The sequence below is a fragment of the Alphaproteobacteria bacterium genome (genome assembly GCA_016124955.1).
In the GTDB taxonomy this organism is placed as follows: Bacteria; Pseudomonadota; Alphaproteobacteria; order UBA9219; family RFNS01; genus RI-461.
The window spans coordinates 56,528-287,213 of sequence record WGMR01000003.1 but is presented as its reverse complement, the minus strand read 5'-3'; the positions used below and the strand labels follow the sequence as shown (position 1 = coordinate 287,213).

The 230,686-nt window shown below is 56.9% G+C and carries 210 protein-coding genes and 8 tRNA genes (2 of these 218 cut by a window edge); 136 read left to right on the top strand and 82 right to left on the bottom strand.

Going from position 1 to position 230,686, the window contains the following annotated elements:
• A protein-coding gene (locus GC131_02270; protein ID MBI1272895.1) for an acetoacetate--CoA ligase crosses the window boundary here: on the top strand, positions 1-1,093 show its 3' portion. Its footprint begins 884 nt before the window's first position; the window shows 1,093 of its 1,977 coding nt (coding positions 885-1,977); its start codon lies beyond the left edge, outside the window; its stop codon occupies positions 1,091-1,093.
• 66 nt (positions 1,094-1,159) lie between these two features.
• On the opposite strand, the gene GC131_02265 is transcribed toward GC131_02270, so the two are convergent.
• The gene (locus tag GC131_02265) at positions 1,160-1,363 is read right to left on the bottom strand and encodes a DUF465 domain-containing protein (GenBank protein ID MBI1272894.1); all 204 of its coding nucleotides are present in this window, start codon (positions 1,361-1,363) and stop codon (positions 1,160-1,162) included.
• A 224-nt stretch (positions 1,364-1,587) separates the two neighbouring features.
• Positions 1,588-2,661 carry an ATP-dependent 6-phosphofructokinase gene (locus GC131_02260; protein MBI1272893.1) on the bottom strand — a complete coding sequence of 358 codons (1,074 nt, stop codon included), beginning with the start codon at positions 2,659-2,661 and terminating at the stop codon, positions 1,588-1,590.
• Positions 2,662-2,814: 153 nt separating this feature from the next.
• On the opposite strand from GC131_02260, the gene GC131_02255 reads away from it, so the two are divergent.
• The 3 genes from GC131_02255 to GC131_02245 are packed head-to-tail and all read left to right on the top strand — an operon-like array spanning position 2,815 to position 5,580.
• Positions 2,815-3,018, top strand: coding sequence for a DUF465 domain-containing protein (locus GC131_02255; GenBank protein ID MBI1272892.1), 204 nt, complete (start codon positions 2,815-2,817; stop codon positions 3,016-3,018).
• 20 nt (positions 3,019-3,038) lie between these two features.
• The gene (locus GC131_02250) at positions 3,039-4,316 is read left to right on the top strand and encodes an MFS transporter (protein ID MBI1272891.1); all 1,278 of its coding nucleotides are present in this window, start codon (positions 3,039-3,041) and stop codon (positions 4,314-4,316) included.
• 1 nt (position 4,317) lies between these two features.
• The gene (locus GC131_02245) at positions 4,318-5,580 is read left to right on the top strand and encodes an MFS transporter (protein ID MBI1272890.1); all 1,263 of its coding nucleotides are present in this window, start codon (positions 4,318-4,320) and stop codon (positions 5,578-5,580) included.
• Here GC131_02245 and GC131_02240 read toward each other — a convergent pair whose 3' ends face one another.
• Positions 5,581-6,219 (bottom strand): diguanylate cyclase, encoded by a 639-nt coding sequence (locus GC131_02240; GenBank protein MBI1272889.1) that lies wholly within the window; start codon positions 6,217-6,219, stop codon positions 5,581-5,583.
• Between the two features lie 107 nt (positions 6,220-6,326).
• Here GC131_02240 and purE point away from each other — a divergent pair, with 107 nt between their 5' ends.
• Genes purE through GC131_02225 form a run of 3 tightly spaced genes read left to right on the top strand, consistent with a single transcriptional unit; the run spans position 6,327 to position 8,739 of the window.
• Positions 6,327-6,857: a 5-(carboxyamino)imidazole ribonucleotide mutase gene (gene purE / locus GC131_02235; protein MBI1272888.1), complete on the top strand. Its 531-nt coding sequence runs from the start codon at positions 6,327-6,329 to the stop codon at positions 6,855-6,857.
• Positions 6,858-6,862: 5 nt separating this feature from the next.
• On the top strand, positions 6,863-7,948 hold the full coding sequence (locus tag GC131_02230; GenBank protein ID MBI1272887.1) for a 5-(carboxyamino)imidazole ribonucleotide synthase: 1,086 nt from the start codon (positions 6,863-6,865) through the stop codon (positions 7,946-7,948).
• A gap of 11 nt (positions 7,949-7,959) precedes the next feature.
• Positions 7,960-8,739, top strand: coding sequence for a 3-hydroxybutyrate dehydrogenase (locus GC131_02225; GenBank protein MBI1272886.1), 780 nt, complete (start codon positions 7,960-7,962; stop codon positions 8,737-8,739).
• Between the two features lie 3 nt (positions 8,740-8,742).
• Here GC131_02225 and GC131_02220 read toward each other — a convergent pair whose 3' ends face one another.
• The 3 genes from GC131_02220 to GC131_02210 form a co-directional block, all read right to left on the bottom strand.
• Entirely contained in the window at positions 8,743-10,605 is a 1,863-nt protein-coding gene (locus tag GC131_02220; GenBank protein MBI1272885.1) for a hypothetical protein, read from the bottom strand.
• A gap of 116 nt (positions 10,606-10,721) precedes the next feature.
• Complete coding sequence (locus tag GC131_02215) at positions 10,722-13,331, bottom strand: response regulator (protein ID MBI1272884.1); 2,610 nt, start codon at positions 13,329-13,331, stop codon at positions 10,722-10,724.
• A gap of 79 nt (positions 13,332-13,410) precedes the next feature.
• Complete coding sequence (locus tag GC131_02210) at positions 13,411-15,603, bottom strand: primosomal protein N' (protein ID MBI1272883.1); 2,193 nt, start codon at positions 15,601-15,603, stop codon at positions 13,411-13,413.
• A 50-nt stretch (positions 15,604-15,653) separates the two neighbouring features.
• On the opposite strand from GC131_02210, the gene fsa reads away from it, so the two are divergent.
• Together fsa and GC131_02200 are read left to right on the top strand one after the other, a co-directional pair.
• Positions 15,654-16,346 carry a fructose-6-phosphate aldolase gene (gene fsa / locus GC131_02205; protein MBI1272882.1) on the top strand — a complete coding sequence of 231 codons (693 nt, stop codon included), beginning with the start codon at positions 15,654-15,656 and terminating at the stop codon, positions 16,344-16,346.
• Positions 16,339-17,301 carry a tyrosine-type recombinase/integrase gene (locus tag GC131_02200; GenBank protein MBI1272881.1) on the top strand — a complete coding sequence of 321 codons (963 nt, stop codon included), beginning with the start codon at positions 16,339-16,341 and terminating at the stop codon, positions 17,299-17,301. The genes fsa and GC131_02200 overlap by 8 nt, the downstream gene beginning before the upstream one ends.
• On the opposite strand, the gene GC131_02195 is transcribed toward GC131_02200, so the two are convergent.
• Both GC131_02195 and GC131_02190 read right to left on the bottom strand, forming a co-directional pair.
• Entirely contained in the window at positions 17,298-18,704 is a 1,407-nt protein-coding gene (locus GC131_02195) for a dihydrolipoyl dehydrogenase (GenBank protein MBI1272880.1), read from the bottom strand. The genes GC131_02200 and GC131_02195 overlap by 4 nt on opposite strands.
• 9 nt (positions 18,705-18,713) lie before the next feature.
• Positions 18,714-19,196, bottom strand: coding sequence for a xanthine phosphoribosyltransferase (locus GC131_02190; protein ID MBI1272879.1), 483 nt, complete (start codon positions 19,194-19,196; stop codon positions 18,714-18,716).
• Between the two features lie 80 nt (positions 19,197-19,276).
• On the opposite strand from GC131_02190, the gene GC131_02185 reads away from it, so the two are divergent.
• Positions 19,277-19,813: a hypothetical protein gene (locus GC131_02185; GenBank protein MBI1272878.1), complete on the top strand. Its 537-nt coding sequence runs from the start codon at positions 19,277-19,279 to the stop codon at positions 19,811-19,813.
• Here the strand turns inward: GC131_02185 and GC131_02180 are convergent.
• Positions 19,810-20,514: a TIGR00730 family Rossman fold protein gene (locus GC131_02180; protein ID MBI1272877.1), complete on the bottom strand. Its 705-nt coding sequence runs from the start codon at positions 20,512-20,514 to the stop codon at positions 19,810-19,812. The genes GC131_02185 and GC131_02180 overlap by 4 nt on opposite strands.
• A 61-nt stretch (positions 20,515-20,575) precedes the next feature.
• Positions 20,576-21,406, bottom strand: coding sequence for a hypothetical protein (locus tag GC131_02175; GenBank protein ID MBI1272876.1), 831 nt, complete (start codon positions 21,404-21,406; stop codon positions 20,576-20,578).
• A gap of 391 nt (positions 21,407-21,797) precedes the next feature.
• Here GC131_02175 and GC131_02170 point away from each other — a divergent pair, with 391 nt between their 5' ends.
• From GC131_02170 to GC131_02160, 3 genes are all read left to right on the top strand, one after another.
• A complete protein-coding gene (locus GC131_02170; protein MBI1272875.1) occupies positions 21,798-22,052 on the top strand; it encodes a hypothetical protein in 255 nt (84 codons plus the stop codon).
• 78 nt (positions 22,053-22,130) lie between these two features.
• Positions 22,131-22,799: a hypothetical protein gene (locus GC131_02165; GenBank protein ID MBI1272874.1), complete on the top strand. Its 669-nt coding sequence runs from the start codon at positions 22,131-22,133 to the stop codon at positions 22,797-22,799.
• Between the two features lie 10 nt (positions 22,800-22,809).
• Positions 22,810-23,580: a hypothetical protein gene (locus GC131_02160; GenBank protein MBI1272873.1), complete on the top strand. Its 771-nt coding sequence runs from the start codon at positions 22,810-22,812 to the stop codon at positions 23,578-23,580.
• 16 nt (positions 23,581-23,596) lie between these two features.
• Here the strand turns inward: GC131_02160 and odhB are convergent, their stop codons facing one another.
• Together odhB and GC131_02150 are read right to left on the bottom strand one after the other, a co-directional pair.
• Positions 23,597-24,832 carry a 2-oxoglutarate dehydrogenase complex dihydrolipoyllysine-residue succinyltransferase gene (gene odhB / locus GC131_02155; protein ID MBI1272872.1) on the bottom strand — a complete coding sequence of 412 codons (1,236 nt, stop codon included), beginning with the start codon at positions 24,830-24,832 and terminating at the stop codon, positions 23,597-23,599.
• Positions 24,833-24,902: 70 nt separating this feature from the next.
• Complete coding sequence (locus GC131_02150) at positions 24,903-27,812, bottom strand: 2-oxoglutarate dehydrogenase E1 component (GenBank protein MBI1272871.1); 2,910 nt, start codon at positions 27,810-27,812, stop codon at positions 24,903-24,905.
• Positions 27,813-28,059: 247 nt separating this feature from the next.
• On the opposite strand from GC131_02150, the gene GC131_02145 reads away from it, so the two are divergent.
• Complete coding sequence (locus tag GC131_02145; GenBank protein ID MBI1272870.1) at positions 28,060-28,710, top strand: hypothetical protein; 651 nt, start codon at positions 28,060-28,062, stop codon at positions 28,708-28,710.
• A gap of 9 nt (positions 28,711-28,719) precedes the next feature.
• Here GC131_02145 and sucD read toward each other — a convergent pair whose 3' ends face one another.
• The 4 genes from sucD to GC131_02125 all read right to left on the bottom strand — a co-directional run bounded on the left by sucD (position 28,720) and on the right by GC131_02125 (position 33,236).
• On the bottom strand, positions 28,720-29,595 hold the full coding sequence (gene sucD, locus GC131_02140; GenBank protein ID MBI1272869.1) for a succinate--CoA ligase subunit alpha: 876 nt from the start codon (positions 29,593-29,595) through the stop codon (positions 28,720-28,722).
• The gene (gene sucC, locus GC131_02135; protein ID MBI1272868.1) at positions 29,595-30,779 is read right to left on the bottom strand and encodes an ADP-forming succinate--CoA ligase subunit beta; all 1,185 of its coding nucleotides are present in this window, start codon (positions 30,777-30,779) and stop codon (positions 29,595-29,597) included. The genes sucD and sucC overlap by 1 nt, the downstream gene beginning before the upstream one ends.
• A gap of 171 nt (positions 30,780-30,950) precedes the next feature.
• On the bottom strand, positions 30,951-31,913 hold the full coding sequence (gene mdh, locus GC131_02130) for a malate dehydrogenase (GenBank protein MBI1272867.1): 963 nt from the start codon (positions 31,911-31,913) through the stop codon (positions 30,951-30,953).
• Positions 31,914-31,994: 81 nt separating this feature from the next.
• Positions 31,995-33,236 carry a DUF2336 domain-containing protein gene (locus tag GC131_02125; protein ID MBI1272866.1) on the bottom strand — a complete coding sequence of 414 codons (1,242 nt, stop codon included), beginning with the start codon at positions 33,234-33,236 and terminating at the stop codon, positions 31,995-31,997.
• A 56-nt stretch (positions 33,237-33,292) separates the two neighbouring features.
• Here GC131_02125 and GC131_02120 point away from each other — a divergent pair, with 56 nt between their 5' ends.
• Together GC131_02120 and GC131_02115 are read left to right on the top strand one after the other, a co-directional pair.
• Positions 33,293-33,649, top strand: a complete 357-nt coding sequence (locus GC131_02120) for a hypothetical protein (protein ID MBI1272865.1) — start codon at positions 33,293-33,295, stop codon at positions 33,647-33,649.
• 141 nt (positions 33,650-33,790) lie between these two features.
• The gene (locus GC131_02115) at positions 33,791-33,970 is read left to right on the top strand and encodes a hypothetical protein (GenBank protein ID MBI1272864.1); all 180 of its coding nucleotides are present in this window, start codon (positions 33,791-33,793) and stop codon (positions 33,968-33,970) included.
• Here the strand turns inward: GC131_02115 and GC131_02110 are convergent, their stop codons facing one another.
• The 3 genes from GC131_02110 to GC131_02100 form a co-directional block, all read right to left on the bottom strand.
• Positions 33,971-34,633: a cyclic nucleotide-binding domain-containing protein gene (locus tag GC131_02110; GenBank protein ID MBI1272863.1), complete on the bottom strand. Its 663-nt coding sequence runs from the start codon at positions 34,631-34,633 to the stop codon at positions 33,971-33,973.
• 22 nt (positions 34,634-34,655) lie between these two features.
• Positions 34,656-35,501 (bottom strand): hypothetical protein, encoded by an 846-nt coding sequence (locus GC131_02105; GenBank protein MBI1272862.1) that lies wholly within the window; start codon positions 35,499-35,501, stop codon positions 34,656-34,658.
• A gap of 146 nt (positions 35,502-35,647) precedes the next feature.
• Positions 35,648-35,839, bottom strand: a complete 192-nt coding sequence (locus GC131_02100; protein MBI1272861.1) for a hypothetical protein — start codon at positions 35,837-35,839, stop codon at positions 35,648-35,650.
• 223 nt (positions 35,840-36,062) lie between these two features.
• Here GC131_02100 and GC131_02095 point away from each other — a divergent pair, with 223 nt between their 5' ends.
• Complete coding sequence (locus GC131_02095) at positions 36,063-37,112, top strand: NAD(P)-binding protein (GenBank protein ID MBI1272860.1); 1,050 nt, start codon at positions 36,063-36,065, stop codon at positions 37,110-37,112.
• A gap of 39 nt (positions 37,113-37,151) precedes the next feature.
• Complete coding sequence (locus tag GC131_02090) at positions 37,152-37,466, top strand: 2Fe-2S iron-sulfur cluster binding domain-containing protein (protein MBI1272859.1); 315 nt, start codon at positions 37,152-37,154, stop codon at positions 37,464-37,466.
• Here the strand turns inward: GC131_02090 and recG are convergent, their stop codons facing one another.
• Both recG and GC131_02080 read right to left on the bottom strand, forming a co-directional pair.
• Positions 37,467-39,548 (bottom strand): ATP-dependent DNA helicase RecG, encoded by a 2,082-nt coding sequence (gene recG / locus GC131_02085; GenBank protein MBI1272858.1) that lies wholly within the window; start codon positions 39,546-39,548, stop codon positions 37,467-37,469.
• A 40-nt stretch (positions 39,549-39,588) separates the two neighbouring features.
• The gene (locus GC131_02080; protein MBI1272857.1) at positions 39,589-39,795 is read right to left on the bottom strand and encodes a hypothetical protein; all 207 of its coding nucleotides are present in this window, start codon (positions 39,793-39,795) and stop codon (positions 39,589-39,591) included.
• Between the two features lie 65 nt (positions 39,796-39,860).
• Between GC131_02080 and GC131_02075 the strand changes: the two genes are divergently transcribed.
• From GC131_02075 to GC131_02065, 3 genes are all read left to right on the top strand, one after another.
• Positions 39,861-40,124: a succinate dehydrogenase assembly factor 2 gene (locus GC131_02075; protein ID MBI1272856.1), complete on the top strand. Its 264-nt coding sequence runs from the start codon at positions 39,861-39,863 to the stop codon at positions 40,122-40,124.
• Entirely contained in the window at positions 40,124-43,612 is a 3,489-nt protein-coding gene (gene mfd / locus GC131_02070; GenBank protein MBI1272855.1) for a transcription-repair coupling factor, read from the top strand. Before GC131_02075 ends, mfd begins: the two co-directional genes overlap by 1 nt.
• 86 nt (positions 43,613-43,698) lie before the next feature.
• Complete coding sequence (locus GC131_02065) at positions 43,699-44,082, top strand: hypothetical protein (protein MBI1272854.1); 384 nt, start codon at positions 43,699-43,701, stop codon at positions 44,080-44,082.
• Here GC131_02065 and GC131_02060 read toward each other — a convergent pair.
• Positions 44,079-44,384 (bottom strand): hypothetical protein, encoded by a 306-nt coding sequence (locus GC131_02060; GenBank protein MBI1272853.1) that lies wholly within the window; start codon positions 44,382-44,384, stop codon positions 44,079-44,081. The genes GC131_02065 and GC131_02060 overlap by 4 nt on opposite strands.
• 58 nt (positions 44,385-44,442) lie before the next feature.
• A complete protein-coding gene (gene glnA, locus GC131_02055; GenBank protein MBI1272852.1) occupies positions 44,443-45,855 on the bottom strand; it encodes a type I glutamate--ammonia ligase in 1,413 nt (470 codons plus the stop codon).
• Between the two features lie 226 nt (positions 45,856-46,081).
• On the opposite strand from glnA, the gene GC131_02050 reads away from it, so the two are divergent.
• From GC131_02050 to clpP, 6 genes are all read left to right on the top strand, one after another.
• Positions 46,082-46,157: transfer RNA gene (locus GC131_02050), tRNA-His, on the top strand.
• A gap of 135 nt (positions 46,158-46,292) precedes the next feature.
• Entirely contained in the window at positions 46,293-47,750 is a 1,458-nt protein-coding gene (locus GC131_02045) for an NAD(P)H-hydrate dehydratase (protein MBI1272851.1), read from the top strand.
• A 147-nt stretch (positions 47,751-47,897) separates the two neighbouring features.
• Positions 47,898-48,140: a hypothetical protein gene (locus GC131_02040; protein ID MBI1272850.1), complete on the top strand. Its 243-nt coding sequence runs from the start codon at positions 47,898-47,900 to the stop codon at positions 48,138-48,140.
• A gap of 98 nt (positions 48,141-48,238) precedes the next feature.
• A tRNA-Leu gene (locus tag GC131_02035) sits at positions 48,239-48,324 on the top strand.
• Between the two features lie 73 nt (positions 48,325-48,397).
• On the top strand, positions 48,398-49,783 hold the full coding sequence (locus GC131_02030; GenBank protein MBI1272849.1) for a trigger factor: 1,386 nt from the start codon (positions 48,398-48,400) through the stop codon (positions 49,781-49,783).
• A gap of 47 nt (positions 49,784-49,830) precedes the next feature.
• Complete coding sequence (clpP, locus tag GC131_02025) at positions 49,831-50,478, top strand: ATP-dependent Clp endopeptidase proteolytic subunit ClpP (protein ID MBI1272848.1); 648 nt, start codon at positions 49,831-49,833, stop codon at positions 50,476-50,478.
• Between the two features lie 4 nt (positions 50,479-50,482).
• Here clpP and GC131_02020 read toward each other — a convergent pair whose 3' ends face one another.
• On the bottom strand, positions 50,483-51,334 hold the full coding sequence (locus GC131_02020; protein ID MBI1272847.1) for a PIG-L family deacetylase: 852 nt from the start codon (positions 51,332-51,334) through the stop codon (positions 50,483-50,485).
• Positions 51,335-51,605: 271 nt separating this feature from the next.
• Between GC131_02020 and clpX the strand changes: the two genes are divergently transcribed.
• From clpX to GC131_02005, 3 genes are all read left to right on the top strand, one after another.
• Positions 51,606-52,883, top strand: coding sequence for an ATP-dependent Clp protease ATP-binding subunit ClpX (gene clpX / locus GC131_02015; protein MBI1272846.1), 1,278 nt, complete (start codon positions 51,606-51,608; stop codon positions 52,881-52,883).
• A 196-nt stretch (positions 52,884-53,079) separates the two neighbouring features.
• On the top strand, positions 53,080-55,512 hold the full coding sequence (locus GC131_02010) for an endopeptidase La (GenBank protein ID MBI1272845.1): 2,433 nt from the start codon (positions 53,080-53,082) through the stop codon (positions 55,510-55,512).
• A 202-nt stretch (positions 55,513-55,714) separates the two neighbouring features.
• Entirely contained in the window at positions 55,715-56,023 is a 309-nt protein-coding gene (locus tag GC131_02005) for a DNA-binding protein HU (GenBank protein MBI1272844.1), read from the top strand.
• 79 nt (positions 56,024-56,102) lie between these two features.
• On the opposite strand, the gene GC131_02000 is transcribed toward GC131_02005, so the two are convergent.
• Positions 56,103-56,177 (bottom strand) — tRNA-Val (locus GC131_02000).
• Positions 56,157-57,752, bottom strand: a complete 1,596-nt coding sequence (locus GC131_01995; protein MBI1272843.1) for a hypothetical protein — start codon at positions 57,750-57,752, stop codon at positions 56,157-56,159. Before GC131_01995 ends, GC131_02000 begins: the two co-directional genes overlap by 21 nt.
• Positions 57,753-57,901: 149 nt before the next feature.
• Here GC131_01995 and GC131_01990 point away from each other — a divergent pair.
• The 23 genes from GC131_01990 to alaS all read left to right on the top strand — a co-directional run bounded on the left by GC131_01990 (position 57,902) and on the right by alaS (position 80,774).
• A tRNA-Asp gene (locus GC131_01990) sits at positions 57,902-57,978 on the top strand.
• A 142-nt stretch (positions 57,979-58,120) separates the two neighbouring features.
• On the top strand, positions 58,121-58,489 hold the full coding sequence (locus tag GC131_01985) for an NADH-quinone oxidoreductase subunit A (GenBank protein MBI1272842.1): 369 nt from the start codon (positions 58,121-58,123) through the stop codon (positions 58,487-58,489).
• A 44-nt stretch (positions 58,490-58,533) separates the two neighbouring features.
• Positions 58,534-59,019: an NADH-quinone oxidoreductase subunit B gene (locus tag GC131_01980; GenBank protein ID MBI1272841.1), complete on the top strand. Its 486-nt coding sequence runs from the start codon at positions 58,534-58,536 to the stop codon at positions 59,017-59,019.
• Positions 59,020-59,026: 7 nt separating this feature from the next.
• Positions 59,027-59,680 carry an NADH-quinone oxidoreductase subunit C gene (locus GC131_01975; protein MBI1272840.1) on the top strand — a complete coding sequence of 218 codons (654 nt, stop codon included), beginning with the start codon at positions 59,027-59,029 and terminating at the stop codon, positions 59,678-59,680.
• The gene (locus GC131_01970; protein MBI1272839.1) at positions 59,677-60,900 is read left to right on the top strand and encodes an NADH-quinone oxidoreductase subunit D; all 1,224 of its coding nucleotides are present in this window, start codon (positions 59,677-59,679) and stop codon (positions 60,898-60,900) included. The genes GC131_01975 and GC131_01970 overlap by 4 nt, the downstream gene beginning before the upstream one ends.
• Positions 60,897-61,490, top strand: coding sequence for an NADH-quinone oxidoreductase subunit NuoE (nuoE, locus tag GC131_01965; GenBank protein ID MBI1272838.1), 594 nt, complete (start codon positions 60,897-60,899; stop codon positions 61,488-61,490). Before GC131_01970 ends, nuoE begins: the two co-directional genes overlap by 4 nt.
• Positions 61,490-62,776 (top strand): NADH-quinone oxidoreductase subunit NuoF, encoded by a 1,287-nt coding sequence (gene nuoF / locus GC131_01960; GenBank protein MBI1272837.1) that lies wholly within the window; start codon positions 61,490-61,492, stop codon positions 62,774-62,776. Before nuoE ends, nuoF begins: the two co-directional genes overlap by 1 nt.
• A gap of 5 nt (positions 62,777-62,781) precedes the next feature.
• A complete protein-coding gene (locus GC131_01955; protein ID MBI1272836.1) occupies positions 62,782-63,669 on the top strand; it encodes a class I SAM-dependent rRNA methyltransferase in 888 nt (295 codons plus the stop codon).
• Entirely contained in the window at positions 63,666-64,463 is a 798-nt protein-coding gene (locus GC131_01950) for an RNA methyltransferase (GenBank protein MBI1272835.1), read from the top strand. Before GC131_01955 ends, GC131_01950 begins: the two co-directional genes overlap by 4 nt.
• Before the next feature lie 105 nt (positions 64,464-64,568).
• Positions 64,569-66,632 carry an NADH-quinone oxidoreductase subunit G gene (locus GC131_01945; GenBank protein MBI1272834.1) on the top strand — a complete coding sequence of 688 codons (2,064 nt, stop codon included), beginning with the start codon at positions 64,569-64,571 and terminating at the stop codon, positions 66,630-66,632.
• The gene (gene nuoH, locus GC131_01940; protein ID MBI1272833.1) at positions 66,629-67,666 is read left to right on the top strand and encodes an NADH-quinone oxidoreductase subunit NuoH; all 1,038 of its coding nucleotides are present in this window, start codon (positions 66,629-66,631) and stop codon (positions 67,664-67,666) included. Before GC131_01945 ends, nuoH begins: the two co-directional genes overlap by 4 nt.
• A 7-nt stretch (positions 67,667-67,673) precedes the next feature.
• Positions 67,674-68,159 (top strand): NADH-quinone oxidoreductase subunit NuoI, encoded by a 486-nt coding sequence (gene nuoI / locus GC131_01935; GenBank protein ID MBI1272832.1) that lies wholly within the window; start codon positions 67,674-67,676, stop codon positions 68,157-68,159.
• 17 nt (positions 68,160-68,176) lie between these two features.
• Entirely contained in the window at positions 68,177-68,797 is a 621-nt protein-coding gene (locus tag GC131_01930) for an NADH-quinone oxidoreductase subunit J (protein MBI1272831.1), read from the top strand.
• Between the two features lie 14 nt (positions 68,798-68,811).
• Positions 68,812-69,120: an NADH-quinone oxidoreductase subunit NuoK gene (nuoK, locus tag GC131_01925; GenBank protein MBI1272830.1), complete on the top strand. Its 309-nt coding sequence runs from the start codon at positions 68,812-68,814 to the stop codon at positions 69,118-69,120.
• A gap of 16 nt (positions 69,121-69,136) precedes the next feature.
• Positions 69,137-71,077 (top strand): NADH-quinone oxidoreductase subunit L, encoded by a 1,941-nt coding sequence (gene nuoL, locus GC131_01920; protein MBI1272829.1) that lies wholly within the window; start codon positions 69,137-69,139, stop codon positions 71,075-71,077.
• 1 nt (position 71,078) lies between these two features.
• Positions 71,079-72,584, top strand: coding sequence for an NADH-quinone oxidoreductase subunit M (locus GC131_01915; GenBank protein MBI1272828.1), 1,506 nt, complete (start codon positions 71,079-71,081; stop codon positions 72,582-72,584).
• On the top strand, positions 72,581-74,029 hold the full coding sequence (gene nuoN, locus GC131_01910) for an NADH-quinone oxidoreductase subunit NuoN (GenBank protein ID MBI1272827.1): 1,449 nt from the start codon (positions 72,581-72,583) through the stop codon (positions 74,027-74,029). The genes GC131_01915 and nuoN overlap by 4 nt, the downstream gene beginning before the upstream one ends.
• Before the next feature lie 3 nt (positions 74,030-74,032).
• Positions 74,033-74,761, top strand: a complete 729-nt coding sequence (locus tag GC131_01905) for a biotin--[acetyl-CoA-carboxylase] ligase (protein ID MBI1272826.1) — start codon at positions 74,033-74,035, stop codon at positions 74,759-74,761.
• A complete protein-coding gene (locus GC131_01900) occupies positions 74,761-75,543 on the top strand; it encodes a type III pantothenate kinase (protein MBI1272825.1) in 783 nt (260 codons plus the stop codon). The genes GC131_01905 and GC131_01900 overlap by 1 nt, the downstream gene beginning before the upstream one ends.
• On the top strand, positions 75,540-77,219 hold the full coding sequence (locus GC131_01895; GenBank protein ID MBI1272824.1) for an RNase J family beta-CASP ribonuclease: 1,680 nt from the start codon (positions 75,540-75,542) through the stop codon (positions 77,217-77,219). Before GC131_01900 ends, GC131_01895 begins: the two co-directional genes overlap by 4 nt.
• Positions 77,219-77,473, top strand: a complete 255-nt coding sequence (locus tag GC131_01890; protein MBI1272823.1) for a DUF1467 family protein — start codon at positions 77,219-77,221, stop codon at positions 77,471-77,473. The genes GC131_01895 and GC131_01890 overlap by 1 nt, the downstream gene beginning before the upstream one ends.
• Positions 77,474-77,478: 5 nt before the next feature.
• A complete protein-coding gene (locus GC131_01885; protein ID MBI1272822.1) occupies positions 77,479-78,039 on the top strand; it encodes a DNA-3-methyladenine glycosylase I in 561 nt (186 codons plus the stop codon).
• Between the two features lie 59 nt (positions 78,040-78,098).
• The gene (gene alaS / locus GC131_01880; protein ID MBI1272821.1) at positions 78,099-80,774 is read left to right on the top strand and encodes an alanine--tRNA ligase; all 2,676 of its coding nucleotides are present in this window, start codon (positions 78,099-78,101) and stop codon (positions 80,772-80,774) included.
• Positions 80,775-81,176: 402 nt separating this feature from the next.
• Here alaS and GC131_01875 read toward each other — a convergent pair whose 3' ends face one another.
• The 4 genes from GC131_01875 to rfaD are packed head-to-tail and all read right to left on the bottom strand — an operon-like array spanning position 81,177 to position 86,050.
• Positions 81,177-81,908 carry a hypothetical protein gene (locus GC131_01875; protein MBI1272820.1) on the bottom strand — a complete coding sequence of 244 codons (732 nt, stop codon included), beginning with the start codon at positions 81,906-81,908 and terminating at the stop codon, positions 81,177-81,179.
• On the bottom strand, positions 81,908-83,572 hold the full coding sequence (locus GC131_01870; protein MBI1272819.1) for a glycosyltransferase: 1,665 nt from the start codon (positions 83,570-83,572) through the stop codon (positions 81,908-81,910). Before GC131_01870 ends, GC131_01875 begins: the two co-directional genes overlap by 1 nt.
• A gap of 7 nt (positions 83,573-83,579) precedes the next feature.
• Entirely contained in the window at positions 83,580-85,052 is a 1,473-nt protein-coding gene (gene rfaE1, locus GC131_01865; GenBank protein ID MBI1272818.1) for a D-glycero-beta-D-manno-heptose-7-phosphate kinase, read from the bottom strand.
• A 14-nt stretch (positions 85,053-85,066) separates the two neighbouring features.
• Positions 85,067-86,050: an ADP-glyceromanno-heptose 6-epimerase gene (rfaD, locus tag GC131_01860; protein ID MBI1272817.1), complete on the bottom strand. Its 984-nt coding sequence runs from the start codon at positions 86,048-86,050 to the stop codon at positions 85,067-85,069.
• A 115-nt stretch (positions 86,051-86,165) separates the two neighbouring features.
• On the opposite strand from rfaD, the gene fabD reads away from it, so the two are divergent.
• The 7 genes from fabD to GC131_01825 all read left to right on the top strand — a co-directional run bounded on the left by fabD (position 86,166) and on the right by GC131_01825 (position 92,728).
• Positions 86,166-87,107, top strand: coding sequence for an ACP S-malonyltransferase (fabD, locus tag GC131_01855; protein ID MBI1272816.1), 942 nt, complete (start codon positions 86,166-86,168; stop codon positions 87,105-87,107).
• 9 nt (positions 87,108-87,116) lie between these two features.
• The gene (gene fabG, locus GC131_01850) at positions 87,117-87,857 is read left to right on the top strand and encodes a 3-oxoacyl-[acyl-carrier-protein] reductase (protein ID MBI1272815.1); all 741 of its coding nucleotides are present in this window, start codon (positions 87,117-87,119) and stop codon (positions 87,855-87,857) included.
• Positions 87,858-87,874: 17 nt separating this feature from the next.
• Complete coding sequence (locus GC131_01845) at positions 87,875-89,224, top strand: AarF/ABC1/UbiB kinase family protein (protein ID MBI1272814.1); 1,350 nt, start codon at positions 87,875-87,877, stop codon at positions 89,222-89,224.
• A gap of 97 nt (positions 89,225-89,321) precedes the next feature.
• Positions 89,322-90,464, top strand: coding sequence for a Re/Si-specific NAD(P)(+) transhydrogenase subunit alpha (locus GC131_01840; GenBank protein ID MBI1272813.1), 1,143 nt, complete (start codon positions 89,322-89,324; stop codon positions 90,462-90,464).
• A gap of 15 nt (positions 90,465-90,479) precedes the next feature.
• Complete coding sequence (locus GC131_01835; GenBank protein ID MBI1272812.1) at positions 90,480-90,890, top strand: hypothetical protein; 411 nt, start codon at positions 90,480-90,482, stop codon at positions 90,888-90,890.
• A 15-nt stretch (positions 90,891-90,905) separates the two neighbouring features.
• Entirely contained in the window at positions 90,906-91,331 is a 426-nt protein-coding gene (locus GC131_01830) for an NAD(P) transhydrogenase subunit alpha part 2 (protein MBI1272811.1), read from the top strand.
• Positions 91,328-92,728: an NAD synthetase gene (locus GC131_01825; GenBank protein ID MBI1272810.1), complete on the top strand. Its 1,401-nt coding sequence runs from the start codon at positions 91,328-91,330 to the stop codon at positions 92,726-92,728. Before GC131_01830 ends, GC131_01825 begins: the two co-directional genes overlap by 4 nt.
• On the opposite strand, the gene trpC is transcribed toward GC131_01825, so the two are convergent.
• The 3 genes from trpC to GC131_01810 are packed head-to-tail and all read right to left on the bottom strand — an operon-like array spanning position 92,725 to position 95,145.
• Positions 92,725-93,513 carry an indole-3-glycerol phosphate synthase TrpC gene (gene trpC / locus GC131_01820; GenBank protein ID MBI1272809.1) on the bottom strand — a complete coding sequence of 263 codons (789 nt, stop codon included), beginning with the start codon at positions 93,511-93,513 and terminating at the stop codon, positions 92,725-92,727. The two genes, GC131_01825 and trpC, sit on opposite strands and share 4 nt — an antisense overlap.
• A complete protein-coding gene (gene trpD / locus GC131_01815) occupies positions 93,510-94,529 on the bottom strand; it encodes an anthranilate phosphoribosyltransferase (protein ID MBI1272808.1) in 1,020 nt (339 codons plus the stop codon). The genes trpC and trpD overlap by 4 nt, the downstream gene beginning before the upstream one ends.
• The gene (locus GC131_01810; GenBank protein ID MBI1272807.1) at positions 94,486-95,145 is read right to left on the bottom strand and encodes an aminodeoxychorismate/anthranilate synthase component II; all 660 of its coding nucleotides are present in this window, start codon (positions 95,143-95,145) and stop codon (positions 94,486-94,488) included. The genes trpD and GC131_01810 overlap by 44 nt, the downstream gene beginning before the upstream one ends.
• 58 nt (positions 95,146-95,203) lie before the next feature.
• Here GC131_01810 and GC131_01805 point away from each other — a divergent pair, with 58 nt between their 5' ends.
• Positions 95,204-96,199 carry a divergent polysaccharide deacetylase family protein gene (locus GC131_01805; GenBank protein ID MBI1272806.1) on the top strand — a complete coding sequence of 332 codons (996 nt, stop codon included), beginning with the start codon at positions 95,204-95,206 and terminating at the stop codon, positions 96,197-96,199.
• Here GC131_01805 and trpE read toward each other — a convergent pair whose 3' ends face one another.
• Both trpE and GC131_01795 read right to left on the bottom strand, forming a co-directional pair.
• A complete protein-coding gene (trpE, locus tag GC131_01800) occupies positions 96,200-97,699 on the bottom strand; it encodes an anthranilate synthase component I (GenBank protein MBI1272805.1) in 1,500 nt (499 codons plus the stop codon).
• A gap of 9 nt (positions 97,700-97,708) precedes the next feature.
• Positions 97,709-99,583, bottom strand: a complete 1,875-nt coding sequence (locus tag GC131_01795) for a hypothetical protein (GenBank protein MBI1272804.1) — start codon at positions 99,581-99,583, stop codon at positions 97,709-97,711.
• Positions 99,584-99,673: 90 nt separating this feature from the next.
• Between GC131_01795 and GC131_01790 the strand changes: the two genes are divergently transcribed.
• From GC131_01790 to GC131_01780, 3 genes are all read left to right on the top strand, one after another.
• On the top strand, positions 99,674-100,420 hold the full coding sequence (locus GC131_01790) for a triose-phosphate isomerase (protein ID MBI1272803.1): 747 nt from the start codon (positions 99,674-99,676) through the stop codon (positions 100,418-100,420).
• A gap of 165 nt (positions 100,421-100,585) precedes the next feature.
• Positions 100,586-100,933 carry a preprotein translocase subunit SecG gene (secG, locus tag GC131_01785; protein ID MBI1272802.1) on the top strand — a complete coding sequence of 116 codons (348 nt, stop codon included), beginning with the start codon at positions 100,586-100,588 and terminating at the stop codon, positions 100,931-100,933.
• A 61-nt stretch (positions 100,934-100,994) separates the two neighbouring features.
• Positions 100,995-102,626, top strand: a complete 1,632-nt coding sequence (locus GC131_01780; GenBank protein MBI1272801.1) for a CTP synthase — start codon at positions 100,995-100,997, stop codon at positions 102,624-102,626.
• A gap of 2 nt (positions 102,627-102,628) precedes the next feature.
• On the opposite strand, the gene ribA is transcribed toward GC131_01780, so the two are convergent.
• Together ribA and ribD are read right to left on the bottom strand one after the other, a co-directional pair.
• Positions 102,629-103,201, bottom strand: coding sequence for a GTP cyclohydrolase II (ribA, locus tag GC131_01775; protein ID MBI1272800.1), 573 nt, complete (start codon positions 103,199-103,201; stop codon positions 102,629-102,631).
• Positions 103,201-104,190 carry a bifunctional diaminohydroxyphosphoribosylaminopyrimidine deaminase/5-amino-6-(5-phosphoribosylamino)uracil reductase RibD gene (gene ribD / locus GC131_01770; GenBank protein ID MBI1272799.1) on the bottom strand — a complete coding sequence of 330 codons (990 nt, stop codon included), beginning with the start codon at positions 104,188-104,190 and terminating at the stop codon, positions 103,201-103,203. The genes ribA and ribD overlap by 1 nt, the downstream gene beginning before the upstream one ends.
• Positions 104,191-104,268: 78 nt before the next feature.
• On the opposite strand from ribD, the gene GC131_01765 reads away from it, so the two are divergent.
• From GC131_01765 to GC131_01725, 9 genes are all read left to right on the top strand, one after another.
• Positions 104,269-105,546, top strand: coding sequence for a phosphopyruvate hydratase (locus GC131_01765; protein ID MBI1272798.1), 1,278 nt, complete (start codon positions 104,269-104,271; stop codon positions 105,544-105,546).
• A gap of 68 nt (positions 105,547-105,614) precedes the next feature.
• Positions 105,615-105,938: a septum formation initiator family protein gene (locus GC131_01760; protein ID MBI1272797.1), complete on the top strand. Its 324-nt coding sequence runs from the start codon at positions 105,615-105,617 to the stop codon at positions 105,936-105,938.
• Positions 105,939-106,138: 200 nt separating this feature from the next.
• A complete protein-coding gene (pdhA, locus tag GC131_01755) occupies positions 106,139-107,149 on the top strand; it encodes a pyruvate dehydrogenase (acetyl-transferring) E1 component subunit alpha (protein MBI1272796.1) in 1,011 nt (336 codons plus the stop codon).
• A gap of 11 nt (positions 107,150-107,160) precedes the next feature.
• Positions 107,161-108,561 (top strand): pyruvate dehydrogenase complex E1 component subunit beta, encoded by a 1,401-nt coding sequence (locus GC131_01750; protein MBI1272795.1) that lies wholly within the window; start codon positions 107,161-107,163, stop codon positions 108,559-108,561.
• 26 nt (positions 108,562-108,587) lie between these two features.
• Positions 108,588-109,871 carry a pyruvate dehydrogenase complex dihydrolipoamide acetyltransferase gene (locus tag GC131_01745; GenBank protein ID MBI1272794.1) on the top strand — a complete coding sequence of 428 codons (1,284 nt, stop codon included), beginning with the start codon at positions 108,588-108,590 and terminating at the stop codon, positions 109,869-109,871.
• Complete coding sequence (locus GC131_01740) at positions 109,871-110,140, top strand: hypothetical protein (GenBank protein ID MBI1272793.1); 270 nt, start codon at positions 109,871-109,873, stop codon at positions 110,138-110,140. The genes GC131_01745 and GC131_01740 overlap by 1 nt, the downstream gene beginning before the upstream one ends.
• Positions 110,141-111,538: a dihydrolipoyl dehydrogenase gene (gene lpdA / locus GC131_01735; protein MBI1272792.1), complete on the top strand. Its 1,398-nt coding sequence runs from the start codon at positions 110,141-110,143 to the stop codon at positions 111,536-111,538. It abuts the gene before it with no gap.
• Positions 111,539-111,550: 12 nt separating this feature from the next.
• Positions 111,551-112,501, top strand: a complete 951-nt coding sequence (gene lipA / locus GC131_01730; protein MBI1272791.1) for a lipoyl synthase — start codon at positions 111,551-111,553, stop codon at positions 112,499-112,501.
• A gap of 3 nt (positions 112,502-112,504) precedes the next feature.
• Positions 112,505-112,936 (top strand): type II toxin-antitoxin system RatA family toxin, encoded by a 432-nt coding sequence (locus GC131_01725; protein ID MBI1272790.1) that lies wholly within the window; start codon positions 112,505-112,507, stop codon positions 112,934-112,936.
• Between the two features lie 4 nt (positions 112,937-112,940).
• On the opposite strand, the gene GC131_01720 is transcribed toward GC131_01725, so the two are convergent.
• Positions 112,941-113,014 (bottom strand) — tRNA-Cys (locus tag GC131_01720).
• A 174-nt stretch (positions 113,015-113,188) separates the two neighbouring features.
• On the opposite strand from GC131_01720, the gene GC131_01715 reads away from it, so the two are divergent.
• The 13 genes from GC131_01715 (at position 113,189) to GC131_01655 (ending at position 127,651) form a co-directional block, all read left to right on the top strand.
• Positions 113,189-113,872 (top strand): methyltransferase domain-containing protein, encoded by a 684-nt coding sequence (locus tag GC131_01715; protein MBI1272789.1) that lies wholly within the window; start codon positions 113,189-113,191, stop codon positions 113,870-113,872.
• 10 nt (positions 113,873-113,882) lie between these two features.
• Positions 113,883-114,212 (top strand): sulfurtransferase, encoded by a 330-nt coding sequence (locus GC131_01710; protein ID MBI1272788.1) that lies wholly within the window; start codon positions 113,883-113,885, stop codon positions 114,210-114,212.
• On the top strand, positions 114,212-115,558 hold the full coding sequence (locus GC131_01705; GenBank protein MBI1272787.1) for a TolC family outer membrane protein: 1,347 nt from the start codon (positions 114,212-114,214) through the stop codon (positions 115,556-115,558). The genes GC131_01710 and GC131_01705 overlap by 1 nt, the downstream gene beginning before the upstream one ends.
• A gap of 76 nt (positions 115,559-115,634) precedes the next feature.
• A complete protein-coding gene (locus tag GC131_01700) occupies positions 115,635-116,288 on the top strand; it encodes a DUF2497 domain-containing protein (GenBank protein MBI1272786.1) in 654 nt (217 codons plus the stop codon).
• Between the two features lie 51 nt (positions 116,289-116,339).
• Entirely contained in the window at positions 116,340-119,018 is a 2,679-nt protein-coding gene (locus GC131_01695; GenBank protein ID MBI1272785.1) for a valine--tRNA ligase, read from the top strand.
• Positions 119,015-119,446: a hypothetical protein gene (locus GC131_01690; GenBank protein MBI1272784.1), complete on the top strand. Its 432-nt coding sequence runs from the start codon at positions 119,015-119,017 to the stop codon at positions 119,444-119,446. The genes GC131_01695 and GC131_01690 overlap by 4 nt, the downstream gene beginning before the upstream one ends.
• 66 nt (positions 119,447-119,512) lie before the next feature.
• A complete protein-coding gene (locus tag GC131_01685) occupies positions 119,513-121,051 on the top strand; it encodes a proline--tRNA ligase (protein MBI1272783.1) in 1,539 nt (512 codons plus the stop codon).
• Entirely contained in the window at positions 121,051-122,295 is a 1,245-nt protein-coding gene (locus GC131_01680; GenBank protein MBI1272782.1) for a lipoprotein-releasing ABC transporter permease subunit, read from the top strand. Before GC131_01685 ends, GC131_01680 begins: the two co-directional genes overlap by 1 nt.
• Positions 122,288-122,965: an ATP-binding cassette domain-containing protein gene (locus GC131_01675; protein MBI1272781.1), complete on the top strand. Its 678-nt coding sequence runs from the start codon at positions 122,288-122,290 to the stop codon at positions 122,963-122,965. Before GC131_01680 ends, GC131_01675 begins: the two co-directional genes overlap by 8 nt.
• 176 nt (positions 122,966-123,141) lie before the next feature.
• A complete protein-coding gene (gene gyrA, locus GC131_01670) occupies positions 123,142-125,787 on the top strand; it encodes a DNA gyrase subunit A (protein ID MBI1272780.1) in 2,646 nt (881 codons plus the stop codon).
• The gene (gene coaD, locus GC131_01665) at positions 125,762-126,325 is read left to right on the top strand and encodes a pantetheine-phosphate adenylyltransferase (protein MBI1272779.1); all 564 of its coding nucleotides are present in this window, start codon (positions 125,762-125,764) and stop codon (positions 126,323-126,325) included. Before gyrA ends, coaD begins: the two co-directional genes overlap by 26 nt.
• A 92-nt stretch (positions 126,326-126,417) precedes the next feature.
• Positions 126,418-126,493 (top strand) — tRNA-Lys (locus GC131_01660).
• 66 nt (positions 126,494-126,559) lie between these two features.
• Entirely contained in the window at positions 126,560-127,651 is a 1,092-nt protein-coding gene (locus GC131_01655; GenBank protein MBI1272778.1) for an NAD-dependent epimerase/dehydratase family protein, read from the top strand.
• Between the two features lie 5 nt (positions 127,652-127,656).
• On the opposite strand, the gene GC131_01650 is transcribed toward GC131_01655, so the two are convergent.
• Positions 127,657-128,991, bottom strand: a complete 1,335-nt coding sequence (locus GC131_01650) for a twitch domain-containing radical SAM protein (protein MBI1272777.1) — start codon at positions 128,989-128,991, stop codon at positions 127,657-127,659.
• Positions 128,992-129,052: 61 nt separating this feature from the next.
• Complete coding sequence (locus GC131_01645) at positions 129,053-129,883, bottom strand: methyltransferase domain-containing protein (protein MBI1272776.1); 831 nt, start codon at positions 129,881-129,883, stop codon at positions 129,053-129,055.
• 85 nt (positions 129,884-129,968) lie between these two features.
• On the opposite strand from GC131_01645, the gene GC131_01640 reads away from it, so the two are divergent.
• Positions 129,969-131,924 carry a hypothetical protein gene (locus GC131_01640; GenBank protein ID MBI1272775.1) on the top strand — a complete coding sequence of 652 codons (1,956 nt, stop codon included), beginning with the start codon at positions 129,969-129,971 and terminating at the stop codon, positions 131,922-131,924.
• A 2-nt stretch (positions 131,925-131,926) separates the two neighbouring features.
• Here the strand turns inward: GC131_01640 and GC131_01635 are convergent, their stop codons facing one another.
• The gene (locus GC131_01635; GenBank protein ID MBI1272774.1) at positions 131,927-132,781 is read right to left on the bottom strand and encodes a glycosyltransferase; all 855 of its coding nucleotides are present in this window, start codon (positions 132,779-132,781) and stop codon (positions 131,927-131,929) included.
• 131 nt (positions 132,782-132,912) lie between these two features.
• Between GC131_01635 and GC131_01630 the strand changes: the two genes are divergently transcribed.
• The 14 genes from GC131_01630 (at position 132,913) to GC131_01565 (ending at position 150,935) form a co-directional block, all read left to right on the top strand.
• The gene (locus GC131_01630) at positions 132,913-134,259 is read left to right on the top strand and encodes a radical SAM protein (protein MBI1272773.1); all 1,347 of its coding nucleotides are present in this window, start codon (positions 132,913-132,915) and stop codon (positions 134,257-134,259) included.
• A gap of 15 nt (positions 134,260-134,274) precedes the next feature.
• Positions 134,275-134,991, top strand: coding sequence for a hypothetical protein (locus GC131_01625; GenBank protein MBI1272772.1), 717 nt, complete (start codon positions 134,275-134,277; stop codon positions 134,989-134,991).
• A 64-nt stretch (positions 134,992-135,055) separates the two neighbouring features.
• Positions 135,056-137,329 carry a hypothetical protein gene (locus GC131_01620; protein ID MBI1272771.1) on the top strand — a complete coding sequence of 758 codons (2,274 nt, stop codon included), beginning with the start codon at positions 135,056-135,058 and terminating at the stop codon, positions 137,327-137,329.
• 262 nt (positions 137,330-137,591) lie between these two features.
• Positions 137,592-138,530: a methylenetetrahydrofolate reductase [NAD(P)H] gene (locus tag GC131_01615; GenBank protein MBI1272770.1), complete on the top strand. Its 939-nt coding sequence runs from the start codon at positions 137,592-137,594 to the stop codon at positions 138,528-138,530.
• A gap of 18 nt (positions 138,531-138,548) precedes the next feature.
• Positions 138,549-140,900: a 5-methyltetrahydropteroyltriglutamate--homocysteine S-methyltransferase gene (gene metE / locus GC131_01610; GenBank protein ID MBI1272769.1), complete on the top strand. Its 2,352-nt coding sequence runs from the start codon at positions 138,549-138,551 to the stop codon at positions 140,898-140,900.
• Positions 140,901-140,975: 75 nt separating this feature from the next.
• On the top strand, positions 140,976-142,124 hold the full coding sequence (locus GC131_01605) for a cystathionine gamma-synthase (GenBank protein MBI1272768.1): 1,149 nt from the start codon (positions 140,976-140,978) through the stop codon (positions 142,122-142,124).
• Positions 142,125-142,134: 10 nt separating this feature from the next.
• Complete coding sequence (locus tag GC131_01600; protein ID MBI1272767.1) at positions 142,135-143,442, top strand: aminotransferase class I/II-fold pyridoxal phosphate-dependent enzyme; 1,308 nt, start codon at positions 142,135-142,137, stop codon at positions 143,440-143,442.
• A 194-nt stretch (positions 143,443-143,636) separates the two neighbouring features.
• Positions 143,637-144,719 (top strand): OmpA family protein, encoded by a 1,083-nt coding sequence (locus GC131_01595; GenBank protein ID MBI1272766.1) that lies wholly within the window; start codon positions 143,637-143,639, stop codon positions 144,717-144,719.
• 78 nt (positions 144,720-144,797) lie between these two features.
• Positions 144,798-145,751: an NAD-dependent epimerase/dehydratase family protein gene (locus tag GC131_01590; GenBank protein MBI1272765.1), complete on the top strand. Its 954-nt coding sequence runs from the start codon at positions 144,798-144,800 to the stop codon at positions 145,749-145,751.
• Positions 145,752-146,828 carry an NAD-dependent epimerase/dehydratase family protein gene (locus GC131_01585; protein MBI1272764.1) on the top strand — a complete coding sequence of 359 codons (1,077 nt, stop codon included), beginning with the start codon at positions 145,752-145,754 and terminating at the stop codon, positions 146,826-146,828.
• 19 nt (positions 146,829-146,847) lie between these two features.
• A complete protein-coding gene (locus GC131_01580) occupies positions 146,848-147,558 on the top strand; it encodes a hypothetical protein (GenBank protein MBI1272763.1) in 711 nt (236 codons plus the stop codon).
• 5 nt (positions 147,559-147,563) lie between these two features.
• Positions 147,564-148,973: a glycosyltransferase gene (locus tag GC131_01575; GenBank protein ID MBI1272762.1), complete on the top strand. Its 1,410-nt coding sequence runs from the start codon at positions 147,564-147,566 to the stop codon at positions 148,971-148,973.
• A complete protein-coding gene (locus tag GC131_01570) occupies positions 148,973-150,193 on the top strand; it encodes a hypothetical protein (protein ID MBI1272761.1) in 1,221 nt (406 codons plus the stop codon). The genes GC131_01575 and GC131_01570 overlap by 1 nt, the downstream gene beginning before the upstream one ends.
• 43 nt (positions 150,194-150,236) lie before the next feature.
• Complete coding sequence (locus GC131_01565; GenBank protein ID MBI1272760.1) at positions 150,237-150,935, top strand: hypothetical protein; 699 nt, start codon at positions 150,237-150,239, stop codon at positions 150,933-150,935.
• Here GC131_01565 and GC131_01560 read toward each other — a convergent pair.
• Both GC131_01560 and rssA read right to left on the bottom strand, forming a co-directional pair.
• Entirely contained in the window at positions 150,932-152,764 is a 1,833-nt protein-coding gene (locus GC131_01560; protein MBI1272759.1) for a potassium/proton antiporter, read from the bottom strand. The two genes, GC131_01565 and GC131_01560, sit on opposite strands and share 4 nt — an antisense overlap.
• Before the next feature lie 12 nt (positions 152,765-152,776).
• A complete protein-coding gene (rssA, locus tag GC131_01555) occupies positions 152,777-153,760 on the bottom strand; it encodes a patatin-like phospholipase RssA (protein MBI1272758.1) in 984 nt (327 codons plus the stop codon).
• A gap of 105 nt (positions 153,761-153,865) precedes the next feature.
• On the opposite strand from rssA, the gene GC131_01550 reads away from it, so the two are divergent.
• Both GC131_01550 and GC131_01545 read left to right on the top strand, forming a co-directional pair.
• Positions 153,866-155,635, top strand: a complete 1,770-nt coding sequence (locus tag GC131_01550) for an ATP-binding cassette domain-containing protein (GenBank protein MBI1272757.1) — start codon at positions 153,866-153,868, stop codon at positions 155,633-155,635.
• Between the two features lie 10 nt (positions 155,636-155,645).
• On the top strand, positions 155,646-156,530 hold the full coding sequence (locus GC131_01545; GenBank protein ID MBI1272756.1) for an alpha/beta hydrolase: 885 nt from the start codon (positions 155,646-155,648) through the stop codon (positions 156,528-156,530).
• Here GC131_01545 and GC131_01540 read toward each other — a convergent pair whose 3' ends face one another.
• A complete protein-coding gene (locus GC131_01540) occupies positions 156,531-157,367 on the bottom strand; it encodes a hypothetical protein (protein ID MBI1272755.1) in 837 nt (278 codons plus the stop codon).
• A 65-nt stretch (positions 157,368-157,432) separates the two neighbouring features.
• On the opposite strand from GC131_01540, the gene GC131_01535 reads away from it, so the two are divergent.
• The 4 genes from GC131_01535 (at position 157,433) to GC131_01520 (ending at position 158,624) form a co-directional block, all read left to right on the top strand.
• Positions 157,433-157,954 (top strand): DUF192 domain-containing protein, encoded by a 522-nt coding sequence (locus GC131_01535; protein ID MBI1272754.1) that lies wholly within the window; start codon positions 157,433-157,435, stop codon positions 157,952-157,954.
• A gap of 112 nt (positions 157,955-158,066) precedes the next feature.
• A tRNA-Pro gene (locus tag GC131_01530) sits at positions 158,067-158,143 on the top strand.
• A 23-nt stretch (positions 158,144-158,166) separates the two neighbouring features.
• On the top strand, positions 158,167-158,484 hold the full coding sequence (locus tag GC131_01525) for an oxidoreductase (protein ID MBI1272753.1): 318 nt from the start codon (positions 158,167-158,169) through the stop codon (positions 158,482-158,484).
• A 63-nt stretch (positions 158,485-158,547) separates the two neighbouring features.
• Positions 158,548-158,624, top strand: a tRNA-Arg gene (locus GC131_01520).
• 9 nt (positions 158,625-158,633) lie between these two features.
• Here GC131_01520 and GC131_01515 read toward each other — a convergent pair.
• The 11 genes from GC131_01515 to GC131_01465 all read right to left on the bottom strand — a co-directional run bounded on the left by GC131_01515 (position 158,634) and on the right by GC131_01465 (position 172,303).
• A complete protein-coding gene (locus GC131_01515) occupies positions 158,634-159,398 on the bottom strand; it encodes a TSUP family transporter (protein MBI1272752.1) in 765 nt (254 codons plus the stop codon).
• A gap of 1 nt (position 159,399) precedes the next feature.
• Complete coding sequence (locus tag GC131_01510) at positions 159,400-160,686, bottom strand: amidohydrolase family protein (GenBank protein ID MBI1272751.1); 1,287 nt, start codon at positions 160,684-160,686, stop codon at positions 159,400-159,402.
• Positions 160,683-161,708, bottom strand: a complete 1,026-nt coding sequence (locus tag GC131_01505) for an aspartate carbamoyltransferase catalytic subunit (GenBank protein ID MBI1272750.1) — start codon at positions 161,706-161,708, stop codon at positions 160,683-160,685. The genes GC131_01510 and GC131_01505 overlap by 4 nt, the downstream gene beginning before the upstream one ends.
• Positions 161,709-161,717: 9 nt before the next feature.
• Positions 161,718-164,762 carry an L-glutamate gamma-semialdehyde dehydrogenase gene (locus tag GC131_01500; protein ID MBI1272749.1) on the bottom strand — a complete coding sequence of 1,015 codons (3,045 nt, stop codon included), beginning with the start codon at positions 164,760-164,762 and terminating at the stop codon, positions 161,718-161,720.
• Positions 164,763-164,825: 63 nt separating this feature from the next.
• Complete coding sequence (locus GC131_01495; protein ID MBI1272748.1) at positions 164,826-165,017, bottom strand: hypothetical protein; 192 nt, start codon at positions 165,015-165,017, stop codon at positions 164,826-164,828.
• A 140-nt stretch (positions 165,018-165,157) separates the two neighbouring features.
• Positions 165,158-166,183 (bottom strand): hypothetical protein, encoded by a 1,026-nt coding sequence (locus GC131_01490; GenBank protein MBI1272747.1) that lies wholly within the window; start codon positions 166,181-166,183, stop codon positions 165,158-165,160.
• A gap of 231 nt (positions 166,184-166,414) precedes the next feature.
• A complete protein-coding gene (locus tag GC131_01485) occupies positions 166,415-167,056 on the bottom strand; it encodes a 50S ribosomal protein L9 (GenBank protein MBI1272746.1) in 642 nt (213 codons plus the stop codon).
• A gap of 21 nt (positions 167,057-167,077) precedes the next feature.
• Positions 167,078-168,115 (bottom strand): DUF2232 domain-containing protein, encoded by a 1,038-nt coding sequence (locus tag GC131_01480; protein MBI1272745.1) that lies wholly within the window; start codon positions 168,113-168,115, stop codon positions 167,078-167,080.
• Between the two features lie 22 nt (positions 168,116-168,137).
• Entirely contained in the window at positions 168,138-168,404 is a 267-nt protein-coding gene (rpsR, locus tag GC131_01475) for a 30S ribosomal protein S18 (protein ID MBI1272744.1), read from the bottom strand.
• Positions 168,404-168,847 (bottom strand): 30S ribosomal protein S6, encoded by a 444-nt coding sequence (locus tag GC131_01470; protein ID MBI1272743.1) that lies wholly within the window; start codon positions 168,845-168,847, stop codon positions 168,404-168,406. The genes rpsR and GC131_01470 overlap by 1 nt, the downstream gene beginning before the upstream one ends.
• Positions 168,848-169,045: 198 nt before the next feature.
• Positions 169,046-172,303, bottom strand: a complete 3,258-nt coding sequence (locus GC131_01465) for a vitamin B12-dependent ribonucleotide reductase (protein MBI1272742.1) — start codon at positions 172,301-172,303, stop codon at positions 169,046-169,048.
• Between the two features lie 207 nt (positions 172,304-172,510).
• Here GC131_01465 and GC131_01460 point away from each other — a divergent pair, with 207 nt between their 5' ends.
• The 3 genes from GC131_01460 (at position 172,511) to GC131_01450 (ending at position 173,869) form a co-directional block, all read left to right on the top strand.
• Positions 172,511-172,900 (top strand): NADH:ubiquinone oxidoreductase subunit NDUFA12, encoded by a 390-nt coding sequence (locus GC131_01460; protein ID MBI1272741.1) that lies wholly within the window; start codon positions 172,511-172,513, stop codon positions 172,898-172,900.
• A 12-nt stretch (positions 172,901-172,912) separates the two neighbouring features.
• Positions 172,913-173,446, top strand: a complete 534-nt coding sequence (locus GC131_01455; GenBank protein ID MBI1272740.1) for an MCE family protein — start codon at positions 172,913-172,915, stop codon at positions 173,444-173,446.
• 72 nt (positions 173,447-173,518) lie between these two features.
• Complete coding sequence (locus GC131_01450) at positions 173,519-173,869, top strand: DUF2155 domain-containing protein (GenBank protein ID MBI1272739.1); 351 nt, start codon at positions 173,519-173,521, stop codon at positions 173,867-173,869.
• On the opposite strand, the gene GC131_01445 is transcribed toward GC131_01450, so the two are convergent.
• The 7 genes from GC131_01445 to GC131_01415 form a co-directional block, all read right to left on the bottom strand.
• Positions 173,788-174,450 carry a leucyl/phenylalanyl-tRNA--protein transferase gene (locus GC131_01445; GenBank protein ID MBI1272738.1) on the bottom strand — a complete coding sequence of 221 codons (663 nt, stop codon included), beginning with the start codon at positions 174,448-174,450 and terminating at the stop codon, positions 173,788-173,790. The genes GC131_01450 and GC131_01445 overlap by 82 nt on opposite strands.
• Positions 174,451-174,482: 32 nt before the next feature.
• Positions 174,483-175,823: an acetyl-CoA carboxylase biotin carboxylase subunit gene (accC, locus tag GC131_01440; protein MBI1272737.1), complete on the bottom strand. Its 1,341-nt coding sequence runs from the start codon at positions 175,821-175,823 to the stop codon at positions 174,483-174,485.
• An 8-nt stretch (positions 175,824-175,831) separates the two neighbouring features.
• Entirely contained in the window at positions 175,832-176,275 is a 444-nt protein-coding gene (accB, locus tag GC131_01435; GenBank protein MBI1272736.1) for an acetyl-CoA carboxylase biotin carboxyl carrier protein, read from the bottom strand.
• A gap of 9 nt (positions 176,276-176,284) precedes the next feature.
• Entirely contained in the window at positions 176,285-176,758 is a 474-nt protein-coding gene (aroQ, locus tag GC131_01430; protein ID MBI1272735.1) for a type II 3-dehydroquinate dehydratase, read from the bottom strand.
• A 12-nt stretch (positions 176,759-176,770) separates the two neighbouring features.
• On the bottom strand, positions 176,771-177,526 hold the full coding sequence (locus GC131_01425) for a thioredoxin domain-containing protein (GenBank protein MBI1272734.1): 756 nt from the start codon (positions 177,524-177,526) through the stop codon (positions 176,771-176,773).
• A 72-nt stretch (positions 177,527-177,598) separates the two neighbouring features.
• On the bottom strand, positions 177,599-178,996 hold the full coding sequence (locus tag GC131_01420; GenBank protein ID MBI1272733.1) for a M48 family metalloprotease: 1,398 nt from the start codon (positions 178,994-178,996) through the stop codon (positions 177,599-177,601).
• 75 nt (positions 178,997-179,071) lie between these two features.
• Positions 179,072-181,615, bottom strand: a complete 2,544-nt coding sequence (locus tag GC131_01415) for an Rne/Rng family ribonuclease (protein MBI1272732.1) — start codon at positions 181,613-181,615, stop codon at positions 179,072-179,074.
• A gap of 505 nt (positions 181,616-182,120) precedes the next feature.
• Between GC131_01415 and GC131_01410 the strand changes: the two genes are divergently transcribed.
• Both GC131_01410 and GC131_01405 read left to right on the top strand, forming a co-directional pair.
• Positions 182,121-184,565, top strand: coding sequence for a PBP1A family penicillin-binding protein (locus GC131_01410; GenBank protein ID MBI1272731.1), 2,445 nt, complete (start codon positions 182,121-182,123; stop codon positions 184,563-184,565).
• A gap of 61 nt (positions 184,566-184,626) precedes the next feature.
• Positions 184,627-185,740, top strand: a protein-coding gene (locus GC131_01405) for a peptide chain release factor 2 (protein ID MBI1272730.1) whose coding sequence is annotated in 2 segments (ribosomal slippage) — positions 184,627-184,695 and positions 184,697-185,740 — 1,113 coding nt in all. Because the reading frame shifts where the segments join, the coding sequence is not laid out codon by codon here.
• Between the two features lie 5 nt (positions 185,741-185,745).
• On the opposite strand, the gene miaA is transcribed toward GC131_01405, so the two are convergent.
• Positions 185,746-186,705 carry a tRNA (adenosine(37)-N6)-dimethylallyltransferase MiaA gene (gene miaA, locus GC131_01400; protein ID MBI1272729.1) on the bottom strand — a complete coding sequence of 320 codons (960 nt, stop codon included), beginning with the start codon at positions 186,703-186,705 and terminating at the stop codon, positions 185,746-185,748.
• A gap of 161 nt (positions 186,706-186,866) precedes the next feature.
• On the opposite strand from miaA, the gene GC131_01395 reads away from it, so the two are divergent.
• The 7 genes from GC131_01395 to GC131_01365 all read left to right on the top strand — a co-directional run bounded on the left by GC131_01395 (position 186,867) and on the right by GC131_01365 (position 191,009).
• Positions 186,867-187,079 carry a hypothetical protein gene (locus GC131_01395; GenBank protein MBI1272728.1) on the top strand — a complete coding sequence of 71 codons (213 nt, stop codon included), beginning with the start codon at positions 186,867-186,869 and terminating at the stop codon, positions 187,077-187,079.
• A gap of 25 nt (positions 187,080-187,104) precedes the next feature.
• Positions 187,105-187,341, top strand: coding sequence for a hypothetical protein (locus GC131_01390; protein MBI1272727.1), 237 nt, complete (start codon positions 187,105-187,107; stop codon positions 187,339-187,341).
• A gap of 69 nt (positions 187,342-187,410) precedes the next feature.
• Positions 187,411-187,593, top strand: a complete 183-nt coding sequence (gene tatA, locus GC131_01385; protein MBI1272726.1) for a twin-arginine translocase TatA/TatE family subunit — start codon at positions 187,411-187,413, stop codon at positions 187,591-187,593.
• A gap of 15 nt (positions 187,594-187,608) precedes the next feature.
• Positions 187,609-187,860 carry a hypothetical protein gene (locus GC131_01380; GenBank protein ID MBI1272725.1) on the top strand — a complete coding sequence of 84 codons (252 nt, stop codon included), beginning with the start codon at positions 187,609-187,611 and terminating at the stop codon, positions 187,858-187,860.
• Positions 187,860-188,639, top strand: coding sequence for a twin-arginine translocase subunit TatC (gene tatC, locus GC131_01375; protein ID MBI1272724.1), 780 nt, complete (start codon positions 187,860-187,862; stop codon positions 188,637-188,639). Before GC131_01380 ends, tatC begins: the two co-directional genes overlap by 1 nt.
• Before the next feature lie 52 nt (positions 188,640-188,691).
• The gene (gene serS / locus GC131_01370; protein MBI1272723.1) at positions 188,692-189,960 is read left to right on the top strand and encodes a serine--tRNA ligase; all 1,269 of its coding nucleotides are present in this window, start codon (positions 188,692-188,694) and stop codon (positions 189,958-189,960) included.
• A 2-nt stretch (positions 189,961-189,962) separates the two neighbouring features.
• Positions 189,963-191,009: a peptidoglycan DD-metalloendopeptidase family protein gene (locus GC131_01365; protein MBI1272722.1), complete on the top strand. Its 1,047-nt coding sequence runs from the start codon at positions 189,963-189,965 to the stop codon at positions 191,007-191,009.
• A gap of 285 nt (positions 191,010-191,294) precedes the next feature.
• Here the strand turns inward: GC131_01365 and GC131_01360 are convergent, their stop codons facing one another.
• Genes GC131_01360 through rfbC form a run of 6 tightly spaced genes read right to left on the bottom strand, consistent with a single transcriptional unit; the run spans position 191,295 to position 197,709 of the window.
• Entirely contained in the window at positions 191,295-193,202 is a 1,908-nt protein-coding gene (locus GC131_01360) for an SDR family NAD(P)-dependent oxidoreductase (GenBank protein ID MBI1272721.1), read from the bottom strand.
• A 9-nt stretch (positions 193,203-193,211) separates the two neighbouring features.
• Positions 193,212-194,252 (bottom strand): glycosyl transferase, encoded by a 1,041-nt coding sequence (locus GC131_01355; GenBank protein MBI1272720.1) that lies wholly within the window; start codon positions 194,250-194,252, stop codon positions 193,212-193,214.
• A gap of 5 nt (positions 194,253-194,257) precedes the next feature.
• Positions 194,258-195,130, bottom strand: a complete 873-nt coding sequence (rfbA, locus tag GC131_01350) for a glucose-1-phosphate thymidylyltransferase RfbA (protein ID MBI1272719.1) — start codon at positions 195,128-195,130, stop codon at positions 194,258-194,260.
• A gap of 1 nt (position 195,131) precedes the next feature.
• Complete coding sequence (gene rfbD / locus GC131_01345) at positions 195,132-196,124, bottom strand: dTDP-4-dehydrorhamnose reductase (GenBank protein MBI1272718.1); 993 nt, start codon at positions 196,122-196,124, stop codon at positions 195,132-195,134.
• Positions 196,046-197,119: a dTDP-glucose 4,6-dehydratase gene (gene rfbB, locus GC131_01340; GenBank protein ID MBI1272717.1), complete on the bottom strand. Its 1,074-nt coding sequence runs from the start codon at positions 197,117-197,119 to the stop codon at positions 196,046-196,048. Before rfbB ends, rfbD begins: the two co-directional genes overlap by 79 nt.
• An 11-nt stretch (positions 197,120-197,130) precedes the next feature.
• Entirely contained in the window at positions 197,131-197,709 is a 579-nt protein-coding gene (rfbC, locus tag GC131_01335; protein ID MBI1272716.1) for a dTDP-4-dehydrorhamnose 3,5-epimerase, read from the bottom strand.
• Between the two features lie 211 nt (positions 197,710-197,920).
• Here rfbC and GC131_01330 point away from each other — a divergent pair, with 211 nt between their 5' ends.
• The 4 genes from GC131_01330 (at position 197,921) to GC131_01315 (ending at position 204,069) form a co-directional block, all read left to right on the top strand.
• Positions 197,921-198,802, top strand: a complete 882-nt coding sequence (locus GC131_01330) for a glycosyltransferase (GenBank protein MBI1272715.1) — start codon at positions 197,921-197,923, stop codon at positions 198,800-198,802.
• Between the two features lie 98 nt (positions 198,803-198,900).
• Positions 198,901-199,740, top strand: coding sequence for a ferritin-like domain-containing protein (locus tag GC131_01325; protein MBI1272714.1), 840 nt, complete (start codon positions 198,901-198,903; stop codon positions 199,738-199,740).
• A 76-nt stretch (positions 199,741-199,816) separates the two neighbouring features.
• The gene (locus GC131_01320; GenBank protein MBI1272713.1) at positions 199,817-201,364 is read left to right on the top strand and encodes a glycine--tRNA ligase; all 1,548 of its coding nucleotides are present in this window, start codon (positions 199,817-199,819) and stop codon (positions 201,362-201,364) included.
• 8 nt (positions 201,365-201,372) lie between these two features.
• Positions 201,373-204,069, top strand: coding sequence for a pyruvate, phosphate dikinase (locus tag GC131_01315; protein MBI1272712.1), 2,697 nt, complete (start codon positions 201,373-201,375; stop codon positions 204,067-204,069).
• On the opposite strand, the gene GC131_01310 is transcribed toward GC131_01315, so the two are convergent.
• Positions 204,066-204,962, bottom strand: a complete 897-nt coding sequence (locus tag GC131_01310) for a folate-binding protein (protein MBI1272711.1) — start codon at positions 204,960-204,962, stop codon at positions 204,066-204,068. The genes GC131_01315 and GC131_01310 overlap by 4 nt on opposite strands.
• A gap of 12 nt (positions 204,963-204,974) precedes the next feature.
• Here GC131_01310 and GC131_01305 point away from each other — a divergent pair, with 12 nt between their 5' ends.
• The 3 genes from GC131_01305 to secD all read left to right on the top strand — a co-directional run bounded on the left by GC131_01305 (position 204,975) and on the right by secD (position 207,357).
• On the top strand, positions 204,975-205,307 hold the full coding sequence (locus GC131_01305) for a hypothetical protein (GenBank protein ID MBI1272710.1): 333 nt from the start codon (positions 204,975-204,977) through the stop codon (positions 205,305-205,307).
• A gap of 65 nt (positions 205,308-205,372) precedes the next feature.
• Complete coding sequence (yajC, locus tag GC131_01300) at positions 205,373-205,774, top strand: preprotein translocase subunit YajC (protein ID MBI1272709.1); 402 nt, start codon at positions 205,373-205,375, stop codon at positions 205,772-205,774.
• A 5-nt stretch (positions 205,775-205,779) separates the two neighbouring features.
• A complete protein-coding gene (secD, locus tag GC131_01295) occupies positions 205,780-207,357 on the top strand; it encodes a protein translocase subunit SecD (protein ID MBI1272708.1) in 1,578 nt (525 codons plus the stop codon).
• Positions 207,358-207,363: 6 nt separating this feature from the next.
• Here secD and GC131_01290 read toward each other — a convergent pair whose 3' ends face one another.
• Together GC131_01290 and GC131_01285 are read right to left on the bottom strand one after the other, a co-directional pair.
• On the bottom strand, positions 207,364-207,849 hold the full coding sequence (locus GC131_01290; GenBank protein ID MBI1272707.1) for a nicotinamide-nucleotide amidohydrolase family protein: 486 nt from the start codon (positions 207,847-207,849) through the stop codon (positions 207,364-207,366).
• A 3-nt stretch (positions 207,850-207,852) separates the two neighbouring features.
• A complete protein-coding gene (locus GC131_01285; GenBank protein ID MBI1272706.1) occupies positions 207,853-209,010 on the bottom strand; it encodes a bifunctional 2-C-methyl-D-erythritol 4-phosphate cytidylyltransferase/2-C-methyl-D-erythritol 2,4-cyclodiphosphate synthase in 1,158 nt (385 codons plus the stop codon).
• A gap of 131 nt (positions 209,011-209,141) precedes the next feature.
• On the opposite strand from GC131_01285, the gene dusB reads away from it, so the two are divergent.
• The 8 genes from dusB (at position 209,142) to GC131_01245 (ending at position 217,409) form a co-directional block, all read left to right on the top strand.
• Positions 209,142-210,170, top strand: a complete 1,029-nt coding sequence (gene dusB / locus GC131_01280) for a tRNA dihydrouridine synthase DusB (GenBank protein ID MBI1272705.1) — start codon at positions 209,142-209,144, stop codon at positions 210,168-210,170.
• Entirely contained in the window at positions 210,167-210,433 is a 267-nt protein-coding gene (locus tag GC131_01275; GenBank protein MBI1272704.1) for a hypothetical protein, read from the top strand. The genes dusB and GC131_01275 overlap by 4 nt, the downstream gene beginning before the upstream one ends.
• A 68-nt stretch (positions 210,434-210,501) precedes the next feature.
• The gene (locus tag GC131_01270; GenBank protein ID MBI1272703.1) at positions 210,502-212,748 is read left to right on the top strand and encodes a HAMP domain-containing protein; all 2,247 of its coding nucleotides are present in this window, start codon (positions 210,502-210,504) and stop codon (positions 212,746-212,748) included.
• A gap of 5 nt (positions 212,749-212,753) precedes the next feature.
• A complete protein-coding gene (locus GC131_01265; protein MBI1272702.1) occupies positions 212,754-214,190 on the top strand; it encodes a response regulator in 1,437 nt (478 codons plus the stop codon).
• Positions 214,165-214,833, top strand: a complete 669-nt coding sequence (locus GC131_01260; GenBank protein MBI1272701.1) for an HAD hydrolase-like protein — start codon at positions 214,165-214,167, stop codon at positions 214,831-214,833. The genes GC131_01265 and GC131_01260 overlap by 26 nt, the downstream gene beginning before the upstream one ends.
• A gap of 81 nt (positions 214,834-214,914) precedes the next feature.
• Positions 214,915-215,169, top strand: a complete 255-nt coding sequence (hfq, locus tag GC131_01255; protein ID MBI1272700.1) for an RNA chaperone Hfq — start codon at positions 214,915-214,917, stop codon at positions 215,167-215,169.
• Positions 215,170-215,200: 31 nt separating this feature from the next.
• Positions 215,201-216,592: a GTPase HflX gene (gene hflX, locus GC131_01250; GenBank protein ID MBI1272699.1), complete on the top strand. Its 1,392-nt coding sequence runs from the start codon at positions 215,201-215,203 to the stop codon at positions 216,590-216,592.
• Positions 216,567-217,409, top strand: a complete 843-nt coding sequence (locus GC131_01245; GenBank protein ID MBI1272698.1) for an inositol monophosphatase — start codon at positions 216,567-216,569, stop codon at positions 217,407-217,409. The genes hflX and GC131_01245 overlap by 26 nt, the downstream gene beginning before the upstream one ends.
• A 34-nt stretch (positions 217,410-217,443) precedes the next feature.
• On the opposite strand, the gene mazG is transcribed toward GC131_01245, so the two are convergent.
• Genes mazG through GC131_01220 form a run of 5 tightly spaced genes read right to left on the bottom strand, consistent with a single transcriptional unit; the run spans position 217,444 to position 223,351 of the window.
• On the bottom strand, positions 217,444-218,325 hold the full coding sequence (mazG, locus tag GC131_01240) for a nucleoside triphosphate pyrophosphohydrolase (protein MBI1272697.1): 882 nt from the start codon (positions 218,323-218,325) through the stop codon (positions 217,444-217,446).
• Positions 218,312-220,036, bottom strand: a complete 1,725-nt coding sequence (gene ilvD, locus GC131_01235) for a dihydroxy-acid dehydratase (GenBank protein ID MBI1272696.1) — start codon at positions 220,034-220,036, stop codon at positions 218,312-218,314. Before ilvD ends, mazG begins: the two co-directional genes overlap by 14 nt.
• Entirely contained in the window at positions 220,036-221,058 is a 1,023-nt protein-coding gene (gene ilvC / locus GC131_01230) for a ketol-acid reductoisomerase (GenBank protein ID MBI1272695.1), read from the bottom strand. Before ilvC ends, ilvD begins: the two co-directional genes overlap by 1 nt.
• 12 nt (positions 221,059-221,070) lie before the next feature.
• Positions 221,071-221,586 (bottom strand): acetolactate synthase small subunit, encoded by a 516-nt coding sequence (ilvN, locus tag GC131_01225; GenBank protein MBI1272694.1) that lies wholly within the window; start codon positions 221,584-221,586, stop codon positions 221,071-221,073.
• Between the two features lie 13 nt (positions 221,587-221,599).
• Positions 221,600-223,351 carry an acetolactate synthase 3 large subunit gene (locus tag GC131_01220; protein MBI1272693.1) on the bottom strand — a complete coding sequence of 584 codons (1,752 nt, stop codon included), beginning with the start codon at positions 223,349-223,351 and terminating at the stop codon, positions 221,600-221,602.
• 274 nt (positions 223,352-223,625) lie between these two features.
• Between GC131_01220 and GC131_01215 the strand changes: the two genes are divergently transcribed.
• Together GC131_01215 and GC131_01210 are read left to right on the top strand one after the other, a co-directional pair.
• Positions 223,626-224,741, top strand: coding sequence for an ABC transporter substrate-binding protein (locus tag GC131_01215; GenBank protein ID MBI1272692.1), 1,116 nt, complete (start codon positions 223,626-223,628; stop codon positions 224,739-224,741).
• Positions 224,738-226,495 carry a hypothetical protein gene (locus tag GC131_01210; GenBank protein MBI1272691.1) on the top strand — a complete coding sequence of 586 codons (1,758 nt, stop codon included), beginning with the start codon at positions 224,738-224,740 and terminating at the stop codon, positions 226,493-226,495. Before GC131_01215 ends, GC131_01210 begins: the two co-directional genes overlap by 4 nt.
• Here the strand turns inward: GC131_01210 and GC131_01205 are convergent, their stop codons facing one another.
• The 5 genes in view from GC131_01205 to GC131_01185 are tightly spaced (at most 23 nt apart) and all read right to left on the bottom strand, a layout consistent with a single transcriptional unit that may run on beyond the window.
• Positions 226,496-227,278 (bottom strand): YchF/TatD family DNA exonuclease, encoded by a 783-nt coding sequence (locus GC131_01205; protein MBI1272690.1) that lies wholly within the window; start codon positions 227,276-227,278, stop codon positions 226,496-226,498.
• Positions 227,278-228,828: a methionine--tRNA ligase gene (locus GC131_01200; GenBank protein MBI1272689.1), complete on the bottom strand. Its 1,551-nt coding sequence runs from the start codon at positions 228,826-228,828 to the stop codon at positions 227,278-227,280. The genes GC131_01205 and GC131_01200 overlap by 1 nt, the downstream gene beginning before the upstream one ends.
• A gap of 23 nt (positions 228,829-228,851) precedes the next feature.
• Entirely contained in the window at positions 228,852-229,892 is a 1,041-nt protein-coding gene (locus tag GC131_01195) for a DNA polymerase III subunit delta' (GenBank protein ID MBI1272688.1), read from the bottom strand.
• Positions 229,889-230,512, bottom strand: coding sequence for a dTMP kinase (locus GC131_01190; GenBank protein MBI1272687.1), 624 nt, complete (start codon positions 230,510-230,512; stop codon positions 229,889-229,891). The genes GC131_01195 and GC131_01190 overlap by 4 nt, the downstream gene beginning before the upstream one ends.
• Positions 230,509-230,686 carry the 3' portion of a D-alanyl-D-alanine carboxypeptidase gene (locus tag GC131_01185; protein MBI1272686.1) on the bottom strand. It continues 962 nt past the right edge of the window, so only the last 178 of its 1,140 coding nucleotides appear in the window; the start codon falls outside the window, past its right edge; it ends in the stop codon at positions 230,509-230,511. The genes GC131_01190 and GC131_01185 overlap by 4 nt, the downstream gene beginning before the upstream one ends.

Here is a 230,686-nt window from a genome sequence, read left to right as displayed (position 1 = left end):
GCTACAGCATCTGAAGGAACTGCATCTGCAATCGGACGTGAAGCAGGGCGATGTTGTGTTCTATCACAGCACCTGCGGCTGGATGATGTGGAACTGGCTGGTTTCATCGCTCGCGTTCGGTGCGGCGCTTGCGCTCTATGACGGCATGCCTGCGGTGCGGGACGGCAACATTCTGTTCGATTTCTGCGACGAGGCCGGCTTTACGCTGTTCGGCACCTCGGCCCCCTTCGTGCAGGCAATCAAGAATATGGGGCTGAAGCCGAAAAAGACGCACAGCATGAAAACCGTGCGCCTGCTGACATCGACCGGCGCGCCGCTTCTGCCGGAACATTTCGATTACCTGTACGCCGATGTGCTGCGCGATGTGCCTGTGGCTTCGATTTCCGGCGGTAGCGATATCGTAAGCTGCTTCGTTCTCGGCAACCCGCTTTCGCCCGTTTGGCGCGGGGAAATACAGGGGCCCGGGCTCGGGCTCGATATGGCCGTGTACGACGAAAGCGGCAAGGCTTCGACCACCGGGGCGGGCGAGCTTGTTTGCCGCCGTTCATTCCCCTGCATGCCGGTTGCGTTCTGGAACGATCCGGATGGCGCAAAGTACCGCGCCGCCTATTTTGAACGTTTCCCCGGCGTTTGGTGCCATGGCGACTGGACCGAAATGACCAGGCATGGCGGTTTGATCATCTATGGCCGATCGGATGCCACCACCAACCGGCAGGGCGTGCGTATCGGCACCGGCGAGTTTTACAATCTGGTTGAGCAGTTGCCGGAAGTTGAAAACAGCCTTGTTGCCAGCATGCGCGTACCGGGCGACGAGCGCATTTATATGTTCGTGAAGCTGCGCGCCGGGGTTGCTCTGGATGATGCGCTGAAGGGCAAGATCGCGAAGCATATGCGCGACAAGGGATCGCCCCGGCATGTGCCGGATGAAATCCATGAAGCGCCGGATATTCCCGTGACCCGCAATGCCAAGAAGGCAGAGATGGCGGTGATCAATATGTTTCAGGGCAGGCCGGTCACGAACCAGACGGCACTGGCCAACCCCGAAAGCCTCGGGTTCTTCGCGGATTTCATCAAACGCGTGGCGCAGACATAAAAACCCCCGGCCCTGACAGGTTTCCCAGCGGGACCGGGGGTAATTTCAGGGGGGGATGTGCCTTTTCTACGCGCTCCGGCGCTGGGCTTCTTGGTTATAGGGGACGAAGGACGATAATCGCGTGATCTCGTCCTTGATTTTCAGCTTTTCGCGCTTGAAGCGGTGAACACGGCTGATGTCCGGTAGCGGCCTGTGTTCTTCATCATGGAGGATTGCATCAAGCTCGGAATGGCGGTTACGCAATGTTTCTATTCTCTTGACCAGAGACATCGGCTTCTCCTTGTTTCGGGCGAGCAACAAAACTATACACCCGAATCCGTGACCGATTTTTGCAAAGAGTCCTTGACAGCTAGATTCGCAATAAGATTTCGCTTCCGGAAGAATTATTCAGGGATTCCAAAAAGCTGTAACTGAATCTTTACCTTAACGAGGAATTAAAACGGCTAACTATCGCATGCAGGCGCTAAGCTTTTCTATATAGAGAGAAAAGCGAATCAATCACCGAAGCAGATATCAAGTCCGCGTGCTGTGCGCATTAACGTTCCGTGCTTTTCCACAACCTGATAGTGCTTAATGGCTTCCGCGATGGGGACATCAACCACTTCGCGGTTCGACCACGCAACCATACGATAAGATTTGCCTTCCCTGATCAGATCGACCGCACGCACCCCGAAGGCGGAAGCGAGCAACCTGTCTTGCGCGCTCGGTTGCCCCCCGCGCTGCACATGCCCGAGCACGGTGACGCGGGTTTCCGCCTTGCAAAGCTCGGTGATCTGCTCGGCGATATAGGCGCCGATGCCGCCGAGGCGCTTTTGCCCGCCGCTGAATTCCTTGGTTATGGCGCTGCCGGATACCGTTTTGACCGCTTCGGACACCACGACGAGCGCGAAGCTGCGGCCGCGTTCGTGGATCTTGCGGATATGCGCGGCGACCTTGTTGATGTCGTATGGAATTTCGGGGATCAGGATCACATCCGCGCCGCCGGCAATGCCGGCAGCCAGCGCGATATGCCCGGCATCGCGCCCCATCACTTCAAGCACCATGATCCGGTCGTGGCTGGCTGCGGTCGGCTGCAGGCGATCAAGCGCTTCGGTCGCCACCGCGACCGCGGTATCGAACCCGACGGAAGTTTCTGTCATGCCGAGATCGTTATCGATGGTTTTGGGAACGCCGATCAGGTTAAACCCGCCTTTTTGTGCAAGCTTGAGCAGGATGGCCTGGCTGCCGTCGCCGCCGATACCGATCAGCGCGTCGCAGCCCAGCTTGTTCCATTGCACAAGGAGTTCATCCGAGCGGTCCTTTACCGTGCCATCGGGCATGGGGTAGGCGAAGGGATCCCCCTTGTTGGTGGTGCCGAGGATGGTTCCGCCGCGCCGCAACATGAGCGTATCGACATCCTGGACCGTCAACGGCTGTACCTGCGGCGGATCAAAAAACAGGCCGTGCGCACCATCAAGGATACCGAGCATTTCCCAGCCATAGCTGGCGGCGCGCAGCACGGCGGATCGGATAATGGCGTTAAGGCCGGCGCAATCGCCGCCACTGGTCAGGATGGCTATGCGCTTGATTGGCTTCTGGGTCACGGGCTGGCTTCCTGACTGCGAGAATCGGCTATCCCTGAAATTAGCAAGAAAAATAGCATTTTGACGAATTTTCTGATATAGGGAGCCACCCCGCCAAAGGCGCGGGAGCCCCTATTTTGCTACGGTTGCGCCCCATAAATGATTGTTGATCAGGAACAATTGGTAGAAAAGCTGGCCACGTTAAAGGCGGAGCACCGCGACCTTGACGATGCGATCACGGCCCTGAGCCAGCGCACCGTACCTGATCTGATACAGGTCCAGCGCCTCAAGAAAAGAAAATTGCAAGTTAAGGACCAAATTGCCAAACTTGAAAACATGCTGATGCCCGACATCATCGCCTGACCCTTCTGAAAGGCTTTCGCATGGCGTTCAATTGGTCCCGCGATATTGGCGATCGTAGTACGACCTATGCGATTTTGGTTTGTTCGCTGGGCTGGTTCGTCGATATCTTCGATCTGATCCTGTTTTCCGCTATCCGCGTTGACAGCTTGCGCAGCCTTGGGCTCGAAGGCGACGCCATCGTGACCAAGGGCGCGCTTCTGCTCAACATGCAGTTCATCGGCATGCTGATCGGCGGGCTGGTTTGGGGCATATGGGGCGACAAGCGCGGGCGCATCGAAATCCTGTTCGGGTCCATCTTGCTTTATTCGATTGCGACCATCGCCAACGCTTATGTCGATACCGTTGCGCAATATGCGCTATGCCGGTTTCTTGCCGGGCTCGGGCTTGCCGGGGAAATCGGTGCGAGTATTACGCTGATCGCCGAGCTTATGCCGAAACATACGCGCGGGCTTGGCACCGGCTTTGCCGGTGCGATCGGCGCGATCGGCGGGGTGGTGGCCGGTTATGTCGGCACCAACATAGATTGGCAGAGCGCCTATATTATCGGCGGCGCACTCGGGCTCATTTTGCTGTTCACGCGCGCCAAGATGGCGGAATCGGACGTCTTCAAGCGCATCGAGATCAAGGATAGCGTTTCGCGCGGCGATCTGCGCCTTTTGGTCATGAACGGCCATAATCTGATGCGCTATATTTCCTCCATTCTCGTTGGGTTCCCGATATTTTTCCTTGTGGCGATCCTGATGGCTTTTTCGCCCGAAATCGCCGATGCGCTTAATATACCGGGCGTGCTGGCATCCCGCTCCATCACCTATGGCTATAGCGGGCTTGTGCTCGGTGAAATAGCCGCCGCACTCATTAGCCAATTTTTGCAAAGCCGCAAGAAGGTCATTTTTATGTGGATGGGTGCTTCCGTTCTGCTGTGCATCGCCATGTTCGTTATGGCGGGGATGGAAGTCGATATGTTCTACTTCATCATGTTCCTGATGGGCATTTCCAGCGGCTATTGGGTTATCTTCAACACCGCTGCGGCGGAACAGTTCGGCACCAACTTGCGCGCTACGGTGGCGACGACGGTGCCAAACCTTGTGCGCGGCTCGACCGTTATTTCCACCACGCTGTTTGTGCTTTTGCACGAACAATTCGGGATTTTGATCGCGACGGCGCTGGTAGGGTTCATTACCTTCGTGGCGGCCTTTGCCGGGTTGCTGGCGATCAAGGAAAGCTTCGGCATTGATCTGAACTTCTATGAATCCGCCACCGGCAAGAAAATAGCCCGGGCGGTTGATAAGGAGGAATAAGATGCTTGCGGGATTTCGTGCGGCGTTTTCGGACCGCAAGGTAACCTATGCGGTTATTGTTGCCGCCCTCGGGTATTTCGTTGATGTCTATGATCTTCTGATGTTCAGCATTTTGCGGGTGCAGAGCCTCAAGGATTTAGGCCTTGAAGGCGAGGAGTTGTTGAGTTCCGGCGTGCTTTTGCTGAATGCGCAGATGGTCGGCATGCTGATCGGCGGTGTTTTTTGGGGCATGTGGGGCGACAAGCGCGGACGGATCGAGGTGCTGTTCGGCACCATTATCATGTATTCGCTTGCCAATATCGTGAACGGCTTCGTGACCGACGTGAACCAGTATGTAGCTTGCCGCTTTATTTCCGGGATCGGGCTGGCGGGTGAAATCGGGGCCGGGATCACACTTGTCAGCGAATTGATGAAGAAGGAATATCGCGGCTACGGTACCACGCTGGTGGCGGCGGTTGGCGTGGTCGCCCCCGCGTTTGCGGTTCTTTCCGCAGAATTTCTTGAATGGCGCGCGGCCTATATTTTCGGCGGCGTGATGGGGCTTATGCTGCTTGTCTTGCGCTTTCGCGTGGTCGAATCCGGTTTGTTCCGCAAGATGCTGGAAAAGGGTCACAATTCGATGGCCGATGTGCGGCTGCTTTTATTGCCCCGGTGTTTTACCCGTTATATCGCTTGCATCCTGATGGGCGTGCCGATCTGGGCTGCCGTTGGCCTGCTTGTGACCTTTACGCCGGAGATTGCCGAAGCGTTGGGTTTGGGTAGTGACGTGAAGGCTTCGTGGCCCGTTGTGCTGTATTCGATCGGTATCGGCGTTGGCGGCATGGCCAGCGGATTGCTGAGCCAGCATTGGCGCAGCCGCAAGCTTCCTATCGTGATCTTCCTGCTTGGTCTTTTCGCGGCTTCCATCCTGTTGCTTGGCGGAATATTGCCGACGGTTTCGGCTTATTATGCGATGTTCCTGCCCATCGGCTTCTTTATGGGCTACTGGGTTGTGTTTCTTGTCGCATCCGCCGAGCAATTCGGCACCAATATCCGCGCCACGGTGACGACATCGGTGCCTAACTTCGTGCGCGGGGCCACCGTGCCGATGACGCTGGCCATGACGGCGCTAAAGGAGCATTTCAGCATGGTCGCGAGCGTGCAAATCGTTGTCAGCGTTGTGTGTCTGCTTGGCCTTATAGGGGTCATGTCGCTGCGCGACACGTTTGACGTCGATCTCGATTACATGGAAGAGCGGCAAACGAAGAAGAAAAAGAAGGCCTGATCAGGCTCTGTCCTTCTTGGTCGTCATCGCGCCCGCTGCGGCGTGCAGGCCCTTGGTGACGTCGTCTTCGTTCTGGAAGGTATAGGCGCCGAAGCTGACTTCAAGCTCGAACGGGTTGCCATGTACCTCGGCCATCTTTTCCTGCAGGATCACGGCAAGACTTTCGCCCTTGCGCCAGGCGTTATCGTTATCGCAGCGGATCAGCAGGACGCCGAATTCGGTCGCATCAAGCCGGGCGACGATGTCACAGCTGCGGACATGGCGGACCATGATTTCGCCGACCTGACGAACGGCGGCGTTCATGATCGCGCGATCATACTTTTCGGCAAGCGAAGGCAAGTTGTCGAAATCGAAATACAGCACGCTCGAGATCCCGCCATAGCGTTCATCGAGCGCGAGCATGCGCGCAACCTCGCGGTTAAACTCGGGCCGCGTCAGGATCATGCTCGCGGCTGTAGCCTCGTCAAGCTCTTCGCGCATGTGGTGCTTGATGCGCTTTTCCAAATCGGCGATTTTTTTGTTGGCCGCGGCGGCTTCGTCGCGGAAGCTGTTCCATGCCTTGCGCTGTTCAGGCGTCAGGGCTGCATCGGCGAGGATGTCAGTGGCTTCGATGGCTGGTTTGGGCTTGATGACGGACATGCGCTTTTCCCGCGATTCCCCAAGATTATGGCATAGCCCCCTAAATACTTCATCTTTTACTAATTTTACGCTAATTTCCGGGGTGCACACCGTTCCGGGGAGAAGATATGGCGGTCAGAAAGCGCAAAGCAGCTAAAAAAAGCGGCAAAAAACCGCAAAAGGTATCGGTGGGGATCGTTATGGGCAGCCAGTCCGACTGGGCCACCATGCATCACGCCGCTAAAATTTTAAGCGATTTTGACGTCAGGCACGAGGTGCGGATCGTGTCCGCGCATCGCACCCCCAAACGCCTCTACGAATACGGCGCGGGGGCCGCCGATCGCGGGCTTAAGGTTATCATCGCGGGCGCGGGCGGCGCGGCGCATCTGCCGGGCATGATGGCGGCCATTACCCGTTTGCCGGTGCTTGGCGTGCCGGTGGAAAGCCGCTCGCTCGCCGGTCTCGATAGCCTGCTTTCGATCGTACAGATGCCGGGCGGCATTCCGGTGGGCACGCTGGCGATCGGTAAGGCCGGCGCGATCAACGCCGGGTTGCTGGCGGTTTCGATGCTGGCAGCGCATGATGAAAAACTGGCCGCGAAGCTGGACAAATGGCGCAGCCGCCAGACCGCGACCATCGCCATGAAGCCGGCCGATTGATGCCGATGAAAACCATTCCACCGGGCGGCATTATCGGCATGCTTGGCGGCGGGCAGCTTGGCCGCATGACGGCAATGGCCGCCGCGCGGCTTGGTTACCGCGTGCATGTATTTTGCCCCGAGGATGACGCGCCTGCGCTGCAGGTTTGCGATATGCACGTGCGCGGGGATTTTCTTGATGAAAAGGCGCTAACGGGTTTCGCCCGCAATGTCGATGTGATTACGCTGGAATGGGAAAACATTCCTATCAAGACGCTTGAGGTTCTGTCCTATGCCCGCCCCGTCCATCCGGGCGCGGCGGTTTTGCGCGTGGCGCAAGACCGTGTGCTTGAAAAGACGTTCGCGCGCGACCACGGGCTTGGCACCGCCGCCTTCAGGCCTGTCCATTCGGCAACCGAACTTGCGGCGGCGGCAAAAGATATAGGCTTGCCCGCGCTGCTGAAATCCACGCGCATGGGCTATGATGGCAAGGGGCAGGTATTGATCGCGCCCGGGGCGGACATGCAAAAGGCCTGGAGCGATATGGGCGCGCCGGCCGGAATTCTTGAAGCGCTGGTGGATTTTGAATGCGAGGTTTCCGTGATCGTTGCGCGCCGGGCGGACGGAGCGGTGGCCGCGTACCCGCCGGTGCGCAACATCCACCGCAACCAGATATTGGCGGAAACCCGGGTGCCTGCCGGCATAGCGCCCGCCGTGGCCGAGGAAGCCCTGAAAGCAGCCACAGGGATGGCGGCCGCGCTTGATGTGGTGGGGCTGCTGGCGGTCGAGATGTTTGTTTTGAAGCAGGCCGACAAAGACGGGCACCGCGTGCTCGTCAATGAAATTGCACCGCGCCCGCATAATTCGGGCCACTGGACCATCGATGCTTGCGGCTGTAGCCAGTTCGAACAGCTCGTGCGCGCCGTTTGCGGCTTGCCGCTGGGCACGACGGAGCCGCACAGCAGGGCGGTTATGCACAATTTGCTCGGTAGCGACGTGGATCAGTGGCAGGATTGGCTGAAGCAGCCCAATGCCCGGCTGCATCTGTATGGCAAGGCCGAAGCGCGGCCGGGGCGCAAGATGGGGCATGTAACGGTGGTGGATAAGCTGTGACGGAGGGCACGATGAAGGGCAAAGCGGCTGTTGTAACGGGTTCGACCAGCGGGATAGGCCACGGCATCGCTGCGGTGCTGGCGCAGGCGGGCGCAAACGTGATGCTGAACGGCTTCGGCGACACCAAGGAAATAGAAGCCACGCGCGCCGGGCTTGCCAAGGCGACCGGCGCGAAAATCGAATACAACGCGGCGGACGTGACCAAGCCGGATCAGGTTTCCGCGATGATCGAAGCGGCGCACAAAGCCTTTGGTTCGGTCGATGTGCTTGTGAACAATGCGGGGATACAGGCGGTTTACCCGGTCGAGGAATTTCCGCTTGAAAAATGGGACGCCGTGATCGCCACCAACCTTTCTGCCGCTTTTTACGGCATACGCGCCGCGCTGCCGTTGATGCGGAAAAAGGGCTGGGGCCGGATCATCAACATCGCTTCGGTGCACGGGCTGGTCGCCAGCGTGAACAAGGTTGGCTATATTTCTGCCAAGCATGGCATCGTCGGTATGAGCAAGGTTGTGGCCTTGGAAACGGCCGGCAGCGGCATTACCTGTAACGCTATTTGCCCGGGTTGGGTGCTGACGCCGTTGGTGCAAAAGCAGGTCGATGCCATTGCGGAGCGCAAGAAAACAAGCAACGAAGAAGCAACGATGGAGCTGCTTGGGGAAAAGCAGCCGTCGAAGCAATTCGTGACACCTGAGGATATTGGCCAGCTGGCACTGTTCCTGTGCTCCCCCGCAGCCAACCAGGTAACCGGGGCGGCATGGAACATCGATGGCGGCTGGGCCGCGGTTTAAGACCTAGCCCGCGCGGCTGCCGGTATTGCCTGTGCCGTCGTTCAGCGATTCCGCGACCTGATTGAGCCGGTTGATCACATCGTCCCCGCGGTCACGCAGGCTGGCGAAGATATCGTTCATTGCGTTCAGCGTGCTTTCAAGCTGTTCTTGCGGTTGGCCCGGCAGTTCTGGCGCAAGCGATGCCCCTGTAGCAGCGGTCGCGAGCGAACGGGTTTCACCAAGGCGCTTCATCTGCACCGCGATATCCATCAGTACCGCAAGGATTTCCGAAAGGCTCGCTTTCAGCGCGCCCGGGTTGTTGTCTTGTAGCGCCGCAACCTGTTCGCTCAGCAATTCACTGCTGACAAAGACGTTTTGCATCGTGTTGTCGAACAGCGATGCATTGGCGTTCAGCCCCTTAGCGGTGCCTGCAAAGGCTTCGACCGCCGTGACGGCCTTATCAAGCCGGGTCGTGGATTGTTCAAGGAATTCGAACAGGGTCGCTTCCGCATCCTTCAGCGTATCGACGGTATCTTTCATGTTCGAGCGCGTGAGATCGGTGGTTTCCGCCAGCACTTCGCCGCTGTTGCGCAGCAGGCTTGCGGCGGCGAACAGCCGTTCCGTCAGTTCGCCCGCTTCCTTGCCGAAGCTTTCCGATGTCTGGTGCGCCTGTGATGCCGTGACGTGCAGCATGCGTTCGGTCGCAAGCAGGGATTGCACGAGTTCGCGCAACTGTTTGCCGACATCGCTGACCACGCTGCCCATACTTTCCGAGCGTTGCTCAAGCCGGGGCAAGACCTTTTCGATCCGGCCGATCACGGCTTGCTGATTTTCACGGGCGAGGGTGGTGGCGAGGCTCAGGGCGTTATTCAGCTTGGCGATCTTTTCGCCATGCTCGGCGCTCAGCGCCGTCAGCTTCCGGATCATGGCCTGAACATCCAGCATGAAACGTTCCAAGCCTTCACGATTCATATGAAGAACACCGGCCAGCTTATTGGCATCGTTGACCATATTTCGGCTGCTATCCATCATGAGCTGGGTCATGGCTTCGAACAGGGAGGAAGCCTCCCCCTCGAACTTCAGGCGCACGGGGCCCTGATCGCTGATCAGCGAGATATCCGGCACCTGCGTGAACTGGTAGCGGGCGATATCCACGGCGCGTGCGACATCGCCGATGGCATCCTGCCGCTCAACGCCCCAGATCGCGGCTTCGCTATCGTGCGAAAGCAGTGCGATGCTGCGGCGCAGGTTTTGCATCGGGGTCATCATGTTGTCGGTCAATAGCCGGTAGAGCAGGGCGGCCAGAACCACGCCGAGCGAGGCACCGGCCAAGGCCAGCCAGAAAAGCGCCCGCGACCAGGTAGCGGATTCGCCCGCCGCCTGCGCGGCCGCAAGCTTGTCGAGCCGGTTATCGACCAGAGGTTGCATAGCGGCCAGCGTTTGCGCCGTTGTAACCAGATCGGCCCTGCTGGCCGGGGCGGTCGTGGCATTTTCGGCCTGCTTTATGGCCTTGTCATAGGCGTTGAAGATGCCGCGCAGCTGGATGATTTGGGCGGCGGCGACACCGTTATCGCGCAGGGCCGCGAGCGCGCGGTAAAGTTCGGCATGCGCGGCGCGCATTTCGGCCAGCGGCCGATCATCTTCGTTGGCGGCAAAGCGCACCATAGCGCCGGCAAAGCCGTTATAGCCTGCGGCGTTGCGCAGATCTTCGATTGCAGCGGCAGTGCCCTGTTCGCGCGCGAGCTGAATACCATCCTGCGGGTGCGTGATGCGGTAGCTGGCATAGATCGTGCCGCCAAGGAGCGAAAGCGAAAGCGCGGCGGCGGCAACAAGCAGCCATGCCACCGGGCGTTGCAGGAGGGTCGGGTTTTCGAGTTGCTGGGTCATATGGCGTGCCTATATACGGGCGATTGGGCGAATCAAAACATATAACCGACAGTTTCGACCAAATATGCCTCGAAGGCAACGCAACATATGCGACCAGAACTATGGTTAACGCCTGTCTAGACGGGCTTTTCTTCGCTGCGGAGCTGGTCACGCAAGTCTGCGAGGGCGCTGAAAGATTGCCCGATAACACCTTCTGCCTGCGTCAGATTATGCTTCGCCTGATTGGTGTTGCGGGCGCGCAGCGAATCTTCGATTTCCTGCATGCTGCAGGAAAGAGCCATAAGGCCACAATTGGCGCTGCTGCTTTTCATGGAATGGGCTTCGCGCTGTACGGCATCCCAATCGTTCGCCGCGACGGCGGCATGAACCCTGGCGACATGGGTTTCAAGATCACGCAAAAAAACATCGATCAGGCCGAGTACGATGGTCTTATCAAGGTCCGCGATCATTTGCTTGACTGTCGCGCGGTCCAGAACAGGCGAGGCGAATGCAATATCGCCGCTACAGGCTGATTCGCGCGCGCGCGTTTCTCCGCAACCGTTTTTCCGCAGCCAGCGTTGTACGGTTTGTTCGAGCGCGCGACGTTCGATGGGTTTACGGATATAGTCGTTCATACCGGCTGCGATGCAGCGCTCCCTATCGCCCGCCATCGCGAGCGCGGTCATGGCAATGATGGGAAGGTCCGATGCGACCATGCCGAGCGCGCGTATTTCGCGCGTCGCTGTCATGCCATCCATTTCCGGCATGGATATGTCCATCAAAACAAGATCGTATGGCGTGGTTTGCGCCTTTTCGATTGCCATGAGACCGTTGCCGGCAATATCGACCCTATGCCCTGCCTTGCGCAGAAAGCCTGCGATCACAATCTGGTTCGGTTCGTTATCCTCAACCAGCAATATGCGGCCTTTGATCGTCGGGGTTTGTGCATCCGGCTGCTGTGTCTTTGCGCCGGTTGTTTCTTTTTCCGTCACTTCGAAGGGTATGACGAACCAGAATTTGCTGCCTTCGCCCGGGCGGCTTTCGACGCCGATTTCACCATTCATAAGCTTGACCAGCCTGCGGCAAATCGCGAGCCCGAGCCCCGTTCCGCCATGTTTGCGCGAGGTTGAAGGATCAAGCTGATTGAATTCGGTGAACAGCCTGCTTTGGCCTTCGTGGTTGATGCCGATGCCGGTATCGACGACCTCGAACCTGATCAGGCTGTGCGTGCCTCCGGCTTCGTCATAGCTGATCAGGTTGCTGACATTGATCATGATGCCGCCGGTTTCAGTGAATTTCACGGCGTTGCTGACCAGGTTTAGCAATATCTGCCGCACCCGCCCGGGGTCGCCCATGACATTGGTCGGCACATCGGGTTCGCGTTTATGATTGCAATACAGGCCTTTGGCCTTGGCCTGGTTTTGCAGCATGTCCACGATGCCGGAAAGAAGCGCGGGAAGATTGAAAGCTTCGGTTTCGATTTCAAGCTTGCCCGCTTCGATTTTAGAGTAATCGAGCAGATCGTTGATGATCTCAAGCAGCGCCGCGCCCGATGTCGATGCGGTTGCGACATAGCGTTTTTGTTCCTCGTTCATCGCGGTATCGTGCATAAGGGATAGCGCGCCAAGAATGCTGTTGATGGGGGTGCGGATTTCGTGGCTCATCATGGCGAGGAAGTTGGATTTCATGTTGGCGCCGCGCTCGGCCTCGCTTTTCGCCAGCCGCAAGGCTTCCTGCGTATTTTTGATATCGGTGATATCGGTTTGCATGCCGATGAAATTGACCAGCCCGCCATATTCGTTGAAAACCGGGCTGATGCTAAGCGCGTTCCAGAACGGCGTGCCGTCCTTGCGGTAATTCAAGATCTCTGTCGAAACCGGCTTCCGATGCTTGACCGCATGGCTGATTGTGCGTGCGGATAGGCTATCCGTATGGCTGCCTTGCAGCATTCTGCAGTTTTTTCCGACGACTTCATCGGACGTATAGCCTGCAATTTGCGTGAAGCCCTGATTAACAAAAATAATGGGGTTATCAGGCTGGTTCGGGTCAGTGATGATGACGCCCCCGGCGGTGGCGTCAATCGCGGCGGCAAACAGGGCATTGCGCCGCTGGGCTTCTTGCGCCGCCGCTGCGGCGCGGCGGGCGCGGTCGTTCTCCTTATAGGCAAAAATGATCGTTGCCGCACCGATGAACATGATGCCCATGAACAGTATGATGTTGAATATATCGTTACTGCTGATCTGGCTGATGGTAAGGGCTATATGGCTGCTTAAGGTTTCCTGGGTTTTGATGTGCAGTTCAAGCAAGGTGCGAGCCGCGAGCTCGATATCGTCCTCTATGTCGGTCCGGTTGATGGCCTGCCCGTCTGTAAGCGCCGCGATGCGCGGCTCCATTCTGTCCAGTGCGCCGACCAGGGCGGCCAGTGCGGCGGGGCCGTTTTTCACCTGCCCGAATTCATTCGCGAGATCGCCCGTGGTCAAATAGCCAAGGTTTTCCTTGAACGTCAGATAGGTTTTCCGAACCGCTTCAGCTTGATCCGTGCCCCTGTGCTGGCCGGATACCGCGTGCCGGAAATTCCAAAGCGCGCCTTGCGCATGCACGAGCAACAGGGGGAGCTGTTCGTGATATATTTCGCGCATCCTGTTGTGCTGGCCCATGATCGAGAGGTGCGACCCCGCAAGCATGGCCAGCAGGGTGGCGACACTGCCCAGTACGAGGGCGGCAGGCAGTCGTTTTTGTTTATCCATGGAGCCGCGTGCGAATATGAAAACCGGTACGGGTGTGTGCCGATTGTCGCCGCTGAGTGCTTAACTATTCTTTTGCGGGCTACATAAAGCTGTATGGATCGATATCGACTTGTAGCTTGATATTGGCTGGTATTTTCAGATTGCCAAGCCAATCCCGGATAAGACCCTGTATGTTTGTGCCTTGCGCGCAGCGCAGCAGCAGCCGGCGGCGGTGTTTGCCGCGCAAAAGGGAAATGGGTGCAGGCGCCGGACCGAGAACCGAAAGGCCGGGCAATTGGGGCGCCGTGCGTGCAAGCATGGAGGCGAAGCTGTCGGCGCCGCGCGCATCGGGGCAGGATATGATAAAGGCCGCGAGCCGGGTAAAGGGCGGCAGGCGGTAGGCTTCACGCTCCGTTTGTTCGGCAAGCAGGAATTTATCGCGGTCGTTTTCCTTGAGCGCTTGCATCACCGGATGTTCGGGCTGCGCGGTCTGCACAAGTGCGATGCCCGGTGTTTCCGCCCGCCCGCTGCGCCCCGCGACCTGCTGCAGAAGCTGGAAGGTGCGTTCCGCCGCGCGCGGATCGCCGCCCGCAAGACCGAGATCGGCATCAATAACGCCAACGACCGCGAGGCCGGGGAAGTGGTAGCCCTTGGCCATAATTTGCGTGCCGATCAGCAAATCAAGTTCGCCTTTTTCCATGCGGGCAATAACCGCGCGGATATCCTTCGGGCTGTTTATCACATCGCTTGCCATCACGGCGAAACGTGCTTCGGGCAGCAGGTTCGCGACTTCTTCGGCCACGCGCTCAACCCCGGGGCCGCAGGCGGCGAACCGCCCTTCGGCTTCGCAGGACGGGCAATGTTTCGGCAATACGGCGTGGTGGCCGCAATGGTGGCATTGCAGCCGGTCGGAATGGCGATGCTGTACGAGCCATGCCGAACAGTTGGGGCATTGCAGCCGGTACCCGCAGGCGCGGCACAGTGTAAGCGGCGCGTAACCGCGGCGGTTGAGGAACAGCATCGCTTGTTTGCCCGCGGCTATGGTTTGCCGCAACCGGTCCACCAGCGGCGGGCTGAGCCAGCTTTGCGAGGGCAGTTTGTGTTTGCGTATGTCGATCAGCTCGATCGCGGGCATGGCAGCGCCGCCGTATCGATCGGGCAGCCGTTGATGCGCGTACTTGCCTGCGCGCGCATTGAGCCAGGTTTCGAGCGACGGCGTGGCGGATGACAGAACGACGGGAAAATTTTCCTGCTTGCCGCGTACCACGGCCATATCGCGCGCGTTATAGATAACGCCTTCTTCCTGCTTGTATGATTGGTCGTGTTCTTCATCCACAACGATCAGGCCAAGATCGCGGTAGGGCAGGAACAGGGCCGAGCGCGCGCCTACAACCAGCGGCGCCTTGCCGTTGAAAATGGCCCACCAGTTATCGCGCCGCTGTTTTTCGGTTAGCGCGGAATGCCATTCCACCGGCGGCGCGCCGAAGCGGTCCGTGAAACGGCCGAGCATCGCGGTCGTGAGCGCGATTTCCGGCATCAGCACAAGCGCCTGCCGCCCGGCACGCAGACAGGCGGCGATGGCTTCGCAATAAACCTCGGTTTTACCCGCGCCCGTCACGCCATCAAGCAGCGTAATGGTGTGCCGTTTTTCGCGCACATCGGCGGCCAGCGCATCGGCCGCGATTTGTTGTTGTGCGGTCAGTTGCGGCGCGTCGTGATCTGCATCCGGCTGCGCCGGGGCGGCATCAACCGCTTGCTGTATGGTTTTCAACAGGCCAGTTTTTGCCATACCCGCAATCACGCTTTGTGCCGCGCCGCTGGCTTCGCGCAGGGCCGGGGCCGTTAGCTTGCGTTCGCCTGCCAGCGAATCCCACACCTTTTGCCGCGCCGCCGTCATGCGCGCCGCCGGCACGGCACCCGCGCGGGCATAAAGCGTGACGGGTGCGGGCGAAGCGGGTAACGCCGCGCCCGCGAACAGCATGCGCAGGATCGCGCCCGGCGAAGAGAGGGTGTATTTGGCGACCCAATCAATGAATTTGAGCTGTCCCGGCGGCAACGGCGGTAGTGGCAAAACCGCCTCGATACGTCTTAGCTTCGCCGGGAGCACATCCCCCGTGCCTTCGCCCAGAACCACACCCTGCATCAGTTTTTTGCCGAACGGGACCTCAACCAGCGCACCCGCGGAGGGCTGCTGGACAGGGCCGGCGGGGGGCAGGTAATCAAAGGCTTGCCGCCGCATGTCTTTTGGGGAAAGCGGCAACAATACACTAAGGGTGGCAGGGAGAGGCAGCATGGGCTAGACTATGAGCATATTCGAGCCCCGGCAGCAAAAGGAGAATCAACGTGAAGTTCTTTGTCGATACCGCTGATATCAATGAGATTAAGGATCTCGCTGCCACGGGGTTGCTGGATGGCGTAACGACCAACCCTTCGCTTGTCGCAAAAAGCGGCGCGAAGGATTTTGTGACCCTGATCAAGGATATCTGCGCCGCCGTGCCCGGCCCCGTGAGCGCCGAGGTTGGGGCTACCGAATATGAACCCATGCTGGCCGAAGGGCTTTATCTGGCCAAGCTGGCAAAGAATGTTGCGGTCAAGGTGCCGCTGACGCCTGCGGGACTGAAGGTGTGCAAGGTTTTGAGCGAGCAAGGCACGATGGTGAATGTTACGCTTTGTTTTTCGGCGGCACAGGCGCTGCTGGCGGCCAAGGCGGGCGCGAGCTTCGTTTCGCCCTTCGTCGGGCGGCTTGACGATATCGGGCAGGACGGCATGAAGCTGATCGAGGATATCTGTATGATCTACCGCGCTTATCCGGCATTCAAAACCGAGGTTCTGGTCGCGTCCGTGCGGCACCCGGTGCATGTGGTGGCAGCGGCCAAGCTTGGCGCGCATGTCGCCACCTGTCCCCCGAACGTGATCCGCCAGCTTTTCGCCCACCCGCTGACCGATAAGGGGTTGGCGCAGTTCGTGGCCGATTGGCAGAAGTGCGGCCAGAAGATTTTGCCCGAAAACGTGAAACAACTGAAGGCCAGTGGCTAGGACCAAAGCGGCAAAGCAGGCGCAGAACGCCGCCGCGCCCGATCTTGAGGCGGCGCTGGCCGGCTGGCAAAAATGGTTGCGGCAGGAACGCCGCGCTTCCGCGCATACATCCGAATCCTACCTGTTCGACGTGCAAGGCCTGATCGGCTTTGCCGCTGCGCACCATGGCGGGCGCGTCAGCTTGCGCACGCTCGGCGATATGAAGCTGGGCGATTTCCGCGCGTGGCTGGCGCAGCTTGCGGGGCGGGGGCTTTCGGCATCGTCGCGCGCCCGTGCGGTTGGCGGCGTGCGCAGCCTTTTGCGCTATCTCGATAGCCGGGGCGTTTTGCATAACCAGGCGATCGAGCTTTTGCGGCTGCCGAAAACCGGCCAATCCGTGCCGAGGCCGGTAAGCGAAAAGGAAGCCAGCGATATCACGGCGGTTGCCGAAGCGCTGCCGCACGAACGCTGGATCGGCGCGCGCGACCATGCGCTTTTTATCCTGCTTTACGGCGCGGGGCTGCGCATCAGCGAAGCCCTGCAGCTCAATTGCCGGGATATGAAGCAGGGGGAGCGGCTGACGGTGACGGGCAAGGGCAACAAGCAGCGCGTCGTGCCGCTTTTGCCCGTTGTGCGCGCGGCGATCGAAGCCTACCGGGATGCCGCGCCGTTTGCGGGCAAGGATGCCGACCCGCTGTTCATCGGCGCACGGGGCGAACGTTTGCACGCCGGGGTGGCGCAGCGCGCGCTGCGCCACGTGCGCGAAATGCACGGGCTGCCGGAAAACGTGACGCCGCACGCGCTGCGCCACAGCTTCGCGACGCATTTGCTGCAGGGCGGGGCGGATTTGCGCACGCTGCAGGAATTGCTCGGCCACGCTTCGCTTTCAACGACGCAGATGTACACGAAGGTGGATGCCGCGCGGCTCGGTAGCGTTTACGAAAACGCGCATCCAAGAGCGAAACAGAAACGCTAAATATGTATAGGCCTGCCGTCCACGGCGAGCGCGGCTTCTTTCACGGCTTCATTGAGCGTGGGGTGGGCGTGGCAGGTGCGGGCGACATCTTCGGCGCTGGCGCCGAATTCGATAGCCATCGCCAGTTCAGCGATCATGGTGCCCGCATCGGGCCCGACGATATGTGCGCCCAATAACTTATCGGTGCGCGCATCCGCGAGGATTTTGACGAAACCTTCGGTATCCGCCATCGCGCGCGCGCGGCCGTTGGCGGTGAAGGGGAATTTGCCCGCCTTGTATTGCACGCCTTCCTTCTTCAATTCCTCTTCGGTTTTGCCGACCGAGGCGACCTCGGGCCACGTGTAAACAACACCGGGAATAGCATCGTAGTTGATGTGAGGATGCTGGCCCGCCAGCATTTCGGCGCACACGACGCCCTCATCTTCCGCCTTATGTGCCAGCATCGGCCCGGCGATGGCATCGCCGATCGCATAGATGCCGGGCACGCTGGTCTGGAATTTCTTGCCGGTTTTGATGCGGCCGCGCTCATCAAGCTCAACGCCAACGGCATCGAGCCCAAGTCCATCTGTGTAGGGGCGGCGGCCGATGCACAGGAGCACGATTTCAGCTTGCATGCTTTCGCTTGCGCCGCCCGCTGCGGGTTCGAGCGTGAGGTCAACGCCCTTGTCATTCGCTTTCGCCGCAGTGACCTTGGTGCCGAGCTTGAATTTCATGCCTTGCTTGCCGAGGATGCGCTGCATGTTTTTGGAAACCTCGCCGTCATTCGTGGGCAGGATACGGTCAAGGAATTCAATCACGGTGACTTCCGCCCCCAAACGTTGCCAGACCGAGCCAAGCTCAAGCCCGATCACACCGCCGCCGATCACGACCATGCTTTTTGGCACGCTTTCAAGCTCCAGCGCGCCGGTGGAGGTGACGATACGCTTTTCATCGACCGTGATGCCCTTTAATGGCGTGCTTTCGGAGCCGCTGGCTATAAGTATGTTCTTCGTGGTCAGCGTTTCCTTGCCGGCTTCGCCTTCGACCATTACGGTATTGGCGGACAGAATGCGGCCCTTGCCGGTAAAGCGCGCGACCTTGTTTTTCTTAAACAGGAAATCGATGCCTTGCGTGTTGTCTTTCACGACCTTGTTCTTGTGCGCCATCATGGCCGTGAGATCGAGCGAGACATCGCCCACCTTCACGCCGTGCACGGCAAGGTGGCTTTTGGTTTCCACATATTTTTCCGAACTGGTAAGCAGCGCCTTGGACGGGATACACCCAACATTCAGGCAGGTGCCGCCCAGAGCCTTGCGCGCTTCGACGCAAGCGACCTTCATGCCCAGCTGGGCCGCGCGAATGGCAGCGACATAGCCGCCGGGGCCGGCGCCGATAACAACCAGATCGAAATTGGAAACAGTCATGCGGTTACCCTATTCGTTTGACTTGTATTGCTGTTCAACTTCCCATGGAAAATAGATCCAGGTATCCTGGCTGAATTCCATGAGATAACTATCGACATATGGCAAGCCTTTGGGCTTGGCATACAGCGTGGCGAAATGCGCCTTCGGCAGCATCTTGCGCACGATCTTGGCAGTGTGGCCGGTATCGACCAGATCGTCGATGATCAGCCAATCCTTGCCGCCGTTCGTTGCCAGCGTCGCATCCTTGATGATGGACGTCTTGCCCAGCTTCTTGCCCGTATAACTTTGCAGGCAGATGGTGTCGATCAGGCGGATGTGCAGTTCCCGCGCCACGGCAGCCGCCGGCACCAGCCCGCCGCGCGCCACCGCGATGATGCCGCGCCACGGGTTGCCCGAAGGCGCTTTGGGCCCCACGCGCCACGCAAGCGCCATGCTGTAGCGCTGGATTTCTTCCCAGGTGGTGACGAATTTCTTGTGATAGGCGGCGGACATGATTGCTTTCCTGGCGTTCGTAACGGCATAATAAGCAGCAAGTCGGGCTGAATGGCAAACGGATATTACAAGAGGTTTTCATGGCAATCAAACCGGTTGCGGTTGCGGGGTATTTGTACAATACCGGCAATGTGCTGATGTTCTTCTCGCCCCTGATCCTTTCGCAGGGCGATGTGATCGGCAAGTTCGTGCAGGAACCCATCCCCGCCGTAGCGGCCATCGTTTTTTTTCTTTCGGGCCTTGCCTATGGGGTCAACAGGTTCCGGCTCGGCAGCGGGTTCGTGTGTATTGCGGCGTTGATACTTGCCTCGTTTCTTTTCACGCAAGGTAATTTCGTTGCCGCCTTTTTCACAACTTTTTTCCATGCGGTCGGCGGATTCATCGGCGCGTTCGCCGAATCTATCAGCCGCAAGCTCGGCGGCGCAGGCACCGGGTGGCTGGGCAAGCTTTTGGGTAACCCGCCGGCCTCTGTTGGTTATGGCGGCATGATAAGCCGCTTGCCGCTCGCGGTGGATGTTATGCGGACAGGCAACTGGCTGCTTGGGTGCACGGGGCTTATCTGGCTGCTGGCCGACTATATACTCAGTCGCGCGCGGCCCGGAGCAGGGAAGGGCTAGGCCTTGTTGAGACCGAGATCCCGGCTGACGGCCTTGATGAATTCTTCGGGCGTTCCGACAAGCTTGGCGTATTTAAGGTGGCGATCGGAAATGAAGCCGGTTTTGTTGCGCAGCGCCAGATCCTTCATGCGGTAATCATAGAACCCGATCTGTTTGCCGTCTTCCATGCAAGGAATATTCATCAGGTAGGTCGGTTTTTCGTGGATGCCGGTCTGGCGCAGCGTCACGGCTTCGTTGGTTTCATCATCCGTGCCGTAGCCGCCGGGCAGCGCAAGGAACGCATCGCCCAGAATGTCCATCACGATTTTGCGTTCGGAAAAATATTTAACGGTAATGGAGGCGGTCGCGCGCGGATGCAGCCCTTCGTTCGGGTTCTTGCTGGCGGTATTCAGGAAGTATTCCGGCGTGACGCCGATAACTTCGCCGCCGGCGTCGGCTGCGCCATCTGCAACTGCGCCCATTGTGCCGCCGGGCCCGCCGCCATAAACCACGCGCCATTTCTGCTCGGCGATAAGCTTGCCGACCTTATAGGCGGTTGCCTTAAAAACCGGTTCATTGCCTTCGCGCGAGCCGGAAAAGACGGTGATGGTCGGGCGGTTATCAAGATGCATGAGCCCGGCCGCATCCATGATCCAGACTTTCTGGATTTTTTCGCGCGGAATGATGCGAAGCTGAACGACATGCTGCTTGTTTTTGGCCATAACCTTATTAGGCCGTAAAAAAGCTTAATAATCCGTAAGCGCCGAAAGCGCCAGTAATTGCCTATCCGAATACGGGCAGGCCGAGTGACCACCTCATTGTCCTTTTTTCGGGCCCAAAGTTCCCGACCGTGACGCCGTGTTCTTCAAGCATGCGTGCGCCTTCTGATAGCGATTCTTGCCGTGAAATGTGGCCGGTATCCACATCCTTGGCGATAACGCCGCGCGCACCAGAGGCAATAGCGGTTTCGGCGCACAAGTGACATGAGTGAGCCGTTGTAATCATGACCGTATCTTTAAAGACAGTGCTTTCTTTTGCTTCACGCAATATATCTTGATGCATTTGCTGCACCTGTTTCCTGTTTCCTTCAATCGTATTATCCTCTTCGGAAGGTGGTGTGAAGGCTATGCCAAGCTTTCTTGCGATCGCGTCGCGTTCCGCGCATATCAGAAAATCACGTCGTTTGCCTTGGGTGGCCATATCTTCGGCCAAGTCGATATTTTCCGGGAAGTCGTTGACGCCGTAGCTCACAAGTTCGTTCTTGGCATTCACGAAAAGCGCGCCAATTCCGGTTCTTGGATGGCCGCCAAAATGCGCCCATGTATCAGCAAGCCGTATCCACAGATATATTATGTTGTTGTCTTGAACCCAACCGCGCGCGGCAAGTGCGGTTATACGGCGGCCAATTGTGTAGAGCGTATTTTCAAATACTTTTCTTTGTGTCCGCGCATGCCTTCGCCATTCCTGTAGCCGCCTAAAATATTCTGGCCCTTCGTGGACTTCGGGTATGCGCGCGCGCATTTCCCATAGCCGGCTTGTAATTTCACTTTCGGTTGCATTGATGTGCGCAAGGACTTTATCAAATCCGGGGTTATCGATTTGCGTACCGTTCATGGGGGGATAAATAGCGGAAATAAAGAAAACGTCCAGAAATTTTTAACTAAGGAGCTTGGAAAGATCGTGCAGTTGTCTTGATTTTATGTCTTGGCGGTACCACCGCAAACCTTCTGTCTATAGACAAACAGGGTGCTGCACAAGATGGCTTGTTGTTCAGAGCTTGTGTGCGAAAAAATTAACCAAGTATTTATGCAACAAGCGCGCAGGAAAATAATTTCCCGCATTCTATAAGGTTTTTTTCTTTCTTCAATGCCAATGCGGGCTTCCTCGTGCTTTCCGCATGTGTTTCCGGCAAGGAGGCCGTGACGCATATCGGCTTTTTGTGTTGCCGGAATCGGCGGGCGCGGATACACACATCGTGTTAATACAATAAATTTTAGAGTATGGAATGGCTAACGGCGTTTTATCGCAGGATTATGGTCAGGAAATAGAAGCGAAATATTTGACGGATTCGCCCGCCGGGCTGGAATGCATCACGAACGGCATTCAGCACGTTTCGCCAGCAATAGACGGCATAGAATTCCTGCCATATAACGCGCATAAGGCGGTCAAATGCTATCGTGTCGTGACGTTTTATTTCGATACGCCGGAGCGCGACCTGTTTAATGCAGGCCTGGTGCTGCGCTTCAGGACTAAGAATTAGAAAAACGGGTTTAACTGCATGCTTTCGGTTAAATCGGTTGCAGGCGAACTGGGCGAAATTGACGCGCTCAGTAGCAGGATGGAACTCGATATCGGTCTTGACGGCATAGAGCCCAATCTGGATTTGGTCGATTTTTCCCAGATCACGGTTCCCGAGGTTCGCGAAAAACTTAAAGCTATCGTTGGTGATAAAAAGCTGGGGCTGACGGCGGCAACCGATGTCGCGCGCACGAAGGCGGATCTAAAAGTTAAAGTGAAGCACAAGGGGCGGGAATACACCGTTGGCATAGAATATGCGGCGGATGAATGTTGGTACTATGGGTTAAGGCACGATCAACAGCTGTTTCCACTGTATCCGCCGGAATCATTCGAGAGCCCGGAAACCTACCCCTATGCCTTCACGGGCAATACCAAGTTTGGAAAGGTGAACGGTACGCGGCTGCATTACGAACCGCAGTTCGAGCTCGAATTAAAGGATATAGAGTGCAACGGCAGGGTTATGAAGAAGCCCGATGAAGGGTTGCGGCAGGAGCTGGCGAGGCTTGCAACGCAGAAAGTCATCGATTATTGCATCAGCTCCTGCCCGGATACGGCGATATTTGCCAGCGGCATCAGCAAAGGCACCACAGCCTATATGTGCTTGGACGGCAGGCGCGATCAGGTGCGCCAATACCACAAGCATATTGCCGGCCCATGCCGTCCCGGCGTGAATGGGTGTTCCGGCGCACCATTATGGGACCCGAAGTAGTGGTGACGGCATGAGCAGACCGGGCCTTATTGCGTGGTATTTGGCGAAGGAAGAAGCGGCAAAATCGCTCGTGGCGCGTAAGCTGCCGTTTGTGAAAGAACAGCCGATTTCGACCGCGGCCGTGATGAATATCCTTGGCGACCTTTGCTATCTTTTGAACGGGCTTGTTTTTGGCAGCCATATTCTTATCGGGGGCGCGCTGATCGCCTTTGCGGCACACATCATCATGCTCGCAAATCCCGCCAAGGAAGAAGAAAGGGCTGAGGAAAAGGGTTTCGTCAGTAGCGTGCTCAAAGTGTTTCGGCGCGGGGCGCGCGCTTTAACGCTTGGGGTCAAGGTGCCCAATGCGCCGAAGATCGCGTACTATGCCCTTGCATTCAATGGCGCCGCCTTGGCGGTCAATGCCGCACTGGCGGTTCTTGGTGGCGCACCGGCCCTGCTTTTGCCCGGCCTTATGGCGCAGTTCATGCTCGGAAGTGTTATTGCGGGGGGATGCTTTAGTGCAGCGCGATCTTTCCACCATGCTGCACAGGCAGAAGGGCCGGCAGGCGAGCAAAGGGACAGGCATGAACAGAAGGCGGGGCAGCTTTCGACCAGAGCGGCCAGAATTTTGCTGGGTGCGACGGCGGCCAATCTGGTTAGCGGCGTACTTGCGTTAAATCCCTTCTTTGTGGCTGCCGCCTGTCTGTTCTTTGTTTCTGGGGCGGCTGTGTATTACATGAACGCAAATCCGCAGGCCGTCCTGCCTGCGCACAAGCCGGCGGAAGCCGCGCCTAAATAAGCGAAAGGGCTGGCCCCTATACGTCCAGCAGGATGCGTTCAGGGTTTTCGATGCATTCCTTGACGCGCACGAGGAACGTCACGGCTTCGCGGCCATCGATGATGCGATGATCGTAGGAAAGCGCCACATACATCATGGGGCGGATCTCGATCTTGCCGTCAACTTCGACCGGGCGCTTCTTGATGGAGTGCATGCCGAGAATGCCGGATTGTGGCGGGTTTAAAATCGGCGTGCTCATCAGCGAACCATAGATGCCGCCGTTGGTGATGGTGAAGGTGCCGCCGGTCAGCTCGTCCATGCTTAGCTTGCCGTCCTTGGCCTTTTTACCAAGCGTGCCGATGGTCTTTTCCACATCGGCGAAGCTCATGGCATCCGCATCGCGGATCACGGGCACGACAAGGCCTTGTGGGGTACCGACGGCAACGCCGATATCGTAATAGTTCTTATAGACAAGGTCTTCGCCCTCAATTTCCGCATTCACGGCCGGCAGTTCCTTCAGGGCGACGATACAGGCCTTGATGAAGAAGCTCATGAAGCCGAGCTTGACGCCATGCTTCTTTTCGAACGCATCCTTGTGCAGCCCGCGCAGGGCCATCACGTTGGCCATGTCGATTTCGTTGAAGGTCGTCAGCATCGCCGCCGTGTTCTGGGCTTCCTTCAGGCGCTGGGCGATACGCTGGCGCAGGCGGGTCATGCGGACGCGTTCTTCCCGCTCGGCGCGCGTGCGAGCGCCCGGAGCCTTCGGCGCCGCCGGGGCGGGTGCAGGGCTTAATGCGGGGGCGGCAGCTTGCGGCTGCGCCTGCTGGTTGATGACATCTTCCTTCGTCACGCGACCGCCAAGGCCGGTGCCGGGGATGTTGTAGGGGTTGAGTCCGCGTTCTTCCGCCATCTTGCGCGCGGCAGGCATAACCGCCGGGCGTTCTTCGGCCTTGGGCGCGGCGGCGGGTGCCTGCTGTTTCGCGGGTTCGGGCTGGGCGGCGGGTTTCGGTGCCGCGGGGGCAGCAGCAGCCGCGCCACCTTCGCCGATGGTGCCGAGCACGGAGCCAACGGCCACGTTGCCGCCTTGTGGTACCTTGATTTCGCTGATGACGCCCGCGGCGGTCGCGTTGACTTCAAGCGTGACCTTGTCGGTTTCAAGCTCAACCAGCGGTTCATCAATCTTGACGGCATCGCCGACGTTCTTCAACCATTTGGCGACGGTGGCCTCGGTAACGGATTCGCCCATTGTGGGGACAATGATTTCGGTCGGCATTACGTGCTTGGCTCCCTGATTTGCATAATCTTTTACGTCTATTACGGCATTTTGTAAACGGCACAGCGGTTTAGCCGTTCAGCGCATCCTCGATCAGTTTTGCCTGTTCCAGCGTATGGCGCTTTAGCGCCCCCGTGGCAGGCGCGGCCGATGCCGGACGACCGGCATAAAGCGGGCGGCGGGTGTTATGGTTGATGCCGCTGAGCGTATCTTCGATCAGGCGGTCAGCGAAGGTCCAGCCGCCCTGATTGCGCGGTTCTTCCTGGCACCAGACGACATCCGCCTTGGCGTAGCGGGCCAGTTCCTTGCCCAGAATATCGGTGGGGAAGGGGTAGAGCTGCTCGAGCCGCAGGATGGCAACATCCTTGATCTGTTTTTCCTCGCGTGCCTGCAGCAAATCGTAATAGACCTTGCCTGAACACAGAACGACGCGGCGCACCTTGGCATCGGGCGCCATGTCGGTCGCGGTTTCCGGGATCGCGCGCTGGAAGCTGGTGCCCGGCCCGAAGTCTTCGAGCTTCGATACGCACATTTTATGGCGCAGCAGCGATTTCGGCGTCATCAAAATCAGCGGCTTGCGGAAGTTACGGCGGATCTGCCGGCGTAGCGCGTGGAAATAATTTGCGGGCGTGCTGCAGTTCGCGACCTGCCAGTTATCCTCGGCGCTCATCTGCAGGAATCGTTCGGGCCGGGCCGAGCTGTGTTCCGGCCCCTGGCCCTCATAGCCGTGCGGCAACAAAAGCACGATGCCCGACATGCGTAGCCACTTGGCTTCGGACGAACAGATGAATTGATCGATGATGACCTGTGCGCCGTTCACGAAATCGCCGAACTGGCCTTCCCAGCAAACGAGCGCGTTCGGTTCGGCCAGAGAAAAACCGTAATCGAAACCGAGCACGGCGCATTCCGACAGCGGACTATCGTGTACTTCATAGATCGCCTGCTTGCCGGGCCGGATATTGTTCAGCGGCTGGAAGCGCGCTTCGTTATTCTGGTCGTAAAGCACGGAATGGCGCTGCGAGAAGGTGCCGCGGCCGCAATCCTGCCCCGAAAGCCGCACAGGCGTGTTTTCAAGCAGCAGTGTGCCGAAGGCAAGCGCTTCGGCGGTCGCCCAATCGATTCCTTCGCCGTTTTCGATCATTTGCCGCTTGGCTTCGAGCTGCCTGACGATTTTGGGGTTTGCGGCGAAATCCTTTTCCCGCGGCGTGGCGATGGCGAACCCGGTTTCGCGCAACGTTTCCAAATCAACCGCCGTGGTGCCTTCGCGGTCTTGCCCCGAAGCCTGTTGCAGGCCGGACCATTGGCCTTCAAGCCAATCGGCCTTCTTGAACTCAACGGCTTTCGATTTTTCGTAAGCATCCTCCATTCTTTTATTGAAGGCGCCGGTAACTTCGTCAATTTCTGCCTGCGTAAAGCTGCCTTCATCGAGCAGTTGCTTGATGTAGATTTCCAGCGTTGTCGGGTGCCGGCGGATCGCGCTGTACATGATCGGCTGCGTGAATGCCGGTTCGTCGCTTTCGTTATGGCCATGGCGGCGGTAGCAAACCATATCGACCACCACGTCGTGATGGAATTTCTGGCGGTATTCGATCGCGAGGCGCGACACATGCGCCACGGCTTCGACATCGTCGCCGTTCACGTGGAAAATCGGCGCTTGCACCATTTTCGCGACGTCGGTGCAATAAACGCCCGAGCGGGAATATTGCGGCGTGGTGGTAAAGCCGATCTGGTTGTTGATCACGAAATGGATCGTGCCGCCGGTGCGGTAGCCCTTTAGCTCCGAAAGCATCAGCGTTTCCGGAACAACGCCTTGCCCGGCGAAAGCCGCATCGCCATGGATCAGGATGCCGCAAACCTGGTTGCGCGCTTCGGGCAGCACATCAACCTGCCCGGAATATTGCTGTTGCTTGGCACGCACGCGGCCAACCACCACGGGGTTCACGAATTCAAGGTGGGATGGGTTGGCGTTCAGCGTCAGATGGACTCTGCGGCCATCAAATTCGCGGTCGGTCGAGGTGCCGAGATGGTATTTGACGTCGCCCGAGCCCATCACGCTATCCGGATAGGCGGCCATGCCCTGGAATTCGGCGAACATGGTTGTAAAGGGCTTGCCGAGAATGTTGGTAAGCACATTGAGGCGGCCGCGATGCGCCATGCCGAACACGGCTTCCTTCAGCCCTTCGCGCGCGCCGCGGCGTAAAATAATTTCGAGCGCGGCGATCATGGCTTCGCCGCCCTCGACGCCGAAGCGCTTGGTGCCGACGAATTTTGTCTGGCAGAATCTTTCGAACCCTTCGGCAGCGACAAGACGCTGGAGCAAGAACAGCTTGTCGTCCTTGTTGTAGCGGGTCTTATAATTGACGTTTTCGGTGCGTTCCTGGATCCAGTATTTTTCTTCCTGGCTCTGGATGTGCATGAATTCAACGCCGATATTGCCTGAATATGTGCGCTGCACGATATCCAGGATTTGCCGTAGCGTGGCGTGTTGCAGGCCAAGAACGCCATCGATAAAGATGCGGCGGTCCATATCGGCATCGCCGAAGCCGTAATGCGCGGGATCAAGATCGGCGACGTAGGGTTTCGGGATGATGCCGAGCGGATCGAGGTTCGCCTGCAGATGGCCGATGATGCGATAGGCGCGCACCATCATCAAGGCGCGAACACTGTCGCGCGTGGCGGTCAGCACTTCTTCGGGTGCGCCTGTGCCTTGTTGCGGCACTGGTACTGTCGTGGGCATGGCAACGATTTGCCCGTTGCCGGCCGCCTGACCGTTGGCGGCGGTTTTTTCAACCGGCGCTGCCGGGGTCCATGATGCGCCGCGGCGTTCGCTGTTCAGGGAGGCCGGGTCGTCTTTCAGATCGGCAAAGAATGCGGCCCAGCTTGCATCGACGCTGCCGGGGTTTTGCAAATATCGGACATAGAGATCGGCGATAAAATCGGCATTGGCGCCGGTGAGGAAAGATGATTCGTAGAGAGACATGGATGCCTTCTGCACGCTTCGAGCGGCCTACGGGAGATGGGGTAAGAGTTGATAAACAATACATACTGCAATTATGGGTCAATGGTTAGCAAAAAATATTAATAAGCTATACTCAATTGTCACCCTATCTATTTGATTTAATTGGTTAACCAAGCCCGCCCTTTAGCTGATTATAGCTTTAAAACACATATCATCTCATGTACGGTTGCGCCGCAGCAATTCACACCAAGCCAAAAAGCGAATTTGCATGCCTTATTTGATGGATACGCCGCGAGCCTCTGCGGGGCATAAGGATATTCTGGATGGCGGTTCGGTGCGGAGCGTTCCCGCGGCTGGCCTTTCTGGCAATAAGGTCAGGGCAGGCGATGTTGTTCAGGGCGTGACCATTGCCGCCAAGAAACTGGCGCCCACCGCGCATTTCTCACAAACATCGGGCCAGTTGAGGCCGCTAGAATTCGGGCATGTTGGGCCACGGAGCACGCCGGTCGGGGATTTTGCCGTGCTTGATCTATCGACATTACGTGCCGGGGAAGAAAACGTTCTCGCGCATTTCATCGACGGAATGCGCGCATACTGCAAAAGAACGGGCGCGATCGCGCTACCCAGGGAAACAACCGCTGCAACCAGATTTGGCTTGTCAAACACAACCTTTAGAATATTGAACGGTCTCGGGGTGTTGGGGAATACCGAATACAAGAGGCGCTTCAGCGAGGGCTTTGTTGATCGCTTCGACAGCGGCGAACTTTCACAATGGAGCAGCCAGTATTTCGCCGCCCGGCAAGCCATGATGGGCAGGGAATACCATGTGGACACGCCGCCCGCGCCGGGCGAACGGCTGTGGAAAGGTACATCGCTTGTGCGCCGCAAGACGGCACCTGCGAACGGGTTTGGCGAATAAGGCGGTATTTTAGGCCGCGAATGCCTTTTGCATGGTCGTGCCCAGCGCTGCGGGGCTATCGGCAACCTTGAAGCCGGCGGAACGCATGGCGTCCATCTTATCGCCTGCCGTGCCCTTGCCGCCTGAAATAATCGCGCCCGCATGGCCCATGCGGCGGCCCGGAGGCGCCGTGACGCCGGCGATAAAGCCGACGATGGGTTTCTTCTTCTTGCTGAGCTTGAAGAATTCAGCCGCTTCTTCTTCGGCGCTACCGCCGATTTCACCGATCATGATGATGCCCTGCGTTTCATCGTCCGCCAGGAACAGTTCCAGCGCGTCGATGAAGTTGGTGCCGTTGACGGGATCGCCGCCGATACCGATGCAGGTCGATTGACCAAGGCCCGCCGCCGTGGTTTGCGCCACCGCTTCGTAGGTGAGTGTACCGGAGCGGGAAACGATACCGATCTTGCCGCGCTTGTGGATGTGGCCGGGCATGATGCCGATCTTGCATTCGCCGGGGGTGATGACGCCGGGGCAGTTCGGGCCGATCAGGCGGCTTTTGGATGCCGTCAGTGCGCGCTTGACCGTCACCATATCGATTACCGGGATGCCTTCCGTGATGCAAACGATCAGCGGGATTTCGGCATCCACCGCTTCAAGAATTGCGTCGGCCGCGAAGGGCGGCGGAACGTAGATTACGCTCGCGTTGGCGCCCGTAACATGTACGGCTTCCGCCACGGTATCGAACACGGGCAGATCGAGATGCTTGGTGCCGCCCTTGGAAGGGGTGACGCCGCCGACCATGCCGGTGCCGTAGGCGATCGCCTGTTCGGAATGGAAAGTGCCCTGCGAGCCTGTGAAGCCCTGACAGATGACTTTGGTGCTTTTGTTGACGAGGACGGCCATTATGCAGCCTCCTTCTTGATGGCTTTCACGGCTTTTTCAGCCGCATCGGCGAGGTTGTCGGCGGAAACAATGGGAAGGCCGGATTCGGCGAGGATTTTTTTGCCGAGATCGACGTTGGTGCCTTCAAGCCGCACGACCAGCGGCACATGCAGGCTGACTTCCTTCGCGGCGGCAACGATGCCTTCCGCGATCACGTCGCAGCGCATGATGCCACCGAAGATGTTCACGAGGATGCCTTCAACGTTTTTATCGGACAAAATGATCTTGAAGGCCGCGGTGACGCGTTCCTTGGTTGCACCGCCCCCGACATCGAGGAAGTTGGCGGGTTCGCCGCCATACAGCTTGATGATGTCCATCGTGGCCATCGCGAGGCCTGCGCCGTTGACCATGCAGCCGATGCTGCCATCGAGCTTGACGTAATTAAGCGCGTGGCGGCTGGCTTCGACCTCAGCCGGATCTTCTTCCGACTCGTCGCGCATTTCTTCCACATTTTTGTGACGGAAGAGAGCGTTGTCATCGAACACCATCTTGGCATCCAGCGCGATGACATCGTCATCGGCGCTGATAACCAGCGGGTTGATTTCGACGATCGAGCAATCGAGGCTGGTGAAGGCCTTGTACATCGCTTGCATAAAGGTAACGGCCTTGTTGAGCTGCTTGCCCTGCAAACCGAGACCGAATGCGACCTTGCGTGCATGGAATGGCTGAAGGCCGGAAACGGGATCTATGGCGATCTTCAGGATTTTTTCAGGGTGGGTTTTCGCAACCTCCTCGATCTCCATACCGCCCTCGGTTGAGGCCATGACGGTGATGCGGCTCGTGGCGCGGTCCACCAGCATGCCGAGGTAAAGTTCGCGGGCGATCGCGCAACCCTGTTCAATATAGACGCGCTTGACCTCCTGCCCTTCGGGGCCGGTCTGGTGCGTGATCAGTTTCATGCCGATCATGCGCTTGGCTTCCGTCTGCACTTCATCCAGCGTCTTGACGACTTTGACGCCGCCGCCCTTGCCGCGGCCGCCTGCGTGAATCTGGGATTTTACCACCCACACCTTGGTGCCGGTTTCGGACGCCAGTTTCTTGGCGGCATCGACGGCTTCGGCGGCGGTATAGGCGACGATGCCTTCAGGCACCGTGACGCCAAATTTCTTCATAAGGCTTTTGGCCTGATATTCATGAATATTCATGTTTTACCTTGGTTATTGAGCAGCGAATCCCGGCTTTGTGCACCGCCGAAAAACCGGACTTTGGTAGCCCCTTTTGGCAAGGAGGGCAAGGGGAGGGGTTTTATACCCGGCCTAAAACCATTGGGCTTGCCATCTGCCTTTGGTGCGATCAGCAGCACTCCGGAAGAACGGCTAGGCCGCCTTGGCGAGAATGGGTTTCGCGGCATCCATCAATTCGGTCACGGCCTTGACCGATTTATCGAACATCGCCTTTTCGTCGGCGTTCAATTGCATTTCGACAATCTTCTCAACGCCGCCTGCGCCCAGTACCACGGGCACGCCGACATAAAGATCCTTCACGCCATACTGGCCGCTGAGAAACGCGGCGCAAGGCAGGATGCGTTTCTGGTCTTTCAGGTAGCTTTCCGCCATGGCGATAGCCGACGCCGCGGGGGCATAGAAGGCCGAGCCGGTCTTGAGCAGCTTCACGATTTCGGCGCCGCCGTCGCGCGTGCGCTGCACGATGCTGTCGATGCGTTCTTGCGTCGTCCAGCCCATTTTCACGAGATCGGGAAGCGGAATGCCGCCGACTGTGGAATAACGCACCATCGGCACCATCGTATCGCCGTGGCCACCAAGCACGCAGGCATACACATCTTCGACCGACACGTTGAATTCCATCGCAAGGAAGGTGCGGAAGCGCGAACCATCAAGCACGCCCGCCATACCCACAACTTTTTTGGGATTAAAGCCGGTCACTTGCTGCATCACCCACACCATGACATCGAGCGGGTTGGTGACGACGATCACGAATGCGTTCGGCGCGTGCTTTTTGATATTCTCGCCGACCGATTTAATGATGCCGGTGTTGATGCCGATCAAATCGTCGCGGCTCATGCCCGGTTTGCGCGGCACGCCCGCGGTCACGATCACGACATCCGCGCCCTTGAGCTGGCTGTAATCGGTGCCGCCGGTTATCGTAGCGTTATAGGTTTCCGCCGGGCCCGCCTGCGCGAGATCAAGCGCCTTGCCGTCGGGGATACCTTCGGCGACATCAACGAGCGCGACATCACCAAGTTCCTTTTGCGCGGCAAGCAGGGCGAGCGTGCCGCCGATCTGGCCGGCACCGACGAGGGCAATTTTACGACGCGACATGGCAGACTCCGTTGTGAAAAACAGATGCCAGTTGATTATCCCGAATACGGCATAAAGGCAAGTTTGGCGGGAAAGCGGGCCTTAAGCCTTGGCGCCGAAAAATTCGAGCTGCCAGATCATTTCAACCTCGGTCAGCGGGTATTGCGTGCCGCCGCGCGCGTTCAGCAGCTTGTTGGCGGGCACGTTGCCCATGCGCGATTGCAGTTGAATGGCGCAACGCATGGAGAGCCCGGCGCGCCACGCCAGCGCCGTGATGCCGCGCGGGCTTTGGGATTTGAAAATGTCGCGGATGATTTCCGGCTTTACGGCAGAAAGGCATGCAAGGCCGGCGACCACGAATTCCTCTTCGTTCCATGACATGCCGTCGCTGATTTGCGTTTCATCGAGCGCGCCTGCAAGAAACATGCGCCGCGCACGCGTGTTGCCGCTTTCGCCTTCCTTCGCCATTTCGACCCAGCCAATGCGCCTGCGCACGACCTCGATGATATCCTGCGCCGTGCCGGCATCGTAATCGCGCCGCTGGCGGAGCGCGAGCAGTACGTTTTCCTCGACAAATTCCACCATGCGCATCGCAAGCCTTGGCGGCAGTTTCGGGCGCCGCGCCAATGGTTCCTGCAACGTTTTGCTGCCGGCCGATTGTTCGACCAAGCGGGACAGGGATGGTTCGGAGATCACGGCGCCGCTGTTATCGAGCAGCGTGACGATGGCTTTTTCGTTGCCGTTGGTGATGATCGCGTCGCTGACCTTTTCAGAAAGCTTGGGGCGCTGTGCGATTTCTTCCTGCTGCCAGCCATCGGGCCGCCCGGCAATGATGGCAACGAGATCGTCATCCGATAGCGCAAGGCAATAACGTAAAATAGGCTGTGCAACTTCGCGCACGATATCCTCCGCCAGTTTGCGCGCAACATGTGCCGGGGTCATCGCCACATCCTTCAGGCTGCTCGCCAGCGCCTGGCGGACGTTGGATGCCTTATCGATTGCCAGCAGTTCGAGCACATGCGTTGCCAGCGCTTCGGCATGTGTAATGCCGGCCTGCGCCAGTTTGGGCACGAGGCTTGCGGCGCGGGCCGCGAGCGCGGTGCGCACATTTTCTTCCTTGTCGAGCGCGAGCAGAACCTGCGCCTTGACCGGCGCTGCCGGGTTTTCCGCCACATGCTTGCGTACCGACGCATCGGCATCGTCGGCGAGGACAAGAAGCATATCCGGCTGTGTGGCGGTATCGCACGCGAGCTTTTGCCGCGTTGCAACATCGTCAGGCTTGTTCACGGGTTTTGGCATAACCAACAAAGTTCCGTTATTAATACTTCCTGCATTGCTGATCATATCATCAATTGCTAAAATATCGTTTCTGCTCTTTTTCCCCACATCAGGAGTATTCCATGACCAGACTAGCAATGTTCGCCGTCGCGCTTTCACTGATTGCAGCTCCGGCCTTTGCCGCCGCGACCGGCCAGCAAGCAACGCCGTTTAAACCGAGTGCGCAAAATTCAGCCGCTGCAGCGGCGATCGCAACGCCGCAGCTCGCCCGCGAAGAAGCCGCGCCGCAAACGGAAGAAGCCACCGAGCAGGCTGCGGAAGCGGCCGAACAAGGCGGGCAAGCAGCCGGACAGGCGCAGCAGCAAGCGCAGGAAGGGGCCGTGACGATCACCGACAAGGCTCAGGAAGCCGTGGCGACAGCGCAGCAGAAAGCCCGCGCGGCCAAGCCAACGGCACCTGCAACCCAGCCGCAAGAATAAGCGCAAAACATAACGCGATTAAACCCGGCGGCGTACCCGCCGGGTTTTTTCTTGCGTGAATTTCATGCGTCTGTGTGCGCAATATTCAGGCATTGTTGACCGCCGGAGGCGAGTATTGGCGGCGGACAACAAGGAAACGCCATGCGCCAGGAATCAATCGAAAACTATAAATACGAAAAGCCGGGGGAGGATGAAATCCTTCTTCGTATGGCGGAGCGGATAACGCGCCTCGCGCTCGCGATCGACGATGCAGCGGTCAGGATACGCGCGATGCTTGATGAAGCGCATATGGCAAAAAGACAGAGACGGAAAAAAGAATAATCAGTCTTCTTCGTTCAGCGTCGTTTGCAGACCGGCGGTATTCAGTATAGCAACCTTGTTTCCGTCAATCTTTACGAACCCCTGTTTAACGAAGCCGTTGAGGATGCGCGCAAGCGTCTCACGGGTTACGCCGAGATGACCGGCCCATTCCACGCGGCTGGGCAGATTTATGGTTTGGCTTTTCTGGTTTGCGGACAGGGTAAGAAGTTCGGCGGCAATCCGCTGGCGGGCCGGCAATGTTGTGAGATTCGTAAGGCGCCTGGTTTCCGTGCGCAGTAAACCCACTACCAGCTTCATAAAAATCCGGCCGATCGGCGGGTTTTCCAACACAAGGTTGAAGAAATCCGGCCCGGATATTTTCGCTAGCTCCGTATCGCCTACGGCCAGCATGGTGGCCGTGCGGGACTCACCGCTTATGGCGGAATAGTAGCCGAAGCAATCCCCCACGTGGCGTATGCGAAAATAGGTCATGCTGCCGTCCGGGCCGTAATTCACGGATTTTGTTGCCCCGCGCAGGATAAAATAAACATCCGTGGTCTTGTCGCCATTTTCAAAGATGCTTTGGCCGTCGGTCAGAACGATCGATTGCAGTTTGCCGATAAACTGCCCCTGCTTTTCGGCAGGCCAGGAGGCGAGAAGGGATATCTGGGGATACGCAGCCATGACGTCGTGTGATTTAGGAAAACTATAATTTGTTTTTCGGCGCTTCCCCCTTTTGTGTCAACGGCGGCCGTTTTGGCACGAGAATATTTTTGGCAATGATGCTGTTGCCCCAGAAGGCCCCGAAATGCTGAATAACGCCGGGGATGTTGAAGCGCAGCAGGTTATCGGCCGCAAGCAGCAATGACCCGGCGGCGGAACCCACCCGGCCGTAACCGATGCTTTTCGTCGAATCCCTGCTGAACACGCTGTTGAATCCTTGCAGCAGAATTGAGGTTGCAAGAATTGTGATGCCGGCCAGCGCGGCGGGGCTTGTCATGGCCATAATAATGTTGCCGGTTGAAAAGAGTGCGGTGCCAAGCAAGCCGATGGCTGACCAAAGTGGCGGGAAGCTAAGCAGACGCATAGGGAAATCGATGGCTACCCGGCGCACGCCGCCGGTTTCTTGTGCGGCGCCCTTGAAAACCGCGGTGTAGGGGTTTGCAAAAAATGGTTTGCACTTTTCGCTAGCCGACAGACCCTGCAAAATATTGCCGCCGCCGAACCACGCAGCCGCCCATGTCGCGCATTTCAGTTTAAACATGATGGCGGCGGGCAAAAGCGGATTGCCCAATATGGCCATAGCGAAAAGGCCTGCGGTAGCAAGCATCAGCGCGCCCGTGATCATGAGCGCATAGTGATTTTTGCCCGGCGCACGTTCCTTGATCGCAATGCCGGCAAGCAGCGTTGCCACAGCGAGGGCGGGAATGGCGATGCTAAGTGTGCCAAGGCCCCAGAATGCGGCGTGTCCGAAGGTTGCTATGTTGGCGGCGGCAAATACGATGCCGGGGTCGGTGACATATGATCTGGCCCTGCGCCATAAACTTTGCATGAATATATTGCCCATATAAATTTTGGCTGAGCGTGTTCAGCCGGAAATGCGGGCAAATTAAGCGAGGCGTTTGGAAAATTCTGTGATGAATGTCACAAGGGGAAGGGAACGCGGCGGGAAGGGAACGCGGCGGGAAGGGAACGCGGCTACTTTTTTCGTTCCTTGTTCATCACATATATAAGCTTTTTGATGGCGGTTTCCTGCAGAAGCTTTTTGCTGGCACTGGCCGGGCCCTGGATGCAAACCTCGGTGCCTGTGGCCGGATCAATGGCCGACACTTTCATGATCCTGCCGACTTTCTTGAACTCGATCAGGATTTCGAATGATTTCTGGTTCATGTATCCACACCCTTGCGGCCATGAATATAGCAAAGCATGCTGGCTGGCCTAGCGGGATTTCTATCAACTGTGTAATAAGAGAAGGCTTGTATCTGTATGGAATAGTTGGCAATTAGGCCAATTGAAGCGATGCGGGCGGTTTGCCGTACCTCCGGGCCGCAGGCTTGAAGTATGGCCGTAAACCGGCTAATACCTGCGGTCTTTAGCAGCAAAAGTTAACGGAATGACTGAAACAAACACACCGCTTACCACTGACGTCATCATCATCGGCGCAGGCCCCGTCGGCCTTTTTGCCGTGTTCGAGCTTGGCCTCAATGATATGAAGTGCCATCTGGTCGATATCCTTGACCGCCCCGGCGGCCAGTGCGCCGAGCTGTACCCGGAAAAGCCGATTTACGACATTCCCGCGATCCCGGTTTGCACGGGGCAGGAGCTGACAGACAGGCTGATGGAACAGATCAAGCCCTTCGGCCCCACTTTCCATTTCGGCCAGATGGCCGAGAGCCTGGGCAAGACGCCGGAAGGCAAATGGCGCCTGACGACGGATGCCGGCACCGTGCTGGAAGCGCCCATCGTTGTGGTTGCGGCCGGGGGCGGCAGTTTTGTTCCCAAGAAGCCGCCGATCAAGGGTATCGAGGCTTACGAGGGTCAATCGGTTTTCTATTCGGTCCGCAAGATGGATCAGTTCCGCGGCAAGGATTTGCTGATCGCGGGCGGCGGCGATTCCGCGCTCGATTGGGTTTTGAACCTGCAGCCGCTGGCGAAAAGCATTACGCTTGTCCATCGCCGCGACGATTTCCGCGCCGCTCCGGATTCGGTTTCCAAGATGCGTGCGCTTGTGGCCGAAGGCAAAATGCAGCTCAAGATCGCACAAATCCTCGGGCTCGAAGGCGAAGGCGGGCAGCTTAGCGGGGTGACGCTGAAGAACGACGCGGGCGAAACCAGCGTTTACCCGTGCGAAAACATGCTGGCTTTCTATGGCCTGACCATGAAGCTCGGCCCGGTTGCCAACTTCGGCCTCAATCTGCATGAAAACCTGATTCCCGTGGATACGGCGGCATTCGAAAGTTCAACCCCGACGATCTTTGCCATCGGCGATATCAACGGCTATCCGGGCAAGATGAAGCTTATTCTTTCCGGTTTCCATGAAGCGGCGCTGATGGCGAAGAAGGCGTTCGCCTACGTCCATCCGGACCGCAAATACCGTTTCCAGTACACGACATCTTCCAGCGATCTGCAGAACAAGCTGGGCGTGGCGGACGCTGCGGAATAACATCAACAACAAGAAAGAACGGCAACCCAGGTGATCGACATGCGTATTTTTGTGACCGATATGGAAGGCAAGGAACACGAGATGCCCGCCACAGGCGACTGGACGGTGATGGAGATCATCCGCGAAGGCGGCATCCCCATTCTTGCGCAGTGCGGCGGTTCGTGCGCGTGCGCGACTTGCCACGTCTATGTCGATCAGGAATGGAAAGACAAGATTCCCGAGCGCACCGAGGAAGAGGTGGGCATGCTTGACGGCGCATTCGAAGTGACCGAGGATTCGCGCCTTGCCTGCCAGATCGTTTTTAACGACAAGCTGGATGGCCTTAAGGTCAAGCTCGCGCCCGGTTCGCTCTGATCAGCTGCGGAACAGCCGCACTGCCGTATCCTTGTTAAACAGGTAAAGCAGCGTACGCAGCGCCTGCCCGCGCTTCGACATCAAATTCGGGTCTTTCGATAAAATCAGCTTGGCGTCATCGCGGGCGGTGAGCAGCAAATCACCGTGCACGCCGAGGTCCGCGAGCCGGAAATCCGGTGTTCCGCTCTGGCGTGTACCAAGCAGCTCGCCTGCGCCGCGCAAACGTAAATCCTCCTCGGCGATCCGGAAGCCATCTTCGGTTTCGCGCAAAAGCTTGAGCCGTTGCCGCGACATTCCGCCCAAAGGGCCCTGATATAAAAGCAGGCAGGTGGATTGCCCGGCGCCGCGCCCGACGCGCCCGCGTAGCTGGTGCATCTGCGCAAGGCCGAAGCGTTCAGCATGTTCTACCACCATCAGCGTGGCGTTCGGCACATCGACGCCGACCTCGATCACCGTGGTGGCGGCGAGCACGGCGATCTCGCCGCGCGCGAATTTTTCCATTACCGTATCTTTTTGCGCCGTTGGCATCTGGCCGTGCACGAGCCCGACCTTGGTTGCCCCCAGTTTTTCCTTAAGCAATTCGGCGCGCTCGGTTGCGGCGGCAAGGTCGCTGCTTTCGCTGCCCGTGACCAGCGGGCAAACCCAATAAGCCTGCGCGCCCGCATTCATCTGTCGCTTGAGACCGTCTATGACTTCTTCCAGTCGTTGAATATCGATCGTGCGCGTATCGATAGGGTGACGGCCGGGCGGTTTTTCATCGAGCCGGGAAACATCCATGTCGCCATAAGCGGTCAGCGCCAGCGTGCGCGGGATCGGCGTCGCGGTCATCGCCAGGATATCAACGCCCTTGCCCTTGTCTGCGAGTTGGAGCCGTTGCTGCACCCCGAAGCGGTGCTGTTCGTCGATTACAGCGAGGCCGAGGTCTTTGAACGCGACATCTTGCTGAATGAGCGCGTGCGTGCCCACCACAAGCGGGAGTGTGCCGTTTGCAAGCCCGGCCAGAACCGGCGCACGATCCTTGCCGCGCCCCTTGCCGACAAGCAGGCCTATTTCAAGCCCGACCGGTGTGAGCAGTTTGCGAAGATTGTCATGATGTTGCTTGGCCAGAATTTCGGTGGGCGCGAGCAGGGCGGCTTGTGTGCCAGCCTCAACCGCCTGCAGCATGGCCATAAGTGCAACCACGGTTTTGCCGCTGCCCACATCGCCCTGCAGCAAGCGCAGCATGCGTCCCTTGGCGGCCATATCGCTCGATATTTCCTTGCAGGTGCGTTTTTGCGCGCCCGTAAGCTTGTAGGGCAGGCTTTCGGCCAGCTTCACAACCAGCGCACCGTTGCCCTGCAATGCCCGCCCGTTGATGGCGCGGTGATGATCGCGGATCACCGCAAGCGCGAGCTGATCTGCCAGCAATTCGTCGTACGCCAACCGCATGCGCCAAGGCTGTGTGAGCGCGAGATCATCCGGGTGCTGTGGCCGGTGCAGCCGGGTGACGGCGCTTTTCCAGTCCGGCCATTTTTCACGCTTCAGGTGATTTTCATCGAGCCATTCGGGCAGCGCCGGAAGTTTCACGAGCGCGCCTTCGGCCAGCTTGCGCATCAGCTTTAGCGAAAGCCCTTCGCTCAGCGGGTAAACGGGTTCGAGCAGCGGGATTTTATCGATCTGCGCGGCGGGGACGGCGTAATCCGGGTGGCTGATTTGCAGCTCATTACGGAACCGTTCAAGCCGCCCGCTGACGGCCATTTTTTTGCCAACCGGGTAGTTGCGCTCAAGCCAATCGCCCTTCGCGTGGAAAAAGGTGAGCGCGACTTCGCCGGTATCGTCGGCGCAAATAACGCGGGCCGGCGTGCGCGGTTGCGGCGGCTTGCGATGGCTTTTGACCGTAACGACAAGCGTGGCGACCCTGCCGGCTTCCGCCGCCGCGATCGTGGGGCGGTAGGTGCGGTCGATCAGACCCGCGGGCGCGTGCCACAACAGATCGGCCACATGCGGACCGCACAGTTTTTCGACCAGCGGCGCGAGCCGCAGGCCAATGCCGGGCAGCGTTTTAATGGCGGCGAAAAGCGGGTATAAAATCTGTGGGCGCACGGTCTGCCTTGATGCAGGTAAGACGCATGCAGTATAAGCGCTATGCCGTTTTGGTGGCCAGTTTCTTTGCCAATCTTTTGGCGCTCATAAAGTACAAGCCCGTGACGATAAGGAGCGGAAAGCTGATATACTGAAGTACGGCCAACCCGTATGACCAAGCGTGGATGGGCGTGTAGATGTAGGCGACGTTGTATAAGGCTGCGGCGATATGAATGTTGCGTGCGATGCGGCGTGTTAGATAATGCATAGGGGCATCCGTTTGGTCTGGGTCTTAATCTCAAGATGATAATAATTATCACTATTAGGTAGGCTATGGCAAGTGATCTGAAAGAACGCCGTGAACGCTTGCGTTTCCGCAGCTGGCACCGGGGCACAAAGGAAATGGACCTGATTCTCGGCACCTTCGCCGATTTGCATATTCATACGCTGTCGGAACGGCAGCTCGATGAATATGAAGAACTTTTACTGGAAAGCGACCCGGATCTTTACAACTGGTATGCCGGGCGCGAAAGCGCGCCGCCTGAAAAGAACGGCACGGTGATGAAGCTATTGCTCGGCCACAAGGTGGCGGCCTGATGTTCGCGTACGGCTTCGATATCGCCGCGTCAGGGCGGACGCTGCTGGCCGGCTGCCCTGCTGGTCACGATGCGCGCGTGCTGGCCGAGCTGGCACAGAAGGCGCGCGGACGCGGGCTTTTGCATATCGCGATCGATGACATACGCGCGGCCGCGCTCGCGGATCTTGTCGGTTTCTTCGCGCCCGATCTTGCGGTGCTGCCGTTCCCGGCCTGGGATTGCCTGCCTTATGACAGAATATCCCCGAACGCTTCCATCGTTGCGCAGCGCATAGCCACGCTTGGCGCGCTTGCGGGCGGCATTGATAAGCCGCACATTATTCTCACCACCGTCAATGCGGTGATGCAGAAAATACCCGGCCCGGAATTTGCCCGCGAAGCGCGGCTTGATATCCATACCGGCGGGCGGCTTGAGCAGGCCGGTCTTTTGGCCTATCTGGCAGCCAACGGCTACAACCGCAGCGATACGGTGCGCGAGCCGGGTGAATTCGCGGTGCGCGGCGATATCATTGATTTATTTCCGCCGGGCACGGAACAGGCGATGCGCATTGATCTGTTCGGCGACGAGATCGAGGCGATCCGCACTTTCGACCCCATGACGCAAATTACGGAAGCGAAGATTGATGGGTTTGCGCTCCAGCCCATGGCGGAAGTGCAGCTAAACGACCAGTCCGTGCATCGCTTCCGCAGCGGCTACCGTGCGCTGTTCGGCGCCATCAATGACGATGACCCGCTGTACGAAGCGGTGACGGAGCGCCGCAAATTTCCAGGCATGGAGCATTGGCTTCCGCTTTTCTATCCTTCGCTTTCCAGCCTGTTCGATTACGCACCGGAAGCGCCCGTGATGCTGGATTGGCAGGCTGACCAGGCGCTGGCAGCCCGCATGGCGCAGGCGGAAGATTTTTACCAGGCGCGTACGAGCCTTTTGCAGGCTGCGCGCAAGGGCAAGCGCGGGCAGGGCGGCGTCTATAAACCGGTTCCGCCTGCTTCGATGTATCTTTCGCTGGCGCAGATCGATGAAGCAGTGGCGCCGCGTGCGGCGGGCCAGCTTTCGCCCTTTGCGGCGACCGAGGAAAAAACCGGTGTGATCGATGTGCAAGGGCATCGCGGGCGGGATTTTGCCGATATCAGGGCGCAGAAGAATGCCGACCTTACAGCCGCGTTGATGACGCATTGCGCCGAACACCATAATGCCGGCCGCCGCACCGCGCTTGCCTGCTACAGCAAAGGCGCGCGGGAACGGCTCATACTTATGGCAAAAGAAAGAGGCGTACAAAGCATCGCGGTGGCCGAAAGCTATGACGCGTTGCGCCGGCTTGGCGCGGGCGTAACGGGCGCGATCATTCTGGGACTTGAGCACGGTTTCGTGGCACCCGACCTTGCGGTAATCAGCGAGCAGGATCTGCTTGGTGACCGCATGGTGCGTGCGGTGCGCAAGAAAAAACTTTCGGATCAGTTCCGGATCGAACTTGGCGCGCTTAACCCGGGCGATTTCGTTGTTCATGCCGAACACGGCATTGGCCGCTATGAAGGGCTTGAAGCCATAAGCGTGGCCGGTGCCGCGCATGATTGCCTCAAACTGATTTACGACGGTGGCGACAAGCTGTTCGTGCCGGTCGAGAATATAGACATTCTTTCCCGCTATGGTTCGGAAGAAGCCGGGGCAAACCTCGACCGGCTCGGGGGCGTCGGCTGGCAGCAGCGCAAGGCGCGGGTCAAGAAGCGGCTTAAGGATATGGCGGACGCATTGATCAAGATCGCCGCCGAGCGGGCGCTGAAGACCGCCGAAAAAATCGATATCACCGGCGGTATCTATCATGAATTCGCGGCCCGTTTCCCTTATGCGGAAACCGAAGATCAAGCGCGCGCGATCGAAGATGTCGCGCAGGACCTGGCGGCTGGCAAGGCGATGGACAGGCTGGTGTGCGGTGATGTCGGTTTCGGCAAGACCGAAGTAGCTCTGCGTGCCGCCTTTATCGCCGCGCAGGCCGGGTTGCAGGTGGCGGTGGTGGTGCCGACCACGTTGCTGGCACGCCAGCATTTCCAGAATTTTACGCAGCGCTTTGCCGGTTTCCCGATCAGGATCGAACAGCTTTCGCGCTTCGTTAGCGCCAAGGATGCCGACCGCACAAGGCAGGAACTGAAGGACGGCAAGGTCGATATCGTCATCGGCACGCACGCGCTTCTGGGCAAGGAAGTGGGTTTTCGACGGCTTGGGTTGCTTATCATCGACGAAGAACAACACTTTGGTGTGAAGCAGAAGGAGCGGTTGAAGGAAATTCGCGCTGACGTGCATGTGCTGACGCTCACGGCGACGCCCATCCCGCGCACGCTGCAACTGGCGCTGGCGGGCGTACGGGAGCTAAGCCTGATTACCACGCCGCCGGTTGACAGGCTGGCGGTGCGGACCTTTGTGCTGCCCTTCGACCCGATGGTGATACGCGAAGCGATCATGCGTGAACATTTCCGCGGCGGGCAAAGTTTTTATGTGTGCCCGCGCATACAAGACCTTGCGGATGTGCAAAAGCAGCTTGGGGAACTGGTGCCGGAGGCGCGCATGTGCGTGGCGCACGGCCGGATGCCGGCTCAGCAGCTTGAGGATATTATGGAAGCCTTCGATGTGGGCAAGTTCGATATTCTGCTTTCGACCAACATTATCGAATCCGGGCTGGATATACCGAACGCGAACACGCTGATCATCCACCGGGCCGATATGTTCGGCCTGTCGCAGCTTTACCAGCTGCGCGGGCGCGTTGGCCGCGCCAAGCAGCGCGCTTACGCCTATTTCACCTATGCGCCCGACGCGATACTCACGCAAACGGCGCAGCAGCGGCTTGAGGTTATCCAGACGCTCGATCAACTTGGCGCGGGCTTCCAGCTCGCGAGCCACGATATGGATATTCGCGGAGCAGGCAATTTGCTGGGCGAGGAACAATCCGGGCATATCCGCGAGGTTGGCGTGGAGCTTTATCAGCAAATGCTGGAAGAGGCGGTGGCCGCTGCGCGCGAAGGCGGCGTGGACGCGCCGGAGGCTGACACGGGCTGGACGCCACAGATTAACCTCGGGATTCCCGTGCTGATCCCTGAAACCTATGTGACGGATCTTAACGTCCGGCTTGGGCTCTATCGCCGCCTAGCCGGATTGATCGAGGAACAGGAGATCGATGCCTTCGCGGCCGAGCTGGTGGACCGTTTCGGCAAGTTGCCGGATGAGGTTGAGAACTTGTTGCAAGTTATTAAAGTCAAACATGTTTGCAAGCAGGCCGGGATCGATAAAATCGATGTGGGCCCCAAAGGCGCGGTCATTTCCTTCCACAACAATGTGTTCGGGAAACCCGAAAGGCTGGTCGATTGGCTGCAACGGCAAAGCGGCGCGGCAAAGCTGCGGCCTGATCAGAAACTTGTGCTGATCCGCGCCTGGCACGATGCCGAAGAGCGGCTGAACGGGATCAAGAAATCGCTGTCGCAATTGGCCGAACTTGCCGCCTGAACAAGAAAATCCGCGATATTAATGAATTTTGGCAATTTACCGATTACCGTATAAGCTGTTTTAGGCCGCGCAACAGGGAGTCGCCTATGAGCGAGGAATATGTCGTCGAAAAGATCAAGGCCGCGCTGGAAACCGCGGAAGGCAACCGCATTGAGGCGCAGCGCCTTCTGATCGCGCAGGCCGTGCGGGACCATGCCCTTCTGTTGGGCCTTGCCAAGCCGCATTTGAAAGCGATTGCGACCCATGCCGTCGAGTTCGTTGCCCGCACGGGCGGCGAGATGCCGACGGCCGAGGAAAAGCCACATGAAAGCAGCGGCTCGCTCAACAAAATTCTTAGCCAGGTGGGGCTGCGCGTAAAGGCGGGCGAGGGCAAGGAAGGCCCGCAGGTCCAGCTTTCGGAACATAACCCCGAGCGGCAGGCTTCCACGTGGGATACCATTGCCGGGGCGTTCCGGCGCAAGAAGCATTAATTCTTGCCTTCGCTCACTTCCGGTTTCACGAAAGCACAAAGATCGTAGCGGCAGCGGATGTGGATCGCGCTTGCGGTTTTGCTGGTTTCGTCGCGCGCCTTGGGCAAATTGCATTCAACCCGGTACGTAACCTCGGCATTGTCACCGACCTTCTGGTTGAATACCTCGATCTTTTTTGGCGTGCAGTTATTCTCGATCGCGACATAGCGCACATCGGCCGTGCTTGCGGCGTGCGCTTCGGTCAGCGCGCCAGCGGCAAGCAGCAGCGAGAGCATGAAAAAAATGGCAGCTATGCGAACCATAGCTGCCATTCTATTCAAGGGGTGGTTAAGAAGGCGTTACCCTTCTAACCCGCCGGAATTACGACGAATAGTACATATCATATTCAACCGGGTGCGGGGTCATGCGGAAGCGATCCCATTCTTCCTTCTTGAGAAGGAGGTAGGATTCGATCATGTCCTCGCTGAAGACCTTGCCTGCCGTCAGGAAGTCGTGGTCGTTTTCGAGCGCATCAATGGCTTCCTTGAGCGAACCGGCAACCGTCGGAACCTTCGCCAGCTTGTCCGGCGGCAGTTCATATAGGTTTTCGTCGATCGGCTTGCCAGGGTGGATCTTCTTTTTGATCCCGTCGATACCCGCCATCAGCATGGCCGCGTAGGCCAGATAGGGGTTGGCGAGCGGATCGGGGAAGCGGGCTTCCATGCGCTTGCCGTTCGGGCTGCTCACATGCGGGATGCGGCAGCTGGCCGAGCGGTTGCGCGACGAATAGGCCAGAAGCACGGGCGCTTCATAGCCGGGGACCAGGCGCTTGTAGCTGTTGGTCGTCGGGTTGGTGATCGCGTTGATCGCCTTGGCGTGCTTGATGATGCCGCCGATGTAGTACAGGGCGGTATCGGACAGGCCGGCATAGCCCGAACCTGCGAAGGCGGGCTTGCCCTTCTTCCAGATCGATTGATGTACGTGCATGCCCGAGCCGTTATCGCCAAACACCGGCTTCGGCATGAAGGTCGCGGTTTTGCCGAAAGCGGCGGCAACCTGCTGGATGCAGTACTTGTAGATCTGCATGTTGTCGCCGCACTTGGTGACGGTGCTGAACTTGATGCCCAGCTCGTGCTGCGAAGCGGCCACTTCATGGTGGTGCTTTTCGATCTCGACGCCCATTGCCTTGATGGCTTCGAGCATCTCTGTGCGCATATCCTGTGCGCTATCGACCGGGGGAACCGGGAAATAGCCGCCCTTCACGCGCGGACGGTGGGCGAGGTTGCCTTCCGGATATTCCTTGCCGCTGGTGTAGGGGCCTTCGTTGGAATCCAGCTTGTAGAAGGTGTGGTTCGGCGTCACGGCGAAGCGCACATCGTCGAACACGAAGAATTCCGCTTCGGGGCCGAAATAGGCGGTGTCGCCGATGCCCGAAGATTTCAGATAGGCTTCCGCCTTCTTGGCGATCGAGCGCGGGCAGCGCACATAGGGCTTACCGGTTGCAGGTTCAAGCACGTCGCAGAAAATAGCGACAGTCGGCTGGGCGAAGAACGGGTCAACCACCGCACTTTCCAGATCGGGCATCAAGGTCATATCGGATTCATTGATGGCCTTCCAGCCGGCGATCGAGGAGCCGTCAAACATGACGCCGTCTTCAAAATCACCTTTGCTCTTGAGCATGCAAACATTCATGGTCAGATGCTGCATCTTGCCGCGCGGATCGGTGAAGCGCAGGTCTATGTACTGGGCGTCATTGGCCTTGATAAGTTCTGCTACCTTTTTGTAGTCGGACATAGGGGGGGCCTCTGTTGGCGTTGGTTAACGGAAATAGGGTATTACCAGAGCAACGGGTTCGTTGCGAGGGGGATTAATTCCACTTATTGGAGGCCTTGACAAGTTTGCCGTGTGAAATAATATCAAGGATTAGTCATTCGTGTCTGTATTGCATGACAGACTTGACCAGATCAAGGCCCGGCGGCATAAACCCCGGGCTTTTTTGTTTTTGCCACCCTGGATTATGGCGGCCGTAGCTCAGTTGGTAGAGCCCTCGGTTGTGATCCGAGTTGTCGCGGGTTCAAGTCCCGTCGGTCGCCCCATTCAGGTTTTATCTTGCCCCGCGCCCTGCGGGTCCGTAATCGGAATTGCTTTAACTGTTTTTTCTGATAACTAACGGACCTTCGCTTGAGATGATTCACGCCGAACCACTGAACGCCGGGACCTGGGCAAAATACATGCTGATGACATGCGCTGAAACTGCACGCGCCGATGACGCCACCATACAATCCGGAACTGCGGGCATCGTTTTGATGCAACGGGCCGGCACGGCCGTCGCCGACGTGATCCGGGAGCGGTATTCGCCGCGCGCCACGGTTGTGCTGTGTGGTCCCGGGCATAATGGCGGCGATGGTTTTATTGTGGCCGAAGAATTGCGGGAATCCGGCTGGCCTGTTTGCGTGGCCTGCTTCGACAGCAGCTACAAGATTACCGGCGATGCCGGAATCGCTTTTACCCGTTGGCATGGCCGGACGATTGCACCCGAAGACATCGATTGGACAGGCACGCAGCTTTTCATAGACGGGCTTTTCGGCACCGGGCTGAACAGGCCGGTTGGCGCGCCATACCGCGAGCTGATTATGGCGCTGAACCAGAATAAAAAGGCCGTGGTCGCGATCGATATCCCGAGCGGTGTGCAGGGCGATACCGGCAAGGCCATGGGCATGGCCGTGCGTGCGGGGCTTACCGTTACCTTTACCAGCAAGAAGCCGGGGCATTTGCTTTTGCCCGGCAGGGACCTGTGCGGCGAGGTGCTGGTCAGCGATATCGGTGTTGACGAAAACTGTATCGAGGAAATTGCGCCGCGCGCGGCCGAGAATAAGCCCGGCCTGTGGCAGCAATGGCTGCATGAACCGCAGGCTGACGAACACAAATACGATCACGGCCATGTTTTGATCTTCGGGGGGCCGATGACCGGGGCCGCACGGCTTGCCGCAAGGGCGGCGCAGCGCAGCGGGGCAGGGCTTGTGACGATCGCGGCGCCGGAAAGTGCCGCCGCTACCTATGCGGCCAACCTTGAAAGCGTCATCGTGCAACCGATGGTATCGGATGGTGGCTGGAAGCTGGCGCTTGAAGATGACCGCAAGAACGCTTTGCTGATCGGGCCGGGCGCGGGTGTTGGCGCCGCGACACGGAATTTTGTATTGCAGGCACTGGCGACGCGCAGGCCCTGCGTGCTTGATGCCGATGCGCTGACAAGCTTTGCCGCCAAACCGCAGGAGCTTTTTGCGGCCTTGCACGAAGATTGCGTGCTGACTCCGCATGACGGGGAGTTCGGGCGTCTGTTCGCCCGTTTGATCGACCCGGATCAGGACAAGCTTTTGCGGGCGCGCTCAGCCGCCCGTATGGCTGGGTGTACCGTGCTTTTAAAAGGTTCAGATACCGTTATTGCCGCACCTACGGGTATGGCAGTTATTAACAGTAATGCTCCGCCATGGCTGGCCGTTGCAGGCGCAGGGGATGTTTTGGCCGGGATTATCGTCGGCCTGCTCGCACAGAAAGTTCCTGCTTTTGCAGCGGCTTGCGCAGCATGCTGGCTGCATGGCGCTGCGGCGCGCCACCATAAGCCAGGCATGATTGCAGAAGATATTATTAAAACTGTACCGGATGCGAAAAGGTCTTGTCAGGCCGGATAAGGCATCTTATCGTAGCTGCATCCCACGCGGGTAAACCTTTGCTTAGCCATTTTGCGTTATCTTTGGCTTACGAGGAATACCCCCTTTTCAATACGATAGCCCCGGATCCTCACAAGCCGGGCGAATTGAAAAAAACGAAGGTGCAGCATGACACAAGCAATGCAGCAACAGCCGCAGAATAACGTTCAGGTCGGCGCGACCTATTGCAGCAGCCGTGGCCCGCAAAAAGAGCGCGTATGCGTGCTTAGCGTCCACAGCGACCGGCAGGGCATACCCCATGTGCGTTATGAGCTTTCGGTTCAGCGGTGTGGCAGCACGCCGTCGGTGGAGCAGCGTACTTTGGCGCTGGCCAGCTTCCGTGCGCGCTATAACGACCGTAACCGCGTATAAGACCCCTAATACGCCCTAAATCGGCTTAATCCTAAAAAGATTGGCTTTTCTGCCGCTTGCGCGTAAAAAGCCGCAGGACGCCATGCCTTTGGCTGTCTGCGGGCGTGGCGGAATTGGTAGACGCGCTGGATTTAGGTTCCAGTGGCCCTGTGCCGTAGGGGTTCAAGTCCCTTCGCCCGCACCAGAAAACATGCTATGCGCCAGCAGCGTATGCCGGGGCTATTAACATTTGCGATTAAGAAAGCGGGTTACGGATCATGCAAGTCAAGGAAGTTTCCTCTGAAGGCCTCGTGCGGGAATTTAAGGTCACCGTCAGCTATCAGGAAATCGAAAAGAACATGGCATCGCGGCTGGAAGAAATCGGCCGCACCGTGTCCATGCCGGGCTTTCGCCCGGGCAAGATCCCGCTGCCGGTGCTGCAGAAGCGCTATGGCGACAGCGTAAAGAGCGAAGTCATTGAAAAGACCGTCAACGATACGTCCGAGCGCGCGATCACCGAGCGCAGCCTGCGCATCGCGCTTGAACCCAAGATCGAACTGGTTGCGTCCGAACCCGGCAAGGACCTCGAATACAATATGAAGGTCGAAGTGCTGCCGGAAATCAAGCCGGTGGACTTCAAGGGCGTCAAGCTGGAACGCATGACGGCCGAGGTAGCAGACAAGGAAGTCGAGGATGCGATCCTGCGTATTGCCAAGACCATGCGCGGCCCCGAATTCGTGAAAGATGACCGCAAGGCCGTCATGGGCGATGTGCTTGTCATCGATTTCGAAGGCGAAGCGGATGGCACCGCCTATCCCGGCATGAAGAGCGCCAACCACCGGCTCGAGCTCGGCTCCAAGAGCTTTATCGGCAATTTCGAGGAACAGTTGGTTGGTTCCAGGAAGGGCGACAAGAAGGAAGTGAAGGTCGGCTTTCCCGACGATTATCACGCCGCCGATCTTGCGGGGAAAAAAGCCGTCTTTCAGGTAACCGTGAAAGACCTGATGGAATTTGGCGCCATTGCAATCGACGACGAGCTGGCCAAGGAGCTGGGCGCCGAAAATGCGGCCGACATGCGCGAGCGCGTGAAGGAACAGATTGGCAAGGATTACCAGCAGATCGCGCGCACATTGATGAAGCGCGACCTGATGGACCAGTTGGCCGATCAGCACGATTTCGAAGTGCCGCAGGGCATGATCGAGGCTGAATTCGCTAGCATCTGGCGCCGTGTGGAAATGGAACGCAAGCGCGGCGGTCCGATGGCGGCCGAAGACAAGGGCAAGAGCGACGACGAGCTGAAGGACGATTACCGCGATATCGCGGAACGGCGCGTCCGGCTTGGGCTGTTGCTTGCCGAAGTCGGGAAGCAGAACAATTTGAAGGTCAACGAACAGGAAATGCGCGAAGCGCTTTTGAACGAGGCGCGCAGTCATCCGGGCAAGGAAAAGGAAGTCTTTGACTTCTATACCCAGACCCCGGGCGCGCTCGATCGTTTGCAGGCGCCTGTGCTCGAAGAGAAGGTGGTCGATTACATCTTCGCGCTCGCCAACATCACCGACCGCAAGGTTACGGGCAAGGAACTGATGGAAGCGCCCGAAAAGACCGACAGTGCCGACAAGGCCAAGAAAACCAAGCGGCCCGCTGCAAAGGCTGGCAAGAAGTAAAAAAACCGCTAGAGTGGTGAATCAGAACCGCAACAGGAGCCTTGACCATGCCACAGTTTGAACGCGATCCGCTTGAAACATACGCCACCTTGATCCCGATGGTGATCGAGCAGACGGCGCGCGGCGAACGCTCGTTCGATATCTATTCGCGCCTTCTGAAGGAGCGCATCATCTTCCTCGTCGGCCCGGTGGACGACCATATGTCGAGCGTGATCTGCGCCCAGCTTTTGTTCCTTGAATCGGAAAATCCTTCCAAGGAAATTTCGCTTTACGTCAATTCGCCGGGCGGCGTCGTAACGTCCGGCATGGCGATGTATGACACCATGCAATATATCAAATCGCCGGTTTCGACGGTGTGCATCGGGCAGGCTTGCTCGATGGGCTCGTTGCTTCTGGCGGCGGGCGAAAAGGGCAAGCGCTTTGCGCTGCCCAACAGCCGCATCATGATCCACCAGCCTTCCGGCGGTGCGCAGGGCCAAGCTTCGGACATCGAAATTCAGGCACGCGAAATCATCAAGCTGCGTGCGCGCTTGAATGAAATTTATGTCAAGCACACCGGGCAGGATATCAAGAAGATCGAAACCGCCGTGGACCGCGACAAGTTTATGTCGGCGGCCGAAGCCAAGGAATTCGGCCTGGTTGACGAGGTGGTGGACAAGCGCCCGGGCGGCGAGGAAAAGGCCAAGGCCGCTTAATCCGTTAGTCCGCGAACAGTTCTGAAATCTTTTCGCCAGCCGTAATCACGCGCTGCTGCATGCCGGTGGAAAGTCTGCCATGTTGCCAGCGTGCGATGGTGTGCAACATGCCGAAGGCGAAATCCGGCGCGGTATCGCCGTAGCCGCCGACGGTTTCCGCGCCGCGCCGCACATTATCCGCAAACCATGGCAGCAGGCGCAGATGATACGGGTTGCGGCTTATTTCCCCGGCATGGCAGCTCAGCGCCGTTAAAAGCTGAGCGGCGTCATCTTCGCTGATTTCCGACAGAAGGGTCGGGGCCGCCTGCGGGTACCAGAATTCGGTTAGCGCCAGATGGGCATCGAAATCACCAGGCATGGCAGCAAGCGCATCCATTACCAGAAAGTGGGTTCCCGTATGTGCGGGGTGCAGATCGTCGGCATGCGGGAAAATGACGACGCGCGGCGTATAGGCCGCCAGCAGGGTGCGCACCGTTTTTGTCATCGCGAGCCAGCTTTCCGGGTTCGCGGTGCGTTCGGATATTTTAATATTGGCGAAGCCGCCGGGCACCGGTTCGCGCAGCCCGAATTGCAACACCCCGCAGGCCGCTTCCAGTTCGCGCCGCCGCGTCTCGTGGCGTTTTATATCGCTGCCAAGGGTAACGGCGATGTTGATCACTTGCCAGCCGGTTTCTCTCTTCAGGCGCAGCGCAAGACCGCCGTTGATGGATTCGTCGTCCGGGTGTGGGGAAAAGAGCAGGATGCTCGGATGTTCCAGTGAAATCTCAGGGGGGTTCTGCGGTGCCGAAGGCGGCGGGAGAGATTCCCGCAACAAGCCGCTGAATGTGCCCACGAATTTCTGTTGTTCTGCGCCCATGCCGCATTATGCGGCGCGGGTGTGATTCTTGGCAATAACGCGCCCGATCAGGGCCTTAGGCCTGTATAGCGCGCGCATCTTGGTACGCATCCGGATTTAGCCAGCAGGCACTAGGGATAGAAAATTGTTGCTATGACCAGCGAGGTTTGCTGTCTTAATAATTGGGTAACGAAAAGCGATATACGCTTTAATTCTAGGCAAAGGGCCGCCAACTGCATCCCGCAGATTTCCGGCAGCCCGTAAGAAGGTGCGAAGGAGCGCGCAAGGTCACATGAGCAAGGCTTCGGGTGGTACGACCGATAACAAGAATACGCTTTACTGCTCCTTCTGCGGCAAGAGCCAGCATGAAGTGCGGAAGCTTATCGCCGGCCCGACGGTGTTCATTTGCGACGAGTGCGTCGAGCTCTGCATGGATATCATCCGTGAAGAGAGCAAGACGACGCTGGTTAAATCCCGCGACGGCGTTCCGACCCCGAAAGACATCAAGACCGTGCTTGATGACTATGTGATCGGGCAGGAATACGCCAAGCGTGTGCTTTCGGTTGCCGTGCACAACCATTACAAACGCCTTTCACACGGGGCCAAGAACCCGGATATCGAATTGGCGAAGTCGAACATCTTGCTGGTCGGCCCCACGGGTTGCGGCAAAACCTTGCTGGCCCAGACATTGGCCCGCATTATCGATGTGCCTTTCACCATGGCGGACGCGACGACACTTACTGAAGCGGGTTATGTCGGCGAAGACGTCGAGAACATCATCCTCAAGCTGCTGCAGGCGGCCGACTATAATGTCGAGCGTGCGCAGCGCGGGATCGTCTATATCGACGAAATCGATAAAATCAGCCGTAAATCCGACAACCCTTCGATCACCCGCGACGTTTCGGGCGAAGGCGTGCAGCAGGCGCTTTTGAAAATCATGGAAGGCACGGTCGCTTCGGTCCCGCCGCAAGGCGGCAGAAAGCATCCGCAGCAGGAATTCCTGCAGGTCGATACAACGAACATCCTGTTCATTTGCGGCGGTGCCTTCGCCGGGCTTGAAAAAATTATCGCGCAGCGCGGCAAGGGCAGCTCGATCGGCTTTGGTGCGGATGTGCGTGCCCCGGACGAACGCCGCGCCGGCGATTTACTGGCGGAGGTCGAACCGGAAGATCTTCTGAAGTTCGGTTTGATCCCCGAATTTATCGGTCGCTTGCCGGTGATCGCAACGCTGCGGGATCTGGATGCCGAAGCGCTAATCGAAATTCTGAGCAAGCCGAAGAACGCAATCGTGAAGCAGTTCCAACGCTTGTTCGAAATGGAAGATATCCAGCTCGATATCACCGAAGATGCTTTGCTCGGGATTGCGGAAAAGGCAATTCAACGCAAAACCGGCGCGCGCGGTTTGCGCACGATCATGGAAAGCATTCTGCTTGAGCCGATGTTCGACCTTCCTGGTTCCGCCAATATTGAAAAGGTGGTTATCAACAAGGATGTGGTGGAAGGGAAGGCCAAGCCGCTGTTTATCTATACGGATAAGACAGATAAGCAACGCGGTGGCGCGACCGCCTGATTTTTACGCAGGTTCGTTGCGTATGCGGCATGTTACCCACAGATAGTTTGCGTGAAAAAAGCCACAATATGCTGGTATTTTTGGATAATCGGTATCGTTCTGGTGGACGCGGGCTTGAAAAAACAGCATCGTACACCCACCTCTTTCTTCATAAGTTATCAATCAAAACGCGCTATCCAGATATCAGAGGCAGTCGATGACCAACCCCACCACTCCCGCAGCTCCCGTCACTGGCGGCGTCCTGTACCCGATTTTACCTTTGCGCGATATCGTGGTGTTTCCGCACATGATCGTGCCGCTGTTTGTGGGGCGTGAAAAATCCGTACGCGCGCTTGAAGATGTTATGCAGGAAGACAAGCATATTCTGCTGCTGACGCAAAAGAATGCTTCGCTTGACGATCCTGCGGTCGATGATCTTTATCGTGTCGGCACTATCGGCACCGTGCTTCAGCTCCTGAAGCTTCCGGACGGAACCGTGAAGGTTCTGGTTGAAGGCGGCCAGCGCGCGCAGGTCAAGAAATTCACCGACAATGCCGATTTCTTCCAGGCGGTTGCCGAACCGGTTGAAGAGGCGATGGGCGACGAGGCCGAGGTTGAAGCTTTGGCGCGCGCCGTTGTCGGCCAGTTTGAACAGTATTTGAAACTCAACAAGAAAATTCCGCCCGAAGTGCTGGTCTCGATCAACCAGATCGAGGATATCGGCAAGCTGACCGACACGATCGCTTCCCACCTTACGCTTAAAATTTCCGACAAGCAGTCGATCCTTGAGCTTCCCTCGGTCGGCGAGCGGCTGGAAAAGATTTTCGGCTTTATGGAAGGTGAGATCGGCGTTCTGCAGGTCGAGAAGCGCATCCGTAACCGCGTTAAGCGCCAAATGGAAAAGACGCAGCGCGAATACTATTTGAACGAGCAGATGAAGGCGATCCAGAAGGAACTTGGCGAGGGTGAAGATGGCCGCGACGAGCTTGCCGAACTGGAAGAAAAGCTGAAGAAAACCAAGCTGACCAAGGAGGCGCGCGAAAAGGCGCAAGGCGAGGTCAAGAAGCTCCGTTCCATGAGCCCGATGTCGGCCGAGGCCACGGTTGTCCGCAACTATCTCGATTGGATCATTTCCATTCCATGGAGCAAGCGCACCAAGGTCAAGAAAGACATCAAGGGTGCCAAAAAAATCCTGGATCACGATCACTTCGGGCTTGAGAAGGTCAAGGAACGTATTTTGGAATATCTCGCGGTCCAGCAGCGCCAGAGCAAACTGAAGGGCCCCATTCTTTGCCTCGTCGGCCCTCCGGGCGTCGGCAAAACATCGCTCGGTAAATCGGTCGCGAAGGCAACCGGGCGTAACTTCGTGCGTATGTCGCTTGGCGGCGTGCGCGACGAAGCCGAAATCCGCGGCCACCGCCGTACCTATATCGGCTCCATGCCCGGCAAGGTCATTCAGGGCATGAAGAAGGCCAAGTCATCGAACCCGCTATTCCTGCTTGATGAAATCGACAAGCTCGGTTCCGATTGGCGCGGTGACCCGACCTCGGCCCTGCTTGAGGTGCTGGACCCGGAACAAAACAACAGCTTCAATGACCATTACCTTGAGGTCGATTACGATCTGTCGGACGTGATGTTCGTTTGCACGGCCAACACGTTGCGCATGCCGCAGCCGCTGATGGACCGCATGGAGATCATTCGCCTTTCTGGCTATACCGAGGATGAAAAGGTTGAAATCTCGAAACAGCATCTGATCGAGAAGCAGGTTGAGCAGCACGGGCTGAAGAAGGGCGAATTCTCAATATCCGAAGACGCGCTTCGCGATCTTATCCGCTACTACACCCGCGAAGCCGGCGTGCGTAACCTTGAGCGCGAAATCGCCAACCTTGCCCGCAAGGCGGTCAAGGACATCCTGATGAAGGACCTGAAATCGCTGAACATCACGCGGCGCAATCTTGGCAAATATGCCGGGGTGAAGCGCTTCCAGTATGGCGAGATCGAAAGCGAAGATCTGGTCGGTGTGACCACCGGCCTCGCCTGGACGGAAGTCGGGGGCGATATTCTTTCGATCGAAGCCGTCACGCTGCCCGGCAAAGGCCGCATCACCACCACCGGCAAGCTCGGTGACGTGATGAAGGAATCCGTGCAGGCGGCAGAAAGCTATGTGAAGGCGCGCTCGATCGCGTTCGGTATCAAGCCGAACCGGCTCGATAAGCGCGATATCCACGTGCACGTGCCGGAAGGTGCAACCCCGAAGGACGGGCCTTCGGCCGGCGTGGCGATGGTAACGTCGATCGTTTCCGTGCTTACCGGAATTCCGATCCGCAAGGATGTGGCCATGACCGGTGAAATCACGCTGCGGGGCAGGGTGCTGCCCATCGGCGGGCTAAAGGAAAAGCTTTTGGCGGCGCTGCGCAGCGGTATCAAGACCGTCTTGATCCCCAAGGAAAACGAAAAAGACCTTGCGGAGATCCCGGACAACGTGAAGCGCGGGATGAAGATCATTCCCGTCACCACGGTTGACGAACTCCTGAAGCTTGCGCTTGCCAAACCGCTCGTGCCGATCGAATGGAACGAGGCGGAAGAAGAAGCCAAGGAAGCCGCCAAAAACAAGGATGGCAGCAAGGATGAGGAAGTCGTGCGGCATTAGCCGCAGCATTAAGCTCGTCGCGCAACCCTCTGAAATTCGCAGATAACCGCCATTTTATGCGCACATAAAGCTGTGCTGCATTTGACTGCGGTATGCGGGAAGCCTAGGATTCTCCCGGTTGGCTGCGGGATTCGCGCCTGTGCGCATAGCAAAGCCCAATCCCTGAGTAGCCGGTTTAACGCAAAAACCTAAGGAGAGTCCCATGAACAAGAATGAATTTATCGCTGCCGTTGCAGACAACAAAGCCCTTGCCCGCCTCGATCTTTCGAAGGCCGCCATTGCTACCGTTCTCGAAGCCGCCTTCGACACTGTCGAAAGCACGCTCAAGAAGGGCGAAGAAGTCCGGATCGTCGGGTTCGGCAACTTTTACGTTTCGCAGCGTAAGGCCGGGACCGGCCGCAACCCGCAGACGGGCGAACAGATCCAGATTGCGGCTTCGCGCCTGCCGAAGTTCCGCGCCGGCAAGCAGTTCAAGGAAATCGTGAACAAGGGCGCCAAGGCCAAGAAGTAATCACGCCCAAGTATCAGGCCGCCTGTTCCCGGTTTTGCCGGGGCAGGCGGCCTTTTTTATGGCTGCGAACGCATGAAAATGGTGGGCGGTGAGAGGTTCGAACTCCCGGCCCTCTCGGTGTAAACGAGACGCTCTACCGCTGAGCTAACCGCCCTTGGGCTATCCATACCAGAGCCAGGCTTAAAAGCGCAATAACGAGGCATGTGGCGGCCAGACCGGGCGCGATGATGATGCTGGCGTTATGATAGACGGCAGCAATATCGGTAAGACAGAAAGCGCCGTCATCGAAGGCATAGGTTTTGTCGGCGGCCTTGGTGGCACAGCCCCCAAACATTGCCGTTTGGGCCCAGAGCGTGGAAAGGTGATAAGCCGCAGTAAAGACCGTGCCGCCGAGAAACAGCGCCTTCCATGGTTTGGGGCCACGAAGAATATTCCCAAGGCCGACGGCAAAAACATATGCGATAGCCGGAGCCATGATGTGCAGGTACCAGCCGCCGGTCGAACCTTTTCCGGTCAACGCCATATTCACAAATACGTGATAGCCAAGACCGGCAAGAAAAAGCAATGCAGGCCAGACCGGGAGCCATGCGATATCGGATAGGGGCTTGCGGCGCAATTGGAACGTATAAGCCGCAAGGGGCATAAAACCGGCTACCGCTAGAACCAAGTAAAAAATATCGGGCCAGCGCGCAAGCGACCAGGGGCTTGCCCACAACCAAGAGGCGGGAATGATCGCCATGCCGCGGATTACTTCCAAAAAGGAAAAATGTGTTGCCAGCCCGGCCCAAAAGCCACCGTGATTATCCAGTTCTATGAAATCGCTGCCGCCGCTCAGGCTGCCATGGCTGATGATGTTATGCAGATGCCAGATACCGCCGATTAACCCGGCAACGCCCATGGATATTATGGATGCTTTGATGCGGCTCTTGAGCGGGTCCTTGCGTAAAAGCAAAAGCCATATACCGATTGCCGCGGTAATGGGCAGGAAAAACGCCTTTGTCAGCAGACCTGCGCCTAGCACGGTACCGATGGCGAACAGCCGTTGCATGGAGTAGGGGCGGTCTTGCCGTGAAACGAGCAGAACCCAAAGCGTCCCGAACAGAAGTGCGCATAGGGAATCGTTGCCGAGACGGGCAAATTCCGAAAAAAATCCGGGAACGCAAAAAGGGTACAATAGACCGAGCAGCATAAGTTTGTTGCCGGGTTCCTGCGGGATTGTTTTCGCGGCGGCCCGCAAGCCGATAACAAGCCCGGTGAGCGCGATGATCCAGGAAACCAGCCTTAGCCAGAAAAATTGCGCCGTGAGCGGCAACGTCGCCAGCGGTTTTATAACAGCGGCCATCAGGATGTAATAGAGCGGCGGGTGCTGGGCTTGCCAATTAAGTTCCGCGCCCGGCGTGAAACTTTGCGGCAGCACGGCAAGATTTTGTTTGTAGCCCGAAACCAGCTCCGGGTTCCTGAAAAACGCTTCGTATATCATGCCGCCGTTATTTTCAAACGGGCGGTTCGTGCTGTAGGGCATGGGGCCGATATCGCGGTAGGCTACGACTGTTTGGCTGATTTTTGCCTCGCCGTAAAAGGGGATTTTCCCTGTCGTCGCAATCTGCTGGATGCTCGAATAATGCATGGTTTCGTCATACCCCTCGAACGGCGGCAACAGGGCAAGATGTGCGACGCCGGTCAGAAACAGGGCAAAAACGAGAAGCCAGTGGTGCGGTTGCAGGGGCATGGGGGCTAAATAGCCGGAAAACAAGTGAATTGGGTGAACCTAGTCTTGGGCTTTGTTTTATAAACGGTTTCGCGTTTAATCCATATTTATTTGACATAGCTGGCAATTTTGCCCTATCACCTGCGCCTCGGCCCCGTTGGCCGAACTTTGCGGGTGTAGCTCAGTTGGTTAGAGCGCCGGCCTGTCACGCCGGAGGCCGCGGGTTCAAGTCCCGTCACTCGCGCCACTTTCATTGCGAAGTATTCTTAACGCCACAATAGATCATATTCCGGCCAAGAATTTATTGTATGGCCTTGATTTTACACGCCCAAAGGCTCACCTTCGGTCTGTTAGATTCGTCGTTTCCAGAAACCCAACAGCGGGCAATCATGGCCAGCGAGCTTGTCATATCCTATCTGCCGATCCTGTTGTTTATCGGCATTGCGCTTGTCGTGGCCTGCGCGGCTGTTGCGCTTTCCTTCATCATCGCGAAGCAAAAGCCTGATAGCGAGAAGCTTTCTGCCTACGAATGCGGGTTCGAGGCGTTTTCGGATGCCCGTCACAAGTTCGATGTACGCTTTTACCTCGTGGCGATCCTTTTCATTATTTTCGATCTCGAGGTCGCGTTCCTGTTTCCCTGGGCCGTTACGCTGGGCGATATCGGCCTGTTCGGGTTCTGGTCCATGGTTGCGTTCCTTGGCGTTCTGACTATCGGGTTTATATATGAATGGAAGAAGGGAGCGCTTGAGTGGGAGTGATCAAGCAACCAGAGTTCGGCGAACCCGTCACCGGCGCTGATGCGCTGGCCGCGCGTTTGGGCGAGGTGGTGGAAGACAAGGGCTTCCTGCTGACCAAGTTCGACGATTTGCTGAACTGGGCGCGCACGGGTTCGATGTGGCCGATGACGTTCGGGCTTGCCTGCTGCGGGGTCGAGATGATCCACGTCTATATGAGCCGTTATGACCTCGACCGCTTCGGCATGATGCCGCGCGCCTCGCCGCGCCAGTCGGATGTCATGATCGTCGCCGGCACGCTGTGCAACAAAATGGCGCCTGCGCTGCGCAAAGTTTATGACCAGATGCCTGAGCCGCGCTGGGTGATATCCATGGGTAGCTGCGCGAATGGCGGCGGTTATTACCATTATTCCTATTCGGTTGTGCGCGGTTGCGATCGCGTGGTTCCGGTCGATATCTATGTGCCCGGCTGCCCGCCGACGGCGGAAGCGCTGCTTTACGGCATTATGCAATTGCACCGCAAAATACGCGGCCGCAGCAAGATCGCGCGCTAGACCGGCCATGACGAATATGCACACAGAATCCGAAGCACGCCTGCAGGAACTTGCTGACGGTATGCGCAGCCTTTTGGGGCAGGATCTGCTCGAGACCGAAATCGCGCTCGGTGAGCTGTGCATTACGGTCAAGCGCGAAAGCATAACAAAGGTTTTGCGCCAATTGCGTGACGACCCGCGCACCATGCTGCAGCAATTGATGGATATTTGCGGGGCCGATTACCCGGAACGGCCCGAACGGTTCGATGTGGTTTATAACCTGCTTAGCCTGCGCCAGAACCATCGCGTGCGCATTAAGGTTACGGCGGACGAGCAGACGTCCGTGCCGTCGGTCGCCGAACTTTACAGCGCCGCCGCATGGTTCGAGCGCGAAACGTGGGATATGTACGGCGTGACCTTTTCCGGCAACCCCGATCTGCGCCGCATCCTGACCGATTACGGTTTTGAAGGGCACCCGCTGCGCAAGGATTTTCCGCTTACGGGCTATGTCGAGGTGCGTTATGACGACGAACAGAAGCGCGTTGTCTATGAACCCGTAAAGCTGGTGCAGGATTTTCGTAATTTTGATTTTCTCAGCCCCTGGGAAGGGATGACCGATATTATGCTCCCCGGCGATGAAAAAGCCGTGAACCCCAAGGCCAAGCCTGCGGAGAAATCATGAGCACGGCAAAGGCACAACAGCCTGCGACAGAAGAACAGAGCGGAAAAAAGACCCGCCCCTTCACCATGAATTTCGGGCCGCAGCATCCGGCCGCGCACGGCGTGCTGCGTCTGATCCTTGAGATGGACGGCGAGGTTGTCGAGCGCGCCGATCCGCATATCGGCCTTTTGCATCGCGGCACAGAAAAGCTGATCGAATACAAAACCTATCTGCAGGCGGTGCCGTATTTCGACCGGCTCGATTACGTTTCGCCCATGTGCCAGGAGCACGCCTTCGCGCTGGCGGTCGAGAAGCTTCTGAAAATTACGCCGCCGCTGCGTGCGCAATATATCCGTGTGCTGTTCGCGGAAGTGACGCGTATCCTGAACCACATCCTGAATATCACGACCTTCGCGATAGACGTTGGCGCCGTGACGCCTTCGCTTTGGGGGTTCGAGCAGCGTGAAGAGCTGATGGAATTTTATGAGCGCGTTTCGGGCGCGCGCATGCATGCGAATTATTTCCGTCCGGGCGGCGTGCATCAGGATTTGCCCGCCGGCCTCGCCGACGATATGTGGGCGTGGACCGAGCGTTTCCCTAAATTCCTGGCGGATGTTGAAAGCCTGCTGACCAATAACCGCATTTTCAAACAGCGTACGGTCGATGTCGGGATTGTGACAAAGGAACAGGCGCTGGATTGGGGTTTTTCGGGTCCGATGTTGCGCGCTTCGAACGTCGCGTGGGATTTGCGTAAATCGCAGCCCTATGATGTTTATGGCAAAATGGAATTCGATGTGCCCGTTGGGCTGACCGGCGATTGCTATGCGCGTTATATCGTGCGTATCGAGGAAATGAAGCAGGCATGGAAGATCATTCGGCAGTGCCTGCACGAATTGCCGCGCATGGATGGCCCGATCAAGACCGACGACCGCAAGATCGCGCCGCCGCCGCGTACCGAAATGAAGAAATCGATGGAAGCGTTGATCCATCACTTTAAGCTATACACCGAAGGCTATCACGTGCCGGAAGGTGAAACCTACACCGCCGTGGAAGCGCCAAAAGGCGAATTTGCGGTCTATCTCGTTTCCGATGGCACCAACAAGCCGTATCGCTGCAAAATACGCGCGCCCGGTTTTGCGCATTTGCAGGGTACGGATTTTATGTGCCGCGGGCATTTGCTGGCCGATACCGTCGCGATCGTTGGCAGCATGGATATTGTGTTCGGGGAGATCGACCGGTGAGCGCCGCTGCGGAAAAAGCTTTTGTCTTTACGCCTGAAAACTTTGAGCAGGCGAAGAAAATTATCGCGAAATACCCGGAAGGGCGGCAAGCGAGCGCCGTGATCCCCTTGCTCGATATCGCGCAGCGGCAGCACGATAACTGGCTGCCGCGCGCGGCGATGGATTATGTGGCCGATATGCTGGAAATGCCGCGCATCAAGGTCTATGAGGTCGCGACCTTCTACACCATGTTTAACAAGCATCCGGTTGGCCGGAACTTCATACAGGTTTGCACGACTACGCCATGCTGGCTGCGCGGTTCGGACGACATCAAGCGCGTCTGCAAGGAAAAGCTGGGCATTGGCCCCGGCGAAACCACGGAAGACGGAAAATTCTCGGTGACCGAGGTTGAATGCCTTGGTGCATGCGTCAATGCGCCCATGGTGCAGGTGAATGACGATTATTTTGAAGATCTTTCGCCCCAGCTGATGGGCAGACTGATCGACGATCTGGCGGCGGGCCGCGAAATTTCGGTGGGTTCCCAGACCGGGCGGCGCGGTTCATGCGCGCAGAACGGTCCGACAAGCTTGAAGAACAGGAAGGCCGGGTGATGCTCGACGATAAAGATCGCATATTCACCAATCTGTACGGGTTCGAGCCGTGGAACCTTGAAGGCGCGCGCAAACGCGGTATCTGGGACAACACGGCAGCGATCATCGCCAAGGGCAAGGATGCGATTATCGAGGATGTGAAAAATTCAGGGCTGCGCGGGCGCGGCGGCGCGGGTTTTCCCACGGGAATGAAGTGGTCGTTCATGCCCAAACATATGGGCGAACGGCCACGCTACCTTGTTGTGAACGCGGACGAGTCAGAGCCCGGCACATGCAAGGACCGCGATATTCTGCGTTTCGATCCGCACCGCTTGCTGGAAGGCTGCCTGATTTCCGGTTTCGCGATCAACGCGCATGTTTGCTACATATACATTCGCGGCGAGTTTTATAACGAAGCTTCGCACATTCAGCAGGCGATTGATGAGGCCTATGCTGCGGGGCTTTTGGGCCGCAACGCGGCCAAAAGCGGCTGGGATTTCGATATTTACCTGCATCGCGGCGCGGGCGCCTATATTTGCGGGGAAGAAACCGCTTTACTGGAAAGCATCGAAGGCAAGAAGGGCCAGCCGCGCAACAAGCCGCCGTTCCCCGCCATGGCCGGGCTTTATGCCTGCCCCACCATCGTGAACAATGTTGAAACCATTGCGGTTGTGCCGGAAATTTTGCGTCGCGGGGCGGAATGGTTCGCGGGCATCGGGCGGCCGAAGAATTCCGGCACCAAGATCTTTTGCATTTCCGGCCACGTCAACCAGCCTTGCAACGTTGAGGAGGCGATGGGCGTGCCGATGAAAGAGCTGATTGAAAGGCATGCGGGCGGCGTGCGCGGCGGGTGGGATAACCTGCTCGCGGTCGTGCCGGGCGGCTCTTCGACCCCTATTTTGCCAAAAGAATTGTGCGAAACCGCGCTGATGGATTTCGACAGCCTGCGGGCGATCAATTCAAGCCTCGGTACCGCCGGTGTGATCGTGATGGAAAAGGGAACCGACGTAATCTATGCCATTGCACGCTTCAGCTATTTTTACATGCATGAAAGCTGCGGCCAGTGCACGCCGTGCCGTGAAGGCACGGGCTGGCTCTGGCGCGTGATGCAGCGCATGGTGAAGGGCAACGCCACGGTCGATGAAATCGATACGCTGCTGGAAGTCACTAAGGAAATCGAAGGTCATACCATTTGCGCGCACGGCGATGCGGCGGCATGGCCCATTCAGGGGCTTATTCGTCATTTCCGTCCGATGATGATTGAGCGGATCGAGCAATACCGCAAACAATCCCAGGCGGCCGCCTGATCTCCATGCCGGATGCAAACCCAAAATTACTGGTCACCGCCGGGTGGCCCGATTATGCGCTGCTGGATAGCGGCGGCGGGCTTAAGCTTGAAAAGTACGGCCGCTATACCGTTGTGCGCCCGGAACCGCAGGCGATGTGGGAGCCAGCATTGGCGCAGGCGGAATGGGGCAAGGCCGATGCCGTATTCGCGTCAACCGACGATGATGATGCGGGCCGCTGGAAATACCGCGGCAAGCCGGCCGAAACATGGCCGATGGAATATAGCGGCGTGAAATTCCTCGGCCGGTTCACGGCGTTTCGCCATATGGGCGTTTTCCCGGAACAGCATTTGCAATGGGAGCAGATGGCGCAAGCGATACGCGGCGCGGGACGCAAGGTGCGGATTTTGAACATGTTCGCCTATACCGGCGTGGCTTCGCTGATCGCGGCGCAAGCGGGGGCCGAAATTACGCATCTGGATGCTTCCAAGAAAGCGATCCAGTGGGCCAAGGATAACCAGCAGGCCAGCGGGCAGGACGAACGTTCGGTGCGCTGGATTTGCGATGACGCGCAAAAATTCGTGGCGCGCGAGGTGAGGCGCGGCGCGCAGTATGACGGCATTATTCTCGACCCGCCCAAGTTCGGCCGCGGCCCGAAGGGGGAAAAATGGGAGCTGTTCGATCACCTGCCGCAGATGCTGAAAGATTGCCGCAAGTTGCTCGGCGAAAAGCCGCTGTTCCTGATGCTGACGGCCTATAGCATTCGGGCTTCCTTCCTTTCGCTGCACGGCTTGATGCAAGATGTTCTTGGCGATATGCCGGGCAAAATCGAAAGCGGCGAACTGGCGATCGAGGAAAAAAGTAAAAAGCGGCTTATTGGCACCGCACTTTACAGCACATGGTCAGCACGATGAGCGTTAAAAGCATAACCAGCACGGCGAACCCGCAGATCAAGCAGATCGCGAGCCTGTTCGTGCGTAAATACCGCACGCAGGCAAAACAATTTGTGGCCGAAGGCATTCGCACGCTTCTGGATGCGCAGGAGCAGGGTTTTGTTCCCCGCACGCTCGTTTATCTGGATGACATGGGCGGCAACAAGCATGTGGAACGTTTGCGCGGCGCAATGGGCACAAAAGGTTCGTGCCTTGAAGTCAGCCGCAAGGTGATGGAAAAGCTGACAGGCCGCGGCAACCCGCAAAGCGTGATCGGCATTTTTGACCAGCATCAGGGCGATCTGGCGGGTATCGCCGCACATAAAGCGGGTATTTGGGTAGCGCTGGAAGGAGTGCGCGACCCCGGCAATCTTGGCACCGTGATTCGTACAGCCGATTCGGCTGGCGCTGATGGCGTGATCCTGATCGGCGAGGTATGCGATCCGTTCTCAATTGAAGTTGTGAGGGCGAGCATGGGGTCCATTTTTAATCAGAAGCTTATCAGGTGTTCTTGCGATGAATTCTTGGTATGGCGTTCCAAATGGCCGGGAATGGTCGTTGGCACCCATTTGCAGGCCAAGCAGGGCTACAGAGCCCCGAAATACCGCAAGCCGATTTTGTTGCTGATCGGGAATGAACAATCCGGTTTGCCCGAAAACATGGCCAAGGCGTGCGATACGCTGGTCAAAATACCTATGCGGGGGCGTGCGGACTCGCTCAACCTCGCGGTCGCGACAGGTGTGATGCTTTACGCGATTACCGATGCCTGTGGATAAGTTTGGTGTGACATAAATGAACGGCTTGAAAGATAATTGGAAATCGCCGCTTTTGCGTGAATCGGCGTTGCATTATAAAGCATTGAGATTCATGGATATGAACCTATGCCGAAACTGAGCATCAACAACACCGAAATCGAGGTCGTGCCCGGTACATCCGTGCTGCAGGCGTGCGAGCAGCTTGGCATCGAAATTCCCCGTTTTTGCTATCACGACAAACTTAGCGTTCCCGGCAATTGCCGCATGTGCCTTGTCGAAGTCGAAAAGACGCCGAAGCCGCAAGCGAGCTGCGCGCTGCCCTGCGCCGACGGCATGGTCGTGCGCACCGAAACCGATGTGGTCAAGCGCGCCCGCAAGAATGTCATGGAAATGCTGCTGATTAACCACCCGCTTGATTGCCCGATTTGCGATCAGGGCGGCGAGTGCGATTTGCAGGATCAGGCGGTCGCTTATGGCTTTGACCGTGGCCGCTTTGCGGAAAACAAGCGCGCGGTCGAAGACAAGAATTTCGGCCCGTTGATCGGCACCGCCATGACGCGCTGTATCCAGTGCACCCGCTGCATCCGCTTTATCGACGAAATTGCAGGCACGCCCGTGCTGGGCGGCATCAACCGCAGCGACCATCTTGAGATCACGACCTATGTCGAGCAGGCGATCACGTCCGAGCTTTCCGGCAACCTGATCGATGTTTGCCCTGTGGGCGCGCTGACCAACAAGCCTTATGCGTTTGAAGCCCGGCCGTGGGAATTGCAAAAGACCGAGACGGTCGATGTGATGGATGCGGTCGGTTGCAGCATACGCGTGGATACGCGCGGGGCCGAGGTCATGCGCATTCTGCCGCGCTTGAATGAAGACGTGAACGAAGAATGGATCAACGATAAAACCCGCTTCGCTTGCGACGGGCTGAAGCGCCAGCGGCTCGACCGCCCCTATGTGCGGCGGGACGGCAAATTGCAACCCGCCACGTGGCAGGAAGCCTTCGCGGCCGTGGCCGCGCGCCTGAAGGGTGCCGACGGCAAACGCATCGGCGCGCTCGCGGGCGATATGGCGGATTGCGAAAGCATGTTTGCGCTGAAGCAGCTTATGGGCACACTTGGTTCGCCCAACATCGATTGCAGGCAGGATGGCGCAACCTATGACGTTTCGCAGCGCGCCGGCTACCTGTTCAACAGCGGTATCGCGGGGATCGAGCAGGCGGATGCCGTTCTGCTTATCGGTTGCAACCCGCGCTATGAAGCCACGCTCGTCAACGCCCGGATCCGCAAGCGCTGGCTGCAGGGCGGAATGCGCGTCGCGTTGATCGGCGAGCCTGTTGATCTGACATACCCCTACCGGCATCTGGGGACGGGCGGGCAGGCCATACACGACCTGCTGAACGAAAAGGGCGAATTTTTCAACATCATGCGCAGCGCGCGCAACCCCATGGTCATTCTTGGCGCCGGTGCGCTGGCGCGCAAGGATGGCAAGGCGCTGCAGGCGGCCGCTTGCAAGATTGCCGCGAAATTCAATGTCGTGCGCGATGACTGGAACGGTTTTAACGTTCTGCAACTCGCGGCTGCGCGCGTTGGCGGGTTTGAGCTTGGCTTTTTGCCGCAACAAGGCGGCATGACCACGCAGCAAATCGTCGATGCCGCAGGGCAGGGCGGGTTGGATGTTTTGTGGCTGCTTGGCGCTGACGAAATTGATACGGACAAGCTTGGAACATGCTTCGTCGTGTATCAGGGTCATCATGGCGACCGCGGCGCACACCGTGCCGATGTGATTTTGCCGGGCGCGGCCTATACGGAAAAGAACGCGATTTATGTAAACACCGAAGGCCGCCCTCAGCGTGCGCGGCAGGCTGCTTTTCCGCCGGGCGAAGCGCGGGAAGATTGGAAGATCATCCGCGCGCTTTCTGAATTTGCCGGACACAAGTTGCCGTATGATAACCTTGCCGCCCTCAGGCAAGCGATGCAGCAGGCAAGCCCCGTGTTCGCGCACATCGCGGAGATGACACCGGTCGCTTGGCAGCCGTTCGGCACCGAAGGCGCAATTGATGACGCGCCATTCGTGCCGACGCTCGATCACGCAGGTTTCTATATGACCAACAGCATTTGCCGTGCTTCCCCCACCATGGCGCAATGCGTCGCCATGCTTGATGGCGGCATACAGGCGGAGGCGGCGGAATGACGCTTCTCGAGATTTGGCAAAACTATCTAATGCAGCCCGCTATTATGGTCGGGTGCATTGCCGCCATCGTTGTCGTGGTGTTGATAGGAGTCGCGTACCTGACCTATGCCGAACGCAAGGTGCTGGCGGCGATGCAGCTCCGCAAGGGGCCGAACGTGGTGGGGCCCATCGGCTTGCTGCAACCCATCGCCGATGGCATCAAGCTTTTGGGCAAGGAAACCATTATTCCTTCGGGCGCTAACCCGGTTTTGTTTATCGGCGCGCCGGTGCTGACCTTTTTCCTCGCGCTTTCTGCATGGGCCGTGGTGCCGTTCGATGCCGGTTTGGTGCTGGCCGACATTAATGTAGGCATTCTTTATCTGTTCGCGATTTCATCGCTCGGTGTTTACGGCATCATTATCGCCGGCTGGTCATCCAATTCCAAATATTCTTTCCTCGGCGGTCTGCGTTCGGCGGCGCAGATGGTCAGCTATGAAGTTTCCATCGGCCTTGTGATCATCACCGTGCTGCTGATGAGCGGTTCGTTGAACTTAAACGCCATTATTCTGGCGCAGCAGGATGGCTGGTTTGCCTTCAAATTGTTCGCGCCCGAAGGCTGGCCGGTCGGGTTGCCGCTTTTATTCCCGATGGCGGTCGTGTTCTTTATTTCGGCGCTGGCGGAAACAAACCGCCACCCATTCGATTTGCCGGAAAGCGAATCCGAACTGGTGGGCGGGTTTAATACCGAATATTCGTCCATGAGCTTCGCGCTGTTCTTCCTTGGCGAATACGCCAACATGATTTTACTGAGCGCGGTCACCACCATATTGTTCCTTGGTGGCTGGCTGCCGCCGTTTTATATCGAGCCGTTTACCTATGTGCCGGGTTTTATCTGGTTCGTGCTGAAAATATGTTTTGTGCTGTTCCTGTTTCTGTGGGTGCGTGCGGCGCTGCCGCGTTACCGTTATGACCAGCTGATGCGGATCGGCTGGAAGCTTTTCCTTCCGCTATCGCTTGTGTGGGTCGTGCTTATCGCGGCCACGCGGGTATTGTGAGGATGTGATGTCGTTTCTCCAAGACAGCAAACGGTTGTTCCTGATCGAGATTGTGCAGGGTCTTGCATTGACCTTCTCCTATCTTTTCAAATCGCGCGTGACCATCAATTACCCTTATGAAAAAGGGCCGTTGAGCCCGCGTTTTCGCGGCGAACACGCATTGCGCCGTTATCCGAATGGCGAGGAGCGCTGTATTGCCTGTAAGCTTTGCGAAGCCGTGTGCCCCGCGCAGGCGATTACGATCGAGGCCGAGCCGCGCGAAGACGGCAGCCGCCGCACCACGCGCTATGATATTGATATGACCAAGTGCATCTATTGCGGGCTGTGCCAGGAAGCTTGCCCGGTCGATGCGATCGTGGAGGGGCCGAACTTCGAATATGCGACCGAGACGCACGAAGAGCTTCTTTATAACAAAGACAAGCTGCTGGCGAATGGCGACAGGTGGGAGGCCGAGATTGCGGCCAATCTTGCCGCCGATGCGCCATACCGGTAAGCGAGGAACGTAACAGGATGGAAATACTTCCCGGCCTTGTTTTTTACCTTTTTTCCGCCGTGCTGGTTGCGGCGGCATTGATGGTGATTGCCGCGCGCAACCCCGTGCATGCCGTGCTGTTTCTTGTGTTGTGTTTCTTTAATGCGGCCGGGCTTTTCGTGCTTATGGGCGCGGAATTTATCGCCATGATCCTGGTGATCGTTTATGTCGGCGCGGTCGCGGTGCTTTTCCTTTTTGTCGTCATGATGCTCGATATCGATTTCCGCGAACTGCGCCACGGGTTCCTGAGCTACATGCCTATCGGCGCTCTGGTCGGGCTTATTATCCTTGCCGAACTTGGCATGGGGCTGGCGACCTACGGGGCCGGGCCGGATGCCGACGGCATTGTGCCGGTATCGGAAGCCGAAGCGCCGGGCGTTGAAAACACCGTCGCTATCGGCCGCGTTTTATACACAAGCTATATCTACCCGTTCCAGGTTTCCGGGCTTGTGCTTCTGGTCGCGATGATCGGCGCTATCGTGCTGACGTTGCGCCACAAGCCGGATGTGCGGCGGCAGAAGCTGCAGCAGCAGCTTGCGCGCAGGCGGAATGAAACGGTCGAGATCAGACAGGTCGAAAGCGGGAAGGGGGTATCGTGATGGATATGCATGCCTTGCCCGTTGGGCTTCCCCATTTTCTTATCGTTGCCGCCATTTTGTTTACGATCGGCGTTTTCGGCATTTTCATCAACCGCAAAAACGTCATCATCATCCTGATGTCGATCGAGTTGATGCTGCTGGCCGTGAACATCAACTTCGTTGCCTTTTCCGTGGCGTTGAACGATTTGCTCGGGCAGGTATTCACGATGTTCGTTCTTACCGTCGCTGCGGCCGAGGCGGCCATCGGCCTTGCCATCCTTGTCGTTTACTTCCGCAACCGTGAAAGCATCGCGGTTGAGGATATCAACCAGATGAAGGGCTAGGAACATGCCGGTCTGGATGGATTATGCCGCCGTTTTCGCTCCGCTTGCCGGGGCCATTATCGCCGGGCTGCTGAACCGCCGGTTGGGCGACCGCGGCGCGCAGCTTATCACCTGCGCTGGCGTTTTGATTGCGGCTACGGCCTCAATCGCAATCTTCAAGGATGTGGCGCTTGAGGGCAACGCGCGGTTGCACCAATTGTTTCCCTGGATCAATTCTGGCGACCTTACGGTCAACTGGGCGATCAAGCTCGATACGCTGACGGCGGTGATGCTTGTTGTCGTTAACGGCGTTTCGGCGATGGTTCACCTGTATTCGGTTGGCTATATGAGCCACGATCACAGCAAGCCGCGCTTCATGGCTTACCTCAGCCTCTTTACCTTTTTCATGCTCATGCTGGTGACGGGTGACAACCTGCTGCAGATGTTCTTTGGTTGGGAAGGGGTGGGGCTTGCTTCCTACCTGCTGATCAATTTCTGGTATGAAAAAGACAGCGCGAACAAGGCTTCGATCAAGGCGTTTCTTGTCAACCGGGTCGGCGATTTCGGCTTCGTGCTTGGTATATTCGGTTGCTACATGGTTTTTAATTCCATCGAGTTTGCGACCATTTTTGCCCGCGCGCCTGAAATGGCGGATGTGAGCTTTATGTTCCTCGGTCACGCCGTGCCTGCGCTGACGACCATTTGCCTGCTTTTGTTCGTGGGCGCGATGGGCAAATCGGCGCAGCTGGGGCTGCACACATGGTTGCCGGACGCAATGGAAGGCCCGACCCCTGTTTCCGCGCTGATTCATGCCGCCACAATGGTAACGGCTGGCGTGTTCATGGTGGCACGGCTTTCGCCGCTATTTGAATACGCGCCCGTGGCGCTGATGGTTGTGACGGTCGTGGGCGCGCTGACGGCCATTGTTGCCGCCACAATCGGGCTGACGCAATTCGATATCAAGCGCGTGATCGCTTATTCGACCATGAGCCAGCTTGGTTATATGTTCTTCGCGCTCGGTGTTTCCGCCTATTCCGCCGGTATTTTCCACCTTATGACGCACGCTTTCTTCAAGGCGCTTTTGTTCCTCGGGGCCGGCTCGGTGATCCATGCGCTGTCGGGCGAGCAGGACATGCGCAAGATGGGCGGTATCTGGAAGAAAATCCCGTGGACCTATGCGCTCATGTGGATCGGTTCGCTCGCGCTCGCGGGTGTTGGCATACCCGGCGTGTTCGGCATGGCGGGTTTCTATTCCAAGGATATGATTCTAGAAGCCGCCTATGCCGACCATAGCTGGTTCGGGGAAACGGCTTATTGGCTTGGCGTTGCCGCAGCCTTCATGACCGCATTCTATTCATGGCGCCTTCTGTTGCTGACCTTCCACGGCAAGCCGCGGATGGATCGTCACACGCTTGATCATGCGCATGAAAGCCCTTGGATCATGCTCGGCCCGCTTTTGCCGCTGGCGGCCGGGGCCGTGGCAGCCGGGTATTTCGGCTATGAGCTTTTTGTCGGCCACGAGCGCGGTGAATTCTGGCGGCAGGCCATACGTGTGCTGGCGCCGAACGATACGCTGGAAGCGGCGCACCATGCACCGGAATGGGCAAAGATACTGCCTGTCGGCATTGCGGTTGCGGGCATCGTGTTTGCATATCTGTTTTATGTGGTGTGGCCGGGTCTGCCCGCGAAGATCGCAAGCGGGCTTGGCGGCATCTACCGGCTTGTGTTCAACAAATACTATTTCGACGAAATTTACGATTTCGTTTTTGTGCGTAATGCCAACCGGCTGGGGCGGCTGTTCTGGAAGGTCGGCGACGACATGATCATCGACGGGCTTGGCCCCAACGGTATCGCCGCACTGGTGCAGAGGCTGGCGAAGCGCGCGAGCGCGCTGCAGACCGGCTATGTCTATCACTATGCCTTTGCAATGGTGATTGGCCTTGCGGTGATCATGACATGGTTCTGGGTGAGGGCGTAACATGGTTTCCTGGCCCATTCTTAGCGTCGTAACCTTTTTGCCCACGCTTGGCGCGTTGCTGATCCTGCTGTTCGTGAACGGCAGTGATGAGCGTAAAACCGCGCTTTCGCGATATCTGGCGCTCGCGGTTTCGCTTGTTACCTTCGCGGTTTCGCTTCTGCTGCTGAAATATTTTGATCCTTCCGATACCGGCTTCCAGCTGGTCGAAAAAGTTCCGTGGATCCCGAAATGGGGCATGGCCTATCACAAGGGCGTTGACGGCGTTTCGTTCTGGTTCGTGCTGATGTCCACGTTCCTGACGCCGATTTGTGTGCTTTCGGCCTTTAGCGGTATCACCAAGCGCACCAAGGAATTCATGATCGCGCTGCTGCTGCTTGAAACCATGATGATCGGCATGTTCACCGCGCTCGATTTCATCTTGTTCTATCTATTCTTTGAAGCGGTGCTGATCCCGATGTTCCTGATTGTCGGCGTATGGGGCGGGCCGGGACGCGTTTATGCCGCGTATAAATTCTTCCTTTATACCTTTGTCGGCTCCGTGCTCATGTTGGTTGCGCTGATCGCCATGTGTTTCCACGCGGGCACGACCGACATGACCGTGATGATCGCGAACCCGGTTTTTCCGCGCGACATGGCAATGTGGCTGTGGCTGGCTTTCTTCGCTTCCTTTGCCGTGAAGGCGCCCATGTGGCCGTTGCATACATGGCTGCCTTTTGCGCATGTGGAAGCACCGACGGCGGGTTCGGTTATGCTGGCGGGCGTGCTGTTGAAGATGGGCGGCTATGGCCTGATCCGCATTTCGATCCAGATGCTGCCGGAAGCCAGTGCCTATTTCACGGACCTTGTTTTTGCACTCAGCATCATCGCCATCATTTACACATCACTGGTCGCGCTGGTGCAGCAGGATTTAAAAAAGCTGATTGCCTATTCTTCCGTGGCGCATATGGGCTATGTCACGCTCGGCATCTTCACCATGAACACGCAAGGGCTTGAAGGCGCGATGTTCGTGATGCTTTCGCACACCGTGGTTTCCTCGGCACTGTTCCTGTGCGTTGGCGTGATCTATGACCGGTTGCACACGCGCGAAATCGCGCGCTACGGCGGCCTCGCCAATAACATGCCGCATTACGCCTTCGCCTTTATGGTCTTTATGCTGGCTTCGGTCGGTTTGCCGGGTACCAGCGGTTTTGTGGGCGAGTTTCTAAGCATGCAGGGCGCGTATCTGGTCAATACCTGGGTGGCGTTGTTGGCGGCCGTCGGCGTCATCCTTGGGGCCGCCTATATGCTTTGGCTTTACCGGCGCGTGTTTTACGGCCCGTCTGATAAGCCGGACGCCGCTGCCATGCCTGATCTCAACTGGCGCGAATACGCGATGTTCCTGCCCATGATCGGCCTGATTTTGTGGATGGGTATTTACCCGGCCAGCTTCAAGGACATTATGGCGCCAACACTCGATAAGGTCATCACAACCTACCATGCCCAGTTTGGCCCCGGGGGCTTGCAATGAATTCACCGCTCGCACTCGTTGTTCTGGCGCCCGAACTTTTGATGGCCGTTGCAGCCATGCTCTTGCTGATGCTTGGCGTGTTCGGGGGCAATAAATCGGCGCGTCTGGTGGGCGTGCTCGCGGTCGCCGTCATGCTGGCGGCGGCGTGTATCGTTTCCCAGATGGAAGGCATGCGCTATGTCGTGTTCAACAGTATGTTCGTGCATGACAGCTTCGCGAAATTCGTGAAAGTCGTCGTGCTTGTCGGCGCGGCGTTGGCGGTCATGCTTTCCTGGGGCTATAACGAGCGCGCCCGTATCGCGCAACCGGAATATCCCGTGCTTATCATGCTGGCGACGCTTGGCATGATGCTCATGGTTTCGGCCAACGATATGCTTGCGCTTTATGTGGGGCTTGAACTGCAAAGCCTGGCGCTTTACGTGCTGGCGGCTTTCAAGCGCGACGATGCGCGCGCAGCGGAAGCGGGGCTGAAATATTTTGTGCTGGGGGCGCTTTCATCCGGCGTGTTGCTGTACGGCGTTTCGCTGATTTACGGTTTTACCGGCACCACCAATTTCGATGTCTTGCGCTCGGTTGTGGGCGAAGAAACCGCGCCGCAGATGGCCGTTATCTTCGGACTGGTCTTTATCGTGGCCGGGCTGGCCTTCAAGATCGCCGCCGTGCCCTTCCATATGTGGACGCCGGACGTTTATGAAGGTTCGCCCACGCCCGTTACCGCCTTCTTTGCGGCCGCGCCCAAGGTTGCCGCGACGGCGCTTTTGGTGCGCGTGCTGATGGAGCCCTTTGCCGGGATGGCCGGGCAGTGGCAGCAAATCGTTGTTTTTGCATCCATCGCTTCGATGATTATCGGCAGTTTTACCGCCATTTGGCAGACCAACATCAAGCGCCTGATGGCTTACAGTTCGATCGGCCATATAGGCTTCGCGCTTGTCGGCCTGGCCCCCGGCACGATCGAAGGCGTGCAAGGCGTGCTGATATATATGGCGGTCTATTTCATCAATTCGCTCGGTGCTTTCGGCGTAATTCTTTGCCTGCGCCACAAGGGGCAGATGATCGAGAAGATCGAGGATCTCGCGGGCCTGTCTAAATCACGCCCCATGCTGGCGCTGGCGATGGTGATTTTCATGTTCTCGCTCGCCGGTGTGCCGCCGCTGGCCGGCTTCTTCGGCAAGTTTTTCGTGTTCATGCCGGCGATCGAGGCCGGAATGTACCAGCTTGCGATCATTGGCGTACTGATGAGCGCGGTATCGGCCTATTACTATCTGCGCATTATCAAGCTGATGTATTTTGATGAAGCGAAGGTGGCAATTGACCCGGTGCCGGAATTTTCCCTGCGCGCGGTTTTGTCGGTAAGCGCGTTCTACATCATGCTGTTCTGTTTTGCGCCTGTGCCCATCATCAATGCCGCGCAGCGGGCGGCCGCCAGCCTGTTGGCGGCGCAGTAGGCGATGACGCCGCAGGCCTTCCGTATCAATAAACTGGCGACCACGGCCACCACGAACGATGATGCCATCGCCGCCGCCAAGGCGGGCGAACCGGATGGCTTCGTGGCGTGGGCCTTGAGGCAAACGGGCGGGCGGGGCCGCCGGGGACGAAGCTGGATTTCGCCGCAAGGCAATCTTTTTGCCTCCCTGCTGATACGGCCGGGCGGGCAAGTAATGGCGGCGCATTATGCCTTTGCGATGTCGCTGGCGATCCATGATGCGCTTGCGGGTCTGCTGCCGGGCCGGGTGGCCGTTAAGTGGCCGAACGATGTGCTGCTGGATAGAAAAAAGATCGCCGGCATTTTGCCAGAACAGGGCGATGGCTGGCTGGTCATCGGTTTTGGCGTGAATGTGCTGGATCACCCGGCGGATATGCCCTACCCCGCGACCAGCCTTGCGGTAACCGGGCTGGCGGCAGAAAAGTTTGGGCTTGAGCCGCTTTTGCGGCGCATACTGGATGCCTTCGCCGCATGGCGGCAAAGGCTGGAATCTGGCGGTTTTGCGGCTATCCGGGCGGACTGGCTGCATTGCGCGGCGGGCCGCGATGAGCGTATGATTGTACGCCTGCCCGACCGTGAGCTGCAGGGGCGTTTCCTTGACCTTGATGAAAGCGGAAATCTCTGCCTGCAAATGCCGGATGGCAGCAGGCAAACGGTCGCCGCGGGCGATGTGTTCTTTCGGGATAATGCGTAATGCTGCTAGCGATTGATGCCGGAAATACCAATATTGTCTTTGCCGTCTTTGACGGCAGCAAGCTGCTCGGCAGCTGGCGCAGCGCGACCAACGCCCAGCGTACGGCGGACGAACATTTCGTATTTCTGCAAACCTGGCTGTACGAAGCCGGGATTGATCGCAAAAAGCTTTTGCATGCCGTTATCAGCAATGTCGTGCCCGAAGTGACATATCATTTGCACGGTCTGTGCCGGGATTTTCTTGGCATCAAGCCGATGATGGTCGGCATACCGGACGTCAAGATCGACATGAAGGTCGTGATGGACCAGCCGGACGAGGTGGGGGCCGACAGGCTCGTGAACGCTATTGCCGGGCTTGCCATAAAAAAGCCGCCGCTGCTGATCCTTGATTTTGGCACGGCAACGACGATCGATGTGGTCAATGCCGAAGGGGACTACGCGGGCGGCGTGATCGCGCCGGGGCCGCATCTTTCGCTGCATGCGCTTCATAATGCTGCCGCGCGCCTGCCGCGCGTTGAATTTGCCCGGCCGCAAAAGGTTATCGGCACCGGCACGGTTTCTGCCATGCAATCCGGTATTTTCTGGGGCTATATTGGTATGATCGAAGGGTTGATTTCCCGCATGAAGCAGGAAGTGGGCAAGGGAGCCGAGGTGATCGCGACCGGCGGGCTCGCCAGCCTGTTCGCGGACGCGACCGATGCGATCGGCCTGGTTGATAAAGACCTTACCCTGCGCGGGCTGCAAATTATCCATGAACGCAACAGCAAGGCAAAAGCAGCATGAGCCGTAAAAAAGACCAGCATAGCCCGCCGGATGACGCCTTGTGGTTCCTGCCGCTTGGCGGTTCGGGCGAAATCGGCATGAACATGAACCTGTACGGCGTGAGCGGTAAATGGCTCATGGTCGATTGCGGCGTGACGTTCGGCGATGAAACCACGCCGGGCATCGAAGTGATCATGCCCGATATTACGTTTATCGAGGAACGCAGGAACGATCTGGTTGCGCTGGTTGTTACCCACGGCCATGAAGATCATTTGGGCGCGATCGAATATCTTTGGTCGAAACTGCAATGCCCGATTTATGCGACGCCGTTTACGGCCGAGCTGATACGCAGCAAGCTGGCCGAAAGCAACGTGCACGGAAAAGTGCGTATTATTGAATTGCCGATTAACGGCAAATTCTCGCTCGGGCCCTTTGCCGTTGAATTTGTCAATGTCACGCATTCGATCCCCGAATCCAACATGCTTGCTATTACGACCAAGCATGGAACGGTCTTGCATACCGGGGATTGGAAGCTCGATCCCGCGCCGCAGGTGGGCAAGGCAAGCAACATCAACCGGCTTATGGAGCTGGGCAAGCAAGGCGTGCTTGCGGTTGTGGGCGATTCCACCAACGCGACCGTGCCGGGGCATTCGGGTTCCGAAAAAACCGTGCGCGAGACGTTCATCAATCTTTTCGGGCAGATCAAGAAACGCATTATCGTTACATGTTTTTCCAGCAACATCGCGCGCGTGCAAAGCGCCGCCGTGGCGGCTGCGAAAAACAAGCGCGAACTTGTGCTGGTGGGCCGTTCGTTGTGGCGCAACACGGAAATCGCCGATACGTGCGGCTATTTGCCGGAGTTCCGGAATTTCCTGAGCGACCGCGATGGTGCGCTTTTGCCGCGCAACAAGGCGGTTTATGTATGTACCGGCAGCCAGGGCGAGGTGCGCGCTGCGCTTACACGCCTTGCGGCTGGTGAACATCAGGAGCTTGAGCTGGAAGCGGGCGATACGGTGATTTATTCGTCCAAGGAAATTCCCGGTAACGAAAAGCCGATCGCGCGGGTGCAAAACGCCTTGCTTGATATCGGCGTGCAGATCATCACGGAAAACGAAATGCCGGGCGTGCATGTTTCCGGCCACCCGGCGCAGGACGAGCTGACCCAGCTGTATGAATGGGTCCAGCCCAAGATCGTGATCCCGGTACATGGCGAGCTTAGGCACCAGACTGCGCATGTCGAGCTCATTAAGCGCTGCGGCATCAAGCAATCTCTGATCCCGACCAATGGCCAGATCATCAGCATCAAGGGCGGCAAGGCCTTTGTGGCGGGCGAAGTGCAGCACGGCCGGCTGGGTATGGACGGCAAGGCGTTGCGCCCGTTGAATAACAACGTGATGAAGGACCGGAAGCGCATACTTTTTAACGGCGCCGCCATGGTCTCCATGGTTATGAACAAGGGTGGCAAGGTCGTGGGACGGCCCAAGGTTTCGCTGCTTGGCATTGTAGGCGCCGAAGCCGATATGGATCTTCTGGACGATGTTGTAACCGCGATAGAGGTGGCGATCGAGAATATGCCGAAATCCACCCGCATAGACGATAAGGCGGTCGCGCACACGGTTATGCAGGCCGTGCGCCGCATCATGAAAGACGAGCAGGGCAAGAAGCCCTTGACCGAAGTCCATATCACGAGGGTGTGATGACCGTTTTTGACGGTGTTGCCCTTTACCTCATGATCTGGTGGACGGCGATCTTTTGCACGCTGCCTTTTGGTGTGCGGCAGCCGGACCAATCCGAACATGTGGAAGGCCAGATGCCGGGCGCGCCTGTCCGCCACGGCATCAAGCGCAAGTTGCTGTACACAACACTGCTGGCGGCCGTGATCTGGCTTGTTGTGTTCGGGCTTGTGAAATCCGATGTCATTTCGTTCCGCGAACTGGCAAAGGCAATGTAACGGGCATGGGCTGGTATTGCGATATTGCGCCCGGCCACCCCGTGCACGGCGATTATCATGAGCGGGAATACGGCTTCCCGGTTGATAACGAACGTGTGCTGTTCGAGCGCATGTCGCTTGAAATCATGCAGGCGGGTCTTTCATGGGAAATTGTGCTCAAACGCCGCAAGGGCATGAATAAGGCGTTTAATCGCTTTATGCCCGCCAAGGTCGCCGCCTATGGCGCGCGTGATGTGAAGCGTTTGCTGGCCGATCCGGCTATCATACGCAACCGGCTTAAGGTTTTTGCAATTATCGAAAACGCGAAACGCACGATTGCGCTGCGCAAAAGCCATCGCGGGTTTGCCCGCTGGATCGCGGCGCATCATCCGCTGGGCAAGGCTGAATGGGTCAAGCTGTTCCGCAAACAATATCTATTCATGGGTGGGGAGATCGTGGGTGAATTCCTGATGAGCATCGGCTATCTGCCCGGCACCCATAAGCCGGGCTGCCCTGTGTATAAAAAAATTGCCCGTCTTTCGCCGCCCTGGATGGAGGCGGAGAAGCAGGGCTTTCGCTATCGCTAGGCAGTGGACAAAGCCCATAAAACCATTAAGAATATGTCGAAACAACAGGAAACAAGTGTATGAAAACCCTTGCTGATATCCGCTCCACCTACCTTGGCTATTTTAAGCGTCAGGGGCATGCGGTCGTGGAATCGAGCCCGCTGGTGCCGCGCAACGATCCGACCCTGATGTTCACCAATTCGGGCATGGTGCAGTTCAAGAACGTCTTTACGGGTGCCGAAAAGCGGCCCTATACCCGCGCAACTTCGGCCCAGAAAAGCGTGCGCGCCGGCGGCAAGCATAACGACCTTGAAAATGTCGGCTACACCGCCCGGCACCATACCTTCTTTGAAATGCTGGGCAATTTTTCGTTCGGCGATTATTTCAAGGAAGACGCCATCGCCTTCGCGTGGGAGCTGGTGACCAAGGAATTCGGCTTGAAGAAGGATAAGCTTCTGGTCACCGTCTATCATGAAGACGAAGAAGCCGCGAAGCTCTGGAAGAAAATAGCGGGCTTCAGCGATGACAAGATCATTCGCATCAAGACGGACGCGAATTTCTGGCGCATGGGTGAAACCGGCCCGTGCGGCCCCTGTTCCGAAATATTCATTGATCAAGGCGAAAAGCTGCAGGGCGGCCCGCCGGGCAGCCCGGACGAGGATGGCGACCGCTTCCTTGAATTCTGGAACCTCGTTTTCATGCAGTACGAGGAACAAGGCGGCGGCAAGCGCATCAACCTGCCCAAACCCTCGGTTGATACCGGCATGGGGCTTGAGCGCATGGCCGCCATTATGCAGGGTGTGTACTCCAATTATGATATCGATCTGTTCAAGGCGTTGATCGGCGCCACGGCTGATTTGGTGAAGATCGACCCCGCAGGCGATCAAAAGCCATCATTTCGCGTGATAGCCGACCATCTGCGCGCCAGCACTTTTTTAATCGCCGATGGCGTTCTGCCCGGCAACGAAGGGCGCGGCTATGTCCTGCGCCGCATCATGCGCCGCGGCATGCGGCATGCCCATCTTTTGGGCGCGCGCGAACCGCTTATGTACCAGTTGGTTGCCGAACTTGTGCGCCAGATGGGGCAGGCATACCCCGAAATCGTGCGTGCACAACCGTTGATCACGGAAACGCTGAAGCTTGAAGAAACGCGCTTCAAGGTCACGCTGGAGCGCGGGCTGAAGCTTTTGGACGAAGAGGCGGGCAAAATAAACAAGGCCGGGCAGCTTTCCGGCGAGGTCGCGTTCAAGCTTTATGACACGTTCGGTTTTCCGCTCGATTTGACGCAGGATGTGCTGCGCGGCCGTGGCATGACGCTCGATCAGGCCGGTTTCGATAGTGCTATGGACCGCCAGAAGGCCGAAGCGCGCAAGGCCTGGACGGGTTCGGGCGAAGCGGCGACCGACAAGGTGTGGTTCGAGTTGCAGGATGAAATTCCTGCCACCGATTTTCTCGGCTACGCCACCGAAAAGGCCGAAGGCGTCGTTGCTGCCCTTATCAGGGGCGGCACCAAGGTGCAGGAAGCTGCGCAGGGCGACGATATCCAGTTGCTGGTCAACCAGACGCCGTTCTACGGCGAATCCGGCGGGCAGGTTGGCGATACGGGCGTGATCACTGCATCTTCCGGCGCGCAGCTTGTTGTAGCCGACACGCAAAAGCGGCTTGGCAAGCTTTGGGTTCATACCGGCAAAGTGGGCAAGGGGACGATCAAGGTCGGCGATACCGTGACGATGCAGGTGGATGGCAAGCGCCGCGCCGCCATCCGGGCCAATCATTCCGCCACCCATTTGTTGCATGAAGCGTTGCGTCGCCGCCTTGGTACGCATGTGACGCAGAAAGGCTCGCTGGTATCCGAAGAACGTTTGCGTTTCGATATCAGCCAACCTGTGCCGCTTACGGCCGAGGATATCGCCGTGGTCGAACAGGAAGTGAATGAACGTATCCGCCTGAACGAGGAAGTGCACACGACCCTGATGACGCCGCAGGAAGCGATCGAGAAGGGCGCTATGGCGCTGTTTGGGGAAAAATACGGCGAGGAAGTGCGCGTTGTATCCATGGGCGGCCATGATGAGGACGCAGAACGCGAATTCTCGGTCGAGCTTTGCGGGGGCACCCATGTGCGCCGTACCGGCGATATCGGGGTTATGAAGATAGTCGCCGAAGGCGCTGTCGCGGCCGGCGTGCGCCGTATCGAGGCTGTAACCGGTTCCGGAGCGTTGGCCTGGCTGACGCAGCAGGAACAGGCGCTGCAGGAAACCGCCGATGCGTTGAAGGTGCCGGCGCAAGATGTCGCGGCGCGTGTGCGCATTCTGATCGAGGAACGCAAGAAGCTGGAGCGAGAAGTGGGCGAATTACGCCGTCAGGTGGCGCTTGGCGGCGGCAGCGGCGGCGCAAGCCCCAATGGAGGCGATGCGGCGAGGCAGGTTGCCGGCATTGCATTTGTCAGCCGTGTCGTGAACGATTTGCCCGCCAAGGATCTGAAGCCTATGGCAGATACGCTCAAACAACAGATGAAATCGGGCGTTGTCGCGCTGGTGGCCAGTTTTGAGGACAAGGTTTCGCTGGTTGTGGCGGTTACGCCGGATCTGACGAAAACGGTAAGCGCCGTAGAGCTTGTAAAGGCCGGTTCGGAAGCCGTTGGGGGCAAAGGCGGCGGCGGCCGGCCCGATATGGCGCAAGCCGGTGGCAGCAATGTTGCGGCGATGAATGATGCCGTGAGCGCGATTGAAAAGGCGCTGACGGCGAAGGCTTCCTAAAAAGCCGTTTTATTCAAAAACGATATCGGCGCTCGTTCCGGTTTTGCCGGACAGGTTCGTTTCAATCGCGTTTCTGTGATAGCCGGCGGCGCGCGAAAGATGCGCGATCGCTTCCTCGAGCTTGCTTTCGGCACGCGCGAGTTCTTTTTCAGCCAGCATAAGACTATCTTCGTTGCTCATCTTCTTGCCTGACCTTTCTTCATCAGTTTTATCGTGATGCATAGCAATTCTCCCCAGAGTTGCTTGAAGAAAGTATATGGGCAAAACATGAAAGTAACTAGAATTATTCAATAAAATCATACATATAGGCATATGTAATTTGCCATCTTGGAAAACAAAATACTTGAAAGGGGTAGGTGCGTGATTGCGCGTGCCGATCCTAATAATTCCGTAACCATAAATTCAGGTTACGGCGGTAAGTATCCAGCAGAATGTCAGCCCGGCGAGAATGTAGCGCCGCTCGATGCGTTCAGTGCTGTAATAATATTCGGCAATGAATACGACAAAACTGGATGCAATCAGGAATGTCAGAAAATCCGCCGGGTCGAACCAGAGCAGCGCCATCGCCACAGGGATGATGGAAAACCACAAAATCCGTTCATGTTTTTCGGCCGCAAAGCCGCGGACATAAGCGATGGTTGCAACGATCAGACAGATAACGGGGTAGAGCGCAGGGCGCCCGGTTTCAAGGTAGGCGAGCGGAATATGGATAAGCCCCATAAGCAAGGTGGCCGCGAACAGCGCGCGCGGTTGTTCCGCATCTTCGAAATCGATCACCACAATCGTTACGCCGAGCACGACGAGTATGAGGTTCATGAATAGCCCGATACCGAGCGGATGCATCACAAACAGGCTGGTACACAAAATAGCGCAAAGCAGCTCTATCAGCGGGTAGCGTTGCGGCACCGGCGTGCGGCAATTGCGGCATTTTCCATGATTGATAAGCCAGGACAGAATAGGAACGAGGCTTGCGCTATCGAGCTGTGCGTTGCAGGCGGGGCAGCGAGAGCGCGGCGAAACAATAGATTGCCCGCGCGGCATGCGGTGGCTGATAAGCGTAACAAAGCTGCCGAGGATGGCGCCGATCACGAACCCGGATATGCCGTGCATGAAGTTGAATAATATTTGCGGCATCAATCGGCCCGTTCGCAAATGCCGAATTTAAGCAGCCATCCGCAGCTGCGCAGAACCTTGTCGTGGTCCGCCGGAGCAAAGCCGGCGGCGGCATCCGCAATTGCCGTGCCGTCTGCGGTACGGAAACGCTCGGCGAGTTCGGCAAGTTGCTCCTTGCCGAGCAAAAGGCTTGGAACGAAGTAATTCATTTCATGTTTCAAAAGCATGGCGAGTTGCTTTTTATCGGTGATTGCGCGCAGCACACTGAAGCCATCCAGTCCGGCCGTCGGGAAGGATGCGAACATTTGCCACGGGTTGGGGAAGGCGGGGTGTGCCGCTTGCCAGCCTTCGGGCGTACGCCCGAGGCCATGCTCGTGCCGCGCCTCCTTGCCCAGTTCCCTCCAAAGCTCTTCATAGGCGCGGATTATGTACCGCCAATCATAGGCTTCTTGCGCGCGGCGGCGACCGTTCTCCGCGAATTGTGCGCGCTTGCCCGGGTTTTCGGCCAGCGTTTTAATAGCAGTTGCCGTGGCTGCGATATCGATGGCGGTCGATTGCCCGGAAGCCGCAAGATATTCCCCGTAGTTATCGAGCCGGTTGAAATAACGTTGCGCTATGGCGAGACCGCTAGCGGCGGGTGGCGTGAGCGTGGGGATCAGATAGCCGTCCATATCGTTGCGGACGCCATCGCGGTAGCCATCCCAATCGCTGACGATGGCCGGCAACCCGGCTGCCATGGCCTCGATAGGGGTAAGGCCGAAGCTTTCCTGAATATTGTCAACGAGCGAGATGAACATATCAGCTCCGGCCCAGAAACCATCGGGGAAGCGGCTATCGTTGTTCATCACATAATCGACCTTTACGGTCTTGCAGATATCGTTGCTCAGGTTTCTAAAAAATTTATCCATTACCTCCGGCTTGAAATAGCCGAACATCACGAGGCGAAGCTTTTTGCCGCTTTCCTGCGCGGCCTTTTCGGCGGCGAGAAAGAGCGGGCCCGGATGGGCCTTGGTCGCGAAGCTGAGACGGCCGAGGAAAAGGATCACGATTTCGTCATCGTCGATGCCCAGGGCGGCGCGCTGGTTTTGCCTGTGTTCGGGCGTCGTGATTTTGGCGAAGCGTGTGGTATCGACTCCGAGCGGGATAACCGGAAGTTGTACGGGGCAGGTGAAGTTTGCGCCGTAGCGGGATTTTACATAGTCGGTCTGTATTTCCCATAGAGCATGGATGGCGTCGCGTATCGCGCGGGATGGGCAGATCAAAGCGTCGCATGCACTGGTCGGTGCGTGCACAAGATCGCCCACAACCTTGATCACCCGCTCGCTCGACATCGTATGAACAAGCCCGCAGATCGAAAACCCGTTGCCCGGCACCTGCAGTCTTTGCCATGCAAGATCGGCGACGTTCGGGTCCGGCTGGAACAGGCATGAGATCGGGATAAGGTTTTCGCGCGGGTGGCGCGGATCGAGCCCCATGCATTTTTTGGCCGGATCATGCCCCGCTTCTTTCGCGAGCGCGCGGAACTGATCGAAGCTGGGGTTGTCTGTTGGGCGGCAGATAAAGCGTTCCTGCGTGCCGTATCTGAACCATGCGCGCAGCAGGTTGTTGATCGCCATATCCATGCCAAAAATTTCCGCTTCGGTGGAACCGGATGCGGGGCGCGAATATTGCAGGCATACTGTCATGGGTGGTCTAGCTGCCGGTGGCCGTTTTCAGGCGCGCGATGGTGGATGTCGTGCTCTGGCCTTCGATAAGGTTCGCGAGCAAAAGCTCGCCGCCCCAGCTTTCAACAAGATCCCATCCGACAACCTTGTCCGGCGTATAATCAGAACCCTTGACCAGCAGCGCGGGGCGAAGCGATTTTATCAGCTTAAGCGGCGTATCCTCGCTGAACAACACAACGAGATCCACATCTGATAGCGAAGCCAGCACGGTCGCGCGTGCCTGTTCGTTCTGCACCGGGCGATCTTCGCCCTTCAGGCGTTTGATCGATGCATCGGTGTTCAGGCCGACGATAAGCCGGTCGCATGCCGCGCGCGACTGGCGCAGCAACGATATATGGCCGGGATGAATAAGATCGAAGCAGCCATTGGTGAAGCCCACCTTGTAGCCCTGGCGGCGCCAGCGTTCGGCCATTTCGTTTGCTTCGCTTGCGGGCACGACCTTCTGGTCGGTATTGCGGATCTGGTCTTCGTGAAGTTCCTGCGCGAGATCGCCCGGCGTGATCGTGGCGGTGCCGATTTTACCAACAACAATGGAGCCGGCGAGGTTCGCGAGCGTCGCGGCCTGATCGGGCGTAAGGCCGGCCGCGAGCCCAAGCGCCATGGTGCCTACAACCGTATCGCCTGCGCCCGAGACGTCGAACACTTCGCGTGCCATGGCGCGGATATGCTTGGCTTCGCCTTCACGCTTCACAAGGCATATGCCGTCCGCGCCCAGCTTGGCGAGCACGAATTCAAGGTTGTAGGCGGTGATAAGAACGCGCGCCGCCTGTTCGGCTTGCGCGACCGTCTTGATGTTATCGAGATGGGCGGCTTCCGCCAGTTCGCGCCGGTTGGGCGTAAGCATGGTTGCGCCCCGGTAGCGCGCAAAATCCCGGCCCTTGGGGTCGATCAGAACGGGTTTGTTCAGATCTTTGGCCATCGCAATCGTTTCCGACACGATGCGTTCGGTTAAAACGCCCTTGGCGTAATCGGAAAGGATAACGACATCGCATTCTTCAAGCGCCGGTTTGATGCGCATCAGAAGCTGGTCTTCAATATCCTTGGTGACCATCTGGCTGATTTCATGATCGGAGCGCAGCAGCTGCTGGCCGTTGGCGACATAGCGGGTTTTCAGCGTTGTAGGGCGCGAGTTATCGGTCAGGATAAGCGGCGTGACATTTTCAAGTTCGGTAAGCAGCTTGGCGAGATCATAGCCGGATTGGTCCTGCCCGGCGATGCCGATCAGATCGACATGGCCGCCAAGGGAAACGATGTTGCGAACCACGTTACCCGCGCCGCCGAGTGTGACCAGTTCCCGTTGTACCTTAATGACGGGGATGGGGGCTTCGGGTGATATGCGGTCAACCGCGCCATAGACAAAGCGGTCGAGCATGACGTCACCAACAACCAGCACGCGATGGCCGTTAAGCTTGGGCAGTAAGGGAATGAGGTTATCTGTCATAACGGTCCTGAGGCTTATATATAGGGGTCGGGTTTAGCGAGGTAATCCTGAACATACAACCTGATGCCTTCTTCCAGCTCGGTAAACGGTTCGCTGTAACCGGCTTCACGCAGCTTATTCATCTTGGCTTGCGTAAAGTATTGGTAGGCATTCATCAGCGCCGGGGGCATTTCCCGGTAGGTTAGCATGGGTTCTTTTCCTGCCGCCCTATATACCGCCGAGGCCATATCGGCGAAGCTGCGTGCCCGGCCGGAGCCGACATTGAACAGGCCGCTGACGCGCGGGTTCTGGTAAAGCCAAACCATGACCTTAACTACATCGCCTATCCATATGAAATCACGTAGCTGGCCGCCATCTTTGTAATCAGGCCTATAGGATTTAAAGAGCGGAAAGGCCTCGCCCTTAACCGCAAAGGGATGGATTTGGTGTGCGACCGAGCGCTGGCCGCCCTTGTGGTATTCGTTCGGGCCGAAAACGTTGAAGAATTTCAGCCCGGCGCATTGCGGCGGGCCCTTGCGGCCAAGCTTCGCTTGCAGCCGGACCCAGCGGTCAAAAAGATGTTTGCTCCAGCCGTAAAGGTTGAGCGGCTTGAGTTTCCCGAGATGCTCGGCGCTATCGTCGTCATCGAAGCCGTGTTCGCCGCTGCCATAAGTGGCGGCGGAGGAGGCATAGATGAAGCGTGCGCGATTTTCGGCGCACCAGCGCCATAGATCGCGGCTTTGCTTGAAATTGTTTTGTACGATCTCGTCGCCGTCGGTTGCGGTCGTCGATGAAATCGCGCCCATATGAAAGATGGCCTTAACATCCTTGCCGTGTCGCGCGAGGTATTCGGGCAGGTCTTCCGGGGGGACAATGTTTTCAAGTTCGCGCTTGGCGATGTTGTGCCATTTGCCGTCCTGCCCAAGCCAATCGCAGACAACCAAGGGTTCCTTGGTTTCTGCAAGCGCGGCAACAAGGGCTGAGCCAATGAAACCGGCGCCGCCGGTAACGATAATCATGCACGACTCCAATAGCTTAACAGCAGATACTACACAATCTTGACTTGCTTTTGGCAAGCGGGCAAGGCTGACGCCCACGTAACACACTGAAGCTGCGGGTGAAAGGAATACATAAATGAAGCGTGCATTGGTGTTTCCGGGGCAGGGGAGCCAGGCTGTCGGCATGGGCAAGGAACTGGCCGAGGCGTTCCCGGCCGCGCGTCAGGTGTTCGAGGAAGTCGATGATGCGCTCGGGCAGAAGCTATCGCATCTCATGTTTGAAGGCTCGCCGGACGATCTGAAGCTGACCGAGAATGCGCAGCCGGCGTTGATGGCCGTGAGCGTGGCCGTGATGCGCGTGCTCGACGCGCAAGGCAGCTTCCGTCTGCCGCAAGCTGCGGCTTATGTGGCTGGGCACAGCCTTGGCGAATCTTCCGCGCTTTGCGCCGCCGGCAGCATGGCGCTTGCCGATACCGCGCGCTTTTTAAAACAGCGCGGGCTCGAAATGCAGTCGGCGGTGCCGGTCGGCGTCGGCGGCATGGCGGCGCTGCTTGGCGTCGATATGGCGCAGGCACAGGAAATCGCGGCCGCCGCCGCGCAAGGCGAGGTTTGTACCGCCGCCAATGATAACGCGCCCGGGCAAGTCGTGATTAGCGGACATGTGGGCGCGATAGACCGCGCCATTGCCATCGCCGCCGAACGTGGCTTCAAGCGCAGCGTGAAACTGCCGGTCAGCGCGCCGTTCCATTGCGCGCTGATGCAACCCGCAGCTGTCGGCATGGAAAAGGCGCTGACCGGCATTACGCTCAAGCCGCCCGCGGTGCCGCTGGTTGCCAATGTAACGGCCGAGGCGGTGAGCGAACCGGAAAGCATTCGCCGTTTGTTGGTTGAACAGGTGACCGCGCCGGTGCGCTGGCGCGAAAGCGTGCTTTACATGAAGGCGCAGGGCGTGGAACAACTGGTTGAATGCGGCGTCGGCAGCGTGCTTGCGGGTCTGACGCGGCGTATCGACAAGGAAATCGCGGCCATATCGGTGCACACGCCCGCGGAAATTGATCAATTCCTCTCCAGCCTATAGGATACAACGATGTTCGATCTTTCAGGGAAAACCGCGCTGGTTACCGGCGCTTCGGGCGGTCTTGGCGGCGCCATTGCGCGCGGCCTGCATGCCGCTGGTGCCAAGGTCGTGCTTTCCGGCACCAAGGTCGATGCGCTCAATGCCGTGAAGGATGAGCTGGGTGAACGCGCCTTCGTCGCTGCGGGCAATCTTTCCGACCCGGCTGTTCCGGCCGCGTTGCTGAAGGATGCCGAAACGCAGGCGGGCGGGGGGATCGACATTCTCGTAAACAATGCCGGGCTGACGCGCGACGGGCTTGCGCTGCGCATGAAGGATGAAGACTGGGATGCCGTGATTAATGTCAACCTTTCGGCGGCATTCCGCCTTACGCGTGCGGCGCTGAAGGGCATGATGTCACGCCGTTGGGGCCGGGTCATCAGCATCACATCCATCGTCGGCGTTACCGGCAACCCCGGGCAGGCGAACTATGCCGCTTCCAAGGCCGGTTTGATCGGGATGAGTAAATCGCTCGCGCAGGAAATTGCGCCGCGCGGCGTTACGGTCAATTGCCTTGCGCCCGGTTTTATCGCGACCGCAATGACGGATGTGCTGAACGACGAACAAAAACAGCGTATTCAGCAAAACGTTCCCGCCGGCTATATCGGCGAACCGAAGGATATCGCCGCCGGCGTGGTGTACCTTGCCAGCGATGAGGCGCGTTACGTCACGGGCCAGACGTTGCACATCAACGGCGGCATGGCGATGATCTAGCCTTCGCGGCTGAAGAAATGGCATATGTGAAAAAGAAGGGTAGCGTCGCGGGCAGGCTTAAACGCTACGCACGCGTTTCCACGGCTATGGCGGGGTATGGCGCGCATATGGCCGGCTCCAGGCTTGGGGTGCAAAGCGACCGCAAAAAAAGGGCGCGCATGTTGCGCGAAGCACTTGGCTCGCTCAAAGGCCCTTTGATGAAAGTGGCACAGATACTCTCCACTATCCCCGATGCCGTGCCGCCCGAATATACCGCCGAACTTTCACAGCTGCAGGCCGATGCGCCTTCCATGGGCTGGCCGTTCGTGAAGCGGCGTATGGCAGCCGAGCTTGGCGCCGATTGGGAAAAAAAGTTTGCCGGCTTCGATCGCACTGCCAGCGCCGCCGCTTCGTTGGGGCAGGTGCATAAGGCCAGGCTGCCGGATGGCACGGCCGTGGCTTGCAAGCTGCAGTATCCGGATATGGATTCGGCCGTAGAGGCCGATCTGCGGCAGCTTAAACTCGTTCTGCAGGTATTCGAACGTTATGACCGCGCGGTATCGACCAAGCAGGTGCATGCGGAAATCGCGGCGCGTTTGCATGAAGAGCTGGATTACGAACTGGAAGCGAAGCACATCAAGCTCTATCGCGCCATGCTGGCCGGTGTTGAAGCCGTGCATGTGCCGGATGTGTTCGGTAAATTTTCAACCACACGGCTATTGACCATGTCATGGCTGGAAGGCGAGCGGCTGGTGCATGCAGCTGAAACGCGCCCGCTGAAGGACCGTAACGAAATAGCGATGAATATGTTCCGGGCATGGTACACGCCATTTTATAATTACGGCATCATTCACGGCGACCCGCATATGGGCAATTATTCAATTTGCAAGGATAATAGTCTCAATCTGCTCGATTTCGGGTGTGTGCGGATTTTTCCGGCAAGTCTGATCACGGGCGTGATCGATCTTTATCATGCGTTGCAGGATGATGACGAAGCGCGCGCCATCAAGGCTTATGAGGCATGGGGTTTTCATAAGCCGGGCAAAGAGCTGATCAATGTATTGAATATTTGGGCGCGGTTTATTTATGCGCCCATTCTTGAAGACAAGAAGCGGGCGATCGAGGAAACCAACACAGGTCTTTATGGCCGTGAAACCGCCAATAAGGTGCATGCCGAGCTGCGCAAAATCGGCGGGGTCGAGGTGCCGCGTGAATTCGTATTTATGGACCGGGCGGCCATCGGGCTTGGCGCGGTGTTCTTGAGGTTGGGGGCCGAGGTCAATTGGTGCCGTATGTTCCATGCGTTGATTGACGGTTACAACGAACAAAAGCTGGCAGGGCAGCAAGCCCGGCTTTTGCGGCAATCCGGGCTTGAGGCAGGCTCATAGCCCCCCAAGCCGCCCTTTCGGGCAACCTCTTCACAGGATTGGGTTTTTAAGGCAGTGTTTAAGCCATATGATTCCAACCAGCCCGGTTTTCTAGGTAATGAAACTCGCAGTCTTGAAGGAACGCCGCCCTCATGAGCGGCGCGTTGCAGCGACCCCGGAAACAGTCAAGAAAATCCGGGCGATGGGTTTTGACGTTTATGTAGAAACTGAAGCTGGACTGGAATCTTCCTATATCGACCAGGCCTATCTGGATGCCGGGGCGACGGTGACGGACACGGTCGCGACCATTTCCGGCGCTGATGTCGTTTTAAAGGTCCAGCGTCCGCTGACGGCCGCCGAAGGCACCGATGAAATCGCTCAGCTCAAAAAAGGTACATTTCTGATAGCGACGCTGAACCCCTTCGGTGCGCGCGATGATCTTGCCGCCTATGCCGCGGGCGGCGTGACCGCAATGGCGATGGAACTGGTGCCGCGCATCACGCGCGCACAAAGCATGGATGTGCTTTCAAGCCAATCGAACCTTGCGGGGTATAAGGCCGTGCTGGATGCCGCTGCGGAATTTGGCCGCGCCTTCCCGATGATGATGACGGCGGCGGGCACTGTGCCGCCTGCGCGCGTGATGGTTATGGGGGCCGGCGTTGCGGGTCTGCAAGCTATCGCGACCGCCAAGCGGCTCGGTGCAATTGTTTCGGCGACCGATGTGCGCCTTGCGGCCAAGGAACAGGTTGAAAGCCTTGGCGCGACCTTCGTGATGGTGGAAAGCGACGAATTGAAACAGGCGGAAACCGCAGGCGGTTATGCCAAGGAAATGAGTGACGATTTCAAGCGCAAGCAGGCCGCATTGATCGCCGAGACGATCAGGAAGCAGGATATCGTGATCTGCACCGCGCTTATTCCCGGTCGTCCGGCACCGAAACTTATCAGCGAGGAAATGGTCCGCAGCATGAAGCCGGGCTCTGTCATCATCGATCTGGCGGTGGAGCAGGGCGGCAATTGCGCGGGCAGCGAGCCGGGCAAGGTCGTGAACATGAACGAGGTTCGGATCGTCGGCCATCGGAATGTTCCGAGCCGCATCGCGGTCGATGCTTCGGCCCTGTATGCCCGCAATTTGTACAATTTCCTGAATCTTCTGGTCGATAAGGATGGGAAATTGGCTATCAATTGGGATGATGATATCATCAAGGCCGTCACCCTTACCCGCGACGGGGCAATCGTACATCCGCAATTTACAGGCAACTGACAAGGAGCGCTTACCATGATAAACGGCACAACCCAGGGGGATGGTAAAAAGATGCTGCAATGGGTGATCAGCCTTGCGGTGTCGATCGTTTGTTGCGCCGTTCTGTTCCTCGTGTTCGCCAGTTTCCTGCTCGATAACCAGCGTTCGCTGATGCGCCTGCAGATGCAGCAGGAAGTCATTGAAGCCAAGCTGAACACCGTTGACGCCAACATCAACTACATGCTCCGTCATAGCATGAAGGAACTGGCGCAGGCGGAATCCAAGGTGCAATCATCGAAAATTACACCGGAAGAACAGCCTGTGGTTGCGCCGGCCCTGACGCCGGAAGCCCCGCCGGCCGTTCCGATGGCGCCCGAAGAAGGCGCCGCGCCGCCTGCTGCGGAACCTGTGCCTGAAGCACCTGCGCTAGAAGCCCCGGCGCAATAGGATAAAGGCATGCCCATGGATCCCGCCAAGTTCGCGGACGATATAGGCCTGTTGGCGGCCGAGCAGGAAAGGCTCGGGAAGTTTGCCCGGCTGCTTGCCGATAATGCGCAAGGCCTTGCGGCGCAGGCGGGGGGCGGCCATCACGATTTCTTCGTGATCGGGCTGACGGTTTTCGTGCTCGCATGCTTTGTCGGATACTATGTTGTGTGGAAGGTGACGCCCGCGCTGCACTCCCCGCTCATGGCCGTGACGAACGCGGTTTCGTCGGTGATTATCGTCGGTGCGTTGATCGCGGCGGGCAGCGGCAGCTTCACGGCTTCGGGCTGGATCGGGCTTGTGGCCGTTGCGCTGGCTTCTGTCAATATTTTCGGCGGCTTTATCGTGACGCAACGCATGCTGCAGATGTTCAAGAAAAAAGAAAAGCCGGCGGATAAATCATGACCAGTCTGATTGCGTTCGCCTATTTGTTTTCTGCCGTGTGCTTCATCATGGCTCTGCGCGGGCTTTCCTCGCCGGTCACGTCGCGCCAGGGCAATATGTTCGGCATGGTTGGCATGGCGGTCGCGATTGCCACGACCCTGTTCAGGTTTGTCGATCTTTCCGCCTATGTGCCCATCATGATCGCCATTGCTATCGGCGGCATCATCGGCACCTTTATTGCGAAAAAGATCCAGATGACCGCTTTGCCTCAACTCGTTGCGGCGTTCCATTCGCTGGTTGGCCTTGCGGCTGTGCTTGTGGCGGCGGCGGCGTTTCTTGCCCCGGAATCCTACAACATCATGGATGGCGACCGCATCGGCGTCGGCAGCCTTATCGAAATGGGCCTTGGCGTCGCCATTGGTGCCATTACCTTCAGCGGCTCAATTGTTGCATTTGCCAAGCTGCAAGGGCTTATCACCGGCAAACCGCTTGTGTTCCCGCTGCAGCATCAGTTTAACCTCGGGCTCGGACTGCTCACGCTGTTCCTGATTGTCTGGCTGTGCCTCGGTCAGGCCGAGTATGCCTTCTGGGGCATCGTGGCCGTGACCGTGTTGCTCGGCTTCCTTTTGATCCTGCCGATAGGCGGGGCGGATATGCCCGTCGTTATCTCGATGCTCAACAGTTATTCCGGCTGGGCCGCGGCGGCGACCGGCTTCACGCTTCAGAACAACCTTTTGATCATCACGGGCGCGCTGGTGGGCGCTTCGGGCGCGATCCTCAGCTACATCATGTGCAAGGGCATGAACCGTTCGATCTTTAATGTGATCTTGGGCGGTTTCGGCGGCGATAGCGCGGCGGCAGGGCCGGGCGGCGGCACGGTTGGCGACAAGACCGTGAAGGCCGGTTCGGCAGAAGACGCATCCTTCATCCTTAAAAACGCCTCGAGCGTTATTATCGTGCCCGGCTACGGCATGGCGGTGGCGCAGGCGCAGCATGCCTTGCGCGAAATGGCAGACCATTTGAAGAAGGAAGGCGTGCAAGTGCGTTACGCGATCCACCCGGTCGCGGGCCGCATGCCGGGCCATATGAACGTTCTGCTGGCCGAAGCCAATGTGCCGTATGATGAGGTGCTTGAGCTGGATGAAATCAACCGCGATTTCGGCCAGAGCGATGTCGCTTTCGTGATCGGCGCAAACGATGTCACCAACCCCGCCGCCAAGACGGACCCAAGCTCGCCGATCTACGGCATGCCTGTGCTGGATGTGGAGAAGGCAAAAACCGTTCTGTTCATCAAGCGTTCGATGGCTTCCGGCTATGCCGGGGTGGAAAATGAGCTATTCTACCGCCAGAACACGATGATGCTGTTCGGTGACGCCAAGAAGATGTGCGAAGAGATCGTCAAGGCGCTTGAAGCCTAGGCCAGCAGCCGCCGTAACCCGGCCGTCACGTCACCCTGTTTCAGAAGACTTTCCCCGATAAGGAAGCAACGCGCGCCAGCCGTTGCCATGCGATCGAGATCGGCACGGTTGTGCAGGCCGCTTTCGCTGATGATCGTGCGCCCGGTGGGGATTTGCTTCGCGAGGTTTTCGGTGGTGGCCAGGTCGATCGCGAGCGTGCCGAGGTTACGGTTGTTGATACCAATAAGGCCGCCGGGAAGTTTCAGCGCGCGTTCCAGTTCCGCAGCATTGTGGGATTCGATCAGCACATCCATGCCGTATTGCTGCGCGGCGGCATACAGTTCGCTCGCCTGCGCATCGCCGATCGCGGCCATAATCAGCAGAATACAATCCGCCCCGATCGCGCGCGCTTCGATTACCTGATAGGGATCGAGCATAAAATCCTTGCGCAGAACCGGAAGATCGCAGGCGGCGCGTGCTTGAATAAGGTGCAAATCTTCGCCGCAGAAATAGGGCTGGTCTGTCAGCACCGAAAGGCAGGCCGCGCCGCCTGCGGCATAAGCCTGCGCCAGGGCGGCGGGTATAAAATGGGGCTGGATCAACCCGGCCGAAGGTGACGCCTTTTTAATTTCGGCGATAACCGCGTAGCCGCCTGCGCCGGTTTTGCGTGCGAGCGCACCGGAAAAATCGCGCACTTTCGGCGCGGTGCGCGCTTCATCTTCCAGCGTCGTATGTGCCTTATGTTTCTTGGCTGCGATAACGGCTGCAAGCTTGTCGGCGCATATCTTTTGCAAAAGGTTGCTCATGCTGCCTTGGCCCCGGTTATGGCAATCAATTGCCCCAGCGTTTTGCCGGCTACGCCGCCATCAATTGCCGCACCCGCTAGCTTTATGCCTTCCTGCAGGCCGGATGCCTTACCCGCTATCACCAAGGCCGCTGCGCTGTTCAGCAGCACGATATCACGGTAGGGGCCTGTGCCGCCGCCCAAAAGTTTACGCAAGGCTTGCGCGTTATCAGCGGCATCCCCGCCCCTGATATCGTCCGGTTTCGCAAGCGGGATGCCGTAATCTTGCGGTTGCAAAGTGATTTCGGTGATGCCGCCGTTCAGCAATTGCACAACGGCCGTGGGGCCTGTGGTCGTGATTTCATCAAGCCCGTCATGGCCATGCACGACCCATGCGCAGACGGTGCCGAGCCGGGCAAGCACTTCTGCGACCGGGCGGGCAAGCTCGCGTGCATAAACGCCGGTAAGTTGCCGCTTTGCGCGCGCCGGGTTCAGCAAGGGGCCAAGAAGGTTGAAGATCGTCCGCACGCCCATTTCCTTGCGGACGGCGGAAACATGCTTCATTGCCATATGGTGGTTCGGCGCGAACATGAAACATATGTTAGCTTCGCGCAGCGCGCGTTCCTGCTGTGCCGCTGTGGCATCGAGATTGACGCCGAGCGCGGCCAGAACATCGGCGGACCCGGATCGGCCCGAAACCGCGCGGTTGCCGTGCTTGGCCACGGGTACCCCGCAGGCGGCCGTGACTAGCGCGGCGGCGGTCGAGATATTGAGCGTATTGTGGCCCGTGCCGCCGGTGCCGCATGTGTCGATTGTGCCTTCGGGGGCCTGTATGGCGAGGCTGTGGGCGCGCAGCGAACGGGCTGCGCCCGTTATTTCCGCAACTGTTTCGCCGCGGTCACGCAAGGCAAGCAGGAAGGATCTAATCTGCCCGGCAGGAACCGTGCCGGTAAAGATGGTGTCGAACGCTTCGCAGGCTTCTTTTTCGGAAAGCTCACCGGCCTTCGAAAGCTTTTTGATGAATGGCTCTAAGGGCATTGGTGCGCTCGTTGATGATGGCGGGGCTGAGCCGGATGGTTGGGTCATGGCTGGCCTTCAGGAAATTGACCAGAATCTGGTAGCCATATTCGGTCAGGATGCTTTCGGGGTGGAATTGTACCCCATAAATCGGCAGCGTCTTATGTTGGAGGCCCATGACCTGCCCATCGGCGGTTTCCGCCGTGATATCCAGATCAGCCGGGAAGCTGTTACGCTCCACCACAAGTGAATGATAACGCGTAGCTTTAAATGGACTTGGTAACCCATTAAAAATACTAGTGTTACTGTGGATGATTTCGCTTACCTTGCCATGCATGGGAACAGGCCCGCGAATGACCTTCCCGCCAAAAGCTTGCCCGATGGCCTGATGCCCGAGGCAAACGCCCAGAAGCGGAGTCTTGTCAGCCGCTGCCAGCTTGATGAGATCAAGGCAAATGCCTGCCTCGTTTGGCGTACAGGGGCCGGGCGAAAGCACGATCTGCGCCGGCTTCAGGGCCATCGCTTCCGCCGCACCCAGATCATCATTGCGCCTGACGACAACCTCTACCCCCAGGTCCTGAAAATAGTGGACGAGGTTGTAGGTGAAACTGTCGTAATTATCGATCAATAGCAGCATCGTGTAGTATTCCGTTTCATTTTCGGGCAGATTTTAGCGGTTAATCATCTGTAATGCCATGGCAAAAAAACCTTCGAAAATAATGCTGGCGGTACTCGGGGCAGCCTTTTTGCTGCTCGTGACGGTGCTTGCCGGCTTGTTTGCGGCCATGGACAGGGATGCCGTGCCGTCCCCGCCACCCACACCTCTTGCACGCGTGACGCCCGTGCCGTGGCAGCCACCCGTTGCCGAACCTGTGGCCGACCAGCCCACGGCAGCAGAATCCGGCGATCTTACTGAAGAAATAGCCGCAGGCATGGCCGAGGCGGTGGAAGAAACGCCCTTGCCGGAACAAGCGGTGGCCGCGCCCATACCCACGCCGGCCCCGGCGGCCGAACCCCCGCTGCCGCCGGGCAGCACCCCAAAAATTGCCATCGTGATCGACGATATGGGGTTGAATTGGAAAAATTCTGCCCGTGCAACTGCGCTGCCTGCGCCGGTCACACTTTCCTACCTGCCATATGCCGAAAATTTGCAAGCGCAGGCCGACGCCGCGCTGGCTGCCGGGCATGAACTGTTTTTGCATATGCCGATGCAGCCGGTGGGCGGCGAATATCCGGGGCCGGATGCGCTTGTAGCCGGTTTAAGCGACGACGAGGTGCGCACCCGCATGCTGGAAGCATTGCAGAGCTTTAGCGGCTATACGGGGCTGAACAACCATATGGGCAGCCGCGCAACGGCGGACAGGCATGTGATGGAAACGATCATGCCGCTTTTGAAAGAGCGCGACCTGATCTTCCTCGATTCCCGGACATCGGAGCAAAGTGTGGCTTACGAAGTTGCGCGTGCGGATGGCGTGCAGGCGCTGAAGCGCGATGTGTTCCTCGATCATACGATCGATGGCGATAGCATCCGCAAACAACTGGCGCTAACCGAGCGCATCGCCCGGCGGCAAGGCTTTGCTATCGCCATAGGTCACCCGCATGGCGTGACGCTTGATGTGCTTGAACGCTGGTTGCCGGATGCGATTGCGCGCGGCTACAAGCTGGTCGCGCTGGATGAATTGTTGCACTGATTACTTGGCGGCAAACTTCATCGCTTCTTCTGCCGCCTTCAGCATGCCGCTGGCTTTGGCCACGGTTTCCCGGTATTCGGCTTGCGCGTTGCTGTCATATACGATGCCCGCGCCAGCCTGGACATGCAACATGCCGTCCTTGATGACGGCGGTGCGGATGGCGATGCAAGTATCCATCGCGCCGTTGACGCCAAGATAGCCTATGCACCCGGCATAGATTCCGCGCGCATCCGGCTCCAGTTCGTTGATAACCTGCATAGCGCGCACCTTGGGCGCGCCCGAAACGGTGCCTGCGGGGAAGCCCGCCACCAGTGCATCAACGATATCTTTTTTCTCGTCCAGCGCGGCTTCGACGTTGGAAACGATATGCATGACATGGCGGTAATATTCGATGGTGTTGTGCGCGGTGACCTTGACGGTGCCGGTTTTGGCGACGCGGCCGATATCGTTGCGTCCGAGATCGAGCAGCATGAGATGTTCGGCGAGTTCTTTTTCATCATGCAAAAGTTCGTCAGCCAGTTCGGCATCGCTGCGGTTTCCTGCCCCGCGCGGGCGCGTGCCGGCGATGGGCCGGACCGTTACCTTGTTATCGCGGACGCGCACAAGAATTTCCGGGCTGGTACCCACGACCGCATGATCGCCGAAATCGAAAACGAACAGGAAGGGTGATGGATCCATGCGTCGCACCGCACGATAGAGGCTGAGCGGGGAAAGTGTGAAGGGCACGCTGAAGCGTTGCGAAAGCACGACCTGGAAAATATCGCCGGCGCGGATATATTCCTTGGCGCGTTCGATCATGTTCAGGAAACCGCTTTCCTGCATGTTCGATACCGGCGCGGGCAGGGCGGGCATTTTTGATGTTTCCGGCGCGGTTGTCGGGTTTTGCTGCAAGTCATTCAGTGCGCGCTTCAACCGTTCGCATGCCGCTTCATAGGCGGCTTCAGGCAAACCGCCTTTGCTGTGCCACGCGGGGGTAACAAGCGTGAACTTGTTTTCAATTTGATCAAAAATAACGAGCAGTGACGGGCGCAGCATCATGGCGTCCGGCGTTTCGTAGGAACGCGCTTTCGGCTTCGGCAGTTTTTCCATCTGCCGGACCATGTCGTAGCCAAGGTAACCGAACAGCCCCGCCGCCATGGGTTGCGGCTGGTTTGGGTCATCGATCTTGCTTTCGGACAACAGCGCGCGCAGGGAATCCAGCGGTTCGGCGCCTTCGGGCTCGAACGTGCCCGGGTTCGTGGCGGCCTGCCTGTTGATTTCTGGCTTGCCGTCGCGGCAGCGCCAGATCAGATCCGGTTCACGGCCGATAAAGGAAAAACGCCCGCGCGTCGCGCCGCCTTCAATCGATTCCAGAAGAAACGGCATGGCCTTGCCATGACCGAGCTTCTGCATCGCCGAAACGGGCGTTTCAAGATCGCTTACATAGCTGGTCCAGACGACCTGATTTTTGCCCGCATTCCAGTTGCGGGCAAAAGTTTTGGCATCCGGTGTGATGGCGATGCTCACGAATCAATCGCTTTGTGCACGCATGGCGGCAAGCGTGCTTTCGTTTACGGAAACCGGGAAGCGTTTGCGTAGCGCGTCCGTGAACTGGATGAAAACATCGTTGGTAATGCCGCGCAGCGCATCAGCCTCTATCGCGGTTTTTTGTTTGTCGCTCACTGATTTTGTGTCGCGCAGATCGGTAAGCTGCATAACGAAATGTTGCGTGCCGTCAGAAGCGACGCCGACATCCTTTTTCTTCATGGCAAGAATTTGCGGGATAAAGCTGGCAGGCAGGCCGCTTTCCTGGGCCGTCAAAACGCTAACGGGCTTTGTGTCCTGCATCGTGATGCCGGTGCCCGTATAGATGTCGAGCGATTTGCCGTCGCGTACTTCGGCGGCAATTTCATCGGCGCGCGCGCGGGCCTTTTTTGCTTGCTCGACCGCTTGCCATGCCTTGATGACATCGCCGCGAACCTCGTCCAGCGGGCGAAGGTGGCTGGGGCTTGCCTTGTCGGTACGGATGACAAAATAGTTACCCTTGCCGTCATCAATCATCGAGCTGGCTTCGCCTTCCTCAAGATTGTAGGCGTATTTGGTGATTTCGCCGATATCCGGGATGCCATTGGGAAGGTCTTCCGGCGTTTTGCCGTTCTGACCAAGATGGCCGATCTTCGCGACGCGCAGCTTCATATCGCGCGCAATTTCCTCGAACGCCGCGCCGCCTGCGATGGCGTCATCAACCTTGTTTGCCACGGTTTGAAGTTGCTCGATCGCCTGGTCGCGCACAACCGTTTTACGCAGCTCGTCTTTCACTTCGCTCAAAGGCCGCCGGTGGCCGGGTTTGATGTCTGTGATCTGGATGACGTGCCAGCCAAACCCGCTTTTGACGGCGCCGCTGATGCCGCCCGCTTCCAGCTTCATGACCGTATCTTTCAATTCGGGCAGCAAGCCACTCGGTTCCGTATCGTTGATCGGAATCATTTCAAGATCGTGCTTGGCGGCAGCCTGTTTCAGGCTTTTGGCCTCCTGAGCTTCGGCGGCAATTGTTTTCGCCTCGTTCTCGTTCTGGGCGATGACCTGATCGTAGCTGCGAAGTTCCGGTTTGCTGTAATCGGCGATGCGTTCGCTGTATGCTTTTTCAAGATCAGCATCGGTTACCGCGATTTCGCCGGCGATATCGTCGGCCATCAGCTGAAGCAAGACAACATCGCGATATTCGGGCGCGGTGAAGCGGGGCGCGTTGTCGCTATGGAATTTCGCGAGCGTCGCATCATCCGGTACGCCCATATCACCCATGCTGGCATTGTCTATCGCAAGCATGCGTATGATGCGCTCCTGTCCGCGCGCCTTCGCGAGCGAATCCGTCAGCGTGGCGGAGGCTTGCAGGCCGCTGCGAATTGCTTCGATCAGAACCTGCCGTGCCGCATCGGTGCTTATGGCCGCCACATAATCCGCTTCGCTCATGCGGACCTGATAAAGCATCTGCTGGAACAGACGTGCATTGAAGTTGCCGGTCTTGTCCACCAGGCCGGGGATGGCGCGGATCATCTTCACGGCTTCCAGGTTGCTGAAGGTAAGCCCGAGCCGTGCCGCTTCCTGATCGAACAGGCTTTGTTGGATCATATTTTGTACGCTGCGTTCCAGCATGCCGTCCCGCTTGGCGTCGGCGACGCTGTAATCAGGGCCTGCGATTTGGCGCATTTGCTGGTAATCGCGCTGGAATTGCGTTTCGAGTTCCTGGGCGCTGATTTCAACACCGCCGATCTTTGCGGCCCCGCGTTTTGCCGGGTTGCCATGGAAAATATCGCCAATACCCCATATCGCGAATGTCGCGACAAGGAAAAGAAGCAGCAGCTTGATCAACCAAGTCTGCGATATGTGGCGCATCTGACGAAGCATGGGGGTTACCTTAAAGCTGTTTGCACATAGCCCGCAACATGATAAAACCTTGATCTATCGTCAATAACTCCTTTCCCCCGGTTTTTTCCCATGGCCCACAGGCGCAAAATCGTTATTGCTAACTGGAAAATGCATGGCCGCATTACGTCTGGCGTGCAGCTAGCCACCGATCTGGCGCAAAAAGCCGCCGCCCATAAGCCTGAAGGCTATGACGTGGTTGTATGCCCGCCCTATAGCTTGCTTTGGCCTGTGGCCGAGGTGCTGGCTGGCTCGCATATCAAGCTTGGCGCGCAGGATTGTCATACCGCCAATCATGGTGCCTACACAGGCGATATCAGCGCGGGCATGCTTGTCGATATTGGCTGCCAATACGTTATTCTTGGCCATTCCGAACGGCGCAATGGCCATGGCGAAACCAGCCAGTTTGTGGCCGAAAAAGTTGCGGCTGCGCAGCAGGCCGGACTGACCGCGATCGTTTGCGTCGGGGAAGACAGGCCGACGCGGGAAAGCGGCGGGGCTGTCGAATTTGTTACCAAGCAGCTTAAGGAATCACTGCCATCCCGTTATCAAACCTCAAGCCTTATTGTGGCTTACGAACCTGTCTGGGCTATTGGTTCGGGTACGACGCCGGCTGAAAACGAAATCCAGGAAATGCATGGGGCGATTCGCAAGGCGCTCGGTGCGACGGGGGAGGTTGTGCAGGTTATTTATGGCGGCTCCATCACCCCGCATACTTCAGCCGGTATCATGGCCCTTTCGCAGGTCGATGGGACGCTTGTTGGCGGCGCCAGCCTCAATGCCGATGGCTTCTGGGCTATCGCGGATCGCTGCCGCTAGGCGCTTCAAACCGGCGTTTCATGGCAATTGCCCTTTGCGGCAAATAGTGATACTAAATCCGCCCGTGCCACGGGTTACCGGCACGGGGCTTCCCCGTAAAGGTTTTCCACTTTCGCCGTGCCCGACAATCGTGGCGCGGCTTGGTTTTTTTATGGAGTTTTTGCAATGGATGCGGTCGTTCTCGTTATTCACCTGTTGCTTGCTGTTGCGCTGATCGGGGTTATCCTTTTGCAGCGCACTTCGCAGGACGGCGGCGGGCTGGTAGGCGGGGGCGGCAGCAGCACTATGGGTGGCCTTTTTACCGCACGCGGCTCGGCCAACCTTTTGACGCGCACGACCGCGATCCTAGCCGCTTGTTTCATCGTCACCAGCCTTTTGCTTGCCGTGCTTGCAAGCCATAACAAGACCGATGAAAACCCGACCAGCGCCCTGAGCCAGCCCGCGCCCGTCGAACAAACGGAGCCGATGCCGGCGGACGCGCCCGCGGTGCCGCAAGTTCCGCTCGGGCAATAGGCGAAGGACAAAAGGAGAGCAGGCGAAGTTTTTCGGATAACTTTGATGAGGTCCCTTTAGTATGGCGACGCGCTTTATTTTCATTACCGGGGGTGTTGTGTCGTCGCTCGGCAAAGGGATTGCTTCCGCTGCGCTCGGCGCTTTGTTGCAGGCGCGGGGCTACAAAGTCCGTCTTCGAAAGCTCGATCCCTATCTGAACGTCGATCCGGGCACCATGAGCCCGACCCAGCACGGCGAAGTCTATGTAACCGACGACGGCGCGGAAACCGATCTCGATCTCGGCCATTACGAACGTTTCACAGGTGTCGCCACGCGGCAAAGCGATAACGTTACAACCGGCCGCCTTTATTCCAGCGTGATCGCCAAGGAACGCCGGGGCGATTATCTTGGCGCTACGGTGCAGGTAATCCCGCATGTGACGGACGCGATCAAGGAATTTGTCCGGGCCGATTTGCATGACGAGGATTTCGTGCTTTGCGAAATCGGTGGCACCGTGGGCGATATCGAAAGCCTGCCTTTCCTTGAGGCTATTCGCCAGCTTGGCAATGAGGAAGGCAGCGAAAATACGCTGTTTATCCATGTTACGCTGTTGCCCTATATCAAAACTGCGGGCGAGCTGAAAACCAAGCCGACCCAGCATTCTGTGAAAGAGCTTCTCAGCCTCGGTATTCAGCCCGATATGCTGATTTGCAGGGCGGACAGGCCCATTCCGGACGGCGAACGCAAAAAGATCGCGCTTTTCTGCAATGTGAAAAAGGAATGCGTGATCCCCGCGCTCGATGTCAGCACAATCTATGAAGTGCCGATCAGCTATCACGCCGAAGGTTTCGACGAACAGGTTTTGCGCCACTTTGATCTGCCTGCAGACAAGAAACCGGATCTTGACCGGTGGGAAGAAATCGTGCGGCGTGTGAAGGAGCCGGAAGGCGAGGTTACGATCGCGATCGTAGGCAAATACACAAGCCTGCTTGATAGCTATAAATCGCTGGCCGAGGCGCTGATGCATGGCGGCGTTGCGAATAATGTGAAGGTCAATCTTCAGTGGCTGGATTCGGAAATTTTCGAAAAGCCGGATACCGTGAAATATCTGGAAAATGTGCAAGGCATCCTTGTTCCCGGCGGCTTCGGTGAGCGCGGCGCGGAAGGCAAGCTGCTTGCGGCGCAGTTCGCGCGTGAACACAAGGTTCCGTATTTCGGTATTTGTTTCGGCATGCAGATGGCGGTGCTTGAGGCCGCGCGAAATGTTGGCGGCATCAAGAACGCTTCATCCACCGAATTTAAACTGCATGAAAACCCGGTTGTCGGCCTTATGACGGAATGGGTGAAGGGTAATCAGCTTGAAAAACGCAGCAAGGACGGCGATATGGGCGGGACCATGCGTCTTGGCGCTTATGATTGCCGGCTCAAAAAAGGCACCAAGGTGGCCGAGATATACGGTGAAAGCAGCATAAGCGAACGCCACCGCCATCGCTATGAAGTTAACATCAATTATATGAAACAGCTCGAAGCAGCCGGTATTGTGTTTTGCGGCTTGTCGCCGGATGGACAATTGCCGGAAATTATTGAGCGCAACGACCATCCGTGGTTTATCGGCGTTCAGTTCCATCCCGAGCTGAAATCGAAGCCTTATGCGCCGCACCCGCTGTTTACATCGTTCATCGAAGCGGCCATCCAGCAAAGCAGGCTGGTTTAAGACTACAAGTGCCCCATCTTGTCGCGCTTTGCTGCCAGATACGCCTGGTTGTACGGGTTGGATGCAATCCATAGCGGCACGCGTTCGGTGATGACGATGCCGCTACCTTCTAGGGCTTCAACCTTTTTCTGATTGTTGGTGAGCAGCCTGACCTTGCTGACGCCAAGATGTTTCAAAATTTCGGCCGCGACCGAATAATCGCGGTCATCGACGGCCATGCCGAGATGCAGGTTGGCATCGACCGTATCCGCGCCTTCATCCTGCAGCGCGTAAGCCCTGATTTTGTTGGCAAGGCCAATTCCGCGGCCCTCATGACCACGCAGATAAATGATGATGCCGCCTTTTTCTGCAACCGCAGCAAGCGCGGTATCAAGTTGATCGCGGCAATCGCAGCGGCGGGAGGCGAATATATCACCCGTGGCGCATTCGGAATGCAGGCGCACGAGCGGCGCGGCCGCTATGGTGCCGGAAACAAGCGCGAGGTGGTCTATCCCGCGGTCGCAGGTGTAGGCCTGAACGGTAAACTCGCCATGGCGTGTGGGAAGGGCGGCTGTTGCCTTATGCTCTACTGTCATTAGTTGGGGAGTATGCTGTCTATCGTGAAGCCGGTTATATCGAACGGTATAGCCGCATCGGGGTTGAATGTGTAGTGCACGGTATCGGGTTCGCCCTGATGGATATCCATGCACAGGGTCCATATACCTGCCTTGATCAAATAATCCGACAGGGTCGGCCCGGCTTCCACAAGGATATGCCGTTTGCCGGTGCCGTATATGATTTTCATCGCTTCTTCGGGCGTATCGTATAGCGCGCAGTTAAGCCGTCTGCCGGTTGCCGCGCTGATATAGGTGGTGGGCACGCGCCTGCGACGGTCGATGATCGCGAGATCGCGCATAATACCGGCGTGGTCAGTCGTGTGACGCACGGTGAATTCGGGGTTGTCGGAAAGAACGGTGCCGCTTCCGGTCATAATCGCATCGGCCGCTTTGCGCATCTTGTGGGCGAGCGCAAGCGAGGTGGAGGAAGTAAAGGTTTTTTGCCCGGCGGGCGGGACCATCGAGCCGCTGGCCGTGAAGGCGCGCTTGATGGTGATCCATGGCTGATGCAAGGTTTTACAGTGTGCGAAATAGGCGATCAGCTGGCGGCATTCGTTTTCAAGGATGCCGGCGGTGACTTGAAGCCCCGCGTCACGCAAACGCTGTGCGCCGCCGCCAGCGACATCCGCGTTCGGGTCAGGCGTGCCGTACGCCACATTGGGTATGCCCGCCGCGATGATGGTTTCGGTGCATGGCGGGGTTTTGCCAAAATGGTTGCAAGGCTCCAGCGTCACGACCAGCGTATGTGCATGCTTGAGCGTGCCCGCTTCGCGGCATTGTTCGATGGCCGCGGCTTCCGCATGCGGGCCGCCTGCCTTTTGATGTACGCCGAGAGAAAGGGTTTTTCCGTTTTGATCGAGGATTGCCGCGCCAACCGGCGGGTTTGGCGCGGTCGCGCCGATCCAGGTTCTTGCCTCCTCGATGGCAAGGCGCATGGCATCCGAAAGTACGGTTCTAGAAAGGGTCATGGTTGCTTATTGCCTCTGGACGATTATAACGCTATGAGCACCTGCAACAAAAGCATATTCAGCATGTAAGAGGCACCCATGTCAGAGATTGCATCGATCCTAGCGCGTGAAATTCTCGATAGCCGCGGCAACCCCACCGTTGAAGTTGATATCACGTTGAAAAGCGGCGCTTTTGGCCACGCTGCCGTACCTTCGGGCGCTTCGACCGGGGCGCATGAAGCGGTCGAGCTGCGCGACGGCGATAAGCAGCGCTACCTTGGCAAAGGCGTTTTGAAGGCTGTCGGCAACGTTAACCAAGTGCTTGCGAAAGAACTCGCGGGCATGGATGCCGGCGACCAGGCTGGCGTTGACGGCAAGATGATTGCGCTTGATGGCACGCCGAACAAGGCCAAGCTGGGCGCCAACGCCATTCTGGGCGTCAGCCTTGCGCTTGCCCGCGCGGCGGCGGCCGAAGCGGGTAAGCCGCTTTATGAATATCTTGGAGGCAAGGAAGCGAACCTGCTGCCGGTGCCGATGATGAATATCATCAACGGCGGTGCGCATGCCGATAACCCGATCGATATTCAGGAATTCATGGTTATGCCGGTCGGTGCCAAGACGGGCGCGGATTCCGTGCGTATGGGCGCGGAAATTTTCCATAATCTGAAAAAGCTTTTGAAAGACGGCGGGCACAACACCAATGTGGGCGACGAAGGCGGCTTTGCGCCGAACCTGCCCTCGACCGACATTGCGCTCGGCTTCATCATGAAGGCGTGCGAAAAAGCCGGATACAAGCCGGGCGAAGATATTTTGCTCGCGCTCGATAGCGCTTCGACCGAATTTTACAAGGGCGGAAAATATAACCTTGCTGGAGAAAACAGGGTTTTGTCAGCCGAGCAGATGGTAGCTTTCTATAAAGACCTGTGTAGCCGTTACCCGATTGTTTCGATCGAAGACGGCATGGCGGAAGATGATTGGGACGGTTGGGCGATGCTGACAAGGGAATTGGGTGGCAAGGTGCAGCTTGTGGGCGACGATCTGTTCGTGACCAACCCCAAGCGGCTTGCGCAGGGCATCGAAAAGAAAATCGGCAATGCTATTCTTGTAAAGGTCAACCAGATCGGCACGCTTAGCGAAACGCTGGAAACCGTCAGCATGGCGCACAAGGCCGGCTACCGGGCGGTCATGTCGCATCGTTCGGGCGAAACCGAGGATGCAATCATCGCCGATCTTGCGGTCGCGACCAATTGCGGCCAGATCAAGACAGGCTCGCTTTCCCGCTCAGACAGGCTCGCCAAATATAACCAGCTGATCCGCATTCAGGAGCAGCTTGGCCCCGCAGCCCGCTTTACAGGCCGCGCCGCGCTGGGCCGGTAGGCCCCCTTCGCATGGGTGTGCATTCAAGCTAAACTTGCAGAATCGTGGGCAAGTCACTGGCTTTTCAAATGCAACGCTGGTCAGGCAAACAAATCAGGACCTTGGTGGGCTCCGTTATCGGCGCCTGCATCGTGGGGTATTTTGTCTATCACGCCGTGCAGGGTGATCGCGGTATGATCGCCATGTTGCAGCTGCAGAATCAGGTTCGCGAGGCGCAGCAATTTTTATCGCAGGTGCGAAAAGATCGTGTCGAGCTTGAGCGTCGCGTGCAACTTATGCAGCCCGATGGCGTGGACCCGGACATGCTTGATGAGCAGAGCAGGGCAAAACTGAATTATGCCAAACCGAACGAGATCATCATCCTTGAGGCGGAAAAGGAACAGGAAAAGTAACTTACCGCACTGCAGCATAAACGGCATTTTATTTATTTAGCCGCGCGGCCTTACTGAAATTATTAGTGATTTGCGTTATAATCCCCGTGGTTCCGAAGTCGGGTGTTTGCCGCTTGCAAAGCAGCCCTTTACGGATTATTCAAGCGGCAACAAAAATTGAGGGCGGATTATGGGCCGTCCCAAATTTTCGGGAGATACGCATGCAACTAGTGAGGCCGCCTTCGGCGGTTACGGCTGAAAATCAACAGCCAGGCGCAAGTGCTGCTGAGTACCTGAAATTCTTTCGTGACATGTTGCTGATACGCCGTTTTGAAGAAAAAGCGGGTCAGCTATATGGCATGGGGATGATCGGCGGGTTCTGCCACCTTTATATCGGGCAGGAAGCTGTCGTCGTCGGTATTCAATCGCTCCAGTTGCCGCAGGATACTGTTGTCACGTCATACCGCGACCACGGCCATATGCTTGCATCCGACATGGACCCAAGGGGCGTGATGGCGGAGCTGACCGGCCGCATTGGAGGTTATTCGCGCGGCAAGGGCGGCTCGATGCATATGTTCAGCCGCGAAAAGAATTTCTTCGGTGGGCACGGGATCGTCGGCGCGCAGGTGCCGATCGGGACCGGCTTGGCCTTCTCGCATAAATACAAGGCCGACAACGGTGTCTGCATCACCTATCTGGGTGACGGCGCGGCGAACCAGGGGCAGGTCTATGAAAGTTTCAACATGGCCGCGCTGTGGAAGCTGCCGGTCGTGTTCGTGATTGAAAACAACAAATACGGCATGGGCACCAGCCAGGAACGCCATGCGGCGGGTGAACTGTGGCGGCGCGGCGAGGCCTACGGCATCCCGGGCATGAAAGTCGATGGCATGAACGTGCTTGAAGTCCGTAACGCCGCCAAGGCCGCACTTGATCACGCGCGCAGCGGCAAGGGCGCGTACTTGCTTGAAATGGTGACATACCGCTATCGCGGCCATTCTATGTCGGACCCGGCAAAATACCGGTCGAAGGAAGAGGTCGATCATATGCGCAATGAACGCGACCCGATTGAAACGCTCCGCAAACATATGCTGGATAACAGGCTGGTTTCCGAAGACGAGCTCAAGGAAATCGAAAAAGAGATCAAGCAAATGGTGAAGGAAGCGGTCGAATTCGCGCAGCAAAGCCCGGAACCCGACCCGTCCGAACTCTGGACCGACGTCCTCAAGGAATAACGAGTACAGGCATGCCAATAGACATTCTTATGCCGGCGCTTTCGCCGACCATGACCGAAGGCAAGCTCGCCCGCTGGCTGAAGCGTGAGGGCGATGAGGTCAAAGCCGGGCAGGTGATTGCGGAGATCGAGACCGATAAGGCGACGATGGAAGTCGAAGCCGTTGATGAAGGCGTGCTGGAAAAGATCCTGATTGCCGAAGGCACCGAAGGCGTGAAGGTCAATACGCCTATCGCCAGCTTGCGCAGCGAGGATGAATCTGCCGTCGATGCCAAAAAGCCTGCGCTTTCCGTTGTGCCGTTGATTGCGGAACAGGCCCACGAAACCGCGCCGTTCGTTGAGCCTTCCTGTGTGCCCGCCGCGCCCAAAGCCTCGCAGCAGCCCGCAATGCCTGCTACCTATGTCGAAAAGCAGTATGACAAATTCATCCAGCTTTCGGTGCGCGATGCGCTACGGGATGCAATGGCGGAAGAAATGCGCCGCGACGAAGGCGTGTTCCTGATGGGTGAAGAGGTCGCGCAGTATCAGGGCGCTTATAAGGTCAGCCAGGGCTTGTTGCAGGAATTTGGCGAGAAGCGCGTGATCGATACGCCCATAACCGAAATGGGTTTCGCCGGGCTTGGTGTAGGCGCTGCGTTCGGCGGCCTGCGTCCTATTATCGAATTCATGACCATGAATTTTGCCATGCAGGCGATGGACCAGATTATCAACTCTGCTGCCAAGACCCTTTATATGTCAGGCGGTCAGATGGGTTGCCCGATCGTTTTCCGTGGCCCTAACAGTGCGGCGGCACGCGTCGCGGCGCAGCACTCCCAGTGCTATGCGAGCTGGTATGCGCATTGCCCGGGCTTGAAGGTGGTTGCGCCCTATAGCTCTGCAGATGCTAAGGGGTTGTTGAAATCCTCAATCCGCGACCCGAATCCGATCATCTTCCTTGAACATGAATTGATGTATGGCAGCACGTTCGATGTGCCGGACGACCCCGATTTTACCGTGCCCATCGGTAAGGCGCTGGTGATGCGCGAAGGCACGGATGTGACGATCACGGCATTTTCACGCATGGTCGGCTTCGCGCTCGAGGCGGCCGAGGAATTGGCCAAGGAAGGCATCAGCGCCGAAGTGATCAATTTGCGCACGCTGCGCCCGCTTGATACTGAAACCATCGTCAACAGCGTGAAGAAAACCAGCCGCCTCGTTTCCGCCGAAGAAGGCTGGCCCTATGCCGGTATTGGCTCCGAAATGGCGGCCCTGATGATGGAGCAGGCGTTCGATTACCTCGATGCGCCCGTGGCCCGTGTCTGTGCGATGGATGTGCCTCTGCCCTATGCGGCAAACCTCGAAAAACTGGCCCTTCCGCAGCCCGAAAACATTATTTCCGCTGTGCGCCAAGTCTGCTATCGTCAAGCCGCCTGATTTTTTACCCAGCCTGACGAAAAGCCATGCCCGTTGATATCCTCATGCCTGCGCTGTCACCCACCATGACCGAGGGGAACCTCGCGCGTTGGCTGAAGCAGGAAGGCGACGAGGTGAAGGCCGGGCAAGTCATCGCCGAAATCGAAACCGATAAAGCGACGATGGAAGTTGAGGCTGTCGATGAAGGCAAGCTCGGTAAAATCCTGATCGCAGCGGGCACGCAGGGCATCAAGGTCAACACGCCCATCGCTGTGCTGCTTGAAGACGGCGAAAGCGCCGCCGATATCAAAGGCGGAAGCGCGGCAAAACCGCAAGCTGCAGCCGCAAAGCCCGAAGCGCCCAAGGCACAAATGCAGGCGGCTCCGCAACAGGTTGCCACGCCGTCCCGTAACGGCAGCGATGGCGGCCGGGTGTTCGCAAGCCCGCTGGCGCGCCGCGTGGCGGAACAATCGGGCGTCGATCTTAAATCCATCGCGGGCACGGGTCCGAACGGCCGTATTGTCCGCGCGGATGTTGAAGGCGCGGCCAAAACCGGCGGCCAGCGCGCCGCCGGCCCGGCAAGCGCACCCGCGGCATCACCTGGCCCAACATCTTCGATCGATGCGCGCGACCTGGCCGATAAGCTCGGCATGCCTTACGAAGCGATCCCGAACAACGGCGTGCGCAAGGTGATTGCGCGCCGCCTGCTGGAAGCCAAGCAGACCATTCCACATTTCTATCTGACCGTCGATTGCGTGATCGACGAGCTGCTCGCGCTGCGCAAAAAGCTGAACAGCGTCGAAGGCGTGAAGGTTTCGGTAAACGATCTGATCATTCGCGGCGTTGCGCTGGCGTTGCGGCAGGTGCCTGCGGCGAACGCTTCGTGGATGGACGAGGCGATCATTAAATACAAGAATTGCGATGTTTCCGTCGCGGTTGCGACCGATAACGGCCTGATCACACCGATTATCAAGAACGCGGACACCAAAACCGTTGCCCAGATTTCCACGGAAATGAAGGATCTTGCGGTCCGCGCGCGTGATAACAAGCTGAGGCCCGAGGAATTCCAGGGCGGCGGTTTCACGATTTCCAATCTCGGTATGTTCGGGGTCAAGGAATTCTCGGCCATCATCAACCCGCCGCAATCCTGCATCCTTGCCGTCGGCGCGGGTGAACAACGCCCGGTCGTGCGTGACGGGCAAATCGTGGTTGCCAATGTCATGACCTGCACGCTTTCGGTCGATCATCGCTCGGTCGATGGTTCTGTCGGCGCTGAATTCCTTGCCGCCTTCAAGAAATTGATCGAGCAGGCCTACAGCCTGGTTGTTTAATCATGGCGGATGGCGAGCTTGAGCGGCGCGTGCTGGAAATCGAGGCGCGCAACCGCCGCGTGGAATCCGACAAGGCGTGGGAAACGAGCTGGACACGGCGGCTGACCATTGCGGTTATTACTTATGGCGCGGCTGCGGTGCTTTTGCTGGCCTTGAACATGGAATATCCTTGGCTCGGTGCGCTGGTGCCGGTTCTGGGATATGTGCTTTCAACATTGTCATTGCCGGTCATACGGAATATATGGCGGGCGCGCAGAAGCGGAGAATAAATGAGCGAGCAAACGGATGTTTTGATCATCGGCGGCGGGCCGGGCGGTTATGTCACCGCCATCCGGGCAAGCCAGCTTGGCATGAAGGTTACGCTTGTGGAGCGGGCGCATCTTGGCGGCGTTTGCCTCAATTGGGGTTGCATACCGACGAAGGCGCTGCTGCGCTCATCCGAAATTGCTTCCCTGTTGCGCCATGCCGGTGATTTTGGCTTTACAGTCAAAGACTTCAGCTTTGATATTAAGAAGATCGTTGAACGTTCGCGCAAGGTGGCGGCGCAACTTTCCGGCGGCGTGAAACATCTGATGAAGAAAAACAAGGTCAATGTAATCGATGGCCACGCCAAGCTTATGGGTAAGGGCAAGGTTGGGGTAACCAGGGATGGCGCCAAGGTGGCCGAGGTAACCGCCAAGCACATTATTATCGCAACCGGTGCGCGGGCGCGCTCGTTGCCGGGGCTTGAGGCCGATGGCAAGCTGGTCTGGACCTACAAGGAAGCGATGGTGCCTGAAGCCATGCCGAAATCGCTTCTGGTTGTTGGCTCCGGCGCGATCGGCATCGAATTCGCCAGTTTTTATCAATCGCTGGGCGCGCAGGTGACGGTGGTTGAGGTTATGGACCGCATTTTGCCCGTGGAGGACGAGGAAATTTCGAAACTCGCGCGCAAGGCGTTTGAAAAGCAGGGCATGCGTATCTTCACCGGCGCGACGCTCAAGGCGCTCGAGAAAGGCAGCCATCAGGTTACCGCCAGCATCGAGGTTGGCGGCAAGAAGGAAAAGCTTGTGTTCGATCGCGTGATCATGGCCGTGGGTATTGACGGCAACACCGAAGATCTCGGGCTCGAAAATACGATGGTCAAGATCGATCGCGGCCATATCGTGATCGATAAATGGTGCGCGACCGGCGAGCCGGGCGTCTATGCCATCGGCGACGTGGCGGGTCCACCGTGGCTTGCGCACAAAGCAAGCCACGAAGGCGTTATATGTGTCGAGAAAATTGCGGGACAGAAAGATGTTCACCCGCTCGACACCAAGAACATTCCCGGCTGCACCTATTGTTCGCCGCAGATCGCCAGCGTCGGGCTAACCGAAGCGAAGGCGAAGGAAGCGGGGCATCAGGTGAAGACCGGGCGCTTTTCCTTCATCGGCAACGGCAAGGCGATCGCGATGGGCGAGGCCGAGGGGCTTATCAAAACCGTGTTCGATGCCAAAACAGGTGAGCTGCTCGGCGCGCATATGATCGGCCCCGAAGTGACCGAGATGATCCAGGGCTATACCGTGGCCAGAACGCTGGAAAGCACGGAAAAAGAGCTGATGCACACCGTATTCCCGCACCCGACCATATCCGAAGCCATGCACGAAGCCGTGCTGGATGCGTATGGGCGGGTTATTCATATGTGATATAATAGGGCTATGGACGGCACATTACCCCCCAAGCAACGCCACCCGGAAAAGGCGCACCGGCCCGATAACCCCATCCAGCGCAAGCCGGAATGGATACGGGTCAAGGCGCCCACGAGCCGCGAATACCACGAAACGCGCGAGCTGATGCGGGAGTTGAAGCTCGTGACCGTGTGCGAAGAAGCGGCATGCCCGAATATCGGCGAATGCTGGAAGCACAAGCATGCGACCTTCATGATCCTCGGTTCCGTTTGCACGCGCGCCTGTGCCTTCTGCAACGTGGCCACCGGGCGGCCCGACCAGCTCGATCCGCACGAACCTGATAGATTGGCGGAAGCCGTGGGCAAGATGGGGCTTAATCATGTCGTCATCACCTCGGTTGATCGCGATGATTTGCCCGATGGCGGCGCGGAGCATTTCGCGCGCACCATTGCACGGCTGCGCGAAACATCGCCCGGCTGCACGGTCGAGATCCTGACGCCCGATTTCATGAAAAAGAACGGCGCCATTGAAACGGTAACGGCCGCGCGGCCCGATGTGTTCAACCATAATCTTGAAACCGTGCCGCGGCTCTACCCCACGATCCGCCCAGGCGCGCGCTATTTCACATCGCTTGCGCTGCTCAAGCGGGTGAAAGAGCTTGATCCTTCGCTTTTTACCAAATCCGGCCTCATGGTCGGGCTTGGCGAAACCAAGGAGGAAGTGGGACAGGTGATGGATGATTTGCGCGCCGCCGATGTCGATTTCCTGACCATCGGCCAGTATTTACAGCCTACTATCAAGCATGCGGCCGTGGATCGCTTCGTGACGCCGGAAGAATTCGCGGCCTATGCCACGATGGCGCGCGGCAAGGGTTTTCTGATGGTTTCAAGTTCGCCGCTGACGCGCTCTTCCTATTTCGCGGGCGATGATTTCGCGAAGCTTCGGGCTGCGCGCGATGCGCAAATGGCCGCCGGCACGTGAACCATGCCGAAACGTTCCGAAGAACGGGTTCTGCCCTATACGCCGCAGCAATTGTATGACCTTGTGGCGGATATCGAACGCTATCCAGAATTTTTGCCATGGTGTCGCACGGCGCATGTGCTCGAGCGCAAGGGCAATAATGTCACCGCCGATCTTGTGATCGGTTATAAGGCATTCAGCGAAAACTTTCGCTCCCACGTAACGTTGAAGCCCGGCAAACGGATCGAGGTCGATTACGGCGGCGGGCCATTGACGCATCTGGCGAACAAATGGGAGTTTGCCCCCGCGCCGGGCAAATCATGCAAGCTTTCGTTCTATGTCGATTTCGATTTTCGCTCCAGCCTGCTTAGCGGGCTTATGGGCGTGTTCTTCGAACAGGCGTTCGGGAGAATGGTGGATGCTTTTGAAGCCCGTGCGCAAGAATTATATTCATAGTATTTGGAGGCACGGGCCGGAATCGAACCGGCATACGAGGATTTGCAGTCCTCTACATCGCCATTCTGCCACCGCGCCGCCATTCCCCCGTATTGCTACGGGGAGGGCAGAAACTATGATTTCTAAGGGGGTTGGGTCAAGCCTGCCACAGTTTCGCTAAATATGGCTGGTAAATTGCTGCTCTCATTGCCATGTATGCAGTGGAAAGGTTAGCTTAAACAATTATTTGCAAAGTTTAACTAGGATGCACGCATGCTTGATACCGCCCTCGCAAAAACCGCCGATTTCGATGCCGCTCGCCGTAACATGGTCGAAAGCCAGTTGCGCCCGAACAAGGTGACGGACGAACGCATCCTCATGGCGATGGAGCGTTTGCCGCGCGAACTGTTCGTTTCCGCCGCCGTGCAGGGCATCGCTTATATTGACGAGGATGTCGCCATCGGCCCCGGCCGCTTTTTGCTTGAACCGATGGTGTTCGGCAGATTGTTGCAGGAAGCCGAAATCGACGCGCAGGACCGTGTGCTCGATGTCGGCTGCGGGCAGGGATATTCCGCCGCCGTTCTTGCGGGCATGGCGGGCGAGGTTGTTGCGCTTGAACAGAGCGAAGTGTTTTTACAGCAGGCCGCAACTCATTTGAACAAGTTCGGCATCCACAATGTTCAACTTACGCCCGGTAACCTGACCGAAGGCTATGCGGGTCGTGCGCCTTATAATGTTATCATCGTGAACGGCGCGGTTGCTGGAGTGCCGGAAGCGCTTATGGCGCAACTGGCCGAAGGCGGCAGGCTTATGGCTGTCGTGTGCACGGGCAAAACGGGCACGGGCAAGGCGCGCCGCTATGAAAAACATCATGGCCAGATTTCGTCGCGCGAACTGTTCGACGCGAACAGCCCCTACCTCCCGGGGTTCGAGCCTCGGTCTGGCTTTACGTTTTAGGAGTAACGGCATGGAAAACGCACCCGATGCGATAGAAGTCGAGGAACTGAGCGATTTGCTGAAAGGCGACAAGCCGCCGGTTGTGCTTGATGTGCGCGAAGACAAGGAGCTTGCGATTTGCCGCATGCCGACGATTACGCATATCCCGATGGGCAGTTTGCCGGAGAGGGTTGGCGAGTTGCCGAAAGACAGGCTTATCGTTGTGCATTGCCATCATGGCGGGCGTAGTGCGCGTGCCTGTGCGTGGCTGCGGCAGAACGGCTATACGAATGTAAGCAATCTGACGGGCGGGATCGATGCATGGGCCGCGCGTATCGACACGGCAATGGAGCAATATTGATGAAACCGCGCTATGCAGGCCTGCTTACCGCAGCTTTATTCCTGATTGGCGCGCCTGTGCGCGCTGAAACGCTGGGTGAGGCGTTCGTGAAAGCCTACCAGACCAGCCCGCGGCTGCAAGCGGCGCAAGCCGAGCTGCGCGCCGTCGATGAACAGGTGGCGCAGGCGCTCGGCGGTTATCGGCCGACGATCGATGGCTCGGCCTCGGTTGCGCGCACGAGCCAGACGCGCGCGCCCGGCAATGGCGGTGATGTTAGGCAGCCGCGCTCGGTCGGCATTGAGCTTTCGCAGCCTCTATTCCGTGGCTTCCGTACCTCTTCGGGCGTCAGCGCAGCAGAACAGCAAGTGCTGGCGGCCCGCGCGACCTTGCAGGGGGCCGAGCAATCCCTTCTGCTTGATACCGCCACGGCCTATATGAATGTGTACCGCGACCTTGCGGTATTCAATCTTTCCAAAAACAACGAAGAGGTATTGCGCCGTCAGCTTGAAGCGACGCAGGACCGTTTTGAAGTGGGCGAGGTAACGCGCACGGACGTGAGCCAGGCGGAATCCCGCCTTGCGCGTGCGACATCGGACCGGATCCAGGCCGAAGGCAATCTGAAGATTTCCCAATCCAATTATCTGCGGCTTGTGGGGAACGAGCCTCGCAATATCTCCCGTCCGCAGGTCGAGCTGGCCACACCGCAAACGCTGCCGGAAGCGACCGAGATGGCGCAGTACAATAACCCGAGCGTTGTGGCGGCCGAACACGGTATCGATCAGGCCAAGGAATTGGTGACGCAGGCGGAAGGCAGTCTTTTGCCCGAAATCAGCCTCGTCGGTAGCGCGCAGCGCGATTGGGATGCAAGTTTCACGGGGCCGCACGAGGCGGATTCGTTGACCATCGGCGCACGTGCGACCATTCCGCTTTACCGCGCCGGGACCGATTATTCCCGCATACGCGCCGCCAAACAGACAGCGGGTCAGCGCCAGCTCGAATATGATGAAGCAGTGCGGCTTGCCCGCGAAACCGCAATTTCGGCCTGGCAGGCGCTGGTGACCGGGCGGGCGGCTATCGAATCCCGGCAAGCGCAGGTTAAGGCGGCGGAGCTGGCGCTTGATGGCGTCAAGCAAGAAGCGGCCGTGGGCACCCGCACGGTGCTTGATACACTGGATGCAGAACAGGAATTGCTCGATGCCCGTGTGCAGCTTGTGGGGGCCGAGCGCGATATGGTGGTTGCGGTTTATCAGGTCAAGGCGGCTGTTGGCCGCCTAACCGCCAAGGCTTTGGACCTGCCCGTGGCCATTTACGACCCGACGGCCTATTACGAAGAAAACAGCGGAAAATGGATCGGGGTTGGCGACTAGCGCTACCTAGCGGGTTGCAAAGCTGCATACAGGTACTAAACTCCGCAACTTAACCTTTAGGTGACGCGATTCGCTAATGGCCGAGGCACAAAAAGACGGAAACCAAGAACCATCCATGGAGGAAATACTCGCCTCCATTCGTAAAATCATTTCCGAAGACAAACCCAAGGAAGAGGCGGCCCCCGAAGAAGAACCCGCCAAGGAAGAACCCCAAGAGGACCCCCCGGAAGCAGAAGCTCAGGAAGTCATGGCAGAGCCCGAAAAAACAGAGCCGGAAGCCGAGAGTGTCGATGACATACTGGAGCTGACGCAAATGGTCACGGACGATGGCGCGGTTGTCGATGTAAACGAAACCGAAGCCGCGCCTGCCCCGGTTGCTGAAGCGCCGCCGCCTGCTCCGGAACCCGAACCCGAACCTGCGCCGCCTGCACCCGAGCCAGAACCCGCTCCGGTCGAACCGCCGCCGCCCGAAGACCCGCTGGTTTCGGACGATGCAGCGGCTGCTGCGAAATCGGCTTTTTCAGGCCTCGCGAACGCGCTGCAAAATCAGCAAGATGCCTTGATTGGCGCGATGCCCGTCGGCGATGGTAACCGGACGCTGGAGAACATGGTGCTCGAACTTTTGCGGCCTATGGTCAAGCATTGGCTCGATCAAAACCTGCCGGGGGTGGTCGAAAAGGCGGTCGAAAAAGAGATCAAGCGTATTTCCCGTCGTATCACGGACCAATAACTCCTGTAAAACATAAGGTTGCAGAGCGGCCTGAAAGTCGCCTATTAATTATTGATGCCTATCGATAAAACCTACGACCCGGCGGCAACCGAGGCCAAGCATTACCCCGATTGGGAAAAAACCGGCGCTTTCGCAGCGCAGCCGGGTACGAACCGCACGCCCTATACGATCATGATGCCGCCGCCGAACGTGACCGGCAGCCTGCATATGGGCCACGCGCTTACATTTACGTTGCAAGATATTCTGATCCGCTATCAGCGCATGCGCGGTCGTGACGCGCTGTGGCAGCCGGGCACCGACCATGCCGGGATCGCGACGCAAATGGTGGTCGAACGCCAGCTGGCAGAAAAGGGCCAGAACCGGCGCGATATGGGCCGCGAGAAATTTCTGGCCGAAGTTTGGAAGTGGAAGGAACAGTCGGGCGGTACCATCACGCGGCAGCTGCGCCGGCTCGGCGCTTCGCCGGATTGGGCGCGCGAACGCTTCACGATGGATGAGGGGCTAAGCAAAGCCGTTACCAAAGTTTTTGTGCAGTTGCACGGCGAGGGGCTGATATACCGCGACAAGCGGCTCGTGAACTGGGATCCGAAGATGCTCACGGCCGTTTCCGACCTTGAGGTCGAGCAGCGCGAGATCAAGGGCAATATGTGGCATTTCCGCTACCCGCTGGCGGAAGACCCGGAAAAATTCCTCTGTATCGCTACTACGCGGCCCGAAACCATGCTGGGTGACGGCGCGGTTGCCGTTCACCCGGATGACGAACGCTATAAGCACCTTGTCGGAAAGTTGGTGATATTGCCGCTTACGGGCCGCAAGATCCCTGTGATCGCCGACGAATATCCGGACCCGGAAAAGGGCAGCGGCGCCGTGAAGATTACGGCCGCGCACGATTTCAACGACTTTGAAGTATGGCGCCGCCACCGCGAAAAGGATTATTTCACTTGCCAGAAAGATGGCGGGTTGATCAACCTGTTCGACCAGCACGCCTGTTTGAACGATAATTGCCCCGAACAATATCGCGGGCTTGATCGCTATGAGGCGCGCAAACGCATCATCGCGGACCTGGAAGAGCAGGGGCTTGTCGATAAAATCGAACCCATTACCCATGTGGTGCCGCACGGCGACCGTTCCGGCGTGGTGATCGAACCTTGGCTTTCCGAACAATGGTATGCGGACGCAAAAACGCTGGCACAGCCCGCGATCAAGGCCGTAGAAGAAGGCAAAACCAAATTCTTCCCCGAACAATGGACCAATACCTATTACGCCTGGATGCGGGATATCCAGCCCTGGTGCATCAGCAGGCAATTGTGGTGGGGCCACCAGATCCCGGCATGGTACGGCGAAGACGGCGAAGTGTTTGTGGCCGAAAGCGAAGCCGATGCGGCGGCGGCGGCGCACAAGCATTACGGCAAGGCCGTTGCGTTGAAGCGTGACGAAGATGTGCTCGATACGTGGTTTTCATCCGGCCTATGGCCGTTTTCCACACTGGGTTGGCCGGAAAAAACACCAGAGCTGCAACGCTATTACCCGACCGATACGATGGTCACGGGTTTCGATATCATCTTCTTCTGGGTCGCGCGCATGATGATGATGGGCATCCACTTTATGGGTGACGTGCCGTTCCGTAAAATTTACATCCATGCGCTGGTGCGGGATGAAAAGGGACAGAAGATGTCCAAGACCAAGGGCAATGTAATCGACCCGCTTGATGTGATCGACAAATACGGCTGTGATGCGTTGCGCTTCACGCTTGCTTCCATGTCAACGCCGGGGCGGGATATCAAGCTCGCGGTTAGCCGTATTGAAGGTAACCGCAATTTTTCCACCAAAATCTGGAACGCCGCACGCTATTGCCAGATGAACGGCTGCGAATGGCAGCAGGGTTTTGACCCGGCGCAGGCCAGGCATGTCATCAACCGCTGGATTATTGGTGAAACAACGGCCTTGACCGCGCATCTGGCCGGGCTGATGGACGGCTACCGGTTCGATCTTGTTGCCAACACGGCATACGGTTTTGTCTGGAACACGTTTTGCGATTGGTATCTTGAATTTACCAAGCCATTGCTTGCGGGCGATGACGGGGTAGTCAAGGCTGAAACCCGCGCTGTCACGGCCTGGGTTTTTGCCCAAATGCTGTGCATGTTGCACCCGGTAATGCCCTTTATCACTGAAGAACTCTGGCCGAGCTTTGGCGGCACGAACGGCATGCTGATGAAAGCCGAATGGCCCGATTTGCCCGCGAGCCTGCAGGACGAGAAGGCGCAAGGCGAAGTGAACCTCGTGATCCGCGCCATTTCAGCCGTGCGCTCGGTCCGCAACGAGCTTAATGTTCCGGCAGGCGCGATGGTGCCGCTGATGATCAAGGATGCCAATGCGGCGCAACGCGCCATTCTCGAACATTATGGCGATGTAATCGGCAGAATGGCGCGCATATCAAAGTTCGATTTCACGACGCAGGCGCCGAAAGGCAGCGCGCAAGAAGTGCTGGACGGCATGACATTGATCCTTCCGCTGGCGGATGTGATCGATCTGGAGCAGGAGCGAGCCCGGCTGAAGAAGGAAAGCGCCCGGCTGGAAGCCGAAATCGCCAAGCTGGAGAAGAAACTGGCCAACGAGGATTTTGTGGCCAAGGCCCCGCCCGAGGTGGTAGAAGAGCAACGTGAACGCAAGGCGGAGGCCGAAGCGACGCTCGCGAAACTTAACGCCGCCCATAAAAGCCTGTCAGCATGAAAAAACTGAAACGCGCCGCTACCTTCTTCGTGCTGCTGGTCTGGCCGCTTACGCCTTTCGGCTGCGCCAAGGCAGAGCCGCAGACCGTGGTGATCGACCATGCGGCGTGCCAGTACCTTACCAGGCATTTCCCCGCGCCGGATGTGGAATACCAGCCCGGCGTTGATGCACACGGCAAAGCTGTTGCGCCCGCGGATCTGGCGGGTACACAAACCATGAAACTACCGGAGGACATCACCATCAACCTGACCCCGGACATCGTGCAATGGCTGCCAAGCACCGATTACCCGTTCGACAAGCTGGCGGGCAGTGAAATCGACCTTGGTAAGATCGTGCTTTCGGGAGATCGGGTCACGTATAACGGGCAACCGCTCACCGATCCTGCGCAGGAGCAGCTCGCGGTCCTGTGTTTGCAGCCGGCGCCATAGCAGTGGACAGATTCTAGCCGGTTTCCTAGACTATGCGCCTTGCATTTCAGCGCCAAGGTTTTCCCCATGAACGCCCCACAGGCAAAGCAAAAGAAGCCCAAAACAGCGGTCACGCCCACGCGCGCCGAAGATTATGCGCAGTGGTACCAGCAGGTCGTGCGGGCCGCCGATATGGCGGAAATGTCGGGCGTGCGCGGCTGCATGGTTATCAAGCCTTGGGGTTATGGCATTTGGGAAAACATGCAGCGCGATCTTGACCGACGTTTTAAGGAAACCGGACACGAAAACTGCTATTTCCCGATTTTTATTCCGCTCAGCTACATCCAGAAGGAAGCCGGGCATGTCGAAGGCTTCGCCAAGGAAATGGCGGTTGTAACCCATCACCGGCTGGTAATGAAAGACGGCGTGCTTACGCCCGATGCGCCGCTTGAAGAGCCGATGGTCGTGCGGCCTACATCCGAAACCGTGATCGGGGAAGCGTTCGCGAAATGGGTGCAATCCTATCGCGATCTGCCCGTGCTGATAAACCAGTGGGCGAATGTCGTGCGCTGGGAAATGCGCCCGCGCATCTTTTTGCGTACCGTTGAATTTCTTTGGCAGGAAGGCCATACGGCGCACGAAGATTATGATGATGCTATGCGCGAAACCAAGCAAATGCTTGAAGTCTATCGCGCGTTTGTCGAGGAAATGTGCGCGGTGCCGGTTATTGCCGGCGAAAAGATCGAACAGGAACGTTTCCCCGGCGCCGTCAGCACGCTTTCCATCGAAGCCATGATGCAGGATGGCAGGGCGTTGCAGGCGGGCACGTCGCATTATTTGGGGCAAAACTTCGCCAAGGCGGCGGGCATTCAGTACCAGACGCGTGAAGGCGGCCTTGAATTTGCCCATACGACTTCGTGGGGAATGTCCACGCGCATGGTCGGGGCTTTGATCATGACGCATGCTGACGATGACGGCATGCGGGTTCCGCCGCGGCTTGCGCCGCAGCAGATCGTTATCGTTCCCGTTACCCGCGGCGGCGACGATAATGCCAAGGTCATGACTTATATTAACAAGGTGGCCGAAGGCTTGCGCGCAACCGGTTATGGCGGGCAGCCGCTGCGCGTCAGGGTGGATACGCGCGATATGCCCGGCGCCGAAAAGCGCTGGGAATGGATCAAGAAGGGCGTTCCGCTTTTGCTGGAAGTGGGGATGCGGGATATCGAAGGCGGCAAGGTATGCGTGACGCGGCGCGACAACCTTGCGGGCGGCAAGCGTTTCGACCCGGCCGATATTTTTGTCGCTGGCGCGGCCAAGGAACTGGCGGAAATACAAAAAGGCATGTTCGATGTCGCGCTTGCCTACCAGAAAGCGCGCACGACGACGGATGTCCTGACCCTCGCCGATTTTGAAGCCTATTTCGGCAAGGATGCCGATAGCAGCTTCACCGGCGGGCAAGGCTTTGTGCGCGCCAAATGGTCGGGTGATGCCGCCTCGCTCGCATATGCCGAAAAACACGGCGTAACGGTCCGCTGCATTCCGTTCGATCAGGATGGCAAGGTAGGCAAATGTGTGCTGACCGGCAAGCCTGCGACACAGGATGTCATTTTCGGGCGGGCTTACTGATGCTGTTTTCGCCCTTCGAATGCAAGGTGGCGATGCGCTATCTGCGCGCCAAGCGGCAGGAAGGTTTTATTTCGGTCATTACATGGTTCTCGCTGCTCGGCATTGCGCTGGGCGTTGCGACGCTGATCATCGTTATGGCCGTCATGAACGGCTTCAGGCAGGAATTGTTCGAACGTGTGCTCGGTCTGAATGGCCACATGAACGTCTATGCTATGCAAGGCCAGATGACCGATTACGACGCGCAGGCTGTGCGGCTGCGCGGCCTCGAAGGGGTTGCGGCCGTGATGCCTTCGATCGACGGACAGGCGCTTGTGAGCCAGAACGGCAACGCCAGCGGCGCAATGATTCGCGGCGTTTCGCAACAGGATTTCAAACAAAGGCCGACCATTTCCGGCCATATTGTTGAAGGCTCGCTCGATGATTTTACCGAAGACCATATCGCCATAGGCCAGCGCATGGCGGGCAGGCTACATGTGAATGTCGGCGACAAAGTTACGCTCATTTCGCCCATAAGCCGGGTCACCGCCTTCGGCTCCATGCCGCGCTACCGTTCCTACCCCGTGGCGGCGATATTCGATGTAGGCATGTTCGAATATGACAACAGTTATATCTTCATGCCGCTTGAAACGGCGCAAGTGTTCTTCAGGCTCGATAACGCCGTCACCTCGCTTGAGGTATTTGTGCAGGACCCGCACAACCTCAATAACGTCTATGAACGGCTTATCGGCGCACTCGATGTGCCCGTGCGGCTGCTGACATGGAAGCAAACCAATGCCAGCTTCGTGAACGCGCTGCAGGTTGAGCGGAACGTCATGTTCCTTATTCTGACGCTGATTATTCTCGTGGCCGCTTTCAACATCATTTCCGGCATGATTATGCTGGTGAAGGATAAGGGGGGGGATATAGCGATTTTGCGCACCATGGGCGCGACCCGCGGCAGCATTATGCGCATTTTCTTTCTAAGCGGCGCCAGTATCGGGCTTGTGGGCACCGCGGCGGGCACGCTGCTTGGCGTTTTGTTCGCCAGCAATATCGAAGCGATCCGCCAGTTGCTGCAGAACTTGACGGGAACCGATTTATTTTCTGCCGAAATCTATTTTCTTTCACAATTACCTGCGGTTCTGGAATGGGGCGAGGTGCTGCAGGTCGTTGCGATCGCGCTGGCGCTTTCCTTCCTCGCGACCATCTATCCCGCATGGCGTGCCGCCCGGCTCGACCCGGTAGAGGCGCTACGCTATGAGTGAGACTGTCCTCATAATTAACAATCTGGTTAAGACGTTCGAACAGGGCGGCAACAGGCTTGATGTCCTGCGCGGCTGCAATGCGCGCATTGAGGCCGGGGAGCTTGTCGCGCTTGTTGGCCCTTCCGGGGCGGGAAAATCCACGCTGCTGCATTGTGTGGGGCTGCTGGAGCAGCCAACCAGCGGCGATGTTATCCTGGGCGGCAAGAACGCATGCCGTGCACGGGATGACGAGCGTACGGCGCTGCGCCGCGAATATGTAGGCTTCGTTTACCAGTTTCACCATTTGCTGCCCGAATTTTCGGCGCGGGAAAATATCATGCTTCCGCAAATCGTGGCGGGGCAGGGCGACCGCAAGGCGGGCGCCCGCGCGGATGAATTGCTTGGGTTGGTCGGGCTGACGCCCCGCGCCAGCCATCGCCCGGCCCGTCTTTCGGGCGGGGAACAGCAGCGCGTGGCCATTGCACGGGCCATGGCCAATGACCCCCGGCTTCTGGTAGCGGACGAACCCACAGGCAATCTGGACCACAATACGGCGGACCATGTTTTTGACCTTTTGCGCGGGCTTGTGAAAGAGCGCGGATTGGGCCTTTTGATGGCCACCCATAACCTTGAATTGGCCGCAAAAATGGACAGGGTTCTCGAGCTTAAAGATGGCCATATAACTAATTGATATTATTGGCATATTTTAGGATTTTTTGTTTGTTTTGGCTTGGGTGAAATGCTAGTTTGCGGCTGAAGATTTTCCCCATGATTCCTATTGGTTTTAAGTAGCAGAACGTGACCCAGAACAACGCCGCAGAAACCCCGCCGCCATCCGATATAGCGCCGATCTCTATCGAAGAGGAAATGCAGCGTTCCTATCTGGATTACGCCATGAGCGTAATCGTTTCGCGCGCATTGCCCGATGTGCGCGACGGGTTGAAGCCGGTCCATCGCCGTATTTTATACGCGATGAAGGAGGGCGGGTACGACAGCACCAAGCCTTATAAAAAATCGGCGCGCATCGTCGGTGATGTCATGGGTAAGTATCACCCCCATGGCGATAGCGCGATCTATGACGCGATGGTCCGCATGGCGCAGGATTTCTCCATGCGCCTGCCGCTCGTCGATGGACAGGGTAATTTCGGCTCGATGGACGGCGACCCGCCGGCCGCCATGCGTTACACCGAAGCACGCCTCGCAAAATCCGCCGAGGTCATGCTCGATGACATCGACAAAAATACGGTCGATTTCCAGCCGAACTATGACGGCAACGATAACGAACCCGTCGTGCTGCCATCCCGTTTCCCGAATTTGCTTGTGAACGGTGCGAACGGCATTGCCGTCGGCATGGCTACCAATATTCCGCCCCATAATCTGGGTGAAGTATGCGATGCCTGCGTGGCATATATCGATAACCCGGCCATCGGCATCGACGAGTTGATCGAAATCGTACCGGCGCCCGATTTTCCGACCGGCGGCATCATTCTGGGCCGCGCCGGCGCGCGTACGGCGTTCCATACCGGCCGCGGTTCGGTCATCATTCGCTCGAAAACCGAAGTTGAGGATATCCGCAAGGACCGGCAGGCGATCGTAGTCACCGAAATTCCCTATCAGGTGAACAAGGTTCGGCTGATCGAGCGCATCGCCGAATGCGTGCAGGAAAAGGTGATCGAAGGCATTTCCGATATCCGCGACGAATCCGATCGCGACGGCGTTCGCCTTGTGATTGAACTGAAGCGCGATGCGATGGCCGATATCGTGCTCAACCAGCTTTACAAACACACGCCGCTGCAAAGCAGCTTCGGGGTCAACACGCTGGCGCTGAACGGCGGCCGGCCGGAGATGATGAACCTGAAGGACATCATCAAGGCCTTTGCCGATTTCCGCGAACAGGTTATCAACCGCCGCACCGAATATGAGCTGGGCCATGCGCGCGATCGCGCCCACACCTTGGTCGGCCTTGCCGTTGCGGTTGCGAATATCGACGAGGTTATTGCCCTGATCCGCAAGGCCAGCGATCCGCAAATCGCGAAGCAGCAATTGATGGAGCGGGCCTGGCCCGCAAAGGATGTCGCGCCGCTGATCGCGCTGGTGGACGAGCCGGACAGCATCAAGGACGGCGTTTATAAAATGAGCGAGGCGCAGGCCAAGGCGATCCTCGATCTCCGTTTGCACAGGCTGACCGGGCTTGAGCGCGAAAAGATCGGGAACGAGCTCAAGGACGTGGTGGAGCGCATCAAGGATTACCTCGATATTCTGGCAAACCGCCAGCGCGTGCTCGATATTATGAAAGCGGAGCTGAGCGAAGTGCGTGAAAAGTTCGCGACCCCGCGCCGCACGCAAATAGAAGAACAGGAGTTCGAAACGGATATCGAAGACCTGATCCAGCGCGAAGATATGGTCGTTACCGTCAGCCATGCCGGTTATGTGAAGCGCGTTCCGCTTTCCACCTACCGCGCGCAAAAGCGTGGCGGCAAGGGCCGGACGGGTATGAGCACACGCGACGAGGATTTTGTCAGCGAGATATTCATCGCTTCCACGCATACGCCAATGCTGTTCTTCTCCTCGCTTGGCAAGGTGTACAAGCTCAAGGTCTATAAGTTGCCGCTTGGCAGCCCGCAAGCGCGCGGCAAGGCTTTCGTGAACCTGCTGCCGCTCGAGCAGGGCGAAGCGATCACGACCGTTATGCATTTGCCGGAAGATGAGGAAAGCTGGAACAAGCTTAATGTCGTGTTCGCGACCTCGGCCGGTACCGTGCGCCGCAACCAGCTTTCCGATTTCAGCAATGTTCGCCCCAGCGGTATCATCGCCATGAAGCTTTTGGAAGGCGACAAGCTGATCGCGGTGCAGACCTGTTCGGAAAGCGACGATGTGCTGCTTTCGGCACGTTCAGGCAAATGTCTGCGCTTTGCGATCGCTGACGTGCGCGTATTTTCGGGCCGCACATCCGTAGGTGTTCGCGGGATCAAGCTTGGCAAGAACGATGAGGTTATTTCGATGTCGGTGCTGCGCCATGTCGGTGCGACGGCGGAAGAACGTATTGCATACCTCAAGCAGGCCAAGGCGCTCCGTAATCAGGAAGACGAGGAGGTTGGCGATAGCGACGAAGAAGTGACGGACGCGATTACGCTGACTCCTGAGCGTTTCGAGGAAATGGGCAAGCAGGAAGAGTTTATTCTTACGGTGGCGGAGCGCGGCTATGGCAAGCGCAGTTCGGCCTACGAATACCGCGTTACCAACCGCGGCGGCTCCGGTATCTGGAACATGAAGATGTCGGGGCGCAACGGCAATATCGTGGCGTCCTTCTCGGTCAGCGACGATGCCGATGTTATGCTGGTGACGGATGGCGGCCAGATTATCCGCATGCCCGTCAAGGATGTGCGTATCGCCGGGCGCCAGACGCAGGGCGTGACGATGTTCCGCATCGAGGAAAATGAAAAAGTTGTTTCGGTTGCCTGGCTCGATGATGAAGAGGATCAAGGCGATGGTGCCGCCCCGGAAACCGCATAAAGGCCACCGTACCGGCCTCTATCCGGGCACGTTTGACCCGATTACGCTCGGTCATATGGATCTTATCCAGCGCGCTTCCAAACTGGTCGATAAGCTGGTCGTGGGCGTTGCCCGCAACGCGGGCAAGGAGCCGTTGTTCGATACGCGCATGCGCGTCGATATGGTCAAGCGGGAAGTCGATACGCTTGCCCGCCACGGTGTAAAAAACATCACCGTTTTGCCATTCGATAATCTTTTGATGCATTTCGCGCGCGATCAGGGCGCCAGCGTAATCATTCGCGGCCTGCGCGCCGTCTCGGATTTTGAATATGAAATCCAGATGGCGGCCATGAATTATCGCATGAACGCGGAAATCGAGACCATCTTCCTTGCTGCAACCGAAGGAACGCAGTTCATATCATCCCGCTTTGTGAAGGAAATATCCCGCCTTGGCGGCGATATCAGCCATTTTGTAAGCCCCCGAATCGCCAAGAAGCTGGCCCAGCGGTTTGCAGAGCCGGACGGGCGGCGCAGGGTCAAACCTGAAGTAAGGGATTAAAGGGCCGGTTTTGAGGCTTTGGCATAGGGCTTGGCTGTTGACCTGCCCGCCGCTGGCGCCTATTTTCCCAAACTCTTGTCATAAGCGCGTGTGACCTCGTAGCTCAGCCGGTAGAGCATCTGACTTTTAATCAGGGGGTCGCGGGTTCGAGCCCCGCCGAGGTCACCATTCGTTTAGTTGTTTTTTTATGCGGGATTGTCATGCCCCGCCTGTTCTGAAAGTGCGGAGGTGGATGTGAGCGTTGCATTGATCACCGGGGCAGCCGGGCTGATTGGATCCGAAGCCGCGCGGTATTTTGCCGATAAGGGGTTTGATGTTGTCGGTATTGATAACGATATGCGCAGCTATTTTTTCGGGGATGGCGCGAGCATCGCCTGGAACCGCAGCCGCCTCGAACAGGATCTAAAGTCCTATAAACATGAAAGCCTTGATATCCGAGACCTCGATGCCTTGAAAGCAGTTTTTACCCGCTATAGCAAGGATATAGCGGTTATTATTCATGCGGCGGCTCAACCATCGCATGATTGGGCGGCACGGGAGCCGTTTACGGATTTTTCCGTAAACGCAACCGGGACCCTGAACATGCTGGAAATGACGCGGCAGCATTCCCCGGATGCCGTTTTCATATTCACCAGCACGAACAAGGTGTATGGCGACCGGCCCAATATGATCCGCCTTTATGAAATGCCCACGCGCTGGGAATGTGACGGCAACTCCCCCTATTCAGGCCATGGCTTTGATGAGGGCATGAGCATCGATCAAACCCTGCACAGCCTGTTTGGCGCATCGAAGGCAGCAGCCGATTTGCTTGTACAGGAATATGGCCGTTATTTTGGTCTGAAAACCGCCTGTTTTCGGGGCGGCTGCCTGACGGGGCCGAGCCATTCCGGTGCCCAGCTGCACGGTTTTTTGGCCTATCTTGCGCATTGCGCTGTGACCGGCAAGCCCTATACGGTTTTTGGCTACAAGGGCAAGCAGGTCCGCGATAATATTCACGCCCATGATCTGATCACAGCATTCTGGGAATTCTTTAGCGCACCCGCTACCGGGCAAGTGTACAACATCGGCGGCGGGCGGTTTGCCAACTGTTCGATGCTGGAAGCCATTACGCACTGCGAAAAGCTGACCGGCAGGCCCATGCAGTGGGATTATAACCCCACGAGCCGCAAGGGCGATCATATATGGTGGATCAGCGATACGCGCAGGTTCGAACAACATTATCCCGGCTGGAAACGCCAGTACACGATCGAGAAGACGTTGGAAGAAATTGTGGCGTTCCAGAAAGATTTGCACGGCAAGGCGGGCGAAGAGCGCGTGACTGCATAGCTGCGCTACTGGTTTACGGCCTTTTCAGTTTCAAGAAAGCGATGTGCGCCGTCATCCCACGGTCTGTGGCGGTGCCATATCTCGAACAATTCGGGCAGGCTTTCGCGAATATTCTGTTTGCGCGATTGATCGAGATCATTCGTGTAGCGCACAAAACTTTCGATATCTTCCGGCGTGCCCGGGTCTGCGGCGTTGCGCAGGTATGCGCATACGGCGGGGGCGTCGTGGTTAAACCCGCTTTGCTTGAACAAGGGCTCGCCGGCATGCTTGGCCATGAAGGCTTCAAGCCGTTCGGCAGCCAGATTGCGCGCTTCCTGCGGCAGCAGCTTGGCTTGCAGATATTCCGGCCCGGACAAAATATTGTTCAAATGCGGAACAATGCCGTTTTCGACGCACCATTCCAGCAATAACGTAATATCAAGCGCATTATAGGCCTGAAACACGGGGGAGGCGTGAAACCACAATTTCGGGAAGCGGGCCTTCACGGCAGCAAAGTTTGCGGTGATTGTTTTCCATTTTACGGGGAAACGAATGTATTCCACGGTCTTGCCGTAACCATCGAGGCTCAGGAAAACTGCGGGCTTCTTGAATTGCGAGAACAGGGTGAAGGCATCTTCGCGCAAATTCGTGAAGTTGGTCCATACCGTCAGGTTGATTTCTGGGGCTTTGCCGCTATCGACAAAGTACTGCAGCAGCTTTTGCTGGGTCTGGTTAAGGGTCGGTTCACCGCCCGCGATTTGTATGGATTCGGTTTCATGGCAAAATTCCGTGAGCTCGCCCAGCAACTGTTCCGCAAGCGACCAATCGTCGCCAACGTCCGCAAAACGGTGATGCGTTTCGGGCGTTATGCTCCGCGAGCGATCCCAAGCGACATGGACGGCGTCGCGTGCAATTTGCGAGCTGTGCAAATGGTCGCAACTGCGGCAACGCAAATTGCAAATATTCCCGAGCCGCAGATCGAAATAGACGGGCTTTTCGGCGGTGAGGCCGGCGGCGATGGAGTTATCGACCCGTTCAACCAGCGTTTGCCCGCTTTTGAGATTCTTAAAGTTTACATTGGCCCAGTCGCGATAGCTTAAGATGCCCCGCCCCTCGTTCTGGTAGCAAACGGCGCAGTGCGGAATTTGCTTGCCATCAAGTAGATCGCGCCTGATGCTTTTATAATCTTCGCTGTTCCATATTTCTTCAAGCGTGTGCGTACGCAGGCTCATCACCTTGCCTTCGGCGTCATGAATGTCCTTTTGGGCCACGCAGCAAATCGTGGCATCGCCATTTGGCCTGGTAAACATGTGCACCCAGGGTAATGCACAGAATGTCGGAGATGATGTTTTTTGGGTCATGTGTATTTGTCTTTCATGGATATGCTAAAAGTATAAGTGTTATGCCTGTTGCGCAAGAGCGCTAGGGACTGGCGGATATGGGCTGACCCCTTACTATCTCAAAATCTTTATTTACCCATTTAAAGGGGTGCTTCAGATGTTCGGCCAGAAGGCTGGCGGCAAGCTGATCTATGTGCTGCGTATTCGTGATGCCATGGATATCTTCGGGGCTAATTTTGGCCTGTTTCGCAAACAGCTTGAGGTTGCCTAAATTATAAAAAGCGTAGCCGTGTTCCTGTGCGATCTTTTCCAGCCCTTTGTGCGTGTAAAAGAAAATATGCTGGCTGCCGTCAATATACCACCAATCTATGCCCTGGCCTTCCCACAACTCGGTTGTAAAGAAAATATAATCGACGTTCGATGCAAAAAATCCGCGTATTTCCACGGCGGGCTGCTCCATATGCTCGAACACTTCGGTCGTGAGAATTGCTTTCCATGGCCGGCTATCCGGCGCGCCAAGGAATTTGTCGGCGAAGTAGGGGGTCACATACTTGTCGTAAGCGAGCACATTGTATCCACGATCACGCATCAGCCGGGTGAGCAGCCCGGAACCTGCGCCGTAATCCAGGATTGGCTGCTCGTGGTCGATGCTGAGTATGTGAAAATACGCAGATAGCTTCAGGGAAAGCAGCATACAGCGTTGACCGGCCCCGACATCATTCCCGATGCCCGGCCCCGCCGCGTATGACTCGCTGAGCCAATATGGCTTTTCCGTCTGCAACGAGCCGCAGCCACTGCACTGGAAGTAGGCAACCTGATGCTTGCCAAGCGTAAGTTTCTTTGCATAAAATTCTGTGGGTTCTCCGCATAGACGGCAGGGCTCTTTTTTCATGCCGGAATGATGCTCTGCCATATAAGATTCTGCAAGTGATCTATAGACATTCTGGCTGGATTGCCCATATATTCTGCGGTCTATTCATTGACGGGACCACGTATTGATGCATACAGGAAATTTGCAGGCTGCCAATAAGGTCGTCGTTTCAGCCCATCCGGATGCCCAGAATCAGCGCGCTCAGCTGGTCGAATTGCTTCAAAAAATCCGTGCCTGTCTTCGTGACTTCAATGCCACCGACGAAGAGGTTGCTTGCCTGCGCGGTCTGCGGCTTGAACTTGCGGGCCTCTATCTGACCGCTCCGCTGGATGCGATCACCGAAGTTCATGGCGGGCGTTTGGTGGAGGCGCATAACTGGTTTTATGCCGGCTATTACGGCTCCGCCATAAATTTGTTGCCGCAAGAGCCGGCCGAAAGCGAACTTCTGAATTCTGCGGCAAAAGTCCTGATTGAGCGGCCGGACACGGATGAAGCCATGCGTGCGCTGCTGGTTTGCGAAATTCTGGCGCCCGCTTACAAAACCGGCATGGCGGCCACCGCCGAACATTATCGCGGCAAATTCGGACTGCGTTTTTTGCGATACTGGCTGAGATATTGCAGCATTTTTTTCACGCAAGAAGACGCGGACGCACATTACGTTTTTTCTGCGCGTGAATGGACCAACTTTGCGGATTGCCTGCCCGGCTTGGAAAGCTCACAGCAGAAGCTATTGCTAAACGATATACCGGAGATGATTAATATTGCCGGTATCTATACGCTTGACCATGAAGCACTTGATCTGATGAAGGCATTTGGCCGGGTCAGGCAGGCCTATATGCAAATTTTGCAGGAAGTCGAGCCGTGGACGCCGTCCGTCGTTAAGAACAAGAAGAAACCCAAGATCGGCATCCTTGTCATGGGCGTTTTGCGGATGCATGAGCATTACATGCTGCTTGCGCATTTGCGCGCTATGCAGGAGCTGGATGCCGAAATTATTGTTTTTAGCGCAAACCCGGTCGAGAGCAGGTTCGCCGGTTATTTCAGTTATTTAACGGACGATCACGTGCCAATAAAAAACCGGTTTTTGGGAATAATCAGCCCGTACTGGAGCCGCCTCGTTATTTTGAAAGGGCATGGCTTGAAGGAAAGCGTCGAGCTTATTCGCAAAGAAAATCTGGATTTGATGCTACTGGCCGATGTGATTCTTTTTGGCGAGAAATGTTCAATGTTGTCCTCCACGCGCCTGGCGCGGCGACAGGCTACGCTTGCATGCTGGTCCGTCGCCAGCGCAAGCATGCCGGATACCATCGATACCATGATTACAAGTGAATATACGGAGCCGCCGGGCCGTGACCCGAAAACGGCGTATGGGGAGCCGAATGTTTATGTATTTCCCGGCCCGATGCAGGTTTTTGATTATGCGGGTGATTTGGTCCGGTCGCAGGGCCAGTTTAACCGCAAAAGTCTTGATGTCGATAAATCACAAGTGCTTTATGCCAGCACATCCGCGATGCTGAAATATTCGACGGATGTCATTGAAGCGTGGTGCGAAATTTTGCGCCAGGTGCCGAACTCTTCTTTGGCGATATTGCCCTACAGCCCCAACTGGCATCTGCACAGCAGCAACCTTTCGGATTATATTCTGATCCAGCGTTTTATGAAGGCCGCAAAAGACAGCGACATGATCAAAAGAATTCGCGTGCTGAGGCCGATGCACAGAAATGACATAATAAACCTGATGACAACGGTCGATGTGTATCTCGATGCCTTTCCGTTTACCGGCAACATGGCGATAACGGAACCGTTGCTTGGCGGAGTGCCCATTGTGGCAAAACGCTGCAACACGCAGCGCGGGTGTCAGGCGGTTTCGCATCTCTTGGCCGTTGGCGCGGAAGATGGAATTGCAGAAACGGTTGAGGATTATGTTTCGATCGCCGTGAAATTCGGGCGCGACGCAAAGGCGCGCGGCAAGGTAAGAAGGCAGATCAGAAAAGCCTTGAAGACCGGAAGCAATCACGCCTTTGATGTTGAAGGCTTTGCGCAGCGCTTTAACCCGGTGATCAGGCAAATCCTGTCGGAATAGCGCTAGCGGCGTTGGCGAAGAAACGCCCGCACTTCCTTCCATGTGTGATGCGGCAGAGAAAGAAGGCTTATAAACATCATGGGCCAGTCTTTATCGCGCCAGTCAGCGCGAAGGGCGCGCATGCAGTTGTGCCACAGCCGGACGCGCAGCAGATCATAAAGGGCGCGCCATGTGCGAATGGGAAACAGAATAACCCAAGGATGGCGGTACCATGCCCAGTGGGTATGCAGGGCGCTTTTTAGCGTATCTTCGCGCAGGTGGAATGCCTGCGGCCTTTGGTCGTACACGATCATGCCGCCGTTCGAGCGAACGCGATGGCATATGTTGCAATCTTCCCCGTTCGCACGCATGCGCTCGTCGAAGCCGCCAAGGCCGAGGATCACCTTTCTGTCCACGAGCGTGATGGATCCGCAGACATGATAGGGGTTGAGGATCGCGCGGCGGCCCTGGTTCTGTTGCATGTGTTTGCAGCGCCACTGGTCGCCCAGCGTGACTTTCACGGTTTCTTCCAGATGCCCGCCATATATGATCGCGCCCGGGAATTCCTGCAGCAAGACCTGCCATTGTGCGCACCAGTCCTTTGCGACGATGACATCGGCATCGATTGAAGCGACAAATTTGTTTCTGGCTTCCTGCAAGCCGCGGTTTCGTGCGGCTCCCAGTCCCTTGTTCTTTTCCTGCTGGATCAGGCGAATGGCCGGGTAGCGCTTGGCAATTTCCGCCGTTTTGTCGGTGCTGCCGTCATCGATCAGCAAGATTTCATCAGGGGCGGGGTCTGACGCAAGAAGGGATTCGAGGCAACGGGCGATGTACTTTTCGCCATTGTAGCAAGGGATATAGACCGAAAGCGGCAGCATGTTTCAGGGGTGTATTCTGGTTGAAAGGGGGCCGAAAAGCCGGTACTAATGCAAATGTTAGTTTACGGCCCTGAATCGGGCAATTGCTATTTTTTCACCCGGTTTGTTCGCGACCCTTTTTGGAGCGCCATATGAAAGTCCTTTTCAGTAACCCGCCATATTGGCCCGATCCTGCCACGGCTGATCCTGAGCAGCTTGCGAAGGGTCTGACGTTGGGCGCAGTGCGTGCGGGTTCACGCTGGCCGCATACGATCTACATACGCAGTTCGCCCGACAAATATGTTTTTCTCGATTACCTGCCGTATCCGTTCTTTATGGGTTACGCGACCACCTATGCGGGCCGCGAGACCGGCGCCAAAACCACGATGCGCGATTCGATCGCTTTGCGTGAAAGCTATGACAGTTATTTCAAGCATTTGCAGGAAGAAAAATACGATGTGATCATTATCGAGTCTGCCACGCCGAGTTGGGAGCATGACGGGCAACTGATCCGGAAAATCAAGAAGATGCTGCCCGATACGCGGATTGCGCTTGCCGGGCCGATCAGCAGCAAGGCTAGCAAAATTCTGGAAGATTTCCCGATCGTAGCCTGCATCAAGGGCGAATATGAAAAGGGGTCGGTCAAGGTCATTCAAGGCGCCGAAGGTGTGCTGGAAAGCAATTTGCTGACGCTTGAAGAAATGAACGCTGCACCTTACCCGTATTACGACGATACGATTGCGCATCGTTACTGGGACGGCAACCCGATGGGGCAAATCGCGCCGCATGCACATGTGTGGTCAAGCCGTGGTTGCCCTTTCAAATGCATCTTTTGTGTCTGGCCCGCAACGATGACGGGCGATGATCCGTACGGCGACAACAAGCGATCGGTGCGTCATTATAGCCCGGATTATATGCAAGGCTTTCTTGAAGATATTGTCGGCCGTTACAAGTTTAAATCCATCTACTTCGATGACGACACGTTCAACCTCGGCAACAAGCATGTCTTGAACATGTGCAAGGTTATGGAAAAGATCAATGTGCCGTGGTCGGCTATGTGCCGCGCCGATACCTGCCGCCTTGAAAGCTGGCAGATCATGAAGGATGCGGGGTGCTTCGGGGTCAAAATCGGCATTGAGTCAGGCAACCAGTGGGTGGTCGATAATATCGTCAACAAGCATCTTGATCTCGATTACGCCCGCAAGGCTATCCTTGAATGCAAGCGTGTCGGCATTACGGTGCACGGCACATTCACCTATGGCCTGCCCGGCGAAACGCGCGAACAAATGCTTGATACCAAAAAGTTCATCGCTTCACTGCCGTTCGATACCTATCAGGAATCGGGTACAGCGGTTATCGAAGGCACGCCGCTCGAAAATGTCGATACCGAAGCCGTGCACAAGAACTTCCCCGGCACCAAGACCGGTTCGCCTTACGAAATATCGACCGACGGCGGGAAAAAGTGGCGCGAACTGGCGCAGACCTTGCGCGACGCTTAAGCGGCGGGTTGGTTCGTGAAGCGTCACTATCTTTTTTCCTTGATCGAGGCTTACGAGCAAGAGGGATATACCGTCCATACTTCGCTCAACCCATATCATTGTGGTGGTGCTAGAGATGCCCCGTTCACTGGCTTCCGGAAGAAAAAATACTATCTTCGCGTAGGCGGCGGGTTGTCTTTTGCCGAACTGCACATGTTTGAAATCCTTGCAACTGTTTATGAACCTAAAACCATTCTTGTCATAGGTAACGCCTTCGGTTGGAGTGCGCTCGCGCTATCCATGATTTTTCCGAACGCAAAGCTTGTCGCGATTGATAATCTTACGGAAGGTGATGACGTAAGAACGGGAATGAAGTTAAGCCAGAAATTTATCAGCCGTTTTAAGCTAAAGGCGCAGGTTGTGCAGGCTGAGTCGCCGCAGGATATTCCGCATGTTGCCGAGCAATATTTGGATGGCGCAATAGACATGGTGCTGGTTGATGGGCTTCATACCGAAACCCAGCAGACGGCAGACTATAACGGGGTAAAACCGTTTCTGACGAAGCAGGGGTGCATTTTCTTCCATGACGTTATCAATTGGCATCTAGCCGACAGTTTCTGGAGTATCTTTAAGGATTACACCAAGCACGGTTATATGCTGCATCGTACGCCGTCCGGCATGGGGCTTGTGTATCACCCCAATACTCATAATACTGTGGGGGCAGTGGGCCGGCTCTTTCACCAGCGCTGGTAGTGCGGGCACCTTCTAAACATGGTGACCAGTGTTTTCATATTTGTCTGATAAGCCGGCAAACCCAATGAGCCATACGCAGCTAAGCGGTAAGATAACAAATGCCGGTAGGGGCAGGTCTGTGTGCCTCGTGAGCGATAGCAGTGCGGAGGCCATACCTAGCGCCGCGCAGCTTGCAAAGCTTTTGACGGCGGACGGCTGGCAAACAACGCTTCTGGATCTTACGGTCTATGCCGCACCGCGGTTCCAGCCGCTCAATCACCCGGATAATGAAAAGAAGAAAGCGAGACAATACGCATATGAAAAATTACGCGGGCAGTTCCGCGAAAACAACTGGTACATACCCGTTCAGTCCTTATGTACCTACAACTGGCTGCGTGAGCGTAATTTTGATCTGATTGTATTTCAACACGGTTTCGGTGCGGCATGGTTCGCTTGTCAGGCCAGAAAGCTCGGTCTGGCATTTCCGGAAACGCCGATTGTCGTGGCAGCGGATGGCACGCGTATGCGCTGGCTTGAGCAGGCGAACTGCCTGCCGCCATCCCCGCGTACGGATTTCGAGATTGATTATTTTGAAAGGCAGTCAGTCGCGACGGCCGATGCGGTGCTTTCTACGGATCCGGAATGTCTGGCATGGATGCAGGGCGCCGGCTGGAATGCGCCCAAGGTCGCTGGGGTTCTTGGCGGTGATAGCGGTGAGCCGTGGGGAAAATGGCTGCGCGGTCTTGGAAGAAAGCGGCAAGAGGCTAAAGCCCCGTTTTTTTCCGTTTGTCTGGAAGGGGCCGATACTCAGGAAGCTGTCGATGCACTCAAGGTCCAGACAAGCAAGAATTTTGAAATTGTTGCGGGGCCAGACAAGGCAAAGGGTGATTATCTGCTGTTTCTGGACGGTCATGGCATCCTTTTGCCTGATGCCATTGCGGTTCTTGCTACCGCTGCCGCACACGGCGCCGATGCTCTGACGATGCCGCAGGGTATCGATCCGCGCTACGATATTCACCCGCGCGCTTGCGCTTATCTGCCGCCACGTTCGAAAAACGAACAGCGACGCTTGCCGGTGAACTGGCTATTTTACGGCGGAGATTTATTGCTGAACAGTTTTCTCAATCTGTTGGGCGCAGGCGAATTTTGTGTGCGCCGTGACGCTTATAAAGAACTGTCTGGTGCTAACCCGGGGTTATCCAAAGCCGCCTTGTTGCTCAAGGCGCTTGGCGAAGGGCGCCGCATCGAATGTGTGCCTGAAGTGATTGCGCTTTCCAAAAAGCGCTACGCTGTCGCGCCATTTGATGTTCAGAAGGATGAGCTGCGAATTATCGCACAGCATCTGCCGGAAGCGATGCGGCCTTTGCTGCTTGCGGCGCGCGGCCCGCTGAACGGTATCCGGGCGCATCCCGGGCGCTACCCGGCTGCTTCTTGCGCTACAAAGCGCCATCCGTTGTTCGCAGGCAAACCCGCAGGTGACACGCCTGCATTCGTTATTTGCCCGGATGATAATTACGTATTACAGGCCAGCGTCGTGATTGCTTCGATATGTTCGGCGCATGCCAAGCGGGTTGATATTTATATTATTTCAGCCCTGCGGCCGGAAAACATAAAACGGCTTCAGGCAATCGCGCAGCATTTCGGCCAAACTTTAAACTTTGTTGCATGCAGATCAGAGCTGGATGTAAAGGTCGCGGCGCGGCCGCTGCACGGGAACCGCAGCATGTCGATGTACACACGTGTTTTCATTCCCGATTATCTATCCGATCTTAAAAGGGTTATATACCTGGATTGTGATGTGATCGTGCGTAGCGCGGTCGATGAATTATGGCATTCTGATCTTGAAGATTGCCCGGTTGGGGCGGTTGCAGACCCGTTCTTTATTTTTGAGACGCAGTTTCTGGAGCAATTCGGCGGCGACCAATTTAATTCGGGCATGCTGTTGATGGATCTGGAAAACTGGCGGGCGGATAAGGTTACGGACCAGGCGGTCAAATGGATCAAGCATTTTGATGCGCGGCCAAGCGCGATCCATTATCGCGACCCGGCGAACCCGCAAAATCCGCCGCTCGGATGGCCGGATACGTTGCATTATTGGGATCAATCATCCCTGAACATGGCGCTTAAGGGCCGCTGGAAGGCGCTGGCGCCGAAATGGAACTTCAACGAACGCGCCCGCCCGCACCATATGCCGCATTACTGCATGGATCCCGGGCAATATGATGGCCTTAAAAATAACCCTGCCATCTATCACTTTATGGGCGAGGAAAAGCCGTGGTTACCTCAATATTCGGGCCATGCTTTTGCGCAGGAATATAACCTTTTGGCCAAACTGGTGCAGTCGCTATGGGACCATTAGTGGTTATGCTGTTATTCAGATGAACATATATTTATTCTATACCAATGTATTACAGGATATTTCTCATGTTGATTGTGTGATGTGCGGTGGTGGACTGGGTGCCATGAAGTGGTTGACATGCTAAGCAGGAATAAGCTTAAAATACAGAAGTTCATGGTGAACTCGCGGGCTTTGAGTGGGCAGCTTGCTACCGCGTTATCAATAGCTAAAGCGTCGCAGATCAACTCTGTGGCTCCCTCGTTTCGGACTGCGGAGTTTTTTTATGTCTTTTTTCCAGGCGACTGCGCGTTTCCAAGCACCGGAAACAGACGCAGGCCACTATACGGAGAACGGCGTGCCTGAAGCGCGGACGGGAATCTCCTTCGAATTCTTTCCCCCGAAAACCGAAGCCGGCGCAGAAAAGCTGCTGCAGGCGATCGGCGATCTTGCGCAATGGAACCCGCACCATGTGACGATCACATGCGGCGCGGGCGGTTCCGCGGTTGACGGAACTTATGAAGTTGTCAGCACCATACGCAAAAAATTTGATCTTGCCGTCGCGCCGCATATTGCTTTTTCAAGGCTGAGCCGCGCCCGGATCGAACAGGTGCTCGGCGAATACCGGAAGCTTGGCATCAAGCGTATCGTTGCTATTCGCGGCGATGCCGTTGAGAGCGGCGATCCGGCCCCGGCGGACGCGTATGAAAACACGGTTGATTTTGTCGCGGATTTGCACGGCAAATACGGCTTCGATGTTGCGGTGGGCGCATACCCCGATGTCCATCCCATGGCCCAATCGCCCCAACAGGACCTTGATCACCTGAAGCGCAAGGTCGAAGCGGGCGCCATCATCGCCATCAGCCAGTTTTTCTTTGAGCCTGCAACATTCCTGCGTTTCCGTGATAAGGTTGCGGCCGCGGGCATAAAGGTCGCACTGGTGCCGGGCATCATGCCCGTACACAACATTGAACAGATAACGCGCTTTGCAAAGGGATGCGGCACGCTTGTTCCGGCCGGTTTCGGGGCTCGTTTTGAAAAGCATGGCGGGGATGAAAAAGCCCTGTTTGGGGAATCGGTCGCGCATGCTACGGAGCTGTGCGAAGTGCTGGACCGTGAGGGCGTGAATGACTTTCATTTTTATGCGCTGAACAAGAGCGAGCTGGTTTCGGCGATATGTGAAAAGCTCGCGCCAGATAAAGATAAGCAACAGGTACAACCGTAACGAAGGAAGGGTATTACGATGGTTTTGGCAACGAATCTTGGTTTTCCGCGCGTCGGTCTCAAGCGTGAGCTCAAGGCAGCGCTGGAAGCGTACTGGGCCGGCAAGCAAACCGAAGAGCAACTTCAGGCAACAGCCAAGGAGCTGCGTGCGCGCCACTGGAAGTTGCAAAAAGATGCGGGCATCGACCAGATTCCCTCGAACGATTTTACCCTGTATGACCATGTGCTCGATACAATCATGTTAACGGGCGCTATCCCGGCCGCATACGGCGGCAAAGCCGATCTGCACACCTATTTTGCCATGGCCAGGGGCCATCAGGACAGCTGCTGCGGTCATCAGCACAAGAGCGATAACCCCAAGGACGTTCCCGCGCTTGAGATGACCAAGTGGTTCGATACCAACTATCACTACATCGTTCCCGCGTTCGAATCCGATCAGCAGTTCGCGCTTTCAAGCACGAAGCCGGTTGATGAATTCCTGGAAGCCAAGGCGCTCGGCATCACGACGCGCCCGGTCCTGCTTGGCCCGGTGACCTTTCTTTCTGTCGGTAAATGCCGTGATCAGAGCGATCCGTTGGCTTTGCTGCCGCGCTTGCTTCCCGTCTATAGCCAGATCCTTGAAAAGCTGGCGGCGGCCGGGGCCGAATGGGTCCAGATCGACGAGCCCGTGCTCGCGCTCGATAAGAGCCCGGCGGTGCAAAAGGCACTGTCGCAGGCCTATGCGACGCTGACGGCGCTTCAGAAGCGCCCGAAGATCGTGCTGGCGACCTACTTCGACACGATTGAACAGAACCTTGAAACGGCTTGCGGCCTGAAGACCGAAGCGTTGCACATCGATCTGGTGCGCGCCCCCGGCCAGCTTGATGCCGTGCTTAAGGCGCTTCCTGCCCAGACCGTGCTTTCGGTCGGTGTGATCGATGGCCGTAACATCTGGCGCGCCGATCTTGATGGCGCGCTTAAGCAAGTGCAGAAGGCCGTGAAGGCGCTTGGCGCTGACCGCGTGTGGGTTGCGCCAAGCTGCTCGCTGTTGCATAGCCCGATCGATCTTTCTGTCGAAACCAAGCTGGATGACGAGCTGAAAAGCTGGCTTGCTTTCGCAACGCAGAAGCTTGACGAAATCGCGACGCTGGCCAAGGCGGCCAGCGGTGCGGACGCGAAAGCCGAGCAGGCGATCGCGGCTTCCCGTGAAGCCATTGCTGCGCGCCGAAGCTCCGCCCGTATCCACAACCCTACGGTCAAGCAGCGCGTTCAAGCGATCAGTTCGCAGCAGGCCAACCGCAACAGCCCGTATGAAAAGCGCCGCGTGGCGCAGGCCAAGCGGCTTGATTTGCCGGGGTTGCCGACCACCACGATCGGTTCTTTCCCGCAAACCAAGGAAATCCGTGCCGCCCGCGCCGATTGGCGGGCAGGCCGCAAGACGCAAGCGGAATATGATGCGTTCCTTGAAGAACAGACCCGCCAGACCATCAAGTGGCAGGAAGAAGCGGGCCTTGATGTGCTTGTGCATGGCGAGTTCGAGCGCAACGACATGGTCGAATATTTCGGTGAACAGCTGCAGGGCTTTGCCTTTACGGGCAACGGATGGGTGCAGTCCTACGGTTCGCGCTGCGTGAAGCCGCCGATTATTTTCGGCGACATCACCCGCAAGGGCCCGATGACGGTACGCTGGACCAAGTTCGCGCAATCCCTGACCGCGCAACCAGTCAAGGGCATGCTGACCGGCCCGGTGACCATTCTGCAATGGTCATTCGTGCGTAACGATCAGCCGCGTTCGGTAACCTGCCGTCAGATTGCGCTTGCGATCTGCGACGAGGTGCTGGACCTTGAAAAGGCGGGTATTGCGGCGATCCAGATCGACGAGCCCGCGATCCGCGAAGGCTTGCCGCTGCAAAGCGCCAAAAGGCCCGAATACATCGAATGGGCGGTGGAATGCTTCCGTCTGTGCGGTGCGGATGTGCGCGACGATACGCAGATCCATACGCATATGTGCTATTCCGAGTTCAACGACATCATCACGGCAATCGCCGGGATGGATGCCGACGTCATCTCGGTTGAAACCGCACGTTCGCAGATGGAACTGTTGAACGCATTCGTCGATTTCAAGTATCCGAACGAAATCGGTCCTGGCGTCTATGACATCCACAGTCCGCGCGTTCCATCGGTCGATGAAATGAAGGACCTGATCGAAAAGGCGGCAAAGCTGCTGCCGGTCGAGCGGATCTGGGTAAACCCGGATTGCGGTCTTAAAACCCGTGGCTGGCCTGAAACCAAGGCCGCACTGGCAAACATGGTAACTGCCGCCCGCGTTCTGCGCGAGCAATTCAAATTGCCTAAGGGCAAAGCGAAAGTGAACGCAGACAAGGCGGCCTGATGCGATCCATCCGCCCCGCGGCTTTGGCTGCGGGGCGACAATGGAGCAGGGGCAAGAAGCGTGAAAAAAGAAGATCTGGTTCGCGGCTTCGATACATGCGCCATTCATGCGCGGCAGGCGCATGACCCGGCTACGGGCGCCGTCATAACCCCAATATATGCAACCTCGACCTACGCGCAGGAAGCCCCGGGCATCCATAAGGGTTTCGATTACGGACGCAGCCATAATCCCACCCGTTTTGCCTTTGAGGGAGCTATAGCGGCACTTGAGGGCGGCGCCGGTGGGTTTGCCTTTGCTTCCGGTATGGCGGCCGAGGCCGCCGTGCTTGAACTGCTTGAGCCGGGTTCGCACATCGTTACGACGAAAGATGTTTATGGCGGCACGCATCGCCTGTTCGAGCGTGTACGCCGTCATTCCGCCAAGCTTAGCGTGACCTATACTGATCTGTGCGACCCGGCCGCGCTTGGGGCCGTCATCAAGCCGGAAACGCGGATGATCTGGGTCGAAAGCCCCAGCAATCCGCTTTTAAGGATCGTGGACCTTGCCGCTATCGCAGACCAGGCAAAGAAGCGGAATATCCTTACGGTCGTTGACAACACCTTCGCTTCGCCTTGGGTGCAAAAGCCGCTGGATTTGGGCATGGATATTGTGGTGCATTCGGCCACCAAATATATAGGCGGTCATTCCGATGTCGTGGGCGGCGTTGCCGTTGCGGCCCGCCAAGAGCTTGCGGACAAAATCGGTTATATCCAGAACGCTGTCGGCAGTATCGCGGGGCCGTTCGATAGTTTCCTGATGCATCGCGGCCTTAAAACGCTGGGCGTGCGTATGCAGCGCCATTGTGAAAATGCGATGAAGCTCGCAGCCTGGCTCGAAAGCAGGCCGGAAGTTGGCCGCGTGTTCTATCCCGGCCTTGCCAGCCATCCACAGCATGCGCTGGCCAAAAAGCAGATGCGGCATTTCGGCGGCATGATTTCAATCGAGCTGAAGGGTAGCCGCAAGGCGGCTGAAGCCATGCTGAAGAAATGCAAGCTGTTCACGCTCGCTATCAGCCTTGGCGGGATCGAAAGTCTGATTGAATACCCGGCGGCCATGAGCCACGCGGTCGTTCCTGCCGCTGCGCAAAAGGAAATGGGAATGGATGAGGGGCTTGTACGACTTTCGGTTGGCATTGAGGACGTTCATGACCTGCAGGCTGATCTGGAGCAGGCTTTAAAGATATAAGGAGGGATCCATGGCAAAAAAGACAGAAGCACCCGGCTTCTCGACACTGGCGATCCACGCCGGCGCACGCCCTGATCCCGTAACCGGGGCTGCAGTGACCCCGGTATATCAAACAGCATCATACGCCATTGAAAACCTCGATAAGGCGACGGCGCTTTTTGCCTGGGCTGATTTGGAAGGGTTCAACTACACCCGCTGCGGGAATCCGACCACGCGGGTTCTGGAAGAGCGCATAACGGCGCTGGAGGGCGGGCTTGCCGCCGTGGCTGTGGCTTCGGGCCAGTCCGCGACCATGTTGATCATTGATGCGCTGCTGGGGCCGGGCGACGAGCTTATCGCGGTGCCCAACGTGTTTGGCGGTTCCTATGCCCTGTTCACGGGAATTTTCACGAAATACGGCATTAAGGTAAAATGGGCGAACCCGGCCGATGCCGCCAGCTTCGCCGCGCAAATTTCGCCGAAAACAAAAGCTATATTCCTGGAATCACTTTCGAACCCGGATAATCTTGTGGCGGATTTTGAAGGGATCGCGAAACTCGCGAAGCAGCATCATATTCCGTTCATCGTCGATAACACGATGGCTTCCCCCTACCTGTGCCAACCCTTCAAGCACGGGGCCGATATTGTCATCCATTCCTGTACAAAATATCTGAATGGCCATGGTAATTCCATCGGCGGCATTATCATCGATAGCGGTCATTTCGATTGGGCAAAGGATGATCGCTTTCCGGCGCTCGGCAAACCGCATCCGAGAAAAGGAACGCCGCCGCTTATCGATACCTATGGCAAGAAGGCGCTGGCGGTTTTGCTGCGCCAGAACCTGACCGTGCAAGGCCCGGCGCTTGCGCCCATGAATGCTTTCCTGACTATCACGGGCATCGAAACCTTGCCGTTGCGTATGGACAGGCATGTGAGCAACGCCATGAAGGTAGCCTTATATTTACAGAAACATCCTGCTATTGCTTCAGTGAAATATGCCGGGCTGCCGGATAGCCCGGAAAAAGAACGCGTTGCAAAATATTTGCCGCGCGGCACCGGGGCGATCTTGCTCGCCGATCTGAAAGGCGGGCGCCCGGCTGCAGCCAAGTTGATCGAGCGGCTGAAATTGTTTACCCACCTTGCTAATATCGGAGAAACCCGATCCCTGATCGTGTACCCAGACACCACGACGCACAGGCAGCTCAATGAGCAGGAAAAGGCGCTCGTAAGCGTAGGGCCGGGGACGCTTCGGCTTTCGATCGGGCTAGAAGATGCCGATGATATTCTGACGGATCTGGCGCAAGCGCTGGATTTCCTGTCGGATGTCGGTGCGGCGTAGCACAGCCTCTGAGCTGACTTTTCCGGAATCGCCAAATTTGTCATACCCGGCGCACGGATTTTCAAAGCAAATTATCGAAGTATTTTAGCAAACCGCATTGTATTCCCTTGCGCTTTCTTAATATTGATTTGGCATAGTTTGCATACAGCAATGATTTAGTTGTCATTCTGCCTCCTCAAGCATGGTGGTAGCTAATGCCGTTTATGTCATCAGCGCGGCCGCCGAATAGCCGCTCGTCCGATCAACGCTGGCAGAACACATATAGAAACGGCAAACCGGTTGAAATTGTTCTTGTCAGGGTTGCCAAACGCAAGCGCATCAAAAAAGCGCTCAGCGGCCATGGTGCGTGGAAGGTTGCGTACGCCGATTTTGCAACAGCCATGATGGCGTTTTTTATGCTGCTCTGGATGCTTGTCGCAACCACGCCGGTACAAAAGGAAGGCCTTTCAAGCTATTTCGACCCGCAGGTCGCAAGCCATTCCCTCACCAGCGGTTCAGGCGGCACGCTTGGCGGTCGTTCGGTCACATCAAGCGGATCGCAGCTTGCTTTAAAATCCCCGGTAAGCGCGGTTGATAAAACCAATCTTTTGCAAGACAAAAATAAAACCCGCGGGGATTCCGCCAGCTACCTAATGCTTGAAGGGCGTAACAGCAAAAATAACGTGGTGTTACCCAAGGTTGCGCTCGACGATACGGGTAAACAGGCAAAGAAAGTTGCGTTAACGACCGAGCAGAAGCAAAGCATCGCCGCCCAACTGGAAGAAGCCGAATTTGTGCAAGCCGAGCAGGAATTGCGGCAGGCCATTCAATCGGTACCCGAGCTTAGCGAGCTGCGCCGCAACCTTGTGATGGACAGAACCGCAGAAGGGTTCCGCATACAAATTGTGGATCAGGAGCAAACAGCCATGTTCCCGCTCGGCAGCTCCGTGTTCTCGGAAGCCGGTAAAAAGTTGATGCAGCAGATCACGCAGGTGACCCAGAAAATGCCCAACCGCATCGCGATTACCGGCCATACGGACGGCAACCCGTTCAGACGCGACGACGGCTATTCCAATTGGGAGCTTTCAAGCGACCGCGCCAATGCGAGCCGCAGGGCGCTGATAGATTACGGTATGCCGCCGGATCGTATCGCCAGTGTCGTCGGCAAGGCGGATACCGAGCTTCTGAACCCCTCCGACCCGCTATCGCCGCTTAACCGCCGCATAAGCTTTGTGCTGCTTAGAAGCCAGAAATCATCGGCATCCGAAGGCGGGGCCATCCCCATCACCGTGCAATAACCGCTGCTTAGGCGTGGGCTTGCATTCCCGGCCTATATCTGAATAAATGTCTGAAATTCAATAGGTTGCGGTGGAATCATGCAGCGTAGTTATAAGCGGGTGTTGGTAACCGGCGGCGCCGGCTTCATCGGGTCGCATTTATGTGAACGTTTACTGAAGCAGGGGCATTCCGTCCTTTGTGTCGATAATTTTTTTACAGGCACGCGTGAAAACGTTCACCATTTGCTGGGCAACCCGAATTTCGAGCTGGCGCGGCATGATGTGACCTTCCCGCTTTATGTGGAGGTTGACGAAATTTATAGCCTCGCTTGCCCGGCATCGCCGATCCATTACCAGTTTGACCCGGTACAAACCACGAAAACCAGTGTCATGGGCTCGATCAACATGCTCGGGCTCGCCAAGCGCAGACGGGCAAAGATACTGCTTTCCTCGACCAGCGAAGTCTATGGTGACCCGTCTGTTCATCCGCAAATCGAATCATATTGGGGCAACGTCAATCCGATCGGGCCGCGCGCATGTTATGATGAAGGCAAGCGCTGTGCTGAAACGCTGTTCTTTGATTATCGCCGCCAGCACAAGATGCCCATCAAGGTGGCGCGTATTTTCAATACCTACGGACCGCGTACGCACCCGAATGACGGACGCGTGGTATCCAGCTTTATCGTGCAGGCGCTGCAAAACAAGCCTATCACCATTTTCGGCGACGGCCAGCAAACCCGCTCCTTCTGTTATGTGGATGATCTGGTCAGCGGTTTGATGAAGCTTATGGACACGGGCGATGATTTTACCGGCCCCGTTAATATCGGTAACCCCGGTGAATTTACCATCCGCGAATTGGCGGAGATAGTGATCGAGATGACCGGATCCAAATCGAAGATCGAAAAGAAACCAATGCCACCGGATGATCCGAAGCAAAGACGGCCTGATATCAGCCTGGCAAAATCGGCCCTCGGCTGGGAACCTGCTATTCCGCTGCGGGAAGGGTTGAAGCCCACGATCGAATATTTCCGGTCCTTGTTTGCCGGGGCATAAATGGCTGTCAATAACTACAAAAATATTCTGGTGACGGGCGGCGCCGGTTTTGTTGGCTCCAACATAGCCATCATGCTTAAGCGCGAACATGGCCGCGCCAATGTTTTTGCCTTCGATAATCTGAAGCGTCGCGGCAGCGAGCTGACGCTTCCGCGCCTGCGCAAGGCCGGGGTTGGGTTTGTTCATGGCGATATTCGCTGTCCCGAAGATCTTGCAGCCGTTGATGGGTTCGATTTGCTGATTGATTGTGCGGCGGAACCTTCGGTGCATGCCGGGTATGACGGCGATCCGCGTTATCTGATCAACACAAATCTTACAGGCACTTTCAATGCGCTGGAAGCGGCCCGCCGGCATAGGGCCGATACGGTGTTCTTGTCATCGAGCCGAGTGTACCCCATTGCCGCATTGCGCAACCTGCCTTTGATCGAAAAGAAAAACCGGCTTGTTATTGCGCCAGGAAAAAAGGGGGTGGGCTGGTCGGCACGCGGCATTTCGGATGAATTCCCGATTTGCGGCGTACGTTCGCTGTACGGGGCAACCAAGCTGGCGGCTGAAATGCTGGTGCAGGAATATGCGGCGGCATATGGAATGCGGGCTGTTATCAACCGCTGCGGGGTGCTCACGGGGCCGTGGCAAATGGGCAAGGTTGATCAAGGCTTCATTGTGCTGTGGGCTGCGCGGCACCTGTATGGCGGCAAGCTTTCCTATAGCGGGTTTGGCGGCAAGGGCATGCAGGTGCGCGATATATTACACGTGGCAGATTTGTATGATCTTATCGCTTGCCAGCTCAGGAATTTGAATAAATTAAACGGCATGGTTTTTAATGCAGGCGGCGGGCAGGATATCAGCGTCTCTTTGCGCGAACTAACCGATTTGTGCGCAAGCCGCGGAAAAAAGATATCTGTTAGGGCAGATAAGAAAACACGTCCGGCGGATATTCCTTATTACGTTACGGATAATGCCGCTGTCACGAAAGCAACCGGGTGGAAGCCGAAACGCAAGGTTTCCGTCATACTTGATGAAATTTTTGCATGGCTTGAAAAAGACAGGGCCATCCTTGAGCCAATTTTGAAATAAATTTCGATATGTGTGTGCAATGAATTCCGATCTACTGAATAGCCCCGTTCTGGCCCCCGAAGCTGCAAGCTGTTTGTGCGCGCTATACAGCCAAGCCGAACAGAAGGGGCATGATGGCTCGACGTATCGTATGGATGCCACGACGCGCATAACGCCGGGGCAAGGCATTGCCATGGCCGAACTTATTGCACAGCATAAGCCGGCACGATGCCTAGAAATCGGCTTCGCCTACGGGTTTTCAACGCTGTTTATGCTTGGCGCGCTCCTAAAGGCAAAGCCGGACGCCCGTTTGACATCCATGGATCCGTGGGAGCTTACGGCCTGGCATGGGATCGGCCTGCGCAAGGTCGAAGAGGCTGGTGCAAAATCGATGCATGTCTGGATGGAAGAGTTTTCGCATTTCGGATTGCCGCAGCTTCTGAAAGCGCGGGAGCGGTTTGATTTTATCTATATCGATGGCGACCACAGGTTCGACGCAATTATGCTTGATTTCTTTTATGCGGAAAAGCTTTTAGGCAAAAACGGCATTCTGGTGTTCGATGATTACTGGATGCCTTCCACGAAGACCGCCATCTCATTTATAGACAAGAATTACGCGTTGCAGCGCCGCGAAACCGCATGTGCTAATATTGTCGTGTATCAGAAAACCGCCGAGGATGAACGCGGCTGGTGGCATTTCGAGCCGTTTGCAGTCGATCAGAACAAAGGGCGATCAACACCGAAAAGATAGCATGCATGCGACCAAAACAATCATATTGTATTGTACTGGATAGCTCACGCGTAAGTAGCGCGAAGAAGCTGGATGATGTGTGCGGCGCGCTGCTTCAGGCTGGCCACGCTGTCGTGGCGATCGACATAGCCGTAAAGCCCGCTCGCGCGCGGTCTAAAAACCCCGTTCGATTGATTTATGCATCCGGAAAACTTAAGGCCGGGCATGGCTTCTTGCCGCTGCTAAGCTTATGCGCCTATCAGGCGCTCAGGGAAACGCGGTCCGATGTTGTCATTTTTCTTGATTGTCCGGATGCGGCTTTTTACGCCCTTCTGGCCCGCAATCAGGGCCTTTGGGGCAGACGGGTGAAGATTATGCTATATGGCGGAAAGCCGCTTGGCTTGCCGCGTAAATTTTCCGGCCTTCTGCCATATGGCCGAACCGCGATTGAACAGGATTTTATTGAGCGCAGGGCGATAGAGAATGCCGATGCTACGCTTGGTAACCGCGCAACGCTGCGCGATCTCCTTACAAAACTTCATTCCCGGTCTGTACGGAAGAAAGCGGGAAGGGCGGGCTTGCCGGGTATTTGCGTGTGCCTTCCCACGTTCAACCGACCAAGGGAGCTGCAGCAAGCCCTGGAATCCTACGAACGGCAAACCTATAAAAATTTTAGTCTCATTGTTGTTGATGACGGCAGCACAGACAGGCGCGTTGCGCAGCTTGAGAAGAAATGGCGGGCGGCATTCAAGAAACGTCAATGGCGCTGGCTGCGGCAAGACAATGCCGGTCCGGCGGCGGCGCGCATGCTTGCGGTTAAGGCAACAAAGTCACAATACATCTTCTTTGGCGATGACGATAATATCGCGCTGGCGCATGAGTTGGAATGTTTTGCCACGGCAGCGGCAACCGGCAAAGCGGACATTCTGACTTGTATTCCCGGGCTTCATCCGGCGTCCGACATTGATCCGCCGCCCGTGGCGCAGCTGCCAACACGCGACAAAAAACACCCGGTTGTCGGTGTCGGCTGGACGCCCGTAGGCGGATGCCCGGCCCTTGCGGCTTATGTGAATTGCCTTGGCGATACGAACGCCCTTTACAGGCGAAAGGCATTCCTTGAATTGGGCGGTTTTAAAAACGAATCCGGCTTTGTGTTTGAGGATTACGAACTGCAAACCCGGGCAGTGCTGGCCGGCTATAAGCTGGAGGTTATTCCGGAGCCGCTCTATCTATACCGTCGGCACACAGGGTCACGGAGCATGGACCTAAAAGCCATATATACCAGCCATATCATGATGTTGGAGCCATTCCTTAATTCCGCTCCTCGGGGGCTGCACGCTCGCCTGCGGGCCATTCGGGAGGAGGCTTACAAGCGGCATAGGCAAATGCTATCAGCTAGGGCTTCCAGGAAGAAACCGGTAACCAGGGTAAAATGATGAGTTACGATGCGCCCACCGTGCTTGCTTTCGTTGGCCAGAACGCCAACCAGGCCCTGCTGAGTGCAAGCTGCGGGGTTCGCGAAATGCTGCAGCCTTATAATTTTAAAACCGAGATTGTGGATTTACGTGCCGCCAACGGTCTGGAAAAGACCATGAATATACTGCGCACAAGGCAGGTCATCTTTGCCTTTGCCTTTGCCGGTGTCGGCTCCACGTTGCAAGGCAAGAAGGGTAATCTGTGGGAGGAGCTGAAGATCCCCTTCCTTTCCCTGATGTTCGATCATCCGTTTTATAATCTTGGTAATCATGCAATCGATACCTCTTACGTGATCAATTGCTATTATTACCGGGATTTCTATGATGTGCAGAAGCAATATATCAAAAGCAAACAACCGACCGCCCTGTTGCCCATGGCGGCGCCGCAAACGCATCCATTCTATGCCGACATGCCTTGGAACGAGCGGGATATCGGTGCGCTATATCTGAAAAGCGGCGTGGCCATAGGCAAAGTCGTAAAAAAATTCAGTGAAGCGAGCAGCGAAGTTCGCGCAATTATCCAGGATTTGATCCCGATCGTATGTGCGCGCACCGACGCCTATCTTACCGATCTGGTGCAGGCGCGCATGAAGGACCAAGGCGCACTTCTCGATGATCCGAAAAACTGGAAGGCATTTGTTTTTATTGTTCGTATGCTGGATGAATATGTGCGCGCATGGCGCTCTACGCATATGGTGCAGGCGATCAAGGGCGTTGAGGGTGTAGTCATCATCGGCAACGGCTGGGATCATATTGATAAAACGGGCTGCAGGGCCATATTCCTGCCGGGTGAAGCGGCGGGTAAGGCTTATCAGCGGTACCGGCGCTCCAAATGTGTGATTAACACAAATCCCTATTTCAGATATGGCGCGCATGAACGTATTTATGAAGCCATGAAAACCATGGGCTGTTCGATAACCGACAGCAATGATTTTTATGCCGAACATTTCTCGGGCCTGCCCAATTTTATGAGCTTTCAATGGTCGGATAAAGACTGGCGCGGCAAGGTAAGGGGCTATATCGCCAAGGCCCAAACGGAGCCTTCTGACCGTGAAACCGGGCGTTTACGCACCATGGAGCTTCTTAACCCCGAGCGCTGGATCTCTGAGGTTATTGCCTTGGTTAAGAAGGTCAGGAGCGAGGCTTCAGCCCCTGTTTCTGATTATGCAAGCTCTGTATAAAATGTGCTAATAACGTCTCGGCTATTTGAACGGGTGGTGATGAATGGTTGCCGGTAAAATCAAAAAATCCAACGCTGGGCGTAATTTTTTTATTGCGTGGCTGCTCATCAGTATTTTGTGGGTGGGGGCAAACGGCCTCATGTACTTCCTTGGCGGGTTGCATAAAGATTTTACGGCCCCGCAAAGGTGGGAACAGGAATACGTGCCGGAATTTAAAAGCCTCCAGAAGGAGTATGCCGATGAGAAAGAACGCAACCCCGATGTCAAGCCCCGCTTCTCGGCAGCCGAATTTGCAAAACTTGAAGGGGCCGATCTTGTCGATGAACTGAAGAACCGGAATTTGTTGAAGGTCTGGTGTCAGGTGCTCAATATTGTGAACACGGAAATGAAGGATTATCAACCGGTGCACAAGATCGAATATTTTATGTATCGCACGGGCGTAAACCCGCGCTTCTTTGTCAAAAACTTTTTGCCGGCCTCCGTGCCTTGCAAGGATATCATCCCCGTTCCCGCCTCGCAGCATAACCAGGCCGACACAAGCGACAGATTCCGTTTTGCAGCTATGTTCCGGCCATCCGGGGCGATGAATGTTCAGGATGTGCTGAGCCGCTGGCAGGCTGATTTGCAGGCCCAGCTCCGCCATGCCATTGCAATGGCGCTGGCCGTGCCGATTGCGCTTTTCGTGCTCGGCTTTCTTATTCTCAGGATTGGCGGCGGGTTTTTACCGAAGCGCGACAGCTAGCTATCATCGCTGCTATGGATGCGTGACGCCAGCAGCATGCTTCTGATTTTCCTGATAAAGCGCCGGGCGGGGCTGCCGTGGCCGATGATCTGATCGCGCAGATCGGGTGCCATAAGCGCAAGGCCGATTGATTTTATCTTGTTTTCTTCGATTGCACGTACAATCAGCTCAAACCTGCTGATGCGCAGACGGTCGCCAACTTCATAGCTTTTCTTGAATTCCAGCTCGAATAGTTCCGCGAGCGTCAGGTCTTGGTTCACGCCGTCAATCCGCAGGCCGTATATACCCGTGAGCTCCGAAAATTTTACGGTCGGTTCAAGCACGATATCGCCATAGAATTTTCGTTCGCTCTCGTAATCCTTAAGCGGTGCGCCAAGCAGGCGGTCAAACACCGGCAGCCGTGAAGGGTCTGTGAAGAAGTAAACCTGGTCGTTTTCCTGCAATTTCCACGGGTCGTCATAGAGCGCAAGCGGGCGCCCATCGCGCAGTACGAGCACGGCGTGGCTCCATGCCGGCAACGGCGCGCCGCGGGCGATCAGGCTGTCCGGATGCACGTTGTAGGCTACCAGCTCAAGGTTGCTGCCGGTCGGAAGCTCGAATTCCATGCGCCGGACAGGGCCCGTGTGCGGCGGCACGATCAGGTTAAGTGTCTGCGCAACCTTTTTAATCGTCCAGCCCTGCACAAGCAGCGAATAGACCACCACAAGGAATGTGACGGAAAAAACAATCTCGGCATTCTCGACATGGGCCATAAGCGGCAGCAGCGCCAGCAAAATGGAAACCGCGCCGCGCAAACCCACCCATCCGACAAAGCTTGTTTCTGCGGGTGTGAACTTATAGGGCGAAAGGCAGAGGAAGGTCGCGAGCGGCCGGGCCACGAATATCAGCACCGCAGCAATGCCAAGAGCGGGAAGGGCCATGGTGATCAGCCGGCCAAGATCGGCCATCATGCCAAGGACAAGGAACATCGTGAGCTGGCTAAGCCAGCTTATGCCTTCATGGAAACGGCGTACATTCTGTGAATTACGCAGCCTGCTGTTGCCTGCCGTCAATCCTGCTATGTAGATGGCAAGAAAACCGGAGCCTTCCAGCTTGCCCGAAAGCGCGAACACAAAAAGCGCGATTACAAGGCTGATGAGCGGGTAAAGACTGGATTCAAAATTCAGCTTGTTGATCACAAGTACGATAACCCTGCCGCCTACATAGCCAACAATGGAGCCGATAAATAATTCCTTGACGAAATGCCCAAAAATTTCGGCATAAGTGGGTGTTATAGCTTCTCCTGTGGCCGTTAGTATCGTTGCGATTTCGACCAGCACGAGCGTAAGCATGATCGCCATGGGGTCGTTGGTGCCGGATTCAATTTCCAGCGTCGAGCGAACGCGGTCACGAATTGTAATACGTCCAACGCGGAGCAGGAAGAAAACGGCCGCCGCGTCGGTCGAGCTTAGTACGGCACCAAGGAAAGCCGCTTCGAGCCAACCGAGGTCAAGCACGTAAACGCCAGTCACCATTACGATCCCGGCTGTTATAAGTACGCCGAACGTCGCCATGGTCAGCGCGGGCCAGGCGGCGAGCCGGTAGCTGCGCCATTGGGTTGTAAAACCGCTTTCGAACAGAATGGTCGCGAGCGCGATGCACCCGATAACGAATACCGTTTGCGGGTCGGAGAACTGCTCGCCCGCTATGCCCGTGCTGCCGGCCAGCAAGCCAACCACAAGAAACAAAAGCAGCAGCGGCGCGCCATAGCGGAAGGAAATCAGGCTCGTGGCAATGCTCACGATCGCAAGGATGCTGCTGATCAGCAAAATGCCGTAAAGTAATTCCACCTGATTTGGTCCTTAGGGCGTTGAGGGCGGCTTGGTCTTGCCTGAACTGGATAGAAGTACACCGAGGGCGTCAAAAAGTTCATGCTTCTTGCGTTCGACCGCCTGTTCGCCTTCGCGAATGGCTTCGGGGGCGCGGTCGAATTCGAGCAGGCCTATATGGCCGAGCCGCGGGGCTATATGCACGTCCGGCGGGTCGCCGGCTAGGCGGGATCGCGTTACACGGTCCTGCATGATGTTAAGAGATGCGGTCATAACGCCGAAAAGGCTCGGGTTATCGTGTTCGCGCCTGAATACCCGGCGGGTCAGGGGGTCAAGCCCGTGCATCTTGTTTTCCAGCTCCTGTGTGCTTTCTACAAGGTTTAGCAGGTCAAACCCGGTTGCGCTCGATACTTCGCCGCCCGGCCGACGCACCTTGCCAATGATATCTGCGTTGAGGTTGATTGCAATGACCATATCTGCGCCCATGGCGCGGCAGGCGCTGACGGGCAGCGGGTTGACCAGTGCGCCATCAACCAGCCATCTACCGTCTATCCGGATTGGCGGGAATACGCCCGGGAGCGAAAAGGAGGCACGCATGGCTTCTGCAAGCGGCCCGCGCTCCAGCCATATTTCGTGGCCCGTTACCAGATCGGTCGCCACCGACACATAGCGCTGCGGCAGCTGTTCGATAGTGGTATCGCCGATATAGTGCTTGATTTCGTCGAGAAGCTTGGCGCCCGAGATTAAACCGCCGCTGCGCACCTTAAGGTCAAGGTAACTGACGATCTTCATTTTGTTCAGGCTTCGGGCCCAATCTTCAAGCACATCGATCTTGTCAGCCAGATAAACGCCACCCACAAGCGAGCCGATCGAGCAGCCGGCTACAACATCGAACTTGAAGCCCATGTTGGTAAGTGCCCGGATTACCCCTATGTGAGCCCAACCCCGGGCCATGCCGCTGCTGAGCGCTAGGCCGATTTTGCGGTTCGGTACCGATATAGTGCGGTTATCGGGCATAACCCCATGATACGCAGATGTGTGTGGAAAAAGCTTTAAACTTCCTTATGATAGCGGAAGAATCTGTTTCCTTTCAATGACCTCCAGCCAAGTTAGCTATCGCACGTGTCATCCCCCAAGAAGCACCATACCCCGTCATCCCAGCTGATCGCGCGTCTGTTCAGGCAGTATCTGATCCGGCACATTCCCGACTTAGCACTTGCAACATTTTTTATGGCCATTGCCGCGATCATGACCGGCGCCATGGCCAAGATGATGGAACCGATTATCGACCATGTCATGAAGCAGGGCAGCACCATGCTTGTGCTGGAAGTGGCGGTTGCCGTTTTGCTTATCTTCGCCATACGCGGGGGTGCAACCTATGTTCATACGGTGATGATGAACAAGATTGGCCAGCGCATCATCACCGATGCACAACAAGATCTATACAGACATTTGCTCGATGCCGATCTTTCTTTTTACCACGCCAACGCATCGGGAACGCTGATTTCACGCATGACCAACGATGTCGGCGTCATGCGACAGGCCGTGGGCGAGTGCATGACCAGCTCGTTCCGTGGCGGTCTGACACTCGCGATATTGATCGGTGTTATGTTCTATCAGGATTGGCAGCTCGCGCTTGGTTCGTTTCTTGTATTTCCGCCCTCCGCCCTCATGGTAGCCAAGCTGGGCAAGCGCATGCGCCGGGTTTCATCGAGCACGCAGCATGAAATCGGTCATTTTGCATCTTTTCTAAGCCAGACGTTCCAGGGCATACGCCACGTCAAGGCCTATGGCATGGAAACCAAGGAAAGCGGCTATGCCAAGAAGATCACCGAAAAAATCTTTGAACTTTGCCTGAAGGGCTATCGTGTCAGCGCGCTTTCAAACCCTATATCCGAACTGCTAAGCGGGTTCGCGATCGCCGCCGTTATCGTTTATGGCGGGAACCAGGTCATGAACGGCAGCAGCACGCCGGGCGAGTTGTTTTCCTTCATCACCGCCTTTCTTCTCGCCTACGACCCGATGAAGCGCATGGCAAAGATGAACGCACAACTGCAAAGCGGCCTTGCGGCAGCAGAGCGGTTGTTTTCCGTATTTGACATCAAGCCGTCCATTGTTGACAGCACGACGGCGAAATCGCTCAAGACCAGTGATTACAGCATCGGCATAGAAGGTGTGAGCTTTAGTTATCCCGATGGTACGCAAGCGCTACGCGATATCACCATTACGGTGCCGAATGGCAAGACGGTCGCGATCGTCGGCGCTTCGGGTTCCGGTAAATCGACGATCATAAATCTGATTCCGCGCTTCTATGATGTGCAGCAAGGCAAGGTAACGGTCGGCGGGCACGATGTCCGGGATTTATCGCTGGAAAGCCTGCGCGATCACATTGCGCTTGTCAGCCAGGAAACGGCGCTGTTTGACGATACCATCCGCGCCAATATCGCCTATGGCAAACCCGATGCGAGCGATAGTGAAATTGAATCGGCGGCAGAAGCGGCCTTTGCAGACGGCTTTATCAAACAGCTGCCCGAAGGCTATGCTACAATGGTTGGCGAGCTTGGCGTAAAGCTTTCGGGCGGACAAAGGCAGCGTGTTGCCATTGCCCGCGCGATGCTGCGCAATGCGCCCGTGCTTTTGCTGGATGAGGCGACATCCGCGCTCGATAACGAGTCCGAACGCGCCGTGCAAAATGCGCTGCGGCGTTTGCAAGTGGGGCGCACGACAATTGTTGTTGCGCACAGACTTTCCACCATCGTGGATTCCGATCTGATTGTTGTTTTGCAAGCCGGTCAGGCGGTGGAGCAGGGCACACACACAGAGCTGATGGAACGCGGCGGGACCTATGCCAAGCTCTATGGCATTCAGGGTAACTTAATAGATAACTGGTAAATATGAATCTATGGTTGATGTGCAGTACATCGCGCGAAGTAAAATCAAGCATTTACTGCTAACGCTTTTGACAGCTTACGCAGTTTTTTGCATTGCACTCGTTTTGCTGCAGCGCAACCTGATGTATTTTCCGGATAAGACAAGTTTCGTTCCTTCCGAATGGCAGGTTCCCGAACTACAGCCGGTTGAAACACTGACTGCCGATGGCCTGCGGATCACGAGCTGGTACACGCCCGCGCGTACGCCGGACCGGGAGACAATAGTTTTTACCCAAGGCAACGCCGGACATGCCGGTTATCGCAACTACAAAGTACGGCCATGGATTGATGCGGGTTATGGCGTCATGATGGTTGGCTACCGTGGCTTCGGTCAGAACCCGGGTGTGCCTTCGGAAAAGGGGCTCTATGACGATGCCCGTTCCGTACTCGATTGGCTGAAGGCCCACGACCTCGGCGGTGATCATATTGTTTTGTACGGCGAATCCATGGGCACCGGCGTTGCGACGCAGATGGCCACCGAATACCGTGCTCTGGGATTGATACTTGAATCGCCCTATACCTCGACGGCGGAGGTTGGGTCATGGCGCTACCCGTTCTTGCCGGTCTATTACCTGATGCGTGACCGTTTTGAATCGATAAACAAGATCAAGAACATTCATATGCCGCTTATGATCGTGCATGGTCTTTCCGATCTCGTGGTGCCTGCGAAATTCGGGCGCAAGCTTCTGGCTGCCGCAAACGAACCCAAGCAGGGTGTTTTTGTACCCGGGCTCGGGCACAGCGATGTTTATGATTTGGAAGTCAGGCAGGCCATCATGAAGTTTATTGAAGGGCTTACCCCGGATGATGCCACCGGGCTGGCACAGGACAAGAAAACGGATATTAGCCAGCGCTGATCAGTACGTGCAGCGGCCAACGCCGTTCCCGTCATATTCATAGCTAATGCGCGCACTGCCGCTTATTGTGCGCGGCGGCGTACATTGCGTAGCGCCGGGCAGGGCAATAACATATTTTTTGCCAACCCTGACGATGGCGCCAACATCTTTCGGAGGCGACGATGGCGGATTGCACAAAGCCGAAGGCATGATGCTTACGGTTTTAACAACGCCTTCAAAGGTCGTAGTGCCCTGCAAATCTTCTGTTACGTTAATAATGTAAGCGCCCTTGTCGGTTTCCACTACGCCCCCGGCTGCAAGCCTGCATTTTTGTGCAGCTTCCTCGGGGTTAAAACCGGTTTTTGCGGCTATCATCATAAGATCCTGATTTGACCATCGCTTGGCAATACCCGTAACAGTAAGATTGCTGCCGTTCTTGACCGTGTTACCTAATGTAGCATTTACATTTTCTGGAACATCCAGAAATTCCGTTTTGCTTTTGGGCAAGCTGTTTATGGCTTGCATATATTTCTGCCTAGTCACTTCCCTTACGCGTTTGACGATATCCTGCGATTCAGCCGGTATGTTTTGAAGGTTGTAATCAAGATCAACCTTGGGGTTTGGCAGCTGCGGCGCGGCATTGACCGCGGTATCGACTTGGGTTTTTTTCGTATCGGTTTCGGCCGTGGGGACGGGTGCTTGCTTGATGGGAGCTGCAGGCGCAAAGCCGAGTGAGGGTACTTCGTCCGCGCTATTGTCAGGCGTATAGGGGACCGCGACATTCTGCGCATGGGCGCCGCCCGCGCACAGCATTGCCGCGATGGCGACCGAGCTCATGAACTTGGTTGCATTTGTCATTTGTACCCTCAAGCGAATATGCTACCCGGCATCATACAAAAAACTTCTTAATCAGGAAAACGACTTTGAAAAATATAGGAAAAACACGGCGCAGAGGCAATCTTTGGGTTTATTTACTGATGCTTGGCGTCCTGTTTGCGGCGGTGTTTCTCTATGCCAATAGCCCGCATATAAGCCCCGACAGCAATACCCCAAGGCCGGATTTCAAGCACACGGCGATCGAATTGCGGACCGCCGCCGGGACCAGCCATCGATTCGATGTGGAAGTGGCCAGAAATCAGAGCGAACAAAGCTATGGTTTGATGTATGTGAAGGATATGCCGGACGATGCTGGCATGCTGTTTCTGTTTCCTGAACCTAATAGGCTTACATTCTGGATGAAGAATACCTACATACCGCTTGATATTCTTTTCCTTGATAGTGAGGGACGGATAATCAATATCGCCGAAAACACCCAGCCACTTTCAACCGATATGATCACCTCGGCCAGCCCGGGCAAAGGGGTTCTAGAGCTTAAGGGCGGCACGGCAGCCAAACTGGGCCTCAGGCCGGGTGATAGGGTTATTCACCCCTCCTTAAGCCCTTGAAGGGCAGATTACAGGGGTCCGGGGCCGGTTTCTTGGCCCTATGGGTTAAAGTTGCCGAAAGGCGGGCTTTTGGCTATGCCAGTGCAGTTCCGGTCGCCGCGCCGGGGTAATACGGGACGTAGCGCAGCCTGGTAGCGCGACAGTTTTGGGTACTGTAGGCCCCCGGTTCGAATCCGGGCGTCCCGACCAGATTGAAGACGAGAGGGAGTGTCATGCGCGTACGTATCTACCGGCCAAGCAAGACCGCGATGCAATCGGGCCGCGCCAAGACGCATGCCTGGGTTATCGAACCTGAAATCGAAACGCCGCGCACTCCGGAACCGCTTATGGGCTGGGTTAGCGCCGGCGATACGCTGACCGAGTTGTTGAACCGTTTGCGGTTCGACAGCAAGGAAGAGGCTGTCGCGTTTGCCGTCGCCAAGGGGTGGGAATACATCGTGGTCGAAGCCAAGGAACGCCGCATCATGCCGCGCAGCTTTGCCGAAAACCTTCGCTTCATTCGCCCGCAAGACGAAGAAAGAAGCCCGTAGCCCCGCATCGCACAGGTTTGCGCAAGCGGGGATAACTGATTAGTGTTCCCGCAAGGCCGGAATGCACCCTTAGCTCAGCTGGATAGAGCAGTCGCCTTCTAAGCGACAGGTCAGAGGTTCGAGTCCTCTAGGGTGCGCCAGCCGCGCAACTATGACAGAGCGATATCGAAAGCCTTGAACGCGGCAACGATGAACGCAAAAGCGAACGCTACATACAGAATAATTTTCTGTACCTTGCCGGAAAGCTTGCCCATTTTATCGAGCATTACGCCGCCCGTATAACCGCCGATTAATCCGCCGATTGACCATGGCACCCATATGGATGTCACAAGGTTGCCATGCAGGAAGTGGGTGACGATGGCCGTGATCACAAGCAGCCATTCAACGAAGCGCGCCTGTATTTTAACGTGCGCGATTTTTTCGTCCGATGGATGTTTCAGGCGCAGCAACGCAATAAGCAGCACTCCGATGCCGGCGCCAAACAAGCCCGCATATATCCCCGTGAGCAGGGAGGCGAGATGGAAGGTCCGGTTCGTGATTTTGTGCGCAAGCTTTGGCGCGAGAAGGGCAAGGATAATCGCCAGAACGACCGCGGGCAGAAGCCACGCCTGATCCAGTTGGGCAATAGCCGAAGCGCCGAGAATCGTGCCCAAAAATGCGGCAAGGGATAGCTTGAAGTTATCGACATATTCGATGTGCTTATGGGTGGATATCGTTGAACCGATGCTGCGGAAGAACGACCCCATTTTAATGTTACCGACGACGATACCGAATGAAGCGAGTGGAAACAGCCATTGCATCAGCGGAACGGCAAAAAACATTGCGCCGCCGATGACAACGCCAAGTATCCCTATGATAAAGCCGGTGAATGCAAGAATAAGGGAGTTTACATCAAGCAGCGCGGCGAAATCCATCTCATGCCTTCAGGCTGTATTTAACCTTGCCGCCCTTGATCGTGTAGGCCGCCCGGCCGACCAGTGCCTTGCCTTCGAAAATGCAATTTTTTGCTTTTGAATGGCCTTTGCTGCTGTCCACCACCCATCTGTGACCGGTATCGAAGATGGCGATATCGGCATCCGCGCCTTCCGATAACGTGCCTTTCTTGACGCCTAGAATTTTGGCGGGCTCGGTCGTCATTTTCGAAATGCCTTTGCGCAGCGATATGTGTTTCTTCTTCACAAGATACGTGTTCATAACCGCGAAGCTGGTTTCGAGGCCGATTGAGCCAAAGGCGGCGTGCTGGAACGGTTCGAGCTTGTCGGGCTCGATATGCGGGGCGTGATCAGTCGTGAAGGCATCGAAGGTGTCGTCTTTGATACCCTTGATGATGGCTTCGACATGTTCCCTTGAGCGAAGCGGCGGGTACATTTTGGCGTTGGTGTTATACCCAAAACATTCCTCGTCGGTCAGGGAGAAATGCTGGACCGCGACTTCGGCTGTAATGTTCCGGTAACCGCCCTTCTTGGCTTCGCGGATGGCCTGCGTCGCGCCGATTGACGAATTGTGAAGCAGATGGAGCCGCGCGCCGGTCAGCTGTGCAAGCATGATGTTTTTGCGAACCGCGTAATCTTCGGAAATTGCCGGCGTGCCGGGCAAGCCAAGCTGGGTCGAAACCCAACCTTCATGCATAACGCCTTCCCGCGTCAGATCGTCGGTTTCGCAATGGCTCATGAGCAGGATGCCGCAGGTCTTTGCGTATTCCATGGCGCGGCGCAAAAGACCTTCGTTTTGCACATCGACGCCGTCATCCGTGATGGCGATTGCGCCCGCGTTCTTCAGTTCGTTGATTTCCGCCAGCTTCAGGCCCTGCTGCCCGGTCGTGATAGCGCCGGAAGGATAAACATTGATCAAATCAAGATCGCGCGCGCGCTTGATGACAAATTCAATAACCGTCTGGTTGTCCGCCGCCGGGGTCGAATTCGGCATGGCGACGATAGAGGTAACGCCGCCCGCCAGCGCGGCGCGCGAAGCGGTTTCAATCGTTTCCCGGTCTTCCCGGCCCGGTTCGCGCACATGCACCTGCAAATCGATAAGGCCGGGCGTAACCGTAAGCCCGTTTGCATCGATGGTTTGATCGGCTTTCGCCCGAATGGCTTTACCGACTTCAACAATTTTACCGTCGCGCACGAAAATATCCTGCTGCCGGTCGATGCCGTTCGCCGGGTCGATCACATGGCCGTTTTTGATGAGAAGCGCGCTCATTTCCGGGTCGGCTCCTTTCTTTTGCCGTCCATGCGGTTAGCCAGCAGCCAGATCAGCGCCTTGCGAACCGCCATGCCGTTTTCTACCTGCTTCGTGATGTGCGATTGTTCGTCAACCGTGACAAGGGCGGAATGGACATCCACATCGCGGCGCACGGGGCCGGGGTGCATCAGGATCGCGGTTTTATTCGCAAGGTTCATGCGCTTGCGGCTGATGCCGTACATCTTGGAATATTCCCGCAACGTCGGGATAAAGCCGCCTGCGCCGCGCTCTTCCTGCACACGCAGCGCGTAAACGACATCCGCGCCCGTAAGCGCTTCTTCGACGTTATAGTATGTTTTGACCCCAAAATTCTCGACACCAGCCGGCAGAAAAGTTTGTGGTGCCGCAATACGCACCTTCGCTTTCAGTTTCTTGAGTGCGCGAACAAGGGAGCCGAAAACGCGGGAATGAAGTATATCACCCACGATCGTAACGGTTTTGCCGGAAAGATCTCTGGCCTTGAAATGATCGAGGATGGTCAAGGCATCGAGCAGGCCCTGCGTCGGGTGTTCGTGCCAGCCATCGCCCGCATTGACGATGCTCGCGTTCACATGCCGCGCCAGCATTTCAGGCACGCCGGATTCGCGCGCGCGTATCACGATGATTTTCGGGTTATAGGCATCAAGCGTCAGCGCAGTATCGAGGTAGCTTTCGCCCTTCGATGTCGAATTCGCGCCGCTCAGGCTTGTGGTGTCCATGCCCAGATGCTTGCCCGAAAGATCAAAGCTGGCCATCGTGCGGGTGGAGTTTTCAAAAAAGGCGTTGATCAGGCTACAGCCTGCGCTGAGCGAAAATTTGTGGGTCCGGTATTCGCGGAAGCGGCGAGCGAGGGCAATGATGAGATCGAGGTCCTTGGCGCTGACCTGATCCATGGAATAAAGATCGAAGAAACTGACGTCCCGCCCTGCGCGGACCTTGGTAAGTTCTTTAACCGGGTCTGTCCTCATGGGGGCGCATATTCCAACATTTTGGGCGGGCATTCCAGCACTTTATCCATCCCCCATTGCGGCCAGCAGGCTGGCGTTTCCGCCCGCCGCCGTGGTGTTGATGGATGTCACCCTTTCGAGCGCAAAACGGGGCAAATAATGCGGTCCGCCGGCCTTCGGGCCGGTGCCGGAAAGCCCTTCGCCGCCGAACGGCTGGGAGCCAACAATAGCCCCGATCATAGACCGGTTGACGTATAGGTTGCCGGCACGGAGCGTTCCGGCAACCTCGCTGACGGTCTGCTCGATCCGGCTGTGGATACCGCCGGTAAGGCCAAAGCCTGTGGCATTGATACCGGCCACCACCTTGGCAAGCTTTACGGGGTTGTAGCGCACGACATGCAGGATTGGCCCGAAAACTTCATCCTTCAGCCATGTGATATCCTTGATAAGCCATGCTTGCGGCGCGACAAAATTACCGCCCGCGCAGGCGGGGGGCAAGGCGCAGGTAAAAATTTCATGCGCTTCATGCCTTAACCGTTCTACATGTTTAAGCAAGCCTTCTTGCGCGGCGCTATCGATCACGGGGCCGATATCCGTGGAAAGCAGACCGGGGTCGCCTATGACCAATGCCTGCATCGCGCCTTTCAGCATCGTCAAAATGCCATCGGCGGTCGGTTCGGGCAGGAACAGCACGCGCAAGGCAGAGCAGCGCTGCCCGGCGGAACGAAATGCGCTTGTGATGATATCGTCCACAACCTGTTCGGGCAGGGCGGAGGTATCGACGATCATGGCGTTTTGCCCCCCGGTCTCCGCGATAAGCGGTACAATGGGCGCATCCTTGGCGGCAAGCGTGCGGTTGATCTTGCGCGCGGTGGCGACCGAACCCGTAAAGGCAACGCCAGCCGTAACCGGCGCATTCACCAATTGTGTGCCCACCTCGCCGCTGCCGATAATAAGCTGCAGTACATTTTGCGGAACGCCTGCATCATGCGTCAGCCTGACGGCATGGCGCGCGATCAGCGGCGTTTGGGAGGCCGGCTTGGCGAGCACGCTGTTTCCGGCCGCAAGTGCCGCCACAACCTGTCCAATGAAGATCGCGAGCGGGAAGTTCCAAGGGCTTATGCAGACAAATACGCCCCTCCCATGCAGCGAAAGCACATTTCGTTCGCCTGTAGGGCCGGGCAATTCGCGCGGCTTGAAATCTGCCACCGCACGCACGGCATAGTAACGGCAAAAATCGGCGGCTTCGCGCAATTCGGCCAATGCATCGTTTATGGTCTTTCCGCCTTCGCGCACCAGCACGGCCATAAGCATCGCGCGGTTCTTTTCAAGCAGGTCGGCCAGCCGCTCAAGGCATTGCGCACGCTCCGCCACCGGTTTGTTTGACCAAACTCCGTAGCCTTTTTGGGCTTCGGATATGGCGTTTTCCAATTGTTCGGGGGTTATCTTGCTTGCGGTTTCCGTTTTTGCCCAAACTTTGGCCATGTCTGCAAGCAGCGGCGCGGTTTCAACAGGGTCTGTAAGATCAATTCCCGCCGAATTCCTGCGGTCGGGTTCGTACAAGGTCTCCGGCATCTTCACAACCGGGTGGCGAACAGGCTTGGCAGCCGCCAGTTGCGCGACCGGGTCGGTTGTCAGTTCATCGATACTGACCTTCGGGTCATGTATGCGATGTACGAAGGAACTGTTGGCGCCGTTTTCAAGAAGCCTGCGCACAAGGTAGCTTAAAAGCGTTTCGTGCCCGCCCACGGGCGCATAGACGCAGCACTGATAACCTTCTTTGTGCAAAAGATCGTACAAGGCATCGCCCATGCCGTGCAGCCGCTGGAATTCCACCTTTTGCGGTTCCGGGGCCATTTCAATGATGCTGGCGACCGTCAGGGCGTTGTGCGAACCGAACACCGGTTGCAGCCACGCCCCTTGTTCAAGCAGCCTAGCGGCGCAGGCAAGATAGGAAACATCGGTCGTAACCTTGCGGGTAAAAACCGGGAAATCGCTCCAGCCGCGTTCCTGTGCGCGCTTGATTTCCGTATCCCAATAGGCACCTTTGATAAGCCGCACGACAAGCCTTTGTCTGTGAAGTTCCGAAAGGCTTGCAAGCATATCGATGGTTGCGGGGGTACGTTTTTGGTAGGCCTGTACGGCGGCGCCGAAACCTTCCCATCCCTTGATCTTGGCGGTGCCCATGACGGCATCGATGACATCAAGCGAAAGCGCAAGCCTGTCGGCTTCCTCGGCATCGACCAGCATGAATACGTTTTCCGCCGCCGCCAGTTCGGCCAGATGAGCAAGGCGAGGGACCATCTCACTCATCACCCGGCTGTATTGCACCGCTTCGTAGCGTGGATGCAGCGCTGAAAGCTTGACGGAAATGCCCGAAGGCGCGACGCCGGTATTGGTTCTGTTGGCCGCGCCAACCGCCTTGATCGCGCTGACATAGGCTTCGGTGTATGTATCGGCGTCCGTCATCGTGCGCGCGCCTTCGCCCAGCATATCGAAGGAATAGCGCATGCGGGCGTCCGCTTCCTTATTGCCGCGTTCAATGGCCGTTTCGATCGTGCTGCCAAGCACAAACTGGTTGGCCAGAAGGTGCATGGCGGCCCTTATGGCTTCCCGGATCACGGGCTGGCCCAGCCGTGTAACAAGCGCGCCAAGCGCATGCCCGGGCGACGACTTTGTCTTGTATTCGAAGTTCGATATTTTGCCGGTAATCGAAAGGGTCCAGCCCGTGGCATTCATAAGCCACCGGTCATCGCCGCCTATGGCGTCATCCCATTCTGCCGCCGAAAGTTTGTCACGGATCAATGTGTCCGCCGTCGCGCGGTCGGGGATGCGCAAAAGCGCCTCGGCAAGGCACATAAGTGCAATACCTTCCTGCGTCGAAAGGCCAAAATGCCCCAGCAGGTCATTGACGCCCGGAAGCGTTCTGCGTTCCGCACGTATTTTGCGGGCCCAATCGGCAGCGCGTGCTTGCGCTGCGGCCATGGCCTCGGGGCTTAAGCTTGCGGTATGCAGAAGGGCGCGGACGCATGCTTCCTCGTCGGCCCTATAAAGGCCGTGGAAATCATCGCGCAGTTTTTGGGCCAGAAGGTCCTTTTTGCCTGTCATGCAACAAGCCTAACAGGCAAGCACAGGGCCGGAAAGCACCCGGTTACGGGGTTTTACGAAAGCCTAGCGGCTGTGGCGCAGATAATTCACCACGTCGTGCCAGATAACGGCCAGTTCCCGATCGCCCGAGCTTTCAGCCTGCGTGGCGCGGCTGGCGGCGTGGGTGAGGGCCAGGTCGTTATAGCGGGCGATCAGCAGGCTGGCTAAGGCCCAATTGGAGGGCAGAAGGCCCGTGGATGCGGCAGTCGTCGTCATTTCTGTCTCCGTTTATTCTCGTTACGCTGCCAGTAAAGCCAGCCAGTTCGTCTTATTGACGACAGAATGATGGTAATATTTTGACAATCGGTTAAATGCCGCGAAAATTTTTTGGTTTGTGCAAAAGGTTCCGGGCTGTGTTACGCGGAAACCACACGGCGGCCACCGCCAACCATCGCTAGTTCGGGCATGTCGGCAACCCATGCGGTCAATATGCGGCCATAGGCCGCGCAAATACGTTGCACCCATTGCGCCTCAATCGGTAAATCCCGCTCACTTACCGCAGTGCGAAAACGCTGGGCGGGCTGGAAGCGGTTTACGTCCTGCCGCGCTTCGGCCAGAGTTTGTGCTTTTTGCAGAAAAGCCGCTGAATTAAGGGCATTTTGCTCAATGATACGGGCGGCCAGCATGCTTATATCGTCGGGGCTGAGCTTCAAAAGATGGGTAGGGTGGTCAATCTGGACCGCCAGCCTGCGTGCCGCTTCATGGTTGGCAAGGTCGATAAGGGCGGATGTATCGAAGGCAGCAGGGACGGAATACACGGCTGTCAGATAGCTTATGGATTTATGCCCGCCCGCAAAGCCCGCCATGGCAAGCAGATCAGCCACTACGCGGGCGACCCGGGTCGAACCGCTGGCCTGGGCAATAAACAGGGTTGCTTCCGTATCGGCGCGGGCCTGATTGAGATACAGGCTATAGAGCGCCGCTAACGGGTCAGGCAATTGTTCAGCCGGGGTCTTGAAGCGGCTGGCGAGGGAGGTGTCGATCCCTCTGTGATTGCGGCGAAAATGATTGATTTCAGCAGCGGTGACCGGCAATTCGGCCTGTGCGGCCATAAAATCATCGTGGTCATGGCAACAAAGGGCCTGAACGATCTTCCAATCGTCATCCTGGCTGGCCGCCACCAAGCGTTCCTTGGCTATGTGCCAGACAAGGGCGGCCTGATCATCGGCCTTGGTAATGGGGAGCTCTGTTTGCGTGATCCGGAACAGCCAATTCAGGATCCTGTCCTTTGGTTCCCACGGCATATGCGGCGCCGTGCTCAGATCGGTCAGTTCGGTTTGTTTTTGTAGAACCAGCGACACCGGCTTGACCGGGGGCGATTGCTCATCGCCCCGTGCGATCACGAGATCAAAACCATTTTGTTGGGTGTCGGTCGTATCCAAAGGCACCACCGGAATGACCTGAGTTACTTATCCACAGACCTTTTAACCTTATTTGGAGATAAAGTTAATTCTTTTTTCACTTATCTTAACAAGCAGCCATTCTGTGTTGCAGATTTGCATGAAATTACATACGGACCGAAACAACCGACAAAGAAAAAGGCCCCGGATCGCCGGGGCCTTTTCATATTCGGCTTAATCTGCGCAACCAGCCCCGCAAACGCGGGGGCAAAGTTAGCCGGCGACGGCTTCTTCTTCGCCTTCAGCCTTCGCAGCCTTTTTCTTGGGGGCCCTGGCTTTTTTAGCGGGCTTTTCTTCCGCCGCAGTTTCTTCACCGGCTTCAGCAACAAAAGCTTCGGGTTCCGCAACCGCTTCGGGTGCAGCTTTTTGCGCAGGTGCGGCCTTCTTTTCGGCCTGCACCTTGGCTTCTTCTTCGGTGCGGGCGACGTTGACGGTGATGTCAACGATCACTTCGGGATGCAGCTTGACCTTAACCTTGAACAGGCCAAGCGTCTTGATCGGCTCGCCGATATCGATCTTGTTGCGTTCAAGCTTCGTACCTTGTTCCTTTGCGGCTTCCGCGATATCGCGGCTGCTGACGGAGCCGTAAAGTGCGCCCATTTCGCTGGCCTGACGGATCACGACAATGTTGATGCCGGAGATCTTCTTGGCATCGGCTTCGGCACCCGAACGCATTTCCGCGTTATGGGCTTCGAGCTGGTTGCGCTGCTTTTCGAAATATTCAAGGTTCGCCTTGGTCGCCCGCAGCGCCTTTTTTTGCGGCAACAGGTAGTTGCGCGCATAGCCGGGGCGTACCTTGACCACCGAACCAAGCATGCCGAGCTGTTCAACGCGCTCCAGCAGAATTACTTCAATCATCTTACTTCTCCTTTTTGATTAAGCCGTTTGTGATGGTGTTGTGATACGTTTGCGGAAATCCGCGAACTGTTCCGCAATGCCAAGCGCGGTAACGAGCAGCATGGGCCATCCGAACATGAGCAACAGATAGAAAATGATCAGCCACAAAAGCTTGCTTTTGCGCTGCCCCGCCCAAACATGCACGGTGCTGATCCCCAAAAGCAGATAAGGCATAAGAAGGGCTATAAACAGGTTTATGCCGATATAGGCGGCCATGCCATTCGCAAAATAACCCATTAACCCGGAAAGCGTGGCAAGGCCCAGAAACCAGTGCGGCAGATCAAAATCATGCCATGAAGGGGTGGCGCGCAGCGCCCAGCCCTGATTGGCCAACATCTTTTGCGCCACGAAAAGATAGACCAGCATCTGGAAGCACCATGAAGCGATGGCAATACCGGGGGCGATACGGTTAACCGTTTTGATGAGCTCAACCATCTGGGCTTGCGTGCCCGCCATATTGGCTTCGACCTGCCATTTATCTTCTTCGCTCATACCGGCTGTCAGAGCGCCCGCTTCAAGGCTTTGCCGGGTCTGCTCTTCAAGTTTCTGTTGTACGCGCTCAATCGCTTCCGGCTGCATGGCGAAGTAGGGGGTATCCTTGTTTTCCCCAAAATTGGCGAGCGTGAGCGCAACAAAGAACACACAAGGATAGAGCGTAAGGGCCGTAAGCAGACGTCCGCTCGGGTACCAATACAGATTTCCGCTTTCATCCCTGCGGTAACGCAGCGCAAGGATGGAAAACAGAAAAGCGGGTACGGCGCCGACAAAAAGAAATTCCAGGAACCCGGCCCCGTTCACCATTGCAACGCCCGCGATGGCGCAAAGCGTTGTGATGATGCCAGGGATAATCCCCGCACCGAGACAGATAAAGAAAATCGGCAAAGGCGTCAGGATAACCAGCAAACGCGCCATCGGGAAATCGGCAAAGGCAAGCGCATACAGGCCGGCGCTGATAGCACCGGCAAGTATTGCGCCGCCTATACCGTAAAAACCGCGCGATGGCAGGGCTGGAAGCATGGAACGTCCTTTGCCTTATCCCTTACCGGTCGCCCGCACGCTGGTCGCAGTACGGCAGCAGAGCGAGGAAGCGGGCGCGCTTGATAGCTGTCGCAAGTTCGCGCTGCTTCGCCGTGGAAACGGCCGAAATGCGGCTGGGTACGATCTTGCCGCGCTCCGAGATGAAGCGGGAAAGCTGGCGTACGTTCTTGTAATCGATCTTCGGGGCGTCGTTGCCGCTGAAGGGGCAGCTTTTACGGCGACGGAAGAAGGTGCGGCGCTGGCCGCCGGCTTGTGCTGTGGCGTTCATTATGCATTCTCCGATGCTTCTGTGGTTTCTTCGTTGTAACGACGGGGCGGACGGCCGCTGCTGCTGCGGTCAAAACCGCCGCGACCGCCACGATCATCGCGGCCACCGCGTTCGTCGCGTTCTTCCCGGCGCATGATCGCCGAAGGGCCGGCTTCCAGCTCGTCCACGCGGACGGTCATGAAGCGCAGCACGTCTTCGTTGATGCGCATGTTGCGTTCCATTTCAAGAACGGCCGCGGAAGGCGCATCAAGGTTGAACAGCACATAGTGCCCCTTGCGGTTCTTGCGGATTTTGTATGCGAGGGTACGCAGGCCCCATTGCTCGGTCTTGGTGACCTGGCCACCGCCGTTGCGAATGATGTCTGCGAAGTTGACGGTTAACGCTTCGACCTGTGCCGCGGTGATATCCTGCCGCACGATGAAGATAGACTCGTAGTATGCCATATATGCACACTCCCTTTGGATAAAGGCGACCCAGAGTTGGCCCCGGACCACCCGGCACAGCAACCTGCTGGATCTAGCCGGCCCATAGGGCCAGCAAGGAGTAAAGTGGGGCGGAATATAGCGGGCAGGGGCTGTAATGCAAGGAAAATGCCGGTAACACGGCAATGCCACGCTGCAACGCTTTAATATATAAGGATTTTAGTTGATTTTATCGGAAGATGGGGGCACGCCATCGCTGATACGAACCTTCAGCCGCGCGCCATCCGCCGCCGCGCTGCCGCCCGTAGGCAAAAGCCGCAAATTGGCGCGCATATAGCCCGTACTGGCCAGCCGCCTGACCTCCGCCAGAGTTTCGCCGGAAGGCAAATCACCCTCCCTGTGGCCGCGGCCCAAGGCATCGGGCAACAAGTCGTGCGGCTTGACGTTCGCCAGATCCTGTCGGCCGAGATAGGATATAGCCAGTTCCCGGAAGACGTAATCAAGCACCGATGTGGCCATCTTGATGGTTTCGTTGCCTTCGACGACGCCTGCGGGTTCAAAACGCGTGAAGGTGAAGGCTTCCACAAAATCTTCGAGCGGAACGCCATATTGCAACCCAAGCGAAACCGCGATTGCAAAATTATTCATCAAGGAACGGAAAGCGGCGCCTTCCTTGTGCATGTCGATAAATATTTCGCCGATCCCGCCTTCTTCATATTCGCCGGTACGAAGATAAACCTTATGGCCGCCGATGATCGCTTTTTGCGTATAGCCCTTGCGCCTGTCGGGCATACGGGCGCGCATGGCGCGGATTTTTTTCGCGTTTTCCTGGACCGCAGAAATCGGTGTGGCCGCTTCGGGCGCGGGCGGGCGGGCATCGTCGTTAGCGGGCGCAGCGGCCTCCATAGCTTCGCCTGCTTCCATTTCAAGCTCAGCCGGGCGATCAAGCCACGTAGCGTCACGCGTAATTTGCAACAACTTAAGCCCATAGCGCCAGGCATCCTGCAACAGCGCGTGCACGCGTTGCTGGCCCGCTTCTTGCGGCAGAATAATGTGGCAGCAAGCATTGCCGGTTACGAAAGGCTGCACCTGCGCGGCCATGCATAGCATGCCTTCTGCGCTGATGCCGTCATCATGGTCAGCAATGCCTTCGGGCGCGCATGCAAAAACCGGGCGATGTTCGGGTTTCAGTTCCGGCGCATCCGCCAGCGTGCCATGGCCATAGCAATATGCGTTGGCTACCATTATATCGGCTTCTGCAAACCCGAGTGCGCCAAGAAGATCAAAAGCCGGGTCTTCGAGCTGTTCGGCATCAAAGCCAAGCTTTTCGGTGCAATAATCCACCCCGATTTGCCACGGCGTGATGGCGAAGCGTATGTCGTTGCTTTCAAGCAGCGCGTCTTCGACCCTGTCGATCGCATCGTACGTCAAGCCGTGTTCGAGCAAGGTCGCATGGTTGATACAGGGCGCACCGCGCAATGTGAGCACCCCGAGCGTATAATCATGAAGTAATTTTACTTCGGCCGGGTCATAACCAAGTTGCCCGAGGCCGTCAATCACCGCGCCATGAAGCTCGCGCCTGAAGGTTTCCGTGCCGCTTTGCTTGATTTGCACGAGCTGGGATAGGGGTTCGATACCAGCCGTATCGGCGCCAAGAAGGTTCGGGCGCATGCTGGCCGCTGCCACGCTGCTAATATGGGCGTTGCGATAGCCGTATGTATGCCCAAGCTCAAGCGCCTGATCCCATTGCGTGCGCGCGGCAGCAACAAGCGTGCCATCGGGGCAGGCGCCAAGATTAAGGGGAAGGGGCTGGGCGCTGATATTTTCGTATGCCGTGGTTTCGCCGTAAACGGCGCGCCGATTGTTTCGGATAACGCGGAGCATATTGTCGCGGTCATGCGCGAAGGCGGTGAACGCTCCCAGTTTTGCGGCAAGTTCGCTTGATGTCACGAAGGCCTGCGCGGTCATGATTGCAGTGACGGCCGCCGCATAGGCACGACCGGCTTCGCTGTCATAGGCGATCGCCTGGCTCAGCAAAAGCGGGTGCAGGTTCGCGAGCGAAAGGTTAAGCGGGCGATATTCACCCGTGTTGCGCGCGATGTCTTCGCCGGCATACCCGGCGACACCGAGCGCGATATCAAGCGCAATGGTAAGCAAGCGGGTGGTGTGTTCGAAACCCTGAAGATCGAAGCTGCCATCCTGTTTGCGGAACAGTAGTGCGTTCAGGCTCGCATCCATACAGGCCGTATCAGCGTGAAACAAAAAGCCGTTCTGCTGGCTGAAGGAAAGCTGCGCATGCGGCTTTTTGCACGTCAGCCATTCGGCGATATTCGTCAAATACATTGCGCCCGGCTTGCCCGTGCGCCAGATGGAAGATTCAAGCTGGTGCCAGCGATGGGCGATTTCCTGATCGTGCCCATTCAGCCCGCGCATCGTGGCGTGCGGCAATTCAACATAGGGCGCGACATTGTTACCCGAAGTATGCAGCGTTTCACCGAGCCAATCCGTTTCCGGGGCCGTGATATTGCTAAAATCGCCGCCCCTGCGGGCCAGATCGATCATGTTTTCGGGCACGCCGATCGCGCGCGCAATTTTGATGGCGCGCGCAAGGCCGGCGCCGCCATCTTCGGCTTGTGCCGCATGCCTGATATTTTCAAGTTGCGCGCGCAGCATACGCGTACCCGCCGCCATGGCGACGAGCTTGAATTGTTCGTCCTGCTGCCAGTTAATATAAGGCTCTGCTTCGGCATGCATAAGATCGACCGTGATGGGGCGCGGCGCGGGCGGTTCGGGTGTTTCGGCCTCGATACCCAAACGCTGATCGAGTTTGCGCACTGCGTTCATCAGGCCATGTGCGTGGCCGTATGAATTTGATTTATTTAATGTCGCGATATCGGGAAAAGCGAGATCGGTCTTTACGGGCGCGACGCCGTCAGCGGCCGCCACAACCCTGTAGCCATCAAGGCTTGCGCCCTCCATGCCATAGGCCCAGCTCAGGCCGGTTTTTTTCCATTGCGGCAGCGAAGGGCTGATCAGTTGCGATGCCAGCATGTAGCGCACTTCGTCATAAAAGATCCGTGCATCTTCTTCGCCATCAAAATAGCCGGCGGCCCAACCGGCATGAACCCACGCCCCCGCGATGCGATCGAATATTTGTTTTGCGCTGGTTTCATGGCCGTAGCGTTCGTCTTCAGGCAATGCGACGACGGCATCATCATCGGCAATCCTGCTGCGCAGCCATTCCGGCACCTTGGGTTCGCGCGCGATCTTCAGCTTGGCAGGAATGCCGCTTTGACAGAGAACCTGCGTGCACAAAATCTGGATGGATTGAAAATCCCAGTCAGCCGGGACCTCGATACCCTTCAATGTTTTTTCGGTATCGCCGGATTCATCCAGATAATCGAAATCAAGGCGGCGAAAATCCAGCGCCGAATAGACGTCTTCATGCTCGGCTGTATAGAAACGTTGCAGGCGCATTGGCGATTTTCGCTATTCTTGGCCGCAGGACCGGGGCCAAACCACAAGATCATGTAACCAGCTGAAAGACTGACACAAAATGTTGGATGCATGAAGGAAAAACTTATCCCCAAGCATACGGATCTCTTGCTAGACTCAAAACTTGACTATCTGCGCTAATTGCCAGATTTTTCCTGTCTATTCCGCCGTTATAGGCCGATTCTTGCCATGACCAAACGCATATCCTTCATCCGATCCATATCCCAGATGGGAACATGGTTCTTTACGTTGCTGCACGGCAAAAAAGTCGGCATCGATGATTTTGGCAACCGCTATTTCAAGGAACGCAGGGCGGTAAAAGGCCGGCGCGAGCGGCGGTGGGTGCTTTACACCAACGAACCGGAAGCAAGCACAGTGCCGCCCGAATGGCATGGCTGGCTGCATTACACCTTGCCCGCACCAATGCAGGAAAGCAGCGAATATCACCGTACCTGGCAGAAACCGCATATGCCGAACCTGACGGGGACGCAATCGGCCTACTATCCACCGGGCCATAGCATGAAAGGTGGCAAACGTGCTAAGGCAACCGGGGATTATCAGGCCTGGAAGCCGGAGTAATGGAGCAATAAAATGGGACGCAACGTCATTGAAACAATCCTGGGCGCCGTGGTGCTTGCCGTAGCGGCTTATTTCATGTTCTTCGCATACAGCAGCGCGGATCTGAACAAGGCATCCGGCTATATTGTGACCGCGAACTTTCCGAGCGTTGACGGCCTCAAGATAGGCAGTGACGTGAAGGTCAACGGCTATAAGGTCGGGTCCGTGGTTGGGCAAAGCCTGATTACCGATATGGGTAAGGACCAGTTCCTCGTGCAGGTCAAGCTCACGGTCGATCCGACCGTCAAGCTGCCGATGGATTCCATCGCCATGATCGCCAGCGAAAGTCTTTTGGGCGGCAAGTACATGTCGCTCGAGGTCGGGGTCGATGAAGAAACCGTGAGCACGGATGGCAAGGGCCAGCTATTCCGTACGCAAGCGCCCATGCGGCTTGATGACCTGATTGGCCAGATGATTTACGGCAGCAAGGAAGAAAAGAAAGACAAGCAGGGTGATGCCGGGCAAATCATCCCGAGCAACCAGAACCTGGCCTCCAGCCACCCCTGATCTGTGGAACGGCTTTTCCTGATAATTTTGGCGATCGCTGTTTTCTGGCAGCAGCCTGCGCATGCCCGCGCCATGGGCGAATACACAACCGCCGTGCTGCGCATGCTGGACAAAGTAACCGCGCGTGTGGAAGTGCGGGAAGTTAAGTTGAACGATCCGGTTCTATTCGGCACGCTGCAGGTAACGGTGCGAGCATGCCGCCAGACCCCGCCGGAAGAAATGCCGGAATCGGCCGCCTATATCGAGATCAGCGAATTCAAACCGGGCGAGATCGGAAAGGCGTGGTTTCAAGGCTGGATGTTCGCTTCGAACCCCGCGCTTTCTGCGCTTGAGCACCCGGTCTATGATATTTGGCTGACTTCCTGCAAAAACGATAAAGCTATGCCATCGAGCGAGGAAGAGTCGCCTTCGACCGAGAACTGAGCGGGTTGTTTAAGCGCCCCGGAAAGTCTTTCATGGTAATCGGCACGGCTGATATCGTGCACGCCGAAGCGCGCGAGATGCCGCGTCATGAACTGACAATCCAGCAAGGTAAACCCGTTATGCCGCATCAGCGCGGCCAGATAGACGAACGCGATCTTGCTGGTATCGCGTTCACGGCTGAACATGCTTTCACCGAAAAACGCGCCACCGAGATGCACACCATATAGGCCGCCGACCAGCTCAAGTCCCGACCAAACCTCAAGGCTATGGGCATGACCCATTTCATGCAAAGCGCCATATAGCTCGCGTACCTGCCGGTTGATCCACGTCTTTTTGCGCGCAGGGGTCGCTTCGGCGCAGGCTGCAATCACCTCGGCAAAGGCCGTGTCTATGCGGACCTGATAGGGATGATTTTTTACCGTGCGGCGCAGTCTTTGCGGCACATGCACGGCATCGAGCGGAAGAATGGCACGGATGGGTGGATCGAACCAGAACAGTTCCTTCGCGCTCGCATCTTCGGCCATAGGGAAGATGCCGGCGGCGTAGGCCCGCAGCAAAATATCCGGTGTGATGTCCTGCATTGACCGCGTGGCACCCTGCAGAATGAAGCGGGCTAATTCTTGCCCAGAAACTTTTCCAGCCAGTGGATATCGTATTCACCGTTAATGAAATCCTGCTGGCTTATGATACGCTGGTGTAACGGCAGCGTGGTGTCGATGCCGCCAACGACAAACTCTTCAAGGCAGCGGCGCAACCGTAAAAGACATTCATTACGGGACGTTCCGTGCACGATCAGCTTCGCGATCATGCTGTCATAATGCGGCGGTATGCGGTACCCGTCATACAATGCGCTATCGACCCGTACACCAAGGCCGCCCGGCTGGTGAAAGCCGTTTATTTTGCCGGGGGATGGCGTAAAGGTTTCGGGATTTTCGGCGTTGATACGGCATTCGATCGCATGCCCGTCGAAGGTGATTTCCTTTTGCTTGAAGCTGACGGGCAGCCCGGCCGCGACGCGGATCTGTTCACGGACAAGATCGATGCCCGTGATCATTTCCGTGATCGTATGCTCTATTTGCAGGCGGGTGTTCATTTCGATGAAATAGAATTCGTTGTTTTCATAGAGAAATTCAACGGTCCCGGCGCTGCAGTAACCAAGCTTGGTTAGCGCCTTGGCTGCCAGCGTACCAATATGTTGCCGTTGATCGGCGTTCAGGGCGGGTGAGGGCGCTTCTTCGATCACCTTCTGGTGACGGCGCTGGATCGAACAATCCCGTTCTCCAAAATGCAAAACCGTGCCGTGCGTATCGCCCAAAAGCTGAATTTCTATATGCCGCGGGTTTTGCAAGCACTTTTCCATATAGACTTCATCGTTACCGAATGCCGCCTTGGCCTCACCGCGCGCAAGTTGATAGGCTTCTTTCAGATCCTCGGCGCTCGCAGCAATCTTCATGCCCTTACCGCCGCCGCCTGCAGCCGCCTTGATCAAAACCGGAAAGCCGATTTTCTTGGCCGCTTTCATGGCATCATCGACCGTCTTTAAACCACCATCTGAGCCTGGGACACATGGCAGCCCAAGGTCCTGTGCAGTTTTCTTGGCCGTGACCTTGTCGCCCATGATCCGGATATGTTCCGGGGATGGTCCAATCCATGTAAAGCCATGCTGCTCCACCATTTCGGCAAATTGCGCATTTTCCGACATAAAGCCGATGCCGGGATGGATAGCATCCGCACCCGTGATGGCGGCCGCCGTCAGGATGGCGGGGATATTCAAATAGCTTTCACGCGCAGGAGCGGGGCCGATGCATACGCTTTCATCAGCCAGCCGCACATGCATGGCATCGGCATCGGCAACCGAATGAACGGCAACCGTGCGAATACCCATTTCGCGGCAAGCGCGATGGATGCGCAGGGCAATTTCGCCCCTGTTGGCAATGAGGATTTTTTCGAACAAAGCCGTTCCTATTCGATGGTCAGCAGCGTTTCGCCGAATTCCACAGGCTTGGCGTCAGCCGCCATGATCCGCGCCACGGTCCCGCCGGTGGGCGCCTTGATGGGGTTCATGACCTTCATCGCTTCGATAATAAGAAGCGTATCGCCCTGCTTGACCTTGTCACCAACCTTTACAAAGGTCGGCGCGCTGGGTTCGGGTGAAAGATAGACCGTACCCACCATGGGGGAGGTCACGGGGGTTCCCTTAAGCTGTTCGGCTGTTTCCTGCGCGGCGGGCTGCGGTACGACCGGGGCTGAGGCTGCCGGCATATGGTGAAGCGCGGCCTGCGCTGCAGCACGTGTGAGGCGGATGCGCTTTTCCCCTTCCGCAAACTCGATTTCGTTCAAACCTGTTTCCTCAAGCAATGTAGCAAGCTTGCGGACCATGTCTGCATCAACATCAAACTTCGGCATCACTTTACCCTATTTTTTTCTGGATTTGAGGCGGGGCGCCAATGCATCGAGCGCAAATATATACCCTTGGCCGCCAAACCCGCAAATCACCCCGGCGGCGACCCCGGAAATCAGCGAATGGTGGCGGAATTTTTCGCGCTGATAGATGTTGCTGAGATGGACCTCGACAACCGGCAAATCCGTCAGGCGAATAGCGTCCATGAGTGCAACCGAAGTATGGGTGAAGCCGCCGGCGTTTATGATAACGGCACGGCAATCCTTGCGTGCGTCATGGAGCGCTTCGATCAGCGCGCCTTCATGATTGCTTTGCTTATGGATAACCTCGATCCCCAACGCCGCGCCATGCTTGACGCAAGCCGCCATCATGTCCGCATAGGTTATGCGGCCATAGATGGCGGGTTCACCCTTGCCGACAAGATTGAGGTTCGGTCCGTTCAGGACCAGAACCCGCGGCTTCCTGCTTGGGCGCTTTTTTACAGGCATGGCCGGAGCCGGTTAGCCCTTCTTGGCGCGGGCGTCAGCAACCGCCTTCTTGAGCTGGTCGAGGTTCAGGGCGCCTGGGAACTGTTCATCGCCGATGATAAACATAGGCGTGCCGCGCACGCCAAGGCTCTGACCAAGGTCAAGCTCGGTCTGAACCTGCGCCTTCACCTTGTCACTTTCCATGTCCGCTTTCAGCTTGGTCGTATCAAGACCTGCGCTTTTGGCGATTTTCATAATGTTGGCTTCATCGAGCCTTTCCTTGTTTTCCATCAGCGCGTTGTGAAAGACTTCAAACTTGCCCTGATGCACGGAAGCCAGGGCGGCATGGGCCGCAACCACGGAAGCCTCTCCGAGGATCGGAAGGTTCTTGTAAATAAAGCGGACATTCTTGTCAGCCTTAAGCAGATCGTCAATGGCTGTGTGTGCCATCTTGCAGTAGCCGCACTGGTAATCAAAAAATTCGACGACCGTTACATCGCCCTTCGGGTTGCCGCCCACGGGGGAGTTCGGGTCATCAAAGATTTTGCCAGTGTGCTCTTGCATTGCGGCGGCAGATTTCTGCGCTTCTTCCTTTTCATGACGGGCCTGCACTTCTTGCAGCGCCTGCATGACGATTTCAGGTTTTTTGTTGACCAGAAGTTCTTCAACGAGCGCTTCGATTGCGGCCTTTTCCTTGGCGCTGAGCGTCGTATCGTCCGCCGCTTGCGCGTGGCCTATGCCGAGGGTAATCGCAAAAACCGCGGCTGCTAGATATCTGAGAAACAACATGTTTGACCTCTTCTGGTTGGCCGACTTTGGCTGGTAAGGGTGACAACAACAAGTTTTAACAAACAAGTCAATTTATTCGTCTTCCTTGGTGCTTAGGCGGATGTCCTGCGCGCGAATCCAATAGGTTGAATCTTTTGGCAAAAGCGCAATTGCCCGCTCGGCCAATTGGTTAGCTTCTTTATCGGCACCGCGCGCCACGGCTTCCTCGGCAAGGGCATAGACCACCATGCCGTCATATTCTTTATTTTCCGTTATTTGACCCTTGCGGCCCCATGCCGTGGCCATCAGGCGCCAGGCAAGCGGTTCACGCGGCTCCAGCCGCAACGATTCCTGCAGCTGATCGATGGCCTTGTCTGTCACGGGCAACGACTTATCTTTGCTTTCCAGCAAGGCCTGCGCGTAAGCGGTGCGGAGCAGGGCTGAATCACCCAGCAGCTCGACCGCCTTGGCGTAAGAGCCGACCGCTTCTTCAACGCGGCTGTTTTCATATAACATCTGCCCGCGTAATTCGTAAAAGAACGGGTTGTCCGGCTCTTCTTTGATAAGCCCATCGACAAGCGGCAGCGCCCGGTCAAGTTGGCTGGTGCGATAAAGTGCTATTGCGCGCGCATAGCGCGTCGTGATCTTTTTATCCTTATCGGTGTAGCGAAGCAACGCAACATCGGGCTGGATATAGCCCATAAGTTTTGCCTTCATGCGTTCGTGCATATCGTTGAACTCTTCGGGAAACTTTTTATCCTTGAATGGCGATTCTTCGACATGATGCCTTACGATTTCAACGCGATCATGGGTAAGGGGGTGCGTGCGAACAAACTCGCTTTTGCGGTCATAGGGAAGCAATTCCTGATCCGCAAGCTTATCTAGGAATTCCAGCATCCCGCTTGCAGAAAACCCGGCGCGATCAAGGTAATTGAGCCCGGCGGAATCCGCGGAAGCTTCCTGCGTGCGGCTAAAACTAAGAAAATTGCGTTCCGCCAGGCCGGCTGAACCGCCGATGGTAGCGGCAGCGGCGCCCGTATCGCGCGCCAAGGCACCTGCGGCTATGCCTATGATCGTTCCAAGCACAGCCTGCGCCGAAGCATTCTTCATCGCCTCGGCCCCGCGCACCAGATGACCGCCAGCAATATGCCCGAGTTCGTGCGCTATCACGCCAATCACCTGTCCGGCATTATCCGTGCTTTGAAGCAAGCCCGTATAAATAAAAATGTTCATGCCTCCGGCCACGAAGGCGTTCAGCTCGTTATCCTGAATCAAAACAATGCTGACCGAGGAGGGGTCGATAGCGGCCGCGTGAAACAGCGGCGTTGCATAGGTGCGTAGCGTATGCTCGATCTCCGCATCGCGGATAAAGTTGGGGGATTGACGCGACGCTGCCGCAGGCAGCGAAACTGCGGAAGAAAGGCACAGAACTGTAAAACCGTATGCCAAACTGCGCAGGAGCGAAAATCTGTTACGGACGCGTTTGTTCATGCCAAGAATCGCGGTTGCATCAAGCCATACATATTATAACGACAATGCGGCAAAATTGCGCAGCCGCTTTTGCCGCTATTGCCCGGTAAGCTTCCGCCACCATCCGCCCTTGGGCTTGTCGGAAGACTGATCGACGACCTCATACGGCATGGATGAACGCGGGCCGGCATTGACGGCGAAATCCTGCCGGCTGTCCGCATGCACCGCATGGGTCTGGCTACGCGGGGTGGTGTCAAGCGTATCGTTGCTTGCCTGTTCAAGGTTGCGGTTACCCTGATTATCATCCCGTACATTGCCGCCTTGTCCCTGGGCGTTGTGTCCGCCCTCGCGGTCACGGTTGCGCCTGCGCCCGCCGCGACGTCCGCGCCTGCGGCGACGCTGACCTTCGCCCTTTGCACCATCGGCTTGCTGTTCGCCGTCCTTATTCGGGTTGGGTGCGGCATTGCTGTCAACATTGCCGTTCACTTCCTGTGGCGAGGCTTCTTCACGGTTGCCATCAGGGCGATCGCCGCGATCTTCGCGGTCGCGCTTGTTCTGGTTGCGTCCGCCACGCCGGCGGCCACGACCACGGCCTTGCCGGTCACGGTCCTGCCTGCCTTCATAGCTACCGCCCGCGAAAGCTTCTTCGCCTTCGCTGGTTGTGTTCTCGGGTTGCGTAAACGCACCATCCGTATCCGCCAGCACTTCGTCATTATCGACGGCTGGGATGGCGATGCGCGGTCCGCCGCGCGATTTTGTGCGCTCGATCCGGCCATTCATCGCTTCAGGCGATTCATCGCTATGGAACTGGACATGCAGATCATATGTGCGTTCGATCATCGTCAGCGAATGACGTTTCTTGTTCAGCACATAGAAGGCCACGCGATCGGGGGCATGGACGACTACGCTGCCTCCGCCCTGCTTAAGGCCTTCTTCTTCTATGGCCCGCAAAATGGAAAGCGCCGCTGAATCGACCGAACGAATATGCCCGAGGCCGCCGCAATGCGGGCATTTATCGAAGCTGGTCTCCAAAAGGCTCGGACGCAGACGCTGGCGTGAAAGCTCCATCAGGCCGAAATGCGATATGCGGCCAAGCTGGAGGCGTGCGCGATCGTTCCGCATCGCATCCTTCATGCGGCGTTCGACCGCCGCATTATGCCTGCCATCTTCCATGTCGATGAAATCGATGACCACAAGCCCGGCAAGATCGCGCAAGCGAAGCTGGCGTGCGATTTCATCCGACGCTTCCAGGTTGGTTTTCAGCGCGGTTTCTTCGATATGCCGCTCGCGGGTGGCACGGCCCGAGTTAACGTCGATGGATACCAGCGCTTCCGTCGGGTTGATCACAAGGTAACCGCCCGAACGCAGGTTCACGACGGGGCTGTGCAGCGTATCGATCTGCTTTTCGATGTTGTAGCGGAAGAAGAGGGGAATTTGATCCTCGTACTGCTTCACCTTTTCAACAGCATCGGGTACCAGCGTTTTCATGAAGCTTGAAGCCAGCTCATAACCTTCGCTGCCCGCTACCAGAATTTCCTGAACATCGTGACTGTACAGATCGCGCAGCGCGCGTTTAAGCAGGTTGGCTTCTTCATAGATAAGCGCGGGCGCATTCGATTGAAGCGTTTCTTCACGAATATTGTTCCAAAGCCTTACAAGGTAATCGAGATCGCGCTGAATTTCGGCAACCGATTGCTGCATACCCGCAGTACGCAGGATCACGGCCATGCCATCGGGGATTTCCAGCTGATCCATGATTTCTTTCATGCGACGCCGGTCCTGATGGTTCGTGATCTTGCGCGAAACGCCGCCGCCATGGGCGGTGTTCGGCATCAGCACGCAATAACGGCCGGCAAGCGAAAGAAAGCTGGTCAGCGCGGCACCCTTGTTGCCACGTTCTTCCTTGACCACCTGAATAAGCATGACCTGGCGGCGCTTGATGACTTCCTGAATTTTATAGCGCTGGCGGTGCTGGCGGCGCGGACGCTCCCGCACCGGCTCCGCGTTTTCGCCCCCGACAACATCGACGCTTTGGTCGGATGCAACCTCGTCGGTTGCAGCCGGGGTAAAGCCTGTGATCAGGGATGAATTTTCCGGCGGCGTATAACCGGGGATAAGATCTTCCAGCGTGCCGGATCCGGGCTCGGTTGACCAAGCGGGGGCCGTCTGCTGTTCAGCTTGTACGACAACGGATTCGACTGGTTTTGGCGCGTCTTCGACCACCTCGATCGCCGGGCCTTCGTCTTGCTCCGGCTCATCGTCATCGCCGTCGCTGTCTTCCGGTTCCTCGAGATGGGCTTCGACCTGTTCGGCCAAAATGGCATCGTCTTCTTCGCCCTCGGCCTCGTCATCCATATCCTCATCAAGCGGCTCGTCGTTCGGACGGTCGCCAACGGGGATGCGGTAGTAATCGGGGTGGATTTCGGAAAAGGCGAGAAAGCCGTGGCGGTTGCCGCCATATTCCACAAACGCCGCCTGTAGCGAGGGCTCTACCCGTATAACCTTCGCAAGGTAGATATTGCCCTTCAGCATTTTACGGTTGGTCAACTCGAAATCGAGGTCTTCCAGCCGGTTATTGTTTACAATTGCAACGCGGGTTTCTTCCGGATGCGTTGCGTCAACAAGCATACGCTTTGCCATAACATCAATTCTCCCGCCGACACGTCGCTCTGAAGCAATCGCTTCTGGCGCCGTAACCGGCAAATTCGTTCATTGCTGCTGATCAACCACAGACCAGCCGGCGCTTCGCCTATGCTGCCAGCGCGACGGTTGGCGGCAACGGCGCTTGAGCTGTCTGGCTGGGGGCGGGCTGCCTGGGCCCGGGCTGCCTTGCCAGACAATGTTCAATGCTGCCGGATTATTGCTGCTGCGGGAGAAACTCGTGCGAAGGTCTAAAACAATCCAGATGGATCAGCGTCTTAGGCGGCCTTCTGAAACTTGCAATGCCACACAGCGAAGCATTTGTACCAGCGGCACACATGTCGCATCGAGATCATATACTGAAAATCACGACATTAACAATCAAAGTTTTAGGCCGGAAAACCAGCCTGTTTTATAAGTCTTTCCAACGGGCTAGGAAAATAGCCCGGTTTCCTGTTAACAGTAGCTTAAGAATCCCTGCCCTGGCATCCTGAGTGTTCCCCGCATGCGCTGGTTAGCTAATCTTTTCTCAATCGCCACCTTCGGGCTCATCGCTGTCGTGGTGGCCGCGTTCCTTTTGTATAACGCCTTCAGCAGCAATCTGCCGGACTATTCCATGCTGAAGGATTACAAGCCGCCAATCCTGTCCCGCATCTATGCAGGCGACGGAAAACTGATGGCCACCATTGCGGCCGAGCAACGCATCTTCGTGCCGATCGACGTGATACCCAAGCGGGTTATTGATGCGTTTCTGTCCGCCGAAGACAAGGATTTTTATATTCATCAAGGCATAGATTTCAGCGGCATCATGCGCGCGATCTTTACGAACGTGCAAAACATGGCCACGGACCGCAGGCCTGTCGGCGCATCCACCATCACGCAGCAGGTGGCCAAGAATTTTCTTTTGACGAACGAGGTTTCAATCACCCGCAAGGTACGCGAAGCCATTCTCGCGACCCGTATCGAGGAAGCGCTGCCAAAGGACCGCATCCTTGAACTGTACATGAACGAAATATTCCTCGGGCGCCGCTCTTACGGCATTGCCGCCGCCGCGCTTAACTATTTCAACAAATCGCTCGATGAGTTGACGGTGGCCGAAGCCGCCTATCTCGCGGCCTTGCCGAAAGCGCCGAACAACTATCATCCGGTCCGCAACCATGATGCCGCGCTTGCGCGTCGCAACTGGGTCATTCAGCGCATGCATGAGGACGGCTATCTAAGCGCCGAAGAAATGACGATGGCGCAGGATCAGCCGCTTGAAACCCATGAACGTGACGACGCCGAATATATTACCGCCGATTATTATTCCGAAGAAGTCCGGCGCGAGCTGGTGGAGCGTTTCGGCGAGGAACGCGTACTGGAAGACGGGCTTGCGGTTCGCACCAGCCTTGACCCCGCCATGCAAAAAATCGCGACGCGCGTGCTGCGCGAAGGTTTGATCAGTTTTGACCGGCGGCAGCGCGGCTGGCGCGGACCTGTGGCAAGCATGCCGTCAACGGATAATTGGCAGGAACTTTTGCCAAAAGTCACGCACCCGCCGGGCAGCGGAGATTGGCCGCTCGCGGTCGTGCTTGAAGTTAAATCCGATCATGTTGCCATCGGCCTCATCGACGGCGAAACGGCGAGAATACCGTGGGAGGAAATGTCCTGGGCGCGCAAGGAATTGCCTAACAACAGCTTCGGGCCCGCCATCAGCAAGCCCGCTGATGTACTGAAAACGGGCGATGTCGTGCTGGTCGAAGAAATCGGGAAGGAACAATATACGCTACGGCAAATACCGCAGGTGGAGGGCGCGCTGATCGCGATGGACCCGCATACGGGCCGCGTTTACGCGATGCAGGGCGGCTTTAGTACGGACATGAGCCAGTTCAACCGGGCCGTGCAAGCCTACCGCCAGCCCGGCTCGGCCTTCAAGCCGTTCGTGTACCTTGCCGCGCTCGATCACGGTTTTACGCCTTCCAGCCTCGTGCTCGATGCCCTGTTCGTCTATAATCAGGGTCCGGGCTTGCCGCTCTGGCGGCCGGAAAACTATTCATCCGAATTTTACGGCCCCACCCCGCTTCGCGTCGGGCTTGAAAAATCCCGCAACGTCATGACGGTCCGGCTCGCAAACAGCATCGGCATGCCTATCATTGTCGAATACGCAAAACGCTTCGGCATCGTGGACGATATGCCCACGCTTTTGTCGTTCGCGCTCGGGGCCAAGGAAACGACGGTCGAGCGGCTAACGACCGCCTATGCCATGCTGGTCAACGGCGGCAAGAAAATCACGCCGTCCCTGATCGACCGCGTGCAGGACAGGGACGGCAAGACGATATGGCGGCGCGATGGCCTGGCGTGCGAAGATTGCCAATCACCCGGCTGGGCGCCACAGATGGCGCCGCCCGAACTGCCGGATATGCGCGAGCAAATTGCGGACCCTCGTACGGCCTATCAGGTTGTTTCCATGCTTGAAGGTGTGGCGCAACGGGGAACAGCGGCAAAGCTCCGCTCGCTCGGCAAACCCATCGCCGGCAAAACCGGGACGACGAACGACAGCAAGGATGCGTGGTTTGTCGGCTTCACGCCCGATCTTGCCGTCGGGGTCTATGTTGGCTTTGACGATCCCAAACCGCTTGGTTCACGCGAAACCGGGTCCAGCGTCGCTTTGCCAATTTTTCAGGGTTTTATGGAAGACACCTTGAAGGATACGCCGGGCACACCATTCCGCGTCCCGCCGGGCATCAAGCTCGTGCGCGTTGATCCGCACACCGGCGCGCTCGCTTCCTTCGGCACTGAAGGCGCAATCTGGGAAGCCTTTATTCCCGGCAGCGAGCCTGTTGCCGGTGGGGCCGTCAGCATTCTGGATGGCAGCTATGACGGAACGCCGGGCAGCGCAACAGCCCCGGCAGCCGCCAACGTAGCGGGTCCAGCCGCGCCGCCGACAACCGGTACCGGCGGGCTGTATTGACGGCTGGACATTTAAAGCCAACACCATTATTCCTGCCTTAACAACGAAATAGGGACACGCCATGCGCGCAGAAATCCAGGCAGCCGTCGATGCGATCAATAAGTCGCTCGGCCTGCTGAGGAGGCATCTTTGACTTCGATAAAGCCGTCATCCGCCTTGACGAGCTGAATGCGCTCGCCGAAGACCCCAATCTGTGGGACAGCCCGAGGAACGCGCAAGCGATCATGCGCGAACGCACACATCTTGATGATGCCGTAAACGGCTATCGCAGGCTTGAGCGCGAGCTGAAAGACAATATCGACATGATCGGCCTCGCCGGCGCCGAAAACGACAAGGCGCTCGTACAGGAAGCCGAAAAGAACATTTTTGCGCTGCGCGACCGGGCCGCGCAGGCCGAGCTTGAAAGCCTGCTTTCCGGCGAAGCCGACAAGAACGATTGCTATCTTGAAGTCAATGCCGGAGCCGGCGGCACCGAAGCGCAGGATTGGGCGCAAATGCTTTTGCGCATGTATGTGCGATGGGCCGAACAGCACGGCTATAAGGTCGATTGGCTGGAAGAATCCCGCGGCGAAGAAGCCGGGATCAAATCATCCTCCATCCAGATCAAAGGGCAAAATGCCTATGGCTGGCTCAAGACCGAAAGCGGCGTGCACCGGCTTGTGCGCATCAGCCCATACGATTCCAACGCGCGCCGCCATACCAGCTTCGCGAGCATACATGTCAGCCCGGTTATCGATGACACCATCAATATCGAGATCCTCGATAAGGACCTGAAGGTCGATACCTACCGTTCATCAGGCGCGGGCGGGCAGCACGTCAATACAACCGACAGCGCCATTCGCATCACCCATTTACCTACCGGTATTGTCGTCACCTGTCAGGCGCAGCGCTCCCAGCACAAGAACCGCGACAAGGCGATGGAGATGCTGCGTGCCCGCATGTACGAAATGGAGCTGAAAAAGCAGGAAGAGGCGGCTTCGGCGATCGAAGCCGAAAAATCGGATATCGGCTGGGGCCATCAGATACGCTCATACGTTCTACAGCCCTACCAGATGGTGAAGGATGTCCGCACCGGAACGGAAACCAGTCAGAGCCAGGCTGTGCTCGATGGCGATATCGATATTTTCCTGCAGGCTTCGCTGGCTTCCCGCATCAAGGGTATGCATAGCGATTAAATATATCAGCCGATTGAAGCTATTTGCTCAACTAACTTATTAATAAAACTACGCTCAAATGGCTTATCGCACACCAGCACATCACGGCTAAATGGCCGCTTGGGGCCAAGCCACTGGTTCCTGAACCATGTCAGCTGGCGCTTGGCATAGTTACGGGTCATCTGCTGGGCCTTTTGCGTCGCCTCCTTCAGGCCAAGCCTTCCTTCAAGATGAGCCGCCAGCTCGCGCAGGCCTAGCGTTTTCATCGCCGGCAAATCGGCCGCAAGCCCGCGCGCCAGAAATGCCTTGGCTTCTTCTAAAGCACCGGCTTCCAGCATAACCTTGAAACGGTTGTCGCATTGCTCATAGAGCAGATCGCGCGGCGGCATGAACAGGGCAGGAATCCAGTCAATACCTGTGGCACCGTTTTTCGTGGTTTCTGCTTGCCAATCACCAAGCGGCTTGCCCGTATGAATGACGACTTCGTAGGCGCGAATAAGCCTTTGCCGGTCCGACGGATGGAGCCGCTCGGCGCTCGCAGGATCATACGAGTGCAATTTTTCCCGGAACGTTTCACCGCCGTTCGCCTCATAAAGTTTTTGCGCCATTTCATGCGCGGAAGCGGGGATGTCCGGAATATCAGCCAGCCCGCTTGTAAGCACACGGAAATAAAGCCCGGTGCCGCCGACGATAACCGGTGTTTTACCTTCTGCCTGTATGCGCTTTATTTCCGCCTGGGCCGCCGTCAGCCATTTTCCGGTTGAAAAACGTTGAGCGGGATCGATGAAGCCGTACAAGCTGTGCGGCACTTCCCGCATCTCCGTTTCGCCGGGCTGGGCGGTCAGCACCGGCAGGCCGCTATAGAGCTGCATGGAATCCGCGTTAACGATAACGCCGTTTGTCTTCCGGGCCAGCGCCACGGCCAGCATGGATTTCCCGGAAGCCGTTGGCCCGGCGACAAGATATATCTTCGTTGCTGACGTCATGTTCGCATTGCCTGCATTTACCATACTTTATGGCATCATTATTGATGCGCTGCAGCATGCTTTTTCCTTGCTTCTTGAGCGGGCGGAAATATAGGCTCCTTTGCCACGGCGCAAAAACCATAATCAAATGCCGGGCAAACAAACATATCCAGGGACGTAAAATGACAATAGAAAATGGCACGCACACAGTTACCGGCGTGATCAAATGGGGCCACGCAGGCCCGCGAATGACGCACGCCACCGTTGAGATCACCGGCAATAAAAGAGCGCAAATTGATCTCAGCTATACAGAGATGCGTGCGTTGCTGGCCGCGAAGGGCGAAACGGTCATTACCGTTACAGCCGGCGTAGCAAAAATTGCCCCGCATCCATAGACAATCGTTCAGGGAGAATATTGTAATGTCAGCGCCAAAATTTGACACGGGTCATTTCAGGTTCGTGAACTTTGCAGGTAACGAATTGACCTTACGCGCCACCAGCGCGTCAGGAACCGATCCGAACCCAACGACCATGCTTGTGCCCGCCGGATTACAGGCGGCGGTAATGGGCATCACCAAGTTTCAGCCGATGACCGTTCAATATGACACCAATGCGGCAGGCAGGCTGGTGTACATAGAACACGCCTCTCCGCGGTAACGCAGGCGATTTGCCAACCCACTGAAACTATATTAACTTTCCGGCACAAGGTTTCTTGGGGGAAAGTTCATGGGCATTAGCATCTGGCAACTCCTTATCGTTCTGGCGATCGTGCTGATCATTTTCGGCGCGGGCAAGCTGCCGCGCGTCATGGGTGACCTCGGCAAGGGCATACGCAGCTTCAAATCCGGGCTCGATGCCAAGGATGACGAAGCCGCCAAGAACCTGCCGCCTTCCGACAAAGATAAATAGGCCGGCTGGCCCGCCATGTTCAACATAGGTTGGCCTGAGCTGTTCATCGTCGCGGCCGTAGCGCTTGTCGCAATAGGCCCGCAGCAGTTGCCCGAAGCCATGCACAAGCTTGGCCGCATGGCCGGGCGTTTCAAGGCAATGCGCAATACGTGGCGCAGTGCGCTTGACCGGCTGGCCTATGAGGCGGACCTTGGCCTCGAAGACAAACCCGGCCGCAAACCCAAGCCAGATCAGGACAGTGCGCCCAAACCGCCGGATGGCGCTTGATGCACGGGGATAATGTCGATAGCACGCGGCAACCATTGCTCGCGCACCTGATAGAGCTGCGCAACCGGCTTGTCTGGGCCTTGCTTGCTGTACTCGTTGCCTTTCTGGCCAGCTATTACTTCGCCGAGGATATCTATGCCTTTCTGGTAGAACCCCTGGCGCAGCAAACGGGCGATACGCATCGGCTGATATATACCGGCCTTGCCGAAGCCTTCATGGCATACGTTAAACTCGCGCTCTGGGTCGCGGTCATGGTCGCCTTTCCCTTTATCGCCATGCAGATATGGCTGTTCGTCGCGCCCGGGCTTTATGCGCATGAACGCAAGGCGTTTATGCCTTTTATGTTCGCGACACCGGTTTTGTTCATTGCAGGCGTGGCGATGGCTTATTTTTTCGTTATTCCCGTTGCCTGGCATTTCTTTCTGTCCTTCGAAACGCCGGGCATAAATGGCGGATTACCGATACAGCTTGAAGCAAGGGTTGATGAATATCTTTCGCTGGCCATGACCTTCATGCTGGCTTTCGGACTTTCCTTCCAGCTGCCCGTGCTGCTGGTCTTGCTGGTCCGCGCGGGCGTGCTGACAGTGGCTTCACTTGTCCGGGCACGGCGCTATGCGATTGTGGGGGCGTTTTGTGTGGGCGCCGTGCTAACGCCCCCGGATATACTGAGCCAGTTCATGCTGGCGGTGCCTTTGCTTCTGCTCTATGAAATTGCCATCATCGCTTCCCGGCTGGTTGAAAAGTCACGCAGTGAAAGCGAACCCGGCGCGCCAACCTAGACCGCCTGCCCAAGCTTCGATATAAGCAAATAACACCATCCGGGGCCGATTCATGTTCGATTTGAAGTTTATCCGCGAAAATCCCGCTGTCTTTGACAAGGCGCTGAAGCGTCGTGGCATGCCGCCCGCGTCTGGCGATATCCTCGCGCTCGACACCGATCGCCGCAAGCTGCAAACCGAATTGCAGGAACTGCAATCCAGGCGCAACGAAATATCGAAGCAAGTTGGCGAGGCCAAGCGCAAGGGCGAGGGGGCCGAAGCGCTGATGGCAGAGGTTACCGCCATTAAGGAAAAAGCCTCTGCCTTGGAAGAACAGGAAAAGCAGGCGGGTGCGAAGCTGGAAGAGCTGTGCGCAACCCTGCCCAACATGCCTTTTGACGATGTGCCGGACGGCAAGGATGAGAAGGATAATAAAGAGATCCGGCGCTTTGGCGAACCGCCCAATGCGAAGGGCAGCAAGCAGCATTATGAAATCGGCGAAGCGCTAAAGCTGATGGACTTCGATACGGCTGCGACCCTATCCGGATCGCGGTTCACGATGCTGAAGGGTGTGCTGGCGTTGCTCGAGCGCGCACTCGGCAACTTTATGCTCGATATTCACACGCAGGAATTCGGTTACACCGAAATTTCGCCGCCGCTGATGGTGCGCGACGAAATCATGTTCGGAACAGCGCAGCTGCCGAAATTCGCTGACGACCAGTTTAAAACCACAACCGGGCTTTGGCTTATTCCAACGGCCGAAGTGCCGCTCACCAACATTGCCTACGATAAAATTTTCGATGCCGCCGATATGCCGGTACGTGTCACGGCCCGGACGCCCTGCTTCAGGGCCGAGGCGGGTGCCGCGGGCAAGGATACGCGCGGCATGCTGCGCCAGCATCAATTCTATAAGGTTGAGATGGTGAGCATCACGACGCCGGACCAATCGGAAGAAGAACATGAACGCATGACCGAATGCGCCGAAACGATCCTGAAGCGGCTCGAACTTCCGTTCCGTACCATGGTGCTTTGCAGCGGCGATATGGGCTTTGCTTCACGCAAAACCTACGATATCGAGGTTTGGCTGCCGGGGCAGGATGCGTACCGCGAAATCTCAAGCTGTTCGAATTGCGGGGATTTCCAGGCGCGGCGCATGAAGGCGCGCTATCGTGCCAAGGGCGAAAAATCGACACAATTCCTGCATACGCTTAATGGCTCCGGCGTCGCCATCGGGCGCTGCCTTATTGCCATTATGGAAAATTACCAGCAAGCTGACGGCAGCATAGAGATTCCCAAGGCGTTGCAGCCCTACATGAATGGCCTCCAGAAAATCACGGGATAAACATGACCAGACGGAACACCCATTCCCCCGCCACACTGTTGCTTGCAACGGCTGCCGTTATCGCGCTCGGCGCCTGCAGCCGCGGTACGCCGGTGCATTATTACGATACCTCGCTCATCATCCCGGGCCAGAGCGTAACGGTCGATAAAGGCGATACGGTCTATAGCATCGCGCGCGAATATAACGTGCCGATGCGCGAGGTGATCGCGCTTAACACGCTGCAGCCACCCTATCGGCTTACGGCGGGCCAGCAGCTGACCATGCCCGCAGGAAGCCGTTCGGCCAACGATGGCCAGACAATTGGCGCCGCTCCGGTGGATGTGGTTTCCGTTCAGCAACTGCAGCAACAACCGGGCGGGTATGAGGGCTACTACGCGCCGCAACCGCAACAACCTGCCGCGCCGAATTATGTTTATGGCTCACCGCAGGCCGGGCAATATCTCCAGGATCCGGCCTATGGCCAAGGCTATAACCCTTCGGTCCCGCCGCCGGCCAACACCGGCTATTACGCGAACAGCTACGCGAATGGCACGCCTTCACCCGAAGCTTCCAAGCTTGGCATTTCAGCGCAAGAAATATCGCCGCCCAGCTATTCCCAATATCAGGCCGATCAGCAGCAGGTGGCCAGCATTGCGCCCCCTTCCCAGGCCGTGGCGCTGCCCAGCGGCGCGCCCAGCTTTACATGGCCCGTCAGCGGCCCTGTGCTTTCAGGTTACGGCCCGAAGGGGCAGGGGCTTAACAATGACGGCATCAATATAGCTGCGCCGCGCAGTGCGCCCGTGACGGCTGCCGCCAATGGAACAGTTGTCTATGCCGGCAATGAAATGAAGGGGTTCGGGAACCTTGTTCTTATTCGACATGAAGGTGGCTGGATCACCGCCTATGCCCATCTGGAGCGCATGCTGGTTGAGCGCGATGCCGTGGTGGCGCAGGGCGATATGATCGGCACCGTGGGCACCAGCGGCGGTGTCAGCTCGCCCCAGCTGCATTTCGAGATCAGGCAGGGCGGCAAACCCATCGACCCGGAACCGTACCTGCGTGGGCGCTAGTGTGGAACGAACGGTATTGGCACGCCCGCAAGTGCAGCCGTTGCTCCAAAGATAAGTATAACGAAACCGAGCGCAGGCACCCATATTTTCATGCTTACGCGGCCATTGGTTGCGTTCGCTGAAACGATCCTGGAGCCCTTTCCAAATATAGTCGTTGGATCAAGCGGCCCTTCACCAAATTTGGCGTTTGTGGTGCGACCGGCACGAAAAAATTGTTGCGCGATATATGACATCGAAAATTATAAGCCCGGATAAATCTAGAAATTAAATGTTTGACGAGTGCTTCTACGCCGCCGTGCTCTTTTTGTCATGGTTAAATTCGGGTACCAGACGGCTTATCATGCCGCGCAACGAGGCTTCCTCTCCGCCCGCCTGCGCAGCGCGGACAAGTTCGGTAACCGCGGCATTCACGGCCCCGATATCCTGCGCCTGCGGAGCAAGCAGGTTAACGCCATCGGCGGCGGAGGGACGAAGCTGTTCTTGCTGCGAATAAAGCTCCTCATGCATCTTTTCGCCGGGACGCAGGCCGGTATAGACAATCTTGATATCCATTTCGGGCCGCAAGCCGGCAAGGCGGATCATTTGCCGCGCAAGATCCACGATTTTCACCGGCTTGCCCATATCCAGCACCAGAATATTACCGCGCTCGCCGCCCGGCAGCATGGCCATTGCCGATGCCTGCAGCACAAGTTCAACCGCTTCACGCACGGTCATAAAATAGCGTGTCATGTCAGGGTGGGTGACCGTAAGCGGGCCGCCCTTGCCAAGCTGTTCCTTGAAACGCGGAACAACGGAACCCGTTGAACCAAGCACATTGCCGAAACGCACCGCGAGATAGCGCGTTGGGCTGTTAGCCAATTCCAGCGTTTGCGCATAAATTTCGGCGGCACGCTTGGTTGCCCCCATCACGCTGGTGGGGTTGACCGCTTTGTCGGTCGATATCAGGACCATCGCCGAAACGCCGGCCTCGGCGGCGCAATCTGCCACCACGCGCGTGCCGTGCACGTTGGTCAGCACGGTTTCCCGTACATTTTCCTCTGCGATCGGCACGTGCTTGAGCGCGGCCGCGTGGAACACGATTTCCGGCTTTTCCTGCTGGAAAACCTGCTTGATGCGAACCTGGTCGCGTATATCGGCAAGCAGCGGCGTGAATTTAAGGTCGGGGAACCTTTCCCGCATCTCCATCGTAATGGTGTAGAGGTTGAATTCCCCTAACTCCACGAGCGTAAGGTGGCTTGGCCCAAGTGCGGCAATTTGCCGGGCAAGTTCGGAACCTATGGTTCCGCCCGCACCGGTCACCAGCGCGCGCTTGCCTTTCACCAGGGCTTCGATCGCCTCCCGGTTCAGAACCGTTTCCGGGCGGCCGAGCAGGTCTTCGATCGCAATAGGCTGATCCTTCACCTGTCCGCCGTTTTCAAGAATGTTTTCATGCAGATTGGTCATGGCGGGCAGCCGCGAAATGCTAAGCCCAAGCGCGCTGGCTTGTTCCAGAAGATTTTCGGCGAATACGGCATCAAGGCTGGCGCGCGGCCGCGTCATGATCAGCCGCGTCGGTGCACGCCCTCTGGCGCGAAGACGGTTCATAATATCCGGCAAGTCGCGCGCCGTCCCCATAATGCTGACGGAATGCAGCTCGCGCCCAACGCGTTTTTCGTTTTCCGCGATCACACCGACAACTTCATATGCGGCATAGGGGTTCGAAGCCAGCGCGCGCATGAACAAATCCGCCTCGTCGCCCGCGCCAAGCAAGAGCACGGGCGTGCGCCCGCCTCCTGCATTGTTCCAGAGCGATATAAGCCTGCCTTCGCGCAGCATGCGGTAAAAAAGCCGGGAACCGCACAGAAAGGCCAGCAAAACAAACCATGTGATAACGGGCGTCGAGCGCGGAATGGATTCAAGGCGGGTGAGCAGAAAGGATGCGGCCATATACAACGCTGTGGCAATAGTGGCGGCGCGCAGGATGGCCCCCAGATCGCGCACCGAAGCATAGGCCCATATGCCACGGTACAAGCCGCTGGCCAGAAATACCACGCCGCAAGTCGCGACGAAAAGCGCGAGGTTTGCGATCAACATTTCGCGCGGCAGGTCGAGCGCAAGATCGCCAAGGCGCAGGTAAAGCGCAACACAAAAGGCTACGCAGGATGCTGCCAGATCGTGGCTGAAGGCAAATAAAGTTTTGGTCCAACGTGGCATGGGCCCGGTTTACGCCTTGTTTTGGTGTGTTGCCGGCTGCTTTGCGGCGCTATGCATTTTCCACAACAATGTAGCCACAACAGCAGCGGCCAGCAAGGCAGCCCACGGACCATGCAAAACCACAAGAACCGCAGATAAAACCAGCAGAATATTCGCCGTCATGATCCATTTCACGACCGTGTCATGGCCAACGGCCAGCGCGGCCTTTTGATAAAAGTGCTGGCGGTGCGGAAGCCAGATTTTTTCGCCGCGCAGCAAGCGGCGCACAAGCGTGATGCCGCCATCGGCAAGGTAATAGAGCGGCAGGATCGCCGCCACATACCAGTGCGATGTATGCAATAAAACAAGGAGAAAATAGCCGGTGATATAGCCACACGACACACTGCCCACATCACCCATGAATATTTTTGCCGGATGCCAGTTAAGACAAAGAAATCCGAAGCAAGAACCAATCAGCGCCAGACACACAACGGCAAGCAATCCGTGATCGTTAAACGCCATGCCGCCAAGCAACAGCAAGGTCCCGAGCGCTATGGTGATTGTCTCAACGCCCGTTATGCCGTCAATTCCATCCATAAAATTGTATATGTTCATGTAACCGGCCCAGATGATGACGATCAGCGTGCGTTCCAGCGCCAGATGAAGCATGCCGCCGGTTATGCTTTGATCCGGCGGTATCACATAAACAACAGCCGCGGTCGCTGTAATGTGAGCGGCAAGGCGCAGCGCGGGCGGCAATGTTTTAATATCATCAAGCAGCGAAACAACGGCAACAAGCGACGTGCCGGCCAGCAAGCAAATGGCCACGGTATCGTAGCCGGATTTGAAAACCATCCATATAAGGGCAGCGACCATCACGGTGACAATCGCGATCCCCGCGCCGCGCGGCACGGGGGCGGTATGCATGCTGCGTTCTCCCGGCTTATCGACCGCACCATGCTTGCGCAGCACTTCGATCAATTTCCATGAAATCAGAAATGACACAAAAAACCCGAGCACAAGAAACAGGCCCGCATCCCACGCAGGGACGATGCTAAAAAGCCCGGCCATGTTCGCTAGCGCTCTGACTCAGCCAAACGGCGCAGATAATCGCCGTAGCCGGTTTTGCCCATTTCATCGGCAATCTTCAGGATTTCCTTCGTGCCGATATAGTCAAGATTAAAGGCGATTTCCTCAGGGCAACCGATTTTAAGGCCTTGCCGCTGTTCCACGATGCGTACAAATTCCGCCGCATTATCAAGCGATTCATGCGTGCCGGTATCGAGCCATGCATAACCGCGGCCAAGCTGGATGACATCAAGCTGCTTCTTCGCAAGGTAGTGTTTGTTCACGTCCGTAATTTCGATTTCACCGCGCGGCGAAGGTTTAAGATTTTCGGCAACATTAATAACATTGTTGTCATAGAAATACATGCCGGTGACTGCCCAGTTCGAAGGCGGGTTTTTCGGCTTTTCTATGATGTCGATCGGTTCGCGCTGCTTGTTGTAGGCAACCACGCCGTAACGTTCAGGGTCCGAAACGCGGTACCCGAAAACGGTCGCGCCGGTTGGGCGCGATGCCGCCCTTTTTACTAGCTCGCCAAGACCCTGACCGTAATACAGATTATCGCCGAGGATCATGGCGACGTTGCTGCCGCCGATAAATTTTTTACCGATAATAAAGGCATCGGCCAGCCCGCGCGGTTGTTCTTGCACTGCATAGCTGAAGTTTACGCCCCACTGGTTCCCGTCACCCAGCAAACCTTGGAACAATGGCACATCGCGCGGCGTGCTGATAATCATGATATCGCGAATACCCGCGAGCATCATGGTTGAAACCGGGTAGTAGATCATGGGCTTGTCATAAACCGGCATCAGCTGTTTGCTGATTGCCTTCGTGGCGGGATAGAGGCGCGTGCCGCTGCCGCCCGCAAGAATGATGCCCTTCATATCATGCCACCTGTTTCGGTTGGTTTTTAACGAGCGATGCTACCGCGCTGGCAACTTCATTCTGCCATGCGGGAGCGGCAATGCCATAGACTTTTTCAATCTTGCTGCAATCCAGCGCCGTCATGGGCGGTCTTTTGGCCGGGGATGGAAATTCATCGCTCTTGCAGGGCAGAATCGGCGGCATCTTGATGCCATGCGTGGCTTCAAGTAACCCAGCAACATACCGGGCAAACTCAAAGCGGGAAATCGCAGGCGTTCCGGCGAAATGGAATGTACCGAAGCCATTACTTTTGCCCGAAAATATTTGCTGCCCGATATGGATAATCGCCCGCGCCAGGCTATCAGCCGGGGTAGGACAGGTGGATTGATCGGCCACCATTTTCACTTCCGGCTGCTTTTGCAAAATACCAAACAGCTTCGTAAGCACATTTTCGCCGTACGCGCTCATGACCCATGAAACGCGCAAAATCACGTGCCACGCCAGCTCGCCGCGCACGGCATCCTCGCCAAGCATTTTATTAAAGCCGTAAGTGTTGATCGCATGCGGCTCATCGGTTTCCACATAAGGCGTCTGTTTTGTGCCATCAAAAACATAATCGGTTGAAATATGGATGACGGGTATGTCGTTCGCGGCGCATGCCACGGCGATATTTGCGGGCCCGAGAAAATTAACTTCACGCGCGCTTTCTTCGTCCCGTTCGCAGGCATCGACATTCGTCATGGCGGCACAGTTGATCACGATATCCGGGCGAAGTTCGGGAATACGGGCAAAGACATCTTTTTCCTTGGCGATATCAAGTTCACTACGGCCCCAGCTATGCAGCTGCCAATCTTTGGGTATCGGGGCGTTGCGTACAGCTTGCCCGGTCTGGCCATTGGCGCCCAGAAGCAAAACGCTTTTACGAAGCTCGGCCATTAGCTGGCCGAGGTCGCTGCTGCGGTCTGACCCAAACGTTCGCCGGCATACTGCCGGCCATGGATATCTTCCCACCATATGCGGTTACCGAGATACCAATCGACCGTTTTTGCAAGCCCTTCAGGCAGCATGATCTTGGGCTTCCAGCCCAGTTCGTTGTTCATCTTGGTGATATCGGTCGCATAGCGCTTGTCGTGGCCCGGCCGGTCGGTCACGAATTCGATCAATCCTTCGTGCGGGCGATGCGCTGCGTCCGGCAGCTTTTCATCCAAAAGCGTGCAAAGCTGCTTCACCAGATCGAGGTTTGTTTTTTCCCCGTCGCCGCCGATCATATATTTCTCGCCAAGTCTGCCGCGCGTCAGCACGAGCCACAGTGCTTCGGCATGGTCATCGACATAAAGCCAGTCACGCACATTATCGCCCTTGCCGTACACGGGAAGCTTTTCGCCCCGCAGCGCCTTGGTGATCATGTTGGGGATCAGCTTTTCCGGGAACTGGTAGGGCCCGTAATTGTTGGAACAATTGCTGATTATGGTCGGCAAGCCATAGGTCTGGTACCAGGCGCGCACGAGATGATCGGCGCCCGCTTTGCTGGCGGAATAAGGAGAATTCGGCGCATAGGGGGTCGTTTCGCTGAAAGCGCCATCCTTCCCGAGCGAACCGTAAACTTCGTCGGTCGAAACATTATGGAAGCGGAATCTTTCCTGCTTTTCTGGCGGCAGACTGGCCAAATATACGCGGCTGGCTTCAAGCAGCACATAGGTGCCGATCAGGTTGGTATGGATAAAAGCGCCTGAACTATCGATGGAACGATCGACGTGCGTTTCTGCGGCAAAATGGATAACAGCGTCCGGCGCCGTTGTTTCCATGACATTCACGATGGCCGCATCCGTAATATCGAGCTTGCAGAACTGGAAGCCGGGAAATTTCTGCAGGTCTTCCAGCGTACGCGGGCTTGCCGCATAGGTCATTTTATCGACGCCGACAATCTCGGCCAGATTGTTTTGCAAGACGTAGCGGCAAAAAGCGGAACCGATAAAGCCTACAGCGCCCGTAACCAGTATTTTTTTCACGCAACCTCCGCCTAGCTGTCGGAGTATCTGAAGTATGGCTGCAGCGAGCCGAAGGCGGGAAGATCCTGATCCTTGGACGACAAGATCGCCCGGCTCGTATCGACCGGCCACGGAATGTTAAGGTCAGGATCGTTCCAGATAATGCCAGCCTCATAGCCGGGGGCATAGTTGACCGACATTTTATACAGCACCTCGGTATCGTCCACGAGCGAACAGAAACCGTGCGCGAAACCCGCCGGGATATAGAGCTGCGCCGGTTCGTCTGACGAAAGCGTAACGCCAATGAAGCGCCCGAAAGTAGGGGAGCCGTGGCGCATATCAACCGCGACATCATAGATCTTGCCGCGCGTCACGCGGATAAACTTCGCCTGCGCGTGCGGCGGGGTCTGGAAATGCAGGCCGCGCACCGTGCCCGCCTTGGCGTTCACAGAAAGATTTTCCTGAACGAAAGCGGGGTTGATGCCCATTTCCTGCAAATGCGCGTTGTTCATGGTTTCGCACACGAAGCCGCGATGATCGCGATGGATTTTCGGCTTGATGAGTTTGATCTCGGGGATAGCGAGCGATTCAATGGTCAGGTTAATTGGCATGGAATTCGCTGCCGTTCCTGTATCGGGTTTTTCAATAAGCATGGTTGTCATATTGCTATAGTTTCGGGCACAAAGGTCAAACAAATCCTTCCTTTCGTAACGCACCGGTTTTGCCTAAACTTATGCGAACGAAACAGGCAGAATGTTCTGAACTTACTATCAGACCACACAAAACCAAGCCAGCCCAAACCAGAATATAAGTGATATCAGTATGTTAACGTTGACTAGCGTGATCATCGTCAGCTACCGGACGGGCCCGATCCTGATGCAGGCGCTTGAATCGATCCTGAAGCAGAGCGCGCCGGTCGAACTTATTGTCGTAAACAACGGCAACCCGCCGAATGTTCTGCAAGCGCTGGAAGGCATGACGGGGCAGCATGAAAATTTTTGCCTGATCTCCGGCCACGGCAATATTGGCTTCGGCCGCGCCTGTAATCTTGGCGCCAAAAAAGCCAAGGGGGAATTTTTACTGTTTCTCAACCCGGATAGCGTGCTTGGCGTAAATGTCATCGAACAATTCATCAATCACACAAATGGCCTGCAACGTCCCTATATGCTTGGGCCGCGCATCACGCACCGCGACGGCACCGAACAGCGCGGCTGTCGCCGTGCGTTGCTGACGCCTACAACCGCTTTCAACGAAGCTTTCGGCGTCGGCACCGACAAGGTCAATCTTATGAATGAACCGCTCCCCGGACATATGACCCGCATCCCTGCCATAAGCGGCGCATGCATGTTTATGCCCCGTGAGGATTTCTGGCGCGTCGATGGTTTTGACGAAGATTATTTCTTGCATGTCGAGGATATGGACCTTTGCTACCGCTTCAACCGGCAGGGCGGGCATATATGGTTCGTGCCGGATATTGTAGTCTATCACGAAGGGCAAACGAGCGATGTTCCCGGCAGTTTCGTGGAATGGCATAAAACCAAAAGCTTCGTTCAGTACTTCCACAAGCATTTCGGTGATACGCACCACATTCTGTTCCTGTGGCTGCTTGATATCGCGTTGGTTGGCCGTTTTATCGCCAAGATGGGGCTGGCTTACGGGAAGCGGGCTGCTAGGGCGTTAAGGGCGCGCAAAAGCAGCCAATAAGCGGCTATACAACTTCAAGAAAGTGCGTGATCTTTTTGAATTATATTGTTAAATAGCTACCATGCTAAGGCCATATTTCACGCCCAATTCATGAAGCCATGACAAACACGCGCTATACACACTGGAAAATCGATGATCTGCCGTGGGGGCAGTTCGACCGGAGCAAGGTAAACCCTGATCTGCTCAAGCTGATCAAGGCCGCAGCGCTGGTCGAATACAACGCCCACGACTATGCCCGCTACATGCGCGGCATATTCGCAAACGACCCGGCGTTCCAAAGCTCGGCTGAAAGCTGGGCGGACGAAGAAGTCCAGCATGGCGCGGCGCTTGCCCGATGGGCTTGCATGGCCGACCCGGATTTCGATTTTGAAGCCGCTTTCAGGCGTTTCACCACAGGCTATAAGGTCAGCCACTTCGCCGCCAATGAATCCGTGCGCGGCTCGCAATCGGGGGAGCTGATCGCACGCTGCATCGTGGAGACCGGCACGAGCTCCTATTACACGGCGATCGGCGATGCGGTGGATGAACCGGTTCTGAAGGCCATATGCCGCCGCATCGCGGCCGACGAACTGCGTCACTACAAATTGTTTTACGATTTTCTGAAGCGGTATCTGCAACAAGAAAGCCTCAACCGGATAGAACGGTTGAGGATCGCGGTCGGCCGCATGTGGGAATCGGAAGACGATGAACTCGCTTACGCTTTCTATGCCGCCAACGCCCCTTTGGACGAAACCTATGCGCGCAAGAAGTACAATATCGAATATCTGGGGCGCGCCTATAAATTCTACCACCCGCACCATGTCGATCGCGTGGTAGCCATGCTTTTCAAGGCATGCGGGCTTAAGCCACACACCGCGTTGCATGGCGTTGTCAGCAAGGCCGTATGGTGGGCCAAGGAAACAAAAGCCCGCAAAAATGCCCTCGCCAAAGCCGCCTGATGCCGTTACTGTTCGGCCCGGAAACAGGCAATAACGGCACCTTATATATATGAGCAACCAGCCCGAAACATCCGTCATGAGCCGCATCGTGGCGCTGTGCAAGCGCCGCGGCTTTATTTTTCCCGCATCGGAAATCTATGGCGGCCTTAACGGCTTCTGGGATTTCGGCCCGCTCGGCGTGCAGCTGAAAAACAACCTGCGTGACGCATGGTGGCGCGATATGGTGCTGTGCCCGCCCATAGGGCCGGACGGCAAACCGCTTTCCATCGTCGGGCTCGACAGCTCGATCATCCAGCATCCGCAAACATGGGTTTCTTCGGGCCATGTCGGCGGCTTCAACGATCTGATGACCGATTGCAGGGAAACCAAGCTACGTTACCGCGCGGACCATGTGATGGTTTTTAACGTCCTATATGAGGACAAGAAGGGGACAATAGAAACTTTACTGATCGGTAGTATTGATGGAGATGATGTACTGCATGGCGTGCTTAAAAAGGCAAAGAAGGTTCTTCAGAAAAATGGTGGCGGCACGATCTGTACCGACAACGAAAATGACGTAGCGGAAATATATTACAAGGCATTTAACGTTCGTCCATTTAGCTCTCTATCTGATGAAGACCAAAAAAGCGTCTATGGCCCAGACGCTTCCGAACCCGGCACACTGACCGAGCCGCGCCCGTTCAACCTGATGTTCGAAAGCTATGTCGGCGTTTTCCAGAACGAAGACAGCAAGGTCTATCTGCGCCCCGAAACGGCGCAGGGCATATTCCTGAATTACAAAAGCGTGCTCGACAGCACGCGCGTGCGCCCGCCCTTCGGCATCGCGCAGGTCGGCAAGGCGTTCCGCAACGAAGTTACGCCGCGCAACTTCATTTTCCGCACGCGCGAGTTCGAGCAGATGGAAATGGAATTTTTCTGCCCGCCCGAAGAGTCCGCCACATGGTTCGAATTCTGGGTCTGCACGCGGCTCGGTTGGTGGAAAGAGCAGGGGCTTTCGCCCGGCAACCTGCTGCGCCGCGACCACGAAAAAGACGAGCTTTCACACTATTCCACCGCGACCGCAGACGTCGAATACCTATATCCCTTCACGGCCCCCGATTTCGGCGAGCTTGAAGGCATTGCCCATCGCGGCGATTTCGACCTGACCCAGCATCAAGCCCACAGCAAAACCAAGCTGGAATATTTCGATCAGGAAAACAGTAAATCATACCTGCCGCATGTGATCGAGCCCGCAAGCGGGCTGACGCGCGGCGTGCTCGCGCTTTTGTGCGAAGCCTATCAGTATGACGAAAGCCGCGCTTCGCCCGAATGGCTGAAGCTGAAGCCCGCGCTTGCGCCCGTAAAGGCAGGCATCTTTCCGCTCGTGAACAAAGATGGCATGCCGGAAGTGGCGGAAAAACTTTACCTCGATCTCCGCAAGGCTTTCCCGTGCCAGTATGACGCCAAGCAATCGATCGGCAAGCGCTATGCCCGTATGGACGAGGCCGGAACGCCTTTCTGCATCACCGTCGATGGCGATACGTTGAAGGACCAGAATGTAACCATCCGCATCCGCGATACGGCGCAGCAGGAAAAGGTCCAGATTGATAAGGTCAAAACATACATCCAACAGAAAATCAGCTGAGGATTGCAATGACGACGACGGCATGGGTTTACAGCTTTGGCGATGGCAAGGCCGACGGCAAAGGTGGCATGAAGGAGCTTCTGGGCGGCAAGGGCGCAGGGCTGGCCGAAATGTCCAACCTTGGCCTTCCTGTGCCGCCCGGCTTCACGGTTACGACCGAGGTTTGCACCTATTACTATGCCAACGGCAAAAGCTACCCGCCAGAATTGGCGGCGCAGGTCGAAAAGGCGCTGGCGCAGGTGGAAAAAATTGTCGGCGCCAAATTCGGTGACGCGGCAAACCCGCTGCTGGTTTCGGTGCGTTCAGGCGCGCGCGCTTCCATGCCCGGGATGATGGACACGGTTTTAAACCTCGGCCTCAACAGCACGACCGTGGAAGGGCTTGCCAGGCGTAGCGGCGATGCGCGTTTTGCCTATGACAGCTATCGACGCTTTATCCAGATGTACAGCAATGTCGTGCTCGGGATCGATCACCACAATTTTGAAGAGGTGCTCGATGATATCAAGCGCACCAAGGATTATAGAAACGACACCGATCTGAAGGCCGAGGATTGGAAAGAGGCGATCGGCGAATATCTGAAGGTGGTCGAACGGCGCATCAAGCGCCCGTTCCCGCAAGACCCGCAGGAGCAGCTTTGGGGCGCTGTCGGCGCCGTTTTCGGTTCATGGATGAACCAGCGTGCAATCACCTATCGTCGCTTGAACGAAATTCCGAGCGATTGGGGCACCGCCGTCAATGTGCAAGCCATGGTGTTCGGCAATATGGGCAACGATTGTTGCACCGGCGTGGCCTTTACCCGCAACCCTTCGACCGGCGAGAATTTGTTTTACGGCGAATATCTTGTGAACGCGCAAGGCGAAGATGTGGTCGCCGGCATTCGCACGCCACAGCAGATTACCATTAAGGGAAAGCAAGCCAACAATTCCGACCTGCCGGCGATGGAAGAAGTCATGCCCGAAGTGTTCGGCCAGCTCGCGGATGTGCGCCTCAAGCTCGAAAAGCATTACCGCGATATGCAGGATATCGAATTCACGGTGCAGCAGGGCAAGCTTTACATGCTGCAAACCCGCAACGGCAAGCGCACCGCCGCCGCCGCGCTCAAGATTGCTGTCGATATGGTCGGCGAAGGGTTTATTACCCGCGAAGAAGCGTTGATGCGTCTTGAAGCGCGCGCGCTTGATCAGCTTTTGCACCCTTCGCTCGACCCCAAGGCGACATGCGATGTCATCGGCAAGGGTTTGCCCGCATCACCGGGCGCGGCATCGGGCGCCGCCGTGTTTACGGCCGACGAAGCCGAAGACAGGGCCGCAAAAGGCGAAAAGGTTATTCTGTGCCGCGTCGAGACCAGCCCCGAAGACATCCATGGCATGCATGCCGCAAAAGGCATTCTAACCAGCCGCGGCGGCATGACCAGCCACGCGGCCGTGGTTGCGCGCGGCATGGGCCGGCCTTGCGTCGCGGGCGCGGGCGATCTGCGCATCGACAGCAAGGCAAAAACAATTACGACCAGAAACATCACCGTAAAGCATGGCGAGATGATTACCATCAATGGTTCGACCGGCGAAGTGATGCTGGGCGAGGTGCCGACCATCCAGCCGGAACTTTCCGGCGATTTCGGCACGGTGATGGATTGGGCCGACCAAACGCGCCGCCTGCGCGTGCGTGCCAACGCCGAAACCCCGCTCGATGCCCGCACGGCGCGTAAATTCGGGGCAGAGGGTATCGGCCTTTGCCGCACCGAGCATATGTTCTTCGACGCAGAACGTATTATCGCGGTGCGCGAAATGATCGTCGCCGAGGATGAGGCGGGCAGGCGCGCCGCACTTGCGAAGCTTGAGCCGATGCAACGCCAGGATTTCGTGGAGCTGTTCGAGATTATGGGCGGCCTGCCTGTTACGATCCGGCTGCTCGATCCGCCCTTGCACGAATTTTTACCCAAAACCGATAAGGAAATCGACGAGGTTGCGAAAGCATCCGGCGTCAGCGCCGACAAAATCCGTCAGCGGGCGCATGAACTGCATGAAGCGAACCCCATGCTTGGACATCGCGGCTGCCGCCTCGGTATTTCTTATCCGGAAATATATGAAATGCAGGTGCGGGCTGTTTTCACGGCCGTGATCGAGGTCATGAAAAAGAACGGCAAGCCGGTTGTACCGGAAATCATGATCCCGCTGATCGCCACGAAAAAGGAACTGGATATCCTGAAGGCAATGGTCGATCAGGTGGCAATGGATGTGCGTAAAAAATTCGACATCGAATTCACCTATCTTACCGGCACGATGATTGAGCTGCCGCGCGCGGCGCTCCGCGCCGGTATTATTGCCGAAACCGCAGAATTCTTCAGCTTCGGCACCAACGATCTGACACAGACAACCTTCGGCATCAGCCGCGACGACGCGGCGACTTTCCTGCCCGATTACCAGAGGGCCGGAATTTTCGAGCACGACCCGTTTGTCACCATCGATCAGCAAGGTGTGGGCGAATTGATTAAAATCGCAGCCGAGCGCGGCCGCGCAACCCGCAAGGATATCAAGCTCGGCATATGCGGCGAGCATGGCGGGGACCCGGCTTCAGTGAAATTCTGCGACCGCACGGGGCTGGATTACGTTTCCTGTTCCCCCTACCGGGTTCCTATCGCACGCCTTGCAGCGGCGCAGGCAGCTATCGAGGCCAGCAAACAGGCAAAGACCAAGCAGGCTGCCTAGCCCGGCAACTGCATCCATGCAGGCTTGAATGGCTTGAGCGGCACGCCATCGCATATAAACGCGCCGTTGCTTTCGATCATTTCAAGCGTTTCCCTGATGCGCAGCATCGCAAGCCCGATGCCCGGAACGCTGCTGCGCATATCGCCGATATCCTTGCCATCAAGCGTTATAGGTGCGCCGCGGGGAGGGGCGTTGCCTTCCATTTGCACGGGGAACAGGCGCTTTTTAACAAGCCCGCGATAATGTGTGCGTGCGGTCAGCTCTTGACCCATATAGCAACCCTTTTCAAAGCTTATGCCGTTTAGAAGATCGAAGTTCGCTTCAAGCAAAACATCGCTACCGGCATCGATGTCGCGGGCCCCATCACCGACTCCGAGCTGAAGGCGGGCGCGGTCATATTCAATCAAGTTCCCTGCATCGTTATTCTGTGTATCGTTTTCCACGATCGCGCGCGCCCACAAATCCGGATGGCGCGGATCGGGAATACTCTTTGCGCCGCCTAAAGGATAGGCAAACACTTTATGCGTCGCTTCTAGGCTATTGATCTGGATTTTGCTGCGCAGTTTGTAACGCGACAAAAGCGCGATCAGTTCATGTGCGCGTCCGGCTTCTATATCCAGCAAGTAGCGTTCGCCCGTGCCGGTGATGAACATATCGTACAAAAACTTGCCCTGCGGCGTGAGCAGCGCGGCATATACGGCCTTGCCTGGCATGGCCAGCGTCACATCGTTGCTGACCAACCCTTGCAGGAACCCGCAGGCATCCGGCCCGGCCAGTCCGGCAACGCTGCGGTGGGCTAAATAAACGGCTTTCATAATGGTCAGGTTCGCTCTGGGCAGGCTGGACGCGGCATCGGCTCTGTCATACACTGCGGCCTGTTTAATTGCCAACATAGATGAGAAATCATGCGTAAACTCCTGACAATTCTTGTCCTGCTAAGCCTTACAGGTTGTATTGAAAGGCTGAACGAAGAGTATGACCGGATAACCGAATTTTTCTATCCGGGCCAGAATATCAAGCCCATTGAAGGCGAACAGCCGCATCAAAGCTGGTGCTATGAAACCATCGGCGAGCCCGATTGCTATACGGGCCCGCAAGATGTGCCGAAAGATCGCCTGATCAACGTTGACCCCGTATCCCAGCGCCCGCTGACGCCGGAACAATACGATGCCATGATGAAGCCCCACCCGGCTACGCCGGTTCAAAAAGCCCCGCTCGGCACCGCCAAAACACCCTAGCGCGGTTGCCACGGGGCTCAAAGCCGTTATAGTCCGCCCGGAAACACATCTGAGGATATACACCCATGATTCTTGACCATCTTAGCCTTATCGGCACCGCATTCGCACAAGACGTCGCTCCGGCTGCAGGCGTAGCGCCAACCAGCGCCGGCGGCGCCTTCATGCAATTTCTGCCGCTGCTGCTTATTTTTGTAGTTTTCTATTTTATCCTGATCCGGCCACAGCAAAAGAAGTTTAACGAGCATAAAACCATGCTCAATGCGTTGCGCCGCGGCGACAAGGTCGTGACCGGCGGCGGCATCATCGGCAGCATCGCAAAGCTTGAAGGCGACGATCACCTTGTTATCGAAATCGCCGAGGGTGTGAAGGTCAAGGTTTTGCGCAATACCGTGCAAAGTCTCGTGGCCAAGCCGGAACCGGCCAACGCCAACAGCAGCGAAAAGGGCGAAGCCGGCAAGGCCTCCTGACCGCTATGGTTTATATCGAACGCTGGAAAGTTATCCTTATCCTGATCGTCGCCTTTCTGGCGATCGTGTACGCGTTGCCGAACACGCTGCCGCCCGCGGCGGTCAACTGGGCACAGGCACATCTGCCGCGCTGGCTGCCAAGCCAGACCGTTAATCTCGGGCTCGATCTGCGCGGCGGATCCCACTTGCTGCTCGAAGTAGAAACCGATGTCGTCATCCAGGAAACGCTGAACGGGCTGGTGGATCAGGTGCGCGGTGACCTGCGCAAGGAAAAAATCGGATACACCGAACTCGGCGTCACGGATGGCAAGGTTTCGCTGCGCGTCATTGACCGCAGCCAGCTAGACCAGGCGCGCACCCTTTTGCATGAAAACAACCGCGATCTTGCGGTAACCGCGAACGGCGAAGGTTACGTGTTTGTTGGCATGGGCGAAGATTATGTGCGCGATCGCAAGCTCAAGGCACTTGAACAATCCATCGAAATCGTCCGCCGCCGCATAGACCAGACCGGAACGCGCGAACCTTCGATCCAGCGGCAGGGCGATAACCGCATCCTCGTGCAACTTCCCGGCGTCGATAACCCTGAACAGATCAAAAGTCTTTTAGGCCAGACGGCGAAATTAAGCTTCCGCTTCGTCGATGCCGACGTACAGCCGGCAGATATCGTTGCCGGCCGTATCCCGCCGGGAACCGAAGCCATGCCGTCGGCCGACCGGCCTGGCGAGATGGTTGTGGTGCAAAAGCGCGTGATTTTGTCCGGCGATACGCTTGTGGATGCGCAAGCGACCTTCCAACAGGGCGGCGAACCCGTGGTTTCTTTCCGCTTCGACAGTGTCGGCGCCAAAAAATTCGGTGACGCGACGCGGGAGAATGTCGGCCGCCTGTTCGCGATTGTGCTCGATAACAAGGTCATCAGCGCGCCCGTGATCCGCGAACCCATTTTGGGCGGCAGCGGCGTGATTTCCGGCAGCTTTACAACCGCAACCGCTAACGAGCTGGCGATCTTGTTGCGTGCGGGCGCATTGCCCGCGCCCATACATATTCTGGAAGAACGCACGGTCGGCCCCGGTCTTGGCGCGGATTCAATCAGAGCGGGCACGCTCGCGACCGTTATCGGCACCTTGCTTGTCGTTATATTCATGCTGCTCAGCTATGGCCTGTTTGGCGTATTCGCGAATGTCGCGCTTATATTCAACGTCGCGATGATCTTTGCGGTTCTTTCGGCCCTGCAAGCCACGCTGACGCTACCGGGTATCGCCGGGATCGTGCTTACGGTCGGCACGGCGGTTGATGCCAACGTCTTGATCTTCGAGCGCATAAGGGAAGAGGTGCGTTTGGGCCGCACCCCTATAGCGGCGGTTGATGCCGGGTACAGCCGCGCGATGTCCGCGATTATCGATGCCAACCTGACGACGTTGATCGCATCGGTCCTGCTTTACACGTTCGGTTCGGGTACGATCAAGGGCTTCGCCGTTACGCTATCGATCGGCATCGTAACCTCTATGTTCTCGGCGATCATGATGACGCGGCTGATGGTGATCAAATGGCTGCGCGGGACGAAGCCGAAGACCATACCAATCTAGGGTAAATCAAAGCACCTGCTGAAGCAGCCTGAGCGCGGCCTCGACACTCGCGAGCCGCACGGCATCGCGGTTGCCTTTGAACTGGTATTTTTCGATCTTGATCGGGCCTTGCTGCTGCGCGGCAGCCACATATACCAGCCCGACCTGCTTGCCCTGCGTAGCTCCATCGGGCCCCGCAATGCCGGTTACAGCCACGCTGTAATTCGCTTTGGAACGCTCCAGCGCGCCCTTGGCCATGGCGCCGGCCACTTCGCTGCTCACAGCCCCGTGGTTTTCGATCAAAAGGCCGGGGATGCCCAGCATCGCGATCTTGGCATCGTTGGCATAGGTCACGAAACCGCGATCCAGAACCTTCGACGAGCCAGGTACTTCGGTCAGCAAACCGCTGATCAGACCGCCGGTGCAGGATTCGGCGACGGCAAGCCTGGCGCCGCGCTGCTGGCATTTATCCAGCAGATCGGTTGCGAGCTTGATGAGATCGGGTGCAAACATGGGCTAGTTCGGCGGCAGGCGGATGGTGGCGACAGCTTGCGCAGCAATGCCTTCGCCGCGCCCGGTAAAGCCAAGCTTTTCCGTGGTCGTGGCCTTAAGGCCAATGCGGTCGGGCGTGATTTCCATCAAATCGGCCAGCCTTGCAACCATCGCATCCCGGTGCGGATTAATTTTTGGCTCCTCACACAGGATTGTCGCGTCGATATGGCCGATGATGCCGCCGCGCTGCCGCACCATATTCACGGCGTGACGCAGGAAGTGGCCGCTTTCCTTGCCCTTCCATTGCGGATCAGTGTTGGGGAAGTGGTAGCCGATATCCCCGGCACCGAGTGCGCCCAGAATTGCATCCGTGATCGCATGAAGCGCGACATCGGCGTCGGAATGACCTTCAAGCTTTTTATCGTGCGCGATCTTGATACCGCACAGAATAACGCCATCACCCGGGATAAGCCGATGCACATCAAAACCGAAGCCGGTGCGCACATCGTCAATCGGGGTGCCAAGCAGGCGGGCGGCGCGGCCAAGATCATCAGGGTTCGTGATTTTCATGTTATCCGGGTTTGAAGGAACGAGGGTTACGGGAATACCGGCTTTCTCTGCTACCGCCGCATCGTCCGTCAATTCGTGCGCGACGGCCGAGCGATGGGCTGCGAGTATAGCACTAAAATGAAAACCTTGCGGGGTATGCGCCTGCCATAGATTGCTGCGGTCGATAGTGGTATCAATAATATCGTTGGTACCGCGCTTCAACGTATCAACCAGCGGCTTGGCCGCGATCGCGCCCTTGGCGTTTTCAAGCACCTTGCAAACGGATGTGATGGTCGCGGCATCGATCAGCGGGCGCGCAGCATCGTGGATAAGCACATGTTTTGGCGCTTTAGCCTCCAGCGCTTCCAGACCGCGCCGAACAGATTCCTGCCGCGTTGCACCGCCCTTAACGGGTTCCAGCAGTGGAATGCCTTCTACGGCCTTATCGTACAGCGCGCGATGCGCTTGGTTAATAACGACCTGCACGTCATCGATAAGCGGGTGGTTAATGAAGGCAAGGATACTGCGGCGCAGGATCGGCATCCCGCCAAGATCCTGATACTGCTTCGGTAAAGCGCCGCCAAAACGCTCTCCCGCGCCTCCTGCAACGATTATTGCTGTCGTACCGCCCATTAAACCCATCCAGATGCGAACGCGGGAAAGTAGCGTTCTGATAAACTAAAGCAAGGACTTTGCTTGCATTTCCGGCAGATCATGCCTAGATTTGCACAAATTTTGTGCAATTGTAAGATCGCAAGCCATTGATGCAAGAAGATACAGCACATACCGCATCGCGTCTTAAACCTATCCACATCGGGCCCATCCGGATCGACGAACCGGTCTTTCTGGCACCCATGTCGGGGGTAAGCGATATGCCGTTCCGAAGGCTCGTGAAAAGCTACGGGGCAGGGCTTGTGGTGTCTGAAATGATCGCCAGCCAGGCAATGATCAGGGAAAATGTGAAAACCCTGCAAATGGCCCAGTACACGCCCGAAGAATTTCCGATGGCCGTACAGCTCGCCGGGTGCGAACCTGCGGTGATGGCCGAAGCCGCGAAGCTGAACGAAGACCGCGGCGTACAAATCATCGACATCAACTTCGGCTGCCCTGCCAAGAAGGTCGTGAACGGCTATGCCGGTTCCGCGCTGATGCGTGAAGAGGCTAAGGCTGCGCAAATTCTTGAAGCGGTCGTCAAGGCGGTCAAGATCCCCGTTACGTTGAAGATGCGCATGGGATGGGACCATAACTGTTTGAACGCCCCCAAGCTTGCGCGCGTCGCCGAAGAATGCGGGATCAAGATGGTTACCATACATGGCCGCACCCGCTGCCAGTTCTACGAAGGTGCGGCGGATTGGAACTTCATCCGCAGCGTCAAGGAAGCCGTGAGCATCCCCGTGATTGCCAACGGCGACATCAACGATTTTTCTGATATAGATAACGCCATTGATGCTTCGGGCGCCGATGGCGTTATGATCGGCCGCGGCTGCTATGGCCGCCCATGGTTTATCCGGCAGGCGATCGAATACCTCCGCACCGGCAGCATACCCGCACCGCCCACGCTGACGCAGCAGCTCGGGCTTATGTTGCGCCACCTTGAAGACATGCTTTCGCATTACGGCGTAACGACCGGGATACGCATCGCGCGCAAACATATCAGCTGGTACAGCAAGGGCTTGCCGCGCTCGGCCGAGTTCCGGGCCGCCGTCAACAGCATGGACGACCCGGGCGTCGTCCGCAGCTTTATCGAAGAATTCTATGCGCCGCAGCTTGAGCGCGAAGCGATGGCGGCATGAACGAGCAAACCCAGCACAACCTTTCCATGAGCGTCGAGCGCCACCTGCGGCATTATTTCGCCATGCAGGCCGGGCAAGCCGCCGGATCGGATTTGTATGACAGGGTTTTGCACCAGATCGAACGCCCGTTGCTTATCCTGACGCTCGAGCGCTGTAAGGGCAACCAGATCAAGGCGGCAGCCTTGCTTGGTCTCAACCGCAATACGCTTCGCAAAAAGCTGAAGATGCTTGGCATCACCCCCGTCAAGAAGGGGAAAAGCTGATGGCCGCCGCATCCACATGGCAAACGCGTATGGCCGCATGGGCGCGCAAGGTCCATCTGCGCAGCCGCATGGCCATCGGGCTCACGCTTGCATCGCTGGCGGCCGGGATCGCCACCTATGCAGCGATGACGGAAACGACACCCTTCGGAACGGACCCGACCACCATCACGCTTTTACTCACACTTGATCTCGTTCTGCTGCTTCTGCTCAGCGCGCTCGTATTCCATCGTATCCTCGGCATATTCGCGACGCGCAGGCGCAACCAGGCCGGTTCGCGGCTGCATGTGCGCATGGTCACGGTCTTTACACTGCTCGCAGTTTTGCCCTCGCTTATCGTCGCCAGCTTTGCTGCCGTATTTTTCTATTTTGGCGTTCAGGCATGGTTTTCGGACCGGGTCCGTACCGCGATCAATGAATCGCTGGTCGTGGCGCAATCGTACCTCAAGGAACATCAACAGGTGATCCGGGCCGATGTGCTTGCGATGGCGAACGATCTGAACCGCGAAGCGCTCCGTATCGGCGATACCCCCAGCCGCTTTTCCCAATTGGTCACGGCGCAGGCCGCTATTCGCTCGCTGACGGAAGCCGTGGTTTTTGATGGCACAGGCCGTATCCTTGCGCGCTCGGGCCTGACATTCTCGCTCAGCTTCGAGCCGATTACCGAAGACATGATGCAGCGCGCCCGCAAGGGCGATGTCGTGCTTGTCGTCAGCGATAATGATGACCGCATTCGCGCGCTGGTGCGGCTTGAAAATTTTGTCGATGCCTATCTGTTTGTCGGCAGGCTGGTTGACCCGGATGTGCTGGCACACATGGCCACGACGCAGGATGCCGTGCGGGAATACGCTCAGCTTGAAGGCAAGCGTTCGGGGCTGCAAATCACGATCACCATGATCTTTATTGTCGTCGCGTTGTTATTGCTCATGGCTGCGGTGTGGTTCGGCCTCAATTTCGCGACAAGACTGGTGAAACCGATCAGTGAACTTATCGGCGCTTCCGAGCGGGTCAGGGCAGGGGACCTCACAACCCGCGTTTCCGAAAGCGATGACGACGAATCCGATGACGAAATCAGCATCCTGAGCCGCTCGTTCAACCGCATGACCGGCCAGCTTGATACCCAACGCAAGGAACTTATTCAGGCCAACCGCCTGATCGATAGCCGCCGGCGTTTCACCGAAGCCGTGTTGGCCACGGTGCCGGCAGGCGTTATCGGCCTCGATCAACAAGGCAACATCACCCTGACCAATATTTCGGCCGCAGAATTCTTCAAGATCGATGCGCCAAAGGAAAATGAAGGCAAGCATATCAGCGCCATCATTCCCGAAATGGAAGAGCTGATGGACAACCTTTCGCCGACCGCACGCATAACGGATGGGCAAATCGAATTGCGTCGCCCCGGCCAGCCAGCCCGCACCATGCTGGTGCGCATTGCGGCCGATATCCAGGATAACGAAACGCGCGGCTATGTCGTGACCTTCGATGACGTTTCCGATCTTGTAAGCGCGCAGCGCAAAGCGGCATGGGCCGATGTGGCGCGCCGTATCGCACATGAGATCAAAAACCCGCTTACGCCCATTCGCCTTTCGGCCGAACGCTTGCGCCGTAAATATGCCGCCGAGGTCACCAGCGACCCCGAAACTTTTGTTTCCTGCACGGACACGATCATCCGGCAGGTGGACGATATCGGCAACATGGTCGATGAATTCTCGGCTTTCGCGCGCATGCCTTCGCCCATCATGAAAAGCCAGGATTTGCGCGATCTGTGCCGCGACGCCGTCTTCATGCAAAGCACCGGAAGAACGGATATCGAATTCGTTCAGGAAATGCCTGCGCGGCCCGTCAGGCTCGATATCGACGGCAGGCAGGTTTCACAGGCGCTGACCAATATCATCAAGAACGCGATGGAAGCGATCGAAGGCCGTAAAGCAGAAGAAGGACAGCCATTACCCATGGGGCGCGTTACGGTACGGCTTGAAGCCGACGAAACGTTCGCAACCGTTACAGTCGCCGATAACGGTAAGGGCCTGCCGGTCGAAGAGCGTAACCGTTTGACGGAACCCTATGTGACAACCCGCAGCAAAGGCACCGGCCTTGGCCTCGCGATCGTGAAAAAGATCATGGAAGACCATCGCGGCACACTGACCTTGAGCGATAGCGAAGCTGGCGGCGCGGTCGTGACATTGTCCTTTGCGCGCGTCGAAACGGACACGAAGAAAAACCTGCTGGCAAGAATGGAGGAAATTGGTCATACTGATGAAGACCAGTTGATTCTCCATGACACGCCGCCGGCATCCAAACAAGCAACAGGTGGGTAGCATATATGAAAGAAAAAAGTCTTTCGCAGGATATCCTGATCGTTGACGACGAAGTGGATATCCGCCTGCTGATCGCCGGCATCCTGAACGATGAAGGCCTCAAGACCCGCGAAGCCGCAAATGCGGACGATGCGCTGGCCGCCATAGCCGCGCGCCGCCCGAACCTTATCGTGCTCGATATCTGGCTGCAGGGCAGCCGCATGGACGGCATGCAGATCCTTGATACGCTGCGCCGCGACTACGATGATATTCCGATCATCATGATCAGCGGCCATGGCAATATTGAAACCGCCGTCGCCGCCATTAAAAAGGGCGCCTACGATTTCATCGAAAAGCCGTTCAAGGCCGATAGGCTCATTTTGCTCGTTAAGCGTGCGCTCGAAGCCGCCAGACTGCGCCGCGAAAACCAGGAACTGCGCATTAAGGCAGGCGGCGATCAGCAGCTTATCGGTAAATCCCTGCCCATCAGCCAGATCAGGCAAATGATCGACCGCGTCGCGCCCACCAGCAGCCGCGTTCTGATCACCGGCCCCGCCGGCTCGGGCAAGGAAGTTGTCGCGCGCTTAATCCACGAAAAATCAAAGCGCGCCGAAGGCCCGTTTGTGGTCGTGAACTGCGCAACACTGCGCCCGGAACAGTTTGAAGACGAACTTTTTGGCTGTGAAGGCAACAGCCAGACCCCGCGCAAGACCGGCATGTTCGAGCAAGCGCATGGCGGCACGCTTTTCCTGGACGAAGTGGCGGACATGCCGGCGGAAACGCAAGGCAAGATTGTCCGCGTCCTGCATGAACAGGTTTTCACCCGCGTCGGCGGCAACAGCAAGGTTGAAGTTGACGTCCGCGTCATCACGGCCAGCAACCGCGATCTGCAAACCGAAATGGAAGCGGGCCGCTTGCGGCAGGATCTTTATTACCGTCTAAGCGTCGTACCGCTCAAAATCCCACCCCTGACCGAGCGCAGGGACGATATCCCCATGCTTTCACGACATTTCCTGACCCGCGCGGCAGAAGTTTCCGGGTTATCGCAACGCGAGCTTGGCGAAGATGCGCTTGCCGCCCTACAGGCCTATGCATGGCCCGGCAACGTGCGCCAGTTGCGCAACGCCATGGAATGGCTGCTTATCATGGCCAACGGCGATACGGCTGAGCAAATCAGGGCGGATATGCTGCCGCCAGACATCACCGCTACGACCCCCAACGTGCTGCGCTGGGAAAAGGGCGGGGAGATCATGGCGCTGCCATTGCGGGATGCGCGTGAAATGTTCGAACGCGAATATTTACTGGCTCAGGTCACGCGCTTTGGCGGCAATATTTCCCGCACCGCCACCTTTATCGGCATGGAACGCTCGGCACTGCATCGCAAACTGAAGCTGCTCGGCGTCCATGGCGCAGACCATGTAAAGATGGTCCCCACCCATCAAGGGACTGAACAGGTCAATTGAGCCGGTGCTTCTTCCCGAAAAACTGCCCGCCCTAATCGCCTTCGATTGGGATAATACGCTCGTTGATAACTGGGCGGCAATTACGCATGGGCTGAACGAAGCCTTCAAGGCCTATAACAAGCCGCAATGGTCGCTTGAGCAAGCCAAGGCATCCGCCTACCGTTCGCTGCGCGACAGCTTTCCCGAATGGTTCGGCGCAGATTGGCAAGCGGCGCGCGAGATTTTCTATGCCGGATTCGCCGCCGTGCATGAGCAAACCCTGAAAATTATGCCAAGCGCCGCCGATCTTCTTGATTACCTGCTGATAAAATCCCAACCGGCAGCAATAATAAGTAATAAAACAAACAAGTATTTGCGGCGTGAAGTTGAGATATTGGGTTGGAATAAGTATTTCCGCTCTGTCGTCGGGGCGGGGGATGCCCCGCGCGATAAACCGGCGCCGGACCCTATGGCCTTGACGCGCAGACAAGCGGGGATCAACGTCGATGCAAGCGTATGGTACATCGGCGATATGGCCAGCGACCTGGAATTTGCCCAAGCGTGCGGGTGTCAGCCTATCATGGTCAATGACCAACAAAAATTTGCAGCGCCGCAATTTGATAACTGCTTGGCATTATTGGCATATTTAAAGGGCATCGGCTGATGTCACAGAAATGCCGCTTTGCGCCGCGCACTTAATCCACTAAAACCATAGCCGGGTAAAATAATAAAAAGGAGAGCCCCCGTGTCGGACAAAAAAGAAAACGTGCAGGATGTATTCCTGAATAATCTCCGTAAAACCAAAATGCCCGTGACCGTATTCCTCGTGAACGGCGTTAAACTCCAGGGCATCATCACATGGTTCGATAATTTTTCCATGCTGCTGAAACGTGAATCGCACTCGCAGCTCGTGTACAAGCATGCCATTTCAACGGTCATGCCGTCGGGCCCGGTGCAGTTGTTCGAGCAGGGCGAGGAAGAAAGCGGCCAGGCACATTGAACCAGCCCCACCGTTTCACGGCTGAACCCGCATGAAGGAAACCGATAACGTCGAGGACGTGCGGCGCGGCGAGCGTGCGCTCGTGATCAAACCATGGCTTAACCGCACACCGCTGGAAAACAACCGCGATGCGGCAGCCATTCTCGAGGAAGCACAAGGCCTGGCCGAAGCCATCGGCCTCCGGGTCATCGAGGCGGTTATCGCCAAGGTCACGGCGCCAAGCCCGTCGCATTTACTTGGCAAGGGGTGGGTTGAAAAACTGGCCGAGCGGGTTAAAGCTGAAAAAATAAATCTGATTATTTTCGACCACCATCTTTCACCCATTCAGCAACGCAACCTAGAAGAAGCGTTGCTTTGCAAGGTCATCGACCGCACCGGGCTGATCCTTGAAATATTCGGGGAACGCGCCAAGACACGGGAAGGACAGCTGCAGGTCGAGCTTGCGGCACTGAACTACCAGAAATCGCGCCTCGTGCGGTCATGGACCCATCTCGAGCGGCAACGCGGCGGCTTCGGCTTCCTTGGCGGGCCAGGCGAAACCCAGCTACAGATCGACAGGCGTCTGATTACCAACCGCATCAGCAAGATAAAGGGTGAGCTGAAGGATGTTCGCCGCACGCGCGATCTGCAACGGCAGGCCCGTAAACGGGCCGAGCATCCCACCATCGCCCTTGTCGGCTACACCAACGCGGGAAAATCCACCCTGTTCAACCGGCTGACGGCCGCAGACGTGCTTGTGAAAGATATGCTGTTCGCGACGCTGGATCCGACCATTCGCGGGATCAAGCTGCCTTCCGGGAAAGAAGCCGTGCTTTCCGACACGGTCGGTTTTATCGCCGATCTGCCGACGCATCTTGTCGAAGCCTTCCGTGCCACGCTTGAGGAAGTGCAGCTGGCGGATCTCATCCTGCATGTGCGCGACATATCGCACCCGGACACCCGCGCACAGAAACAGGATGTTGAAACCGTTCTTACGGAACTCGGCATCGAACCGGATGACAAGCGTATCATTGAGGTTATGAACAAGATCGACCGGCTTGATGATGCCGCCCGCGAAGAACTTGCGGTTTTTGCCGACAAGGCCAGCAAGGATGCGACCGGCGCCGCCGATGTGCCGGACCAGCAAAATCACGCGCCAGCAGGCATGGCCGCCGTTTCAGCCATGACGGGGGAGGGGATTGCGGCGCTGCTCGTGCGCATGGATGTGGCGCTACAAGGCCGCGGGAGGGTCATCGACGCATCCATCCCGCTCAGTGACGGCGCAGCGCTTGCGTGGATTTATGCGCACGGCCATATCATCAGGCGCAATGACGATGATGAAATGGCCCATTTGCAGCTCAGCCTGAATGAGGCAGACTACGGACGTTTCGTGCAAAAGTTTGTGAAAGACAGCAAAAGTGAAGGTCAATCCCGCAGAAGTTGATACAATCATCCGCGAAGTTACGGCGGAACAAATCATGCCGCGCTTCCGTTCCCTTGGTGCCGGCGACATCAAGGAAAAAACCGGGCCGCGCGATCTCGTTACGGTGGCCGATATAGAAGCCGAGCAGGCGCTTTCACCGCGCCTCGCGGCCTTGCTGCCTGGCTCCGTCGTGGTAGGGGAAGAAAGCTACCATGCCGACCCAACCATCATTGCGCGCATATCGGGCGACAACCCCGTCTGGATCATCGACCCAATCGACGGCACGCTTTCCTTCGCGCATGGCAATGAACATTTTGGCACCATTGTAGCCCTTACCTATAAGGGGCAGACCGTTGGCGGATGGATTCACCTGCCGGCGCTGGGTGAAACCATGTCCGTTGAGCGCGGCGGTGGCGCATGGTTCAGAGGCAAAAGGCTTGAAACCTTGCCGTCTGCACCGCTGGAAGAGATGCGCGGGTTAACATGGTCTGCGCTCAAAAAAAGACTAAAAGACCTGCCGCCCGGTGCCGTACGGGCAAAAATCATCAGCGATTCATATCCCGCATGCTTTCATTACGTTCAGTTATTGAACAACCTGGTGCTCGGCGGGAAAGAAGAGCCGCAAGCCCATTACCTCGTTTTGCTCGAAAAATCCAAGCCATGGGACGATGCCGCTGGCTTGCTAGCCTATACCGAAGCAGGCGGGAAAGCCGCCAATTGGGCCGGAAAACCCTATAGCCCCGCTATGCTGAACGAAGGGGTTATCGCGGCGCCCGATGACGATTCCCTCGTTGCCATAAAACTGCATTTTGATGAGCTAAGATCTAGATATACGTAATAGAAAGAGAACAAACTTAAAGTGATGCATTAAGTTAAGAGTGGTTTTTCTTTATAGAAGAATCGTTTGTTTTGGTTTCATAACGTTTTACTTCTATCCACAGATTCTCTAGCTCTTCGAGGGTTTTTTCGGTCATTTTTTCGTTTTTTGACCTCAAAATGGCTTCCATACCCCTGAAACGGGTCTCAAACTTCCGATTTGCCCCTCTCAAAGCCACTTCAGGGTCGATTTCGAGCCTTCTAGCCAGATTTGTGAGGGCAAAAAGCAGGTCACCCAGCTCTTCCTGAACCGATTCTATAGATTCGCCCGAGTCTTTTGGCTTTTTGGCCTCTATTTCGACCCGCAACTCGCCTATTTCCTCCTCGACCTTATCGAGGATGTCATCGGCTTCGATCCAGTCAAAACCCACGCGCGCAGCCCGCTTCTGCAATTTGACAGATCGCTGCATGGCCGGAAGGGCATTGATAACGCCATCGAGCGCGCTGGCGGGTTGCGCCGATGTATCCTTGCCCGCTTTGCTGCGTTCCTTGGCCTTGTTGGTTTCCCACAGATCCACGACCGCCCCGGCGCTGTCGATACCCTTGGTATCGCCGAACACATGGGGATGGCGGCTGACCATTTTGCCGGCCACATGGCCGGCTATCTGGTAAAAATCGAACAGGCCGCGTTCCTTGGCCATTTGCGCGTAAAACACGATCTGAAAGAGCAAATCGCCCAGCTCGTCTTTCAGCTCGTCAAAATCGCCGTTTTCGATAGCCTGCACGACTTCATAGGTCTCTTCGACCGTATGCGGTGCAATGCTTTTAAAATCCTGCTCGATATCCCAAGGGCAACCGCCGTTCGGGTCACGCAGCTTCGCCATCACAGCCAGAAGGCGCGCGATGGCCCCGTCGCTGTCTTTGTCAGATATCGGCATAGGTGTGGGTTTCGGCCTTCCCGCCCGGGTGGGTGACCGCGCCCTTTTCGGCGTCGCCTACCTGCTGCGCGTATTTCCACAGTGCGCCGGACTGAAAATCATGCGTGCGAGGTTTCCATGCAGCCTTACGCTTTGCAAGTTCGTCGTCGCTCACATCAATTTCCAAGGTGCCCTTATTGGCATCGATCGTGATGATATCGCCATCATGCACAAGGCCGATCGGCCCGCCGACGGCCGCTTCCGGCCCTACATGGCCGATGCACATGCCGCGCGTGGCGCCGGAAAAGCGCCCATCGGTGATAAGCGCGACCTGGCCGCCGGTTCCCTGACCGTATAGTGCCGCGGTGGTAGAGAGCATTTCGCGCATGCCCGGGCCGCCGCGCGGCCCTTCGTAGCGAATAACGATAACATCGCCGGTTTTATATTTGCGGTCGCGTACGGCTGCGAAAGCCTCTTCCTCGCTATCGAAACAGCGGGCCGGGCCGCTGAAGGTCAGATCCTTCATGCCAGCGACCTTCACGATCGCGCCTTGCGGCGCAAGATTGCCGTGCAACCCAACCACGCCGCCGGTGGGCGAAAGGGGCTTGTCGGTCGGATAAATAACCTTTTGGTCTGGCGGCAGTTTCACATCGCGCAGGTTTTCGGCGATTGTTTTGCCCGTAACCGTGATGCAATCTCCGTGCAGGAAACCACCATCGAGCAGCGCCTTCATCAGCACAGGCACGCCGCCAACTTCATACAAATCCTTGGCCACATATTTGCCGCCGGGCTTGAGGTCGGCGATATAGGGTGTTTTCTTGAAAATTTCCGCAACGGCATGGATATCGAAATCGATGCCCGCTTCGTGCGCCATCGCGGGCAAATGCAGCGCGGCATTGGTGGACCCGCCGGAAGCCGCCACGACCACGGCGGCGTTTTCAAGCGCCTTGCGCGTAACGATATCGCGCGGACGAATTTTCTTCTGCAGCAACCGCATAATAACTTCGCCCGATTGCACGGCGAACCTGTCGCGGTCTTCGTAAGGGGCAGGGGCGCCGGCAGAACCGGGCAGCGCGAGGCCGATCGCTTCCGAAACGCATGCCATGGTGTTAGCCGTGAATTGACCGCCACACGAACCCGCGCTGGGGCAGGCAACGGCTTCCAGTTCGGCCAGATCGCCATCGCTTATCTTGCCGACCGCATGCGTGCCGACGGCTTCGAACACATCCTGCACGGTTACATCACAGCCGCGAAATTTGCCCGGCAAGATCGAGCCGCCATACATGAAAACCGAAGGCACATTCAGACGCAGCATTGCCATCATCAGCCCGGGCAGGCTTTTATCACAACCGGCGATGCCGACAAGCGCGTCATAGCAATGACCGCGCATCGTCAATTCAACCGAATCCGCGATCACTTCGCGGCTGACAAGGGATGATTTCATCCCCTGATGGCCCATGGCGATGCCGTCTGTTACCGTTATGGTTGTGAATTCACGCGGGCTTCCGTGCGCGGCCTTGACGCCCTTTTTCACCGCCTGCGCCTGACGGCTCAACGATATGTTGCAGGGCGCGGCTTCGTTCCAGCACGTGGCGACGCCCACCAGCGGCTGGTGGATTTCTTCCTCCGTCATGCCCATCGCATAGTAGTAGGAGCGATGCGGCGCGCGCGCCGGCCCTTCCGTCACATGACGGCTGGGCAGGCGAGATTTATCCCATTTTGCCTGCGGCATCAGTTGACGGATTTATCGACCAGGCGCTGCTGGCCGATCCACGGCATCATCTTGCGCAGCTTTTCACCGACCAATTCGATCGGGTGTTCGGCATGGCGGCGGCGCGTGGCCTTGAACATAGGCTGGCCGATGCGGCATTCCGTCATCCATTCATTGACGAACTTGCCGCTGCGGATTTCCTCAAGGATCTTTTTCATTTCCTTCTTGGTTTCCTCGGTCACGATGCGGGGGCCGCGTGTGTAATCGCCGAATTCGGCGGTGTTGGAGATGGAATAGCGCATGGTCGCGATCCCGCCTTCGTACATCAGATCGACGATCAACTTCAGTTCATGCAGGCACTCGAAATACGCCATTTCGGGCGGATAGCCGGCTTCGACCAGCGTTTCAAACCCGGCCTGCACCAGCGCGCTTGCGCCGCCGCACAAAACTGCCTGTTCGCCGAATAAATCGGTTTCACACTCGTCGCGGAACGTGGTTTCGATGATGCCCGCGCGGCCACCGCCGATGGCGGACGCGTAAGCGAGCGCGAGGTCCTTGGCCTTGCCGCTGGCATCCTGATGCACCGCAAGCAGGCAAGGCACGCCGCCGCCTTGCTTCAAATACTGGCTGCGCACCGTGTGGCCGGGGCCTTTGGGCGCGATCATGAACACGTCGATATCCTTGCGCGGATCGATCAGGCCAAAATGAATGTTCAGGCCATGCGCGAAGGCGAGGGCGGTTTTCGGCTTCATGTTGCCGGCAAGTTCGTTGCGATAGATATCGCCCTGCAACTCATCCGGCGCGAGAATCATGATAACATCGGCCCACGAAGCGGCTTCGCCCGGGGTCATAACCTTGAAGCCGGCCTTTTCGGCCTTCGGTGCGCTCGCGCTATTGGCACGCAGGGCGATCACGACGTTGGAAACGCCGCTGTCGCGCAGGTTCAGCGCGTGGGCGTGGCCCTGGCTGCCGTAACCGACGATAGCGACCTTCTTGCTCTTGATCATGCCCAGATCGGCATCTTTATCATAAAAAACCTGCATCACTTCCTCCTGTTAAAGCGCTTCGCCGCCACGTGTAATAGCGGCAACGCCGGTGCGGACCAGTTCGACTATGCCAAGTTCACGCATCAGTGCGATAAAGTTATCAACCTTGTCGGCCGGGCCCGTGATCTCGAACACCAGCGATTCAAGGGTGGTATCGACCACGCGGGCTCGGAAAATCGTGGCCAACCTCATCGCTTCGGTGCGTTTATCGCCGGTACCGGCCAGTTTGACAAGCGCCATTTCACGCTCGATCACGGTGCCGCTGTCTGTCAGGTTAACCGCCTTGTAAATCGGCACAAGCCGTTCAAGCTGCGCTTTGATCTGGTCAATGATCTGGCGCGTACCGGTTGTGACGATATGAATGCGCGACATGCTCTTTTCCGGATCGACCGGGGCGACCGTCAGGCTCTCGATATTGTAGCCGCGGCCGGAAAACAACCCGACGACGCGCGCCAGAACGCCCGGCTCGTCCTTGACCAGAACGGCGAACACATAACGCCCAAGCTTTTGTTCAGGGTTGGTCACAATTCATCTCCGATCAAACAAGAACCATGCCGTCTTCCGGCGTGGCGTCGGAGATGCTTTCGTTGGGCCCGAGCAGCATTTCATGGTGACCCTTGCCGCCGGGAATCATGGGGAAGCAGTTTTCCTTCGGGTCCACCCGCACATCGACAATCGTCGGCCTGTCGGTCACTTTCATCATTTCCTTGATCACCTTGTCCACGTCCGATGGCTTGTCAGCACGCAAGCCCACGCCACCATAGGCGTCCGCCAACTTGACGAAATCGGGCAGGGAATCTGTGTAGCTGTGCGAATAGCGCCCGCCATGCAGCAATTCCTGCCACTGGCGCACCATGCCCATCCACTGGTTGTTGAGAATAAAAACTTTCACGGGCAGCTTGCACTGCACCGCCGTGGACATTTCCTGAATATTCATCAGGATGGATGCTTCGCCGGCCACATCGACAACGAGCGCATCCGGATGCGCCATTTGTGCGCCGATCGCTGCCGGCAACCCATAACCCATGGTGCCGAGCCCGCCCGATGTCATCCAGCGGTGCGGCTCTTCGAAGCGGAGAAATTGCGCCGCCCACATCTGATGCTGGCCGACTTCGGTGGTGATATAGGTTTTTTTGTCCTTGGTCAGCTCGCGCAGACGCTCCAGCGCATATTGCGGCTTGATGATCGTGCTGCCTTGCTTGTACTTCAGGCAATCGCGGGCGCGCCACTCGTTTATCTGCTTCCACCACTTGGCCAGCGCTTCGGCATCGGCCTTGTGCTTGCGCTCCTTCCAGATGCGCAACATGTGTTGCAGCACGATACCGGCATCGCCGACGATAGGCAGGTCAACCAGAACGCTTTTGTTGATCGAGCTCGGGTCGATATCGACATGGATTTTGGTGGAACCCGGCGAAAATTCGCTCAGCTTCCCGGTCACGCGGTCATCGAAGCGTGCGCCGATATTGATCATCACGTCGCAATTGCGCATTGCAAGGTTGGCCTCATAGGTGCCGTGCATGCCGAGCATGCCAAGGAAGAGGGGGTCCGACATCGGGAAGGCGCCAAGCCCCATCAGCGTGCTGGTGCACGGAAAACCGGTCAGCCGTACGAATTCGGTTAAAAGCTCGGCGGCCTGCGCACCGGCATTGATGACGCCGCCGCCCGTGTAAAAAATGGGGCGTTCGGCATCCGCGATCAGGTCCACGGCCTTTTCGACCGCATCCATATCGGGCTGCGTTTTCGGCTGGTACGATGTCACGGTCACATCGACCGGGGAAACATAGCGCGCTTCCGCAAATTGAATGTCTTTCGGAATATCAACCAGAACGGGGCCCGGGCGACCGGTGCGCGCGATATGGAAAGCTTCGTGGATCGTCCAGGCCAGCTTGTCCACGTCTTTCACCAGGTAATTATGCTTGGTGCATGGCCGCGTGATACCGACCGTATCGCATTCCTGAAAGGCATCGTTGCCGATCAGATGGGTAGGGACCTGACCGGTCAGGCACACGATCGGGATCGAATCCATGAGCGCGTCGGCAAGGCCGGTCACGGTGTTGGTCGCGCCGGGGCCGGGGGTTACCAAAACCACGCCGACCTTGCCGGTCGAACGTGCATAGCCTTCTGCGGCATGGACTGCGCCCTGTTCGTGGCGAACAAGGATGTGGCGAATGTCGTTCTGCTGAAAAATCGCATCATAAAGGGGCAGCACGGCGCCACCGGGATACCCGAAGATGGTATCCACGCCCTGATCACGCAGTGCCCTGATTGTTGCCTCGGCGCCCGTCGGCATTCTTTTTCTACCTAAATCAAGATGTTAAAGGGGGAAGATACTAACTGGCATAAAGAAAATATGTCAATGCGCTGTTGGCTGTTATGTAGCCAATAATACTGCTTTTCCAGCTAATTTTATTACGAACTGACTTTGTGCAGGGGATACGGGTAACCCACCTACAGCTTGCTCAATTTGTTGCATAATATATATTATGTTAAATAATAGATTGGCCTTGGCCAAATGCAACGCCACAGGCTAAACCATACAAAACCCTTATGACAGGCTTCAAACAATGACGGCCAGGCACATTTCCGCTCTTTTGCTTGCTTGCACAATGCTTGTACCAGCCTCTGCCCGTGCAGACATTGTGATCGGCGCTTACGGCCCCATTACGGGCCCGAATGGCAGCCTTGGCGAGCTTATGCTTCCCGGGCTGAAACTGGCGGTTGAGGATATCAACGCCAAGGGCGGCGTTAACGGCGAAAAGCTGGTACTTCAGATCGAAGATGACCAATGTGAGCCCAAGCAAGCCGTATCAGCCGCCAACAAGCTTGTATCGGGCGAAGCCGTGGCTGCCATAGGCTTTACCTGCAGCGGCGCCACCAAGGCCGCCAGCGATGTATTTGAACAAGAAGGCATGCCGCATCTGGCATCCCTCGCCTCCAACCCGGATCTTACCAAACAAGGCCTTAAAACTCTGTTCAGGCCCGCGATACGTGACGATAACGATGCCGGCGCGGCCGCGGAATATACCGCTGCGCATTTTAAAGACAAAAAAATCGGCCTCGTGCACGATAACACTGTCTGGGCCAAGGGTCAGGCTGATTTGTTTTTCGATGACCTGAAGGCCAAGGGCATCACCAACCAGACCATGTACGAGCTGAACGCCAAGGATCAGGATTTCAGCGCGCTGATAAGCCGCATGAAACAGGATGGCGTAGAACTCCTTTACGTTTCGCTTTACATGCGCGAAGGCGGCCTGCTGGTCAGGCAAATGGCCGACCAGGGCTATAAGCCCATCCTTGTCGGCACCGTGCTTTTCAATATGCCGGATTTTATTGCCATCGTGCGCTCGACCGCCAACGGCGCCTATATGACCGCGCCGCGGCTCGACCCCGCACGCATCGGCGATTTGCCCAAGCGGCTAAACCTGAAAGACAACGCACTCAACATGTATGTTTACCAGAATTACGCCGCCATACAGATTTTAGCGCAAGTCTTCGCCAAGCACGGCACAAATCCCGGCGCTATCATCGCCGCCTTACATGAAGGCACGTTTAAAACCGTAATCGGCGACATCAAGTTCGACGCCAAGGGCGACATGAACGACCCGGCATTTGATATTACCGTCTATCAAGACGGCAAGGGCGTTCTTGTCGATACAAAAACCAGCCCAAGCCAGGAATGAACTTAAGCCGCATACGATCAGGCGCCGCGCACATCCTATCAACGCCCTGGATGCCTGCCGCTCTGGTCACGGCTCTGGTCGTTGCATTTCTTATATCCTGCATGGCTGGCACAACTTATTTAGTCAGCTACCGCACAGCGGCACTGTGCCTTGTAATTTCAAGCTGCTGTTTAGCCGCATTACTATCGCTTGCGCTTATGCTGCGCGCGAAGGCTTCCGCCTCGTTCGCCTTCAATCAGGCCCCGACCATAAATATTTCACGCACACAGATTGCGCTCTATATCATGGCCATGATGTTCGCCGTTCTGTTGGTGCGCACACACACATATGCCGAGGCTTACGAACGCGACCTGATGGTCTATATGTCCATAGCAGACCGGTTGCTTGATCACTGGCCGCTTTATAGCGTTCTATGGGATCACAAACCCCCGGGCGTGCATTGGACATACACATCTTTTGCCGCCTTGTTTGGCCCGACACCCCTCGCCCTTTTCTTGATGGGTTATGCCGCCTATCTGGCAACCCTATTCGGTTGCTATACCGCCGGAAATGCACTGGGCGGCAGGTTTGCGGGCCTGATGAGCGCCGGTGTCTGGTCTTTGACTAGCAGCGACCTGTTCCTTCAAGGCAACCAGCCCAATGTTGAAGTATTCATGAACGCATGTACAGTATGGGCCGTCGCATTGATACTAAAGGGCAATAAAAAAATATCTGTGCCGCGCTATGCCATAATCGGGGTTCTTTTTTTTCTGGCAAGCTTGTACAAAACCATCGCCGCAGTCATCCCAATCGTAATTTTTCTGACATATCTTGCTTGTTTACGTTCAAGCGCGCGCGCAACGGCACAGCCGAAACAGCTAATAACGGGCGCGCTGCAAACAGTTCTTGTGGGCGTTATTGCCTGCTCCGGCTGGCTCTATATCTTTTGGTATTTTTATAGCCTTGGTGATTTTGTCGCTTTTAAGGAAGCTGTATTCGATTACAACAGCACATATGCCGGAAACACATTCTTTAATTTGCTGAAATCAATGGCGCCGGCCCATCATACAATCTGGGCGCTGCCATACCTGCCTTTATTTACAACCGCTCTGGCGTTCCTGATTGCGCATAAACAAGCGTCAACACAATATAACAGCAAAATATTGCTGGCGTATTTTGCCGGAACATGGCTTGCATTCGCTCTGCCCGGGAAATTCTTCCCTCATTACTACCAGCTTTTTCTGCCCCCTATTGCCATTGTATCTGGCTGGATGGGCGCAAGCCTTTTATCTACAAAAAACAAAGCATGGATAGCAATGTACTTTTCCCTCATGCTGCCGATGCTATTCACGCAAATCTATCAAATAACGATTCCGATCGAAGATATACCGGTAGTAAAATATGAAGAAACAGGCAAAGAGGCGCTTGAAACAAAGAGAATGGCGAAATGGATAAACGAAAATTATCGCAAGGATGCGCTTGTCTATCATTGGGGCGCAGAGCCTGGCGTCTATTTCTGGAGCCAGCGTAAAAGTCCGCTAGGTTTTGTTTTTAACTACCCGCTACTTTCCGATGATAAAACGGGACAGCATTTTTCCGAGATCGTTCTGAGCGAACTGAAGGCCCATAAGCCCGATTTAATCGTCGCCAACCGCGGCAACTTACGCAATGTCGATAACACGATCGAAGAATGGATTGTACACGAATACGCGCCAAGCCCCGCATCAGAAAGCTATCAATATTTCGTATTTATGGTGCCGCGCAAGCCGCACTAACTAATGCGGCACCTTGCTGAACAAACGATAAAAATTTTCAGTCGTTGCGTTCGCAAGTTCGCCGAGCGAAACGCCCTTAACATCCGCCAAAACCTGCGCCGTATGCACAACGTAAGAAGGCTCGTTCGGTTTGCCGCGATACGGCTCTGGCGCCAGGTAAGGCGCATCCGTTTCCACAAGCAGCCTGTTCAACGGCACATCACGCGCGATGGCTCGTAATTCTTCCGATTTCTTGAATGTCAGAATGCCGGAAAAAGAAATATAAAACCCCTCCGTCAGCGCAGCTTCCGCCAGCGAACGGCCGGAACTGAAGCAATGCATAACGCCTTTTAGCTTGCCCCCTGCCCCCTCTTCCCTGATCATGCGCGCGGTATCGTCATCGGCATCGCGGCTATGCACGATAAGCGGCAAATCGCACGCGACACAGGCGCGCATATGCTGGCGAAACACTTCGTGCTGCAGATCCCGCGGGCTGCGATCATAGAAATAATCCAGCCCGCTTTCGCCGATACCAACCACCTTCGGATGCTGCGCCAGCTTTTGCAGGTTTTCGGCGGCTGCAAGTTCGGTTTCCTCCGCCGCATGGTGCGGGTGCAGGCCAACAGTACAGAAAACATTTTCGTTTTCCTCGGCGATCACTTTGATCTGGTCGAATTTGCTTACATAAACCGAAATGCAAAGCATCTTTTCCACGCCCGCATCGCGCGCGCGCGTAAACACGGCTTCTCTGTCCTTGCTAAGGACCGGGTAATCGAGATGGCAATGGCTGTCGATGAGTTGCATTACTTGATTTCCGGCGGCTCCGGTTCTGCATAGCGCGGGAAAACGCCTGCCGGAGCGGGCAATGGCGTACCGGGCTTGAGCCGATCGGCCATCGCCGCATAGCTGCGCGCACCTTCCGGCACCGCAAGCTGCGAGAGCATTTTATCCATGGCCGTTGGCATGAATGGCTGCAACAAAACGGCGATCTGCCGCACGGTTTCCGCAACGACATAAAGCACGGTCCGCATACGTGCAGGATCGGTCTTTTTCAGGCCCCACGGCGCTTGCGCATCGATATAGCGGTTTGCGTTTCCGATCACGAGCCAAATGGCTTCGAGCGCACGGTGGAACGCCAGCTCCTTCAACTCACCGCGCGTATTTTCCAGCAAGCCCGCAGCCTCATCCAGCAAAGCCTTGTCTTCCGCCGTGAAATCGCCGTGCTGCGGCACCTTTGCTTCGCAATTTTTTGCGATCATGGAAAGGCTGCGCTGCGCAAGGTTGCCAAGATCATTGGCAAGATCGCTATTCATGCGCTGCACCACGGCTTCGTGCGAAATATTGCCGTCTTGCCCGTACGCGACTTCGCGCAACAGAAAATAACGGATCTGGTCAAGCCCATAGGCGTCTATCAGCGTGGCGGGCGTCACGACATTGCCGACCGATTTCGACATTTTTTCGCCCTTGTTATAAATGAACCCGTGCCCGAAGACTGATTTCGGCACCGGCAGCCCGGCTGACATAAGAAAAGCCGGCCAATAAATCGCGTGAAAGCGAACGATATCCTTGCCGATCATGTGAATATCGACGGGCCAGAATTCCCCAACCTTTCCATCCGGATCATCCGGGTAACCAAGGCCGGTCAGGTAATTTGAGAGCGCATCGACCCACACATACATAACGTGCTTCGGCGCATCGGGCACCGGCACGCCCCAATTGAAGGTGGTGCGCGAAACCGACAAATCCTTCAGGCCGGATTTAACGAAATTTACGACCTCGTTACGGCGCGCGGCGGGTTGAATGAAAGCGGGGTTCTTTTCATAAAGCGCTAGCAGCTTTTCGGCATAGGCAGAAAGACGGAAGAAATAGCTTTCTTCCTCAACCCATTCGACCGGCGCGCCGGACGGAGCGAATTTTGTGCCATCCGAACCTTCCTTCAGCTCGCCTTCATCGAAGTAGGCTTCGTCGCGCACCGAATACCACCCGGAATATTTATCGAGATAGATATCGCCGCTGGCCTCCATCAGCTTCCACAGATGCTGGACCGTTTTTTTGTGGCGTTCCTGTGTCGTGCGAACAAAATCATCGTTGGAAATACCGAGTACGGCATGCATGGCACGGAATTGCCCGGCCGTGCGGTCCGCCAATTGCTGCGGCGTGATATTTTCCTTGCGGGCCGTCTGTTCCATTTTCTGGCCGTATTCGTCCATACCGGTCAGGAACCAGGTGTTGTAACCGTCCAGCCTTTTGAAACGCGCGATCGTATCAGTTGCGATCGCTTCATATGCATGCCCGATATGCGGCGCGCCGTTGCCATAGGGTATCGCGGTTGTGATGTAAAAACGCTTTTGCACGGCATATCCTTTATAAAACAGGATCAGGCAGCCGCGCGGGTTATGGCCATCAGGCTGTTGATCAAAACCAGCTTGCGATCGAGGTGAGCAGCCTCCCCCGTTGCCAGCATGGCGTTAACCTTGTCCCATACCTTTAGCCAGTGTTCAAGCGGCTGCCATGCGGCATAGCGGCGCAGAAGCTGGGCATCGCCCCCCACCATGTCTTCCGCGCGGCCGGTTGCGGCGCACTGCACCAGCGATTGCAGCCAATTCAGCATAAAGCCGGTCATGATGGTAAAACGCGCCTGCTCCCCTTTGCGGGAAATCTGGTCGGCAAAGCCGTGCATATCGCCCGCATCCACCTTTGGCGCGGCACCAAGGATGCCGATCAGGGAGGCATAAAGATCCTGCCCGTCATTTTCGATCAGCTCGAGCGCCCGGCCAAAGCTTCCTTCCGCCAAATTCACGATAGAGCCAAGCGAATCCGCATCAACTTCCGGACATGTATCGGCGATTAGTTTTCGCATGGTGGCATCGTCGATCAGATCGAGTGCGAGCTTGCGGCAGCGTGACCGTATCGTAGGCAGCAATTGCCCTACGCCCGTCGCCGTCATGATAATCAACGAACGTTGCGGCGGCTCTTCAAGAAGCTTGAGCAGCGCGTTCGCGCTATGACGGTTCAGATATTCGGCGTCCGCAATAATGGCAATGCGCCAGTTATTGAAAGCCGAGGTTAGATGAAAGAAATCACCGAGGGCACGGATGGAAGCGACCGGAATTTCGCTTTTCAGATCGCCCGTCCGCTCATCAACCGGGCGGCTTATCAGCCGAAGATCGGGGTGGCTCAGGTTGGCAACCAGCTTATAAATCGATGATTTGGTATCGATGTTGCCGATGGTTTGCTGCCCGCCGGAAAGTATATATTGCGCGATATGGAAGGCCATCGTCGCCTTGCCTATGCCTGCCGGGCCGTGGATCAGCCATGCATGGTGCATACGCTCGCTTATCGCAGCGCCGGTGAATTCATTGACCGCCGCTTCATGACCAAGCAGACGCGGATTGACGTGTGGCTCTAAAAGCTTCATTGCAGTTTTAGTTTCCTTAGAACGGTCGCGACAAGGTTGCGGCCCGTAACATCAAGGCTATTACCGGCATCAACGACCACAAACCTTTTGGGTTCCGATTTTGCGCGCGCCAGATAGCCCTGTCTCAGACGCTTATGGAACGCTTTATCTTTTCTTTCAAACCTGTCAAGCAACCGGCCCGCCATGCGCTTCGCGCCAATTTCAACCGGAACATCGAGCACGACGGTAAGATCAGGCACCAGTTCACCGGCGATGATCTTATAAATTTGCCGGATATACTTTTTATCGAGCCCCATGCCGTAGCCTTGATAGACATAGGTTGAATCCGCGAACCTGTCGGAAATAACCCATGTGCCTTTTTTCAAGGCCGGTCTGATGACCTTTTCAATATGGTCGCGACGCGCAGCAGAAATGAGCAGCAATTCTGTGATCGCATCCCATCTGTATTCGCCGGAAAGCCAAACCTCGCGGATCGCCTCCGCACCGTCTGAACCGCCAACCTCGCGCGTCAGCAAAACCTTTTTACCGCGCTTACGAAGTGCTTCCGCGAGCCGTTTTGCTTGCGTCGATTTGCCTGCGCCATCGCCGCCTTCAAGCGTAATAAAGCGGCCTCGTTTCATTTCCCATCGCCCGCCAGCACATATTTTGCCTTGGTTGCGATGGCGGAGAACCAGCCAAGCTTCGGTATATCAAGCGCGGCGGTAAGCGGAATTTCGATCGTCGTCATGCCGGGCGCGGAAACCTTAACCATGCCAATCTTTTGGCCCTTCTGTATCGGCGCGGCAATAGGTTGC

Coding starts and splice junctions, on each gene's coding strand:
- GC131_02265 (MBI1272894.1), bottom strand. CDS start 1,363: ATGTCTCTGGTCAAGAGAATAGAAACATTGCGTAACCGCCATTCCGAG.
- GC131_02255 (MBI1272892.1), top strand. CDS start 2,815: ATGATTGTTGATCAGGAACAATTGGTAGAAAAGCTGGCCACGTTAAAG.
- GC131_02250 (MBI1272891.1), top strand. CDS start 3,039: ATGGCGTTCAATTGGTCCCGCGATATTGGCGATCGTAGTACGACCTAT.
- GC131_02245 (MBI1272890.1), top strand. CDS start 4,318: ATGCTTGCGGGATTTCGTGCGGCGTTTTCGGACCGCAAGGTAACCTAT.
- GC131_02240 (MBI1272889.1), bottom strand. CDS start 6,219: ATGTCCGTCATCAAGCCCAAACCAGCCATCGAAGCCACTGACATCCTC.
- purE (MBI1272888.1), top strand. CDS start 6,327: ATGGCGGTCAGAAAGCGCAAAGCAGCTAAAAAAAGCGGCAAAAAACCG.
- GC131_02230 (MBI1272887.1), top strand. CDS start 6,863: ATGAAAACCATTCCACCGGGCGGCATTATCGGCATGCTTGGCGGCGGG.
- GC131_02225 (MBI1272886.1), top strand. CDS start 7,960: ATGAAGGGCAAAGCGGCTGTTGTAACGGGTTCGACCAGCGGGATAGGC.
- GC131_02220 (MBI1272885.1), bottom strand. CDS start 10,605: ATGACCCAGCAACTCGAAAACCCGACCCTCCTGCAACGCCCGGTGGCA.
- GC131_02215 (MBI1272884.1), bottom strand. CDS start 13,331: ATGGATAAACAAAAACGACTGCCTGCCGCCCTCGTACTGGGCAGTGTC.
- GC131_02210 (MBI1272883.1), bottom strand. CDS start 15,603: ATGCTGCCTCTCCCTGCCACCCTTAGTGTATTGTTGCCGCTTTCCCCA.
- GC131_02195 (MBI1272880.1), bottom strand. CDS start 18,704: ATGACTGTTTCCAATTTCGATCTGGTTGTTATCGGCGCCGGCCCCGGC.
- GC131_02190 (MBI1272879.1), bottom strand. CDS start 19,196: ATGTCCGCCGCCTATCACAAGAAATTCGTCACCACCTGGGAAGAAATC.
- GC131_02185 (MBI1272878.1), top strand. CDS start 19,277: ATGGCAATCAAACCGGTTGCGGTTGCGGGGTATTTGTACAATACCGGC.
- GC131_02180 (MBI1272877.1), bottom strand. CDS start 20,514: ATGGCCAAAAACAAGCAGCATGTCGTTCAGCTTCGCATCATTCCGCGC.
- GC131_02175 (MBI1272876.1), bottom strand. CDS start 21,406: ATGAACGGTACGCAAATCGATAACCCCGGATTTGATAAAGTCCTTGCG.
- GC131_02170 (MBI1272875.1), top strand. CDS start 21,798: ATGGCTAACGGCGTTTTATCGCAGGATTATGGTCAGGAAATAGAAGCG.
- GC131_02165 (MBI1272874.1), top strand. CDS start 22,131: ATGGAACTCGATATCGGTCTTGACGGCATAGAGCCCAATCTGGATTTG.
- GC131_02160 (MBI1272873.1), top strand. CDS start 22,810: ATGAGCAGACCGGGCCTTATTGCGTGGTATTTGGCGAAGGAAGAAGCG.
- odhB (MBI1272872.1), bottom strand. CDS start 24,832: ATGCCGACCGAAATCATTGTCCCCACAATGGGCGAATCCGTTACCGAG.
- GC131_02150 (MBI1272871.1), bottom strand. CDS start 27,812: ATGTCTCTCTACGAATCATCTTTCCTCACCGGCGCCAATGCCGATTTT.
- GC131_02145 (MBI1272870.1), top strand. CDS start 28,060: ATGCCTTATTTGATGGATACGCCGCGAGCCTCTGCGGGGCATAAGGAT.
- sucD (MBI1272869.1), bottom strand. CDS start 29,595: ATGGCCGTCCTCGTCAACAAAAGCACCAAAGTCATCTGTCAGGGCTTC.
- sucC (MBI1272868.1), bottom strand. CDS start 30,779: ATGAATATTCATGAATATCAGGCCAAAAGCCTTATGAAGAAATTTGGC.
- mdh (MBI1272867.1), bottom strand. CDS start 31,913: ATGTCGCGTCGTAAAATTGCCCTCGTCGGTGCCGGCCAGATCGGCGGC.
- GC131_02125 (MBI1272866.1), bottom strand. CDS start 33,236: ATGATCAGCAATGCAGGAAGTATTAATAACGGAACTTTGTTGGTTATG.
- GC131_02120 (MBI1272865.1), top strand. CDS start 33,293: ATGACCAGACTAGCAATGTTCGCCGTCGCGCTTTCACTGATTGCAGCT.
- GC131_02115 (MBI1272864.1), top strand. CDS start 33,791: ATGCGCCAGGAATCAATCGAAAACTATAAATACGAAAAGCCGGGGGAG.
- GC131_02110 (MBI1272863.1), bottom strand. CDS start 34,633: ATGGCTGCGTATCCCCAGATATCCCTTCTCGCCTCCTGGCCTGCCGAA.
- GC131_02105 (MBI1272862.1), bottom strand. CDS start 35,501: ATGCAAAGTTTATGGCGCAGGGCCAGATCATATGTCACCGACCCCGGC.
- GC131_02100 (MBI1272861.1), bottom strand. CDS start 35,839: ATGAACCAGAAATCATTCGAAATCCTGATCGAGTTCAAGAAAGTCGGC.
- GC131_02095 (MBI1272860.1), top strand. CDS start 36,063: ATGACTGAAACAAACACACCGCTTACCACTGACGTCATCATCATCGGC.
- GC131_02090 (MBI1272859.1), top strand. CDS start 37,152: ATGCGTATTTTTGTGACCGATATGGAAGGCAAGGAACACGAGATGCCC.
- GC131_02080 (MBI1272857.1), bottom strand. CDS start 39,795: ATGCATTATCTAACACGCCGCATCGCACGCAACATTCATATCGCCGCA.
- GC131_02075 (MBI1272856.1), top strand. CDS start 39,861: ATGGCAAGTGATCTGAAAGAACGCCGTGAACGCTTGCGTTTCCGCAGC.
- mfd (MBI1272855.1), top strand. CDS start 40,124: ATGTTCGCGTACGGCTTCGATATCGCCGCGTCAGGGCGGACGCTGCTG.
- GC131_02065 (MBI1272854.1), top strand. CDS start 43,699: ATGAGCGAGGAATATGTCGTCGAAAAGATCAAGGCCGCGCTGGAAACC.
- GC131_02060 (MBI1272853.1), bottom strand. CDS start 44,384: ATGGTTCGCATAGCTGCCATTTTTTTCATGCTCTCGCTGCTGCTTGCC.
- glnA (MBI1272852.1), bottom strand. CDS start 45,855: ATGTCCGACTACAAAAAGGTAGCAGAACTTATCAAGGCCAATGACGCC.
- GC131_02045 (MBI1272851.1), top strand. CDS start 46,293: ATGCTGATGACATGCGCTGAAACTGCACGCGCCGATGACGCCACCATA.
- GC131_02040 (MBI1272850.1), top strand. CDS start 47,898: ATGACACAAGCAATGCAGCAACAGCCGCAGAATAACGTTCAGGTCGGC.
- GC131_02030 (MBI1272849.1), top strand. CDS start 48,398: ATGCAAGTCAAGGAAGTTTCCTCTGAAGGCCTCGTGCGGGAATTTAAG.
- clpP (MBI1272848.1), top strand. CDS start 49,831: ATGCCACAGTTTGAACGCGATCCGCTTGAAACATACGCCACCTTGATC.
- GC131_02020 (MBI1272847.1), bottom strand. CDS start 51,334: ATGGGCGCAGAACAACAGAAATTCGTGGGCACATTCAGCGGCTTGTTG.
- clpX (MBI1272846.1), top strand. CDS start 51,606: ATGAGCAAGGCTTCGGGTGGTACGACCGATAACAAGAATACGCTTTAC.
- GC131_02010 (MBI1272845.1), top strand. CDS start 53,080: ATGACCAACCCCACCACTCCCGCAGCTCCCGTCACTGGCGGCGTCCTG.
- GC131_02005 (MBI1272844.1), top strand. CDS start 55,715: ATGAACAAGAATGAATTTATCGCTGCCGTTGCAGACAACAAAGCCCTT.
- GC131_01995 (MBI1272843.1), bottom strand. CDS start 57,752: ATGCCCCTGCAACCGCACCACTGGCTTCTCGTTTTTGCCCTGTTTCTG.
- GC131_01985 (MBI1272842.1), top strand. CDS start 58,121: ATGGCCAGCGAGCTTGTCATATCCTATCTGCCGATCCTGTTGTTTATC.
- GC131_01975 (MBI1272840.1), top strand. CDS start 59,027: ATGACGAATATGCACACAGAATCCGAAGCACGCCTGCAGGAACTTGCT.
- GC131_01970 (MBI1272839.1), top strand. CDS start 59,677: ATGAGCACGGCAAAGGCACAACAGCCTGCGACAGAAGAACAGAGCGGA.
- nuoF (MBI1272837.1), top strand. CDS start 61,490: ATGCTCGACGATAAAGATCGCATATTCACCAATCTGTACGGGTTCGAG.
- GC131_01955 (MBI1272836.1), top strand. CDS start 62,782: ATGCCGGATGCAAACCCAAAATTACTGGTCACCGCCGGGTGGCCCGAT.
- GC131_01950 (MBI1272835.1), top strand. CDS start 63,666: ATGAGCGTTAAAAGCATAACCAGCACGGCGAACCCGCAGATCAAGCAG.
- GC131_01945 (MBI1272834.1), top strand. CDS start 64,569: ATGCCGAAACTGAGCATCAACAACACCGAAATCGAGGTCGTGCCCGGT.
- nuoH (MBI1272833.1), top strand. CDS start 66,629: ATGACGCTTCTCGAGATTTGGCAAAACTATCTAATGCAGCCCGCTATT.
- nuoI (MBI1272832.1), top strand. CDS start 67,674: ATGTCGTTTCTCCAAGACAGCAAACGGTTGTTCCTGATCGAGATTGTG.
- GC131_01930 (MBI1272831.1), top strand. CDS start 68,177: ATGGAAATACTTCCCGGCCTTGTTTTTTACCTTTTTTCCGCCGTGCTG.
- nuoL (MBI1272829.1), top strand. CDS start 69,137: ATGGATTATGCCGCCGTTTTCGCTCCGCTTGCCGGGGCCATTATCGCC.
- GC131_01915 (MBI1272828.1), top strand. CDS start 71,079: ATGGTTTCCTGGCCCATTCTTAGCGTCGTAACCTTTTTGCCCACGCTT.
- nuoN (MBI1272827.1), top strand. CDS start 72,581: ATGAATTCACCGCTCGCACTCGTTGTTCTGGCGCCCGAACTTTTGATG.
- GC131_01905 (MBI1272826.1), top strand. CDS start 74,033: ATGACGCCGCAGGCCTTCCGTATCAATAAACTGGCGACCACGGCCACC.
- GC131_01900 (MBI1272825.1), top strand. CDS start 74,761: ATGCTGCTAGCGATTGATGCCGGAAATACCAATATTGTCTTTGCCGTC.
- GC131_01895 (MBI1272824.1), top strand. CDS start 75,540: ATGAGCCGTAAAAAAGACCAGCATAGCCCGCCGGATGACGCCTTGTGG.
- GC131_01890 (MBI1272823.1), top strand. CDS start 77,219: ATGACCGTTTTTGACGGTGTTGCCCTTTACCTCATGATCTGGTGGACG.
- GC131_01885 (MBI1272822.1), top strand. CDS start 77,479: ATGGGCTGGTATTGCGATATTGCGCCCGGCCACCCCGTGCACGGCGAT.
- alaS (MBI1272821.1), top strand. CDS start 78,099: ATGAAAACCCTTGCTGATATCCGCTCCACCTACCTTGGCTATTTTAAG.
- GC131_01875 (MBI1272820.1), bottom strand. CDS start 81,908: ATGCCGCAAATATTATTCAACTTCATGCACGGCATATCCGGGTTCGTG.
- GC131_01870 (MBI1272819.1), bottom strand. CDS start 83,572: ATGACAGTATGCCTGCAATATTCGCGCCCCGCATCCGGTTCCACCGAA.
- rfaE1 (MBI1272818.1), bottom strand. CDS start 85,052: ATGACAGATAACCTCATTCCCTTACTGCCCAAGCTTAACGGCCATCGC.
- rfaD (MBI1272817.1), bottom strand. CDS start 86,050: ATGATTATCGTTACCGGCGGCGCCGGTTTCATTGGCTCAGCCCTTGTT.
- fabD (MBI1272816.1), top strand. CDS start 86,166: ATGAAGCGTGCATTGGTGTTTCCGGGGCAGGGGAGCCAGGCTGTCGGC.
- fabG (MBI1272815.1), top strand. CDS start 87,117: ATGTTCGATCTTTCAGGGAAAACCGCGCTGGTTACCGGCGCTTCGGGC.
- GC131_01845 (MBI1272814.1), top strand. CDS start 87,875: ATGGCATATGTGAAAAAGAAGGGTAGCGTCGCGGGCAGGCTTAAACGC.
- GC131_01840 (MBI1272813.1), top strand. CDS start 89,322: ATGAAACTCGCAGTCTTGAAGGAACGCCGCCCTCATGAGCGGCGCGTT.
- GC131_01835 (MBI1272812.1), top strand. CDS start 90,480: ATGATAAACGGCACAACCCAGGGGGATGGTAAAAAGATGCTGCAATGG.
- GC131_01830 (MBI1272811.1), top strand. CDS start 90,906: ATGGATCCCGCCAAGTTCGCGGACGATATAGGCCTGTTGGCGGCCGAG.
- GC131_01825 (MBI1272810.1), top strand. CDS start 91,328: ATGACCAGTCTGATTGCGTTCGCCTATTTGTTTTCTGCCGTGTGCTTC.
- trpC (MBI1272809.1), bottom strand. CDS start 93,513: ATGAGCAACCTTTTGCAAAAGATATGCGCCGACAAGCTTGCAGCCGTT.
- trpD (MBI1272808.1), bottom strand. CDS start 94,529: ATGCCCTTAGAGCCATTCATCAAAAAGCTTTCGAAGGCCGGTGAGCTT.
- GC131_01810 (MBI1272807.1), bottom strand. CDS start 95,145: ATGCTGCTATTGATCGATAATTACGACAGTTTCACCTACAACCTCGTC.
- GC131_01805 (MBI1272806.1), top strand. CDS start 95,204: ATGGCAAAAAAACCTTCGAAAATAATGCTGGCGGTACTCGGGGCAGCC.
- GC131_01795 (MBI1272804.1), bottom strand. CDS start 99,583: ATGCTTCGTCAGATGCGCCACATATCGCAGACTTGGTTGATCAAGCTG.
- GC131_01790 (MBI1272803.1), top strand. CDS start 99,674: ATGGCCCACAGGCGCAAAATCGTTATTGCTAACTGGAAAATGCATGGC.
- secG (MBI1272802.1), top strand. CDS start 100,586: ATGGATGCGGTCGTTCTCGTTATTCACCTGTTGCTTGCTGTTGCGCTG.
- GC131_01780 (MBI1272801.1), top strand. CDS start 100,995: ATGGCGACGCGCTTTATTTTCATTACCGGGGGTGTTGTGTCGTCGCTC.
- ribA (MBI1272800.1), bottom strand. CDS start 103,201: ATGACAGTAGAGCATAAGGCAACAGCCGCCCTTCCCACACGCCATGGC.
- ribD (MBI1272799.1), bottom strand. CDS start 104,190: ATGACCCTTTCTAGAACCGTACTTTCGGATGCCATGCGCCTTGCCATC.
- GC131_01765 (MBI1272798.1), top strand. CDS start 104,269: ATGTCAGAGATTGCATCGATCCTAGCGCGTGAAATTCTCGATAGCCGC.
- GC131_01760 (MBI1272797.1), top strand. CDS start 105,615: ATGCAACGCTGGTCAGGCAAACAAATCAGGACCTTGGTGGGCTCCGTT.
- pdhA (MBI1272796.1), top strand. CDS start 106,139: ATGCAACTAGTGAGGCCGCCTTCGGCGGTTACGGCTGAAAATCAACAG.
- GC131_01750 (MBI1272795.1), top strand. CDS start 107,161: ATGCCAATAGACATTCTTATGCCGGCGCTTTCGCCGACCATGACCGAA.
- GC131_01745 (MBI1272794.1), top strand. CDS start 108,588: ATGCCCGTTGATATCCTCATGCCTGCGCTGTCACCCACCATGACCGAG.
- lpdA (MBI1272792.1), top strand. CDS start 110,141: ATGAGCGAGCAAACGGATGTTTTGATCATCGGCGGCGGGCCGGGCGGT.
- lipA (MBI1272791.1), top strand. CDS start 111,551: ATGGACGGCACATTACCCCCCAAGCAACGCCACCCGGAAAAGGCGCAC.
- GC131_01725 (MBI1272790.1), top strand. CDS start 112,505: ATGCCGAAACGTTCCGAAGAACGGGTTCTGCCCTATACGCCGCAGCAA.
- GC131_01715 (MBI1272789.1), top strand. CDS start 113,189: ATGCTTGATACCGCCCTCGCAAAAACCGCCGATTTCGATGCCGCTCGC.
- GC131_01710 (MBI1272788.1), top strand. CDS start 113,883: ATGGAAAACGCACCCGATGCGATAGAAGTCGAGGAACTGAGCGATTTG.
- GC131_01705 (MBI1272787.1), top strand. CDS start 114,212: ATGAAACCGCGCTATGCAGGCCTGCTTACCGCAGCTTTATTCCTGATT.
- GC131_01700 (MBI1272786.1), top strand. CDS start 115,635: ATGGCCGAGGCACAAAAAGACGGAAACCAAGAACCATCCATGGAGGAA.
- GC131_01690 (MBI1272784.1), top strand. CDS start 119,015: ATGAAAAAACTGAAACGCGCCGCTACCTTCTTCGTGCTGCTGGTCTGG.
- GC131_01685 (MBI1272783.1), top strand. CDS start 119,513: ATGAACGCCCCACAGGCAAAGCAAAAGAAGCCCAAAACAGCGGTCACG.
- GC131_01680 (MBI1272782.1), top strand. CDS start 121,051: ATGCTGTTTTCGCCCTTCGAATGCAAGGTGGCGATGCGCTATCTGCGC.
- GC131_01675 (MBI1272781.1), top strand. CDS start 122,288: ATGAGTGAGACTGTCCTCATAATTAACAATCTGGTTAAGACGTTCGAA.
- gyrA (MBI1272780.1), top strand. CDS start 123,142: ATGCAGCGTTCCTATCTGGATTACGCCATGAGCGTAATCGTTTCGCGC.
- coaD (MBI1272779.1), top strand. CDS start 125,762: ATGGTGCCGCCCCGGAAACCGCATAAAGGCCACCGTACCGGCCTCTAT.
- GC131_01650 (MBI1272777.1), bottom strand. CDS start 128,991: ATGACCCAAAAAACATCATCTCCGACATTCTGTGCATTACCCTGGGTG.
- GC131_01645 (MBI1272776.1), bottom strand. CDS start 129,883: ATGGCAGAGCATCATTCCGGCATGAAAAAAGAGCCCTGCCGTCTATGC.
- GC131_01640 (MBI1272775.1), top strand. CDS start 129,969: ATGCATACAGGAAATTTGCAGGCTGCCAATAAGGTCGTCGTTTCAGCC.
- GC131_01635 (MBI1272774.1), bottom strand. CDS start 132,781: ATGCTGCCGCTTTCGGTCTATATCCCTTGCTACAATGGCGAAAAGTAC.
- GC131_01630 (MBI1272773.1), top strand. CDS start 132,913: ATGAAAGTCCTTTTCAGTAACCCGCCATATTGGCCCGATCCTGCCACG.
- GC131_01620 (MBI1272771.1), top strand. CDS start 135,056: ATGAGCCATACGCAGCTAAGCGGTAAGATAACAAATGCCGGTAGGGGC.
- GC131_01615 (MBI1272770.1), top strand. CDS start 137,592: ATGTCTTTTTTCCAGGCGACTGCGCGTTTCCAAGCACCGGAAACAGAC.
- metE (MBI1272769.1), top strand. CDS start 138,549: ATGGTTTTGGCAACGAATCTTGGTTTTCCGCGCGTCGGTCTCAAGCGT.
- GC131_01600 (MBI1272767.1), top strand. CDS start 142,135: ATGGCAAAAAAGACAGAAGCACCCGGCTTCTCGACACTGGCGATCCAC.
- GC131_01595 (MBI1272766.1), top strand. CDS start 143,637: ATGCCGTTTATGTCATCAGCGCGGCCGCCGAATAGCCGCTCGTCCGAT.
- GC131_01590 (MBI1272765.1), top strand. CDS start 144,798: ATGCAGCGTAGTTATAAGCGGGTGTTGGTAACCGGCGGCGCCGGCTTC.
- GC131_01585 (MBI1272764.1), top strand. CDS start 145,752: ATGGCTGTCAATAACTACAAAAATATTCTGGTGACGGGCGGCGCCGGT.
- GC131_01580 (MBI1272763.1), top strand. CDS start 146,848: ATGAATTCCGATCTACTGAATAGCCCCGTTCTGGCCCCCGAAGCTGCA.
- GC131_01575 (MBI1272762.1), top strand. CDS start 147,564: ATGCGACCAAAACAATCATATTGTATTGTACTGGATAGCTCACGCGTA.
- GC131_01570 (MBI1272761.1), top strand. CDS start 148,973: ATGAGTTACGATGCGCCCACCGTGCTTGCTTTCGTTGGCCAGAACGCC.
- GC131_01565 (MBI1272760.1), top strand. CDS start 150,237: ATGGTTGCCGGTAAAATCAAAAAATCCAACGCTGGGCGTAATTTTTTT.
- rssA (MBI1272758.1), bottom strand. CDS start 153,760: ATGCCCGATAACCGCACTATATCGGTACCGAACCGCAAAATCGGCCTA.
- GC131_01545 (MBI1272756.1), top strand. CDS start 155,646: ATGGTTGATGTGCAGTACATCGCGCGAAGTAAAATCAAGCATTTACTG.
- GC131_01540 (MBI1272755.1), bottom strand. CDS start 157,367: ATGACAAATGCAACCAAGTTCATGAGCTCGGTCGCCATCGCGGCAATG.
- GC131_01525 (MBI1272753.1), top strand. CDS start 158,167: ATGCGCGTACGTATCTACCGGCCAAGCAAGACCGCGATGCAATCGGGC.
- GC131_01515 (MBI1272752.1), bottom strand. CDS start 159,398: ATGGATTTCGCCGCGCTGCTTGATGTAAACTCCCTTATTCTTGCATTC.
- GC131_01510 (MBI1272751.1), bottom strand. CDS start 160,686: ATGAGCGCGCTTCTCATCAAAAACGGCCATGTGATCGACCCGGCGAAC.
- GC131_01505 (MBI1272750.1), bottom strand. CDS start 161,708: ATGCCCGCCCAAAATGTTGGAATATGCGCCCCCATGAGGACAGACCCG.
- GC131_01500 (MBI1272749.1), bottom strand. CDS start 164,762: ATGACAGGCAAAAAGGACCTTCTGGCCCAAAAACTGCGCGATGATTTC.
- GC131_01495 (MBI1272748.1), bottom strand. CDS start 165,017: ATGACGACGACTGCCGCATCCACGGGCCTTCTGCCCTCCAATTGGGCC.
- GC131_01480 (MBI1272745.1), bottom strand. CDS start 168,115: ATGCTTCCAGCCCTGCCATCGCGCGGTTTTTACGGTATAGGCGGCGCA.
- rpsR (MBI1272744.1), bottom strand. CDS start 168,404: ATGAACGCCACAGCACAAGCCGGCGGCCAGCGCCGCACCTTCTTCCGT.
- GC131_01470 (MBI1272743.1), bottom strand. CDS start 168,847: ATGGCATACTACGAGTCTATCTTCATCGTGCGGCAGGATATCACCGCG.
- GC131_01465 (MBI1272742.1), bottom strand. CDS start 172,303: ATGCGCCTGCAACGTTTCTATACAGCCGAGCATGAAGACGTCTATTCG.
- GC131_01460 (MBI1272741.1), top strand. CDS start 172,511: ATGACCAAACGCATATCCTTCATCCGATCCATATCCCAGATGGGAACA.
- GC131_01455 (MBI1272740.1), top strand. CDS start 172,913: ATGGGACGCAACGTCATTGAAACAATCCTGGGCGCCGTGGTGCTTGCC.
- GC131_01450 (MBI1272739.1), top strand. CDS start 173,519: ATGGGCGAATACACAACCGCCGTGCTGCGCATGCTGGACAAAGTAACC.
- GC131_01445 (MBI1272738.1), bottom strand. CDS start 174,450: ATGCAGGACATCACACCGGATATTTTGCTGCGGGCCTACGCCGCCGGC.
- accB (MBI1272736.1), bottom strand. CDS start 176,275: ATGCCGAAGTTTGATGTTGATGCAGACATGGTCCGCAAGCTTGCTACA.
- aroQ (MBI1272735.1), bottom strand. CDS start 176,758: ATGCCTGTAAAAAAGCGCCCAAGCAGGAAGCCGCGGGTTCTGGTCCTG.
- GC131_01425 (MBI1272734.1), bottom strand. CDS start 177,526: ATGTTGTTTCTCAGATATCTAGCAGCCGCGGTTTTTGCGATTACCCTC.
- GC131_01420 (MBI1272733.1), bottom strand. CDS start 178,996: ATGAACAAACGCGTCCGTAACAGATTTTCGCTCCTGCGCAGTTTGGCA.
- GC131_01415 (MBI1272732.1), bottom strand. CDS start 181,615: ATGGCAAAGCGTATGCTTGTTGACGCAACGCATCCGGAAGAAACCCGC.
- GC131_01410 (MBI1272731.1), top strand. CDS start 182,121: ATGCGCTGGTTAGCTAATCTTTTCTCAATCGCCACCTTCGGGCTCATC.
- miaA (MBI1272729.1), bottom strand. CDS start 186,705: ATGACGTCAGCAACGAAGATATATCTTGTCGCCGGGCCAACGGCTTCC.
- GC131_01395 (MBI1272728.1), top strand. CDS start 186,867: ATGACAATAGAAAATGGCACGCACACAGTTACCGGCGTGATCAAATGG.
- GC131_01390 (MBI1272727.1), top strand. CDS start 187,105: ATGTCAGCGCCAAAATTTGACACGGGTCATTTCAGGTTCGTGAACTTT.
- tatA (MBI1272726.1), top strand. CDS start 187,411: ATGGGCATTAGCATCTGGCAACTCCTTATCGTTCTGGCGATCGTGCTG.
- GC131_01380 (MBI1272725.1), top strand. CDS start 187,609: ATGTTCAACATAGGTTGGCCTGAGCTGTTCATCGTCGCGGCCGTAGCG.
- tatC (MBI1272724.1), top strand. CDS start 187,860: ATGCACGGGGATAATGTCGATAGCACGCGGCAACCATTGCTCGCGCAC.
- serS (MBI1272723.1), top strand. CDS start 188,692: ATGTTCGATTTGAAGTTTATCCGCGAAAATCCCGCTGTCTTTGACAAG.
- GC131_01365 (MBI1272722.1), top strand. CDS start 189,963: ATGACCAGACGGAACACCCATTCCCCCGCCACACTGTTGCTTGCAACG.
- GC131_01360 (MBI1272721.1), bottom strand. CDS start 193,202: ATGCCACGTTGGACCAAAACTTTATTTGCCTTCAGCCACGATCTGGCA.
- GC131_01355 (MBI1272720.1), bottom strand. CDS start 194,252: ATGGCCGGGCTTTTTAGCATCGTCCCTGCGTGGGATGCGGGCCTGTTT.
- rfbA (MBI1272719.1), bottom strand. CDS start 195,130: ATGAAGGGCATCATTCTTGCGGGCGGCAGCGGCACGCGCCTCTATCCC.
- rfbD (MBI1272718.1), bottom strand. CDS start 196,124: ATGGTGGGAAGATATCCATGGCCGGCAGTATGCCGGCGAACGTTTGGG.
- rfbC (MBI1272716.1), bottom strand. CDS start 197,709: ATGCCAATTAACCTGACCATTGAATCGCTCGCTATCCCCGAGATCAAA.
- GC131_01330 (MBI1272715.1), top strand. CDS start 197,921: ATGTTAACGTTGACTAGCGTGATCATCGTCAGCTACCGGACGGGCCCG.
- GC131_01325 (MBI1272714.1), top strand. CDS start 198,901: ATGACAAACACGCGCTATACACACTGGAAAATCGATGATCTGCCGTGG.
- GC131_01320 (MBI1272713.1), top strand. CDS start 199,817: ATGAGCCGCATCGTGGCGCTGTGCAAGCGCCGCGGCTTTATTTTTCCC.
- GC131_01315 (MBI1272712.1), top strand. CDS start 201,373: ATGACGACGACGGCATGGGTTTACAGCTTTGGCGATGGCAAGGCCGAC.
- GC131_01310 (MBI1272711.1), bottom strand. CDS start 204,962: ATGTTGGCAATTAAACAGGCCGCAGTGTATGACAGAGCCGATGCCGCG.
- GC131_01305 (MBI1272710.1), top strand. CDS start 204,975: ATGCGTAAACTCCTGACAATTCTTGTCCTGCTAAGCCTTACAGGTTGT.
- yajC (MBI1272709.1), top strand. CDS start 205,373: ATGATTCTTGACCATCTTAGCCTTATCGGCACCGCATTCGCACAAGAC.
- secD (MBI1272708.1), top strand. CDS start 205,780: ATGGTTTATATCGAACGCTGGAAAGTTATCCTTATCCTGATCGTCGCC.
- GC131_01290 (MBI1272707.1), bottom strand. CDS start 207,849: ATGTTTGCACCCGATCTCATCAAGCTCGCAACCGATCTGCTGGATAAA.
- GC131_01285 (MBI1272706.1), bottom strand. CDS start 209,010: ATGGGCGGTACGACAGCAATAATCGTTGCAGGAGGCGCGGGAGAGCGT.
- dusB (MBI1272705.1), top strand. CDS start 209,142: ATGCAAGAAGATACAGCACATACCGCATCGCGTCTTAAACCTATCCAC.
- GC131_01275 (MBI1272704.1), top strand. CDS start 210,167: ATGAACGAGCAAACCCAGCACAACCTTTCCATGAGCGTCGAGCGCCAC.
- GC131_01270 (MBI1272703.1), top strand. CDS start 210,502: ATGGCCATCGGGCTCACGCTTGCATCGCTGGCGGCCGGGATCGCCACC.
- GC131_01265 (MBI1272702.1), top strand. CDS start 212,754: ATGAAAGAAAAAAGTCTTTCGCAGGATATCCTGATCGTTGACGACGAA.
- hflX (MBI1272699.1), top strand. CDS start 215,201: ATGAAGGAAACCGATAACGTCGAGGACGTGCGGCGCGGCGAGCGTGCG.
- mazG (MBI1272697.1), bottom strand. CDS start 218,325: ATGCCGATATCTGACAAAGACAGCGACGGGGCCATCGCGCGCCTTCTG.
- ilvD (MBI1272696.1), bottom strand. CDS start 220,036: ATGCCGCAGGCAAAATGGGATAAATCTCGCCTGCCCAGCCGTCATGTG.
- ilvC (MBI1272695.1), bottom strand. CDS start 221,058: ATGCAGGTTTTTTATGATAAAGATGCCGATCTGGGCATGATCAAGAGC.
- GC131_01220 (MBI1272693.1), bottom strand. CDS start 223,351: ATGCCGACGGGCGCCGAGGCAACAATCAGGGCACTGCGTGATCAGGGC.
- GC131_01215 (MBI1272692.1), top strand. CDS start 223,626: ATGACGGCCAGGCACATTTCCGCTCTTTTGCTTGCTTGCACAATGCTT.
- GC131_01210 (MBI1272691.1), top strand. CDS start 224,738: ATGAACTTAAGCCGCATACGATCAGGCGCCGCGCACATCCTATCAACG.
- GC131_01205 (MBI1272690.1), bottom strand. CDS start 227,278: ATGCAACTCATCGACAGCCATTGCCATCTCGATTACCCGGTCCTTAGC.
- GC131_01195 (MBI1272688.1), bottom strand. CDS start 229,892: ATGAAGCTTTTAGAGCCACACGTCAATCCGCGTCTGCTTGGTCATGAA.
- GC131_01190 (MBI1272687.1), bottom strand. CDS start 230,512: ATGAAACGAGGCCGCTTTATTACGCTTGAAGGCGGCGATGGCGCAGGC.